We start from the raw sequence: 226,426 nt of genomic DNA, 5'->3' as shown, positions 1-226,426 counted from the left end.
GGTCGTGCTGGCCCTGGCACCACCGCCACAGCCGCATCCAGGGCGTGCCGCAGGCCCGGTTGGCGTTGCGCAGCCAGGCGCGTTCGGCGGCCTCGCCGGCGGCGGTGGCGCCCACGGCGTCCGCGAGGCGGGCGGCGAACTCCTCCCGCGCGTCCTCGCTCAGCCCGATCCGCCGCCCGGTGGCGTACACGGGCCGCAGCCGGTCGGCGGCGGCGTCCACGTCGGCCGCGATACGGCGGGCCGCCGCCCCGCGCTCGGACACGAACTGCTCGAGCGCCTCACGCAGATCGCCGATGCCGTCCCCGGTGAGCGCGGACAGGGCCAGCACGACAGCGCCCGACTCGCCGTACTCCCCCAGGGCGACGCCGTCCTCGTCGAGCAGTCGCCGCAGGTCGTCCAGGACCTGGTGGGCGGCCTCGCCGGGGAGCCGGTCGACCTGGTTGAGGACGACGAACATGACCTCCGCGTGGCCCGCCAGTGGCCGCAGATAGCGCTCGTGGAGCACCGCGTCGGCGTACTTCTCGGGGTCGACGACCCAGATGACCGCGTCGACCAGCCGCAGGATGCGGTCCACGTGCTCCCGGTGCTCGACGGCCGCGGAGTCGTGGTCGGGCAGGTCGATCAGGACCAGCCCGCGCAGCTGGTCGTTCTCCGCGCCGAGCATCGGCCGGCGGCGCAGCCGTCCGGGGATGCCGAGCCGGTCGATGAGGGTGGCCGCGCCGTCGCTCCAGCTGCACGCGATGGGCGCGGCGGTGGTGGGCCGTCGTACCCCGGTCTCCGAGATGGCGACCCCGGCGAGAGCGTTGAACAGCTGCGACTTGCCGCTGCCGGTGGCGCCGGCGATGGCCACGACGGTGTGCTGGCCGGAGAGCTTGCGGCGGGCCGCGGCCTCGTCGAGGACCCGGCCCGCCTCGGCGAGCGTCCGGCTGTCGAGCCGGGTGCGGGAGAGCCCGACCAGTTCGCGCAGGGCGTCGAGGCGGGAGCGCAGGGGGCCGTCGTAGGCGAGCGGGGTGACCGGCTGTGCGCTGGGCTTCCTGGTGTCGAAGGCGGAGACCTGCTCGGCGGCGGTGGTCTCGGTCACCCGCCGGGCGATGAGCCCGTCGTCCCAGACGTCCGCGGAATCGGCCGCCGGCTCGGGGGCGGCCTCGTCCGTCTCCTGGCCTCCGCCGATGTCCTGGGCGGCCTGCACGGATTGCACGGCCTGCGCGGCCTTGGCGGCGGTCTCCTCCGGGTGGGCCGGACGGGAGGCGCCCGGTGACGAGTCGTCGCCGGGGCGGCCGTTGCCCTCGCGCACGGGGGTGGGGGTGGGTGCCTGCTCCTGGGGGACCACTTCGCCGGTGGGATCGTGGTCGCTGTGATCGGCGCGGTCGATGCTGCCGTCCACGCCGGAGTCCGCGCGGTGATCCGCGCCTCGGTCCGCGTCGCGATCCGGACCGCGTTCGATGGGGTCGGCCTGCCCCATGCGACCGATGTGGTCGATGCGGCCGGGTTGATCGTCCATGTGACCTGTGGTCTCCATGTGGCCGGTGGTCTCCATGTGCCCGGTGGTCTCCATGTGCCCGGTGTGGTCCTGGTCAGTGACGGCGGTCACCGGTCACCTCTCCTTCTGCAGTACGGACAGCGCGGCGATGAGTTCGGCCTGGGGCTCGGGATGGACCTCGAGGGCGTCGAGCGGGGCGAGACGGCGTTCGCGCTCGCCGTGCATGACCCGGTCCACGTAGTCGGCGAGCAGCCGTCCGGCCCGGTCCCGCAGCCGCAGCGCGCCGTGGGCGCCGATCCGCTCGCCGAGCCCCTCGCCCGCGGAGCGCGCCCGGCGGCCGCCGAGCAGCACGGTGGCGACCAGGGCGGCGACGACCTCCGGGTCCGGGGCGACGCTGCGGTCCAGCTCGCGCACCTCGTCCTCGGCGTACTCCTCGAGCTCGCGTCGCCAGCGCCGTACGGCGAGCCCGATGCGGTGCTCGACGCTCTCCAGGGACGGATCCCGTTCGGTGAGACCGGGTGAGTCCGCGGCCGGCTCGCGCCGCCAGGCGTCGTCCACGCGCTCGTCGGCGGCGGTGACGGAGCACAGCAGCAGTGCGGCCAGGCTCTCCGCCAGGGCGTCGAGGAGTTCCGCGGCGGTGCAGTCGAGCGGGAAGGCGCGCCAGCGCTTGAGCGCGTCCCCCGCGAGTACGGCCCCGGCCTGGAGCCTTCCCCGTACGCGCGCGTGCTCGCTGTCGTACGCCGCGTCGACGGCGGCCGTGAGCCGCAGGGCGGCCGCGTACTGGGCGGAGGCGGCAGCGGCCAGTTCGGGCAGCCGCGCCTTGAGCGAGTCGAGGAGGCCGTACGCCGTGCGCCCCATGACGTGGTGCCGGGATCCGGGATCGTGCGCCTGTTGCAGGAGCCAGGTCCGCAGCGGGGCGACGGCGGTGGCCGGCAGCAGGCCCCCGCCCCAGGCCGACTCGGGCAGCTCGGGCACGGTGAACCGCGGTACGTCGCCGAGCCCGGCCTTGGCCAGCAGCGCGCCGTACTGCCGCGAGACCTCGGAGACCACCTGGTGGGGCACCCGGTCGAGGACGGTCACCAGGGTGACGTCGTACTCCTTCGCGGTGCGCAGCAGATGCCAGGGCACCGCGTCGGCGTACCGGGCGGCCGTGGTCACCATCACCCAGATGTCGGCCGCACAGATCAGTTCGGCGGCGAGGACACGGTTGTCGGCGACCAGGGAGTCGATGTCGGGCGCGTCGAGCAGGGCGAGCCCGCTCGGGAGGCTTTCGGCGGTCTCGACCCGCAGCACGCGCGCGGGATCGTCGTTGGGGATCGCGATGTCGTCGCTCGTGTCCCGCCGGGGCGCCCACACGCGGTTGAGGTCGGGCAGCACCCGCATCCCGCTGAACCAGTGATGGTCCTCCGGGTTGCAGACCAGCACCGGCGTCCGGGTCGTCGGCCGCAGCACGCCTGCTTCGCTGACCCGTCGCCCCACGAGCGAGTTGACCAGCGTCGACTTGCCGGCCCCGGTCGAGCCTCCCACGACTGCCAGCAACGGCGCTTCGGGCTCCCGCAGTCGGGGCACCAAGTAGTCGTCGAGCTGTGCGAGTAGTTCGTCGCGGTTGGCACGCGCGCGTGGGGCCCCCGCCAGGGGCAGCGGAAAGCGTGCGGCGGCGACACGGTCGCGCAGGGCGGAAAGTGCGTCGAGCAGCTGAGGCCGTACGTCCAAGGTCACCACATGCGAAGAATGCCCAATTTTGGGGGAATTCTGAAGCATATAGACATGTCTGCGCGCCGAAGGGATAGAACGGACACAAGGGGCGACTGGGACACGGGCACAGTCCAGGCATAACGAGTGCACAACACCCGATGGCGTCGGACGCCAAAAGCGGTGCACGATTCGTACCTGCCTGCGATTATCAGGACCGCTTCACCGAACCTCCACATCGAGCCACGGAGGCGAAGCAACAGGGACATGGAACCGCGAGCCCTATCCTTGTCCCCGGCCCCCGTAGCTCAGTGGATAGAGCAGGCGCCTTCTAAGCGCTTGGCCGCAGGTTCGAGTCCTGCCGGGGGCGCCCATGTGCCGCCCTCCTCCGGGAGGGCGTTTTTGCTGGTCAGAGCGGGTGATGCTCGACACACGAACCAGCCCCGGAAGCCCTGCCGACGATCAAGGGCGGACCCCGTTGCCGTCCCGCTGTCACCGGGTCTTCGCGGCAGGCCGCGTCGAACACGTGTCGAAGTTCCGGGCCGGAGGCCGGCTGACGGTTCTCGGCCAGCGCCCGCTTTCCTCACCCGGAGGGGACCGCCCATGCCGGAACATCGATCTCCGGTCGACCATGTGCCGTTCGCCCTGGTCGACGTCTTCGCCGACACGCCGCTGACCGGCAATCCGTTGGCCGTCGTCGACGTGCGCCACCTCGACGACGCCCCGCCCGTCGCGTGGATGCGGAAGGCGGCACGCGAGTTCAACCAGGCCGAGACCACGTTCGTCGTACGCCCGAAAGCCGCGGCGGGAGGGGATGTCGCGGCCCGGCTGCGTTCCTTCACCGCGGGCGGAACCGAGGTCTTCGGGGCCGGCCACAACGCGTTGGGAGCATGGTGGTGGCTCTTCGAGACCGGCCGCGTGACCCGGCCGGAGGACGGCGGCCGCGTCACGCAGCAGATCGGCGACCGGGAATCGGACGTCCTCGTCCTCGGTGACGCCCTCGGGATGGTGCAGGAGCTGGCACGCTTCGACCGGGAGGCGGAGCCGGAGGCCGTGGCCGACGCCCTGGGGCTTCGCATGGAGGACCTCGACCTCTCCCTGACCCCGCGGAGCGTCGACACCGGCGCCGGCCACCTCCTCGTCGCGGTCGCGGACACCGCCGCGCTCACACGATGCGCGCCCGAGAAAGCCGCGCTGGTCCGGGTGGCGCGCACGTGCCACGCGCAGGGTGTCTACGCGGTGGCCATCGGCGACGAACGCCCCGTGGCCCAGGTGTCGGCGCGGTTCTTCAACCCCGGCTCCGGACTCGACGAGGACCCGGCCACCGGAAGCGCGGCCGGTCCCCTGTGCGCCTGCCTGGACCGCCTCGGACTGCTCGGCACCTCCAAGCGGCTGGCCATCGCCCAGGGCGAGTCCATGGCACGGCCCAGCGTCATCGACGTCCATCTCGACCACGGTTCCCGGCCGGTGGTCACGGGCCGCTGCGCCATCTCCGTCGATGGCCGGTTGAGCACGGGTCCGATGCCGCGAGGCGAGTGATCCGCCGCCCCACCCGCGGCCCGGGACAACCCGGAGCTGTCACCAGGATCCACTCGTCGCGGGGTAGCCGCCGTCCACCCGTATGGCCTCGATACCGCTGATGTGCCTGGCCCCGCAGCGGTCCTGGGGCAGGACCAGTTGGGGACCGGCGTGGTCGAGCGGGGTGTCGTCGATGGTGGCGGCGAGGAGAACGGGCGCGCGGCCGAAGTCGGGGTCGATCTCCGCCCAGGACAGCAGGGCGTGATGGCCGTCCGCGCCGCGTACGGCGATCAGGAAGCGCAGTCGGTCCTTGCGGCGGGCGGGGTCGAAGACCGGACCGGCGGCCGCCAGGACGTCGTGCAGGAGCGGGCCGGTGAAGGTGTGGCGCTGGACGCCGCTGGTGGCGCATTCGAAGCTGACCCGCGTCCGGTGCTGGGGCCAGGCGAGCAGCGCGGCCACCGTCAGACGGGCCGGCCGGGCCAGGTCACCGGTGAGGACGACTTCCGCCGCCGGAACGGCGGCCGTACCAGCGGCTGCGAGGGACTGACTCACGGGCTACCACCTCCCGGATGACCGTACCCGCCGCCATGTGTCGTACAAACGCATATACCAGCCTCACGGATCAGCAGCCCTGCTCATGCGATGAGACGGCGGATTTTCGCCTCGCATCTGCGGCATTATCATCGGCATTCGCGAGACAGAGCGCGAGAAACAGAGGGAGTGGACCCGTGATGACCCGTTCCGCGCGTCGGACCCGCCGGACCCTGCAAGTGGCCGGTGCGGCATCCGCCGCGCTGCTGGCCCTGAGTGCCTGCTCCTCCTCCGACGATTCCTCGTCCGACACGTCAGACAAGTCAGACTCCTCGGCTTCGGCGTCCTCGTCGGACAAGTTGTCCGGCACGGTGACCGTGTTCGCCGCCGCCTCGCTGAAGGAGAGCTTCACAACGCTGGGCAAGGAGTTCGAGAAGGAGCACCCGGGCGCGAAGGTCACCTTCAGCTTCGGCGGCAGCGACTCCCTGGCCGCGAGCATCACCGGCGGCGCCCCGGCCGACGTGTTCGCCTCCGCCAGCCCCAAGACCATGGCGATCGTGACCGGGAAGAAGGACAACGCCACCGAGCCGGTCACCTTCGTGCGCAACCAGCTGGAGATCGCCGCTCTGCCGGGCAACCCGGACAAGGTCTCCTCCCTGAAGGACCTCACGAAGTCCGGTCTGAAGGTCGTACTGTGCGACAAGGCGGTGCCGTGCGGCGCCGCCGCGCAGAAGGCGCTGGAGGCCAGCAAGCTCAAGCTCACCCCGGTCTCCTACGAGCAGGACGTCAAGGCCGCCCTGAACAAGGTGGTGCTGAAGGAAGCCGACGCGGCGGTCGTCTACAAGACGGACGTGCACGCGGCGGGTGACAAGGTGGAGGGCGTGGAGTTCCCCGAGTCGGCCAAGGCCATCAACGACTACCCCATCGCCCTGCTGAAGGGCTCGAAGAACGCCGAGACCGCCAAGGCGTTCATGGCGCTCGTTCGGTCCGCCGAGGGCCAGAAGGTCCTGACCGAGGCCGGGTTCCTCAAGCCGTGACCTCCCCGCACGACACGTCCGATGCCGTGGCCGACACCCTGACGGGCGGGCCACGGCGCGGGCGTGTCCGCAGCGGTGCCGGACGAGGCGTGCCGCTGCCGCTGCTCGTTCCCGCGCTGGTGGGGCTCGCGTTCCTGGTGCTGCCGCTGATCGCCCTGCTGATCCGTACGCCCTGGCACAGCCTGCCGGACCTGCTGACCAGCACGGAGGTGTGGCAGGCGCTCCAGCTGTCCCTGGTGTGCGCCACGGCCGCGACGGCCGTGAGCCTGGTGGTCGGGGTGCCGCTGGCCTGGCTGCTGGCCCGCGTCGAGTTCCCCGGACGCGGGCTCGTACGGGCCCTGGTCACGCTGCCTCTGGTGCTGCCCCCGGTGGTCGGCGGTGTGGCGCTGCTGATGGCGCTCGGCCGCAACGGGGTCGTGGGGAAGTGGCTGGACGCCTGGTTCGGCATCACGCTGCCGTTCACCACGGCCGGCGTCGTGGTGGCCGAGGCGTTCGTGGCGATGCCGTTCCTCGTCATCAGCGTGGAGGGCACGCTGCGCGCGGCCGACCCGCGCTACGAGGAGGCCGCGACCACCCTGGGCGCCTCCCGCTTCACCGCGTTCCGCCGGGTCACGCTGCCGCTCATCGCCCCCGGCGTCGCCGCCGGTGCCGTACTGGCCTGGGCCCGAGCGCTCGGCGAGTTCGGCGCGACCATCACCTTCGCCGGCAATTTTCCGGGCCGTACGCAGACCATGCCGCTCGCCGTCTACCTGGCCCTCCAGAGCGACCCGGAGTCCGCGATCGCCCTCAGCCTGGTGCTGCTCGCCGTGTCGATCGCGGTCCTCGCGGGACTGCGTGACCGCTGGATGACCGCCTCATGAAGGACGCGGAGATGACCGGCACGGAGAAGACCCACGCTGAGAAGGCGACCGCGCGTCCTGCCACGGGGAGTTCCGCTCCGGCCGCGGAAGGGCTGGACGCCCGGCTGGTGGTCGAACGCGGCGCCTTCCGTCTCGACGTCGCCCTCACGGCCGCCCCCGGTGACGTCGTCGCCCTGCTCGGTCCCAACGGCGCCGGCAAGACCACCGCCCTGCGCGCCCTCGCCGGTCTCGTTCCCCTCACGGACGGCCACCTGCGGCTCGACGGCGCCCCGCTGGACCGTACGCCGCCCGAGTCCCGCCCGGTCGGCGTGGTCTTCCAGGACTACCTGCTGTTCCCGCACCTCACCGCCCTGGACAACGTCGCGTTCGGCCCGCGCTGCCACGGCGCCGGCAAGGCGGAGGCCCGCGCCCAGGCGGCCGAGTGGCTGGACCGCATGGGCCTCGCCGCCCACGCCGGCGCCAAGCCCCGCCGCCTCTCCGGCGGCCAGGCCCAGCGCGTCGCCCTGGCCCGCGCCCTGGCCACCCGTCCCCGGCTGCTGCTCCTCGACGAGCCCCTCGCCGCGCTCGACGCGCGCACCCGCCTCGACGTCCGCGCCCAGCTCCGCCGTCATCTGGCCGAGTTCGAGGCCGTCGCCGTGCTCGTCACCCACGACCCGCTGGACGCCATGGTGCTGGCCGACCGGCTGGTCGTCGTCGAGGAGGGCCGCATCGTCCAGGAGGGCACGCCGTCCGACATCGCCCGCCACCCGCGCACGGACTACATCGCCCACCTCGTCGGCCTGAACCTCTACCGGGGGCGGGCCGACGGTCACGCGGTGCACGTCGACGCGGGGCCGGTGATCACGACCACGGAGGACCTCGCGGGGCCGGTCTTCGTCGCGTTCCCGCCGAGCGCGGTCACCCTGCACCGCGAGCGCCCCACCGCTTCCAGCGCCCGCAATCTCTGGCAGTGCGAGGTCGCCGGTCTGGAGACCCACGGCGACCAGATCCGCGCCGATCTCAGCGGCGAACTCCCGCTCGCCGCCGATCTGACGACGGTGGCCGCGGCCGAACTGGGGCTCCACCCGGGGGCCGTGGTGTGGGCGACGGTCAAGGCCGCCCAGACGCACGCCTACCCTGCCTGAGCCGGTCGCCCGGCTTGAGTGGCCGATCATATTGTCCAATAAAAATCAACACTTCAGCCAAATGGAACGGAGTTATCGATATGCCCAAGTAAAGCCTTATCGGCCACAAATGGGTGATTACATCAATTTGGTGAGATTTCTGGTAACTATGGGATGGTCCGCCGTCGTTCCTTCTCTCCCGGAGCCAGCCATGATCACTGCCGTCACGTCGGAGCAGGTGGAGGAGCGGAGCCTCGCTTTCGAGGGTTTCGCGTACGAATGCCGCATCGTCCATCAGAGAGCCCCGGTGACGGAGCCGTTGGTACTGCTCGGAGGCTCGTCCCAGAACAGATATTCATGGCAGGGGCACGAGAAGTGGCTGGCGCCGCTGTGCACGCTGATCACCGTGGACCTGCCCGGTTACGGCGACTCGGATTTCCTGCCCGCGCGATACGACATCGACTTCCTCGCCGGCGCGCTCAGGCACATGCTGGTCGAGACCGGGATTCCGCGGGTGAATCTCTTCGGCGGCTGCTTCGGTGAAGTCGTCGGCCTCCGCTTCGCGCAGTTGTATCCCGAGTTCATCAGCCGCATCGTCTTCTGCGGCGCGGCGATGCGCCTCCCGGAGATCTACGCCGACGCCGTACCGCGGCTGTCGCGGGCGCTCGAGCGCGGCGACATCACCGGAGCCGCCGAGGGGCTCGTACGGATGTTCATGTCGAACCCCGGTGCCGGCCGGGTCCGCAAGCACGCGGCCGTGGCGCGCCTTCTCCACCGGCAGTTCATGAGCCAGACCCCGGACGAACTCAAGAAGGCCGTGGAGCACAACGCCAGGCTGATGACGCACGGCTGCTACCAGCCGCTGCCCGTGCCCCGCGTGCCGTCCCTGGTGTTCACGGGCGAGTACGACAGCCTGTGCACCCCCGAGATGGGCCGCGAGGTCGCCGCGACGATGCCCATGGCGCGGTTCACGACCGTCAAGGAGGCCGACCACCTGGTCACCCTGGAGCGCATGGAGGAGGCCTCGGACCTGATCGGCCGGTTCTGCACCGACCGCCCCGTCGACGACCTGCCGTACTGCAACGCCGTCGAGGCGCTCCACGCCGGCGTGTGATCCGCCCCGCGCACACGGAGAATGGCCGGGACCCGGTGTCGGGTCCCGGCCATTGTCCGCAGGGCGTCGGAACTACTTCTTGCCGCTCAGAGTGACGGTGCTGACGCAGTTGACCTCGCCCGTCGAGGAGGGGCAGGTCTGCGTCGAATCGTTCACGACATGAACGTTTCCCTGCTTGTCAGTGGTGACGGTGTACTCGCTCACCTGCACGCAGCGGACGTGGCCGTTGCCGTCGTCAGCACACCTGCTGGGGCCGTCGGCACCGAAGGACTGAGCGGCTCCGACACCGATCAGGGCGAAGCTCCCCAGGATCCCCGCCACCGCTGCGATCTTCTTCGACTTGAGCATCTACCTTTTCCTTAGCTGGACCGGTACGCGAGTACTGGACCGGTACACGAGCCAGGCAGGCCCGGGCCCGGACACACGGGTCCGAGCCACGGAGCCTGCCTAGATCAGCCGATCAGTGATCACTTGCCGAGGCCGAGACCCTGGGTGCAGGTCAGCGACTTGGTCTCGCGGTTGTCCTGGTTGGCCAGGCCGAGAAGGGCGAGGTTGACGTTGACGTCGTCGATGTTGATGAGCCCCTGCGTCGACGTGTTCTGCTCGCACGACTGGTTCTGCTTGTTGTCGAGCTTGAACGCCGCGTCGTCACCGGCCTGGCTGACGCCGGCCCCCAGCATGCTGACGCTGCCGATCATGGCTGCGACGACTGCGGCCTTCTGGTACTTGCGCATTACCTCTCCGTTTCTCGTGTCGACACGGTCCGTGTTGGACCGGCCACGTTCGGTGATTAACATAAGGGACACTTGAGGATCTTTGGCAGATGAAACGCCGAATAACGTAAGTTTCTCGAAAAAGGCATTCGCAGACGGACTCGGGGCTCGAACACATGGGGTTCGAGCCCCGAGACGCGCTAGATCACCTGACGGATGATCACTTGATGCCGAAGGCCTGGCTGCAGGCGAGCGACTCGACCTCGCGGTTGTCCTGGGTGGCGAGACCCAGCAGGGCACCCACGTTGACGTTGACGTCGTCAACGTTCACGAGGCCCTGGGTGCTGTCGTTCTGCGAGCAGGCCTGGTTCTGCTTGTTGTCGAGCCGGAACTTGCCGTCGTCGTCGTGGGCCTGGCTGATACCGGCACCCAGGAAGCTGACGCTGCCGAGCATGGCCATGACGACTGCGGCCTTCTGGTACTTGCGCATTACCTCTCCGTTTCTCGTGTCGACACAGTCCGTGTTGGACCGGCCACTGACAGTCACCAACGTAAAGGATCTGTGCGGCTTTTGAAGGATGAAACGCCGAATTGCGTAAGTTTCTTGAAAAGGCTGTTTGTGACACCGCGGCGCGCCGCGGCCCGGCACCGGGAGGGTGATCCGGGGCGGCTCGCCGTGACTCGTCCGGCGCCACCGCGTTGAGCGGGAAGTGCGGCCGCGCGTCCTGCTGCCGCACTTACCAAGTCACTAAGGAGAACGTGATGTCTCGCATCATGAAGGCGGCTACCGTCGCCCTCGGTACCGGCGCGGTGGCCCTCGGCGGGGCGGGCCTCGCCATGGCGAACGCCGGGGCCGAGGGTGCGGCGGTCGGCTCGCCCGGCGTGGCGTCCGGCAATGTCGTCGAGGTGCCGGTCCACGTGCCGGTCAACCTGTGCGGAAACACCGTCAGCGTCATCGGTGCTCTCAACCCGGCCGCCGGGGACGTCTGCGAGAACGGCCGCACGGTGACCGGCTACGGCCACTGACCCGCCTCTGACGTCCTGTTGCGAGAGCCCCGGCGCCGTCCAGCGCCGGGGCTCTCCCCGTGGGTCCGCGTCACCTCACGCGTACCGGTAGATCCGGCCCACGTCCTGAAGCTCGTCGGGTGTCACGTCCCACGGCGGCAGCTTCTGGTGCCGGGCCACGATCCGGTCGTGTTGCGCGTCCCCGGGGCCCGGCGGCGTCGCGGGGAGGTAGCGGGCGCCGGGGTGCCGGCGCTGCCAGCGGTACCACTGGAGGTCGATGAAGGCGTGATGCAGCCAGAAGACGGGGTCGTTGACGGAGGCGCCGCCGAGCATCGCCCCGCCGACCCAGCGGTGCACGAGGTTGTGATTGCGCCAGGAGACGCTGTCCTGGCCGGTGTTCCAGCCCTCCAGCCGGTTGCGGAAACCCCGCGTGACCGTCGAGTCCCAGGGCGCGGCGTCGTAGTCGGGCTCCCGCAGCGCCCACTCCAGGTCGTTCTTCGTGGGCAGTTCGAGCGGATCGCGGGCGCGGCCGAGGTCCCGGGTGAGGAACTCCCCTTCGGTCACACCCTCCTTGATGGTCCAGTGGCCCTCGCGATAGGCGAACGGACCGGTCGCCACCCGGCGGTCGGAGCCGCGTCCGTCGCCGCCGAGGAGGTCCGCCGTCCAGGGCACGGACGTGCTCGTGCGGTCCCGGGTCCAGTCCCAGTACGGCACGGTCACCGAGGAGTCCACGCGGCGCAGCGCCGTCTCCAGGTCGAGCAGGAACCGGCGGTGCCAGGGCAGGAAGGAGGGCGCCATGTGCGCGGTGCGCAGTCCCTCCTCGCCGTCGGTGGGGAAGTACGCGATGTGGGTCCGCACGAACTCGTCGTACTGGCCCCGCCGTTTGACCTCCAGCAGCGCGTTGACGAACCGGCGCTTCTCGGTCGCCGTGAGCGTGCCGGCGTCCTTACGCACGTACGTCATGACGGTCCCCCATGTGCGAGTGTCCCGCGTCCACCGGTCCCGGAGCCAGGTCGCGCAGCCGCTCATCGGGGCCGAGTTCGTCGACCGCGGCGCGGGCGGCCTCGAGCGGTGTCCGGTAGGGCCGGTAGTGGTCGACCATGCTGAGCCAGGTGCCGTCGGCCCGGCGCATCAGATGCAGCGGACGGCCGTCCACGGTGACGTCCCAGTGGCCGTCTCCGGCCGGGCCGTCGGCGGGGGTCCACGTACCGTGGATGCTGCGGCCGCGGTAGGTCTCCGCGAAGCCGGTGCCGTCCGCGGTCCTCCCGGAGGCGGTTTCCCGGCGTGAAGGCCACTCGGCGACGACCACCGGGGCCAGCGCGGTGATGAGTGCGCAGGCGAACAGCCCGCGCGTCGCGTCCCGACGTGTGCTGCCCGCTGTTCCGTCCCCGGTGTCGGGGGGTGCTCCACCGTTGCTGACGACCATGTCCACTCCTCGTACGGTTCGGGTCCGTACCCGTAACCGCCGAACACCCCGAGCGGTCACCGCCGCTCGGCCAGGACAGTGATCACCGATGGCCGTCCCGGTGATCATCTGACCGTACACACGGAGGGACGGCCCTCGAACTGAACCGAGGGCCGTCCCTCCGTACGGCGTGGCTTCGGAGCTACAGCGACAGACCGCCGTGCAGCGGCTTGGCGTCGTGCAGCGCGGACGTGGCGTCCTTCGTCGAGTGGTGCAGCGGCCGGGATTCGTTCAGCGCGTTCGCGGCACCCTTCACCGACTCGATCAGCCCTTCCCTCTTCCCGGATGCGAGGTCCGACTGGTGCAGCGGCACGTCGAGGGGGAGCTTGGTGTTCACGGTGCCGCTGAAGCCGGTGGTCGCCACGTCCTCGGCGGCGAACGCGGGCCCGGCGACACTGGCGGCGATCAGGGATCCGGCAAGGACGGCGGCAGCCTTCAGGGACTTCATCGTGTTCCTTTCTTCGGCAACGCGGGTTGCCGGACGTGACTCTCTGTCGCCGTGCCTAACGAGCCCTGACCGGTGCGGAAACCGGAGGCGCCGAAGATTGCGAGTCCTCATATGAGATTGCCGAGGGGCTGGACCTCACACTCCGGCGCGACGCTCGCGCCCCGCTCAGGAGGCCGGCGCCTGCACCGGCGCCGGCAGCGTGACCACGGGGGGCGTGACGGCGGGCACCGTGACGGCGGGGAGCGTGTCGGCCGGCTCCAGTGCCTCCGGCGTCGACGCGGCGGGCGTCGGCAGCGCGCCGTCGATCAGTGCGCCGGTGAGCAGGTCGATGAGGTCGCCCAGCAGGCCGCTGAGCGAGGGAAGCACCTGGTCGGTGCCACCGGTGAGCGACTCCAGGAGGTCGTCCAGGGCCTTCTCCAGATCGTCCAGCAGGTCGGCGGGGGCGGCGGCGCGCCGCGCGGACGCCCTCGGCTCCGCCTTGGCGACCACCTTGGCCAGCGCGCGCTTCGCCGGGTCGCCGAGCCTTCTGGCCTCGGCGGCGGACAGCCGGCCGTGGTCCGCCTTGAGCACGGCGTTCAGCAGGTCGGTGACCGGGGTGACCTCGCTGCCGAAGGCGTTGAGTTTCCTGACCTGCGCGAGGAGCGCGTGCGCGCTCAGGCGCGGCGCGTCGGGCGACACCGCGTGGCCGCGTTCGCGGGCCGGGTCGGCTGCCATGGCGGCCGGCCCGGTGATCCCGACCAGAAGGGCGGCGCACAGGGTGCTGGACGCGATACGCCGTGCGGGCAGAGCGCGCATGGGAGTTCCTCTCGATGGGCGTCGGATCCTGAGCCCACCGTGTAAGCGCCCGCGACCTCCTGCAACCGCTCCTAGGTCTTTAGGGGGAACGACGCGGGAACGACGCCGGCCGCCCTCCGCGGAGGAACTCCGGGAGGGCGGCCGCCAAAGGGATGGTCGCTGACGTCAGCGCTCGACGCAGTAGTTGCCCAGCGACGGGTTCAGGAACCCGGCGCCGTCGATGGTGTTGCCGCAGACGATGACCGGCACGTGGACCGGGGCCTCGATGACGTCGCCCGACAGCACACCCGGGGAGTTGGCGGCTGCACCGCTCGCGGTGCTGTTGGCGGCGGCGACACCGGCACCGCCGGCGATGGCCGCGACAGCGGCGGAGGTCAGGACCAGGCCCTTGGCGATACGCGACATGGAGAAGTGCTCCTTGGAGTTGGCACAGTACATCCGGGCGGTGTGCCCGGCTCTGTGTTAACGCGCGACGCTATGGACGGTTGTGCGCCGATGGCGTGATTCTTTGGAGCCGTCTGGCTTCACGATTCCGACACACTTGTCGCGTTTCACCATACTTGTCCGGTTAGCGACTAGCGTGCGGATCTCCCGACGACCCCTCCGTGCGGGCACGCGCTTTCTGCCGCTGCTGCCATCGCCACCTGTTCCGAAAGGGCCACGACGGTCATGCCCCATTCCCTGGGTCCGCTGCTTCGCCGTGCGACGGTGGGCGTCCTCGCCCTTGCCGTGACGTGGGCGCCCGGCGGCTTCCCCGCCGCCGCGACGACCGCAAGGTTCGCAAAGGCCGCGAAGGCCGCACCCGAGGCGAGCAGCATCTCGTTCGCCCAGCGGTACCGCGCCCACCAGCACGGCGGCATCGTGCGCGCGGCCAACGCCTCCATCAGCTGCCGCACGGCGCCCTCGTGCTCCGACGCACAGGCGGGCGGGGGCGGGGTGAACGGCGACTTCGACATGTTCTACACCGACGTCGACGGCGACCCGAACACCTACAACTCCTCCCGCTCGGAGGTCCGCCTGCCCGCCGGCTCCCGAGTGACGTACGCGCGTCTGTACTGGGGCGGCAACCTGCGCGTGGGCGAGCAGAAGCCGCCGGAGGACAACGAGAAGGTACTGATCGCCGAGCCCGGCGGCGAGTACAAGCCGCTCCGCGCGGACACGGTCGTCGGACACCGCGCCGCCGACGGCGCGGAAGCCTTCCAGGCCTCGGCGGACGTGACGCAGCTGGTCCGGGACAGCGTGCCGGGCATGTACACCGTGGCCCAGGTCAACGTGGCGATGGGCAGGTCCGAGGCCGGGGCATGGGGAGGCTGGACGCTGGTCGTGGCGTACGAGAACCCGGCGGAGCCCCTGCGGGACCTCACGATCTGGGACGGCTTCGCTCGGCTGAAGTCCCGCGACGCGGAACTGCGGCTCCGGGACGCCAACTTCGCCGCCGGCGCGGGCGGTTACGCCGGCCTGGTGGCGTACAACGGCGACCGCGGCGTCACCGGCGACTCGCTCACCATGTCGACCGGCCACGACGGATCCGTCGATCTCACCGGCCCCGCCAACCCGCCGGACGACGTCCTGAACTCCACCATCGCCGACTGGGGGATCGCGCGCATTCCGGCGTACGCCAACAACCTCGGCTACGACTCCGACGTGTTCGACCTCGGAAGAGGCCTTCAGCAGGCCGGTGACCGGGTGGACCTGCGGCTCGTCTCCGACCGGGACACGGCCTGGGCCGGCGTTCTCTTCGCCGCCGTCGACGCCCAGCAGTGAATCCGTCGCCCCCTGTTCCGGGCGCTTTCGTGAGCGAGGAAGCCGCGCATATGCATCTGTCATCCACCAGCCGCCGGCCACGGGTCATGCACCTCACCCAACCGGTGGACGGCGGGGTCGCGCGCGTGGTGACCGACCTGGTCCGGGAACAACTGGGCGACGGCGCGGACGTCGTCGTCGCCTGCCCCGACAGCACGCTCACGGCGGAACTGCGGGCGCTCGGCGCGACCGTACGGCACTGGTCCGCGACCCGGTCGCCGGGTCCGACGCTCGTACGGGAGGTACGGCACCTGGCGCGGCTGATCGACGAGGTGCGCCCCGATCTGGTGCACGCCCACAGCGCGAAGGCCGGGCTCGCCGGGCGCCTCGCGGTGCGCGGGCGGATCCCGACGGTCTTCCAGCCGCACGCCTGGTCGTTCGAGGCGGTCGGCGGGATCACCGCGAACCTCGCACTCAAGTGGGAACGACGGGGCGCGCGTTGGGCCGCCCGCGTGGTCTGTGTGAGCGAGGCGGAGCGCGCCACCGGGGTGCGCGCCGGGATCACCGGCCGGTGGACCGTCGTCCCCAACGGCATCGATCCCGAACGCTTCCGCCCGGCCCCGGCCCAAGCCGTGCGGGCCGGCCTCGCCCCGCTCGCCGGCATCGACCCGGCGGCGCCGCTCGCGGTCTGCGTGGGCCGGCTGTGCCGGCAGAAGGGCCAGGACGTCCTGCTGCGGGCGTGGGACACCGTCGTACGACGGGTGCCCGACGCCCGCCTCGTCCTGGTCGGTGACGGACCGGACGGCGACCGGCTCCGCCAGGAAGCCCCCGCGTCCGTGGTGTTCACGGGCGCCGTCGCCGACACCTCGCCCTGGTACCAGGCCGCCGACCTCGTCGTCCTGCCCTCCCGCTGGGAGGGCATGGCGCTGGCCCCGCTGGAGGCGATGGCCTGCGGCCGGCCCGTGGTGGTGACGGACGTCGACGGCGCCCGCGAGAGCCTGCCGTCCTCCTTCGCCGCCCAGTGCCTGGTCCCCCCTCAGGACCCAGCGGTGCTGGCCGGGGCCGTCACGGAGCTGCTGCTCGACCCGCCGCTGCGCGAGTCGCTCGGCGACCGGGCCCGCCGGCACGTGCTGTCCACCCATGACGTGCGGCACACCGCCCAGGCGGTCGCGGACGTCTACCGCGACCTGCTCGGCACCTGGCCCGCCACCACAAGGGCGGGCCGGTCCCGGGCGTACGAGCGTGCCGAGGCGAACCAGACAAGACAGCGCGTCGCGCCCACCGAGCACAGGGAGTCGAACCACTCGTGACCGCCGAACGTACCGTCCCCTCCCCCGGCCTACCGCCCCGGGACCACCAGTCCTCACCCGTCTCGGTCATGCCGCCGCGCGGCACCGCCCCCGGCATCCGGCTGCCCGCCCCCCGGCCGCCGGCGCGCTCCGACTCGCCGGTGCCGCTCCTCGTCGCGGACGCCGTCGCCGCCCTGGCCGGCAGCCTGGCGCTCACCGAGACCCACCACCCGGTGGTCGTGGCCCTGCTGATCGTCGCGTCCCTGCTGCTGCGTCCGCGCGAGACCCGGCCACCGGTGCCGGCGCTGCTGGAGGAAGTGCCCGCCGTGTGGGGCCGCATCACGGTGGCCTGGCTGGCGCTCGCGGCGCTCGTGGCGGCCTACCAGCCGGAGCACGCCCTGTCCGTCCGCACCGTACTGACCGGCCTCGCCGTCCAGGCTGCGACGGGCTTCGCGCTGCGCGGCGCGGTGCACGGCCGGCGCCGCGCCGCACTGCTGCGCCACCCGCACACCGCGCTCCTCGTCGGCCCGGTGGCGGCCGCGCAGCGCGTGGCCGCCGCCGTGCTGCGTCACCCGCGCTGCGGTGTACGGCCGGTGGGGATCGTCGCCGGCCAGCCCGACGGCGCCGAGGGCCTGCCGGTGCTGACGACCCGTGAGGAGGTCAAGCGCGCGGTCATCCAGAACGGGGTGCGGGCGGTACTGGCCGTTCACCCTGCCGTGCGCACCGAACAGGGACCGCTGCTGGCGGCGCTGGCCGAGGCGGGCTGCGCCGTGTGGGAGGTCGATCCCGACTCCCCGTCGTACGGGACGAAGGAGCGGCTGGCCGGGTTCTCCTGCCGGCGTCTGGACATGTCTCAGGCCCGCCGCGAGGGCGTGGGCAAGCGGATGCTGGACATCCTCGTGTCGGGGACGCTGCTGCTGCTGGTCAGCCCGCTGCTGCTGGTGTGCGCGGTGAACCTGCGGATGCACGACGGGCCGGGCGTGGTGTTCCGGCAGGAGCGCATCGGCAAGAAGGGCAAGCCCTTCACGCTGCTGAAGTTCCGTACGCACCGTCCGGTCGACGCGCACGAGTCGGCGACCCGGTGGAGCGTGGCGAACGAGCACGAGATGCGCTGGTTCTGCCGTATGTTGCGGCGCACCTCGCTCGACGAGCTGCTCCAGCTGTGGAACGTCCTGCGCGGCGACATGAGCCTGGTCGGCCCGCGCCCCGAGCGCCCCTACTTCGTCTCGCAGTTCGGCCAGACCTACCCCGGTTACGCCGCCCGGCACCGGATGCGGGTCGGCATCACCGGCCTCGCCCAGATCCACGGGCTGCGCGGCGACACCTCCATCGAGGACCGCAGCCGCTTCGACAACGCCTACATCGACAACTGGTCGCTGTGGCAGGACATCTGCATCCTGCTGCGCACCGCGGTCGCCCTGGTGCGTCCGACGGGGAGCTGACACGTGAGTCATGCCCTGACACCGCTCCCGCGCCGGGCCGCAGCGCTGGCACCGGTCTCGCCCGCGGTGGCTGTGATGGTCCTGCTGGCCCTGCCGGTGACGCCGGGCGGCGCGGAACCCGCCGACGTCGTCTCCGGGCTGATGGTGGTGTACTGCGTGATCCGTCTCCTGCGCGACCGGCGGCGCCCGCTGACACCCGCTGCGGCCATGGTGCTGGGCCTGCCGGTGGTGGGGCTCACGCTGGCCGCCATGGGGGCCTCCTCGCCGACGGCCGGGCTCACCGGCCTCGGCCGGTACCTCCAGGTCTTCGTGCTCGTCCCCGCGGCCGTGCTGCTGCTGATCCGTGACCGCGCCGACTTCGAGGTGCTGGCCTGGTCGTTCGTGGGGCTCGCGCTGTGGCAGGGGGCCATCGGCGTGCACCAGTACGTCACCCGGACCGGCGCCTCCTACCAGGGCGCCGACATCCGGGCGGTCGGCACCTTCGGGGCGCAGGACGTGATGGGCATGGCGTCGGCGGTCTCCCTCGGCCTGGTGTGCGCGACCGGGATCGCGCTGAGCCGGACGTCCGTGCGCCGACGGGCCATGGCCGCCGTCTGCGCGCTGGCGCTGCTGCCGCCGCTCGCCGTCTCGTTCAGCCGGGGCGCCTGGATCGCGACCGCCGTGACGTGCGCCGTGCAGCTGGTGCTGACCGGCCTGCGGCGCGCGCTGCGGGTGGCCGCGGCCGTGGCCGCCGCGGGGGTGATCCTGGTGGGCGGGTTCGGCGTCGGTACGGCGCTGCTCCAGCAGCGGATCGACAGCATCGCGCAGGTCACCGACGCCCCCGACCAGTCCGTCGTCGACCGGTACACGCTGTGGGCGTCCGCCACCGGCATGTGGCGCCAGCACCCACTGACCGGTGTCGGGCTGAAGGGCTTTCCCGAGTACCGGGACGGGCACGCCACCCTGGCCCTGTCGTCGGGCGCCGAGATCGCCGGAGCCGGAGTGACGTACCGCAGGCAGGCACTGCTGTCGCCGCACAACATGTACCTGCTGGTGCTCAGCGAGCAGGGCCTGATCGGGCTGCTGACGCTCGCCGGGGGCTGGCTGGCGCTGCTGGTGCGCGGGCTGCGCAGACACCACCGCGACCGCGGACCGGGAGGCGACTGCGCCCTCGTCGCCTGCGGACTGCTGATCTGGCTGCTGACCGACTTCATGTACGGGGACATCGGCGGCCCCTCGACCGTGCTGACCGGCATGTGCCTCGGGCTCGCCGCGTGGTGGGCGCTGACCGGTGAGAAACAAGTGGACGCCCTGCCGCGGGCCGGGGTGCGCCAGCGCGTCGAGGAGGCCCTGGCACGATGACGGTGAGGCCCACGCACACCCCCGGATCCGCAGCCGACGGCGCGACCCTGCCCACGGCGCGTACCGCCACCGTGACCGGGGACGGCACCGACCCGACCTCGGCCCCGGCCTCCCGGAAGTTCCTCGCCAGAGCCGCGCTCGTCACGGCGTCGCTGTCCATCGTCGGCTCCCTGCTGGGCCTGGTGCGCGACCAGTCACTGGCGCGGCTGTTCGGCGCCGGCAGCGACACGGACGCCTTCCTGGTCGCGTGGACCGTGCCGGAGTTCGCCGCCACGCTGCTCATCGAGGACGGGCTGGCGCTGGTGCTGATCCCGGCGTTCAGCATGGCGCTGTCCCGCCGCGCCCGGGGCGGGCCGGGCGACCCGGTCCGCGCCCTGGTCGTCTCCACGCTGCCCCGGCTGTGCCTCGCCTTCGCCGCGGTGGCCGCGGTGATCGCCGGCGCGGCACCCTACCTGGTCCAGGCCCTGGCGCCCGGCCTGCCCGACCCCCGGCTCGCCGCCGACTGCACCCGGCTCACGTCGACCTGCGTGCTGACCTTCGGGCTCGCCGGCTACTGCAGCGCCGCCCTGCGGGCACACCGCCGGTTCCTCGCGCCCGCGGCGATCTACATCGTCTACAACGCCGGCATCGTCGCCGCGATGTTCCTGCTCGGCGCCAGCTGGGGCGTGCGCTCCGCGGCCGTCGGGGTCGCGGCGGGCGGCTGCCTGATGGTGCTGGTGCAAATTCCCTCGCTGTGCCGGCAGCTGACGTCGCGCCGGGGAACGCCTCGCGGGACCGGGACCGCCGTCGAGGAGCGGCCGGTGCAGCTCCCCGTGGTCGCCTCCGTACTCCTCTTCGCCCTGTGCCGCCAGTCGCAGGTCCTCGTCGAACGCTTCCTCGGCTCCACCCTGCCCGCCGGGGCCATCTCGCACCTGAACTACGCGCAGAAGGTCGCCCAGATCCCGATGACGCTGTCGCTGATGGTGTGCACCGTCACCTTCCCGGTGGTGGCGCGGGCGCTCGCGGACGGCGACACCGAACGGGCCCGCAGCCGCGTGGAGCGGGATCTGGCGGTGGCCTCCGGTCTGGTGCTGCTGGGCATGTGCGCGGTCATCGCCTGCGCCCCGCAGATGATCCAGCTGCTCTTCCAGCGGGGCGCGTTCACCGCGCAGGACACCGCGGCCACGGCCGACGTGATGCGCGTGTACTCCTTCGGCCTGCTGGGCCAGACCCTGGTCGGCGCGCTGACCCGCTCCTACTTCTCGGCAGGCCGGCCCACCTGGTACCCCGTCGGCGCGATGGCCGCGGGCATCGCCGTGACGTCCTGGATCGGCGCCGCGACCGTGGGCGCCTGGGGCGTGGGCGGGATCGCCGCCGCCAACGCCATCGGCATCACCTTCACGGCCGGCGTGATGCTCGCCGGCCTGCGCACGGGCCGGCAGGACAACCCCCACGGCGTCTCCATCCGCATCCGGCAGGTACTGGCCGAGCTGAGCAGGCCGGTGCGCGCGGCGATCGTCGCCACCGTCGCCGGGGCCTTCGTCGCGAGCCGGCCGGAGTCCCCGGTGACGGGCCTCGTGGCCGGCTGCCTGACCGTGACCGTCGTCTTCCTCCCGCTCACCCTGGCCCTGGGTGCCCAGGGCCAGGCATCCGCACTGCACTCCGTACGCACCGTCACACGAAGGCTCACACATGGCCTCTTCCGTTGATTCCGTCGAGACCGGCAGACTTCCGGCCCCGCGCCCCGGTCCCGTCCCCTGGGTGGCGATGTACCACTCGGTGGGCGACTGCTCGGACGACCCGTACCGCATCACGGTCACGCCCAGGCGGCTCGAGCGGCAGCTGGCGTGGCTGCGCAGGCGCGGGCTGCGGGGCGTGTCCGTGGCCGAGCTGCTCGCCGCCCGCGCGCGCGGGGAGGGGCGGGGGCTGGTCGGGCTCACCTTCGACGACGGGTACGCCGACTTCGTCAGCGACGCCCTGCCCCTGCTGCGCCGCTGGGGCTGCGGCGCCACCCTCTTCGTCCTGCCCGGACGGCTCGGCGGCAACAACGCCTGGGATCCGCTCGGCCCGCGCAAACCGCTGCTGACCGCGGACGGCATCCGGCGCGCCGCCGCCGAGGGCGTGGAGATCGGCTCGCACGGGCTGACGCATGTCGACCTCACCAAGGCGGACGACCTCACCCTCAAGACCGAGGTCACCGAAAGCCGGGCCCGGATCGCGGAGTTGACCGGCGCCCGCGTCGACGGCTTCTGCTACCCGTACGGCACGATCGACGCCCGCGCCGTCGAAGCCGTACGGGCGGCGGGATACGCCTACGCCTGCGCCATCGACCCCGGCCCGCTGACCGGCCCGCACGCCCTGCCGCGCGTGCACGTCGGCCAGAACGACACGACCTGGCGCCTGCACCTCAAGCACCGTCTGCACCGGCTGCGCCGACGCCCGGTGGAGGGCCTCTGAGATGAGGGCTCTGCACATCATCACCGGGCTCGGCGCCGGCGGGGCCGAGCAGCAACTGCGCCTGCTGGTGCGCCACCTGCCCGTCGACTGCGACGTCGTGACGCTCACCAACCCCGGCGCGGTCGCCGACGGCCTCACCGCGGACGGCGTCCGTGTCGCGCACCTCGGCATGGCCGGCAACCGCGACCTGGCCGCGCTCCCGCGCCTGGTCCGGCTGATCCGCTCCGGCGGCTACGACCTGGTGCACACGCACCTGTACCGGGCCTGCGTCTACGGCCGGCTCGCCGCGCGCCTCGCCGGGGTCCGCGCGGTGGTCGCCACCGAGCACTCCCTGGGCGACTCGCAGATGGAGGGCCGCAGGCTGACCGCGGGGGTGCGCGCGCTGTACCTCGCCAGCGAACGCCTCGGCTCGGCGACGGTCGCCGTCTCCCCGACGGTGGCCGACCGGCTGAGGCGCTGGGGCGTGCCCGCGCCCCGCATCGAGGTCGTCCCGAACGGCATCGACCTGGACCGCTTCCGCTTCGACCAGGAGCGGCGCGAGCTCACCCGCCGGCGCCTCGGCCTGCCCGAGGACGCGTTCGTCGTCGGCGGGATCGGCCGGCTCGCCAAGGGCAAGCGGTTCGACGTCCTCGTACGGGCGCTCACCCGGCTGCCGGACGACCACTGGCTGCTGCTCGTGGGCGGCGGTCCCGAGGAGCACGTCCTGCGCCGCACGGCACACGAGGCCGGCGTGGCCGACCGCGTCCTGCTCACCGGCGAGCGCCCCTACGTGCCGGACGGCTCCGCCGGCCCCGATCTGCCCTCGCTCACCGCCGCGATGGACCTGCTCGCGTCCCCGTCCGCGGACGAGGCCTTCGGCCTGGCGGTCGTGGAGGCGCTGGCCGCCGGCCTGCCCGTGCTCTACGCCGCCTGCCCGGCGATCGAGGACCTGCCGCCGCGGGCCACCGCCGGCGCCCGGCGGGTGCGCGGCGGCCCCGGCGCGTACGCCCGCGCGATCGCCGAGGTCCGGGCGGCGGGCCCCCGTCCACGCGCGGTCCCGGAGGCCGCGCACCGCTACAGCATCACCCGCAGCGCGGACCGCCTCATGGACGTGTACGCGGCAGCGGTCTCCAGTTCGGCGTCGTCTTCGTCGTCTTCGTCGTCTTCGTCGTCTTCGTCGTCTTCGTCCCTCTCACCTCTGGGAGCCAGCCCCTCATGACCGACACTCCCACCCGTCAGCGCCGCCTGTCCCTGGCCATGGCCAGGGTCACGAAGCTGCCGTCCTGGTCCCTGCTCGCGGCCGGCACCCTCGTCGGCGGCCTGGCCGGCGGCGCGTACGGCATGCTGACACCTCCGACGTACACGGCCACCAGCTATGTCGTCGCCGTAGCGACCGAGAAGTCCGACCCGAGCTCCGCCCTGGGCTTCGCGCAGGCGTACGGCCGGGTCGCCACACAGCTCACGGTGCTGGCCGACGTGCAGGTGACGACGGGCGTGCCGGTGCGCACGCTGCAACGGAACGTGCAGGCGGCGACCTCACCGGACGCTCCGATGGTCGCGGTGTCGGCCACCTCCTCGCGCCCGGCCCTCGCCTCCGAGATGGCCAACGCCGTCTCCCGCGCGCTGGCCCGGCAGGCGAACACCGCCAAGAAGAGCACCCACGTCCAGCTCGTGCAGTTCGCGAAGGCGGGCAATCCGATCGAGCCGACATCCGCTTCGTCGGCGGTGACCACCCTGGTGGGCGCGAGCGCGGGCGGGCTGCTGTGCGGCCTGGCCCTGCTGGCGCGGCCGAGGCGGCCCCGCCAGGACGACGACCCCGTCCCTGCCGCCGCCTCGGTGCCCGCCCCGGCCACCGCCGCCGACGTGCCGGGCAAGCAGGGCAAGCGGGGCAAGCGGTGACCATGGTGTACCCGAGCGGACGCGGGGCGCCGGTGGGTCCGCTAGCGGGTGCGCGGCCACCAGTGGACGCAGACCTTGCCGCCGAGCCACTCCTCCACCCAGCTGCCCAGGTTCAGCTTCGAGCAGTCCTCGGGGGCCGGCGGCGCCGTGGGCGTCGGCTTCGGGGTCGGCTTCGGGACCGGTGCGGGAGTCGGGGTGGGGGCCGGGACCGCCCCGTCGTCGCGGCCGAAGAGGTAGGCCCGGTAGACGTCGGCCGACTTCGGGTTGGCCCGACACTGGAACACCCCGTGCGGGCAGTAGTCGGTCAGCGTGTTGTAGAGCGGTTTGTGCTCGTCCATCCACGCGAGCATGCGCCGCATGTACTCGGCGTTGTCGCCGTTGCGGAAAAGCCCCCATTCGGGGTAGGAGATGAGTTTTCCGTGGGCCTTGGCGAAATCCACCTGCGCCTGGAGTCCGTACGGCTCTTTCACCTGCTCGTCGAACGACTCTCCGGTCGGCTGGTCGTAGGAGTCCATTCCGATGATGTCGACCGTGTCGTCCCCCGGATAACACCGCGTCCAGGGAACGGAGTCCTGGCCGCGGCTCGGCGCGTAGTCGAACCGGAACTTCTGGCCCGGCACCGACCGCATGGTGGTGACGATCCGTCTCCAGTACGTCTTCCAGGCCTCCGGGTCGGGCCCGCACCGATGGGTGTACGTGACGCCGTTCATCTCCCAGCCCAGCACGAGAACCGTGTCCGGCACCTTCAGCCGGACCAGCCGCTCGGCGAGGGCACGGAAGTGGTGGTCGAACTCCCCTGCCGCGCCTCGCCGCAGCAGCCCCCGCACGTCGGAGTCGGAGACACCCTCCTCGTTGCGCTCCTGGAGGGGGACGTTGAGGACGAGCATCCGGTCGGTCTTCTCGTTGCGCCACCGCGCCCACGCGTCGAGGAAATCGAGGTCGCCCTCGATCTCGCTCCAGTTGTTGCCGGGCAGATAGGTGTGTCCGACACGGAGCTCGGCACCGCCCAGCCAGTGGCTGAGCTGCGGAATACGGGCCACGCCGTCGGCTTCGGAGCTGAGGAAGGCCCCGAACGCCGTCCCGAGCCCCTGGAGCGACGGTGGCGTCACCGCGGGCGGCTTCGGCACCGCCGGGACCGCCGGCGGGGTCACGGCCGGTGGTCTGACCGTGGGTGCGGGAACGGCCGGGACGGTCACCGCGGGCCTCGGCGGGGGCGGCACCTCCGCCCACGCCGCGTGACCGGAGGCCAGCGCCGTGGACACGACGACCGCCGCCGCGCCCACGGCCAGTCGGCCGATCCGGGCCCGCTCGTGCTGTGGGGCCATGCCTGCACCTTCTTCGCTCTCGTCCGACTTTCTGCCGTGGCTCGCATTATTGACGCACTGTCATATGAAGTCAGGCACAGGAAAGCCAATGGTGCCACCGCCATTGCGGCTTTCGAGTACTGCGCTCGCCCGTACGGGTGAGCCGATCCGAAAGAAAAGAGCATTCGTGTCGCTGCTCGACACCCGAGTCCCCGCCGTATTGCTGCGGACCGACCGGAATCCCTTTCACCACGGAACGCTGGGGGCCGTGCGTTCGCTCGGCCGGGCGGGAGTGGAGGTGCATGTCGTCGCCGATTCGGCGGGAAGTCCCGTCCACCGGTCGCGTTTTGTACGCCGGATGCACCCCCCGCCGCCGCCCGGCGCGTCCCCGGGCGAGATCAGTGCCGTGCTGCGGTGTGTCGCCGAACGGATCGGGCGTCCCGCCGTCCTGATCCCGATGGACGACGCGACCGCGATCGCCTCGGCGCGGATGCGGGAGAAACTCGCGCCCTCCTACCTCCTGCCGCCGCTGCCGGGCGAACTGGCCGAACGCGTCGCCGACAAGGCCGAACTGGCCGCCGTCTGCGCCTCCGCGGACATCCCGCACCCGGTGACGCTGGTCCCGGACAGCCCGGCGGAGGCCGCCGACGCCGCGACGAGGCTCGGACTGCCGATGGTGGCCAAGTGGAGCCGGCCGTGGCTGCTGCCCACCGGCAGCGACCTGCGCAGCACCGTCCTGGTGCACTCCGTGCGGCAGGCCCGGGAACTCCACGCGCGCACCGAGGAGGCGGGCAGCAGGCTGCTGCTCCAGGCGTACCTGCCGCCGGGAGAGGACCGGGACTGGTTCTTCCACGGCTACGCCGACCGCTCCGGCACCGTGCGCGCGGGCGGGCCGGGCCGCAAGCAGCTGTCCTGGCCGCGCGGCGCGGGGCTGACCGCGGTGGGCTGCTGGACCCCCAACCCGCAGGTGCAGGCGCTGGCCGAGCGCCTCACCGACGAGCTGGGCTACCGCGGCGTCCTCGACCTCGACTTCCGCCGCTGCGGCACGACGGGCCGCTACCACCTCCTCGACTTCAACCCGCGCCCCGGCGCCCAGTTCCGGCTCTTCGCCGACAGCGCGGGCCTGGACGTCGTACGCGCCCTGCACCTGGACCTGACGGGCCGCTCCCTGCCGGACGGCACCCCGCTGGCCGGACGGGCGTTCGTGGTGGAGAACTACGCACCGCTCGCCGCGCTCCGTCCGGCGCCCGGCGGGCGCGAACTCGCCTGGTACGCCCGGGACGACCGCGTCCCCGGATGGGCGATGTGGGCCCTGTGGTGCCGTCATGTCTCCCGCCGGCTGCGGGAGCGGCTCGGCGCGAAGAAGACGGCATCCGCACCACTCCTGATCCCCCGGGCGGCCTCGCCCGCCCTGACCGACAACGAGAAAGCGAGCAATTGATGAAGTACGACCTTTTGGTTGTGGGTGCAGGCCCGTACGGCCTGTCGATCGCCTCCCATGCCGCGGCCGCCGGGCTGAACCTGCGCGTGTTCGGACGGCCCATGGCGTCCTGGCGGGACAACATGCCCCGCGGCATGTTCCTGAAGTCGGAGCCGTGGGCATCCAACCTCTCCGATCCGGGCGGACGCTGGCGCCTGGACGTGTACTGCGCGGAGCACGGCCTGTCGGCACGTCACGCGGAGCCGATCCCGGTCGAGGCGTTCGCGTCGTACGGCATGTGGTTCGCGCGGCACGCGGTACCCGAGGTGGACGAGCGCATGGTGACCCGGGTGGCGTCCGGCCCCGGCGGCTTCACGGTGGTCACCGAGGACGGGGAGATGCTGTACGCGCGGGCGGTGGCGCTGGCGATCGGTGTGATGCCGTTCGTCGAGGTACCGCAGGCGCTGCGCGGACTGCACCCCGCGTTGGTGACGCACAGCAGTCACCACAGCGACCTCGACCGCTTCCGCGGCGGCGACGTCACGGTGATCGGCGGCGGCCAGGCGGCCCTGGAGACCGCGGCGCTGCTCGCCGAGCAGGGCACCCGCGTACGGGTGCTGGCACGGGCGGACGGGCTGCGGTGGAACGATGTGCCGCCGCCCCTGGAGCGCAACCTGTGGCAGAACATCCGCTCCCCGCACAGCGGCCTCGGCCCCGGCTGGCGGAACTGGTTCTACAGCGAGCGCCCCGGCCTCTACCGGCAGCTGCCGGAGGCGACCCGGCAGCGCATCGCGGCCACCGCACTGGGACCGGCGGGCGCGTGGTGGGTCCGGGACCGCGTGGAAGGGCCGGTGGAGTTGCTGCCGGGCCACGAGGTCACCTCGGCCGGCGCGGTGCCGGGCGGTCTGCGGCTGAACCTGATGAACCGCAAGGGCGCGCTGCGGACCCTGGAGACGGAACACGTCATCGCCGCCACGGGATTCAAGGCGCACTGCGACCGGATCGGACTGCTCTCCGAGGAGCTTCGCGGGTCGCTGGCCACCCTGCCCGACCGCACCCCCGCGGTCGGACGTGACTTCGAGTCCTCCCAGCCCGGCCTGTTCATGGCGGGCCTGGTGACCGCCTCCGGCTTCGGACCGGCCATGCGCTTCGTGCAGGGCGCGACGTTCACGGCGGAGGCCCTCGTCCGCGGGGTGCGCCGCCGGCTCAGGAAGACCCCGGTGGGCGGGACGATCCCCGTACCGGGAAGCAGCAACCGCGACTGGTCGCCGACGCCGGTGCGCCGCTGACGACAGCGTGCACGAACGCTTCCGGGCCGCTGACGCAGAGCGAGTCGTCAGCGGCCCGTCCGGCGAGGGGGCTACCGCTGGGCGGCGGCCCGGCCGCGGCGGTACATCATGACCCCGCCCGCGATCAGCGCGGCACTGGCGGCCGAGGTCGCCAGCATCGTCTTGCTGCCGGTCTCGGCCAGCTGGGGCGGTTCGCCGACGGTCTGCTTGGGCGGCGGGGTGTGGCTGGTCCGCGTGGGCGGGGGCGTCGGGCGCGGCTTCTCCACGACGCGCGTGGGCGGGGTGGGGCTGCTCGACGGCGTCGGGGTGTCGCAGTCGTCGCTGGGCGAAGCCGAAGGCTTCACGCTCACAGTCGGCTTGGTGGGCGTGGCGGTCACGGAGGGCCCCGGCGCCGCGTCGTTCTCGCAGTCGTTGCCGAACGCGGTGTTGAGCGCCGCGACCCCGTTGACGGTGTCGCCGCACACGTTCACCGGCGCGTCGACCGGCGCCTGAACGCTGTTGCCGGCCAGGACACCGGGGGAATCCGTCGCGCTTCCCGCCGCGTTCGTGTCAGCGAGAGCGGAGCTGTAGGACAGGGAGAGAATGCCCGTGGCGGCGGCCGCCGCGAGCACTCCCCTGCACATGGTCTTTCGCAATGTGGTTATCTTCCTGCTTGAAGAATTGGGAAAGCCGGCCTCGGACGGGGATCGACGTCCGAGGCCGGCCATGACACAGCCGGGAAGTGTGACCGATCTGCCGTACAGGTCGATCGGCACGGGCAGGTCACATGCCCCACTGCTTCATCAACCCGACAGCAGGGAATTGGTTTCGGGGATTCACCCGGTTGGACGGCCCCTAGGACACCACGTCTTTCCGGGCGAAACCCCGGAATGCGAGAGCGAACAGCACCACGGCGTACGTCACGGAAATCGCCGTGCCCTGGATCATGCCGGACCATTCGGGACGCGGCTGGACGGCGTCGGCCCAGGCGAACTGCCAGTGCGCGGGCAGGAAGTCGCGCCAGTGCCCGAGGGCGGTGACGGCGTCGAGGACGTTGCCGACGATGGTGAGGCCCACCGCGCCGCCGACCGCGCCCAGCGGGGCGTCCGTCTTCGTCGACAGCCAGAACGCGAGCCCGGCGGTGACCAGTTGCGACACGAAGATGTACGCGACGACCACCAGCAGCCGCTGGGCCGCCGTGCCCGGGTCGAGCGCGCCGCCGGTGGGGATCTGCAACGGGCCCCAGCCGTAGGCGGCCGTGCCGACGGCCAGCGCCACGACCGGCAGCAGCACCATCGCGGCCAGGCTGAGCCCGAGCCCCACGACGAGCTTGGACCACAGCAGCCGGGCCCGGGGCACGGGCGCGGCCAGCAGATAGCGCAGCGAGGACCAGCTCGCCTCCGAGGCCACGGTGTCCCCGCAGAACAGGGCGACCGGGATCACCAGCAGGAAACCCGCCGACACGAACAGGTTCACCGCGGCGAAGTTGGCCCCGGACGCGGTGGCCGTGTCCATCAGCGTGACCTGGTTGTTGCGGCCCCCCGGCTCGCCGCCGATGGCGAAGGCGACGACCAGGACGAACGGCAGGACGGCGAGGATCCCGCCCATGAGCAGCGTGCGGCGCCGCTTGAGCTGGCGGACCAGTTCCACCCGCAGGGGCAGGGTACGGCCGGCCCGGTAGCCGACGGCGGTCTCGACGGGCTCCGTGTGCGCGACGGGCTCCGGTTGCTCGGCGAGCGTGCTCATGCCGTGCCTCCGATCAGGGTGAGGAACGCGTCTTCCAGACGGCGGTGCGGACCGACGGACTCGACGGGGATGTCGAGCCGGACCAGTTCGGCGACCAGCCGCGACGCGCCCCCGCCGGTGTCGAGGCGGACGAGGAGCCCGCCCTCGGCGCGGACCGCCGAGGCGACCCCGGGCAGCGCGGCCACCTTCTCCACGACCGGCTCCTCCACGGGCGTGGCGGTGCCGATCAGCAGGGTGTCGCCGGAACCGACGATCTCGGCCACCGGCCCCGCCTGGACGAGCCGGCCCCGGTCCATGACCACCAGGTGCGTGCAGGACTGTTCGACCTCCGCCAGCAGATGGCTGGAGACGATCACCGTGCGCCCGGCCGCGGCGTACCGGATCATCACCTCGCGCATCTCGCGGATCTGGGGCGGGTCGAGGCCGTTGGTGGGTTCGTCGAGGATGAGCAGGTCCGGCAGGCCGAGCATGGCCTGGGCGATGGCCAGACGCTGGCGCATGCCCTGGGAGTAGGTGCGCACCGCGCGGGCGAGCGCGTCGCCGAGGCCCGCGATCTCCAGGGCCTCCTCCAGGTGCGCGTCCCCGGCGGGGCGGCCGGTGGCCCGCCAGTACAGCTCGAGGTTCTCCCGCCCGGACAGGTGCGGCAGGAAACCCGCGCCCTCCACGAACGCGCCGACCCGGGACAGCACCGGCGCGCCGGGCCGGATCGCGTGCCCGAAGACGCGGATCTCGCCGCCGTCCGGCCGGATCAGGCCCATCAGCATGCGCAGGGTCGTCGTCTTGCCCGCGCCGTTCGGCCCGAGCAGACCGAGGACCTGGCCCTTCTCCACGCGGAAGGACAGCTCCCGCACGGCGTAGCGGTCCGCGGAGCGCGCGTACCGCTTGCTCAGGTCGGTTATCTGCAACGGCACTTCGGCCAGCTCGGGGTCCGGTCCGGGCACCGCCGTGCGGCGGCGGCCGGTGACCAGCAGCACCAGCGCGCCCGCCGCGCCCGCCAGCGGCAGCCACCACACCCAGGCGGGCAGCGGCACCGACGCCGTGCCCACGCCGGGGGCCGTCGGGACGCTCAGGTCGCCCTTCAGGGAGACGGTGTACGTGGCGGGGGCCGCCGGGGAGGCGTAGCCGAGGTCGGTGGAGGCGAGGACCAGGCGCAGCCGGTGGCCCTTCAGCACGTCGTGGTCGACCGCGGGGAGCGTGAGGGTGACGTCCTTGCCGGACTTGGCGCCCTCGACCCGGACCGGTGCGACCAGCTGGGAGGGCAGCACCTTCTGGGTGCCGTCGGGCGAGACGTCGTACACCTTCCCGAAGAGCACGGCGTCGTCGCTCGTCGAGGTGACGTGGACGGTCACGGTGGGCGAGCCGGTGATCTGGACGTCGCCGCCCACCGGCCTGGAGTCGAAGGCGGCGAACTGGCCGGGGAAGTCGAGCGACACCCCGACGCCGAGGGAGGACAGCTGGGCGAGGCCGCCGGAGCCGCCGAGGCCGGGCAGGGCGGAGACACCGGGCGGGCTGGCTCCCGCCGGGTTCGCGATGCGCTGCTCGCCGCCGCTGAGCGCGACCTTGCGCCGGCCGCTCGCCAGCCCGGGGTAGGTGTCGGCGGTGGCGCCCCGCAGCTGGGCGGCGCCGTCGGTGGAGTCGACGCCTCCGGTGCGGGTGATCCGGAAGGCCGGGCCGGTGTCGGCGCCCTTGTCGCCCTTGAGGTAGCGGTCGAACCAGGCCGTCACGCGGGCCTGGACGCGGTCGGCCTCCAGGTCGCCGCCGTCGTGCCCGCCGGCGATCCAGTCGACGTCGACGGGGGCGCGGTTCGCGCGGATCGCCTTCTCGGCCGCGTCGGACTGGGCGAGCGTGAACAGGGAGTCGGTCTGGCCCTGGGTCAGCAGCGTCGGCACCTTGATGCGGTCGGCGACGGCGGACGGCGAACGCTCCTCCAGCAGTTTCCGCGCCGCCGCGTCCGGCTTGCCCGACTCGGCGACCCGGTCGTACATCTGGCACAGCGCGGGCTCGAACCTGGCGCAGCCGCCGCCTTCGTTGAAGAAGATCCCGGCCCACAGCTTCTTGTACACGCCGTCGGGGAACAGGGCGTCCGCGAGGTTCCAGTACGTGATCGACGGGGCGATGGCGTCCACCCGGTGGTCGTAGCCGGCGGCGAGCAGGGAGATCGCCCCGCCGTAGGAGCCGCCGGCCATGCCCACGCGCGGGTCGCCCGCCTTGTCGAGCCGGACCTGCGGCTGCTTCGCCAGCCAGTCGATGAGCCGGGAGACGTCGGCGACCTCGCCCTCGGGGTCGTTGATGCCGATCTTCCCCGTCGAGTGCCCGAAGCCGCGTGCCGACCAAGTCAGCACCGCGTACCCGTCTCTCGCGAGGTCCTGGGCCTGCTGCCGTACGTCGTCCTTGCTGCCGCCGAAGCCGTGCGCCAGCAGGACGGCCGGGCGGCGGCCGGAGCCGCCGGTGGTGAAGTACGAGGTGTCGACGCGCACCCCGTCGCCCATGTTCATCACCTGGTCGGTCCGGCGCACCGGGGACGTGTCGTCGGAGGCGACGGCCGTCCACGTACCGGCACCGGCGAGCACGACGACGGCGGCCGCGGCGGCCATCATCCGCCGCGGCCCCCGAAGCAACCCGCGCACGCCGGGCAATCGAAGATCCATGGGTCCACGGTACGGTCCGCCACCGACAACCGATGCAACCCGGGGACCGAACCCCTGGCCCTCCCCTGGGAGTACGGGCCTCCCGCCGCCTACACCAGCCGTGGTACGAAGCCCCCATGGAGATTCGCCGCGCAAGCTCCGTCGCCGAGGTCATCGCTGCCGAACACCTCTTCGACCACGCCGTCCGCCCCGAGTGGGCCGAGCGTTTCCTGACGGCGGCCGGACACCATCTGCTCCTGGCCTACGAGGTCCGGGACGGCGAGGACGCCCCCGTCGGCTTCGTCAGCGGCGTCGAGACGATCCATCCCGACAAGGGCAGCGAGATGTTCCTGTACGAGCTCGCGGTCGCGGAGCGGTACCGGCGCCGGGGCATCGGGCGGGCGCTGGTCGGCCGGCTCGCGGCGCTGGGCCGGGAACTGGGCTGCTACGGGATGTGGGTCCTGGTCGACACCGGCAACGACGTCGCCCTTGCCGCGTATCGCAGTGCGGGCGGCAAGGGCGACGGGACGTGCTCGGTGGTGACGTGGGAGTTCGGGTGACCGTCAGGCCTGGGCGTCCTCCGGGATGGACACCAGCCAGCGGGTGTCGCGGCGCGGGCGGAGGTAGAGGGCCCAGTAGAGGGTGGCGACGGCGGTGATGCCGCCGGTCCACAGCAGGTAGCTCGTCTCCTGCTGGCTGAGGATGTACGCCAGGACCGCGATCAGCAGCACCGGCATCGCGGGCCACAGCGGCATGCGCCAGGCGGGCGTGTGCTTGTGGTGGCCGCGGCGGGCGAGCAGGGCGGCGATGGCGACGAGCAGGTACATGCCGGTCACGGAGACGCCCGTGACGCCGTACAGCGTGTCCAGGTTGACGAAGCAGAGCAGCGCGCCGGGGACGCCGACCGCGAGCGTGGCGACCCAGGGGGAGCCGAAGCGGCCGAGCTTGGAGAAGACGTTGTTGACCGGCTCGGGCCAGGCCTTGTCGCGGGCGGAGGCGAACAGGACGCGGGAGTTCTGGATGACCATGACGATGCCCGCGTTGATGATCGCGAGGGCCACGCAGAGGCTGACGAAGGTGCCGACGGCGGAGTCGGACCAGGCGGTGACCATGGAGCTGAGGTCGCCGCCGGTCAGCTCCTTGATGTCGGAGGCGCCGAGGGTGATGGCGGCGACCGGGACGAGGATGACCACGGTGGAGATGGCGAGGGTGGCCAGCACGGTGCGGGCGACGTTGCGGCGCGGGTGCTCCAGTTCCTCGGAGAGGTAGACGGCGGTCGAGAAGCCCTGGGTGACGAAGAGGGCGATCGCCAGGCCGGAGACGACCAGCATGGCCGTCACGGTGTCGGTGTGCCCGTCGGTGCCGGCGACCTGCATCGAGGTGAGGCTGCCGAGGCCGCGGTGGGCGTGGGTGAAGCCCAGCACGGCGACGACCCCGGCGGCGATGACCTCCAGGACCAGGAAGATGCCGGTGATCCAGGCGTTGGCGCGCAGGTCGAGCAGGCCCGCGAGGGTGGCCAGCAGCATCACGCCGGCGCCGGTCATGGCCGGGTCGAGGTGGACGATCGGAGCGAGGTAGTCGGCGGTGCCTATGGCGATCACGGGCGGCACGATCATCACGACCAGCAGCGACAGCACGAAGACCAGCCAGCCCGCCAGCCGCCCGGCCAGTGTCGACACCATGGCGTACTCGCCGCCCGCGCTGGGGATGAGGGTGCCCAGCTCGGAGTAACAGAACGCCACGGCGATACAGAGGAGGGAGCCGATGGCGATCGTCAGGGCGGTGGCGGTGCCGAGCGAGCCGAACAGGTCCGGGACGACCACGAAGAGCGTGGAAGCGGGTGTCACGCAGGACAGCGTGAGGAGGGTGCCGCCGACCACCCCGATGGAACGCTTGAGTGTCTGGGGACTGTCGGCCGCCTCTGGGGCGGCTGTGTCGACAGGGCGGAGCGTGTCGGTCATGCGGCGGTTCCGATCGACTCGTGCGGATGCCTCCGGCGGCTGGGATCGAGGTGCATCGAACCCCGACGAAAACCGACGCGTCAATGGGTGTTTACCTACGGAATTCGTAGATCAAGTACCCCGTTCATCTCGTAAACAGCAATTCGACGCAGTACGTTCCGCCCCCTTGGGCCATGCGGTAACCGCAGGACGGGCGTCAAAAAAATGTCAGGACGACCGGGATCCGGACCTGTCAGTGTGTCCCGTTAGAGTTCACCGGTCACAGCCGGAACACAGCAAGGGGTGGGGATACATGAAGCTGGGCAGGAGCGCGGCCTGGGTGGTGTGCACGGCGGCGGCGCTGCTGGCGACCTCCGCGTGCGGCGCGGAGGGGGCGAAGACGGCCGCCAAGACGGTCGACAGCGCCGGCAAGGCGATGGCGGCGCTGGCCAGGGCGACGGACCGGACCGAGGCTCTGGGTTCCGCCGAGGTACGGACGACGACGGACCTCGGCACCGGCACCCCGATAGCCATGGACGGCACGTACTCGTGGGGCGACGGATACGCCATCGACGTCGAGATGGACACCAAGGCCGCGAACATGCAGGCCCTTCAGCACTCGCCCAAGATCCGCTGCCTGTTCGTCGACGGTGCCTACTACTACAAGGTCGACACGCTGGCCACCGGCCCGTTCAAGGGCAAGAGCTGGATCAAGGTCGACGGCGCGGCCATCTTCGGGGAGAAGGGCGCGCAGGCCCTCACGGGGAGCAACGGCAGTCCTTCGGCCTCCATGAAGGGGCTGAAGTACGCCAACGACGTCGACAACCTCGGCACGCAGACCGTGGACGGGCGGCGTACGACCCACTACCGGGCCGTGGTCGACCAGGCGCACATGGGCAAGTTCAAGCAGGCCTACGGCAAGGGCTCCCCGATGGGCTCGGCGCTCGGCGTCGACTCGATCACCATGGACGTCTGGGTCGGCTCCGGTGACCTTCCGGTGCGGATGAAGCAGAAGATGGGCACCATGACGGTGACCATGGACTTCGACAAGTTCGGCAAGACGGCCACCGTGAAGGCCCCGCCCGCCGCGCAGACCGCCGACCTCACCGACGTGGTGAAGCGGCAGCAGGAGCAGCGCAAGCAGAGCTGAACACACCGGTGCCCCGCCCTCTCCCACGCGGAGGACGGGGCACCCTGTCGTATCGGCGTGTCAGTGGTTGCGCGGGAAGCCCAGGTCCACGCCCGCCGGGGCGTCGGCCGGGTCGGGCCAGCGGGTGGTGACGACCTTGCCGCGGGTGTAGAAGTGCGTGCCGTCGTTGCCGTAGATGTGGTGGTCGCCGAAGAGCGAGTCCTTCCAGCCACCGAAGCTGTGGTAGCCGACGGGGACCGGGATCGGCACGTTCACGCCGACCATGCCGGCCTCGACCTCCAGCTGGAAGCGACGGGCCGCGCCGCCGTCCCGGGTGAAGATCGCGGTGCCGTTGCCGAACGGGGAGGCGTTGATGAGGGAGATGCCCTCCTCGTAGGTGTCGACGCGCAGCACGGTCAGTACCGGGCCGAAGATCTCGTCCTGGTAGGCCTTCGCGGTGGTCGGCACCTTGTCGAGCAGCGAGATGCCGATCCAGTGGCCGTCCTCGAAGCCCTCCACCGTGTAGCCGGTGCCGTCGAGCACCACCTCGGAGCCCTCGGCGGCGGCGCCCTCGACGTACGAGGCCACCTTGTCGCGGTGGACCTTGGTGATCAGCGGGCCCATCTCGGAGGCCGGGTCGTTGCCGGGGCCGATCTTGATCTTCTCGGCGCGCTCGCGGATCTTCTCCACCAGCGTGTCACCGATCGCGCCGACGGCCACGACCGCCGAGATCGCCATGCAGCGCTCGCCCGCGGAACCGTAGGCCGCGGAGACGGCCGCGTCGGCCGCCGCGTCCAGGTCGGCGTCCGGCAGCACCAGCATGTGGTTCTTCGCGCCGCCGAGCGCCTGTACGCGCTTGCCGTTCGCGGAGGCCGTGGTGTGGATGTAGCGGGCGATCGGGGTCGAGCCGACGAAGGAGACGGCCTTGACGTCCGGGTGCTCCAGGAGCCGGTCGACGGCCACCTTGTCACCGTGCACGACGTTGAACACGCCGTCCGGCAGGCCCGCCTCGGCCAGCAGCTCGGCGATCTTGACCGACGCCGACGGGTCCTTCTCCGACGGCTTCAGCACGAAGGTGTTGCCGCACGCGATGGCGATCGGGAACATCCACATCGGGACCATCGCCGGGAAGTTGAACGGCGTGATGCCCGCGACGACACCCAGCGGCTGCCGGATCGAGGACACGTCGACACGGCTCGCGACCTGCGTCGACAGCTCGCCCTTCAGCTGCACGTTGATGCCGCAGGCCAGGTCCACGATCTCCAGGCCGCGCGCCACCTCGCCGAGGGCGTCGGAGTGCACCTTGCCGTGCTCGGCGGTGATCAGCTCGGCGATGGCGTCCCGGTTGGCGTCCAGCAGCGCCCGGAACTTGAAGAGGATGGACGTCCGCTGGGCCAGCGAGGACTGGCCCCAGCTCAGATAGGCGTCCTTCGCGGCGGCGACCGCGGCGTCCACCTCGTCCACCGACGCGAACGCGACCTTCGTGGTGACCGCGCCGGTCGCCGGGTCGGTGACCGGCCCGAAGTTGCCCGACGTGCCGTCGACGGACTTGCCGCCGATCCAGTGGTTGACGATCTTCGTCATGACCGAGTACTCCTTCACAGATGGCGGCGTCGGGTCGAGACGTGCCGTTCGTACAGCTCACGGGCCTTCACCGCGGACGATCGGGTCGCGGTCTCGGCCACAGGAACATCCCACCAGGCCTGCGCCGGAGGCGCGCCCGACACTGTGTCTGCGGTTTCGGTCTCCACATAGACACATGTGGGAGTGTCGGCGGCCCGCGCCTCGGCGAGCGCCGCGCGCAGGTCCCGTACGGTCTTCGCGCGCAGCACCCGCATACCGAGGCTGGCCGCGTTGGCGGCGAGGTCGACGGGCAGCGGAGCCCCGGTGAACGTGCCGTCCTCGGAGGCGAAGCGGTAGGCGGTGCCGAACCGCTCGCCGCCGACCGACTCCGACAGGCCGCCGATCGAGGCGTAGCCGTGGTTCTGCACGAGCAGGATCTTGATCGCGATCCCCTCCTGCACCGCCGTGACGATCTCCGTCGGCATCATCAGATACGTCCCGTCACCGACCAGCGCCCAGACCGGCCGGTCCGGGGCGGCCATCTTCACACCGATCGCGGCCGGGATCTCGTAGCCCATGCAGGAGTAGCCGTACTCCAGGTGGTACTGGTCACGCGACCGGGTGCGCCACAGCTTGTGCAGGTCGCCGGGCAGGGAGCCGGCCGCGTTGATGAGCACGTCCGTCTCGTCGACGATCGCGTCCAGCGCGCCCAGCACCTGCGGCTGCGTCGGCCGTACGTCCGGCTCGTCGGCCTCGTAGCAGGCGTCGACGCGCTGCTCCCAGCGTTCCTTGTCCTCGGTGTACTCGGTGGCGTACGAGTCGGCGGTCCGGTGGCCGTGCATCGCCAGCGCCTCGGTCAGCTCCTGGAGTCCGCTGCGGGCGTCCGCGACCAGCGGGGTTCCGGCGAGCTTGTGACCGTCGAAGGGCGCGATGTTGAGGTTGAGGAAGCGGACGTCCGGGTTCTCGAAGAGGGTGCCGGAGGCGGTGGTGAAGTCGGTGTACCGGGTGCCCACGCCTATCACCAGGTCGGCGGTGCGGGCGAGTTCGTCGGCGGTGGCGGTGCCGGTGTGGCCGACGCCGCCGACGTCCTGCGGGTGGTCGTGGCGCAGGGAGCCCTTGCCGGCCTGGGTGGAGGCGACCGGTATGCGGGTCGCCGCCGCGAACTCGGCGAGGGCCTCCTCGGCGCGGCTGTGGTGGACCCCGCCGCCCGCGATGACGAGGGGCCTGCTCGCCGCCCGGATCGCCCGTACGGCCTCGGCGAGTTCGGCCGGGTCCGCGCCCGGCCGCCGTACGGTCCACACCCGCTCGGCGAAGAACTCCTCGGGCCAGTCGTACGCCTCGGCCTGCACGTCCTGCGGCAGCGCGAGGGTGACCGCGCCCGTCTCCACCGGGTCGGTGAGCACACGCATCGCCTGGAGGGCGGCCGGGATCAGGGCCTCCGGCCGGTTGATCCGGTCGAAGTAGCGCGACACCGGGCGCAGGCAGTCGTTGACCGACACGTCCCCCGCGTACGGCACCTCCAGCTGCTGGAGCACCGGGTCCGCCGGGCGGGTCGCGAAGACGTCGCCGGGCAGCAGCAGGACCGGGAGGTGGTTGACGGTCGCGAGGGCGGCGCCGGTGACCAGGTTGGTCGCGCCGGGGCCGATGGAGGTCGTCACCGCGTGCGTGGACAGGCGGTTCGACTGACGCGCGTAGCCGACCGCCGCGTGCACCATGGACTGCTCGTTGCGGCCCTGGTGGTACGGCATGTCGCCCGCGTACTCGATGAGCGCCTGCCCGATGCCCGCCACATTGCCGTGGCCGAAGATGCCCCAGGTGGCGCCGATCAGCCGCTGCCGTACGCCGTCCCGCTCCGTGTACTGGGCGGACAGGAAGCGGACGAGCGCCTGCGCGACCGTGAGCCTCGTCGTTGAGGTCGTCGGAGTCATCGATACCCCTCCGTATGGTCCGGGTGGAAGCAGATCCGCCACTCCCGCGTCTCGCCCGGACCGGCCATGACGTTCAGGTAGTACATGGCGTGGCCGGGCTGGGCGATGGACGGGCCGTGCCATCCGTCGGGGACGAGGACGGCGTCGCCGGTGCGGACCTCAGCGAGGACGTCCGATCCGCCCTCACGGGAGGGGAATACGCGCTGATAGCCGAAACCGTTCGGACCCTCGATCTCGAAGTAGTAGATCTCCTCCAGCTCCGCTTCCTCGCCGGGCCGGTGCTCGTCGTGCTTGTGCGGCGGGTACGAGGACCAGTGCCCGCCCGGGGTGATCACCTCGACGGCGATCAGCCGGTCGCAGTCGAACGAGTCCGCGGAGGCGAAGTTGCGCACCTGGCGGGCGCAGGTGCCGCTGCCGCGGTCTTCGACGGGAACCTCCGGCGCGGGGCCGTAGCGGGCGGGGAGTCGTCGCTCGCACTTCGCTCCTGCCAGGGCGAAGCGGCCTCCCGCGCCGGAGGCGATCAGGACCCGGGCGTCACGGGGCGCGTACACGAAGTCGGAGACCCCGTCGAACACGCTGTCCCTGCCCAGGATTTGGAACTCTTCGTCCTCCACGTGCACCGTACAACCGCCGCTGAGCGGAAGCACGATCCATTCGCTGTCGCCGGTGGTGAACGTGTGCGTACCGCCCGGCGCCAGCTCGACCACGCGCAGGCCGCAGTACGTCCAGCCGGCCCGCTTGGGGTCGATGTCGAGCACATACTGGGCGCCCGCGGTCGCGCCCCGGCGGAAGTGCAGGTCGTTACTGGTCATACGGCCCTCACAGCAGTCCTACGGCGGTGTCCACGGCGGCGGCCACATCGCCGTCCGCCGGGTACAGCAGCGAGCGGCCGACCACCAGGCCGCACACGGTGGGGAGTTGGAGCGCGCCCCGCCACTTCTCGTAGGCGGCGTCCTGGTCCTCGGGCGAGTCTCCGATGTCGCCGCCGAGCAGCACGGCGGGCAGCGTGGAGGTCTCCATGACCCGCGCCATGTCGTCGGGGTTCTCGGTGACCGGGACCTTCAGCCAGGTGTAGGCCGAACTGCCGCCCAGACCCGAGGCGATGGCGATGGACCTGGTGACCGCGTCCGCGCTCAGGTCGTTGCGCAGCCGCCCCTCGTCGGTGCGGCGGCTGATGAACGGCTCGACGAAGACCGGGAGCCGGCGGGCGGCCATCTCGTCGATGGCGCGGGCCGTGGACTCCAGGGTGGTCAGCGAGCCCGGGTCGTCGTAGTCGATGCGCAGCAGCAGCTTGCCCGCGTCGAAGCCCAGGCGCTGGATGTCCTCGGGGCGGTGGCCGGTGAAGCGGTCGTCGAGTTCGAAGGAGGCGCCCTGGAGGCCGCCGCGGTTCATCGAACCCATGACCACCTTGTGGTCGAGCGCGCCGAGCAGCAGCAGGTCGTCCAGGATGTCGGCGGTGGCCAGGACGCCGTCCACGCCGGGCCGGGAGAGGGCCAGGCAGAGGCGTTCGAGGAGGTCGGCGCGGTTGGCCATGGCCAGCCTGCGGTCGCCGACGCCGAGCGCGCCGCGGGCCGGGTGGTCGGCGGCGACGATCATCAGGCGGCCGTGGTCGTTCAGCAGCGGCCTGCGGACACGGCGGGCGGCGGCCTCGGCGATGGCCTCGGGGTGGTGGGTGCGGGTGTGGACCAGCGCGGAGACGTCCACCTTCGGCAACCCGACGCCGTCCCCGCCGTCGTGCTGCGCCCCCATGACCCGGCCGGCCCTCACAGCACCGCTCCGGCCTCGAGCGCGGCGGCCACCTCGTCCGGGGTGGGCATCGCGGAGGAGCACTCCAGGCGGGAGGCGACGATGGCGCCGGCCGCGTTGGCGTGCCGCATGATCGTCTCCAGGTCCCAGCCGGCCAGCAGGCCGTGGCAGAGGGAGCCGCCGAAGGCGTCGCCGGCGCCGAGTCCGTTGAGGACGTTCACCGGGAGCGGCGGGACCTCGGCCGTCTCGCCCGCGCTGTTGACCGCGAGGACGCCCTTGGGTCCCTGCTTCACCACCGCGAGTTCCACACCGGCGTCGAGGAGGGCGCGGGCGGCGGCGTGCGGCTCGCGCACCCCGGTGGCGACCTCCACCTCGTCGAGATTGCCGACGGCGACCGTGGTGTGCCGCAGGGCCTCGGCGTAGAAGGGGCGGGCCGTGTCCGGGTCCGTCCAGAACATGGGCCGCCAGTCGAGGTCGAAGACCGTCGTCCCGGCCTTCGCCCGGTGGGCGAGCGCCGCGAGCGTCGCCGTACGGCTCGGCTCCTCGCTCAGCCCCGTGCCGGTGACCCAGAAGACGCTCGCGTCGCGGATGGCGTCGAGGTCGAGGTCGTGGGCGTCGATCTCCAGGTCGGGCGCCTTGGGCCGGCGGTAGAAGTACAGCGGGAAGTCGTCCGGCGGGAAGACCTCGCAGAAGGTGACCGGCGTGGGCAGCCCGGCGACCGGGGTGACCCAGCGGTCGTCGACGCCGAAGTCCCGCAGGGCCTCGTGCAGATAGGTGCCGAAGGCGTCGTCGCCGGTGCGGGTGATCACGGCGGTGCTCCGGCCGAGGCGGGCCGCGGCGACCGCGACGTTCGTCGCCGACCCGCCGAGGAACTTGCCGAAGGTCGTCACCTGCGCGAGCGGTACACCGGTCTGGAGCGGGTAGAGGTCCACCCCTATCCGCCCCATGGTGATCAGGTCGTACGCCATCCGGCTTCCCTTCGTCACGGCTCTCCCCCGGTTTGTAGCCCCGCACCAGGGAGCCTGTCAATGTTTTGTCCAGACATTCGGACCAGAGCTTGACACGCGCTTTCCGGCGGCCCACGCTGACGGCCATGACGTCGTTGTCACCTCAAGCCCCACTGTCCCGCATCCGCATCGGATCGGCGCCCGATTCCTGGGGCGTCTGGTTCCCGGACGACCCCGTACAGGTGCCCTGGCAGCGCTTTCTCGACGAGGTCGCCGACTCCGGCTACGAGTGGATCGAACTGGGCCCCTACGGCTATCTGCCGACCGACCCGAACGTGCTCACCGAGGAGACGGCCCGGCGTGGCCTGAAGGTGTCGGCCGGCACGGTCTTCACGGGCCTGCACCACGGCGAGGCGGTGTGGGAGAAGACGTGGGCGCACGTCGCGGACAACGCCGCGCTCGCCCAGGCGATGGGCGCCCGGCACCTGGTCGTGATCCCGTCCTTCTGGCGCGACGACAAGACCGGCGAGGTACTGGAGCCGGACACGCTCACCCCCGAGCAGTGGCGCAACCTGACCTCGCTGACCGAGCGGCTGGGGCGGGAGGTGCGGGAACGCTACGGCCTGTCGATCGTCGTCCACCCGCACGCCGACACCCACATCGACAGCGAGGACAACGTCACCCGCTTCCTCGACGGCACCGACTCCTCACTGGTCTCGCTGTGCCTGGACACCGGGCACTACGCCTACTGCGGCGGCGACAGCGTCAAGCTGATCGAGACCTACGGCGAACGGATCGGCTACCTCCACCTCAAGCAGGTCGACCCGGAGATCCTCGCGGACGTACGGGCGAACGGCACCCCGTTCGGCCCGGCGGTCGCCCAGGGCGTGATGTGCGAGCCCCCGGCGGGAGTGCCCGCGCTCGGTCCGGTCCTGGAGGCGGCCCAAAAGCTGGACGTCGACCTGTTCGCGATCGTCGAGCAGGACATGTACCCGTGCGACCCGGACAAGCCCCTCCCGATCGCCCGGCGGACCCGGGCGTTCCTGAGGTCCTGCGGGGCGTAGGCCGTCTTCTCGTAGGCCGTCTTCTCGTGGGCCGTCTTCTCGTGGGCCGTCTTCTCGTGGGCCGTCTTCTCGTGGGCCGTCTTCTCGTGGGCCGTCTTCTCGTGGGCCGTTTGCGTCACCTCTGTCACAAACATGCACCCCCTGTCACACATGTCCCACGTAGGCGGACCCCGCGTCACATCCCTTCGACAGACCCTCCCTGACAGTCACCGTGTGTCGTTCACCGGGCACAGGCTGGTGATCACCAGCGCAGCGCCCGGCTCCACCGACGACCGTCCCCGGCCGCCGACCGCGGCGCGCGCGGGGAGGTGCAACTCATGACCGACCGAAGACTCTGGTCGTACAAGGAGATCGCGGCGCACATCCGGGTGCAGCCGGACACCGTACGGTCCTACCGCAAGCACGGGCTGCTGCCCCCGCCCGACCAGGTGGAGGGCGGCAAGCCCTACTGGTACGCCGACACCGTCCGCGCCTGGGTCGCCTCCAGACCCCGCAACCGCGGCCGGGACCAGACCTAGCCAGGCGTCAGCGCCATGGTTCGACGACGGTGACTCCCGCGCCGCGTGCCGTGTCCATCGCGGCGAGCGCGGCCGGGGCCGCGTCCAGCGGGATCGTCGACGTCACCAGCAGGTCGGGGCGCAGTACGCCCGCGCGGACCAGTTCGAGCATGCCCGGGTAGGCGTGGGCGGCCATGCCGTGGCTGCCGAGGAGTTCGAGCTCCAGGGCGATGGCGCGGGCCATGGGCACGGGGGTCGTGCCGTCGGGTGCGGGGAGCAGGCCGACCTGGATGTGCCGGCCGCGGCGGCGCAGCGAGTCGACGGAGGCCGCGCAGGTGCCGGGCGAGCCGAGCGCGTCGAGGGAGAGATGGGCACCACCGCCGGTCAGTTCACGGATCGCGGCGGCCGTGTCCCGCGTCCGCGTGGCGTCCACGCACTGAGCCGCCCCGAACTTCCGCGCCAGCTCCAGCGCCGCCGGTGACACGTCGACGGCGACGACCCGCGCCCCCGACGCCGCCGCGACCATCACCGCCGACAGGCCCACGCCCCCGCAGCCGTGCACCGCGACCCACTGCCCCGCGGCCACGCGCCCCTGCTGCACCACGGCCCGGAAGGCCGTCGCGAACCGGCAGCCGAGCGCGGCCGCCGTCGCACAGGACAGGTCGTCCGGTACGGCGACCAGGTTCACATCGGCATGGTCCAGTGCCACGTACTGCGCGAACGAGCCCCAGTGGTGGAAGCCGGGCTGGGTCTGCCGCTCGCACACCTGCTGTTCGCCGGCCGCGCAGGCGGGACAGCTGCCGCAGGCGCAGACGAAGGGCACGGTGACCCGGTCACCGGGGCGCCAGCCGGTCACCCGGTCTCCGACCGCCTCCACGGTCCCGGCGAGTTCATGGCCGGGCACATGCGGCAGCGTGATGTCCGGGTCGTGCCCCATCCAGCCGTGCCAGTCGCTGCGGCACAGGCCGGTGGCCTCGACCCGCACCACGACGCCGTGCTCGGCGGGCTCCGGGTCCGGCACCTCCCGCACCTCGGCCGGCTCCCCGTACCGCTCGAACACCACAGCGCGCATGTGCCTTCGCCCTCGCCTTCCGTGCGACCGCCCGCGGGCAGACCGACCGCGGACCACCGCGAACGCTAGCCCCCTGTCTAGTGCCGCGCGCCGATCTTGTCCCGTTGCTCCTCGGACTCGGCGGCGGGCGGGGCCGCCTCGCCCTCACTGAGCCCGATCCGCTCGTGCAGCCGGCGCAGGGGGGCCGGTGCCCACCAGGTCGCGCGGCCGGTGAGCCGCATGATCGCCGGGACCAGCAGGCTGCGGACGACCATGGCGTCCATCAGCACCGCCAGTGCGATACCGAGGCCGAGCATCTTGGTGTTGGTCACCCGGGAGGTGCCGATCGCGACCATCACCACCGCGAGGATGACCGCCGCCGCGGTGATCAGCCCACCCGTGCGCTGCAACCCGTGGCGCACGGCCTCGTTGTGGTCGCCGGTGCGGTCGTACTCCTCCTTGATGCGGGAGAGCAGGAACACGCCGTAGTCCATGGAGAGGCCGAAGGCCACGCAGAACATCAGGACGGGCAGGGTCGTCTCGATGGAGCCGGAGCTGGTGAAGCCGAGCGGGCCGGAGAGGTGGCCGTCCTGGAAGACCCAGACCACCGCGCCGAACATGGCGGTCAGGCTGAGCGCGTTGAGCACCACCGCCTGCACGGGTATCAGCACGCTGCCGGTGAGCAGGAAGACCAGGAGCAGGGTGACGATCGCGATGAACGCGGCCGCCCACGGCAGGTGTTCGGCTATCGCGTGCTTGGAGTCGACCAGGACGGCCGCTGTGCCGGTGACCTTGGTGTCGAAGGGCGCGTCCGCCGCACGCAGGTCGCCCACCAGGCGCTGTGCCGCGTCGTCGACGGCCTCACCCTTGGGCAGCACCGTGAAGTAGGCGGACTCGCCCTTCACCAGCGGGCCGTCGACCCGCGCCACCTCGGGCAGGGCCGCCACCCGCTGCTTGTAGGCGGCGTACTGCGCCTGGCTCGCCCTGCCCTCCGCGAGCACTTCCAGTCCGCCGCCGGGGCTGCCCGGGAAGCCGTCCCGGATGTGCTGCTGCACGATGTGGGACTCGGCGCCCGACGGCAGCTGACGGTCGTCGGCGGTGCCGAACTTCACGCCGAGGAAGGGCAGTCCGAGGACGACCAGGCCGACGGTGGTCGCCACGGCGAAGAGCGGGGCCCGGCGCATGACCAGGGTCGCCGCCCGCGCCCAGGCGGTGCCCTCCTCGCCGGATGCCTTCGCCGGGCGGCCCCGCCGGAACGCCCGCCGCAGATCCAGGGCGTTCACCCGATGGCCCAGCAGCACCAGGGCCGCCGGCAGCAGGATCAGGGCGGCCGCCGCCGCTAGCAGCACCACGGCCATGCCGGCGTAGGCGAAGGAGCGCAGGAAGTACTGCGGGAACAGCAGCATCGCCGCCAGGGAGACCGCGACCGTGAGGGAGGAGAAGAGCACCGTGCGCCCCGCCGTTCGCAGGGTGGTGCCGACGGCCGTGAGCGGCTCGGCGCCGGAAGCGAGTTCCTCACGGAAGCGGCGCACGACGAACAGGGCGTAGTCGATGGCGAGTCCCAGGCCCAGCGCGGTGGTGAGGTTCAGCGCGAAGACGGAGACGTCGGTGAACTCCGTCAGTCCGCGCAGCACCGCGTTGGTGCCGAGGATGGCCACGATGCCGATGCCCAGCGGGAGCAGGGCCGCGACGGCGCTGCCGAAGACCATCACCAGCAGCACCAGCGTCACCGGCAGCGCGATCATCTCGGCGCGGGCCAGGTCCTCCTGGATGATCGTCTGCATCTCGTGCCGCACGGCGACGACTCCGCCGACCCGCACCTTCAGCGGGCCGTGCGTCCCCCGGTAGGACGGGGCTATGCGGTCCAGGGTCCGGCCCATCTCCTTCTCGTCGCCGGTGATACGGGCGGCGATCAGTGCCTCGTGGCCGTCCTCGGCGCGCAGGGCGGCTGCCGCCGAGGGCGCGGCCTGCCAGTAGGAGCCGACGCCCGTGACGCCCTTCTCACCGGCCAGTCGGGTGGCGAGACTTCTGGCCTCGGCGGCGACCGCCGGGGCGTCGACCGAGGAGCGGCCGGAGTCGACCAGGAGCAGCAGGTTGGGCTGGGAGTCGGGGAACTCACGCTCCAGCGCCTTGGTCGCGTACGTCGACTCGGCGGCCGGATCCTCCCAGCCGCCGCTGCCGAGCCGGTCGGCGACACCGCTGCCGGCGAGCACCGCGAGCGCGGTGAGCACCAGCGCCGCGAGCAGCGACAACCGAGGGCGGGCGGTCACGAACCGCGTCCAGCCACCGGGCCGGGGTGGGCGGTTGACTTCGGTCATCGTGCGGTGTCCCCTTCACCATGACCCGTGCCGTACGCAGACAGGCGGCATGGGTCGCCATAGCCATAGACTGGCAAACACGAGAGATCGCTCGCGTTTCTCAAGAATGCGAGCGACCACTCGTGTTTGTCAATCACGTTCGGAGAGCTGGGGATAACGGGTGCCCGACGACATCGCCGACAATCAGGGGAAGGAACAGCCGCGCCGCCGCCAGGCACGCGGCGAGCGTCGCATCGCCCAGCTGTTGCAAGCCGCCGCCGACGTCTTCTGCACCACCGGCTACACGGCCGCCAGTACCAACGCCATCGCCCGCGAGGCGGGCGTCTCCCCGGGCACGCTCTACCAGTTCTTCCCGAACAAGGAAGCGATCGCGATCGAGCTGGGCGACCGCCTCGTGCACGAGATGCGGGAGACCTACGGCGAGGCGCTCGCCCCGGTCGATCCGGCCACCCCGCTGGAGGAGGCCGTGGGCGCCGCCGTCGACCGGTTCATCGCCTTCAACACCGAACACCCGGTGTTCTTCGCGCTGATGCACGGCCCCGACATCCCGGGCCGGATCGCCGAGGAGCACGACGCCCTGCACGCCACACTGGTCAGCCGCATCGAGGGCCTGCTCGCCGTCCTCCTGACCGACACCTCCCCCGCCGAACTCACGCGCACGGCCCACGTCTGCCTCGGCGTCTACAAGGCCGGCCTGGAACTGGTGCTCGCCCACGAGGGCGCCGAGCGCGAGGCGTACGTCCGCGAGCTGAAGCACGTACTGGTCCGCTACCTCGACCCCCTGGTCGTCGACCGGCTCGGCCCCACGGACGCCACCGGCACGGACACCACCGGCCTTCCCCGGACTGCGACATAAAGGCCACCTGCATAGGGTTCGGGTAAATCGCCCAGCAGGAGCCCGAGGGGGACCGCCGTGACCTACCCGCCGCCCGGCACCCCCCGCGCCCGCATCCCCAGCCCGCTGCAACCCCCTCCCCCGTACCCGCGGATCCGCGCGGGCCTGTGGCGGCGCCTCCTGAGCGGCGGGCTGGCCGTGTGGGCGCTGACCGCCCTCGCGACCTACGCGACGGCGGACACCGCACTCCTGCCCACCGTCATCCTGCTCGGCGGCCTCCTCCTCCCCGTCGCCTTCGTACTGTGGGCGTACGAGCGGCACGGCCACGACCTGGGCGTCAGCGCCGTCCTCGGCTGCTTCCTGGCGGGCGGCACGCTCGGCGTGCTGGGCGCGTCGGTGACGGAGCAGCACCCGCTCCACCCCTCACTGCGAATGTTCGCCGGCGCCGGACTGACCGAGGCGGTCAAGCTCGGCGCGCTGATGTTCGTACTGCGCCGGCTGCGCGGGATCCACGGCATGCGCGCCGGGCTCGTCCTGGGCGCGGCCGTCGGCTGCGGCTTCGCGGCCCTGGAGAGCTCGGGCCACGCCTTCGGCACGGCGCTGTCCACGGACGGCCTCGGCCTGCGGACCCTGCTGGAGACCGAGACCCTGCACGGGATCCTCGCACCGCTCGGGCACGGCCTGTGGACCGCGATCGCGGGCGGGGCCCTGCTCGCGCACCGCCGCCCGAACGGCCGTTTCCGCCTGGGCGGACCGGTCCTCGGCGCCTGGCTCGGCGCCGGCCTGCTGCACACGCTGTGGGACTCCACCCACGGCGTCGCCCTCTGGCTGGTGACCCAGCTGGCCGGGCCGTACCCGGCCCGGCAGTTGTTCGCGCAGGGGTACGTCCCCCGGCCGACGGCCCTACAGGAGCACCTCCTGGCGGTGTTCTCGGTCGGCGGACTGGTACTCGTCTCCCTCCTGGGCATCGCACGGGTGCGCTCGCTGGCACGCCGTGGCGCCTCTTGGAGAAATACCCCCTAGGGGTATAATCTCAAGAGTGCAGGCCCCACCGTGGGCCTCGTCGGCCCCACCAGTAACGACGAGGAGTAACGACATGACCGCCCCGACCGACACCCCGGGCTCCGTCACCACCGTCTACAAGGTGAGCGGGATGAGCTGTGGACACTGCGAGGGCTCCGTCTCCGGTGAGATCTCCGAAATTCCCGGCGTCACCTCGGTGAAGGCCGTCGCGTCGACCGGCGAGGTCACCGTCGTCTCCGCCGCCCCCCTCGACGAGGAGGCCGTCCGCGCCGCCGTCGACGAGGCCGGCTTCGAACTCGCGGGCCGCGCCTGATCTCCGCTCATTCTCCGACCGGGCCGTACCGACCAGCTGATACTGGCTCCGTACGGCCCGGTCCGTCGTCTGGAGTCCGGACATGACCAGCACCACCAGCACAGAGACAGCCATAGGCACGCCCCCGACAACGGACGGCTCCGAGGTCGAACTGCTCATCGGCGGGATGACCTGCGCCTCCTGCGCCGCCCGCGTCGAGAAGAAGCTCAACCGCATGGACGGCGTGAGCGCCACGGTGAACTACGCCACCGAGAAGGCGAAGGTCACCTACCCCCAGGGGGTACAGGTCGCCGATCTGATCGCCACCGTGGTGAAGACCGGGTACACGGCCGAGGAGCCCGCGCCGCCGGAGCCCGCCGAGGACGACACACCCGCCGAGACCGAGCAGGACCCCGAACTGGCCGCCCTGCGCCAACGGTTCGCGGTCTCCGCCACCCTCGCCCTTCCCGTGGTCCTGCTCGCCATGATCCCCGCCCTCCAGTTCGACAACTGGCAGTGGCTCTCGCTCACGCTCGCCTCGCCGGTCGTCGCCTGGGGCGGATGGCCGTTCCACCGGGCCGCCTGGACCAACGCCCGGCACGGCGCCGCCACCATGGACACCCTCGTCTCGGTCGGCACGCTCGCCGCGTACGGCTGGTCGCTGTGGGCGCTGTTCCTCGGCGACGCGGGCATGCCCGGCATGCACGACGAGTTCCGCTTCACCCCCGGAGCGGTAGCGACTGATGTCACAGCCCGGATGGACGGCGCGTCCACGATCTACCTCGAGGTGGCCGCCGGAGTCGTCGCCCTGATCCTCCTCGGGCGCTACCTGGAGGCCCGCTCCAAGCGGCGGGCGGGGGCGGCCCTGCGGGCCCTGATGGAGCTGGGCGCCAAGGACGTCGCCGTACTGCGGGACGGCCGCGAGGTGCGTGTGCCGGTGGCCTCCCTGGCCGTCGGCGACCGGTTCGTGGTCCGCCCCGGCGAGAAGATCGCCACGGACGGCACGGTGACCGAGGGCGTCTCCGCGGTCGACGCCGCCATGCTGACCGGCGAGTCGGTACCGGTGGACGTCGGCCCCGGATCCGCCGTGACCGGTGCGACGGTGAACGCGGGCGGCCGGCTGGTCGTCACGGCCACCCGGGTCGGCGCCGACACCCAGCTCGCCCGGATGGCGAGGCTGGTGGAGGAGGCGCAGAACGGCAAGGCCGAGGTACAGCGCCTGGCGGACCGCATCTCGGCGGTCTTCGTGCCCGTCGTCATCCTCATCGCCCTCGGCACGTTCGCGGTGTGGCTGGGCGTCACCGGTGACACCGTCGCCGCCTTCACGGCCGCCGTCGCCGTACTGATCATCGCCTGCCCGTGCGCGCTCGGCCTCGCGACCCCGACCGCGCTGATGGTCGGCACCGGGCGCGGCGCGCAGCTCGGCATCCTCATCAAGGGCCCGGAGGTGCTGGAGTCCACGCGCCGCGTCGACACGGTCGTCCTGGACAAGACCGGCACGGTCACCACCGGCCGTATGACGCTCCAGGAGGTGTACGTCGCCGAGGGCGCCGACAAGGACGAGGTGCTGCGGCTCGCCGGAGCCCTGGAGCACGCCTCCGAGCACCCGGTCGCCCGCGCGATCGCCACGGGCGCCGAGGAGCGGGTCGGGCCGCTGCCGGCGGCCGAGCACTTCGAGAACGTCCCCGGGCGGGGCGTGCGCGGACGTGTGGCGGGCCACGAGGTGACCGTGGGGCGGCTCCCCGAGAACACGGACGATGTGCCGGAGGAGTTGACGGCCGCCCGCTCCCGGGCCGAGCAGGAGGGTCGTACGGCCGTCGTGGTCGGCTGGGACGGAGTGGCTCGCGGTGTCCTCGCCGTCGCCGACGCGGTCAAGGAGACCAGCGCCGAGGCGGTGCGCGAGCTGCGCGCGCTGGGCCTGACGCCGGTGCTGCTGACCGGCGACAACCGGACGGTGGCCGAGGCGGTGGCGCGGGCCGTGGGCATCGAGGAGGTCGTCGCCGAGGTACTGCCCGAGGACAAGGTGGACGTCGTACGGCGGCTTCAGGGCGAGGGGCGGACCGTCGCCATGGTCGGCGACGGGGTCAACGACGCGGCCGCGCTCGCCGCCGCCGACCTGGGCCTGGCCATGGGCACGGGCACGGACGCGGCGATCGAGGCCGGCGACCTGACCCTCGTACGGGGGGACCTTCGGGTGGCGGCCGACGCGATCCGGCTGGCGCGGCGTACCCTGGCCACGATCAAGGGCAACCTGGTGTGGGCCTTCGGCTACAACGTGGCCGCGCTGCCGCTGGCCGCGGCGGGACTGCTGAACCCGATGATCGCGGGCGCCGCGATGGCTTTCTCCTCGGTGTTCGTGGTGACCAACAGCCTGCGGCTGCGGACGTTCCACTGAGGGCTCCGCGAAGTTACTCCGGGGTTCCGGCGGTCGATGTAAGAGTCCCCCTAGAGTCCGGCGCGCACCTCACATAAGCTCTTCACAAGGCTCGTGCATCATCCTTACGCTTGAGTCCCGATCGACGTATCGGGGCTCTTGCGTATCTATCGGACATATGCAAGAGACACAGATCACAGTGATGCGAACGTAACCATCGAAGGGGTTCGAAGGTCTAAGTTGGCGATGTCAGACCAGCGTCTTGGGGGGCGCTGACTGGCATCTGGGGATGTCTTGGGGGACTTCCTCAGAGATGCGTTGCCGGGGCACGTACACCGGGAAGCTTTGAGCGGCCCTCCCTGCGTGCGTTGTCCCGGCAGATCGCACCGCATCACTGGAGTACGACGGGTTCTGCTCGTTGTGCTCAGACAGCGATTCAGGCGCTGTCCTCTCCGAGCGCCCGGCCGGATCCCGTGGGGGGAATCCGTACCGGGACATGGGAAGGCGCCCTGGTCGTCGGCCCGTGGGGGGACCGGCGACAGGGCGCCTTCTGCTATGCGCCATCAGGCGTCCGAGCTATGCGCCATCAGGCGTCCGAGAGGCTCGCGCGCTCCCGGACGCCGGGGAAGAAGCTCAGCGCTCCTCGACCGGAACGAAGTCCCGCTCCACCACACCGGTGTAGATCTGGCGCGGACGGCCGATGCGGGAACCCGGCTCCTTGATCATTTCCTGCCACTGGGCGATCCAGCCCGGCAGGCGGCCGAGGGCGAACAGGACCGTGAACATCTCGGTCGGGAAGCCCATGGCCCGGTAGATCAGACCGGTGTAGAAGTCCACGTTCGGGTAGAGGCTGCGCGAGACGAAGTAGTCGTCGGAGAGCGCGTGCTCCTCCAGCTTCAGCGCGATGTCCAGCAGCTCGTCGGACTTGCCGAGGGCGGACAGCACGTCGTGCGCGGCAGCCTTGATGATCTTGGCGCGCGGGTCGAAGTTCTTGTAGACCCGGTGGCCGAAGCCCATCAGGCGGACGCCGTCCTCCTTGTTCTTCACCTTGCGGATGAAGGAGTCGACATCGCCGCCGGTCGCCTGGATGCCCTCCAGCATCTCCAGCACGGACTGGTTGGCGCCGCCGTGCAGCGGGCCCCACAGGGCGCTGATGCCGGCCGAGATCGACGCGAACATGTTCGCCTGGGACGAACCCACCAGACGGACCGTCGACGTCGAACAGTTCTGCTCGTGGTCCGCGTGCAGGATCAGCAGCTTGTCGAGAGCGGAGACGACGACCGGGTCGAGCTCGTAGTCCTGCGCCGGGACCGAGAAGGTCATGCGGAGGAAGTTCTCGACGTAGCTCAGGTCGTTGCGCGGGTAGACGAACGGGTGACCGATCGACTTCTTGTACGCGTACGCCGCGATGGTCGGGAGCTTGGCGAGCAGGCGGATGGTGGAGAGGTTGCGCTGCTTCTCGTCGAACGGGTTGTGGCTGTCCTGGTAGAACGTGGACAGCGCCGAGACGACCGAGGACAGCATGGCCATCGGGTGGGCGTCTCGCGGGAAGCCCTTGTAGAAGTTCTTGACGTCCTCGTGCAGCAGGGTGTGCCGCGTGATGTCGTTCTTGAACGTGGTGAGCTCGTCGACGGTCGGCAGCTCACCGTTGATCAGCAGGTAGGCCACCTCCAGGAAGGTGGAGCGCTCGGCCAGCTGCTCGATCGGGTAGCCGCGGTACCGCAGGATGCCCGCCTCGCCGTCGAGGTAGGTGACGGCGGATTTATAGGCGGCCGTGTTGCCGTAACCGCTGTCCAGGGTCACCAGACCGGTCTGGGCGCGGAGCTTGCCGATGTCGAAGCCCTTGTCGCCGACGGTGCTGTCGATCACCGGGTAGGTGTACTCGCCGTCGCCGTACCGCAGTACTACAGAGTTGTCGCTCACGTCTTCCCTCACCGACGTAGTGCCTCTTCTTCAGAGGTGCCCTGACTGTCTCTACCATCCCCCATTTGGCTCAGGAGAGTGCACTCGGGGTCGACCATTGGGCCTACTGGCGGCACTCAGTGCCGCCAACCTGCTCATCCTGCCCCCTCGATCCGGCATCTGGAAGTGCTCTGTGACCTTCACGACTCATTTGATCGATCATTTTCGGGATGCCGGGCGGGATGTCAGGCCCGTCCGGCCCCGTGGAGCCTGAAGTCGAGTGCCGTACAGCGCCGCCCCGCCGACACCGTGCGCACCGCCTGGCCGATCGCCTTGCGCGAACCGACCAGGACGACCAGCTTCTTGGCGCGGGTGACCGCCGTGTAGAGCAGATTGCGCTGGAGCATCATCCACGCCCCGGTGGTGACCGGGATCACCACCGCCGGATACTCACTGCCCTGCGAGCGGTGGATGGTCACCGCGTACGCATGGGCCAGTTCGTCCAGTTCATCGAACTCATACGGAACCTCTTCGTCCTCGTCCGTCAGCACCATCAGGCGCTGGTCGACCGGGTCGAGCGAGGTGACCACGCCCACGGTGCCGTTGAAGACCCCGTTCTTGCCCTTCTCGTAATTGTTGCGGATCTGGGTGACCTTGTCGCCGACACGGAAGACCCGGCCGCCGAACCGCTTCTCGGGCAGGTCGGGACGGCCCGGGGTGATCGCCTGCTGGAGCAGACCGTTGAGGGTGCCGGCGCCCGCCGGACCGCGGTGCATGGGCGCGAGCACCTGCACGTCCCGGCGCGGATCGAGGCCGAACTTGGCCGGAATACGCCGGGCCGCGACATCCACCGTGAGCCGGCCGGCCTCCTCCGTGTCGTCCTCGACGAAGAGGAAGAAGTCCTTCATGCCGTCCGTGACCGGGTGCTGCCCGGAGTTGATCCGGTGCGCGTTCGTCACCACCCCCGACTGCTGGGCCTGGCGGAACACCCGGGTGAGCCGCACGGCGGGGATCGGGCCTCCCTCGGCGAGCAGATCCCGCAGCACCTCGCCCGCCCCGACGCTGGGCAGCTGGTCCACGTCCCCCACGAACAGCAGATGGGCCCCCGGCGGGACCGCCTTCACCAGCTTGTTGGCGAGCAGCAGGTCCAGCATGGACGCCTCGTCCACGACCACCAGATCGGCATCGAGCGGACGGTCCCGGTCGTAGGCCGCGTCACCGCCCGGCTTCAGCTCCAGCAGACGGTGCACCGTGGACGCCTCGGCCCCGGTCAGCTCCGCCAGCCGCTTGGCGGCCCGCCCGGTGGGCGCCGCGAGCAGGACCTTCGCCTTCTTCGCACGGGCCAGCTCCACGACCGAGCGGACGGTGAAGGACTTGCCGCAGCCGGGACCACCGGTCAGGACGGCCACCTTCTCGGTGAGCGCCAGCTTCACGGCCGCCTCCTGCTCGGGGGCGAGGTCGGCGCCGGTACGGTCTTTCAGCCAGCCCAGCGCCTTGCCCCAGTCCACGTCCCGGAAGCCGGGCATCCGGTCCTCCTCCGTGCGCAGCAGCCGCAACAGCTGACCGGAGAGGGAGAGTTCGGCCCGGTGGAAGGGCACGAGGTAGACGGCCGTGACCGGTTCCGAGTCGCCGTCGGGGCCCGGAACCTTCTCCCGTACGACCCCGGGCTCCTCCCCCTCGTCCCCAGGCTCCGCCAGCTCGGCGAGACACTCGATGACGAGACCGGTGTCGACCTGGAGCAGCTTCACGGCGTCGGCGATCAGCCGCTCCTCCGGCAGGAAACAGTGCCCCTGGTCAGCGGACTGCGACAGCGCGTACTGAAGGCCCGCCTTCACCCGCTCCGGGCTGTCGTGCGGGATGCCGACCGACTGGGCGATCTTGTCCGCGGTGAGGAAGCCGATGCCCCAGACATCGGCGGCGAGCCGGTACGGCTGGTTCTTGACGACGGAGATCGAGGCGTCCCCGTACTTCTTGTAGATCCGCACCGCGATGGACGTGGACACCTCGACGGTCTGGAGGAAGAGCATGACTTCCTTGATCGCCTTCTGCTCCTCCCAGGCGTCGGCGATCTTCTTGGTCCGCTTCGGCCCGAGCCCGGGGACTTCGATGAGCCGCTTCGGCTCCTCCTCGATGACCGTCAGGGTGTCCAGCCCGAAGTGCTGCGTGATCCGATCGGCGAAGACCGGTCCGATGCCCTTGACCAGCCCCGACCCGAGGTAGCGGCGGATGCCCTGGACCGTGGCGGGCAGTACGGTCGTGTAGTTCTCGACGGTGAACTGCTTGCCGTACTGGGGATGGGACCCCCAGCGCCCCTCCATCCGCAGGGACTCCCCCACCTGCGCACCGAGCAGCGCGCCGACCACCGTGAGGAGATCACCACCGCCCCGGCCGGTGTCCACGCGGGCGACCGTGTAGCCGTTCTCCTCATTGGCGTACGTGATCCTCTCCAGCACGCCTTCGAGCACGGCGAGCCGCCGTTCGCCCGTAGGGGTCGTGGGGTTCCCCGCCTGTTGCGCCATGATCCGACGGTACCGGTGGGGTGTGACAGAGGGCACTGCTACCGTGCGTGCCCATGACAGCAGCCGGCAGCACGGGCGCGGCCGAGGACCCGGTCGAGGCGTTCCACACCCGCGTCGAGGCCGCCGTCGCCGGGACGCCGTACCGCCCGCGCCGGACGGAATGGGGCCTCGAACTGACCGTGGACGTCAACGCCCCGCAGTGGCAGGAGCTGTTGACCCGGCACCGGGTCGACCAGGTGCATACCTACCGCGTCGCGCTGCGCCCGCAGGAGAAGGCCTTCACGATGACGGACGTCGTCCGCACCGTCGAGTACGAGGCCGGCCCGGGCGGAGTACGCCTGGGCAGGACGGTGTCCACCGGCCGGAGCGTGTACGCCACCAGGACCTGGAACCTGGACGGCACCCAGCAGTACAGCTTCTCCTCCGCCGAGGGCCACCGCCTGATCCGGGACGTGGCCCGGGAACTGGGCTGGCGGGAGATCAGGCCCGCGAGCGTCAAGATCGCCATCGGCTTCGGCATCTTCGGCGGGGTGATCGCGCTCGGGACGCTCGTCGCGCTTGCTGCTGTGTTCTGGCTCTAGCGGGCGTGCCGAAGCTCCTTGAGGGCTTCGAGGAAGGCCGTGAAGGCGGGGGCGGTCCCCGTCCGATCGGCAGGTGAGCGCACCCACCCTCCCTCCCCACCCCGGTCACGATTCGATTTCGGCCACCCATCCCCCTTGCTTCCACCCCATGTAATCGTTTCCAATCCTCCGTACGACTTCATGTAAACGATTCCATGAGGTCCATGAGGTCCACAGGAGCCACAAGGAGGTGGAGCCGGCGATGGCGAGCATCAAGGACGTTGCCGCCGAGGCGGGTGTGTCCGTCGCCACGGTGTCGCGGGTGCTGAACGATCACCCGTCGGTCAGCGACGACGCACGCACGCGCGTGATGGCCGCCGTCGAGGCGCTGGGCTACCGCCCGAACGTCGTCGCCCGTTCGCTGCGCACCGACCAGACCCGCACCCTCGGCCTGGTCATCAGCGACGTGATGAACCCGTACTTCACCGAGCTGGCCCGCTCCGTCGAGGAGGAGGCCCGCGCGCTCGGCTACAGCGTCATCATCGGCAACGCCGACGAGCGGCCGGACCTTCAGGACCATCACGTACGGACGCTCCTCGAGCGGCGTATCGACGGCCTGCTCGTCTCCCCCACCGACGGCGGCTCCCCGCTGATGCTGGACGCCGCGCGCGGGGGGACGCCGATGGTCTTCGTGGACCGGTGGATCCCGGGCGTGGACGTGCCCGTCGTACGGGCCGACGGGCAGACGGCCATCCGCGATCTCGTCGCACATCTGCACCGGCTGGGGCACCGGCGGCTCGCGATCATCGCGGGGCCCGCGGCCACCACCACCGGCAGTGAGCGCGTCGAGGCCTTCAGGGCCGCCATGGCCGAGTACGGGCTTCCCCTCCCGGACGCCTACACGGGCCAGGGCGACTTCCAGGCCGAGAGCGGGCGGCGGGTCACCGAAGGGTTCCTGGATCTCCCTCAGCCGCCGGAGGTCGTGTTCGCCGCCGACAACCTGATGGCCCTGGGCGCACTGGACGCGATCCGCGCGCGCGGGCTGCGCGTGCCGGACGACATCGCGCTGGCCGCGTTCGACGACATTCCGTGGTTCGTGCACACCGATCCGCCGGTCACGGCGATCGCCCAGCCGACGGGCGAGCTGGGCCGGGCCGCCGTACGGGCCCTGGTCGACCGCATCGAGGGACGTCCTCCCGCGTCCGCCACCTTCTCCGCCCGTCTCGTCGTACGCCGCTCGTGCGGCGAGGCTCCCTCCTCCCCCATCGAATTCCCTTCCCCCCTTCAGTCCCCCTCTCAGTCCCCCTCCCCAGTGCAAAGGAGCACGTCGTGAGCAACCCGGACGAGTTGCTGCGCATCGAGGGCATACGGAAAACCTTCCCCGGCGTGGTCGCGCTGGACGGCGTCGACTTCGATCTGCGCCGGGGCGAGGTGCACGTGCTGCTCGGTGAGAACGGCGCGGGCAAGAGCACCCTCATCAAGATGCTCTCCGGCGCCTACACCCCCGATGCCGGGCGCATCCTGGTCGGCGGCGAGGAGGTGCGCATCCACGGTGCGCAGGACTCCGAGCGCCTCGGGATCGCCACCATCTACCAGGAGTTCAACCTCGTACCCGATCTGACGGTCGCCGAGAACATCTTCCTGGGGCGCCAGCCGCGCCGCCTGGGCGTCATCGACCGGAAGAGGATGGAGGCCGACGCCGAGGTCCTGCTCTCGCGTGTGGGCGTGAACGTCTCCCCACGCGCGCGTGTCCGTGAACTCGGCATCGCCCGCCTCCAGATGGTCGAGATCGCCAAGGCCCTCAGCCTGGACGCGCGCGTGCTCATCATGGACGAGCCGACCGCCGTGCTCACCTCCGAGGAGGTCGAGAAGCTCTTCGCCATCGTGCGCAGGCTGCGCGAGGACGGGGTCGGGATCGTCTTCATCACCCACCATCTGGAGGAGATCGCCGAGCTCGGCGACCGGGTCACCGTCATCCGTGACGGCAGGTCCGTCGGGCAGGTCCCGGCCGACATGCCCGAGGACGAGCTCGTACGGCTCATGGTGGGGCGGTCCATCGAGCAGCAGTATCCGCGTGAACGGCCCGATCAGGGCGCCGCGTTGCTCGCCGTCGAGGGGCTGACCCGGGACGGTGTCTTCCACGACGTGAGCTTCGAGGTGCGCGCCGGTGAGGTCGTCGGCATCGCGGGGCTGGTCGGCGCGGGCCGTACGGAGGTCGTGCGGGCGGTGTTCGGCGCCGACCCGTACGACCAGGGCTCCGTGCAGGTCGCGGGGGCCGGACTGCGCCGGCACGACGTGGGCGCCGCCATGGCCGCCGGGATCGGGCTCGTGCCCGAGGACCGCAAGGGCCAGGGGCTGGTGCTCGACGCCTCCGTGGCGGAGAACCTCGGCCTGGTGACCATGCGGGCCGCGACCCGGGCCGGGCTGGTCGACCGCAAGGCGCAGCACGCGGCGGCCGAGCGGATCGCCGGGCAGCTGGGGGTGCGGATGGCCGGACTCGAGCAGCACGTACGGACCTTGTCCGGCGGCAACCAGCAGAAGGTCGTCATCGGCAAGTGGCTGCTCGCGAACACCAAGGTGCTGATCCTCGACGAGCCGACGCGCGGCATCGACGTCGGCGCCAAGGTCGAGATCTACCAGCTGATCAATGAGCTGACGGCCGCCGGTGCCGCCGTCCTGATGATCTCCAGCGACCTGCCCGAGGTCCTCGGCATGAGCGACCGGGTGCTGGTGATGGCCCAGGGGCGGATCGCGGGCGAACTCGCGGCCGAGGAGGCCTCCCAGGACGCCGTCATGGCGCTCGCCGTCAGCAACCCCGCTGCCCTCAGCAACCCCACCGCCGACGGTTCCACCACCGACCCCACCACCGAAACGGAGGCCAGCCGTGGCCACTGACACGCTCAAGAGCACAACGGGCGCCGGTGGCGCCACGAGCGGACTGCGTCGTCTGCTCCTCGACAACGGCGCGCTGACCGCGCTGATCGTCCTGGTCATCGCGCTGTCGGCGCTGTCCGGGGACTTCCTGACGACCGCCAACCTGCTGAACGTGGGTGTGCAGGCGGCCGTGACCGCCGTCCTCGCCTTCGGTGTGACCTTCGTGATCGTCTCGGCGGGGATCGACCTGTCGGTCGGGTCGGTGGCGGCGCTGTCGGCCACCGTCCTCGCCTGGAGTGCGACTTCGCACGGCGTGCCGGTGTTCCTGGCGGTCGTGCTGTCCGTCGCCACCGGCATAGCCGCCGGCCTCGTGAACGGCTTCCTGATCGCTTACGGGAAGCTGCCGCCGTTCATCGCGACGCTCGCCATGCTGTCGGTGGCCCGCGGTCTGTCGCTGGTGATCTCCGACGGCTCCCCGATCCCCTTCCCGGGCTCGGTCTCCCACCTCGGCGACACGCTCGGCGGCTGGCTGCCCGTGCCGGTGCTGGTCATGGTGGTCATGGGTCTGATCGCGGCCTTCGTGCTCGGCCGGACGTACATCGGCCGCTCCATGTACGCGATCGGCGGCAACGAGGAGGCCGCCCGTCTCTCCGGCCTGCGCGTCAAGAAGCAGAAGCTCGCGATCTACGCCTTCTCCGGCCTGTTCGCCGCGGTCGCCGGCGTCGTGCTCGCCGCCCGTCTCTCCTCCGCGCAGCCGCAGGCCGCCGACGGCTACGAGCTGGACGCGATCGCCGCGGTCGTGATCGGCGGGGCGTCGCTGGCGGGCGGTACGGGCAAGGCGTCCGGCACCCTGATCGGCGCGCTGATCCTGGCGGTGCTGCGCAACGGCCTGAACCTCCTGAACGTCTCCGCCTTCTGGCAGCAGGTCGTCATCGGTGTCGTCATCGCGCTGGCGGTGCTGCTGGACACGCTGCGGCGCAAGGCCGGGGCGACCCCGGTGGCCGCGGGCACGGGCGGCGACAAGGGCAAGCAGGCGGGGACGTACGCACTCGCGGCGGTCGTGACGGTGGCGCTCGTCGGCGCGACCTCCTTCCTGCACAACGGCTCCTCGGCGACGACCAGCCCGAAGATGGGCCTGTCCCTGTCCACGCTCAACAACCCCTTCTTCGTGCAGATCCGGGCGGGCGCGCAGGCCGAGGCGAAGAAGCTGGGCGTGGACCTGACCGTCACGGACGCCCAGAACGACGCCTCCCAGCAGGCCAACCAGTTGCAGAACTTCACCAGTTCGAGCCTGGGCGCGATCATCGTCAACCCGGTGGACTCGGACGCCGCGAGCAACTCCGTGAAGGCCGCCGACCAGGCGAAGATCCCGGTCATCGCGGTCGACCGGGGCGTCAACAAGGCCTCGGTGGACGCCCTGGTGGCCTCCGACAACGTCGCCGGCGGTGAGCTCGCCGGCCGCACGATCGCCGAGAAGCTCGGCGGCAAGGGCAAGATCGTGATCCTTCAGGGCCAGGCGGGCACCTCCGCCGCCCGGGAGCGGGCGGAAGGATTCGCCAAGGGGCTGAAGGCCTACCCGGGCATCCAGGTGCTGGCCCAGCAGCCCGCCGACTTCGACCGCACCAAGGGGCTCGACGTGATGTCGAACCTGCTCCAGGCCCACCCGGACGTCCAGGGCGTCATCGCCGCCAACGACGAGATGGCCCTCGGTGCCGTGAAGGCGCTGGGTTCCAAGGCCGGCAGGTCGGTCCAGGTCGTCGGCTTCGACGGCACCCCGGACGGCCTGACCGCTGTGAAGAACGGCACGCTGTACGCGTCCGTCGCGCAGCAGCCCAGCCAGCTCGGAAAGATCGCGGTGGACAACGCGCTGCGGGCCGTCCAGGGCAAGAAGGTCGCGGCGACGGTGAAGGTGCCGGTGAAGGTGGTCACGAAGGAGAACGTGGCCGGGTTCAGCGGCTGACCTCCGCGAACGGCTGTCATCCGGCAACGGGTGACAGCCGCCAACGGCTGACATCCGGCAACGGGTGTCTTCTCTCAGGGGAGTTCATTTCATGTACGACTACGACCTCCTGGTCGTGGGATCGGCCAACGCCGACCTGGTGATCGACGTCGAGCGACGCCCCGGCGCCGGCGAGACGGTGCTCGGCGGCGATCTGGCCGTCCACCCGGGCGGCAAGGGCGCCAACCAGGCGGTCGCGGCCGCCCGGCTCGGGGCCCGTACGGCCCTGCTGGCCCGGGTCGGCGACGACGCGCACGGCCGGCTGCTGCTCGACTCGCAGCGGGCGGCCGGGGTGGACACGGTGGGCGTGCTGGTCGGCGGCGCGCCGACCGGGGTCGCGCTGATCACGGTGGACCCGTCCGGGGACAACAGCATCGTGGTCTCACCGGGCGCCAACGGCCGTCTGACGCCCGCGGACGTACGGGCCGCGAGCGGCCTCTTCCGCGCCTCCCGGGTGGTCTCGGCGCAGCTGGAGATCCCGCTGGAGACGGTCGTGGAGGTCGTACGGAACCTGCCCGCGGGCAGCCGCTTCGTCCTCAACCCCTCTCCGCCGCGCCCGCTCCCGCCGGAGGTGCTGGCGGCCTGCGATCCGCTGATCGTGAACGAGCACGAGGCGAGGGTGATCCTGGGCGAGTCGTGTGTGAGCGAGGAGCCGGCGGACTGGGCCCGGCTGCTGCTGGCGAAGGGCCCGCGGTCGGTGGTGGTCACGCTGGGCGCCGAGGGCGCGCTGGTGGCTTCGGCGGAGGGCGTCACGCCGGTCGCGTCGGTGAAGGTGGACGCCGTGGACACCACGGGCGCCGGCGACGCGTTCACCGCGGCGCTGGCCTGGCGGCTGGGGGCGGGGTCCTCCCTCGCCCAGGCGGCGGCCCACGCCGCCCGGGTCGGGGCGGCCGCCGTGACGAAGCGGGGCGCGCAGGAGTCGTTCCCGACGGCGCAGGAGGTCGACGCCCTGTGCCGTGCCCATCCGGGGGACAACCCCCGGACCCCCGGCAGAGGGCCGGCCGGCGCCCCCGGAACAACTGTGCGAGGTGGGTCACTGTGAAGCGGGCGGGCATCCTCAACCGTCACCTCGCCGGCGCGCTCGCCGAGCTGGGGCATGGGCACGGCGTACTCGTGTGCGACGCGGGCATGCCGATACCCGACGGCCCCCGGGTCGTGGACCTGGCCTTCCGCGCCGGTGTGCCGTCCTTCGCCGAGGTGCTGGACGGCCTGCTGGCCGAGCTGGCGGTGGAGGGCGCGACCGCGGCGACGGAGGTACGGGAGGCCAATCCGGCGGCGGCGGCGCTGCTGGACGGGCACTTCCCCGACCTGGCCCTGGTCCCGCACGAGCGGCTGAAGGAACTGTCGGCGGGGGCGCGTCTGGTCGTACGCACGGGAGAGGCCCGGCCGTACGCGAACGTGCTGCTGCGGTGCGGGGTGTTCTTCTGACGGACCCCGTGCCCGCGGGTACGGGAAGCTTCGAGGGGCCCGGTCTCGTCGACCGGGCCCCTCGGCTTTTCCCCTCCGTATCAGAACCCCCGCGATCCCCCCGGATCCCCCACCAGAAGTTCTGACGCCAGGTACGACACCGTAGGGGCGGGGAGGGTTGCACTGCTTCTCAAGATTTTTTTCCGCACCCCCCACCGCAGTGGATCACGTGTGCGATGTGTCAACATGACGGCCGCCCCGGCTCCCGCGCGCCGCAGCGCGCGGCCGGGGCGTGTACATGCACAGGGGAGGGACCCGCTTTGAAGAAGTACTTCGTGTTGACCGCCGCTGCCGCCATGGCCGCCGCCACCATCGCCGCCACCCCGGCCTCCGCCGCCACCGATCCGAAAACCGTTCACTTCGGCGGATGGCAGTACGACAGCCCCGGCAGCGACACCCGCTCCAACACGAGCCTGAACAACGAGTGGATCAACATCCACAACGGCACCTCGGCCGCGGTGCAGCTCAAGGGCTGGTCGGTCGAGGACGTGGCGGGACACCACTACACCCTCCCGTCGTACAAGCTCGGCGCGGGCAAGACGGTCAAGCTGCACACCGGCCGGGGCACCAACACCGCCGGCCACCTGTACTGGGGCAGCGGCAACTACATCTGGAACAACACCCAGGACATGGCGTTCCTGTTCAAGCCCAACGGCTACGACTTCCGGGCCTGCTTCGCCGGCCACGACTTCGGCGACCCCAACCCGTACAACTGCCACAACGAGAGCTGATCGCCGACGTCGAGGGGTCCCCGCTCCGGCGGGGCCCCGCGGCGGCGTCCCACGACGGCCGTCATGCCGTCATGCCGTCATGCCGTCATGCCACGACGTGTTCCACGAACCGCGCCGCGGTCTCGGCCAGCACCTCCCGTCCGTCGCGTGCCCACAACGCGTCGTTGAACAGCTCCACTTCGATGGGCCCGGTGTAGCCGGCCGCCTCCACGTACGCCTTCCACTCCCGCATGTCGATCGCGCCGTCACCGATCTGGCCGCGCCCGTTGAGCACGCCCTCGGGCAGGGGGGTGGTCCAGTCGGCGAGCTGGAAGGTGTGGATACGGCCGCCCGCGCCCGCCCGGGCGATCTGCGCGGGGGCGGTGTCGTCCCACCAGATGTGGTAGGTGTCGACGGTCACGCCGACCTGGTGGGCGGGGAAGCGTTCCGCGAGGTCGAGGGCCTGGGCGAGGGTGGAGACCACGCAGCGGTCCGAGGCGTACATGGGGTGGAGGGGCTCGATGGCCAGCCTCACTCCGTGGTCCTCGGCGTACGGCCCCAGCTCGGCGAGGGCGTCCGCGATGCGCTCGCGGGCGCCGTGCAGGTCCTTGGAGCCGGCGGGCAGGCCCCCGGAGACCAGGACCAGTACCTCGGTGCCGAGGGTCGCGGCCTCGTCGACGGCGCGGCGGTTGTCGGCCAGGGCCGCCGCCCGCTCCTCCGGGTCGATCGCCGTGAGGAAGCCGCCCCGGCACAGGGTCGTGACGGTGAGACCCGCGTCGCGGACCAGTTTCGCCGTCGCCTCCAGGCCGTACGTCTGCACCGGCTCGCGCCACAGGCCGACGTTGGTGACGCCCAGGTCGCGGCAGGCGTCGGCGAGTTCGGGCATCGACAGCTGCTTGACCGTCATCTGGTTGACGGAGAAGCGCTCGAGGCCGTTCGTCGTGCTCACTGGTTCACCCCGTACAGCGACAGCAGGTTCTTCATCCGCTCCTCGGCCAGCTTCGGGTCCGGGAACAGGCCCAGTCCGTCGGCGAGTTCGTAGGCTCGGGCGAAGTGCGGGAGGGAGCGGGCCGACTGGAGGCCGCCGACCATCGTGAAGTGCGTCTGGTGGCCGGCGAGCCAGGCCAGGAAGACGACACCGGTCTTGTAGAAGCGGGTCGGGGTCTGGAAGAGGTGGCGGGACAGCTCCACCGTGGGTTCGAGGAGGGCGCGGAAACCGGCCGTGTTCCCGGTGTCCAGCACCCGTACCGCCTCGGCCGCCAGCGGGCCCAGCGGGTCGAAGATGCCGAGCAGGGCGTGGCTGAAGCCCTTCGCGTCGCCCGCGATCAGCTCGGGGTAGTTGAAGTCGTCGCCGGTGTAGCAGCGCACGCCCTGCGGGAGGCGGCGGCGCAGGTCGATCTCGCGCTGGGCGTCCAGGAGGGAGATCTTGACGCCGTCGACCTTGTCCGGGTGGGCGGCGATGACCTCCAGGAAGGTGTCGGTGGCGGCGTCCAGGTCGGAGGAGCCCCAGTAGCCCTCCAGTGCCGGGTCGAACATCGGGCCGAGCCAGTGCAGGACGACCGGTTCGGCGGACTGGCGCAGGAGGTGGCCGTAGACCTCCAGGTAGTCCTCGGGGCCCCGCGCGGCGGCCGCGAGGGCGCGGGAGGCCATCAGGATGGCCTGCGCGCCGGACTCCTCGGCGAGGGCGAGCTGCTCCTCGTACGCCGTGCGGATCTCCACGAGAGACCCGCCGGTGATCTGGTCGGTGCCGACCCCGCAGGCGATCCGGCCGCCCACGCTCCGGGCCTCCGCGGCGGACCGGCGGATCAGCTCGGCGGCGCCCGCCCAGTCGAGGCCCATCCCGCGCTGGGCGGTGTCCATCGCCTCGGCGACGCCGAGCCCGTGCGACCACAGGTGGCGGCGGAAGGCGAGGGTGGCGTCCCAGTCGACGGCGGCGGGCGAGTCGGGGGACACGTCGGCGTACGGGTCGGCGACGACGTGCGCCGCCGAGAAGACCGTACGGGAGGTGAAGGGGGTGCCGGGGGTGAGGGCGAGCGGCTCGGTGCGCGGCTCGTAGGTCCGCAGGCCCCCCTGGGCGTCGGGCAGTCGGATGGTCACAGCGCGATCTCCGGTACGTCGATACGGCGGCCCTCGGCCGACGACTTCAGGCCCAGCTCGGCGAGCTGGACGCCGCGGGCGCCGGCGAGGAGGTCCCACTGGTAGGGGGCGTCGGCGTAGACGTGCTTGAGGAACAGCTCCCACTGGGCCTTGAAGCCGTTGTCGAACTCGGCGTTGTCCGGGACCTCCTGCCACTGCTCGCGGAAGACCTCGGTGGCGGGGATGTCGGGGTTCCAGACCGGCTTGGGGGTCGCGCTCCTGTGCTGTACGCGGCACTTGCGCAGCCCGGCGACGGCCGACCCCTCCGTACCGTCCACCTGGAACTCCACCAGCTCGTCGCGGCCCACGCGGACCGCCCAGGAGGAGTTGATCTGGGCGATGGCGCCGCCCTCGAGCTCGAAGATGCCGTAGGCGGCGTCGTCGGCGGTGGCGTCGTAGGGCTTGCCGTTCTCGTCCCAGCGCTGCGGGATGTGGGTGGCGGCGAGGGCCTGGACGGACTGCACGCGGCCGAACAGCTCGTGGAGCACGTACTCCCAGTGCGGGAACATGTCGACGACGATGCCGCCGCCGTCCTCGGCGCGGTAGTTCCAGGAGGGGCGCTGGGCGGGCTGCCAGTCGCCCTCGAACACCCAGTAGCCGAACTCTCCGCGGATGGAGAGGATCCGCCCGAAGAACCCGCCGTCGATGAGCCGCTTCAGCTTCAGCAGGCCCGGCAGGAAGATCTTGTCCTGTACGACGCCGTGCTTGATGCCGGCGGCGTGCGCGAGGCGGGCGAGTTCGAGGGCACCGTCGAGGCCGGTGGCGGTGGGCTTCTCGGTGTAGACGTGCTTGCCCGCAGCGATCGCTTTCTTGATCGACTCCTCGCGGGCGGAGGTGACCTGGGAGTCGAAGTAGATGTCCACGTCCGGGTCGGCGAGGACCGCGTCCACGTCCGTGGAGACGTGCTCCAGGCCGTGCCGATCGGCGATCTCCCGCAGGGCGTGTTCACGGCGGCCGATCAGGATGGGCTCCGGCCACAGCACGGTGCCGTCACCGAGGTCGAGTCCGCCCTGCTCACGCAGGGCGAGGATCGACCGGACGAGGTGCTGTCGGTAGCCCATGCGCCCGGTGACGCCGTTCATGGCGATACGCACCGTCTTGCGTGTCACGTCAGTCCCCTTCATGGGCGCCGGGCGCCCGGTAAGCAGTACAGCAAGCAAGTACAGCAAGCGCTTTCTATCCAATGAGAAGCTAGCCTCTGACCGGGGCTCCGGACAAGGCCTGGACCACTCCGAGTTGTTCGAGGGGGCGAACAAACGGGCCCGTTGGCCTTATGGTCTGCTCGGCACTTAACGGAACCGTGTCCGTGGGGTGGCCTGTCTACGAGGACGTACGACGATATGCACGACCGGAGGACGACGAGATGACGGTGACCCTGGCGGACGTGGCGGCCCGCGCCCAGGTCTCGCCCGCGACGGTGTCGCGCGTGCTGAACGGCAACTACCCCGTGGCAGCCTCCACACGGGAGCGGGTGCTACGGGCCGTGGACGAGCTGGACTACGTCCTCAACGGCCCCGCCAGCGCCCTGGCGGCGGCGACCTCCGACCTCGTCGGCATCCTCGTCAACGACATAGCCGACCCCTTCTTCGGCATCATGGCCGGCGCGATCCAGGGGGAGATCGGCGGCCCCGGCGGACGGGCCGGCGGGGAACGGCTGGCCGTCGTCTGCAACACCGGCGGTTCTCCCGAGCGCGAACTGACCTACCTGACCCTGCTCCAGCGGCAGCGCGCCGCAGCCGTGGTGCTCACCGGCGGCGCGGTGGAGGAGGCGCCGCACGCGGCGGCGGTGGCCGCGAAGCTGCGCAAGCTTGACGAGGCCGGGACCCGGGTCGTGCTGTGCGGACGCCCGCCGGCCCCCGACACCCAGGCCGTCGCGCTCACCTTCGACAACCGCGGCGGCGGCCGGCAGCTCACCGAACACCTCATCGGCCTCGGCCACCGCCGGCTCGGCTACATCGCGGGCCCCGAGGAACGCACCACCACCCGGCACCGGCTCGAAGGCCACCGCGAGGCACTGGCCGCGGCCGGCATCGAGGAGGACCCGCGCTGGACGGTGCACGGCCGCTACGACCGGCGCTCCGGCTACGAGGCGACGCTCGAACTGCTGCGCCGCGATCCCTCCCTCACCGCCGTCGTCGCCGCCAACGACTCCGTCGCCCTCGGCGCCTGCGCGGCCCTGCGGGACTCCGGGCTGCGGATCCCCGCCGACGTCTCGGTCGCCGGGTTCGACGACCTGCCGTTCAGCATCGACGCGGTACCCGCCCTCACCACGGTGCGGCTGCCGCTGGCAGAGGCGGGCGCGCGGGCCGGCCGCATCGCCATGGGCCGGGAGGAGCCGCCGCCCGGGGGGATCGCGACGGTTCGGGGAGAGCTGATGGTGCGGGGGTCCACGGCGGTGCCGCGGCGCTGATCGGCCGGTGCGGAGGCGGAATGGTCCCTGCGGTGACGAGCTGGCTGGAGCCGGTGTCCACGACCGCCGCCAAGACCGGGGCGCTGGTGAACGTGTACCGGGCCGCCCCCGCCGAATAAGGGATCGCCGATCTGCGCGGATCAGGTGAGTGACGCGCGGTGCCGGGTAGTGTCCGCCCCATGAAGCTGGCGTTCTCCACCCTCGGTGTCCCCGGCCTGCCCGTACCGGAGGTACTGGCCCTCGCGGCCGAACACGGCTACCACGGCGTCGAGCTGCGCGCGCACCCGGAGGAACCGGTGCACGCGGGCCTCGGTCCCGCCGAACGGGCCGACGTGGCCGCCGCGTTCAAGTCGACCGGCGTCGAGATCCTGGGCCTCGCCGGGTACGCGCGCGTCGCCGCGCCCGGGGCTGACGAGGCCGTGCTCGGCGAGATCCGGCAACTCCTCGAACTCGCCCACGACCTCGGGGCACCCTTCGTACGGGTCTTCCCGGGCGCCGCCCCCGACCAGCCCCGGGCCGACGCGGACGCCACGGCCGCCCGGCGGCTGGGCACCGCCGCCGAGGACGCCGCCGCCCTCGGCGTCCGGATCCTGCTGGAGACCCACGACTCGCACCGCACCGGCGCCGAGGCGATCCGCGTCCTCGGCCCCGTCGGCCACCGCCAGGTCGGCGCGCTCTGGGACGTGATGCACACCTGGCTGGGCGGCGAACAGCCCTCCGAGTCGTACGCGGCGCTCTCCCCGCACCTCGGATACGTCCAGGTCAAGGACATCGCCTCGGCCGAGGACACCACCCCGCTGCCGCTCGGCGCCGGCGTACTGCCGCTCACCGAGTGCGTGGAGGTGCTCTCCCGGCACGGCTGGGACGGCTGGCTGTGCTGGGAGTACGAGAAGCGGTGGTACGAATCCGCCGCCCCGCTCCCCGGACTGCTGGACGCGGGCCGCCAGCACCTCGTACGGCTGCTGAGCGACTCGGCGTAGGGCCCTCATGGGCGGTGAGCGCCCCCGGCCGGGCTCACGCCCGCCCGGCCAAGCCGTAGCGGTCGGCCAACGCGGCCACGGCCTCCGTCATCGCCTGCCGCAGCTCGGGCGGGCCGAGCACCTCCGCCTCCGCGCCGAGCCGCAGCAGGTCGGTGACCGCGACGGCCCGTGTCTCGACCGGCATGTCCACCTCCACCCAGCCCTCGCCGTCCGGCGGCCCGGCACTGTCCAGGGTCTGCCTGCCGAGCGCCCCGAACTGCATCGGCAGCAGACGCTGGGCCCGGGGGGAGATCCGCAGGCGCGCGGTGTCCTGGTGGAGGGCCCGCTCCAGGCGCCGGGAGGACTCCGCCCAGTGGGCGGCCAGGTCGAATCCGGCGGGGCGTTCGAAGGCGCCGGGCGTGACGTCGACGGTCAGGAACCGGGACATCCGGTACGTACGGACGCTCTCCGCGTCCGCCAGCGCCACCAGATACCAATTGCCCCCCTTGAGCACGAGTCCCAAGGGCCGCAGTTCCCGGTGCACCTCCCCGCGCCAGCGCCGGTAGTGCGCGCGCAGCACCCGCTGTTCCCACACCGCTCGGGCGACCGGCTCCAGGTACGGGGCCGGGTCGGCGTCCCGGAACCAGGCCGGCGTGTCGAGGTGGAAGCGTTCCTGGACGCGTCGGGTGCGGTCGGCGAGTTCGGCGGGGAGGGCGGCGCGCAGTTTCAGCTGGGCGGTGGCGAGGACGGCGCCGAGGCCCAGGTCCCGCGCCGGGCCGGGTGCTCCGGCGAGGAAGAGGGCGTCGGCCTCGGCGTCGGTGAGGCCGGTCAGACGGGTGCGGTAGCCGTCCATGAGGCGGTAGCCGCCGGCGGGGCCGCGGTCGGCGCGGACCGGCACGCCCGACGCGCCGAGTGCCTCGATGTCCCGGTAGACCGTGCGGACGGACACCTCCAGCTCCGCGGCGAGTTCGGGCGCGGTCATCCGGCCGCGGTTCTGGAGCAGCAGGAGCAGGGAGAGGAGCCGGTCGGCGCGCATGGCGGCATTCTCGCCGTACCTGACAGAAGGTGTCAGGTACGGCGGCCAGGCTGGGGCACGCACCGCACGGCACCGAGCGAAAGGACCCGCATGCCCACGCACGCCACCGGCCACATCTCCTACGCCGACTGGAAGGAGAACCCGGCCGGCCCGCAGGAGCCCCTCCCGCGGCTCGCCCACGCCTCCGTCGTCAACGCCTTCACCGGCGGCATCGAGGCGGCCCGTACGACCTGCGAGTACACGATCGTCTACACCACCGGGAAGACCGGGACGTTCACCGGCATGGAGCTGCTGGCGGGGCGGCTCGACGGGCGGGAGGGGAGCTTCGTCCTGGAGGAGCGCGGGTCGTTCGAGGCCGACGGTTCGGTGCGCTGTTCCTTCGAGGTGGTGCCGGGGTCGGGCACCGGGGAACTGGCCGGACTGCGCGGCACCGGCACCTTCGTCTACCGGCCCGGCGAGACGCCCTTCCCGTACTCCTTCGACTACGACCTGGACTGACAGCCGGACACACCCGGCCCGGCCGACGGCGCGTCACGGCCGTCCGGGAACGGTACGGGAACCCACCTCGGCCCATCCCCGTCCAACCCGCGAACTGCCGGACCAGCCTCCGCGGTGCGGTGTCGGCCCTCGCTGCTGGCTGCGATCGCTGACCACCCTCTCCGCCGCACCGCGCCCGGCAGCACACCGCCATCGGCGCGCCCCCCTCCAACTGCGCCGATGGCGGCCCCCTTCCGGGGCCATGCCCTGTGGATTCCCTTGACTGGCAGAAACTTCCCGGATATGGGTGACTTCTCGGAAGTTTCCTTCAGGAGACCTCCGGCGGACCTCTCCAGCGGATCCTTTCCGGAAGGAGTGCACGTGCACCACACCGGCACCGGAAGCGCGGAAAGCACGGGAAGCACCGCACGCCCCTCCAGACGTACCGTCCTCGCCGCGACCGCGGGCCTCACCGCCGCCGCGACCGTCAGCGGCACCGCGCACGCCGCACCCGAGGACAGGAAGCCCGACGACAAGAAGCTCCACGCGCTCATCGCCCGCATGACGCTGGCGGAGAAGGTCGGTCAGCTCTTCGTGATGCGGGTGTACGGTCACTCGGCCACCGCCCCCGACCAGGCCGACATCGACGCCAACCTCAAGGAGCTCGGCGTACGGACGGCCGCCGAGCTGATCGCCGAGTACCGGGTCGGCGGCATCATCTACTTCACCTGGGCGCACAACACCCGGGACCCCCATCAGATCGCGGACCTGTCCAACGGCATCCAGCAGGCCTCGCTCGGCCAGGCCCGCGGTCTGCCGGTGCTCATCACCACCGACCAGGAGCACGGCGCCGTGTGCCGCGTCGGCAAGCCCGCGACGCTGTTCCCGGGCGCGATGGCGATCGGTGCCGGCGGCTCCCGCACCGACGCCCGCACCCTCGGCCGGATCTCCGGGGCGGAGCTGCGCGCGCTGGGCATCCGCCAGGACTACTCCCCCGACGCGGACGTGAACGTCAACCCGGCCAACCCGGTCATCGGCGTGCGTTCCTTCGGCGCCGATCCGGAGGCCGTGGCCGACCTGGTGGCGGCCGAGGTGAGGGGGTACCAGGCGGCCGGGGTGGCGACGACCGCCAAGCACTTCCCGGGGCACGGGGACACCGCGGTCGACAGCCACTTCGGCTTCCCGGTGATCACGCACAGCCGTGAGCTGTGGGAGAAGCTGGACGCGGTGCCGTTCCGGGCGGCGATCCGGGCGGGCATCGACTCGGTGATGACCGCGCACATCCAGTTCCCGGCGCTCGACGACTCCGGTGACCCGGCCACCCTGTCCCATCCCGTCCTCACCGGCATCCTGCGCGGGGAACTCGGCTACGACGGGGTCGTGGTCACCGACTCCCTCGGCATGGAAGGGGTCCGCACGAAGTACGGGGACGACCGGGTGCCGGTGCTCGCGCTGAAGGCGGGCGTCGACCAGTTGCTCAATCCGCCGTCCATCGACGTGGCGTGGAAGGCCGTGCTCGCGGCGGTCCAGGCGGGCGAGCTGACCGAAGCGCGGCTGGACGAATCGATCCTGCGGATTCTGCGGCTGAAGGCGAAGCTGGGGCTGCTGGACCACCCGTACGTCAGCACGGAGGGGGTGGACCGGACCGTCGGCACTCCGCGGCATGTGAGAGCGGCCGCCCGCATCGCCGAACGCACCACCACGCTCCTGGTCAACGAGGGCGGACTGCTCCCGCTGTCCCGCCGCACCCACCCCAGGCTGCTGGTGGTGGGCGCCGACCCGGCCTCCCCGTCCGGGACCACGGGCCCGCCCACCGGCGTGCTGGCCGCCGCCCTGACCGAGCTGGGCTTCACGGCCACGGCCCTGTCGACGGGCACGGCCCCCTCGGAGGCGACCGTCACCAAGGCGGTCGCTGCCGCGCGGGACGTGGACGCGGTGGTCGTGGCGACGTACAACGTCACGGCGGGCAGCGGTCAGAAGACTCTGGTGAACCGGCTCGTCGGGACGGGCGGGCCGGTGGTGGCGGTCGCGGTCCGCAACCCGTACGACATCGCCGTCCTCCCTTCCGTCAAGTCGTACCTGGCGACGTACTCCTGGACGGACGTCGAACTGGGCGCCGTCGCCCGGGTGATCGCCGGGCGGGTCCGGCCGCGCGGGAAGCTGCCGGTGCCGGTGCAGCGGGCGGACGATCCGACACAGGTGCTGTATCCCATCGGTCACGGGCTGACGTACTAGACGTACGTCACGCAAGGTGCGTAACGCCCACAAAGGGCGGAAAGCCTCCGATACGCCTGGCGTGGCCCGTCGCCGCGGGTCACGCTGGACGAGGTGTCTGGGGGGATGGCGATGCGCACGAGACGTTTGGTGGGGCTGGTGTGCGGGCTGTGCGCACTGCCCCTGGCCCTGCTGACGGGCTGCCAGAACGCGCCCGGCCCCGTCGCGAGCGGCAGCCCGGCGGGGGCGGCCACGCCCACCCCGACCACCGGTTACGGTGCCCAGTTCCTCGGTGTGGGCGAGTGCAGTTCCTTCGGGACCACCAGCTTCACCGAGGTGCCGTGCGCCGGCGAACGGGCGGCGGCCCGGGTCGTCGCCCGCTACGACGGCACCGCGACCGACGGCCCGTTGTGCCCGCCGACCACCGACTTCGTGCTGCACATCAGCGCCCAGAGCCCGTCCGCCGGCGAGGAGAGCGAGGAGGGCGACGCCAGGATCCCCCCGGGGTACGCCTGCATGCGCAACCTCGAACCCCCGCACCCCGGCGACCCCGGGGGCGGAGGCGGCCCCCGCACCATCCCCGGCGACTGCGTCTACGGCTCCGGCAGCGCCCGGGTCCGCGAGACGTCCTGTGACGGCTCGGGCGGGCACAAACCCCAGTACGAGGTCACCGAGGCGGTACCGGCCCGCGGCCAGTGCCCCGCGTCGACCGCCCTGTACGTCCAGCTCGGCGGCCGGAACCCCGTGGGGTGCGCGCGGCGGGTGTGACCGGGCGGGCTTCAGCCACGGCGGTTCAGCACAGGATCCAGCCCGAGCTCGCCGAGCCGCCGCCCACCGAGCCCTTGATCCACACGCAGCGGTGGCCGGCGTGCACCGTCACCGGGCCCGCCAGGTGGGCGTAGCGGCCGCTGTCGACGACGGGACGGTTGCCGCGGGCCTGCACGCTGACCGACATCGTGCGCTTGGCACCGGCCTTCTTGGGGAGCGTGACCGCGCAGACGTAGCCGTTGCGTTTGTAGATGTGCACGCTGCCGGTGGAGAAGGGCAGGGTCCTCACTTCGCGCCCGGCGCAGGACGTCCCCGTCGCCGCCTGGGCGCTGCCCGGAGCCGCGAGCGCGAACACCCCGGACGCGGCCAGCACGGCCGCGCCGAGCGCCAGGCGCCGGCGTATCGCACCACTGTCCACTGTGGTCCCTCCCGTACATCGGTCATGCACCAGTCATGAACGTACTGATGTACGGACGCACGACGTATGTCGGATGGTTGCACGACCGTCAGCGGGACGCGCCCACCGGCTCCTCCGGCTCCGCCTGACCGATGAAAGTCCGCCACAGTTCGGCGTACCGGCCGTCCCTGGCGAGCAGTTCCTCGTGGGTGCCGTCCTCGGCGACGCGGCCGTGGTCCATCACCACGACCCGGTCGGCGCGGGCCGCGGTGGTCAGGCGGTGGGCGACGACGAGGGTGGTGCGGCGGCCCGTCAGGCGGTCCGTCGCCTGGTTGACCTGGGCTTCCGTGGCGAGGTCGAGGGCCGCGGTGGCCTCGTCGAGGAGCAGGATGTCGGGGTCGACCAGTTCGGCGCGGGCGAGGGCGATGAGCTGGCGCTGGCCCGCCGAGAGGTTGCGGCCGCGTTCGGCGACCTCGTGCAGATAGCCGCCGTCGAGTGTGGCGATCATGTCGTGGGCGCCGACCGCACGGGCCGCGGCCTCCACCTCGGCGTCGGTGGCGTCGGGGCGGCCGTAGGCGATGGCGTCGCGGACGGTGCCCTGGAAGAGGTACGCCTCCTGGGGAACCACCCCGAGGCGGTGGCGGTACGAGGTGAGGTCCAGGGCGCGCAGATCGGTGCCGTCGACCGTCACCCGGCCGGCGGTGGGGTCGTAGAACCGTGCCACCAGCTTCACCAGGGTCGACTTGCCCGCTCCGGTCTCGCCGACGAAGGCGACCGTCTGGCCGGCGGGGATGGCGAGGTCGATGCCGCGGAGAGCCGCCTCTCCCCCGTCGGCGGCGCCGTAGGCGAAGCGCATGTCCTCGAAGGCGATGTCCCCCTGGAGCGAGCGCACCTCCAGCGGCTTCTCGGCGGACCGGGTGGACGTCGGCTCCTGGAGGAGTTCCTGGATGCGGCCCAGCGACACCGTCGCCTGCTGGTAGCCGTCGAAGACCTGGGAGAGCTGCTGGACGGGGGCGAAGAACAGGTCGATGTAGAGCAGGTAGGCGACGAGCGCGCCGGTCGTCAGGGTGGCCGCCTCGATCCGGCCCGCGCCCGCGATCAGCACGGAGGCCGCGGCGACCGAGGACAGCAGCTGGACGAAGGGGAAGTAGACGGATATCAGCCACTGGCCGCGGATACGGGCGCGCCGGTAGCTGTCGCTGCGTTCGGCGAACCGGCGGCCGCCGTCCCGCTCGCGGCGGAAGGCCTGCACGATCCGCAGCCCGGACACCGACTCCTGGAGGTCGGCGTTGACCACCGAGACCCGCTCACGGGCCAGTTCGTAGGCCTTCACGCTCGCCCGGCGGAAGAAGTACGTGGCGACGATCAGCGGGGGCAGGGTCGCGAAGACGACCAGCGCGAGCTGTACGTCGATGACCAGCAGGGCGACCATGATACCGAAGAAGGTGACGACCGAGACGAACGCCGTGACCAGGCCCGTCTGGAGGAAGGTGGACAGGGCGTCGACGTCCGTCGTCATCCGGGTCATGATCCGGCCGGTCAGCTCCCGCTCGTAGTAGTCGAGGCCGAGGCGCTGGAGCTGGGCGAAGATCTTCAGGCGCAGGGAGTACAGGACGCGTTCGCCGGTGCGGCCGGTCATCCGGGTCTCGCCGATCTGCGCGGCCCACTGCACGAGTACGGCGAGCAGGGCGAGCAGCGAGGCCGCCCAGACGGCGCCGAGGGCCGCCCGCGTGACGCCCTGGTCGATGCCGTGCCGGATCAGGACCGGCAGCGCCAGGCCCATGCCGGCGTCCACGGCGACGAGCAGCAGGCTGACGAGGAGGGGCGGGCCGAAGCCGCGCAGCAGCCGTCGCAGGCCGTAGGAGGCCTCCGGGCGGACCGCCCGCGCCTCGTCGATGTCGGGGGTGTCGGTGGCCGGGGGCAGCGCCTCGACCTGGGCGAGGAGCTCCGGGGAGGCCGGGCTTCCGGCGAGTGCGGTGTCCTTGGGCTCGCGGTCGCCGCTCCACAGACGGGGGGTGACGCCTCGCTCGGCGTCGAACTCGGCGTCGAGTTCGTCCCGTACGGAGGTGTCCTCGTCGGGCACGGCGGGCTGGGCGTGGCCCGGGGAGACGCCGCCGAGCTCGTCCGGGTCGGTGAGCAGGCCGCGGTAGAGAGCGGATCGTTCCTGCAGTTCCTCGTGGGTGCCGATGTCGGCGAGGCGGCCGTTGTCGAGGACGGCGATGCGGTCGGCGAGGTTGAGCGTGGAGCGGCGGTGTGCGATGAGCAGGGTCGTCCGGCCGCGCATCACCTGCTTCAGCGCCTCGTGGATCTCGTGCTCGACACGGGCGTCCACGGCGGAGGTGGCGTCGTCCAGGACGAGCAGCCGGGGGTCGGTGAGGATCGCGCGGGCGAGCGCGACGCGCTGGCGCTGGCCGCCGGAGAGGGTGAGGCCGTGCTCGCCGACCTTGGTGTCGTAGCCCTCGGGCAGCTCGGTGATGAACCGGTCGGCCTGGGCGGCGCGGGCGGCGGCCTCGATCTCGTCCTGGGTGGCGTCGGGGCGGCCGTACGCGATGTTGTTGCGGACGCTGTCGGAGAAGAGGAAGGAGTCCTCGGGGACCAGGCCGATCGCGGCCCGCAGCGAGTCGAGGGTCAGCTCGCGCACGTCGTGGCCGCCGATCAGGACGGCGCCGTGGGTGACGTCGTAGAAGCGCGGCAGCAGCAGGGAGACCGTGGACTTGCCGGAGCCGGAGGAGCCGACGAAGGCGAGGGTCTCGCCGGGGCGGATCTCGAAGCTCAGGCCCTGGAGCACCGGGCTGGTGTTGCCGGGGGCGCGGTCATAGCCGAAGGCCACGTCGTCGAACTCGACGGTCGCGGGGGCGTCGGCGGGGAGGGTCTTGGTGCCTTCCTCGATCGAGGGCTCGGTGTCGATCAGCTCCAGTACCCGCTCGGTGCCCGCGCGGGCCTGCTGGCCGACGGTGAGGACCACGGCGAGCATCCGGACCGGGCCGACGAGCTGCGCGAGGTAGGTGGAGAAGGCTACGAAGGTACCGAGCGTGATGTGGCCGCGTACGGCCAGCCAGCCGCCCAGCGCCAGCATGGCGACCTGGCCGAGCGCGGGGACGGCCTGGAGGGCCGGGGTGTACCTGCTGTTCAGCCGGATGGTGCGCAGGCGTCCGGCGAAGAGGCGGCGGCCGACCTCACGGAGCTTTCCGGTCTCCTGCTCCTCCTGCCCGAAGCCTTTCACCACGCGTACGCCGCTGACCGAGCCGTCGACCACGCCCGCTACGGCGGCGGCCTGGGCCTGGGCGTACCAGGTGGCGGGGTGCAGCTTGGAGCGGCTGCGCTTGGCTATCCAGCCGAGCGCGGGGGCGACGGCGAGGGCGACCAGGGTCAGCGGCAGCGACAGCCAGGCCATGATCACCAGTGAGATCAGGAAGAGCAGGACGTTGCCGATGGTCATCGGCAGCATGAAGAGCAGGCCCTGGATCAGCTGGAGGTCGCTGGTGGCCCGGCCGACCACCTGTCCGGTGGACAGCTCGTCCTGGCGGCGGCCGTCGAGGCGGGTGATCGTCTCGTACATCTCGGTCCGCAGGTCGTGCTGGACGTCGAGGGCGAGGCGGCCGCCGTAGTAGCGGCGGACGTAGGTCGAGGCGTAGACGAGGAGGGCGGCCGCGACGAGGGCGCCCGCCCAGGGGGCCATGTGCCGGCTGTGGTCGCCGATCACGTCGTCGATGATCACCTTGGTGACCAGGGGGACCAGCGCCATGACGGCCATGCCGGCGAGCGAGGAGCCGAGAGCGAGGACGACGTCCTTCGGATACCGCCATGCGTATCCGACCAGTCGACGTGCCCATCCCCGTTGCGGTGTCACGCGGTGCCCTCCGTCTTTTCGTCCTGCTCTACCGGAAGGCACCAACGCGAAACGAAGCGGATTTCATCCCTCCGCAACAAAACGCTCCGCTGGTTCGGCCGCTGTCACCGTGCGGATCCGTCGTGGCTGGTCGCGCGGTTCCGCGCGCCCCTAGGGGGTTGTCCTCACCCGCAAGTAGTAGAACCGCGTAGTCTGCGCCGCGTTCTGGTTGTCGTCGCTCACCAGCAGCACCTTCAGTCGGCCGTGCGCCCGGCCCGTGATCGTCATGCCCTCGATGTTGTCGAGGAGGGAGTTCGTCTGGGGCTGCTTGGCGGTGGCGCCCAGGGCCGGGCAGGTGGCGATGTCGGTGAGCAGGGTCTTCTTGATCAGGCGGACGCCTGCCTGACCGGTCAGGTTGTCGATGCCGCTGGTGTCGGTCGCGTGCCGCGGGTCGGCCAGATAGAGGCGGACCGTGTTGCCGACGCCGGAGGTGAAGCCGCGCTCCAGGACCAGCAGGCGGCCGTCCGGGGTCGCCTGGACCTCGGGGACGCCGAGGCCGGAGTCGGTGCGGTAGGCGTACTGGGCGCCGAGCCGGAAGTGGTCGCCCTTCGTCCGTTCCCAGGTCTGGAAGCGGACGATGCCCGCGGTGTCGCCGGAGATCGCGTACTCCATGGACGCCAGCAGGGTGCGGCCGCCGGGCAGGAGGGTCAGGCCTTCGAAGGTCTGGTTCGAGGTGGCGCGGCCGGCCGGGGCGACCAGGAGGGAGGGCGGGACCGGGAGGCGGTCGAGGACATGGCCGTCGCGGGAGTAGCGGCGTACGGACGGCTCGGTCTCGGAGGTGATCAGCAGGGTGGCGGTGGGGGTCCCCCCGCTCGAGCGAAGCCGAGAGTGGGGGAGGTCGATGACCAGGCCCTCGGAGTCGAGGGCGGCGCCGTTCTCGTCGGCGAGCGGGACGACGGCCTTCGGCGCGAGTGTCTTGGCGTCCAGGGAGAACAGGGCCGAGCGGTCGGAGAGGGCGGCGAGGGTGCCGTCGGGGTCCCTGGCCAGCGCGGAGAAGTTGCCGACGACATTGCCCTGGTACGTCGTCTTGTCGAGCGCGTCGGAGAAGCGGTCGATCGAGACGGCGGGCGAACAGGCGTTGGCCCCGGCGGAGTTGGTCTCAGCGGCGTTCGCGGACCCGGCGGCGGACAGACAAGTGGCCGCCGCCAGGCCTGCGGTGAGGGTGGCGAGTACGGTTCTCAGGCGCATGGGCGTCACCGTAGGACGGTCCGGTGACCGGCGGGAGACCGCGTCGTGAAGCGTCAGCCCTGTTCCGGCACCGCCACGAACGCCTCGCGGGGCGTGCTGGTCGGGGTGAAGGTCGCCGTGCCGGCCGCGGTCGGCACCAGGTCCTTGTGGATGGCCTTGGCCACGTTCTGGATGGTGGCGACGCCGTAGTCCATGGTGCTGTTGTCCTGGGTCAGCACGCTGATCATGTAGTCGTGTCCGGCGCCGTTGAAGGTGCCGAGGCTGTGCACCCGCCAGCCGTGCGTGGCGCGTTGCAGCCAGCCGTTCTTGACGTGTACGGAGACAGTGGACGGCGCCCCGGCGGGCGTGCCCCAGCGCTGCGAGGAGATGACCTGGCCCATCAGCTTCAGGATGTACGCGCGGGAGTTGTCGCTCAGCACGGTGTTCTTGGCGGTGACGAGCTTGAGCAGTTTCTGCTCGTCGGTGACGTTCTCCTGGGTCAGGCCCCAGTAGCCGTCGGCGCCCGGCGTGGTCTTGGTCATGCCGGCGGCGGCCAGGAAGCCCTTGATCTTCGTCAGGCCCAGCTGCTTCCACAGCTTGGTGGTCGCGGCGTTGTCCGACTGCGTGATCATGGCCTTGGCGAGCGACTGCTCGGTGCTCGTCAGGTACCGGTTGTGCTTCTTCGCGTCCCACAGCAGCGTGGCGAGCACGGTGACCTTGACGGTGCTGGCCGAGTCGTAGGACGTGGTCGAGCGCAGGGTGCAGGTCGTGTTGGTGGAGCGGTCGTAGAGTCCGACGGCGACGGTGCCCCTGCGGCCGGCGAGGGCCGCCGTGATGTCCTTCTTCAACTTGTCGGCCAGGCCCGCCTTGGCGGACGTGCAGCTGACCGTCGGGGTCGTCGCTGCGGCCGGGGTCGCGGCGACGACACCCGGTATGAGCACCGCGGCGCCGACGGCGGCCGCCAGCACCCGGGCCCTCCTGGTTTTCCTGTGAGTCATGCCCCTGATGACTCACAGATTCGAGTGAATGGTTGTACGAGTAGGGAATGGTTTGACAAGTCGTTGCCGAACTCACCCCTCCCGCATACAGCACCGCCTCATGGAGGATCGCTGTGGGCAAGGAGGCGGGCACCTCGGCTTTCGGCGATCCGGAGTACGTCGGTCAGCGCCTCGTGCATGCCCGCGAGCAGGTACCGGAGCTGGGCGGAGGTCGCGCGGTCGTCGGCCAGCATGTCGGCCGCGTGTCCGAGGAGGTCGGCGGCCATCCCGAGCTGCACGCTCTCGATGGTGTCGGCCATCCGGGCGAGGTAGCCGGTTCCGTCCGTGAGGAGATAACAGGGCTTGCCTTCCGCGCCCGTCCACGGCAGCAGGCGCGAGCTCTCGATGCCGCCCCTCACGCCGTCACCGCCACTCCGTGAATGACACGCGGCCCTACGTCGATCCCGTGAACGGCAAGCCACAGCGCACGGCGCCGGGCCCGTTGGCGCCACACTTCCTCCCGCCGCTCGTGCGCTACGAGGTAAGGGCGAACCAGGGCGTTGTCCTCGCCTCGGAGAAGGCGGGAGCCGGCCTGACGCACCGCCGGGCTTCGGCGCGGGGGACAAGCGGTCGGCGGTCGGACAGTACGGTGACGCGACGACGCCGCCCGCGTCCTGGAAGCAGAAGCCGTGGCAGCGGCTCGAAGAGGCGGACGAAACGGTGACTCATGCCGTCAATTCCTTGGGTCTGTTGATGACCACGCCTCCGGTCCGTTCACACAGTCGCGGAAGTGTCGCTTTCGGTAGCGATCCACTCACAGCGTGAGACGGGTCGGGCTAGGCTCGCCAGAGAGGAGCTGGTGACAGAGCGTTTGTCACAGGGAGTTGGCACGTTGGGCAACATCTACGGCGACCGGCTCAAGGCACGGCGCGAGGCCGCCGGGCTGACGCAGCAGCAACTGGCCGAGATGGCGATCACGACGCGTTCGCACATCGCCCACATCGAGGCGGGCCGTCGCATTCCGTCCAAGGAGGACGCCAGACGCCTCGACCAGGCCCTGAGCACGGGCGATGTGCTGAGCAGCTTCCTGCCGGCAGAAGACGTGGCGGTCGCCGACTACTTCGAAGCGGCCCGGCCACTCGAACAACAGGCAGTGATGATCCGCGAGTTCGCCCTGTCCTTCGTCCCGGGCATCCTCCAGACGAAAAGGTACGCGCGTGCGGTTCTGGGCACGTCGGGCCGGAGGTGATGGCGGAGCAGGTCATGCACCTGGTCCGCTTGGTGGAGCGGAACCGGGTGCGTGTACATGTCGTGCCGTTCAGCCTGGGGTTCCACCCGTTGATGGAGAACATGCTCAGCCTGATGTGGTTCGACGACCAACCACCCGTGGCATACAGCGAAGGCCTCCGCATGGGAAAGGTGCATGACTCCCCGTCCGTGGTCCAGGAGTTGCAGGGCCGCTACGATCTCGCGATGACCGACGCGCTGCCGCTGACGGAGTCAGTGGCCCTGCTGAGGGCCACAGCGAAGGACTACGGACACCATGACTGACCCGATAATCCCGAATGCCGCAACACGGCATGGCTGGCGGAAGTCCTCTTACAGCAACAGCGAAGGAGGCAGCTGCCTCGAGATTCTCGACGGCTGCCCGCCGGGCGTCCCCGTCCGCGACTCCAAGTCCCCGCACGGCCCCGCGCTGCTCTTCTCGCCGGGGGGCTGGTCGCACTTCGTCGCAGCCGTCAAGTGCGGGGCGTTTCGGGCTTGATCAGCCCCTCCTCGTCGGCGGGCGCGTAGGCGAAGCGCACGACCATCGAGTGGAACAACTCCCGCTCCTCGGGTGTGAAGCACGCGGTCATCCGCTCCTCCGTGCGCCTGATCGCTGCCGCGACCTGGTCGAACATCGCCCGGCCCGCGTTCGTCGCCACGATGGCGTGGGCCCGGCGGTCGGTCGGGTGCGCCTCGCGGCGCACCAGGCCGCGTGCCTCGAGCGCGTCCAGCGTGCGGACCATCATGGACTTGTCCACGCCCATGCTGTCCACGAGTTGACGCTGCGTCTGCATCCCTAGCCGGCAGATGTGCAGGAGGATCCCGGCGTGGTGGTTCTCCAGGTCCAGCGGCTCCAGCTCCTGTGCGAAGAAGCGCGCCGCCCGGAGATGGGCGTGGCGAAGGGCCAGGCCCAGGACTGACCGCTGCGGGGCGGGGGTCTCGTTCATCGATTCCAGTATAGGGGTGCGCAAGACACTCTCATGTGAGACTGTCTCATCAGGCACGAAAAATCGTCTCTGGGGGATTCACCATGTCGCTCCAACCTGCCCGTCCGCGTTGGCCGTTGGTCACGCTGCGGGTCACCGCCGTGCTCGTCGCACTGCTCGCGCTGGCGCAGCCGTTCCTGGCCGGGGGGTTCCTTCAGGGGATCTATCCGCTGCTAGACGCCCACATGATGGCCGCGATGATCCTCTCGACGGGCGTCCTGCTCTCCGTCATCGCCGCGCTGCTGGTCTGGCGGCTCGGCGGCGGGCCCAGCGTCATAGCCCTCCGGTACACGATCCTGTTCGTGCTGTGCGTGGCGCAGATCAGCCTCGGGTTCAGCCGCGTCCTGATCCTGCACATCCCGCTCGGTGTCGGCGTCTTCGTGATGGCCGAGAAGTTCGCCACCGACGTCTTCCGCCTCAAGCCGGGGGCCGAGCCCGCCGCTGCGGCCGCCACCGAATCGGCTGAGCCCACCGAGCCGGCTGAGGCCCGGGCATGAGCGGCGCGAACCCCTGGAGCCGGCGCAAGTTCCTCGGAGTGGGCGCCGTGGGCGTCCTGGGGGCCGGGGCCGTCGCGGTCGGCCTGCCCGCGCTCGGTGGGCTGATCCCCGGTGGGCAGCCGGGCCTGCTGCTCGGCAGCCGGGTGCCGCTGCCCGAGCGTTACGCGGTGCGGCTGCCGATCCCGTCCGTGCTCCAGCCGACGCGCTCCGACGGCACCACCGACTACTACGAGATCACCGCCCGTCCGGGCCGGACCCATCTGGTGCCCGGTCACGACACCGAGGTCTGGGGCTACCAGGGCATGTTCCCCGGCCCGACGATCGAGTCGCGCTCGGGACGCCGGACGGTGGTCACCCACCGCAACGAGCTGCCGCACCCGACCGCCGTGCACCTGCACGGCGGCCACACGCCGCACGACAGCGACGGCTACCCGATGGACCTGATCGCCCCGCTCGGTGGCGGTACCGGCGGGCCCGGTGCGAGCGCCATGGGCGGGATGCCGGGTATGGGCCAGGCGAGGGTCCAACCCGAGCGCGTCTACGACTACCCGATGAACCAGCGGGCCGCGACGCTCTGGTACCACGACCACACGATGGGCTTCACCGGTCCGCACGTGTACCGGGGGCTGGCCGGCTTCCATCTGGTCCGTGACGACGAGGAGGCCTCGCTCGGTCTGCCGCACGGTCCGCGGGAGCTGCCGCTGATGATCGCGGACCGCTCGTTCGCCGCCGACGGCTCCTTCGCCTACCCCGCGCTGGACCCGAGCGAGGTCAAGCCCGGCGTCCGGGCCGGCTACATGAACGGCGTACTGGGCGACGTCATCCTGGTCAACGGCGCGCCCTGGCCGGTCGCGCCGGTGGACCGCGCCCGCTACCGGCTGCGCATCCTCAACGCCTCCAACGCGCGCCGCTACCGGCTGGAGCTCGACCCGCAACCACCGGGCGGTGGGGGACTGCTCCAGATCGGCTCCGACGGCGGCCTGCTGGAGCGCCCGGTCGCTCACGACGGGATCGAGCTGGCCCCGGCCGAACGCTTCGACGTCGTGGTCGACTTCGCCCGCTATCCGGCCGGCAGTAGCGTCCGGCTGGTGAACCGGCTCGGCAGCGGCGGAACGGCCGAGGTCATGCGATTCGACATCGGCAGCGCCTCGGTGAGTGACGACTCCCGGGTGCCCGGCGGCACGCTGGCCAAGGTCGAGAAGCTGGACCCGGCCAAGGCCGTGGCAACCCGGACCTTCGTCTTCCAGAAGTCGGAGAACAACTGGACGATCAACGGCCAGGACTACAAGCCCGGTCGATCCCTGGCCATGCCGAAGCTCGGCCAGGTGGAGATCTGGCGGTTCGTCACCGACTTCCACCACCCCGTCCACCTGCACCTGGACCCGTTCCAGGTGGTCAGCCGCGACGCGGCCGCCGCCGGGGCGTTCGACGCGGGCTGGAAGGACACCGTCGACGTGCTGCCCGCACAGGGTGTCGAGGTCGCGGTCCGCTTCACCGACTACGCGGGCCGGTTCCTGCTGCACTGCCACAACCTCGAACACGAGGACATGGCGATGATGGCGGAGTTCACCACCGCGCAGTGACGTCGCGTCACTTGGATCACTTGGACAGGGGCATGCGGGACATGACTCGCCGCGTGCCCCTACCGGTGACCGTGACGTGCGGGGCCTTGCCCAGGACGTTGCCCGCCGCTTGCGGACTCCTTTGCCTTTTCACAGCCGAGTACAAGGTCTGCCACAGCCCCCACCCACCCCCGCCCGGCAGTCTGCGACCGTGACATCTGCCACCGATCCCCTCCCCCACCCGACCGTGACCCCGGACCCGCCGGGGTCCGTCCCGCCCGCGACGGCACCGGACGCCGCGCCCCGCTGGTCGCTGCCCGCGCTGATCGCGATCCTGGTCCTGGCGGCGGTGCTCTACTCCTGGAACCTGTCCGGCTCCAGCCTCAACAGCTTCTACAGCGCGGCCGTCCTGAGCGGCACGCAGAGCTGGAAGGCGTGGTTCTTCGGCTCGCTGGACGCGGGCAACTTCCTCACCGTCGACAAGCCGCCCCTCGCGCTCATGGTCATGGGCCTGTCCTGCCGGATCTTCGGGTTCGGCACCTGGCAGATGATGGCGCCGATGATCGTGGCCGCGCTGGCCACCATCTGGATCCTGCACTCCTGCGTGAAGCGGGTGTGGGGACACGGCGCGGCGGCGGTCGCCGCGCTGGTGCTCGCCCTGACCCCGATCACGGTGGCCATCGACCGGGACAACAACCCGGACACGCTGCTGGTGCTGCTGATGGCCGGCGCGGCCGCGCTGGCGCTGCGCGCGGTGACGAACGGCCGACTGCTGCCGTTGTTGGGCTCGGCGGCCTGCTTCGGCCTCGCGTTCAACACGAAGATGCTCCAGGGCTACATCGCGCTGCCCGCCGTCTTCGCGGTCTATCTGTACGCGACCCGGCTCCCGTTGGTGAAGCGGATCGTCAACCTGGCGGTCGCGGCCGTGGTCCTGGCCGTCTCCAGCTTCTGGTGGGCGGCCGCGGTGTCCCTCGTGCCCGCCTCCGACCGCCCGTACATCGGCGGCTCCACGGACGGCACCGCCTGGGATCTGATCATGGGCTACAACGGCCTCGGCCGGGTCCTCGGCGGCGAGGGCAACGGCGGGGGCGGCGGTGGCGGAGGCGGCGGCTTCTCCGGCTCCGCCGGGCTCGGCCGGCTGTTCAACGACATCCTCGGCGGCCAGATCTCCTGGCTGATCCCCTTCGCGGCCATCGCCTGCGTCGGCGGCCTGGTGCTGTGCGGCAAGGCGCCGCGCACCGACCTCACGCGTGCCGCGCTGGTGCTGTGGGGCGGCTGGACGGCCCTGCACTACCTGACCTTCGCCATGGCCGAGGGCACCATGCACCCGTACTACACGACCGCGCTCGCGCCCGGCATCGCGGTGCTGTGCGGGGGCGGCGGCCTGATGCTGCTGCGCGCCTTCCGGGCCGACAAGCGGTGGGCGTGGGTGCTGCCCGTCGCCCTCGGTGTCACCGGGGTGTGGGCGATCGTGCTGCTGCGCCGGGCCTCCGGCTGGAACACCTGGCTGTGGCCGGTGATCGGCGTGGTCATGACGGCGGCGATCGTGGGCCTGCTGGTCTTCCGCTCGGGCAGCCGGGTGCGGCTGCTGGCGGCCTCGGTGGCGGCGGCGGTCGTCGCGGCGGTCGCGGGCCCGGCGGCGTACGCCTGGTCGGTGCCCTCGGAGTCGGGCGGCGGCGGAATGGGCGGTACGAACCCGACGGCCGGCCCGTCCACGGGCAGCGGCTTCGGCGGCGGGCCCGGCGGGGGCGGCGGCGGCCGGGGCGGGTTCCCGGAGGGCGGGGAGATGCCCCAGCAGGGCGGCCAACAGGGCAGCCAGGGCGGCCAGATGACGCCCGGCGGCGGCAACGGCGAACTCCCGCAGGGCGGCGGCTTCCCCGGCGGTCAGCAGGGCGGCGGGAACGCGGAGGCGGGCGGCCCGCCCAGCGGCACCAACGGCGGTACGCCCCCGGGCGGCACCGGTGAGAGCGGCGGTACGACCGGACGGCGCGGCGGCACGGGCGGCTTCGGCGGAGGCGGCATGGGCGGCGGCGCGAGCAGCGAGCTCATCGCCTACCTGAAGAAGCACCAGGACGGCGCCAGGTGGCTCCTGGCGGTGTCCAACTCGCAGAGCGCGGCGCAGATCGAGCTCAGCACCAGGCAGCCCGTCATCTCCATGTGGGGCTTCACCGGCAGCGACAACGCGATGACCGTCGCCAAGCTGGAGGAGCTGGTGAAGAAGGGCGAGCTGCACTACATCCAGGTCGGTGGCGGCGGCATGGGCGGCGGCCCTGGCGGGGGCGACAACAGCCTCAGCTCCGCGGTGACGTCGTGGGTGCAGAAGCACGGGACGGCGGTGAAGGAGAGCGCGTACAGCAAGAGTTCGTCGTCGACCGGCTCGTCGAAGTCCTCCGGTTCCGCCAACTCCACCAGCTCCTCGAACACTTCGACCGTCTACCGCCTGGATCCGTCCGACGTGAGCTGACGCCCGCCCGGCACCTCCAGCTGAACGGCCCCTGATCACCACTCCTGTCAGGGGCCGTTCGTCGTGTCACCGAACCGACACCTCACGTTCATTGCGTCGCCTGCATGTTCATGTCACGCTCCGGATGCCGCCTCCGATCAACCCGCGTAGAACGGACCCCACATGATGCTGGCGACACTCCCCCGCCGATGGAAGTCGGTGGCTCTGACCACGGCCGCCGTCCTGGTCGGCCTCACCGCTCCGACGCTGACGGCGACCCCGGCCTCGGCGACGACGACCTCGTACGACTCGACGTACTACAAGAACGCGATCGGCAAGACCGGCACCAGCCTGAAGTCGTCCCTGCACACGATCATCAGCAGCCAGAGCAAGCTGTCCTACTCCCAGCTGTGGGACGCGCTGAAGGTGACCGACCAGGACCCGAACAACAGCAGCAACGTGATCCTGCTGTACTCGGGCATCTCCCGCAGCAAGTCGCTCAACGGCGGTGCCAGCGGCGACTGGAACCGCGAGCACGTGTGGGCGATCTCCCACGGCGACCTCACCACCTCCACCGGCCCCGGCACCGACCTGCACCACATCCGCCCGGAGGACGTCGCGGTCAACGGCAAGCGCGCCAACCTCGACTTCGACGAGGGCGGCTCCACCTTCACCAACAGCGGCGGCAGCAAGGCCGACTCGGACTCCTTCGAGCCCCGCGACGCCGTCAAGGGCGACGTGGCCCGCATGATCCTGTACATGGCAGTCCGCTACGAGGGCGACGACGGCTCCGCGAACCTGGAGCCCGACGACAAGGTCAACAACGGCAGCAACCCCTACATAGGCAAGCTGTCGATTCTGAAGAAGTGGAACGACGAGGACCCGCCGGACGCCTTCGAGGAGCGCCGCAACCAGGTCATCTACGACTCCTACCAGCACAACCGCAACCCGTTCATCGACCACCCGGAGTGGGTGGACGCGATCTGGTAGGCCGGTCGTACTGGTTCTACTAGTTCGCTCACACAGGTGAGATCGATCTTGGACTCGGGCGTGTTGCCGCGTCCGGACAGGAGCATGGCGGCGCCCCGGCAGTTCCGCCGGGGCGCCCTGCCAACTGCCCTTTCCGGAGAGTCCCGTGAAGCTTCGTTCCTGGTCCCTCGCCGCTGTTCTCGCGCTCACCGCCCTTGCGGTCCCCGCCCAGTCGGCCTCCGCGCGGGTCGCCCAGCCCTCCTGTCCCGACGGGTCGGTGTGTTTCTGGAGCGGGGAGGGCTTCAGCGGCAGCTCCTGGGAGTGGACCGCCCGCAGCGGCTACCGCGACATGCCGTCCTTCCTGCACGACCACGTCGGCTCGGCCGTCGCGAGCACCAAGGCGTGTTTCATCAACTGGCAGCCCGTCGAGAAGCGGGACGTCTACAACGGCGACTGGCGCTCCCGCTACCTCGGCGACTTCGGCGGCCGTATCGACGGAGTGGGGCCGGGCAACTGCTGACCCAACGACGTCAGTCCAGGTGCGTCGCCGCGAACATCCGCAGCACCGCCGGAAGGACGACCACCGACGGGCCCGGTGACGCCAGTGCCTTCGCCAGGTCCGTCTCCAGGGTCTCCGGGGTCGTGCGGACCCCCGGCACCCCGAAGGACTCGGCGAGGGCCACATAGTCCGGGCGGGTCAGTTCCGTCGCCGTCGCCTGGCCGAAGGCGTCGGTCATGTACTCGCGCAGGATGCCGTAGCCGCCGTCGTCGACGATCAGCCAGGTGACCGGCAGGTCGTACTGCTTCGCCGTGGCCAGCTCGGCGATCGAGTACAGGGCGCCGCCGTCGCCCGACACCGCGAGCACCGGGCGGGTCGGGTCGGCGGCGGCCGCGCCGAGGGCCGCCGGGAAGCCGTAGCCGAGGCCGCCGGCGCCCTGGGCGGAGTGCATGGTGTTCGCGCCCCGGGGGTCGAAGGCCGACCAGGCCCAGTACGCCAGGATCGTCATGTCCCAGAAGGACGGGGAGTCGGCGGGCAGGGCTCGGCGGACCGACGCCAGCACGTCCTGTTCCAGGGCCAGTTCCTGGGAGGCGATGCGTTCGCCGACCTTCGCGAGCAGGGTGCGGACGCGTTCGGGCGCCGTCTCGTCGTCCCGCTGCTCCACCGTCTCCAGCAGCGCCTGGAGCGCGAGGCGCGCGTCGGCGTGGATGCCGAGGGCCGGCTGGTTGGACTCGAGCTTGCCGAGGTCCGCCTCGATCTGGATCACGTGGCCTCGGGGTTTGAACGTGTGGTAGTTGGAGGAGAGTTCGCCGAGGCCGGAGCCGACGACGAGGAGGACGTCCGCGTCCTCCAGGAAGTCCGTCGTGTGGCGGTCCTCCAGCCAGGACTGGAGGGAGAGGGGGTGCTCCCAGGGGAACGCGCCCTTGCCGCCGAACGTCGTCACCACCGGCGCCTGGAGCCTCTCGGCCAGCCGCCCGAGCTTGCCGGACGCGTCCGCCCGTACCGCTCCCCCGCCCGCGATGATCGCCGGACGGGCGGCATGAGAGAGCAAGTCCGCTGCCACGGCGGTGAGTTCGGGGCGCGGGGGCAGCTCGTCGGGGGTGGCGTCCATCGCCGTGACCACCGGCAGAGTCGTCTCCGCCAGCAGGACGTCCTGCGGGATCTCCACCCACACCGGGCCGTGCGGAGCCGTGAGCGCCGACTTCCAGGCCGCGGCGACGGCGGACGGGATCTGGGACTGGGCGCGGACGGTGTGGACCGACTTGACGACGCCCCGGAACGAGGCCGCCTGGTCCGGGAGTTCGTGCAGATAGCCGTGGCGGCCGCCACCGAGGCCCGCCGTCGGGACCTGGCTGCTGATCGCCAGTACGGGGGCACTCGCGGCGGCGGCTTCCTGGAGCGCGGCCAGGGAGGTGAGGGCCCCGGGGCCCGTCGACAGCAGCAGGGGGGCCGCCTCACCCGTGATCCGGCCGTACGCGTCCGCCGCGAACCCGGCGTTGTTCTCCACCCGCAGGCCGACGTACCGCAGCGCGGAGCGGCGCAGGGCGTCGAACATGCCCAGTGCGTGCTGGCCGGGCAGGCCGAAGACGGTGGTCGCGCCGAGACCGGCCAGGGTCTCCACGACCAGGTCTCCGCCGTTGCGGCCGGGGGGAGGGTTCAGCGCGGCCTCCGTCTGGGCGGCCGTCGGGCGGAGCACCAGGTCGTGGTCGTGGGTCACTTGGCCGTCTTCTCCTGCTTCGCCGCCGCAATCTGACGGGTCATGATCGTGGTCAGTTCGTACGCCGTGTGGGACGCGGCCACCGACGTGATCTCGGCGTGGTCGTACGCGGGGGCCACCTCGACGACGTCCGCCGACACCAGGTTGCAGGATGCCAGCCCGCGGAGGATCTCCAGCAGTTCGCGGGAGGTCATGCCGCCCGCCTCGGGGGTGCCGGTGCCGGGCGCGTGCGCCGGGTCGAGGCAGTCGATGTCGATGGAGATGTACAGCGGGCGGTCGCCGATGCGCTGGCGCAGCTGGTCGGCGACCTCGTCGGCGCCCCGGCGGTAGATGTCGGCGGAGGTGACGATGCCGAAGCCCATCTTCTCGTCGTCGGTGAGGTCCTGCTTGCCGTAGAGCGGGCCGCGGGTGCCGACGTGGGAGAGGGCGGAGGTGTCGAGGATGCCCTCCTCGACCGCGCGGCGGAAGGGGGTGCCGTGGGTGTACTCGGCACCGAAGTAGGTGTCCCAGGTGTCGAGGTGGGCGTCGAAGTGGAGCAGGGCGACCGGGCCGTGCTTCTTGGCCATGGACCTCAGCAGGGGCAGCGCGATGGTGTGGTCGCCGCCGAGGGTCATCAGGCGGGCGCCGGTGCCGAGCAGTTCGTCCGCGGCGGCCTCGATGGTCTCCACGGCCTCGTTGATGTTGAACGGGTTCACGGCGATGTCGCCGCCGTCGGCGACCTGGGCGAGGGCGAAGGGGGAGGCGTCCTGCGCCGGGTTGTAGGGGCGCAGCAGCCGGGACGCCTCGCGGATGGCGTTGCCGCCGAAGCGGGCGCCCGGCCGGTACGAGACGCCGGAGTCGAAGGGCACGCCCACCACGGCGACGTCGGCGGTGCCGACCTCGTCGAGGCGGGGCAGCCGCGCGAAGGTCGCGGGTCCGGCGTACCGCGGGATGCGGGAGGAGTCGACGGGGCCGCGGGGCGTCTCGTTGCTGCTCATGGGTACTGCGCCTTCTTTCCTACGCTTCGTCGCGTATGTGCGTCTTGTTGTACGACTCTACTGGTGAGCCGGCACCGGTTCGGACAAGGGTTCGGGGTTCCGTCCCGCGAGGCGCTCGCGCCAGGTGGCGAGGACCGCGGCGTCGGTGGGCCGGGTCGCCAGGGACACGGCGACGTAGGCGACGAGGGAGGCCGACAGGCCGAGGTAGACGGGTTCGTTGGCGAGGATGCCGTACCCGGCCATCAGTCCGATCACCGCGAGGCCGCCGACGATCACCGAGGCGAGCGCGCCCTGCACGGTGCCCCGCTTCCACAGCAGCCCGCCGAGGATGGGCACGAGCAGTCCGCCGACGAGCAGGTTGTAGGCGACGGTCAGCGCCTCGACGACGTCGTTGAGCGCGATGGCCGTGCCGATCACGGCGAGGCCCATGACGAGGATGAAGGCGCGGTTGCCCCTGACCTCGTCGTGCTCGCTCCCGGCCCGCCGGGCGGCACCCCGCAGCCGCGACCAGATGTCGTTGTTGGCGACGGTGGCGCAGGCGATCAGCGCGCCGGAGGAGGTGGACATCACGGCGGCGAGGGCGGCGGCGAGCACCAGTCCGCGCACGCCGACGGGGAGTTCGTCCTTGACGATGGTGGCGAAGGCGTCGTCGGCGCTGCCCAGGTCGGGGTAGAGCACCTTGGCGGCGGTGCCGATCACGGCGCCGGCGAGGGCGTAGGCCAGACAGTAGGTTCCGGCCACCGTGCCGCCCCACTTCGCGGTCGTGTCGCTGCGGGCGGTGAACACGCGCTGCCAGATGTCCTGGCCGATCAGCATGCCGAAGGTGTAGATCAGCACATAGGTGAAGATCGTCTCGCCGCCGATGCCCAGCGGGTCGAAGTACGTGGTCGGCAGCTTCGCCTTCATCTCGGAGAAGCCGCCCGCCTTGACGACGGCGATGGGCAGCAGCAGGAGCAGCACGCCGACCGTCTTGACCACGAACTGCACCATGTCGGTCAGCGTGATCGACCACATGCCGCCGAGCGTGGAGTAGGCGACGACGATCGAGCCGCCGAGGATGATCGCGACGGTGCGGTTGAGGTCGAAGAGGACGTCGAAGATCGTGGCGTAGGCGATGGTGGAGGTCACCGCGAGCATCAGCGTGTACGCCCACATGACCACACCGGAGATCACGCCCGCCCGGCCGCCGTAGCGCAGGTCGAGCATCTCGGAGACGGTGTAGACCTTCAGGCGGGCGATGCGGGCGGAGAAGAAGACCGAGAGGGCCAGCAGGCCCAGGCCGATCGTGAGGACCATCCAGGCCCCCGAGAGCCCGTACTTGTAACCCAGGCCGACCCCGCCGATGGTGGACGCGCCGCCGAGGACGATCGCGGCCATGGTGCCGGAGTACATGGCGGGCCCGAGCCGGCGGCCCGCGACGAGGAAGTCGCTCTTGGACCGGGCGCGGCGCATGCCCCACCAGCCCATGGCCAGCATGCCTGTCAGATAGACGACGATCACTGCGTAGTCGACGGCCATGGGGCCCACCCTTCTTGCTTGCTTCATGGCTTAGGTGGTTCGTGGGTTGACCCTAGGTGGCTGAAAAGCGCCCTGGAAGTGTAGGTTTCATCCACTGTCGCCGTACCGGATGGAGGAATCGTCCACCATGCCGGACACTCCCGTACCACCCACACCACCGGTCCCGCTGGTCGCGCTGCTGGCCAGGGAGGACCTGGGCCTGCGGCAGATCGCGGGGCCGGAGGACCCGGGCATCGTCATCCACTGGGCGCACACCTCGGAGATGGCCGACCCGTACCCGTATCTGCTGGGCGGCGAGCTGCTGCTGACGGCGGGGGTGCATGTGCCGGAGGCGGCGGGTTCGGGCACCTACTTCGACGACTACGTGTCCCGGATCGTGGCGGCGGGCGGCGCGGCCCTCGGGTTCGGGCTGGCGCCGGTGCACGACACGGTGCCGCGGGCCCTGGCCGCGGCCTGTGACGCCCATGGGCTGCCCCTGCTGGAGGTGCCGCCGCAGACCACGTTCTCCGGCGTGGCCCGCGCGGTCTGGCAGCTGATGGCGCAGGCCCGCCTGGCCGAGCTGCGCCGGGTCACGGAGGCCCAGCAGAGCCTCGCCTCCGCCGCCTCCCGACCCGACCCGGTGCCCTCGGTGCTGCGCCGGCTGGCCCAGCGCCTGGGCGGGCGGGCGGTGCTGTACGGCCCGGACGGCGCACAGATCGCGACGGCGGGCCGGGAGGCGCCGCAGGAGGTACGGGAGGCACTGGCGGGGCTGGCGGCGGTCGTACGGCCCACCGGGGCGCAGACCTCCTCCGCCGGCCCCTCCGCCGGCCCCTCCTCCGCCACGGACACCGTCCTGGGCACCCACCTCGCCGTCTACGCCCTCGGCACCGGTCAGGGTTTCGTCCTCGGGGTCGCCACCGACCGGCGCGAGCCCGGGGACCACACCATCGCCTCCGTCGCCGCCGTCCTCCTCTCCCTCCTCACCGGCGAGCACCAGAGCGGCGCGGGAACGGCCCGTTCGTCGGCGCTGGTCCGACTGCTCCTCGGCGCCCCGCCCGAGGACGTGGCCCCGCTGCTCGGGGCTCAGCGGTGGGTCGTCGTGCACGCACGGCCGGAGGGCCAGGTGCCGGACGCGGTGGCCGCCTCGGCGCTGGGCGCCGCGCTCGGGTCCGCGCTGGTCGACCTGGCGGACGGCGTGGTACGGGTCCTGGTGCCCGCCGACCGGGAACCGGCCGCGCAGCCCGGCTGGGCCCTGGGGGTCAGCACCCCCGTGGCGCCGGACGACTGGGCGGCCGCCGACACCCAGGCGGCCCGTGCCCTGGCCCGCGCCCGCGCCACCCGCACGGCGCTGGTCCGGCACGGCGGCCGCCCGGGGCTGGCCGACCTGGTGCCGCCCGGTGAGGCCGAGAGCCACGCCCGCGCGCTCCTCGGGCCGGTCTCGGCGCACCCCGCGCTCACCGAGACACTGCGCGCCTGGCTGTCCCTGCACGGCAGTTGGGACCGCACGGCGGTGGCCCTGTCGGTGCACCGCAACACCGTGCGGCAACGGATCGCCCGGTGCGCGGCGCTCCTCGGCGCGGACCTGGACGATCCTGACGTACGCATGGAGTTGTGGTTCGCCTTGCGGAATCTGTGACCGACCACGGCTGACCTGCGAAGTGACCCACGTCCCAGCGGGTGATAAGCCAAGGACGCGCACAGGGCGCTGCCTCACAATGGGAGACATGCCGATACCCGGGACACCCAGCCGCGCCGAGCTCGTCGACCACCTTGTGAAGACCCGTATCGCGGGCGACGTCGCGACGCCCCGCGAGAACAACCTTTCCCACTACCGCAAGCTGGCCAACGGCGACCGCAACTTCTGGCTCGGCCTGGAACTCGGCGACCGCTGGCGGGACGAGCAGGACGTGCTCGCGGTGATGGCGGAGCGGGTCGGCGTCAACGACGACGCGGAGTACCGGTACGGGCAGGACACCATCGACCCCGATCTGACCGTCGACGCCCTGGAACGGATGGCGGCGCGGCTGCGCAAGGCGGCCGACGGGCGGCAGCGGGTGCTGTTCGCCACCGGCCACCCCGGCGGCCTGCTCGACGTGCACCGGGCCACGGCCGTCGCGTTGCGCGCCGCCGGCTGCGAGATCGTCGTCATCCCCGACGGGTTGCAGACGGAGGAGGGGTACGTGATGCAGTTCGCGGACGTGGCGGTGCTCGAACACGGCGCCACGCTGTGGCACACGCATTCCGGTGCGCCGATGCGGGCCATTCTGACGGGACTTGAGCGCGAGGGCCGCCCGCTGCCCGACCTGGTCGTCGCCGACCACGGCTGGGCGGGGTACGCCGGCCAGCACGGCGTCGACTCCGTGGGCTACGCGGACTGCAACGACCCGGCCCTGTTCCTCGCCGAGTCGGAGGGCACCCTCCAGGTGGCCGTTCCCCTCGACGACCATGTGCTCAGCCCGCGTTACTACGACCCGCTGACGGCGTATCTGCTGGCGGAGGCGGGCCTGACCTGAGCGGGGGCGGGCAAACCCCGTGATGTGCGGCGCCGTTGACGGTGCCGCACATCACGCCTTTCAGTGCGCGGAGTCGGCGATATCAGTAGCCGTGACCGCCGTTGTCGCCGTGGTCGCCACCGCCGTGGTCACCGTTGTCGCCGTGGTCACCGCCGCCGTGGTCGCCGTTGTCGCCGTGGTCACCGCCGCCGTGGTCACCGTTGTCGCCGTGGTCGCCACCGTGGTCACCGTTGTCGCCGTGGTCACCGCCGCCGTGGTCGCCGTTGTCGCCGTGGTCGCCACCGTGGTCGCCGTTGTCGCCGTGATCGCCATAGCCGCCGTTGTCGCCATAGCCGCCGTCGTCGTCATCCGACCAGCTGTAACCGCCGTTGTCGTGGTTGCCACCACAGTCGCCGGCCGAGGCGGTGCCCGCCGCGCCGAGCGCGGCGCCGCCCGCCATCAGGACGGTGGCGGCGGAAGCCGCGAGGAGACGCCTTGCGCGTTGTGCTCGCATGGGAAATACACCTTTCGTTCCATCATCTCTCGCGGCTCCGCTGTGGATTCACGAGATGGGATGGCCGCCGCCGCTGGGTGAGAATGCGACGCGGTCTCAGATGTCACCGCGCTTTCATGGAGGGCACGCCACCGGTACCGGATCGGCCGGGCGTGCCATGCATCGCGGCGTTCACTCCAAGAGCCTAATCCCGCATGCGCCACACGTCATCTCGGGAGACACCCCTGTCACACGGTCACCGCGGGACGCGGACGACACCCTCCTGGATGACCGAGATGGCGAGCCGGCCGTCCTGGGTGTAGATGCGGGCCTGGCCGAGACCGCGGCCGCCGTACGCCGACGGCGACTCCTGGTCGTACAGCAGCCATTCGTCGGCCCGGAACGGCCGGTGGAACCACATCGCGTGGTCCAGCGAGGCCCCGACGACGTCGCCGACGGCCCAGCCGCCGCGGCCGTGCGCGAGCAGCACGGAGTCGAGGAGGGTCATGTCGGAGACGTAGGTGGCCAGGACGACGTGCAGGAGGGGGATGTCGATGGCGCCCTCGAGCTTGCCGTTGGCGCGGAACCACACCTGGGAGTGCGGCTCGCGCGGCTCGCCGAACCTCCCGTACGGCGGCTCGTCCACGTAGCGCAGGTCGACCGCCTCGCGGGCCTCGATGAAGCGCTCCACGATCTGCGGGTCGAGATGGCTGTACCCGCGCAGCCGCTGCTGGGAGGTGGGCAGGGTGGCCGGGTCGGGCGCGGGTGGCATGGGGGTCTGGTGGTCGAGGCCGTCCTCGTGCGTCTGGAAGGACGCCGACAGGGTGAAGATCGGCCTGCCGTGCTGGATCGCGACCACCCGGCGGGTGGTGAACGAGCGGCCGTCACGGATGCGTTCGACGTTGTAGACGATGGGCGCGCCGGGGTCCCCGAGGCGGAGGAAGTAGGCGTGCAGGGAGTGGGCGTGCCGGTCGGCGGGGACCGTGCGCCCGGCGGCGACCAGCGCCTGGGCCGCCACCTGCCCGCCGAAGACCCGCGGGACGACGGCGGACCGGGACTGGCCGCGGAAGATGTTCTCCTCGATCGGCTCGAGGTCGAGCAGATCGAGGAGATCCTGGAGTGCCTGGCTCATGGAGTCGGTTGTATCCGCCGGCGATTGCGTGCGGCTTACAGGCCCATGTCCTTCGCGATGATCGACTTCATGATCTCGCTGGTGCCGCCGTAGATGCGGTTGACGCGGTTGTCCGCGTACAGGCGGGCGATCGGGTACTCGTTCATGAAGCCGTAGCCGCCGTGCAGCTGGAGGCAGCGGTCGATCACGCGGTGGGCGACCTCGGTGGCGAACAGCTTCGCGGAGGCGGCCTCGGCGGGGGTCAGCTCGCCGGCGTCCAGGGCCTCGGTCGCGCGGTCCACGACGGCCTCGGCCGCGTCCACCTCGGCCTGGCAGGCGGCCAGCTCGAACTTGGTGTTCTGGAAGGACGCGACGGTCTGGCCGAAGACGACGCGGTCCTGGACGTACTGCTTGGCGAACCGGACGGCGGCCTTGGCCTGCGCGTACGCGCCGAAGGCGATGCCCCAGCGCTCGGAGGCGAGGTTGTGGCCGAGGTAGTAGAAGCCCTTGTTCTCCTCGCCGAGGAGGTCCTCGACGGGGACCTTGACGTCGACGAACGCCAGCTCGGCGGTGTCGGAGGTCTTCAGGCCCAGCTTGTCGAGCTTGCGGCCGACGGAGTAGCCCTCGGCCTTGGTGTCCACGACGAAGAGGGAGATGCCGTGGCGGCGGTCCTCCTTGGTCGGCGCGGAGGTGCGGGCGCAGACGATCATGCGGTCGGCGTGCACGCCGCCGGTGATGAAGGTCTTGGCGCCGTTGAGGACGTAGTGCGTGCCGTCCTCGGAGAGCTTGGCGGTGGTCTTCATGCCCGCGAGGTCGGAGCCGGTGCCCGGCTCGGTCATCGCGATCGCCCACATCTCCTCACCGGAGACGAACTTCGGCAGGAAGCGCTTCTTCTGCTCGTCGGAGGCGAGCAGCTTGATGTAGGGCAGGCCGAGCAGCACGTGCACACCGGAGCCGCCGAAGGAGACACCCGCGCGGGCGGTCTCCTCGTACAGGACGGCTTCGAACTTGTACGAGTCGATGCCGGCGCCGCCGTACTCCTCGTCGACGCGGATGCCGAAGACACCCAGCTCGGCGAGCTTGTAGTAGAAGTCGCGCGGCGCCTGGCCGGCGGCGAACCACTCGTCGTACACCGGTACGACCTCGGCCTCGATGAAGGCGCGGACGGTCTCCCGGAACGCCTCGTGATCCTCGTTGAACAGCGTGCGGCGCACTCCGCCACCTCCACGGACTTCGGCATGTCTAAGCGCTTGCTCAGATCAAAGGTACCGGTGAGTACGGAAGCGGTCCAGAGTGATCGGGGTAACGCTCGTCACGCCGGAGCGAGCCCGGCCCCCGACGCCGCCGCGAACGCGCCCCGCGCCATCCGGTGCAGCAGCTCCGAGGTGGCCCCCCGGCCCGGGAGGAAACCGCCGCGGCCGAGGTGCGGCGTCGAGTTCAGCAGGCCGAAGACCGAGTGCACGGCCGAGCGGGCCGCCGGTTCGGCCAGATCCGGGTACACCTCGCGGACGACCTCCACCCACAGCTCGACGTACTGCCGCTGGAGCTGCCGGACCAGCTTGCGGTCACTGTCGCGCAGGCGGTCCAGCTCGCGGTCGTGCAGGGTGATGAGGGGACGGTCGTCGAGCGCGAAGTCGATGTGCCCTTCGATGAGCGAGTCCAGGACCGCCTCCGGGGCAGCCTTACCGTCGGCCTCCGCCAGGCGCCGCTTGGCCCCGGTCAGCAGCTGGCCGCTGATGCCGACCAGCAGCTCGGCGAGCATCGCGTCCTTGCCCGCGAAGTGACGGTAGAGGCCGGGCCCGCTGATGCCCACCGCGGCGCCTATCTCGTCGACGCCGACCCCGTGGAAACCGCGTTCGGCGAAGAGTCGCGCGGCTTCCTTCAGGATCTGCTCGCGTCGGGTGGGGGCGTCGGTTCTCGTGGCCATGGAAGCAATTCTAGACAGGGAGGTTAGCGCTCGTTAACCTGAAGGAAATGGTTAACGCTCATTAACAGTCGATCACTGGGTGAGGGGACCTCAGGATGCACGAGGCACCGGAGCTTCACAGCGCGGCCGATCCCGCGTCGGAGGCCTGGCGGGCCAACGAGGAAGCGCACCGCGAGCTGGTCGGGGAGCTGCGCGGCAAGCTCGCCGCGGCGGCGCTCGGCGGCGGCGAGAAGGCCCGCGCCCGCCACACCGCGCGCGGCAAGCTGCTGCCCCGGGACAGGGTCGACACCCTGCTCGATGCCGGTTCGCCCTTCTTGGAGCTGGCCCCGCTGGCGGCCGACGGGATGTACGAGGGGCAGGCCCCGGCCGCCGGGGTCATCGCGGGGATCGGGCGGGTCAGCGGGCGCGAGTGCGTGATCGTCGCCAACGACGCCACCGTCAAGGGCGGGACGTACTACCCGATGACGGTGAAGAAGCACCTGCGCGCGCAGGAGGTCGCCCTCGAGAACCGGCTGCCCTGTGTCTACCTCGTCGACTCCGGCGGCGCCTTCCTGCCCATGCAGGACGAGGTCTTCCCGGACCGCGAGCACTTCGGGCGGATCTTCTACAACCAGGCCCGGATGTCCGGCGCGGGCATCCCGCAGATCGCCGCCGTGCTCGGCTCCTGCACCGCCGGCGGGGCCTACGTGCCCGCCATGAGCGACGAGGCCGTGATCGTCCGCGACCAGGGCACGATCTTCCTCGGCGGCCCCCCGCTGGTGAAGGCCGCCACCGGCGAGGTCGTCACCGCCGAGGAGCTCGGCGGCGGCGAGGTGCACTCCCGGGTCTCCGGCGTCACCGACCACCTCGCCGAGGACGACGCGCACGCCCTGCGGATCGTGCGGAACATCGTCGCCACCCTCCCCGCGCGCGGGCCCCTCCCCTGGGAGGCCGTGCCCGCGGTGGAGCCGAAGGTCGACCAGTACGGGCTCTACGGCGCCGTGCCGGTCGACTCCCGCACCCCCTACGACGTACGCGAGATCATCGCGCGCGTGGCCGACGGCTCCCGTTTCGCGGAGTTCAAGGCGGAGTTCGGGCAGACCCTGGTCACCGGCTTCGCCCGGATCCACGGCCACCCGGTCGGGATCGTCGCCAACAACGGCATCCTGTTCTCCGAGTCCGCCCAGAAGGGCGCCCACTTCATCGAGCTGTGCGACCAGCGCGGGATCCCGCTGGTCTTCCTCCAGAACATCTCCGGCTTCATGGTCGGCAAGGACTACGAGGCCGGTGGCATCGCCAAGCACGGCGCCAAGATGGTGACGGCGGTCGCCTGCACGCGCGTGCCGAAGCTGACGGTCGTGGTCGGCGGGTCGTACGGCGCGGGGAACTACTCCATGTGCGGCCGGGCCTACTCCCCCCGCTTCCTGTGGATGTGGCCCAACGCCAAGATCTCCGTGATGGGCGGCGAACAGGCCGCCTCCGTCCTTGCCACCGTGAAGCGGGACCAGCTGGAGGCCCGCGGCGAGGAGTGGCCGGCCGAGGACGAGGACGCCTTCAAGGCACCCATCCGCGCGCAGTACGAGCGCCAGGGCAACGCCTACTACGCCACCGCCCGGCTCTGGGACGACGGGGTCATCGACCCGCTGGAGACCCGTCAGGTGCTGGGCCTGGCCCTGACCGCCTGTGCCAACGCGCCCCTGGGAGACCCCCAGTTCGGCGTCTTCCGGATGTAGAGGGGGGCTTCGCAATCATGTTCGACACAGTGCTGGTGGCCAACCGGGGCGAGATCGCCGTACGCGTCATCCGTACGCTGCGGTCGATGGGCGTGCGCTCCGTCGCCGTCTTCTCCGACGCCGACGCCGACGCCCGGCACGTCCGGGAGGCGGACACGGCGGTACGGATCGGTCCGGCGCCGGCGGCGGAGAGCTATCTGTCGGTGGAGCGGCTCCTTCAGGCCGCCGCGCGGACGGGCGCGCAGGCCGTCCACCCCGGGTACGGCTTCCTCGCCGAGAACGCGGGCTTCGCGCGCGCGTGCGAGGAGGCGGGGCTGGTCTTCATCGGCCCGTCGGCGGACGCGATCGCGCTCATGGGCGACAAGATCCGGGCCAAGGAGACGGTGCAGGCGGCCGGGGTGCCGGTGGTGCCCGGCGGGCGTGATCCCGAACTGGCCGAGGCGGCACACGCGTTGGGCGCACCCGTGCTGCTCAAGCCGTCGGCCGGCGGGGGCGGCAAGGGCATGCGCCTGGTGCGGGACCTGGCCGTGCTGGACGAGGAGATCGCCGCGGCCCGCCGCGAGGCCCGCGCCTCCTTCGGCGACGACACGCTGCTCGTCGAGCGGTGGGTGGACCGGCCCCGGCACATCGAGATCCAGGTCCTGGCCGACGGGCACGGGAACGTCGTCCACCTGGGCGAGCGCGAGTGCTCGCTCCAGCGCAGGCACCAGAAGATCATCGAGGAGGCGCCCAGTGTGCTCCTCGACGAGAAGACCAGGGCCGCGATGGGCGAGGCGGCCGTGCAGGCGGCGCGCTCGTGCGGGTACCGGGGCGCGGGCACGGTGGAGTTCATCGTCCCGGGCGGCGATCCCTCCTCGTACTACTTCATGGAGATGAACACCCGCCTCCAGGTGGAGCACCCGGTCACCGAACTCGTCACCGGGCTGGACCTGGTGGAGTGGCAGCTGCGGGTCGCGGCGGGCGAGAAGCTGGACTTCGCGCAGGAGGACGTACGGCTCACCGGGCACGCGGTCGAGGCGCGCATCTGCGCGGAGACCGTGTCGGTCAAGGAGGGCGCGCGCGGCTTCCTGCCGTCCGGCGGGACGGTGCTCCTGCTGAACGAGCCCCAGGGCGACGGCATCCGCACCGACTCCGGGCTCAGCGAGGGCACGGAGGTCGGCAGTCTGTACGACCCGATGCTGTCCAAGGTGATCGCGTACGGGCCGGACCGCGCGACCGCGCTCAGGAAGCTCCGGGCCGCTCTGGCGGAGACGGTCACGCTGGGCGTGCAGACGAACGCCGGGTTCCTGCGGCGGCTGCTCGGTCATCCGGCGGTGGTGGCGGGCGAGTTGGACACCGGTCTGGTGGAGCGGGTGGTGGACGAGCTGGTCTCCACGGACGTACCGGACGAGGTGTACGAGGCGGCGGCGGCCGTACGGCTGGAGGGGCTGAAGCCTCGTGGGGACGGCTGGACCGATCCCTTCTCGGTGCCGAGCGGCTGGCGTCTCGGCGGTACGCCGAAGCGGCCCGCCTTCCCGCTGCGGGTGACCGACCCGGTGACCTACGTCCCCCGGGGGGCCCACACCGTCACCGACGACCGGGTCGCCGTCACCCTCGACGGTGTCCGCCACACCTTCCACCGCGCCGCCGACTGGCTCGGCCGCGACGGCGACGCCTGGCAGGTGCGCGACCACGACCCGGTGGCCGCGTCCCTGTCCCGGTCCGCGCACGCGGGCGCCGACTCGCTCACCGCGCCCATGCCCGGCACGGTGACGGTGGTGAAGGTGGCCGTCGGCGACGAGGTGGCCGCGGGCCAGAGCCTGCTGGTGGTCGAGGCGATGAAGATGGAGCACGTCATCTCCGCCCCGCACGCCGGCACGGTCACCGAACTGGACGTGCGGCCGGGCACGACGGTCGCCATGGACCAGGTGCTGGCCGTCATCGCACCCAAGGAGGAGGCGGACGGATGAGCGTCGACGGACTGCCCATGGCCGTACCGGCCCAGGGCCTGCCCGCGCGGGTGCGGATCCACGAGGTCGGCGCGCGCGACGGGCTCCAGAACGAGAAGACGGCCGTACCCACGGCGGTGAAGGCGGAGTTCATCCGCCGCCTGGCCGACGCGGGCCTGACGACGATCGAGGCGACGAGTTTTGTGCACCCCAAGTGGGTGCCCCAACTGGCCGACGCCGAGGAGCTGTTCCCGCTCGTCGGCGACCTGGACGCGGCCCTGCCCGTCCTGGTGCCCAACCAGCGCGGCCTGGACCGGGCGCTCGCGCTCGGCGCCCGCCGGATCGCCGTCTTCGCCAGCGCCACGGAGTCCTTCGCCAAGGCCAACCTCAACCGCACCCTCGACGAGTCCCTCGCCGTGTTCGAGCCGGTGGTGCGGCACGCGAAGGACGAGGGCGCGCATGTGCGGGGGTACGTGTCGATGTGCTTCGGCGACCCCTGGGAGGGCGCCGTACCGCTCCACCAGGTCGTCCGCGTCTGCGGGGCGCTGATGGACATGGGCTGCGACGAGCTGAGCCTCGGCGACACCATCGGGGTCGCCACGCCCGGCCATGTCCGCGCGCTCCTCGCCGGGCTCAACGAGGCGGGGGTGCCGACGGACGTCATCGGCGTGCACTTCCACGACACCTACGGCCAGGCCCTCGCCAACACGTACGCCGCCCTGGAACACGGTGTGACGACGGTCGACGCCTCCGCCGGAGGCCTCGGCGGCTGTCCCTACGCCAAGTCCGCCACCGGGAACCTCGCCACCGAAGACCTCGTGTGGATGCTCCACGGCCTCGGCATCGACACCGGGGTCGACCTCGGCCGGCTCACCGCGACCAGCGTGTGGATGGCCGAACAGCTGGGCCGTCCCAGCCCGTCACGCACCGCCCGCGCCCTCTCCCACAAGGAGCAGTGATCATCATGGACCACCGCCTCTCCCCCGAGCTGGAGGAACTCCGCCGTACCGTGGAGGAGTTCGCGCACGACGTCGTGGCGCCGAAGATCGGCGACTTCTACGAGCGGCACGAGTTCCCGTACGAGATCGTCCGCGAGATGGGCCGCATGGGCCTGTTCGGGCTGCCGTTCCCGGAGGAGTACGGCGGCATGGGCGGCGACTACCTGGCCCTCGGCATCGCGCTGGAGGAGCTGGCCCGGGTGGACTCGTCGGTGGCCATCACCCTGGAGGCCGGCGTCTCCCTGGGCGCGATGCCGGTCCACCTGTTCGGCACCGAGGAGCAGAAGCGCGAGTGGCTGCCGCGGCTGTGCGCGGGCGAGCTCCTGGGCGCGTTCGGGCTCACGGAACCCGACGGCGGCAGCGACGCCGGGGCCACCCGCACCACGGCCCGTCTGGACCCCGACACGAACGAGTGGGTGATCAACGGCAGCAAGTGCTTCATCACCAACTCGGGCACGGACATCACGGGGTTGGTCACCGTCACGGCGGTGACGGGCCGCAAGCCGGACGGCAAGCCGCGGATCTCCGCGATCATCGTCCCGTCCGGCACCCCGGGCTTCACGGTGGCCGCCCCCTACTCGAAGGTCGGCTGGAACGCCTCCGACACCCGCGAGCTGTCCTTCGCCGACGTCCGCGTGCCCGCCGCCAACCTCCTGGGCGAAGAGGGCCGCGGCTACGCCCAGTTCCTGCGGATCCTCGACGAGGGCCGTATCGCCATCGCGGCGCTCGCGACCGGTCTGGCCCAGGGCTGCGTGGACGAGTCGGTGAAGTACGCGATGGAGCGCCACGCGTTCGGCCGTCCCATCGGCGCCAACCAGGCCATCCAGTTCAAGATCGCCGACATGGAGATGAAGGCGCACACCGCCCGGCTGGCCTGGCGCGACGCGGCGAGCCGGCTGGTCGCGGGCGAGCCGTTCAAGAAGGAGGCGGCGCTGGCCAAGCTGTACTCGTCGACGGTCGCCGTGGACAACGCCCGTGAGGCCACCCAGATCCACGGCGGCTACGGCTTCATGAACGAGTACCCGGTGGCCCGCATGTGGCGCGACTCCAAGATCCTCGAGATCGGCGAGGGCACGAGCGAGGTCCAGCGGATGCTGATCGCCCGGGAGTTGGGGCTGGTGGGCTGAGCTTGCCCGTCCGGCGCTGAAGGCCGGTCACACGTTCGGGCGCGGGGCGCCCCACCCTCTGGACATCAGCTGAGGTTAGGCTAACCTACCTTGGAAGTTGTCCGGCGGGCGCCTCGCCCCGTTCGAAAGCAGTCATACCCATGTCCAATGCCCGTGCCACCCACCTCACTCGTCGCGGCATCCTCGCCGCGGGCGGCGCCATCGGTCTGGGGGCCGCGCTCGCGGCCTGCGGGGACGACGACGGGAAAAGCGGCGGCTCGGACGGCAACACGACGGCGGGCAAGTCCGGCCCCTGGTCCTTCAAGGACGACCGCGGCACCACCGCGAAGGCCGACAAGGCCCCCTCGAACATCGTCGCGTTCGTCGGCGTGGCCGCCGCGCTGTACGACTACGGCATCCAGGCCAAGGGCGTCTTCGGCCCGACGAAGACCAAGGACGGCAAGGCCGATGTGCAGGCCGGGGACATGGACGTCAGCGAGGTGACGGTCCTCGGCAACGAGTGGGGCCAGTTCAACATCGAGAAGTACGCGGCCCTCGCGCCCGACCTCCTCGTCTCCACCATGTTCGACAACGTGGGCACCCTCTGGTACGTCCCCGACGAGTCGAAGAAGAAGATCCTGGCGGCCGGCGCCCCGAGCGTCGGCATCTCCGTCTACGACCGCCAGCTGACCGAGCCGCTCCAGCGCATGCTCGCCCTCGCCAAGTCCCTCGGCGCGGACACCTCCGCCGCCAAGGTCACCGAGGCCAAGAAGCGCTTCGAGGACGCGGCCGCCCGGCTGCGCGCCGCCGCCAAGGCCAAGCCCGGCATCAAGGTGATGGCCGGTTCCGCCAGCCAGGACCTGTTCTACGTCTCCGGCTCCAACCTCTCCGTCGACCTGGAGTACTTCAAGGCCCTCGGCGTGCACCTCATCGAGCCCCCGGAGAAGGCCAAGGCCAAGGGTGGCGGCTGGTACGAGTCGCTGAGCTGGGAGAACGTCGACAAGTACGACGCGGACATCATCATGATGGACAACCGCTCCTCGGCGATCCAGCCCGCCGACATCACCGAGGGGACGTGGAAGAAGCTGCCGGCGGTCAAGGCCGGGCAGGTCATCGCCCGCAACCCCGAGCCGATCCTGTCGTACGACAAATGCGCGCCGCTCCTCGAAGACCTCGCGAAGGCCATCGAGACCGCCAAGAAGGTCAGCTGACCCCCACACCTTCCTGACCGTCAGGAGCCCCGATGACGACGGCCGTAGCCGCCCCGTTCCGTTTCTTCTCGCTTCAGGTCGTACGGACGAGGCGGCTCGGCCCGTCCCTGGTCCGGGTCACCTTCGGCGGGCCCGACCTGCACGCCTTCCACTCCCACGGGCGGGACCAGTCGCTGTCCCTGTTCCTGCCGCACCCGGGGCAGCCCGAGCCCGCCGTGCCCGTCGAGCTGGGATGGGGGTCCCCCCGCTCGAGCGAAGCCGAGAGTGGGGGAGGCTGGTGGCAGGGATGGCGTGAACTCCCCGACGGCGTGCGGGCGGTGATGCGCTCGTACACCCTTCGGGCACTGCGCCGCGATCCCGACGAGATCGACATCGACTTCGCCCTGCACAGCCCGTCGGGCCCCGCCTCCCGCTGGGCCGCCGGCGCCACCCCGGGTGACCGCGTCCTCCTCCTCGGCCCGGCCGTCGCCGACAACCGCGCGATCCGCTTCCGGCCGCCCGAGGGGACCGACCTCGTCGTCATCTGGGGCGACGAATCCGCCGTACCCGCCGCCTGCGCCACCCTGGAGTCCCTGCCGGCCGGCACCCGCGTGCGCGCCTGGCTGGAGGTGAACCACGCCGCTGACATCCAGGACGTCGTGACCGACGCGGACGCCGAGGTGACCTGGCTCGTACGCGACCCCAGCAGCCACACGGGATCCCCCCTGGCCCTCGATGCACTGCGCGATGCCCAACTCCCGGCCGCCGAACGCCCCTACGCCTGGATCGCGGGCGAGTCCGGGTGCGTCAAGGCGCTGCGCCGGCACCTCGTCGGCGAGCGGGGCATCGACCGCCGGTGCGTCACCTTCGTCGGCTACTGGCGACGCGGGATGACCGAGGAACAGCTGCGGACTTCGGAGTAACTCCCTTTACAGTAACGGCAGTTCGTGGTGACGGCGGTCACGGGAGGGGCAGGTTTCGGCACATGCAACTTAGGTTAGGCTAACCTAAGTTGCACTCCCCGCACGGACCGTCCCCATCGGAGGACCCCCACATGCGCTCGCACCTGCTCAATGACCTCACCGCGGAGCACTACCGCCGCTCCGTGACCGAAGGAGTCGAGCGGGTGGCGGCCAAACTCGCCACCGCCGAACGTCCGTTCACCGGCGTCACGGCCGACGCCCTGGCCCCCCGCATCGACGAGATCGACCTCGACCAGCCGCTGCACGACACCACCGCGGTGCTCGACGAACTGGAAGAGGTCTACCTGCGGGACGCGGTCTACTTCCACCACCCCCGCTACCTCGCCCACCTCAACTGCCCGGTGGTCATCCCGGCGGTGCTCGGCGAGGCCGTGCTCTCCGCCGTCAACTCCTCCCTGGACACCTGGGACCAGTCGGCCGGCGGCACCCTGATCGAGCGCCGGCTCATCGACTGGACGGCCGCCCGCATCGGCCTCGGGCCGTCCGCGGACGGCGTGTTCACCTCCGGCGGCACCCAGTCCAACCTCCAGGCGCTGCTGCTGGCCCGCGAGGAGGCCAAGAGCGACTCCCCGTCGAAACTGCGGATCTTCGCCTCCGAGGTCAGCCACTTCAGCGTGAAGAAGTCCGCCAAACTCCTCGGCCTGGGCCCGGACTCCGTGGTCTCCGTCCCCGTCGACCACGACAAGCGCATGCAGACCGTGGCGCTCGCCCACGAACTGGAGCGCTGCAAGAAGGACGGCCTCGTCCCCATGGCCGTCGTGGCCACCGCCGGCACCACCGACTTCGGCTCCATCGACCCGCTGCCCGAGATCGCCGAACTCTGCGCCCAGTACGGGACCTGGCTGCACGTCGACGCGGCCTACGGCTGCGGTCTGCTGGTCTCCCGCAGTCGGCGCGACCTCCTCGACGGCATCGAGCGTGCCGACTCGGTCACCGTCGACTACCACAAGTCCTTCTTCCAGCCGGTGAGTTCGTCGGCCGTGCTGGTCCGGGACGCCGCCACCCTGCGGCACGCGACCTACCACGCCGAGTACCTCAACCCGCGCCGCATGGTCCAGGAGCGCATCCCCAACCAGGTCGACAAGTCCCTTCAGACCACCCGTCGCTTCGACGCCCTCAAGCTGTGGATGACCCTGCGCACCATGGGCGCCGACGGCCTCGGCGAACTCTTCGACGAGGTGTGCGACCTGGCCCGGGAGGGCTGGGAGCTGCTCGCCGCCGACCCCCGCTTCGACGTCGTCGTCGAGCCTTCCCTGTCCACCCTGGTCTTCCGCTACGTCCCGACGGCCGTCGCCGACCCGGCCGAGATCGACCGCGTCAACCTCCACGCCCGCAAGGCCCTGTTCGCCTCCGGTGACGCCGTCGTCGCGGGCACCAAGGTGGGCGGCCGCCACTACCTGAAGTTCACCCTGCTCAATCCCGAGACGACCGCGGCCGACATCGCCGCCGTCCTCGACCTGATCGCCGGCCACGCCGAGCAGTACCTGGGAGAGTCCCTTGACCGCGCGTCCTGAAGCCCCGACCGCTCCTTACGACTTCGTGGGGATCGGGCTCGGCCCCTTCAACCTCGGCCTCGCCTGCCTCACCGAACCGATCGACGAACTCAGCGGAGTCTTCCTGGAGTCGAAGCCCGACTTCGAGTGGCACGCGGGCATGTTCCTCGACGGCGCCCACCTCCAGACGCCGTTCATGTCGGACCTGGTCACCCTGGCCGACCCCACCTCCCCGTACTCCTTCCTCAACTACCTGAAGGAGAAGGGCAGACTCTACTCGTTCTACATCCGGGAGAACTTCTACCCGCTGCGGGTCGAGTACGACGACTACTGCCGCTGGGCCGCGGGCAAACTGAGCAGCGTCCGGTTCGGCACGACGGTCACCGAGGTGACGTACGACGAGACCGCCGAGCTCTACGTCGTCCGCACCGAGACCGGCGAAGCGTTCCGCTGCCGCCACCTGGTCCTCGGCACCGGGACGGTCCCCTTCGTTCCGGAGCCCTGCCGGGACCTGGGCGGCGACCTCATCCACACCGCGCGGTACATGCACCACAAGGCGGAGCTGCGGGCCAAGAAGTCCCTCACGGTCGTCGGCAGCGGCCAGAGCGCCGCGGAGATCTACCACGAGCTCCTCTCCGAGATCGACGTCCACGGCTACGAGCTCAACTGGGTCACCCGCTCCCCGCGGTTCTTCCCGCTGGAGTACACCAAGCTGACCCTGGAGATGACGTCCCCGGACTACATCGACTACTTCCGCGCGCTGCCCGAGGAGACCCGCTACCGGCTGGAGAAGCAGCAGAAGGGCCTGTTCAAGGGCATCAACTCGGAGCTGATCGACTCGATCTTCGACCTGCTCTACCAGAAGAACGTCGAAAGCGGCGACCGCCCGGTCCCCACCCGCCTGCTCACCAACTCCTCGCTGACCGAGGCCCGGTACGAGGACGGCGCGTACACGCTCGGCTTCCACCAGGACGAGCAGGGCAAGGACTTCGAGATCCGCACCGAGGGTCTGGTGCTGGCCACCGGCTACCACTACCAGCCGCCGGCCTTCCTCGACCCGCTGCGCGACCGCCTCCGCTTCGACGGCCGGGACCGCTTCGACGTGGCCCGCAACTACGCCGTCGACGTGACGGGCAGGGGCGTGTTCCTCCAGAACGCCGGGGTCCACACCCACAGCATCACCAGCCCCGACCTGGGCATGGGCGCGTACCGCAACAGCTGCATCATCCGCGAGCTGCTCGGCACGGAGTACTACCCGGTCGAGAAGAGCATCGCGTACCAGGAGTTCGCCGTATGACCTTCACCATCCGCCCCCTCGATCCCCTGAAGGACGCCGAGCTGCTGCTGGGCTGGGTCACACATCCCAAGGCGGCGTTCTGGATGATGCGGGACGCGAAACTTCAGGACGTCGAGCGCGCGTACACGGAGATCGCGGCCGACGAGCACCACCATGCCTTCCTCGGGCTGCACGACGGCGTCCCGGCGTTCCTCATGGAGCGCTACGACCCCGCCGAGCGCGAGCTGGTCGGCCTGTACGAGCCCCGGCCCGGTGACGTCGGGATGCACTTCCTCGTCGCGCCGGCCGACACGCCCGTGCACGGGTTCACCCGGGCCGTCATCACGGCCGTGATGGCACACCTCTTCGAGGACCCGGCGACCGCCCGGGTGGTCGTCGAACCGGACGTCCGCAACACGGCCGTGCACGCCCTGAACGAAGCCGTCGGGTTCGTGCCCGAACGGGAGGTCCAGAAGCCGGAGAAGAAGGCGCTGCTGAGCTTCTGCACCCGCGAGCGGTTCGTCGCCGCGACGGGGGTGGCCGTATGAGCCTCGCCGACGCCGTGGCCCACCTCTCCCCCGAGCGCTGGGAGGAAGCCAACCGCCTTCTCGTGCGCAAGGCGCTCGCCGAGTTCGCGCACGAGCGGCTGATCACGCCCGAGGCGGACGGGGACACGTACGTCGTCCGCAGCGACGACGGCCTGACCCGCTACCGCTTCACCGCCGTCCGCCGCGCCCTCGACCACTGGGAGGTGGACGCCGGCTCCGTCACCCGCCACCGGGACGGCACCGAACTCCCCCTCGTCGCACTCGACTTCCTCATCGAGCTGAAGCAGTCACTGGGCCTGAGCGACGAGATCCTGCCGGTCTACCTGGAGGAGATCTCCTCCACCCTGTCCGGCACCTGCTACAAGCTCGCCAAGCCGCGCGTCCCGGCCGCCGAGCTGGCCGGAAGCGGCTTCCAGGCCGTCGAGACCGGCATGACCGAGGGCCACCCCTGCTTCGTCGCCAACAACGGGCGGCTGGGCTTCGGCGTCCACGAGTACCTGTCGTACGCCCCCGAGACGGCGAACCCCGTCCGGCTGGTGTGGCTGGCGGCGCACCGGTCGCGGGCGGCGTTCACGGCCGGGACCGGCATCGAGTACGAGGCGTTCCTGCGGGACGAGCTGGGCGAGGCCACGCTGGAACGGTTCCGCGCCACGCTCACCGGCCAGGGCCTCGACCCCGCCGACTACCTGCTCATCCCCGTCCACCCCTGGCAGTGGTGGAACAAGCTCACCGTCACCTTCGCCGCCGAGGTGGCCCGCCGGCACCTGGTGTGCCTGGGCGAGGGCGACGACGAGTACCTGGCCCAGCAGTCCATCCGGACCTTCTTCAACGCCTCGCACCCCGAGAAGCACTATGTGAAGACGGCGCTGTCCGTCCTCAACATGGGCTTCATGCGCGGGCTCTCGGCCGCCTACATGGAGGCGACCCCGGCCATCAACGACTGGCTCGCCCAGCTCGTCGACAACGACCCCGTGCTGAAGTCGACCGGCCTGTCGATCATCCGGGAGCGGGCGGCCGTCGGCTACCGGCACCTGGAGTACGAGAAGGCGACCGACCGGTACTCGCCGTACCGCAAGATGCTGGCCGCGCTGTGGCGGGAGAGCCCCGTGCCCTCCCTCGCGGAGGGCGAGTCCCTGGCCACCATGGCCTCGCTGCTGCACGTGGACCACGAGGGCGGGTCCTTCGCGGGCGCGCTGGTCGAGCGGTCCGGGCTGTCCCCGGTGGAGTGGCTGCGGCGGTACCTGCGGGCGTACTACACCCCCCTGCTGCACAGCTTCTATGCCTACGACCTGGTGTTCATGCCGCACGGCGAGAACGTGATCCTGGTCCTGAAGGACGGGGCCGTACGGCGGGCGGTCTACAAGGACATCGCCGAGGAGATCGCGGTCATGGACCCTGACGCGGTGCTGCCGCCCGAGGTGCGGCGGATCCGTGTCGACGTCCCCGAGGACAAAAGGCTCCTGTCGATCTTCACGGACGTCTTCGACTGCTTCTTCCGCTTCCTGGCCGCCATCCTGGCGGGCGAGGGAATCCTGGAGGAGGACGACTTCTGGCGCACGGTCGCCGAGGTCACCCGCGAGTACCAGGAGGCGACACCCGAACTCGCCGACAGGTTCCGGCAGTACGACATGTTCGCGCCCGAGTTCGCCCTGTCCTGCCTCAACCGCCTCCAGTTGCGCGACAACAGGCAGATGGTGGACCTGGCGGACCCGTCGGGCGCCCTACAGCTCGTCGGCAGCCTGAGGAACCCGATAGCGGGGTTCTGACCCGGAGACGGGCGGGCACCCCGGTGTACGGTCCACCGGGGTGCCCGTCAACCTGCCTAGGAGCCCGTCGGCCAGGGCACCTGGGGCGACTTGTAGTACCCGATGCCGAGGGCGTCCCAGCGCGGGGCCTGGGCCGCGAGCCGGGTCCGGTAGGCGTTCCAGTCGTGCGTGGCCGCCGGGGACCAGCCCAGCTCGGCCGCGCCGGGCAGCCGGGGGAAGGCCATGTAGTCGATGTCGGCCGAGGTCCGGATGGTCTCGGTCCACAGGGGTGCCTCGACGCCCCTGACCGCCGAGTCCGGGACTCCCGGGAGGTAGGCGCCCGGGTCCCAGTCGTAGGACCGCCGCACCTCCACCAGGCCCGCCCAGTCCTGTCCGAGCGGGGTGTCCTCGGTGTACTTCATGTCCAGGTAGAGCCGGTCCGCCGGGGACAGGATCAGCCCGGTCCCGTGCTGGGCGGCCTTGACGACCTGTGCCTTCTCCGCGGGGTCGGTGTCGTCCAGGCCCCAGTACTGCGCCACGGCGCCCTTCGCCGGGGTCGCGCCGGTCAGCTGGTGCCAGCCGATGACCTTCTTGCCGTACCGGGCGACGATCGGCTGCACCCGGTCCATGAAGGTCACGTAGTCGGCGTGGCTGGTGGAGTGCGCCTCGTCGCCGCCGATGTGCAGATAGCGGCCGGGGGTGAGCGCGGTGAGCTCCCGGATGACGTCGGCGGCGAAGTCGTACGTGACCGGCTTCGGCGCGCACAGCGAGCTGAAGCCGACCTCGGTGCCGGTGTACAGCGGGGGTGCGGTGCCGTCGCAGTTCAGTTCGGCGTAGGAGGCGAGGGCCGCGTTGGTGTGGCCGGGCATGTCGATCTCGGGGACGACCTCCAGGTAACGGGAGGCGGCGTAGCGGACGATCTCCCGGTAGTCGGCCTTGGTGTAGTGGCCGCCCGGACCGCCGCCGACCTGGGTGGAGCCGCCGTACGTCGCGAGGCGGGGCCAGGAGTCGATGGCGATGCGCCAGCCCTGGTCGTCGCTGAGGTGCAGATGCAGTTCGTTGATCTTGTAGAGGGCCAGTTCGTCGATGTAGCGCTTGACCTGGTCCACGGTGAAGAAGTGCCGGGAGACGTCGAGCATCGCTCCGCGGTAGGGGTAGCGCGGCGCGTCCTGGACGGTGCCGCCCGCGATCTGCCAGGGGCCGGGCTGTACGGAGTTCTTCTCGACGGCGGCCGGCAGGAGCTGGCGGAGGGTCTGGACGCCGTGGAAGAGGCCGGCGGGCGTGCGGGCGGTGAGGGTGACGCCGTCGGCTCCGCTGTGCAGGCGGTAGCCCTCGGCGCCGAACGGGCCCTTGGCGAGGTGCAGTCGGATGCCGCCGCGGCCGTGCGCGGTGAGCGGCAGGCGGTAGCCCGTCGAGGGGCGCAGGATGTCCGCGAGGTAGGCGCCGACGCGGCGGACCTCGCGGCTGTCGTCGACACGTATGCGGGTGTCCCCCGTGATGCGGTAGGGCGCTCCGCCCGGTCGGGCGGAGGCGGGGGCGGGGACGACCCGGCCGAGCGGGATGGCGGCCGGCTGCCCGGCGGCCGGCGGGGCGGCGCCGACCGTGAACGCGCCCGCCGCCAACAGCAGCAGCGAGCCCAGCAGTCGGGTCATGCGGGGAGTCGTTCTGTGGTGCCGTCTCACAAGCGCGCTCCCTTCACTGCACGAATGGTCGAGACCAGTCTCCCGCGCATCCAGTGAAACAATCCCCGTATGGCGGAGATCATCCAGAAGGACGGCACTTGGGTTTTCGACGGCGACGCGCTGCGCCTGACCCCCGGACGGGACAAGAACGTCGGCCTGCTGCGCGCGACGCTGGGTGAACTGCTGGTCCCGCTGGGGGCGTTGGCGGGCGTCTCGTTCGAGCACGGCAAGAAGTCGGGGCGGCTGAGGCTGCGGCTGCGGGACGGCGCCGATCCGCTGCTGCACGCGACCGGGGGCCGGCTCGCCGAACCCCACGACCCCTACCAGCTGACCGTGGAGTCCGACCGGTACGGCGTCGCCGAGTACTTCGTGGACGAGGTGCGGGGCGCCCTGCTGCTGGACGAGGTGCCGTCCGGTCCGGTGACCGCGTACCTGCTGCCCGGCCCGTCCGTCCCGCTGTCGGCGGCCGCCGGGGACGGCACGGTGAGCTTCGACGGCGAGCACGTACGCCTGGAGTGGAACTGGAAGACGGAGGACGCCAAGGCGGCCGCCGGCGCCCGTACGATCCCGGTCGCCGAGATCACCGCGGTGGAGTGGCATCCGGCGGCCGGGCTGGAGAACGGCCATCTGCGGTTCACCGTGCGGGGCGCGGCCACCAAGGCGCCGCCGAAGTACGACCCGAACGCGGTGGAGCTGTGGGGCTTCAAGAAGGATCCGCTGATGGCGCTGGTCGCGGCGGCGGTGCAGGCGCGGCTGCCACATCCGTCGGCGGCCGGCGGGACGGAAGCGGGACCGGACGCGCCCCGGATTCCCGAGCAGCTCACGTCGTCCCCCGTCGAGGACGACCACGACGCCCTGCTGCGGCGGCTGCGGGAACTGGGCGAGCTGCGCCGCGAAGGGGTGCTGACGGACGAGGAGTTCACGATGGCCAAACAGGCGGTCCTCAAACGCATGTGAGGACCGCCTGCGGAGCCGTCGACGGCTACTTGGCCTTGCGCGCCACGGTGAAGTGGTCGATGCGGTCACCGGTCTCGGCGATGCCCGACACCTTCAGCTTGGCGTAGTGGCCGCGCGCCGCGGGCTCGACGTCCACCCGCAGGAACGAGTAGTTGAGGTAGCGCACCCGGGACCAGGCGACGGTCTCGTTGACCTTGCCGTCCTTGGTGTTGATGAAGGAGGCGACGGAGTCGACCTCGTTCAGGTGCCCCTCGTAGGAGTCCGGCGCGGTGAACGCGTACAGGCTGCGGCCGGCCGCACCCGCGGTCACGTAGACGACGCCCTCGGTCTCGGGGTAGGCCGTCTCGCCGATCGGGAGCTTCTTGGTGACCTTGTTGCCCTTGATGAGGTCGGTGCGCTCGTACTGGTGGTTGTGGCCGTTGATGACGAGGTCGACCGTGTACTTCTCGAACAGCGGCACCCACTCCTGTCGCACGCCCCCCTCCGAGGCGTGCGCCGTGGACGTGCAGTACGCGCAGTGGTGGAAGAACACGACGATGAAGTCGATGTCCTTCGAGGCCCGGAACTTCTTCAGCTGGGCCTCGAACCACTTGGTCTGGGTTCCACCGGATATGCCCAGGTTCGCCGGGATCTCGAAGGAGACGTCGTTCGGGTCCAGCGAGATGACCGCCGTGTTGCCGTAGACGAAGGAGTAGACGCCCGGCAGGTTCTTCTTGTCCGGCCCGTTGTCGGGCAGGGTGAAGCGAGCCTCCTCGCCGCCGTAGCCGTTGGGCGAGTACCAGGCCTCCATGTCGTGGTTGCCGTACGACACCATCCACGGCACGGACTTGGCGACCGACTCCGTCTGGGCGAGGAACTGGTCCCACACGCGCGAGTCGAAGCCGGTGTCGGTGGGCTTGCCCTGGCCGGCCGGGTCGCCGTAGGCGATGTCGCCGGCATGCAGGTGGAAGCTGGGGTTCTGGCCGAGGATCAGGCTGTCGTTGGCCAGCGCGTGGTAGCTGACGCCCTGGTCGCCGAAGGCCGTGAAGGTGAACGGCTGCTTGTGGCGGGGGGCGGTGGTGAAGGTGCCGATGGTGCTGGCGAACTGCGGGGAGGCCGGGTCGAAGCCGTCGTGGCCGACGCCGTAGAAGTACGTCTTGCCCGGCTTGAGGTTGGCCAGCTTGGCGTGCACGTAGTACTGGGTGTGGTCGCCGCTCGCGCCGATGCCGGCCGGGGTGTAGAGGGAGCGGACCTCGGCCTCGATCTTCACGGAGAGGTGCGAGGCATGGGTGCCGATGCGGACGAAGGGCTTCTTCACCGGGACCGGGACCTGCCAGGAGATCGTCATCTCCGTGCCGGCGTCGTCGCCGAAGGCGAGGTGGCGGCCGAACGGGGCGACGAAGGCGCCGTCGACGTGCTGAGCGGCGGGGGCGGAGGACTGGGTGGGGGCGGTGGCGGCCTGGGCGGTGCCGCCCAGTACGAAGGAACCGCCCGTGACGGTGCCGAGCGTGACGGCGCCGCCTCTGATCATGGAGCGCCGGGAGAACTTGGCGCGGAGGTACTCGTACTGCTCAGCCATGCTCATGCGGTCGGCGAGCTCATCCGGTACGCCCATACGAGGAATGTCCATGGCGTCTGAAAATCGTCTCCACAAGCAACGTGGCGCAAGACGCAGGATGGACAGGTTACGAACAGAGCCCCATAAGAGATTCAACAGGCTGTTGCCCGAAATCGGGCAGGATTCTTGCGAAACCGCCGCCCGTACCTCAGGATCTACCGGGTGCACGACGAACTGGTTGATCATCTGACCCGGTCCACGACCCTGAACAGGGGCGAGGCGCTGCGGGTGATCCAGGACGTGCTCGCCTTCTTCGACGAGACGACAGAAGACTACGTCCGTCGCCGCCACCGCGAGCTCCAGGCCCAGGGCCTGGTGAACACGGCGATCTTCGAACGGATCGGGGCGGACCTGAAATACCGTGCGGTGGCCCCGCCCGAGCTCACGCTCAGGCAACTGCGGCGCATCGTCTACGGCTGAACGGAAGCTTGGGGATACCTGTATATGTGCGGAATCGTCGGATACATCGGGAAGCGTGACGTCGCACCGCTGCTCCTGGAGGGCCTTCAGCGCCTGGAGTACCGCGGGTACGACTCCGCGGGCATCGTCGTCACCTCCCCGAAGACCGCCGGCCTGAAGATGGTCAAGGCCAAGGGCCGGGTCCGTGACCTGGAGGCCAAGGTCCCGGCGCGGTTCAAGGGCACCACCGGCATCGCCCACACCCGCTGGGCCACCCACGGCGCCCCCTCCGACGTGAACGCCCACCCGCACATGTCGGGCGACAACAAGGTCGCCGTCGTGCACAACGGCATCATCGACAACGCCTCCGACCTGCGCCGCAAGCTGGAGGCGGACGGCGTCGAGTTCCTCTCCGAGACCGACACCGAGGTCCTCACCCACCTGATCGCCCGCTCGCAGGCCGAGAAGCTGGAGGACAAGGTCCGCGAGACCCTCCGGGTCGTCGAGGGCACCTACGGCATCGCGGTGATGCACGCCGACTTCTCCGACCGCATCGTGGTGGCGCGAAACGGCTCCCCGGTCGTCCTCGGCATCGGCGAGAAGGAGATGTTCGTCGCCTCCGACGTGGCCGCGCTGGTCGCCCACACCCGTCAGATAGTGACGCTGGACGACGGCGAGATGGCCACCCTGAAGGCCGACGACTTCCGGACCTACACCACCGAGGGCACCCGCACGACCGCCGAGCCGACCACCGTGGAGTGGGAGGCCGAGTCCTACGACATGGGCGGCCACGACACCTACATGCACAAGGAGATCCACGAGCAGGCCGACGCCGTGGACCGCGTGCTGCGCGGCCGCATCGACGACCGCTTCTCCACCGTGCACCTCGGCGGCCTGAACCTGGACGCCCGCCAGGCGCGCCAGATCCGCCGCGTGAAGATCCTCGGCTGCGGCACCTCCTACCACGCGGGCATGATCGGCGCCCAGATGATCGAGGAGCTGGCCCGCATCCCCGCGGACGCCGAGCCCGCCTCGGAGTTCCGCTACCGCAACGCGGTCGTCGACCCCGACACGCTGTACGTGGCCGTCTCGCAGTCCGGTGAGACGTACGACGTGCTGGCCGCCGTGCAGGAGCTGAAGCGCAAGGGCGCGCGGGTGCTGGGCGTGGTCAACGTGGTCGGCTCGGCGATCGCCCGCGAGGCCGACGGCGGCATCTACGTGCACGCCGGCCCCGAGGTGTGCGTGGTGTCCACCAAGTGCTTCACCAACACCACCGTCGCCTTCGCCCTCCTCGCCCTGCACCTGGGCCGCACCCGCGACCTCTCCGTGCGCGACGGCAAGCGGATCATCGAGGGCCTGCGCAGGCTGCCCGCGCAGATCTCCGAGATCCTCAAGCAGGAGGACGAGGTCAAGAAGCTGGCCGAGCAGTACGCCGAGGCCCGCTCGATGCTCTTCATCGGCCGTGTGCGGGGCTACCCGGTGGCCCGCGAGGCCTCCCTGAAGCTCAAGGAGGTCTCCTACATCCACGCCGAGGCCTACCCCGCCTCCGAGCTCAAGCACGGCCCGCTCGCCCTGATCGAGCCCGCGCTGCCGACCGTCGCGATCGTCCCGGACGACGACCTGCTGGAGAAGAACCGCGCCGCCCTGGAGGAGATCAAGGCCCGCAGCGGCAAGATCCTCGCGGTCGCCCACCAGGAGCAGGCGAAGGCCGACCAGACCATCGTCGTGCCCAAGAACGAGGACGAGCTGGACCCGATCCTGATGGGCATCCCGCTCCAGCTCCTCGCCTACCACACGGCACTGGCCCTGGGCCGGGACATCGACAAGCCGCGGAACCTGGCGAAGTCGGTGACGGTGGAGTAGGAACTCGCCCGACCCGTCCCCGAACGTGAACGACCCCCTGTGCGCCACCTGCACAGGGGGTCGTTCCTTCAGGGGCCGGTGCTGCCCTGCTCCGGCCCGCCGCTGCGTCAGCCGGTGGCCGTCACTCCCCGGCCGGCAGCGCGCCTCGGAAGGGCCGTCGGCCAGTGCGCCAGCGCCGCGGTCGCCGCGTACCAGGCCACCGCGCCGGAGGCGACGGCCACCCAGCCGCCGGCCTTCGCGAGCGCGGAGCTGTCCGCGAAGCTCGCCACGGCCAGCACGAGCATCGCCAGGAACAGCAGTCCGTACATGCCCTGCCCGAGGGTGTCCCCGCCCGCGAGGGTCAACGAGAGCGCCACGAGGGCGAACAGGAGCAGGAAGAGTCCGGCCCCGTTGGCCGACGTGTGGCTTCCGGCCGAGACGGCCCAGGTGAACCACAGGGCGCCGAGCGCCGAGAAGGCCGTACCGGTGGCCGTGTCGCGGTCACGGAAGGCGAGGAGTCCGGCGACGAAGAGCGCAACGCCGCCTACATAGTGGGCCAGTGACACGGCGTCGGACGCCGCCACGCCGTCGATCACTCCGGTGGTACCGAGACCGAACGCCAACAGGGTGATGCCCAGGGCGAGTCGGCCGGCCACGATGGTGCTTCCGCTTCCCGCGGAGACGTCGTTGTCCACGGCGGGCTCCCTTCATGCATGTGCAGCTGTGCGGTGACCGGTATATGCCCTTCACAAGGGCACAAACACTTCTACGCACAAGTAGTTTTACGCTGCACAGAAGGGAGTTGAGAGGGAGTCGGGAGAGCCAGGAGAGACCTACGGGATGACCACCACGGGCCGCTTCGCCCGCTTGGCCAGCCGTCCGGCGACCGAGCCGAAGATCCGCCCGACGATCCCGTGCGTGGAGCCCACCACGATCGCGTCGGCCTCGTACTCCCGGCCCACCTCTTCGAGCTCGTGGCAGATGTCACCGCCGCGCTCGACCAGGATCCAGGGCACCTCGGCCAGATAGTCCGCACAGGCCAGCTCCAGACCCAGCACCTCGGTGCGGTGATCGGGCACGTCGACGAAGACCGGGGGCTCGCACCCCGCCCACACGGTGGTGGGCAGCCGGTTGGCGACGTGAACGATGATCAGACCCGAGCCGGATCGGTGGGCCATGCCGATCGCATAGGCGAGGGCGCGCTCACTGGACGTGGAGCCGTCGAAGCCGACGACGACTCCGTGCTTGAAGGCGGGGTCGCAGGAAGGACGCGCCTCTTCCGCCGCCAGGGGCTCGGCCGCCGTGGGATCGGCGACCGGCCGCTTGCGGTCCGCGGGTTCGAAGAATTCGTGACCGGCCATGGCTGTCTCGGCGTTGTGATCCTTTTTGGGTGGCGACGGTGTGCGGCGGAGCTGTGTCCGGGAAACATCTTCCCCACCCCATACCCCCAAGGGTACGGCGGCAAGCTTCCTCAGCCCAGATCCCGCACGGGTTCCGTAAGGCATGCCCCGGAGCCCGCAGGGGTTCCCCGGAGCATGCACGAGCGACGCCCGTAACGCAATGGTTGCTGCCCCGTACAGGCGGTTTGCACAGGATTCAACAGCCCGGCTTCATCCGGACGGCACGTACGGTGACCGACCGGGTGACTGCCCGGGTGACCGACCGGGTGACGGGCTGAGTGACCGACCGATCGAACACGCGTTGAACCTCTTGAGCCATCGCCGCGAGGAGTACGACCAGGGAGTACGAGATGCCCGGACGACGACCCACCAGAGAGCGCCGCCCCACCCCGGACACCGCCGGTGACGTGGTGCGCTGGGCGGTCTTCAGCTGCGTCCTCGTACCCGTGGTCCTGCTCTGGTACGGCACCTCGCTGGCCGGCGCCACCGGCACCGCCCTGGGTCTCGCCGCCGTCACCGGCGCGTGCCGGATCCTGCTGCGCCGCTCGGAGCGCTGCGCGGCACGCCCGACGTCGCAGGGAGGCGGACGTCACACCAAGGGTGGTACACCGGTCGACTGACCGGTTTCCGTGCACGCACCCGTATCTTTTCAGCCAACTTCTTGACACTGTGCGGGACAGGCCGGAACCACCCCCCAACCCCCGTTCCACCTGCACGGAAAGGACCCACGGGGCCCTGCGCACCCTACGCGGTTTGGCCACTGCGACGAGGCGCACTTCCCTGCACGGCCCACGAGTGCAACGCTTCGTGATCGAATGCTTCACGCCAAGTTGTCATGTCGACAATGTGCCGGATGCCGATCTGGTCACCGCGGCGGCGTGAGACCCAGTAGATTCGATCTTGATGTCTTACGGCGGGGGACTCGTGCAGGACCGAGGGGAAACGTGCAGGAGCGACACAACCGAGGAGCCGCGACCACCGAGGGGGGCTTAGCAGGATGAGCCACGACTCCACTGCCGCGCCGGAAGCCGCGGCCCGGAAACTGTCCGGGCGACGTCGCAAGGAGATCGTCGCCGTGCTGCTGTTCAGCGGCGGGCCCATCTTCGAGAGTTCCATACCACTGTCGGTGTTCGGGATCGATCGCCAGGACGCCGGAGTACCGCGCTACCGGCTACTGGTGAGCGCCGGCGAGGAAGGCCCGCTGCGGACCACAGGGGGCCTGGAACTCACCGCACCACATGGCCTGGAGGCCATCTCACGCGCGGGCACGGTCGTCGTACCGGCCTGGCGTTCGATCACTTCTCCGCCACCGGAGGAGGCGCTCGACGCACTGCGCCGGGCGCACGAGGAAGGCGCGCGCATCGTGGGCCTGTGCACCGGCGCGTTCGTGCTGGCGGCGGCGGGCCTGCTCGACGGCCGCCCGGCCACCACGCACTGGATGTACGCGCCGACGCTGGCGAAACGCTATCCGTCGGTGCACGTCGATCCGCGAGAGCTGTTCGTCGACGACGGCGACGTCCTGACATCGGCGGGCACGGCGGCCGGAATCGACCTGTGCCTGCACATCGTGCGGTCGGATCACGGCAACGAGGCGGCGGGCGCGCTGGCCCGGCGTCTGGTGGTCCCACCGCGCCGGTCGGGCGGTCAGGAGCGCTACCTCGATCGATCTTTACCAGAGGAGATCGGCGCCGACCCGCTCGCGGAGGTCGTCGCCTGGGCGCTGGAACACCTCCACGAGCAGTTCGACGTGGAGACGCTGGCGGCGAGGGCGTACATGAGCCGGCGCACCTTCGACCGCCGCTTCCGGTCGCTGACCGGCAGCGCGCCGCTCCAGTGGCTGATCACCCAGCGCGTGCTCCAGGCGCAGCGGCTGCTGGAGACGTCGGACTACTCCGTGGACGAGGTCGCGGGCCGCTGCGGATTCCGGTCGCCCGTGGCCCTGCGCGGCCACTTCCGGCGCCAGCTGGGCTCCTCGCCGGCCGCCTACCGGGCCGCCTACCGCGCCCGTCGCCCCCAGGGCGACAAGCCCGCCGACGCCGAGCCGGCCATGTCCGCGCCGACCGGCCCGGTGGGCCCGGTACCCGTCCTCCACCCCGAGGCCGGAGTCCCGATCCAGGCCCGCCGCAGCCTGTCGGTGAGCGTGCCGGGGCCGCGCAGCGGCGTGTGATCCGTCAAGGGGCCCGGGGCTGACACCCCGGGCCCCTGTATCGTCCTGGGGCTCCGCCCCAGCACCCCGGGAGCCTCTCAACCCCGGCCCGCATCATCCAGCCCGTCCGGCGTTTGAGGACGAGGCCCGTTCAGGGCCGACAGCGGGGGCCCGGGGGCGGCAGCCCCCGGCAGACGGCCACCGCAGCGCCGGGTACCCCATGCACGCCAGACCCGCGGAGCGACAACGCCCCGTAAGGTTAGACACATGAACGATCGCATGGTGTGGATCGACTGCGAGATGACCGGCCTCTCGCTGTCCGACGACGCGCTCATCGAGGTTGCCGCCCTCGTCACCGACTCCGAGCTGAACGTACTCGGCGACGGGGTCGACATCGTCATCCGTCCGCCGGACCAGGCGCTGGAGACGATGCCGGAGGTGGTGCGTCGGATGCACACCGCGTCCGGGCTGCTCGAGGAGCTCCCCGGGGGGACCACCCTGGCGGACGCCGAGGAGCAGGTGCTGGCGTACGTACGGGAGCACGTGAAGGAGCCCGGCAAGGCACCCCTGTGCGGGAACTCCGTCGGCACCGACCGCGGCTTCCTGCTCCGGGACATGCCGACGCTGGAGGACTACCTCCACTACCGGATCGTCGACGTGTCGAGCATCAAGGAGCTCGCCCGCCGCTGGTATCCGCGCGCCTACTTCAACAGCCCGGAGAAGAACGGCAACCACCGCGCCCTTGCCGACATCCGCGAGTCCATCGCCGAGCTCCGCTACTACCGCGAGGCCGTCTTCGTCCCGCAGCCCGGCCCGGACTCCGACACGGCGAAGGCGATCGCCGCCAAGCACGTCCTGCCCTCCCAGTAGCGGCGCCGCGAAACCCTGGCGCGAGCACCCCTTCGGACCCTGTACACTTTTTCTCGGCCGGTCGGGGAGAACACTCCTCGAAAAACCGGTCATGGTGGGTGTAGCTCAGCTGGTAGAGCACCTGGTTGTGGTCCAGGATGCCGCGGGTTCGAGTCCCGTCACTCACCCTGCGTAGTCAGCCGGTGACTTCGTCGAAAGACGAGGTCACCGGCTGCTTCGTTTCACGGACGCCGCGAGACGGCGCAGGACGCCGCCGGGCGGCGCCCCGCTCCCGTCAGGACGACGCCCGCGTCACCAGCTCCGTGGGCAGTACCACCTGCTGCCGCTCCGGCCCCCGCGAGGCGGCCGGACGGCTGTCCGCGATCTCCGTCAGCAGGAGGTCGAGCATCGCGCGGCCCATCTCCTCGATGGGCTGGCGGACACTGGTCAGCGGCGGGTCCATGTGGCGGGCGATGGCCGAGTCGTCGTAGCCGATGAGGGCCACGTCGTCGGGGATGCGACGGCCCGCCTCGCGCAGCACCTGGCGGGCGCCGGCCGCCATGACGTCGGAGCCGGCGAACACCGCGTCCAGGCCGGGGCTGCGCTCCAGCAGCGTCGTCATCGCGCGGCGGCCGCCCTCCTCGGTGAAGTCGCCGGGCTCGATGAGGAGTTCCTCCACGGGGTGCCCCGCGTCGAGCAGGGCCTCCCGGTAGCCGTCGACGCGCCGCTGGGCGCCGTACACGTCGAGCCGGCCGGTGATGTGGGCGATCGTGCGACAGCCGCGGGCCAGCAGGTGCTCCACGGCCGAGCGGGCACCGCCGTAGTTGTCCGAGTCCACCGAGGTGAGCGTCTCCCCCGCCGAGCGCGGGCCGCTGATCACAGCGGGGATCTCCAGCTGGGCGATCAGGTCGGGCAGCGGGTCGTCGGCGTGGACCGAGACGAGCAGAACGCCGTCGACGCGGTGCGCGGCGAGGTACTGGGCGAGCCGCTGCCGCTCACGGTCGCTGCCCGCGAAGATCAGCAGCAGTTGCATCTCCGTGTCGGACAGCTCGGCACCGACGCCGCGCAGGATGTCGGAGAAGTACGGTTCCGCGAAGAAGCGGGTCTCCGGCTCGGGGACGACGAGCGCGATCGCGTCCGTGCGGTTGGCGGCCAGCGCACGGGCGGCGGTGTTCGGGACGTAGCCGAGTTCGGCGACCGCCGCCTCCACGGCCGCGCGGGTCGCGTCACTGACCCGCGGCGAGCCGTTGATCACCCGCGACACCGTGCCGCGGCCGACGCCGGCCCGGGCGGCGACCTCCTCCAGGGTCGGCCGCCGAATGCCCCGGCTCCGCTCACCCTTGATCGCCATAGTCGCCGCCTTCCGTTCGCAGCCTTCAGGCCAGGAATGTAACAGTCGCGGCCCGGCCGCCCCGATCCCATCGTCCCTCGTCGACCGGGGCTTTCCCCGGTCGACGAGGGAGAGAGCCGCCGAGGGGCCGCGGCCGGTGCGACGGCGGCGTCCCCTCGGTCCGCGGCGTTGCCTCAGCCCCGCTCGCGGACGGCCGGCAGCGCGTTCCCGCGGATCACCTCGGTGTACCAGTGGGCGCTCGCCTTGGGGATGCGGCGCTGGGTGGAGTAGTCGACGTAGACGGCTCCAAAGCGCTTCGAGTAGCCGTAACCCCATTCGAAGTTGTCCAGCAGGGACCACAGGAAGTAGCCGCGGACGTCCGCTCCGTCGGCGACGGCCCGCCGGACGGCGTCCAGGTGGGAGTGCAGGTAGGCGATCCGCTGCGGGTCGTTCACCCGGCCCTCGGGCGAGATGTAGTCGTCGAAGGCCGCACCGTTCTCGGTGACCATCAGCGGCAGCTGAGGGTGCGAGGCGGCCAGGCCGGTCAGCAGGGTGTGCAGCCCGTCGGCGTCGATGGCCCAGTTCATCGCCGTGACGTCGTCGTTGGCGAGGTGGAAGGCGACCTGGTCGGAGCCGGTCCACGGGGAGTGGTCGCTCGCGCCGTGGCCGTCGTTCCTGGTGGTGCCGACGCCGTCGGCGGGCGCGGAGACCACGGTCGGCGAGTAGTAGTTGACGCCCAGCATGTCGATGGGGCGGGAGATCTCGGCCAGGTCGCCGTCGTGCACGAGCTCTGCCCAGTCGACGATGTGCGCGGTGTCGGCGAGCAGGTCCTCGGGGTAGGCGCCGTCCAGGACGGGGCCGGTGAAGATGCGGTTGCCGACCGCGTCGATCCGGCGTGCGGCCTCGGCGTCCCCGGCGCTGTCGGTGAGCGGGCGCACCTGGTGCAGGTTGAGGGTGATGGAGGTCTGCGCGGTCGACGGCAGGTTCGCCCGCAGCACCCCGATCGCCTGTCCGTGGGCCAGGTTCAGGTGGTGCGCGGCACGCAGGGTGGCGGCCGGGTCGGTGCGCCCCGGAGCGTGCACGCCGGAGCCGTAGCCCAGGAAGGCCGAGCACCAGGGCTCGTTGAGGGTGGTCCACACCCCGACGCGGTCCCCGAGGGACCGGGCCATGATCTCGGCGTAGTCGGCGAAGCGGTGCGCGGTGTCGCGGTGCGGCCAGCCGCCGGCGTCCTCCAGTTCCTGGGGCAGGTCCCAGTGGTAGAGGGTGGCGACGGGGGTGATGCCCGCCTGGAGGAGTTCGTCGGTGAGCCGCCGGTAGAAGTCCAGGCCCCGCTCGACGGCGGGCCCCCGGCCGGTGGGCTGCACCCGGGACCAGGAGACGGAGAACCGGTAGGCCTTGAGGCCGAGGTCCTTCATCAGCTTCACGTCGTCGCGGTACCGGTGGTAGTGGTCGGCAGCGATGTCACCGGTGTCGCCGTTGCGGACCTTGCCGGGGGTGTGGCTGTAGGTGTCCCAGATGGACGGGGTGCGGCCGTCCTCGCTGGCGGCACCCTCCACCTGGTACGCCGCGGTGGCGGCCCCCCAGACGAAGCCCGGCGGGAAGGATGCGTCTGAGGCCGACTGGGCGGTGGTCTCGGTTCGTACGGCGGTCATGGTGTGAGCGCTCCCGAAGTGGCGTGGGGAAGGGGTCGGACAGGGGGACCGACTGGACGGCGGAGAACGGTGGGCGGAGGACGCGGGGGCCGCGGGTGCGGGCGCCCGGCCGGGTACGGCTCGCGGGCGAGGCGGGCCGTACCGGACGGCGGCCGGGGGCACTGGACGGACGCACGGCCCTGTGGCGGTGTTCCGGTGTCAGCCCTTGACGGCGCCCGCCATGATGCCTCCGACGATCTGCTTACCGAAGATCACGAAGACCAGTAGCAGCGGCAGGGTGCTGATCAGCGCTCCGGCCATGACGATGCTCTGGTCGGGGGTGTAGGAGGCGCTGAGCTGGCCGAGCGCCACCTGGAGGGTGGGGTTCTCCTGGTTCAGGGCGAGGAAGGGCCAGAAGAAGTCGTTCCACGCCTGTACGAAGGTGAGCATGCCGAGCACCATCATCGCGGGCCGGGCCGCGGGCAGGACCACGTTCCACACGATGCGGATGTTGCTCGCCCCGTCGACTTTGGCGGCCTCGATGAGCTCGTAGGGCAGGGCCTCCAGCAGGTACTGGCGCATGAAGAAGACACCGAAGGCACCGACCAGGGTCGGGAAGATCACCGACTCCAGCTTTCCGCCCCACCCGATGTCCGCCATCATCATGAACAGCGGGACGACGCTGAGCTGCGGCGGAATCGTCAGGGTGGCGATGACGGCGGTCATCAGGGCACCGCGGCCGCGGAAGCGCATCTTGGCGAAGGCGTAACCGGCGAGGGTGCAGAAGAACAGCGTCGCCACGGTGATGCAGCCGGCCACGATGACGCTGTTGACGATGGCCTTCCCCAGGTGGGCCTGTTCCCAGGCCGACTGGAGGTTGCTGAACAGCCGGCCGCCCGGTATGAGCGGCGGTGGGCTGTCGAGGACCCGCTGCTGGTCGTGCGAGGCGGCCACCAGGGTCCAGTACAGCGGGAAGATCGACCCCAGGCCGATGACGACGAGGGCGACGTAGGTGAACGGGCCGCCCCTGAGCTGCTGGCCGGCTCCGATCTTGAAACGGCTGCCGCGTGGTGTCGTGGACGCGGTCGGCGGCGCCGACGCGAGGTCCGGCGCGGTCTTGGTGGGACTGGTCGTGGTCATCGATGTCGCTCCCGTCAGGCCGCGCTCTTGCGCACGAACCGGCCGACGATCCAGTTGATCAGGGCGATGAGCAGCAGCAGGACGAGCATGGCCCAGGCCACGGCGGCGGCCGGGCCCAGATGTCCCAGCTTCCACCCGTAGTTGAAGAGGTAGATGCTGAGGGTCTCGTACTGGTGCTCGTTGCCGCCGATGGAGCCGAGCGTGCCGCCCTGGAGCAGCAACGGCTCACCGAACAGCTGCATGGAGCCGATGGTGGAGATGACGATGGTGAACAGGATCGTCGGCCGCAGCGAGGGAATGGTCACCTTGCGGAACTGCTGCCAGCGCGTGGCACCGTCGATCGAGGCCGCTTCGTACAGGTCGGTCGGCACGGCCTGCATGGCCGCCAGGTAGATCAGTGCGTTGTAGCCGGTCCAGCGCCAGATGATGATGATCGAGATGGCGATCTTGGAGGTCCACTCCCCGTTGCCCCAGTCGGTGTTGCCGGCGCCGAAGAAGTGCAGCACCCAGTTGAGCAGGCCTCCGTCGGCCCTGAAGACCAGGGCGAAGACCAGGGCGGCGGTCGCCACGGAGGTGGCGTACGGGGTGAGGATCACCGTCCGCCAGAACGTGCTGGCGCGCAGCTTGTAGTTGAGCAGATGGGCCAGGCCCAGAGCCACGAGCAGCTGCGGGACGGTCGAGATGACGCCGATCAGGAAGGTGTTCGTGACGGCCGTCCAGAACTCCGAGTCCTGGAGGATCTTGGCGAAGTTGTCGAAGCCCACCCATTCCGACTGGCTGAGATTCGTCATCTCCACCCGGTGCAGGGCGATCCAGCCGGTGTAGAGCATCGGGTAGAGCCCGAAGGCGCCGAAGACGAGGAAGAAGGGAGCGATGTACGCGTACGGGGACGCGATGTCGTCGAAGCGCCACAGCCGGGTTCGCCACCGGCCGCGTCCGTCCGAGGCGGCGCCGGAGCCGCCGGGTGGCGGGGTGGGGGCGCCCCGTGTAGGGATTGTCGTTGCCACGGGGGGAGTCCTTCCCTGGGAATCTCAGCCGGGTTCGGGGCGGGGGTGGGTCGAGGCGGGCCGGGCGCACCGGGGCACGCCGTCGGGTTCGGTCACCGGCTGCGGGGGGCACGTCGCTGCGGCGACCGGTGAGTGTCTCCCGGACGCCGCGGCGCTGCCTGGCGTATCGACGACCGGCCGCCCTGTGCGGACGGCCCCCACGCCCGCGCTCAGGAGCCCCCGCCCGCCGCAGCGCGGTGCGGGCGGCCGGTGGGGCCGCCCGCACCCGCGGGTGTCAGCCGATCACCTTGTCGATCGCCTCGGTCGCCGCCTTCCACGCGTCGGCGGGCTTGGTGCCCCGCTGCTCCATGTTGTTGATCTGCGTGGAGATCGTGTCCTTGATCGTGGCGTCCTTCGCACCGAGCACGGCCTCGGGGATGGCCGCGGCCTCGTCGGCGTAGATCTGACCGATCGGGGCGTTGTTGAAGTAGGGGAGCTTCGCGTTCTTCACGTCGGCGAGCTCGTAGGCGCCCTTGTTGGACGGGAAGCTACCGATCGCCTTGAACACGGCGGCCTGCTGCTCGGGCGCGGTCAGCCACTTGATCAGGTCGGTGGCTTCCTTGACGTGCTTGCCGCCCTTGGGCACGGCCAGGAAGGAGCCACCCCAGTTGGCCGCGGTGCTGCCGGGCGCACGGGTGATGTCCCACTTGCCCTTGTAGGCGTCGCCGGAGTTGACGGAGATCTGACCGGCCATCCAGGCGGGGCACGCCACGGTGGCGACGGAGCCCTTGCGCAGGGCCGCCGTCCAGGGGTCGGTGAACTCGGCCAGGCCGTGGGTCAGTTTCTTCGACGCGGCCTCGGCGGCCAGGTTCCAGCCCTGCTGGACGGAGGGGCTGTCCTTGTAGATCGCCTTGCCGTCGGCGTCGTAGTACTGCTTCGCGGAGGAGCTGACGACCGCGTTGTACATGGCGCTCGCGGAGTCCATGAAGTAGGTGCCGGAGGGCGCCTTCTTCTGGTACTTCTCACCGAGCTTGAGGTAGTCCTCCCAGCCGCCCTTGACCGCGTTGGCGACGGCTTCGCGGTCGGTCGGCAGACCCGCCGCCTTGAAGAGGTCCGTGCGGTAGCACAGCGACATCGGGCCGATGTCGGTGCCGGCGCCGATGACCGTGCCGTCCTTGGCGGTGGCCTGCTTCTCCTTCCAGGAGACCCAGTCGCTCACGTTGATCGACTTGCTCAGGTCGGTGAACTTCGCCGCCTGGGTGTCGACGACCTCCTTGATGCGGCCGACTTCGATGCCGGTGACGTCCGCCAGGCCGCTGCCCGTGTTCAGCTGCTGAAGGAGCTTCGGGTAGTAGTCCTGCTCGTTGGTGGTGGTGTCTTCCTTCACCGTGATCTTCGGGTGGAGCTTGTGGTACTGGGCGAACAGTCCGGCTTCCTTGTAACCGAACTGCCCGAAGTCGGCCACCGTGAGAGTGATGTTCCCGTTGGAGTCCGAGGCGTCCGAGTCGCTGTCGTCGCTACAGCCGGTCAGCAGCAGGGCCGAGGCCGTCAGGACCGAGGTGGTCAGGGCCGCTGCTCTGCGGCCGCGACCGCCGCCGGTACGGGTGATGCGCATTCCACTACTCCTTGTTCCAGTGGGAACGGGGTCTCAGGAATCGGACCGCCGGGATTCGGCAGCCCCGACCTGCCCTCTCGGTTCGGGCGGCGGCCAGCCCGCAGCACTCGGCGTGCGGTGAAAAAGATGCTGGTCAACGGCGTGCGGTGCGAGACAGAGGGAAGGGCCGTGGGTGGTGCGGTCCACACGGGAGACATCCCCCGGCCATCCGTGGGACCGCTCCCACGCGGCTTGCCGGAAGACTCGTTCCTGCCGGGCTACGTGTCAAGACTTGAAAACGGCGTTGTTGCGCAAGCGTGCTCCGTACGTCACGGGAATGTGTCGCACCGCCACCGGTCACCGGTCGGCCACCGACCGCTTCCGTCCTCACCTTCCCGCAGCTCAGACCCGTAGCGCCCGCCGAAACCAGACACTCGGCACGCCCGTCGGGGCGACGCTCGGGTTTTCCGGACCGGAATGAAGCCCTCCTCCCGCCGAACACCGAGAGGTGAACGATGAGTTGGAGTGAACAGCCGTCGTGCGCACGCTCCGGCCCTTTGTCGTGGGAGCGCTCCCATGCATAATGAGACCTCCGGGACCCCCGACTCATGGGAGCGCTTCCATGCCCGAGACGTCCGTGACCTTTCCTCCCGGCTTCCTCTGGGGTGCCGCGACCGCCGCGTACCAGATCGAGGGAGCGGTGCGGGAGGGCGGCCGCACCCCTTCGATCTGGGACACCTTCAGCCATACGCCGGGCAGGACGCTGGGCGGTGAGAACGGTGACATCGCTGTCGACCACTACCACCGCTACCGGGACGACGTCGCGCTGATGGCGGAGCTTGGCCTGAACGCGTACCGGTTCTCCGTCTCCTGGTCGCGGGTGCAGCCGACGGGCCGGGGGCCGGCCGTGCAGGTGGGCCTGGACTTCTACCGCCGTCTGGTGGACGAGCTGCTCGCGCACGGCATCAAGCCGGCGGTCACCCTCTACCACTGGGACCTGCCGCAGGAGCTGGAGGACGCGGGCGGCTGGCCGGAGCGGGACACCGCGTACCGCTTCGCCGAGTACGCGCAGATCGTCGGCGAGGCGCTCGGCGACCGGGTGGAGCAGTGGATCACGCTCAACGAGCCGTGGTGCAGCGCCTTCCTCGGCTACTGCTCCGGGGTGCACGCGCCCGGCCGTACGGACCCGGCGGCGTCGCTGAAGGCCGCGCACCACCTCAACCTGGCCCACGGCCTGGGCGCCTCCGCCCTCCGCGCGGTGATGCCGGCCCGGAACACGGTCGCCGTGAGCCTCAACTCCCAGGTCGTCCGCACGCTCTCCCAGGACCCGGCTGACCTGGCGGCCGGCCGCCGCATCGACGACCTGGCCAACGGTGTCTTCCACGGCCCGATCCTGCACGGCGCGTACCCGGAGTCCCTGTTCGAGGCGACCGCGTCGGTCACCGACTGGTCCCACGTCCAGGACGGCGACCTCAGCACCATCAACCAGCCGCTGGACGCGCTGGGGCTGAACTACTACACGCCGGCGCTGGTTTCGTCGGCCGAGTCGGAACCGCGCGGCCCACGGGCGGACGGGCACGGGACGAGCGACCACTCCCCCTGGCCCGGCGCGGACGACGTGGCCTTCCACCAGACGCCCGGTGACCGTACGGAGATGGGCTGGACGATCGACCCGACCGGTCTGCACGAGCTGATCACGCGCTACACGCGGGAGGCCCCCGGCCTGCCGCTGTACGTGACGGAGAACGGGGCGGCGTACGACGACAAGGTGGACTCCGACGGCCGGGTCCACGACCCCGAACGCATCGCCTACCTCCACGGCCACCTTTCGGCGGTCCGCCGGGCCATCGCGGACGGCGCGGACGTGCGCGGCTACTACCTGTGGTCCCTGATGGACAACTTCGAGTGGGCGTACGGCTACAGCAAGCGCTTCGGCGCCGTGTACGTCGACTACGCCACCCTGGCCCGCACCCCGAAGTCGAGCGCCCACTGGTACGCCAAGGCGGCCCGCACGGGGACGTTGCCGCCGGTGGCGACGGGGGTCTGACGACACCGGACGGGACGGGGCGCGGCACTCGGAGGGGGGTGCCGCGCTTCGGTCATGGCCGGGTGTTTGTGGTCAGTTGAACGTTCCGAACGCCTTCGAGAAGGCGAACGCGTCCTGGGTGATCGAGCTGCACGTGGCGTCGGCGGTGGGCTTGGTGCCGCCCGCGCACTGCTTGTCGCGTGCCGCCGACCACATCGACAGCCCGCCCAGGCCCTTGGACTTGGCGAAGTTCACCAGCTGGGTGGCGTCGTCGACCTTGAAGATCTCGGAGGACACGTCGTTGACGCCGATCATCGGGGTGACCGCGACCGTCTTCCAGGCGGCGGAGTCGGCGAGGGCGAGGACGCTCTTGACCTGGGCCTGCGTGGCCGTGGCCGCCTGTTCGGCGTAGGTGCCCATGTCGCCGCTGTACGCGGGGCCGTAGTCCATCGCCATGATGTTGACGGTGCTGATCTTCACGCCGTTGGACTTGGCGTCGGACAGGAGGTTGACGCCGTCCTGGGTCAGGCCTTCGGGCATCACCGGGAGGGTGAAGGAGACGTCCAGGCCGGGGTGCTGGGCCTGGAGTTCGGCGATGGCCTGGGCGCGGCGGGTGTTGGCGGCGGTGTTGGGGAGTGCGCCGCCCTCGACGTCGAAGTCGACCTTGGTGAGTTTGAACTGGTCCACGGCCTTGCCGTAGGCGGCTGCCAACGCGTCGGCGGAGGAGCAGGTCGTGGCCAGTTCGGAGCCGGACGCTCCGCCGAAGGAGACCCGGACGTCGCCGCCCTTGGCGCGCAGGGAGCCGATCTGGGCGGCCACGCCGTCGCTCGCCAGGTCGGTGACGCCGCCCCACTTGGGTGTGCAGCCGCCGCCGTCGGTGACGAAGGCCAGGTTGTAGTTCTTCACGCCGGTCGCCTCGGAGCTGGCCAGCAGGTCGAAGGCGGGGTAGAGGGAGGTGTCGACGTAGGGGGCGAAGCCGGCGGAGGTGGTGGTTCCGCTGCCGGTGGTCGAGGTGGGGGTCGGGGAGGCGGTGGGGGTGGCGCTCCTGGTCGGCGTCGGGGTCGGCGTGGGCTTCGGTGTGACGGTCGGGGTCGGTGACTGGGTCGGGCGGCCGCTCGGCTCGGGGGTGGCGGTGCCGTCGGCCGAACAGCTCGCGCCGTCGATGTGACAGCCGGTGGGGTCGCCGGTGCCGTTGACGACGAAGCCGACGGTGACCGACTTGCCGGGAGCGAGGCCGTCGGTGTCCCACTTGGCGGGCTTCACGGTGACGTGCCGGCCGCTGACGCTCGATTCGGCGTTCCAGAGGGAGCTGAGTTTCGCGCCCGCGGGGAGGTCGAACTCGAGGGTCCAGGTCTTCTCGGGCTGTCCTGTGTTGTTCGTGACGACGTACTGGCCGGTGTAACCCGTCGTCCAGTCGCTGGTCTTGGTGTACGCGGCGCCGATCCCGGCCGCCTGTGCGATGCCGGTGAACAGCAGCGCGCCGCCACCGGCCACGGCCGCGGCGACGAGAGCGCCTATCGCCTTGTTCCTGCCACTGATCCTGCGCCGGTGCGTGGTCATGGGCGTGCCTGCCTTCGCTGTTCACGGGGGTGAGGTGCGGCAGCACGCTAGCGATACGGAATCAGACAAACGGCTTGATACGGACGGTGGTTGGGGATCTTAGGGTGCGCTTAAGGGAGGGATCGGGGGCGGTTAAAGGTAGAGACCAATCTGCGGGGCCGGCGGCGGCGCACGGCGCCCCGGTGACCTTTGCGCACCGGTTCCCGCCCGTCGAGCTGGAACCAGATCCGCACCTCCGTGCCGCCCAGCACCGACGAGCCGATCCGTACGTCCCCGCCGGTCGCCTCGGCGAGCCGGCTCACGATGTCCAGGCCGAGGCCGGTCGAGCCGTCGGTGCCCGAGCCCCGGCCGCGGGCCATGGCCGCCTCGGGGTCGGATATGCCGGGGCCCGCGTCGGAGACCAGGACGATCACCGCGTCCTCGCCGTTGTGCACGTCGACCGCGAAGGCCGTGCCCTCGGCGGTGTGCCGGAAGACGTTGCCGAGCAGCGCGTCGAGCGCGGCGGCCAGGTCGGCGCGGGCCACGGGTATCCGCACCGGCCGCTCGACCCCGGCCAGCCGCCACTTGCGGCCCTCGTCCTCGGCGAGCGCGGACCAGAACCCCATCCGCTCGCGGACGACTTCGGCCGCGTCGCATCCGGCGCCGGGCCCGGCGGCGGCGGTCTGCGGCTTGGCCTCGCGGGCGGTGCGGATGATGGTGTCGACCTCACGCTCCAGTTGGGCGACGGCGGCCCGGGTCTGCTCGGCGGCGGCTCCTTCGCCGAGCGAGGCGGTGTTCAGCCGGAGCACGGTCAGCGGGGTACGCAGACGGTGGGAGAGGTCCGCCGCCAGTTCGCGTTCGTTCGCCAGGAGTTGTACGACCTGGTCGGCCATGGAGTTGAACGCGACGGCGGCCAGCCGCAGTTCGGTCGGCCCGTCCTCCGGCACCCGTGCGCCCAGCCTGCCCTCCCCCAGTTCGTGCGCGCCCTCGACCAGCCGCTGCGCGGGCCGCACCATCCGTACGCCGAGCCGGTCGGCGACCGCGACGGAGCCCACGATCAGCGCGATGCCGACGGCGGCCAGCACCGCCCAGGCCGTGCCGACGCCGTTGCTGACCGCGGCCTCGGGGACGTACACCTCGACCACCGCGATGGCGCCGGAGCTCAGCGCGACCGGCTGGAGCAGACTGAAGCCGCCCGCGACCTCGGTGGTGGAGGCGCGGCCCAGTTTCCGTACCGTCGCGATGTCCCGGCCGGCCGCGCGCTGCCGCCCGATGTCGACGGCCGCCCGGCCGGACCCGTCCGCCGAGTCCCCGCCGGACGCCGGTATGTGCACGGCCATGCCGGTGTCCGAGCCCGCCGAGGCGAGCACGCGCTCCAGTTTGTCGCGGTCGGTGGTGATGGACAGGGCGGGCGCGATGGCGGCGGCCTCCCGCTCGGCGTTGGAGAAGGCGCGGTCGCGGGCCATCTCCTTGACGACCAGTCCGAGCGGGACCGCGAAGGCGACCACGACCATCGTGGTGACCGCGAGGCAGACCCTGACCAGTGCCCATCTCATCGGATCGGCTCCGCTTCCCCCGGGGGTTCCAGCTTCACGCCGACACCGCGCAGGGTGTGCAGATAGCGCGGCCGGGCCGCCGTCTCCCCCAGTTTGCGCCGCAGCCAGGAGAGATGGACGTCGATGGTCTGGTCGTCGCCGTACGACTGCTGCCACACCTCGGCCAGCAGCTCCTTGCGGGGGACGACGACCCCGGGCCGGCCGGCGAGGAAGGCCAGCAGGTCGAACTCGCGGCGCGTGAGGTCGAGGCGCGCCCCGTCCAACTCGGCCTGGCGGCGCAGCGGGTCGACGGTCAGGCCGCCGACGCGCAGGACGCTGGACGGCGGTGCGTCCACGGTGGCTGCTCGGGCGCGCCTGAGCACGGCGGCGATCCGGGCGGACAGGTGCTCGACGGAGAACGGCTTGGTCAGGTAGTCGTCCGCTCCGGCGTTCAGCAGCCGGACGATCTCGGTCTCGTCGTCCCGGGCGGTGGCGATGATGACGGGCACGTCGGTGATGCCGCGCAGCATCTTCAGCGCCTCGGATCCGTCCAGGTCGGGCAGGCCGAGGTCGAGGATGACCACGTCGAAGCGGAAATGGGCGACCTCGCGCAGCGCTTCCAGTGCCGTGCCGACGCTGCGCACGGTGTGCGAGGCGTCGGTGAGGTGCCGGATGAGCGCCGAGCGTACGAACTGGTCGTCCTCGACCACGAGAACACTTGCCATGCGCCGCACCGTACGCCATGCGGCACGGCCGGGTGCGGGCCTGTGGACAACTCCCGGCGGCTCCGAACGTGTGCGACGGATGGGGTTCGTGGGGCAGTATGGCCCGCGATGCGCAGAGGACTCGTACGCGGACTCGTACACGTATTCGCGTGGTCGCTCGCCACGGGCGCGGCGGTCACGCTGTCGTGGTGGGGGGTGCATTCGGTGCTGGCGGGCACGGCGTACGACCCGCCGCGCGCCCTGCCGATCACGGCGGCGGACGCCACCGAGCAGGGTTCAAAGCCGCTGGCGTCCTCGACGCCCCGGCCTCCGTCGCCGTCCCCTTCCCCGTCTCCGTCCGGGACGGCACGGAAGACGCCGTCTGCGCCCGGCACCCCGACACCCTCGCGGACCGCGGCGACCACTCCCGCCGCGTCCGCGTCGCAGACCGCCTCCGGTGAGGTCAAGAGCTATGACACCGACGGCGGGCGGGCGGTCTTCGACATCGGGAAGGCGGACGCGACGCTCGTCTCGGCGACGCCGGGGACGGGCTGGTCGATGCAGGTGTGGAAGACGGAGTCGTGGATCCGGGTGGAGTTCGCTTCGGGCGCGAACCGGGTGACGGTGTTCTGCACCTGGCACGACGGCCCGCCGCACGTGGAGGTCTACTGAACCCCTCAAAGTGAAAGACAACTAGATATTGACAGTGAACTCTCATTTGACGGTAATCTCTCATCAGGTTGCTCCGAATGGGAGGTCCCCATGTCCACGCACCACTTCGCGCACCGCCTCTCCGAATCCCCCCGCCGCTGGCTCGCCCTGGCCGCGCTCACCCTGAGCGTGCTGCTCGTCGGCCTCGACGGCACCGTCATCAACGTCGCCCTGCCGACCGTCGCGACCGAACTACACGCCGACAGCGCCCAGTTGCAGTGGATCGGCGGCGGTTACCTGCTGGCCCTGTCGGTGGCGATGCTCCCGGTCGGGTTACTCGGCGACCGGTTCGGGCACAAGCGGCTGCTGCTGTCGGGCATCACGCTCTTCGGTCTCGCCTCGCTCGGCGGCGCGCTGGCCCACTCGCCGTCGGCGGTCATCGCGGCCCGCGCCGTCCTCGGTCTCGGGGCCGCCGCGATCATGCCGCTGTCCATGGCGATCCTGCCCCGCGTCTTCGCCAAGGAGGAACTGCCCAAGGCCATCGCGGTGTGGACCGCGGCCACCGCACTCGGCATGCCGGTCGGACCCGTGGTCGGCGGCTGGCTGCTCGACCACTTCTGGTGGGGCTCGGTGTTCCTGTTCAACGCGCCGGTCGCCGCGCTCGCCGTCCTCGCGGGCGTGTGGCTGCTGCCCCGCGACACCGCCACCCGCGCCTCCGCGCCGTTCGACACCCTCGGCACCGTCCTCGGCGGACTCGGCATCACCGCGCTGGTCTACGGCACGATCCTGATCCCCCGCGACGGCTGGACCGCGCCCTCGGCCCTCGTCCCGCTCGTCGCCGCGGCCGTCCTGCTGACCGGGTTCGTGCTGCGCGAGCGCCGGTACGCGCACCCCATCGTCGACCTGCGCCTGTTCACCGACCGCCGCTTCCTGTGGGGCACGCTGATCGCCGTCTTCGTCAACTTCGCGGTGATGGGCATCCTGTTCGTCGTCCCGCAGTACCTCCAGTCCGTGCTCGGCAACAACGCCTTCGGGACCGGCCTGCGTGTCCTGCCCCTGATCGGCGGCCTGATGGCGGCGGCCGCCGCGAGCGAACCCCTCGTCCCCCGGCTGGGCGCGCGCACGGTCGTACCCGCCGGCCTGCTGGTGCTCGGCGCCGGTGGGCTGCTCGGTGCGACCACCGGCACCTCGGACGGCTACGGCTTCACCGCGCTGTGGCTGGGCCTGACCGGCCTCGGCTTCGGGCTCGCCGTGGTCCCGGCCACCAGCCTGGTGATGGCCGCACTGCCCGAGGACAACACCGGGTCCGGTACCAGCCTCCTGGAGACCGTCCAGCAGCTCGGCTCGGTCCTCGGCGTCGCCGGTCTGGGCAGCCTGCTCAGCTACGGCTACCTCGCCCGGCTGCACATCGCCGCCCTGCCCAGGCCCGCGGCCGACGCCGCCCGCGACTCCGTCTCCGGCGCCGACGCGGTGGCCGCGCAACTGCACGACGCGGCCCTGGCGTCGGGGGCGCACGAGGCGTTCGTCCACGGTATGAGCCTGGTCCTGACGGCCTGCGGCGCGATCGCCCTGCTCGGCGCCGTCCTGGCCGCCGTCTTCCTGCCCGGCACCGCCCCCTGCTCCCGTACGGTGGCCCGGTCCGCCGCACAGCCCGCAGAATCGGTCGCATGACGACGCACGAGACCTCCGCCGCACCTCTCGGCCTGCGCGAGCGCAAGAAGCAGCAGACCCGCCTGCGCATCCGCCGGGAGGCCTACCGCCTCTTCGCCGAGAACGGTTACGAGACCACCACGGTCGACCAGATCGCGGAGGCGGCGGAGGTCTCGCCCAGCACCTTCTTCCGGTACTTCCCCACCAAGGAGGACGTCGTCCTCCAGGACGAGTACGACCCCGCCCTCGCCGCCGCCCTGCGCTCCCGCCCCGCCGACGAACCCATCGTCGACGCGGTGCTGGGCGCCCTGAAGGGCCCCGTCGGGGAGATGATCCAGCAGGACCGCGACGAGCTCCTGCTGCGCACCCGGATCTCCTTCACCGACCCGGCCATCCGCGCCCGCACCGTCGCGGAACAGGAGCGCAGCGAGCGCGCCATCGCCGAGGTGATCGCCGAGCGCGCCGGCCGCGACGCGGCCGACCTGGAGGTCAAGTGCGCGGCGGCGGCGATCATCGCGGTCTTCACCACGCTGGTACGGCACTGGGTGGAGGGCGACGGCCGGGAGGACCTGGCGGCGCTGTACGAACGGCATCTGCCCTTGCTGTCGCGGGGCTTGGACTTCTAGGGCCCGTCCCAGCCGGTCCTCGTCGGCGGAACGTCAGTGGAACACCGAGGGCGGCGGGGCCGGTGAGGCCACCGCCGCCTCGTCCGTGACCGCGCCGGCCCCTCCCGTGAAGGCGAGCAGCGCCCTGCCGTGCTCGACCCGGGCGGGATGCGGGTCGGAGGCGGCGCGGCGGGTCAGTTCGGCGACCGGGAGCGGGCGGTCGGCGGCGACCAGGACCGCGTTGCCGAACCGTTTGCCGCGCAGCACGGCCGGGTCGGCGACCAGCGCGAGCTCGGGGAAACGGGCGGCGGCGGTGGCGATCTGGCCGCGCAGATGGGCGAGAGGGGGACCGTCGGCGAGGTTGGCGGCGAAGACCCCGTCCGGCGCGAGGGCCCTGCGGACCTCGTCGAGGAACTCGGTGGAGGTGAGGTGGGCGGGGGTGCGGGCGCCGCTGAAGACATCGGCGACGACCAGGTCGGCCCAGCCGTCCGGCACCCTGGCCAGGCCCTCGCGGGCGTCCGCCGAGCGCACCCGGATCCGCGCCCCGGGGTCCAACGGCAGCTCCCGCCGGACCAGTTCGACGAGCTTCGCGTCCCGCTCGACGACCTGCTGGGTGGAGCGGGGCCGGGTGGCGGCCACATAGCGGGCCAGGGTGAACGCGCCGCCGCCGAGGTGCACGGCGCGCACCGGCCTGCCGGGCGGTGCGACGAGGTCGATGACGTGCCCGAGCCGCCGCTGGTACTCGAAGGAGAGGTACGCCGGGTCGTCGAGGTCGACGTGCGACTGCGGCGCGCCGTCGATCAGCAGGGTCCAGGCCCGCCGACGGTCCCGGTCGGGTATCAGCTCGGCGAGGCCGCCGTCGACGTCCTCGACGACCGTCTCGGCGTCGGCCTGTCTGCGCCGGGGGTTCCTGGACTTGCCCATGGGGCCATTTTCGCAGGGCCCCGGCAGGTGGTGCCGGTCAGCGGCAGCTGTCCGCCGCCTCGAGCAGCCGTGCCGCCTCCCCCAGGGCCCGTCTGAGGACCGCGGGGTCCGTCGCCAGGTCGGCCTCTCCCGGCGGCACCAGCCAGCCCGAACCCTCGACCGGCGGCTGCGGGACCAGGTTCAGCCCGCGTCCGTCGGTCTCCGTACAGGTGCTCCCGGGGACGTCCCACGCGGCGGCGGTGCCCGGCGGGACCAGGAAGCCGAGCGTGTCGCACCCGCCGTCGTGCAGGACGGGCCCCACCGCGTCCCCGGCCGCACCGCGCCGCAGGATGTCGACCGCCTCCAGACCCTGCCGGGTCGGCACGGTCACCACCTCGCACGCGGTCGGCGACGGCGACGGCGCACAAGGATCGTTGCTCCGGCTGGTCTCCATCCCGGCCTCCACCACGCAGCCCTCTTGCAGTCCGCTGGGTCCAACGCGGCACGGCGTCAACGGCTACGGCACAAGTGCGCCGCAAAGGATGGCACTTCATGGCAGATCATGCATGAGATATCCGATTTGTAGCCAAACGCAGCGTGGCGGGCCCGACACAGCAGGTACGTTCTTGCCCGCCGGAACCGGGGCGCCGACACCGACGACCCGCAACGGATCCGGCATGGTTCGACGGTTCGCACGAGAGGACCCGGCCATGGCGTCGTCAACCGTGACCTCGTCACAGCCCGAACGGCCACCACGGCCGAACCTCGCCTTCCGGCAGCTGCGCGGCCGGCGCTCACCGGCCGAGTTCGCCGCCATGGTGCGGCGGGCCGCCCGCGAGATCGGCGAGCGGGTGAGCTGTGACGCGCGCTACATCGGCCGGGTCGAGGCAGGCGAGATCCGCTGCCCGAACTACGCGTACGAACGGGTGTTCCTGCACATGTTCCCCGGCCGCACGCTCGCCGACCTGGGCTTCGCGCCCCGCTCGTCCGTCCGCGGACGCGGGGCTCGCCCGGCGGGGGAAGCGTCCCCCTCGCTCGCCGCACACCCGGCGTTCGCCGGGGGTGAGACACAGGGGGCGTTCGAGCCGTATGACACGCAGGACCCGTACGACACGCACGAGAACCACGAGATCCACGAGGAGAGCGACGTGCTGCGTCGCGCATTCATGACGGGCGGGGGCGCCACCGTGGCCGCCGCCACGCTGGGCCCCCTGGGGGTCACCATCGACGCCGCGGCGTCGGACCGGCCGGTGCGCCGCGCCGGGTCCTCCGAGGCGGCCGCCCTGGAGGAGGCCGTGCGCCGTATCCGGCTGCTCGACGACCGGCACGGCGCGGACGGCCTCTACCGGCGCGCCGCCGCCCCGCTGCGCGCCGCCTACGAGCTGCTGGACGCGGGTGCCACCCGGCAGACGACCGCCGACCGGCTGCACTCGGGCGCCGGTGAACTCGCCATCTCCGTGGGCTGGCTGGCCCACGACTCCGGCCGCTTCGACGACGCCCGCTCGCACTACGCGGAGGCGCTCGCGACCGCCCGGATGACCGGGGACCCCGCCCTGGAGGCGCACGCCTTCTGCAACACGGCCTTCCTCGCGCGCGACGCGGGGCGGCCCCGGGAGGCGGTGCGGGCGGCGCAGGCCGCGCAGCGGGTCGGGCGGTCACTGGGGTCCGCGCGCCTGATGTCGCTGCTCGCGCTGCGCGAGGCGGGCGGCTGGGCGGGGCTCGCCGACCGCACCGGCTGCGAACAGGCGCTCGTACGGGCACAGGCCCTGTACGACCGGGGCCGTTCGGACGCCGACCCGGAGTGGATGACCTTCTACGGCGAGGCCGAGCTGGAGGGGCTGGAGGCGCAGTGCTGGTCGACGCTGGGCGACTGGACGCGCGCGGCCCGGCACGCGCGGCGGGCCGCGCAGCTCCAGGACCCCCACTTCACACGGAACATCGCGCTCTACACGGCCGAACTCGCGGACGACCTCGCGCGCGGGGGACGGCCCGACGAGGCGGCGGCGGCCGGGATGCAGGTGCTGGACCTGCTGGACCAGGTGCAGTCGTCACGGATCCAGACGATGCTGGCGGGCACCGCGCGGGTGCTGCTGCCGCACCGGCGGGCCTCCGGGGTCTCGGGGTTCCTGGAACGGCACGCCTCGCTGCCGCGGACGGCACGTACGTAGGCCCTGACCCCGTGGCCGGGTGGTCAACCGGCGAGGTGTCCCAGGTCGTTCCAGCTCTCGATCGCCGGTTCGCCGTACGCCCAGCCCAGGACGGACAGCGATGTCGGGTTGAGGCGGATCCGCGCGGCGAAGTCCAGCGGCTGGCCCAGCCACCTCGCGCCTATGGCCCGCAGGATGTGCCCGTGGGCGAACACGAGGACATCGCGGTCGTCGCGGTCGGCTGACCGCGCCCAGGACACCACCTCGTCCGCCCGATCCGTCACCTCGGCGAGGGTCTCCCCCTCGGGGACCCCGTCCCGCCAGATCAGCCAGCCGGGGCGAACGGCCTGGATCTCCTCGGGGGTCATGCCCTCGTACGCGCCGTAGTCCCATTCCAGCAGCGCGTCCCAGGTGGTCGCCCGGTCACCGAATCCGGCGAGTTCACACGTGTCACGCGCGCGTGACAGGGGGCTGGTGCGGACCTCGACCCCGGGGAGGCCGTCGAAGGGCGCGCGGTGCAGCCGCTCGCCGAGCAGTTTGGCGCCGCGCCGGCCCTCCTCGAGGAGACCCACGTCGGTCCTGCCGGTGTGCTTGCCGGACAGCGACCAGGCCGTCTGTCCGTGCCGGGCCAGCAGGATGCGCGGTGCCATGGGGGACCTTTCCGGGAGACATCGGGGAGGGATCGGGGAGAAACCCGAGGCGTAGCCCCTCCATCATCGCGCACCCTGTCCTTGGGCAACCCGGCGGGCGATCTCAGCGTCTATCTGGGCTGAAGCGCCGCCTGAGAGCCAACGGGTACGCCGCACGAGCGGACAGGTACGCCGTGAACGAGCTGACAGGTACGCCGTAAAGTGGCACGCCCGGCCCAAGGCGAGCCGCGGACCAGAAGGGGGAGGGCGATCGGATGCCGCAGACCGAGACACCGGGCACCGAGGTGTCCCCACGGACCCGGCTGCGGTGGTGGACGGAACTTCCGCTGATCCTGCTGGTGTACGGCTGCTACTCGGCGGGCCGCCTGCTCGCCCGGGGCGACGTCTCCAGCGCCGTGGACCACGGCCTGGCGATCCTGCGCGTCGAGAAGGCCCTGCACCTCAACGCCGAGCATCCGCTCAACCGCCTGTTCACGCGCGAGGCATGGCTCGGCGTCCCGGCCGACTTCTGGTACGCGTCGCTGCACTACCTGGTCACGCCCGCGATCCTGGTCTGGCTCTTCCGGTCCCGCAGCCACCACTACCGGGCGGCCCGCACCTGGTTGATGACGTCCACGTTCATAGGCCTGATCGGCTTCACCCTGCTGCCCACCTGCCCGCCCCGCCTGCTCTCCGCGGGCCACGGCTTCGTGGACACGATGGCCGAGTACAGCTCGTACGGCTGGTGGGGCGGCGAGGCCAGCGCCCCACGGGGCATGGGCGGCATGACGAACCAGTACGCGGCCATGCCGAGCCTGCACGTGGGCTGGGCGCTGTGGTGCGGAGTGATGCTGTGGCGGTACGGCGGCACGCGCATCGCCAAGGCCGTCGGCGTCGCCTACCCGCTGCTGACCGCGATCGTGGTGATGGGCACCGCCAACCACTACTTCCTGGACGCGGTCGCGGGCGCGGCCGTGATGGGGGTCGGGCTGCTGCTCGCGCCGTACGTGATGCGCGGCGTGGACCGGCTGCGGGCGCGGCTGCTGCCGGGCGACTCGGTCGTCGCAGCGGGCTCCGGGGGCACAGGCGCCCCGATTGTCAGTGGCGGATGCCAGACTTCCCCGGGTGAGCGAATTCCACGGCAGCGCGACGCGCGGCTCGGAGCCGCAGCCGAGCCGGACGCCGCCCCCACCGACGCGGGGGACGGCGCTCCGGCACCGGCTCGCTGAGCTGCGCGGCCCCGACGTACCGGCCAAGGCACTCGACGCGCGCGCCCTCGCGGCGCTCGCCGCGAATCCGGGGTGCAGACGGCGGGCGATCCTGGACGGGGCGGGCGTCGACAAGGCGGGACTGGCGAGCGCGCTGGGCGCGCCGTCCGCCTTCGGGCAGTCGCAGTTCGCCCTGACCCGGGGCAACGCGTTCGAGGCACGGGTGAAGGCCGACGGCGGCGCGGAGTTGCTGCGCCTGGTGCACGCGCGCCTGGACCCGGGCGCCGAGCCGCCGCGGGAGACCCACGTCCCCGACCTGTCCGCGCCCGGCCCGGCGGGACGGACGGCGCGTACGGCGCTGGCGTTGCGCGAGGCCGTCGAGGCGGGCGGCTGGACGCTGCTCGACCATCCGATGCTGGCACTGGACGTGGCGGGCTCCCCGGCGTTCCTGGAGCCGGACGCGGTGGTGGTGCACCCGGACGGCAGCTGGACGGTCGTGGAGATCAAGTCCTTCCCGATGCTCGACGGTTCGGCCGACCCGGCGAAGGTGGGCGCGGCCGCGCGGCAGGCGGCGGTGTACGTGCTGGCCCTGGAGGACGTCGCCGGACGGCTCGGCGCGGAGCCGGAGGGGCGCGCCGGTGTCGAGGGGACGAGCGCGCGGAGGCCCGAAGGGGTGAGCACGGTCGTCCCCTCGACACCGGCTGAGGCGCCGCGGAGGCGGAGCGCCCAAGACAGCGTGCCCGCCCCGCGCGTGCGGCAGCGCGTTCTCCTGGTCTGCCCCCGGGACTTCTCCAACCTGGCCACCGCCTCGGCCGTGGACATCCGCAAGCAGCGCGCGGTCACCGCCCGCCAGTTGGCCCGGCTCACCCGGATCGACGAGATCGCCGACGGCCTTCCCGAGGGCACCTGCTTCGCGCCCGGTCTGCCGGCCGAGGAGCTGACGGCGGCGGTGGAGTCGGTCCCGGCGACGTACGCGCCCGAGTGCCTGGCCGCGTGCGAACTGGCCTTCCACTGCCGCGAGCGCTCCCGCTCGGCGGGCGCGGTGACGACGCTGGGCCGCCCGGTCCGCGCCGAACTGGGCGGGTTGTCGACCGTGGACGACGTTCTGGCGGCGGCCCGCGGCGAGCTCGGCGACCCCGGGGATCCGGCGGTGGCGGCGCTGCGCAGGGCGGCGGCCCTGCGGGCGGAGGCGCTGTCCGGCCGGGAGGTGGCCGCGTGTCCCTGATCGCCACCCTCGCCCGTCTGGAGGCGGTCAGCACCGGCCGTGCCCGGCCCACCGCGACGGTCCGGCACCGGCATCTGTCCGACCGGCCGCTGGTGTTCGTGCCGCTCACCACCGCCGGTGAGGCGGGGGCCCCGCTCGGGGCGCTGGTCGGCACCGACCGGGACGCGCCGCGCCTGCTCGTCGTGGCGCAGCCGCGCGACCGCGATCTGCGTTTCGCGTTCCTCGCCGAACTGGCGGACATCGTCCTGCCCTACGTCGACTCGTTCGCGGAGGGCGTCGAGCCCGCCGAGCGCACCGAGACCGACCCGGAGACCGGCAAGCGGGTCAAGGTCGAGGTCGAACTGTGCGCGGACGCCCAGCAGCTGATCGTGCCGAGCCGCGCGGGCGTGGAGTTCGTACGGCTGCTCGGGCGGTCCATGCGCTTTCGCCGTACGGCGGAGCAGGACCCGGAGGCGCCCTACCCGGCGCCGCCCCGGGTGCCGTTGCTCGGGCGGTGGCTGACGCACTTCGGGGAGCGGGCCCGGGTGCCGGGTTCCTCGCTGCTGCACGCGCTGACGGACCTGCTGTCGCGGCACTGGGCGACCGGGCAGTCCAGCCTGGAGGACCAGCACCTGGGTGCGCTGCTCGCCTGGATCGACCCTCCGGAGGGCGTGACGGGCGCCGAGGAGGCGGCGCGGGCCGAGCTGGGGCGGGGCGCCGACGGCCAGTTGCTGTGCCCGCCCGCGGGTCCGGCCACCGACCCGGCGTTCGACAACAAGCTGCTCGCGCCCGCCCTGGAGCGTTACGACCGGGCGCGTACCGCCCTGGCGGCCGCCGAGGACGGGCTGGAGGCGGACGACCGGCTCGGCGCGCTCACCGCGGCCGAGCAGGAGATCCGCGACCTGGTGGCGAGCGTCACCCTGCCCACCTGGCAGGCGGTGTGGCGCGGTATCGACCTGCTGCGGGCGCTGCCGGAGGGGGCGCATGTCGAGGAGCGGTGGACGCGCGACCGCTGGTCGTTCACCGGCCACCGCGACCGCGTGGTCGCCGGGGAACCCCCGCAGCCCCGCCGCGACGACGCGGTGACGGCCGCCAACAAGCTGGCCACGCGCGAGCGTGAACAGGCCCGTCTCGAGGCGCAGGAGGCCCTCGACGACCCGCTGGTGATGGCCGGGCGCAGGCTGGCCGGGGAGGCGTTCGCGGGCGAGGTCACGGATGTCGTCATGGCGTACAGCGAGGGCAAGCGGCCCAGCCCGCGCCCGCTGGTGACCGTGCGCACGGACGACCGGCCGTACTTCGGGGAGCGGGCGAAGGTGTACCGCTCGCTGGGCGGGAAACCGCAGGCGGCCGAGTTCGTCGGGTTCGCCGGCTCCGAGGGCGAGGGTCTCGTCGTCCTGCGGATCGTCGACAAGATGGGCCGCGGCAAGGAGCCCGAGGCCGGGTCGGTCCCGGAGAAGGGCGACCGGCTCTGCTTCACCCTGTTCGAGCACGAGCAGCGCGGCGGGGCGAAGCTGCCCGACCCGGAGGAGACGCCGTGGACGCACGGCGGGCCGCCGGGTGAGGCGGCCGCCGTGGCCGAGTCCGCCGACCCCGTGACCGAGGAGGACCTGCTTTGAGCCCTCTCCCTCGCGAGCGAGGGAGATTGCTGGCTCCCGCCGCTCGATCGCTCAGCGAGCGACCGAGTCTTCCGCGATCAGCACCAGCCGGGTTGGAACCAGCCCGGGTTCCCCGGAGATTGGAGGTTGCTGTGCCGGCTTGGCTCTCGCTCAGCACGACGCGAGACTACCATCTGTCACATGGGTGGCACTCCCGGTGACCGATCGCGTCCAGCAAGCGGCGTTCGACCCCGGGGCCGCGGCCGCGCGGGCCACCGACGCGATCCTCCGCGACACCCTGCACGGCACCCACCGGGGCGTGGTCGTGGACTCCCCGCCGGGTGCCGGCAAGTCCACCCTCGTCGTCCGCGCGGCGCTGGAACTCGCCGACGCCGGGCGCCCGCTGATGGTGATCGCGCAGACCAACGCCCAGGTCGACGACCTGGTGGCCCGGCTCGCCGAGAAGGACCCCGAGCTGCCCGTCGGCCGGCTGCACAGCAGCGACGCCGACCCGTACGACAAGGCACTGGACGGCCTGCCGAACGTACGGAAGTCGGCGAAGGCGGGTGACCTGACCGGCATCCCGGTCGTCCTGTCCACCGCCGCGAAGTGGGCGCACGTGAAGGTGGACGAGCCGTGGCGGCACGCCATCGTGGACGAGGCGTACCAGATGCGCTCGGACGCGCTGCTCGCCGTGGCCGGGCTGTTCGAGCGGGCGCTGTTCGTGGGCGACCCGGGCCAGCTGGACCCGTTCGCGATCGTGGGCAGCGAGCAGTGGGCGGGCCTGTCGTACGACCCGTCCGCCTCGGCCGTGACCACTCTCCTCGCCCACAACCCCGAGCTGCCGCAGCACCGTCTGCCGGTGTCGTGGCGCCTCCCGGCGTCGGCGGCCCCCCTGGTGTCGGACGCCTTCTACCCCTACACGCCCTTCCGCAGCGGCACGGACCACGGCGACCGCCGCCTGGCCTTCGCCGTCCCGTCCGACGGCTCCGGCCCCGACCGGGTGATCGACGAGGCGGCGGCCTCGGGCTGGGGGCTGCTGGAACTGCCCGCGCGGCACACGCCGAGGACGGACCCGGAAGCGGTACGGGCCGTGGCCACGGTGGTACGACGGCTGCTGGACCGGGGTGGCGCGGCGGTCTCGGAGCGCTCACCGGACCCGGCCCCCCTCACCGCCGACCGGATCGCCGTCGGCACGGCCCACCGGGACCAGGCGGCGGCGGTGCGGGCCGCGCTGGCCGAGCTGGGCGTCGCCGATGTGACGGTGGACACGGCGAACCGGCTCCAGGGCCGGGAGTTCGACGTCACGGTCGTCCTGCACCCGCTGTCCGGCCGCCCCGACGCCACCGCGTTCCACCTGGAGACGGGCCGCCTGTGCGTCCTCGCCTCCCGCCACCGGCAGGCGTGCGTCGTGGTGTGCCGGGCGGGGGTGGGCGACCTCCTGGACGACTATCCGTCGACCGAGCCGGTCCAGCTGGGAACGGTGGTGAAGTTCCCGGACGGCTGGGAGGCGAACCACGCGGTGCTGGCCCACCTCGCCGAACACCGGGTGCCTTGGCGGCCATGACCCGGCGACCGCCTCCCTCAAGACCGCCCTCCCGCCGGACGGAGGCCGGCACGCCGCCGGAGGCGGCCGAAGAACACAAACAGCCAGCGTCCCCTTGCGTGGGGGCGGGACAATGGAAGGCGGCCCACCCAGAAGGCGGCGCCCCTACCGAACCGTACGAGGAGGAGAAAGACATGGCGGAGCCCACGCCGCGTCGGCACGAACCGCGGCTACGCCCCGCGCCGCTGCTCTTCGAGCCCGCCGAGGCGGCCGCCGATCCCGAGCACTTCTTCGACCTGGAGTCGATCGAGGATCCGCGGGAGCTGCTGTCGCGGGCGACGGAGCTGACGCAGGCGTTCCGTGCGGCCACCGACCGGGCGATGGAGTTCCAGGCCGTCGCGGCGGCCCAGCTGGCCGATCCGCGGCGGTTCGACCGGCTGACGCCGGCGGACATCGCCGAGCGGGCGGAGTGGACCGAGGACTACGCCAAGAGAATGGTGGAGTTCGGGCGGGACCTGATGCGGGGGGCTGCCGCCGAGGCCGAGGGGCGGGGGTCCGCGGACCCGGTGTGATGCCGGCCGCGGCCAAGTCGCCCGGCATATGCCAGGCGGGCGGGCAAGATACCCCCTCACGGCTCGGCTTGTCCCCCTTTTCGGCAACTCACCGCTTTCCGGTGCTCACGGCCGGTAGATGTGATCGGTATGAGCAGTGCACGCAGCGACCTCGCGGGAGTCACCGCGGACGGCGCCGAATGGCTGGCCTCGACGGGGAGTCGTCCCCGGAGCGGGACCGGGCCGCTGGTGCTGCCCTGCGGAACCGTCTTCGACGTGGTGAACGTGCCGGCGGTCTTCGGGCGCCGGATGCTGGACCGGCTCTGGGACGAGGGGCCGGGGTCGGGCCCGGTCGCGGCGTTCCGGGGCCGCATGCTGCTGTTCGCCGCGCCGCGTACGGCACAGCGACTGCCGTCCCTGCTGGCCTGGGAGGAGTGGAGCTGGGCGATTCCCCCGCTGCTCTGCCACGGCAAGGGGGACGCCGTGACCGTCCCGGCGCTCACGGGCGGTGACCCTTCCGCCCCCGACGGTGCCCGCTGGCTCGTCGCCCCCGACACCCGCAACCCATGGCTGCCCGGCCCCGAGGTCGTGCTGTGGGCGGCCGTCCGGGCGGCCCGCGCCGCGGTGCGGATATCGATTTTTCCTCCCGCCGATCAGGGTGCTAAGGTCTACGACGTCAGCAGGCGCCGCTAGCTCAGTTGGTTAGAGCAGCTGACTCTTAATCAGCGGGTCCGGGGTTCGAGTCCCTGGCGGCGCACCAGACAGCAGAGGGTCACATTCGCGAGAATGTGACCCTCTGTCGTTGTGTACTCGCGGCCCCCGCTCAGCCCGCACCCCCCGGACTCGGCCCCGGCGTGATCTTCACCGTCCACGCCCCCGACGGCGTCCGGTCCTCCACCTCCACTCGTACGCCCTCACCCGGCACCGTGAAGCTCTCCCCCAGGGCGACCGGCGCATCGGCGAGGGGCGGGTACACCGAGTTCGCCCAGCAGGCCTCGGTGTGCGGGTGGGCGTCGACCACCTGGATCGGCCCGCCCCCGGACTCCGCCCCGCCGCGCACCCGGTACACCAGGACGCCCGACCGGCAGACCGCGCTGTCGTTCCCGGCCGGGCCGCGCGCCTCGAAGGCGAGGACGGATTCGGGGCCGGTGCGCACGAGGGCCAGTTTCACGCCGTCGCCGAGCCCGAAGGCGGGGGCGCCCGAGGCGCCGGCGACCGTGGTGCCCGGCCCCGCGGCCAGCGGCTCCAGCGTCAGCCGGGTGGGACCGCCGCCCCGCACGCACACGACCTGGCGCGGACCCAGCCAGCCCAGCTTCCACTTGTGCCAGCCGAACAGATCGGGGGCCAGTCCGAACTGGCTGCCCATCAGGTCCCAGTCCCCGACGTAGGTGTCCCAGTCGCCCTTGCCGTCCACCGGGCGGTGATACAGGTCCGGCAGGTCGAAGACGTGCCCGGTCTCGTGCGCGAGCACCAGCCGGTCGGGCGGATGCCTCTCGAAGACCGTGACCACCCGCCGGACGTCCGTGCCGTCGATGTGCGTCGGGGTGTCCAGGTTGACCACCTTCGTCGCGTCGGAGTCCACGCCGGGCGCGTCCGGGTCGGCGACGAAGTACACGACGTCGTAGCGCGAGAAGTCCACCTCGGGGTCGGCCGTGGCGAACGCGTCACGCAGATAGGCGGCCCGCCGGTCCGGATCCCAGTCCCGCCTCATGGCGTACGACGTCGACGGCTGCGGCATGCGCAGCCAGCGGCGCAGCGGATGCGGGCGCAGGGCGAACCGGCCGTAGGAGGCGCGCTGGAAGAAGCTGTTGGTGGCCGGGAAGTGGTCGGCGGTCAGCTCGGCGGGTGTGGTGCGGGGGGTGGAGTCCGGGAAGGACAGGAAGACCAGGACCGCGTCGAGCGGGCGGGACGGGCGGGTGTAGGCGTCGTTCCAGGTGTCGAGGCCCTCCGAGTGGTGCGCGTCGGTCCGCTTGAGGGCGCAGGGCGCCGTGGTGAACGGCTCGGCGACCGAGGGGACGGTCAGGATCGAGGTCGCGGCGAGCGCCGACATGACGGTGAACACGGCGGCGGTGCTGCGCAGTCGGGGCCGGGTGCCGATCCGTCCGAGCCTCGCGAGGGCCTCACGGGAAAGCCGCTCGAGGGGCAGCTGACGCGGCACGGGGACCTCCGGATGCGGTTTCGCGGGACACCGCATCCAGACTGTGTGACTTTGTCGCGATACGCCCTGTTTGCGTGCCCCAGAAGGGTGAGGGGTCGCGGAGTGCCCCGAATGGCCGACACCCCGAAGCGCTCACGGAACGTCACAAGCGGTCGGGAGCCCTAAGAACCCGCCCAGGGACGGGCAGAAACGATCTGTCACAACCGCCGGGTCATCCTGGACACTGGACAGTGACTGGAAGGCCCTCGGGCCAGCCTCTATGATCGGCACACTTTCCTGCACGGACAGAGATCGAGTGCACTGCGGGAGCGAGCGGTGAGCGGAACGTCCGAAGGGCCGACGCCCGCGGCAGACCTCGACCGGTCAGCCGTCACAGATAGTGACAATGCGACACCTACCCGTGCGGGGCGCGCCTACCGCTCCGTCTTCGAGGCCGCCCCGCTGGCGATGGCGGTGGTCGACCGGGAGGGCCTGGTCGCCGACGCCAACGCCGCCCTGGGCGCTCTGCTCGGCATCGATCCCGCCGCGCTGACCGGGCAGGTCGCCGCCGATCTGGTGGACCTGACCTCCGAGGCCCGCATCTGGCACGCCTATCGCGAGGTGCTGCGCGGCCGGCAGGCCAAGCTGCGCTGCACCCGCCGGCTGAAGCACCCCGACGGCCACGCGGTGTGGGTGCAGGTCACCGTCGCCCCCCTCGCGGACGCCGAGCCGGGCATCCTGCTGTCCGTCGCCGACATCGGCGCGCACCGTGAACTCCAGGCGCGCCTGCGGCACTTGCAGATGCACGACCCGGTGACGCGGCTGCCGAACCGCACGCTGTTCTTCGAGCGGCTGTCGGCCGCGCTGGAGGCGGAGTCGTACGAGCAGAGCGGTACCGGCCGGATCGGGCTGTGCTATCTGGATCTGGACGGATTCAAGGCGGTCAACGACACTCTCGGCCACCGCGTGGGCGACCGCCTGCTGGCCGCCGTGGCCGAGCGCCTGACCCGGGTCGCCGACGAGGCCGGGTACGCCCGGTCGAGCACGCCCCTCGTGGCCAGGCTCGGCGGCGACGAATTCGCGCTGCTGGTGGAGGACTCCACGGGGACGGAGCAGCTCGCGGAGCTGGCCGAGGCGGCGCTGGACGCCCTCCAGGATCCCTTCGATCTCGCGGGCCAGCGGCTGTCGTTGTCCGCCTCGATCGGTGTCGTGGAACGCCATGCGGCCGGCACCACCGCCACCGGCCTGATGCAGGCCGCCGACACGACCCTGTACTGGGCGAAGGCCGACGGCAAGGCCCGCTGGACGCTGTTCGACCCGGAGCGCAACGCGCACCGTATGACCCGCCAGGCCCTGTCCTCCACGCTCCGCCATGCCATCGACCGGGGCGAATTCGTGCTGGAGTACCAGCCGTTGGTGGCCATGGAGGACGGCCGCCTGCGGGGCGTCGAGGCGCTGGTCCGCTGGAACCATCCGCAGTTCGGCATCTTGACGCCGAATCGGTTCATCGGACTGGCCGAGGAGGACGGCTCGATCGTCCCGCTGGGCCGCTGGGCCCTGGCGACCGCCTGCCGTCAGGCCCGCCGCTGGCACCTGGACCACCCCGGGGAGCCGCCGATCTTCGTGAGCGTCAACGTGGCCGTGCGTCAGGTGTGGGACTCCGACCTGGTGGCGGACGTGGCGGAGATCCTCGCGGAGACCGGCCTCGCCCCGCACCTGCTCCAGCTGGAGCTGACCGAGTCGGCGGTGATGGGCTCGGCGGGCCGCCCGCTCCAGGCCCTGAAGTCCCTCAGCGGCATGGGCGTGGGCATCGCCATCGACGACTTCGGCACCGGCTACTCGAACCTGGCGTACCTCAGCCGCCTGCCGGTCTCCGTCCTCAAACTGGACGGCTCCTTCGTGCGCGGCTTCCAGTACGAGGAGGCCAAGGACACGACCGCCACCCCGCCGAACCCGGCCGACGAGGTCATCGTCGAGGCGATGATCCAACTGGCCCACCGCCTGGGCCTCACGGTAACCGCCGAATGCGTGGAAACCTCCGCCCAGGCCACCCGGCTGAGGCGGATCGGCTGCGACACCGGCCAGGGCTGGCTCTACTCCCGCCCGGTGCCGCCGGACCGTATCTCCGAGTTGCTCGGCGCCCAGACCTACGCGGTAGGCAACCCTTAGGCGACAGCGACGAGTTCGAACGCGACCACCACCTCACCGACCGACCGGCGACGACAGCGGCCAGAGCCGGCTCCACCCCCGCCCGGTGCCGCCGGACCGTATCTCCGAGCTGCTCGGCGCCCAGACCTACGCGGTGGGCAACCCGTAGGCGTCCGCGAGGAGTTCGTAGGAGCGGAGGCGTAGCTCGCCGCGGTGGGCGTGGGAGGTCAGCATCAGCTCGTCGGCTCCGGTGCGCTTGTGGAGTTCGTCGAGGCCGGTTCGGACCTCGTCGGCCGTTCCGTGGACGATGTTGCCGGTCCAGGAGGCGACGAAGTCCTCCTCCATGGGGCTGAATTCGTGGGCCTCGGCCTCTTCGGGGGTGGGGAAGAGGCCGGGCCGGCCGGTGCGCAGGCGGATCATGTTCAGGGCGGTGGCGCGTACTTGCCGGCGCGCCTCCTTCTCGTCGTCCGTGGCGAGCGTGGAGACACCGATCAGGGCGTACGGCTGGTCGAGCACCGCGGACGGCCGGAAGGACTCCCGGTACAGGTCGAGGGCCGGGATCGTGTTCTGCGCCGAGAAGTGGTGCGCGAAGGCGAAGGGCAGGCCGAGCAGGCCGGCGAGGCGGGCGCTGAAGCCGGAGGAGCCGAGGAGCCAGACCGGCGGGCGGTGCGGCGACTGGACGCCGCCCGGGGAGGTCGCCTGGACCGGCCCGGGTATGGCGTGGATTCGCCGGTAGGGATGCCCGTCGGGGAAGTCGTCGTCGAGGAACCGGGTCAGCTCGGCGAGTTGCTGGGGGAAGTCGTCGGCGCCCTCGTTCAGCGTGTCCGTGCGGCGCAGCGCGGCCGCGGTGGCGCCGTCGGTCCCGGGCGCCCGCCCCAGCCCGAGGTCGACCCGCCCGGGCGCCATGGCCTCCAGCGTCCCGAACTGTTCGGCGATGACCAGGGGCGCGTGGTTCGGCAGCATCACCCCGCCCGATCCGAGCCGGATCCGCTCGGTGTGCGCGGCGAGGTGGGCGAGGATCACGGCCGGCGAGGAGGAGGCGACCCCCGGCATCGAGTGGTGCTCGGCCACCCAGTACCGGTGGAATCCCCGCGACTCCGCGAGCCGCGACAGCGCGACGCTGGTCCGCAGTGCGTCGGTGGCGGTACTCCCCGCGCCGACGGTCACCAGATCCAGCACGGAGAGGGGGACGGGGGCGCTCCCCTGCGCGGTTCCCCGGATCTCGTCTGCCGACACGGTGGGTGCCTCCTGTTGCTCGGCGGTGGCCTGGTGGCCTGTGGAGAGGCTTAACAGGAGGGTGGCTCCGGTTTATTCCCGGGCGGCTCAGGTCCTCAGACCTGCACGATCGGCTCCCGCGTGAACAGTGCCCCCAGCGCCGGCGCGTTCACCCGGCGGTCGGCCAGCCGCAGCCCTTCCCACACCGTGACCTGGTTCGCCGTGAGGACCGGCTTGCCCAGGGACTCCTCGAGGAGCGGGAGGTACGCCGCCGTGTGCCACGCGGTGTCCGGCAGCACCACCGCCTCCGCGCCGGCCGCGTCCGCCGCCCGGGCCAGCGCCAGCGTCTCCGCCTCGCCCCACCCCGCGACCTCCTCCGGCGTCACGGCTCCGGCCGCCTGCACAGCGGCCACCTCCACGCCCCCGGCCCGCAGGAAGTCCGCGAACAGGTCGGCCACGTTCTGCGGACAGGGCGCCCCTACGGCCACCCGCCGCACCCCGAGCTCCCGCACCGCGTGCACGAAGGCGAAGGAGGTCGAGGAGGCCGGCATGCCCGCCGCCCGGGCCAGGGCGCGCACCTGCTCCTGGGCGCCCTGCCAGCCGTACCCGAGGCTGCCGCTGGGGGACGCCCACACCACCGCCTCCGCGCCCGCCAGCCGCAGCCCCTCCACGCTCGCCGCGAGCCGCTCGGGTGAGCCCATCTCCCGCAGCGCGTCGGTCCGGTGGATGTCCTCGGCGACCTCGATGCGGACCAGGTCCACCCGGATGTCGCTGCCGATGAGCTGCTCGATGCGCGCGTAGTCGTCCTCGGCGAAGTGACCCGGGTAGAGGATTCCGAGTGCGGTCATGTCCTGCCCTCCTGCGGTTCGTCCGGCCGGCGGTACGTGTACCCCGTGCGCGCCGCGTACCGCCGCAGGCGCGTGAAAACCGTGGCGCATAAGTAGCTTGCGTTCGGGTAGCCGCGCCGCCATGGCTCCACCACTCGGGTACGACCATCACACAACCGGATACGAACGCAGACGCACCCGCCGCTCGGTGCTCGCCGGTATCGCGGCGGCCGGTGCGCTGGGCGCCGCGGGCTGCTCACGCGTGGCCACCGCGGCCGGCACGAACGGCGGCGAGCTGCTCGACCGGCTCCGGGCCCAGGGCGTCGTACGTCTCGGGATCGCGGGCGAGATCCCCTTCGGATACATCGACAAGGAGGGCCGGCTGACCGGCGAGGCGCCGGAGTTGGCACGCGTCATCTTCAAACGGCTCGGCATCGACCGGGTGCAGCCGGTGCCGACCGAGTTCGGCTCGCTCATCCCCGGCCTCAACTCGCAGCAGTTCGACGTCGTGGCCGCCGGGATGTACGTCAATCCCGAGCGCTGCGCGCAGGTGATCTTCGCCGATCCCGACTACCAGATGCTCGACTCCTTCATCGTGCGCAAGGGCAACCCGAAGGGCCTGCACGACTACAAGGACTGTGTGGCGAAGAAGGCGAAATTCGCCACCGGGACCGGATACGCCGAGATCCAGTACGCCGTGGACGCGGGGTACAAGGAGAGCGACATCCTGATCGTCCCGGACCAGGTCGCCGGCCTGAACGCGGTGGAGGCCGGACGCGTCGACGTGTTCGCCGGTACCGCCCTCACCACCCGCGAGGTGGTGAAGAAGTCGGCCAAGGCCGAGGCCACCAAGCCCTTCACACCGCTCGTCGACGGCAAACCGCACGTGGACGGCGGCGCGTTCGCGTTCCGGCCCACCGAGACCAGGCTCCGGGACGCCTTCAACGTCGAGCTGCGCAAGCTGAAGAAGAGCGGGGAGCTGTTCCGCATCCTGCGGCCGTTCGGCTTCGGCAAGGCCGAGATGACCGATCTCACCGCGAAGGAGCTGTGCGGCGGATGACCACAGGGCTCTGGAAACTCGTACTCGAGGGAGTCTGGACCACGGTCCAGCTGCTGGTGTTCAGCGCGCTGCTGGCCGCGGCCGTCTCCTTCGCCGTGGGCCTCGCGCGCACCCACCGGCTGTGGATCGTCCGCTTCCTCGCCGGCTTCTACACCGAGGTGTTCCGCGGCACCTCGGCGCTGGTGATGATCTTCTGGGTGTTCTTCGTGCTGCCCATCGCCTTCGGCTGGCAGCTGGTGCCCATGTGGGCCGGCACGCTGGCGCTCGGGCTCACCTACGGGGCGTACGGCTCGGAGATCGTGCGCGGTGCGCTGAACGCGGTCGACCCGGCGCAGCTGGAGGGCGGGATCGCGCTCAGCTTCACGCCCTGGCAGCGGCTGCGGCTGATCCTGCTGCCACAGGCCGTGCCGGAGACCATCCCGTCCTTCTGCAACCTGCTGATCGAGCTGCTCAAGGGCACCGCGCTGGTCTCCGTCATGGGCATGGGAGACCTGACCTTCAGCGCCAACCTGGTGCGGCTGGCGCTCCAGCAGAGCGCGGAGATCTACACGTACGTCCTGCTGATCTACTTCGTGATCGCCTTCGTGATCACCCGGCTGATGCGGGTGCTGGAGAAGCGGCTGAGGGCCGGGATCGGCAAGGACCCGGGGACGGAGATGACCGCGCGTGAACGCAAACGCGCGCAGACGACCGGCGTGGGAGCCGCGGGCGGAGGTGCCGCATGAAGTGGGACTGGAGCGCCGTCAGCGGATTCATGCCGCGGTTCTGGGACGGCCTGGAGATCACCCTTCAGGCGCTGGCCCTCGGCTCGCTGCTCTCCTTCGCGCTGGGGCTGGTGTGGACGCTGCTGATGCGGACGCCGAGCCGCTTCGTGCGCTGGCCGGTGGGGGTCGTCACCGAGTTCGTCCGCAACACCCCGCTGCTGGTGCAGCTGTTCTTCCTCTTCTACGTGCTGCCCGAGTGGGGTCTGACCTTCTCGGCGATGGCCACCGGCGTCTTCGCGATCGGCCTGCACTACTCGACCTACACGATGCAGGTCTACCGGGCCGGTATCGAGGCGGTGCCCGTCGGCCAGTGGGAGGCCGCGACGGCGCTGAACCTGCCCCTGCGGCGGACGTGGACGACGGTGATCCTGCCGCAGGCGATCCGCCGTGTCGTGCCCGCCCTCGGCAACTACGTGATCTCCATGCTCAAGGACACGCCGATGCTGATGGTGATCACCGTGCTGGAGATGCTCGGTCAGGCGCGGCTCTACTCCCAGCAGCACTTCCAGTTCACCGAGCCCCTCACCGTGATCGGTGTGGCCTTCATCGTCATTTCCTACCTGTCCTCCCTTCTCCTGCGAGCCCTGGAGCGACGCCTTGTCCGCTGACACCCCTCTGATGAAAGAACCCGGCACCAGTGCCGGCCCGTCCACCGGCGGGAGCGAGCTGATCCGCCTGGACGGGATCACCAAACGATTCGGCACGAACACGGTGCTCGACCGGCTGAACTTCTCCGTCGACGCCGGCAAGCACGTCACCCTGATCGGCCCCTCCGGCTCCGGCAAGACCACGATCCTGCGGCTGCTGATGACCCTGACCAAGCCCGACGAGGGCACGATCACGGTCGACGGGGAGCAGCTCTTCCCGGCATCCGAGAAGCAGGTGCGGGAGGTCCGCAAGAAGATCGGGATGGTGTTCCAGCAGTTCAACCTGTTCCCGAACATGAGCGTGCTGCGCAACATCACCGAGGCCCCGGTGACCGTGCTCGGTCTGTCCAAGGACGAGGCGGAGGAGCGGGCCAAGGAGCTGCTGGACATGGTGGGCCTGGCCGACAAGACCGACGCCCGGCCGACACAGCTGTCCGGCGGCCAGCAGCAGCGGGTGGCGATCGCCCGTGCGCTGGCGATGCGGCCGAAGGTGCTGCTGCTGGACGAGGTGACCTCGGCGCTCGACCCGGAGCTGGTCGCGGGCGTGCTCGACGTCCTCAGGGACATCGCGCGCACCACCGACATCACGATGCTCTGCGTGACCCACGAGATGGGTTTCGCCCGGGACATCTCCGACCAGGTACTGATGTTCGACGGCGGGCGGGTCATCGAGTCGGGATCGCCGGAGCGGATCTTCGCTGATCCGGAGCAGGACCGGACCCGGGAATTTCTCAGCGCGGTCCTCTGATTACAGGAAGTGAACGCACCATCACGCGAGGTCCGGACGTCGGTTCGTGCCGTTGGCATATGCCAGTGAGCCTGCGCCGCAGTTGAGAGGCCGCAAGCGGGCCACATTCTCGCCAACAACCTCTCACTGTGCGGCTCTTGCCGGTTATCGTGATAGGGATCCGCCGTCCGGATCGCGGCCCACAGAGCGAGCGCAGGGGGAACCACCGTGGCGCTGAAGCACGAGCCGACCGCCCCGTACCACTCCGCCCAGGACGCCCTGCGCGTCCTGGAGACCGTGGCACGCCATGCCACCGGGGTGACCGACACCGAACTGGCCCGTCACACCCGCCTGGGCCCCGAGCGCCTGACCGCCCTGCTGCGCATGCTGCGCCGCGAGGGGTACGTCGAGCAGGACACCGACGGGGCGTACGTCACCGGGGCGGCCCTCGCCCGGCTCGCCTCGGCCCACGACCGCGAGGGCGCCCTGCGCGAGAAGCTCCAGCACACCCTCGACCGGCTGCGCGACTCGGTCGGCGCGGCCGTCTACATGAGCCGGTACGTCGACGGCGAGGTCAAGGTCACCCAGTGCGCGGTCGGCCCGGCCACGCCCGCGGTCAACGAATGGGTCGACTTCCGCTACTCCGCCCACGCCACGGCGATCGGCAAGAGCCTGCTGACCCAGCTCGACCACAACGCCAGGCGCGACCACCTCTCCCGTCACAAGATGGCCCGCCTCACCTCGCGCACCATCACCAGCGACAAGCTCCTGCTCTCCCGCCTGGAGTCCCAGCCGGCGACGGTGCCCGTGCTGGACCTCCAGGAGTACGCGGTCGGCACGGTCTGCGCGGCGGTCCCCATCACGGCGGGCGCCTCCGTGGGCTGCCTCGCCCTGTCCCTCCCGATCGAGCACGCCCACCGCCTGCGCCAGGCCGCGGACACCCTCAACCGGAACGCGGCGCCGGTACTGCTGTCACTGGCGATCTAGCGCGACCGAACCCGGTCCCGAGCACCCCTCGGGACCGGGTAGTATTTTCTTCGTCGCCGACCGCGGACAGCGGAAGGCGGGAGTCATGCGCCGCTAGCTCAGTTGGTTAGAGCAGCTGACTCTTAATCAGCGGGTCCGGGGTTCGAGTCCCTGGCGGCGCACGATGACGATGGCGAGCCACGTCCGCAGAAAGCGCGGACGCGGCTCGCCATCGTCGTGTCCGCGCGGCTTCGCCGCCCGTGGTGGGGGCTCCGCCACCCACACCCCCGCCCTCACTCGGCCGGGGTTTCCCGGCTCACCGGCCCAACAGTGCCTCCCGCCCCCGTACCCGGTACTCCTCGAACAGCGTGGCCCTGTCCTCGGCGGTCAGCCTCCGGTACGCGCACTCCCCCGGCGGCCGCCACCACACCGGATCCTCGCACCGGAAGCCCTCCCGCCTGAGCCACGCCCGCCGGATCTTGTTGGTGGCGGTCACCGGCATCCGCTCCACCACCCGGACGAACCGGGGCGCCATCTTCGTGCCCAGGTCGGGCTGGGCGAGCAGGAACTCGGCGAAGTCCGGCGGGTCGAAGTCCCCGGCGAGGGCCGCCATCACCTGGTCCCCGGCCACCGGGTCCGGCACCGCGTACACCGCGACGGCCGTGGCGCCCTCGTACCGGGCCAGGATGTTCTCGATCATCGCGGCGGCCAGGTTCTCGCTGTCGACGCGGAGGCGGTCGTCGGCGCGGCCGGTGAAGTAGAGGTAGCCGTCGGTGTCCCGGCAGAAGAGGTCGCCCGTCCAGTACGCGCCGTCCCGTCGGCGCTCGGCCTCCGCCTCGGCGTTGCGCCAGTAGCCCTCGAACGGGTTCGGCCCCCGGTTGACCAGCTCGCCTATCGCCTCGTCCCCGTTGACCAGCCGCCCGGCGGAGTCGAAGCGGGCCGGCGGGCACTCCTCGCCCGTCTCCGGATCGAGCACCACCAGCCCCGGTGCCGCCCGCCCCACCGCGCCGGACGGCGTACCCGGCGACCACTGGACGGCGGCGCCGCCCTCGGAGGAGCCGTAGCCCTCCACCAGCCGCACCCCGAACCGCCGCTCGAAGGCCGCGGCGTCCACCGCCCCGGCCTCCGTGCCGAAGCCGAGGCGCAGCGGGTTGTCCCGGTCGTCGGGGCACGGCTCGGTGGCCAGGACGTAACTCACCGCCCGGCCGACGTAGGTGAAGTACGTCGCCCGGTACCGGCGCACGTCCGCCAGGAACCCGGACGCAGAGAACCGCCGCCTGAGCGCCACCCCGGCCCCGGCCGCCAGCGCGGGCGCCCAGTCGGCGATCACCGCGTTGCCGTGGAACATCGGCATGCAGATGTAGTGCACGTCGTCCGGGCGGACCCCGAACTGCGCGGCCAGGGAGCCCCCGGCGGCGGCCAGGCGGCCCTGGGAGCAGATCGCGGCCTTGGGGGCGCCGGTGGAGCCGGAGGTGAAGTAGAGGAGCAGCCGGTCGCCCGGGGTGGCGCGGGCGGGGTCCGGTACGGCACCGGCGTACGGGGCGAGCAGGGCTTCGTACTCCGGGGTGCCGGTGACCAGGAGGCGTATTCCCCCACGCTCGACTGCGCTCGCGCGGGGGGACCCCATGGCAGGTCGAGGCCGTCGAGGAGCCGGAGGTGGGCCCGCTCGGTGACCAGGACCGGGCACTCGGTGTGCAGGATGTCGCGGGCCAGCTCGGGACCCCGGCGGGTGGGGTTGATCCCGGCGACCGCCGCGCCGGAAAGAGCGGCGGCGCCCAGCCACAGCGGGAACTCGGGGGTGTTGTCGAGCAGCACCCCGACGTGCGGCTCGGCACCGGGCGGCAGCAGGTCGGCGAGGAGGGCCGCGCGGGCGGCGGCCCCGGCCGCGACCGCGTGGTGGGTCAGCACCCGCTCCTCGAACCACAGTCCCGGCCGGTGGTCACCCCACCGCGCCGCCACCGACTCGGCTACCGTGCGCCTCCTGGACTCCCTGGACTCCATGTCGGCGCACGGTAGTTGACATACCGTCAGATGTGGAGGCTCATGCTGTGGTACGTCACCATGAAGCCGACGCAGAACACCACGATCACGCCGAGGAAGCCCACCAGGGCCAGCGCGCCGGCCGCGTTCCTGACCGGGCTCGGCCGGTGGGCGGTGGCGGTGATCTCGTGGCCCTGCGCGTAGTACACGGTCACGATGTCGCCCTCGACGATCGTCGCCGGGCCGTTCTCCTCCTCGAACCGTATGGCCCGTCCGTCGCGCGCCGTGAACTCGTAGACGTGGTGCAGCGTGGTGCGCACCGAGGTGTCGTTCGCACCGCCGTGCGTCGTCGTGAACATGCGCAGACAGCGCGCCTCGGCCGTGAGGCCGCTGTTCCAGGCGCTCCTGAGCTGCAAGGACCGGTGCACGACCCGGTACGCCATGAAGAGGGCCACGGCCATGACGAGGACCGGGATCACATAGAACATCGCTTCCATCGCACTACCCCCGAGATGCGTGCGCCGGCCCGAATGATCGGCGTGGCGGGAACGTACCCCGCCCGCCGGCGCACGCCCCTCAAGAGAAGCTCTGAACCGGGGCCGCGGTCAGAACGTGACGTCCGAACAGGCGTAGAACGCGTTGCCCGTGTCGGCGATCGTCCATACCGCGAGGATGACGTGATGGCCGCTCAGCCCGCCCGGCAGGGTGCCGCTGTGGCTGAGGGTGGCGGGCGGACGCTGGCCGCCGTAGGGGACCGTCAGGAACGGGGTGGTGTTGAGGTCCGAGCGGGACAGGGCGTGGTTCTGGTTCCAGCCCTGCTTGGTGACGTAGTACTTGAAGTCGGTCGTGGCGTGCATGGCGGTGAACTGCCAGCGGAAGGTGTAGCTCTGCCCGCCGGTCACCTTCGTCGTCGGCCAGGCCGCGCCGGACGGCGTCTTGGGCGAGCTGAGCTGGGCGAACCGGCTGAGGCCGCCGTTGCACAGCTGGCCGTCCGCCGGACCGGCCGCGGGGAAGCCCTTCGGGCCCTCGACGCTCTGCGGCTCCCACTGGATGTCGCCGCAGTTCGTCACCGTGCCGTTCTGGCAGAGCTTCTGCCTGCTGATGGGGAGGTCGGTGTAGCCGTGACCGCTCGCACCGCCGGTGGAGAGCACGAAGGCTCCGGCGGTGGCGAGGCCCAGCACGGCTGCGGACACCTTGGTCTGTGTGCGCATGCTGCCGCTCCTGGAGAACGTGGGGGAGGTTCAGTGAGCTGTGCAGGTCTAGACCAAGTTTCAGATTATTGCTGACCGTTGAACATGTCCATACCAATCAGGGGGCGCGTTTTCGCTCACACACCCGGCTGCGGCCGCCCCACGCAGAACGCCACCGTCAGGTCCCGCACCAGCGACTTGCGTTCGTAGTCGTCGAGGTCGACGAGCCCCCGCACGGTCAGCCGGGTCACCGTGTCCTCGACCGAGTCGACGACCGAGGTGAGCATGCGGGACCGCTGCTGGGCGTCCATCGCGGCGATCCGCCGGCGCTGCATCACCTCGGCGACCTCGGGCGCGTACTCGACCCGGACCGGCCGCACGGAGAACACCTCCAGGCCGACGGCCGCCGCGTCCGCGGCCACCAGCCGGGTCAGCGCGTCGCCCGCCGCCGCCACGAACGCCCGCCCGCCGTCCGGCATCTCCACCGGCACCCGGGCCAGCGCCGCCTCCACGCACTCCCGCAGATACGCCTCGTGGTCGTCGACACCGAGACAGGCCCGCGCCGTGTCCCGCACCCGCCACACCACGAGGACCACCACGCGCAGCGCCACCCCGTTGCCGTCGCCGGCCGGCATCGACTCGCTGCGCCAGTGCCGCAGCCGTACGTCGACCCGGTGCCGCCGGGTCAGCGGGTTGACCCACAGCAGGCCGGTGCGGCGCACCGTTCCTCCGTAGCGGCCGAACAGCCCGAGCACCCAGGCCCGCCCGGTCCGGCCCCGGGTGAGGCCGCCGAAGCCCAGCAGCCCGAGGGCGCCGGCCCCGGCGTACGCCGCCCACTGGGCCGGACCCACTCCCGCGGACGCCGACAGGTGCAGCGCGGGCGACGCGAACGACGGGAGGAGTCCCGCGCGCCACGAGGTGGCCAGGCACCCGGCGATCCCGCAGGCCCCGGCGAGCACCCCCGCCGCCCCGGGCAGCACCCGGGCCGGCCGTTCCACGAGGTCGGGGTCGGCCGGCGGCACCGGCCGTGTCCCGGCGGGGCCGGGCCGGCCCACCAGCCGCGGCTGCTCGCCCGTGCCCTGCCGGCGGCCCACCACGGCCGGCCGCAGCGGCACCGGCACCGGGTCGGGGTCGTCGCGGAAGAGGAGGTGGACGGGGATCTCGGTGGTGGCCTCGTTGTGGATCAGCCGGGTGGGCCTGGGCGGCTCCCCGGCGGACCCCTCGGAATCGGACGTGTGCTCGGTGGTCGTGCTCATGCGTGCCTCCAGCCTCCGCGCCAGACGCTTCACGAATGGATGGTCCCCGTGGTCGGTCCCCGTGCTTGGTCCTTGTCGCAGGGGCGGACGGTTACGAGAACAGCCGCCGCCAGGTCTCCGGCCCCGGGTAGCCGTCCGCCGCGCCGCCGCGCCAGCCCTGGGCTCGCTGGAAGGCCTCGACGGCCCGCCGGTCCGCCTCGCTCCAGCGCGCGTGGGGTCCGTCGGGGTAGTACCGGCCGAACCCCTTCTTCACCAGTCGCCGTCCGAGCCGGTCGACGTACGGGTTGTCCGCGCCCGGACGGAACAGGTTCCGGCCGGGATAGCCGGGGACGCCGTGCGAGGCGGGGGCGCCGGGTGCGATGTCCTTGCCCTTGCCGGTCGCCAGCAGCTCCCAGGTGCGCGGGCCGGGCAGCCCGTCCGCGCCCGCACCCGTCCAGCCCTGGGCGAGCTGGAAGGCCCGGGTCGCCCGCCGGTCCGCCTCGGTCCAGCGCGTGCCGGGCTGCTGGGGGTAGTACGCCCCTGCGCCCCGGGCGATCAGCATCCGGCCGAGCCGGGTGACGTACTTGTTGTCGGCGCCGGGGCCGAAGTACACCGCCCCGGGGAAGGGGGCCGGCTTCGCCTTGGCGGACGCGGGGGCCGCGTCGCCCGGCTTCGAGTCCGCCGTCGCGTCCGCCGCGGCGGTGGTCACCCCTTTGTAGCGGTAGGGGACGTACTTGTCGGAGTTGGTCCAGTAGGCGTACGGGGTGGCCTGGCGTCGGGTGTGCGGGGGTGTCTGTTCGTAGGCGGTGTAGTAGGTGTGCGTGTAGTCGGTCCAGCCGCCGAAGAGGACGACGTGCGAGCCCTTCTCCGGGTCGGCGGGGTTGTGGAAGAGCAGCATGTCGCCGGGTTGCAGCTCCTCCTTGGTGATCTTCACGCCGTACTGGTCGAGGCTGCCGGTCCATTCGTTGCTGCCCAGGTTCCAGGCCATCGAGACGTAGCCCGAGCAGTCCTGCCGGTACCCGTCGGACCAGTACTCGGTCATGCTGTACGGCACCTGCGCGGTGACCCAGGTCTTGGCCCGGTCGATGATCGCCGTGCGGGTGGTGGCGGGCGGGTCGGCCGGATCGGCGGGCTCGGCCGGTTTGCCACCGGGGCCGTGCAGCGGGGCCTTGGCACCCTGCGGGGTGCCGGGCACGTCGCCGTCCGCCGGGGCGTGGGGGCCGCCGGGCCGGTCCGGGGCGTGCGCCGCGACGAGGGCGGCGGCCGGGTGGCCCGCGCCGACGGCGGCGGCGGACGCGGCGGCGGCCACGACCAGGGACCGGCGGGCCGCCAGGTGGCCGCCGAACCGGCCGGTCAGGGCCGAGAGGGGCAGGCGCCGCCCGTGGGCGCATCCGGGGCAGTCGCAGTCGCTCGCGGGGTCGACGTCCTCGAATACCGGAGCCACCATGCGATCTGCCTCACATTCCGGGTCGATTTCCGGGTTGAAATATACGCGTTTGTGCACATTGATCAGTTTCCCAACTGTCGTCACCGTGCGCATGCTGACGGCCCGAATGATGTACGCGACACTCACCCGACCGAGGAGACCCGACCCCTTCGGCGGCACCCGACCGGCGCTCCGGTGGTCCGGAGCACCCTCCGAGGTCGGGTAGAGTTAACGACGTCAGCAGGCGCCGCTAGCTCAGTTGGTTAGAGCAGCTGACTCTTAATCAGCGGGTCCGGGGTTCGAGTCCCTGGCGGCGCACGACGACGATGGGTCTCTCGTACGAACGAGGGGCCCATCTTCTGTTTGGCCGGATACCCTCTGGCCATGGCAGCCCGAGACCTCCAGGAGCGGATCAAGAAGCTCATCGTCGACCGCAGGCTGCCCTCCGGGGCCCCGCTGCCGACCGAGCCCGAGCTGATGGCACTCCTCGGCGCCAGCCGGAACTCCGTACGCGAGGCACTGAAGGCGCTCCAGGCGATGGGCATCGTCGAGATCCGGCACGGCTTCGGCACCTACGTCGGCCCCATGTCCTTCGCACCCCTGATCGAGGGCCTCGCCTTCCGCACGGTCGCCGGGCACTACCGGGGCGAGGACTCCCTGCTCCAGTTGCTGGAGCTGCGCGAGGCGGTGGAGACCGGCCTGGTCTCACGGCTGGCCGGGCGGCTGCCGGAGGCCGACCTGGTGGAGCTGGACCGGCTGGTCGCCCGCATGGAACAGCAGGCCGAGCAGGGCGCCGGCCTGGCGGAGACCGACCGCGCGTTTCACGCCACCCTCTACCGGGGGCTGGACAACACCCTGCTGAGCGAGGTGCTCGAGGCGTTCTGGGACGCCTTCCACCGCGTCCAGCGGGACCTGGTGGAGGTGCCGCAGGACCCGCGGATCACCTGCCGCCAGCACCGGGAGATCCTGGACGCGGTGCGCTCGGGTGACTCCATAAGTGCGGAACGAGCCATAAGAGATCACTTCGGCAACATTCGCGCACGACTGTCCCCCGTAGCCGCGTTCGACCGGTGACACCACACTTCGCGACTTGCGATCATGCTGAACAGCGTAGAACCCTGGTTGTTCAACATGCCGCCGATTCGCGGTAGTTGGGGGGCGAGTAACCGGTTGTGGGGGCTACGGGATGAGGGGTCCCGTTCATGAACGGATGCCGAGGGGGGCGTCCGGCGACCGGAATGTCACGGTTCCCTGCCCTCAGGGAGTGGAAGACATGGTGACTGTGACTCACCAGGACCAAACAGACACGCGCTGACCTGCGTGTGGGGGGATGACTCATGACGTCGACGCCGACGGGCGCCCGGCATAATCACGAATCGTCACACAGTGCACACGATCGATCACAAAACGCACAACTGAGGGGGCCATCGCACCGGACCGGTACCACTGGGGTGTTCCACCGGACCAAGAAGAACCTGCCGAGATACGACTACGAGCACTACAGCCGGCTCGCCGGACCCCTCACCCAGCCGGACCCGGACAAGCCCTACCGGGTGCGCTACCGCTCACTGCTCTCGCAGGAGCCGCACCGCGTCCGCGCCGCGCTCATGCTGGGCGCGGCACCGCTGCTCTCGCTGGTCCTGCTGGGCTGGCTGCTCCAGCCCGGTCACTGGACCGAACGTGACTACCCGGCCTACGACTTCCTGCCGGCGCTGGATGTGGTGATGCTGGTCTCGATCGGTCTGATCGAGTTCTTCCGCTGCATGAACGTGCTGTCCAACGCCCACGCCACCCTGGTCGCCCGGGACCCCGTCCCGGTGGTGCCCGAGACCGGCACCCGGGTCGCCTTCATCACCACCTTCGTGCCCGGCAAGGAGCCGCTGGAGATGGTGACCAGAACCCTGGAGGCGGCCGTGCGGCTGCGCCACCGGGGCCTCCTGCACGTCTGGCTGCTCGACGAGGGCGACGACCCGGAGGTGAAGGCGGTCTGCGCGCGCCTGGGCGTGCACCACTTCACCCGCAAGGGCGTGGAGCGCTGGAACCGGCCCACGGGCCCGCACCGCGCCAGGACCAAGCACGGCAACTACAACGCCTGGCTGGAGGCGCACGGCGACGGTTACGACTTCTTCGCCTCCGTCGACACCGACCACGTGCCGCTGCCCAACTACCTGGAACGGATGCTCGGTTACTTCCGCGACCCGGACGTCGGCTTCGTCATCGGCCCGCAGGTGTACGGCAACTACGACAACTTCGTCACCAAGGCCGCCGAGTCGCAGCAGTTCCTCTTCCACGCGCTCATCCAGCGGGCCGGCAACCGGTACGGCGCCCCGATGTTCGTCGGCACGTCGAACGCCGTACGCATCAGGGCGATCAAGCAGATCGGCGGTCTGTACGACTCGATCACCGAGGACATGGCCACCGGATTCGAGATGCACCGCGCCCAGAACCCGGCCACGGGCCGCAAGTGGAGGTCCGTGTACACCCCGGACGTGCTCGCGGTCGGCGAGGGCCCGAACGCCTGGACGGACTTCTTCACCCAGCAGCTGCGCTGGTCGCGGGGGACGTACGAGACGATCCTCAAGCAGTACTGGAAGGGCTTCTTCTCGATGCCCCCGGGCAAGCTCTTCAACTACACGATGATGATCATCTTCTATCCGATGTCCGCCCTCAACTGGATCCTCGCGGCACTGAGTTGCGCCCTGTTCCTGGGCCTGGGCGCCTCGGGTGTGAACATCGACCCGACCGTGTGGCTGATGCTCTACGGCAACGCCTCCGCGCTCCAGATCGGCCTGTACATCTGGAACCGGCGGCACAACGTCTCCCCGCACGAGCCGGAGGGGTCCGGCGGGGTCGCGGGCATGGTGATGTCGGCGCTGTCGGCGCCGGTCTACGCCCGCTCGCTGATGGACGCCGTGCTGCGCCGCAGGAGCAGGTTCGTGGTGACCCCGAAGGGCGAGTCGGCCAGCCCCGACACGCTGTTCGGGACCTTCCGGATCCACTGGTTCTTCATCCTGGTCTTCGCCGGTTCGCTCGCCGCCGGCTTCGTCTTCGGCCACTCCCACCCGGCGATGACCACCTGGGCCTCCTTCGCCCTGCTGGTCACGGCCTCGCCGGTCTTCGCATGGCGGTACACGCTGTGGCGGGACAGGAAGCGGCCCACTGCCGGCACCGAGGCCACCGCCGGCACCGAGGCCACCGCGGGCACCGATGCCGCCACCGGCCCCGATGCCGTTCCCGGGCCGGCCGACCCGCAGGACGCCGTGCCCGCGGGATACACGCCGCACGCCCCGCAGCAGCGGTCCGCCCGGACCGCCGCGGGCGGGGGCGACGACCAGACCATGCAGATCGCGCTCGGTGGACTCGGGGGACGCAAGGAATGAACGACAGTGCCGGCCGCCGCCGGGCCCGTCGGTTCGCGATCGGCACGGCCGCGGTGCTCGCGCTGGCCGGGATGAACGGGCCGTGGGTGTACCGCGTCGGGAGCGAGGAGTACCACCAGTACAAGATCAACAGACCCCGCTACAAGGCCGAGAACGGCCACTGGGACATCGTCCAGTTCCCCGAGGAGTACCGCCAGGACACCATCCACGCGGCGCTCCTGCACACCGGCAAGGTGCTGCTGGTCGCCGGCTCGGGCAACAACCAGAAGAACTTCGACAAGAAGCGGTTCGACACCCGGGTCTGGGACCCCGTCAAGGGCACGATCAAGAAGATCCCCACGCCCAAGGACCTGTTCTGCACCGGCCACACCCAGCTGGCCAACGGCAACCTGCTGATCGCGGGCGGCACGAAGCGGTACGAGAAGCTCAAGGGGGACGTCACCAAGGCCGGCGGCCTGATGATCGTCCACAACGAGAACCCCGACAAGCCGATCACGCTGCCCGCGGGCACGAGGTTCACCGGCAGGGAGAACGGCAAGGCGTTCGTCTCCAAGGATCCGGTGCTGGTCCCCCGTGCGAAGAAGGTCTTCGACAAGAAGACCGGGACGTACCTGCGCAACGACCCCGGCCTCGGCCGGATCTACGTCGAGGCGCAGCGGAGCGGCACCAGGTACGAGACGGGCACCCAGGACAACTACCGCATCCGGGGCCTGACCGGCCTCGACGCGCGCAACACCTACGGCATCGCGCAGAAACTCGCCCTGGACAAGAAGGACTTCCAGGGGATCCGGGACGCCTTCGAGTTCGACCCGGTCGCCGAGAGGTACATCAAGGTCGACCCGATGAACGAGGCCCGCTGGTACCCCACACTCACCACCCTGAGCGACGGCAAGGTCCTCAGTGTCTCCGGACTCGACGACATCGGCCAGCTCGTCCCCGGGAAGAACGAGGTCTTCGACCCCGGCACCAGGAAGTGGTCCTACACGAAGAAGATCCGGCAGTTCCCGACCTATCCGGCGCTGTTCCTGATGCAGAACGGGAAGATCTTCTACTCGGGGTCCAACGCGGGCTACGGGCCGGACGACGTCGGCCGTGACCCTGGTATCTGGGACGTGGACAGCAACGAGTTCACCAAGCTGCCCGGCCTGAGCGACCCGGACAGGATGGAGACCTCCGGCACGGTGCTGCTGCCGCCGGCACAGGACGAGAAGTACCTGGTGATCGGAGGCGGCGGGGTCGGCGAGTCCAAGCTGTCCAGCAGGAGGACCCGGCTGATCGACCTGAAGGCCGCCGACCCGAGGTTCAGGGACGGGCCGTCGCTGGAGAAGGGCACCCGGTATCCGCAGTCCTCGATCCTGCCCGACGACACCGTGCTGGTGTCGGGCGGCTCCGAGGACTACCGGGGCCGCGGCGACTCCAACATCCGCCAGGCGCGGCTCTACCACCCGGACAGCAACAGCTTCACCCAGGTCGCCGACCCGCTGGTGGGCCGCAACTACCACTCCGGGTCGGTCCTGCTGCCCGACGGCCGCGTGATGTTCTTCGGCTCCGACTCGCTGTACGGGGACCGGGCCGACACCAAGCCGGGCAAGTTCGAGCAGCGGATCGAGATCTACACCCCGCCGTATCTCTACCGGAAGTCGCGGCCGGCGCTCGGTGGGGGTCCGCGGACCATCGCACGGGGAGCTTCGGGCACGTTCACCTCGCGGGACGCGGCGCGTATCAAGAAGGTGCGGTTGATCCGGCCCAGCGCGTCGACGCATGTGACGGATGTGGACCAGCGGTCCATCGCGCTGGACTTCAGGACGTCCGGGAGCAGGATCACGGTGACCGTGCCGAAGAACCGGAACCTGGTGCAGTCGGGGTGGTACATGCTGTTCGCGGACGACCGGCACGGGACGCCCAGTAAGGCCCAGTGGGTCAAGGTCCCTTAGCGGCGGTGGGCCGGTGGGGCGCCCCGCCCGGTCGGGAGGGGCGCCCCACGGGTCTTGCGACCGGGGTCCTGTGACTGGGGTCTTGTGACCGGGGCCTCGTGACCCGGGCTACTTGCTGGCCTTCGCGAGCCGCAACGCGTAACTCGCCCACCAGTCACCGGCTTTCGGGCCGCCCTTGCAGGTTCCGTCCGACTCCCCCGGACGCTTCACCCACAGGTACGCGTCCACCAGCGGGTCCGCCGTACCGGTCGTAGGGGTGTCCCCCAGTGCCCGGCCCGGCGGATTGCACCACCGTTCGGCCGGGTCGCCGCCCGTGTACGGGCCGTTGCCGTTGCGGCTGGTGTCGATGACGAAGTGCTTGCCGCCGACCTTGGCGGAGAGCTGCTTGCCGTAGGTGATGGAGTCCTGGGTGGAGTAGAAGTTGGCGACGTTGACGGCGAAGCCGTCGGCCCGGTCGATGCCCGCCCGCCGCAGGGGCTCGTGGATCTGGTCGGGGCGGCCCCAGCCGGCGTTCCCGGCGTCCAGGTACACCTTCGTGTTCTTCAGGGACTTGAGCCTGGTGACGGCGCTCTTGAGGAGGAAGTAGCGCTCCTCGCGGAACCGGTCCGGGGTGCAGCCGTCCACCAGGTGCAGGACGGCGTCGGGTTCGACGATCACCGTCGCGGCGCGGTCGCCGATGCCCCGGGCGACGGCGTCGATCCAGGCCCGGTAGGCGTCGCCGTCGGCGGCGCCTCCGCTCGAGTACTGGCCGCAGTCGCGGTGCGGGATGTCGTAGAGGACGAGCAGGGCCGTACGGTCGGACCTCTCGGCGGCCTCCGTGAAGCCCCGGGCCTCCCGCTCGGGGTTCTCGGGCCCGATCCACTCCGCGGTCGGCTGCTCGGCCATCTTCCTGATCTGCTCGGCGGCGGCCTTGTCGCCGCCCTTCTCGTAGGTGGCGACCTGCCGGGCCGCGTTCCCGTCCGGGTTCACCCAGAACGGGTCGGCGCCCTTGGGCTGTTGGGTGATCACCAGGCCCGGAGCAGCCGGTCCGTCCCCCCGCTCGGCCCCTCCCCCGGTCGAACACCCGGCGACCAGTAACGCCGCCCCCAGCACCATCGCCGACGCCCCGGCCCGTACCGGAGACAAGGCCCGTACCGAAGACAGGGCCCCCCAGCTGTCGTACATCCAATTCCCCCCTGGAGCACGGTATTTCAGGTGGCAATCGTGACATATCCGCCGTGCCGGTCACGAGGCCGGCCGAGGATGTCGGGGAGCTGTTACAGCCCGGTGGGCACGGGTAGGTGCGCGCGTGACGGATGCCTCGCAGCAGCGGCGGACGGTGAAGTGGAGGGCGCGCATGCACCACACCACCCGGGAGCTGCGGCTGGCGGCCGCGCTGGTCGAGGCGGCGGACACCCTCACCGAGGGCTTCGACACCGAGGAGTACCTGCGGCGCCTGTCCGACAACTGCGCCGAACTGCTGTCCGCCGCCGCGGCCGGGGTGATGCTCCTCGACGGCGCCGCGGCGGTGTCGCTGGCCGGGAGCAGCCGCGGCGAGGACATCGCCCTGGACCTGCTGCGGGCGCAGCGCGGCGGCGGTCCCTGCCTGGACAGTTACGGCACCGGCCGGCCGGTTCCGCCCGTGCGGATCGGGGCCGACGCTCGGTGGCCGGAGCGGTGGTCGCGGCGGTGGCCGGACTTCACCGGCGCGGCGCTCCGGCACGGCGTCGGGACCACGTTCGCGGTGCCGCTGCGCTGCCGCGGGACCCGGCTCGGGGCGCTCAACGTGTTCGCCCTGGCCGACGCGCCCGCCCCCGACGACGCGGCGGAGCTGTCGCTGGCCCAGGCCCTGGCGGACGCGGCGGCCGTCGGGCTCCAGAACCGGCGCGCGTACACCGGATACCGCACGCTGTCCGGGCAGTTGCAGCGCGCGCTGTCCAGCAGGGTGCGGATCGAGCAGGCCAAGGGCATGCTCGCCGAGCGCTGGGGCACCGGCGCCGACGAGGCCTTCACGGTGCTGCGCCAGTACGCGCGGCGCCGGCGGCTGCCGCTGGACGGGGTCGTGCGGTCGGTCCTCGAACGGTCGGCGGAGCACCCGGAGTTGCGGCCGCCGGGTGGGGAGGCGGGCGGCGGGCACGGGTAGCGGTCCCGCGGCGCTCCCTCGCGTTCGTTCCCTCTAGGCCAACGACGTCCCGCCGCTCTAGAGTCGTCACCGACGGCCCCAGCCCCCGGCCGCAGATTCACCCACCGTGGTCTCACAGACCTCCCGTGCCGTACGCCGGGTCACTCCCGCAGCCCGCGCGTGCACGGTCGAGGACCAGCCCGGTCGGCGGTCTCCGGGGGAGCGGGTCGCCGACCGGGTCAGGTGGCCGGGTCAGGTGGCCGGGCGGCGCCGGACCCCGGTGGGTGGCGCTCGCTCAGGGCCCGGTCCCCGTCAGATACGCCGACACCACCACGTTCGCCGTGTAGCTGCGGCTCGCCCGGTCGAAGGTGCCGCCGCAGGTGATCAGCCGTAGCTCCGCGCGGCCCGACTCGCGGGGACCGTAGGCCTGCTGAGCGTCGAAGCGGTCGCGGGGCAGGACCCGGACGTCGTCGACCGTGAACTCGGCGACCCGGCCGTCGCTGCGGACCACCCTCACCGTCTCGCCCGGCCGCAGCGCGCTGATCCGGTAGAAGACGGCGGGCCGGGTCTCGGTGTCCACGTGCCCCACCATCAGCGCGGTCCCGGCCGCCCCGGGCTTCGCCCCGGCCGCGTACCAGCCCACCACGCCGGCCTGGTCGAACGGCGGCGGGTCGATCGCGCCCCGCCCGTCCAGGCCACGGGCCACCACCGGCGCCTGCACACCGAGGTCGGGGATGTCGATGCGCTGCGGCAGCGCCTCGCTCAACGGCCGGGCGGCGGGCGGCAGCCCGGACCCGTCGGGGCGGCCCACCGCGGCCATGTCACCGGTGGCGGACCCGGATCTCACGGCGGGTACCTCGGTCACCTCGCGGCCCCACAGCCACAGCCCGAGCAGCAGCAGCGCCCAGGTCACGCCGGCCAGCAGGCGCCCGGTGCCGGAGGAGGGCTCGTACTCGGACATGACCGGCCGCCTCACCGCGTGCCGCGGCTCCGGCGGGCACCGAGCAGCCCGACGGCGCCCGCGGCGATACCGGCGAGGACCAGACCGGTCACCGCGTGGGCGGTACCGGGCGCGACCGCACGGGCGCCGGCCGAGGCGAGGGGGGCGGTTCCGCCGCCGCCGGCGTGGACGGGGGCGATGGGTGAGGCGGGGGCGGCGGGAGCGGCAGGCGAGACGGGGGCGGCCAGTGAGGCGGGAGCGGCGGGTGAGGCAGGAGCGGCCGGTGAGACAGGGGCGACAGGTGAGGCGGGGGCGGCGGGCTGTCCCGAGGTCCTCGCGGGGCCGACGGTGACGCTGCCGCCCACCACGTGGTCGGCGCAGGTGACCCGTACGTCGTGCGAGCCGGGCTTCAGCGAGGTGCGGATCCGGGTCTCGCCGGTGAGCGTGCCGTCGGCGCCGGTCAGCCGGGCGTTCGCGACGAACGCGTCCGAGACGGCGGTGCCGGTCGCCCCGGAGCAGCCGCTCACCCGGAGTACCACGTCGGTGCCGGGGGCGGGGGACGACGGGGCCACCGAGACAGCGGCGCCGGTGCCGCCGTCCACCGCGTGCGCGGCGTGTGCCGCCGGGGCGAACGCGACGACGGCGAGGAGTCCGGTACAGAGAGTGCAGGGAGTGCGGAGAGTGCGGGGAATACGGAGAGTGAGACGCGCTGAGCCCATCGTGGAACCTCCATGGATATCTGGAGGCTCCCCCCTACGGCGCCCCTCCGCATCCTCGGGGGGCGCCGTATTGCTCCGTACGGCGTAGGGCTTTCAGACCCGTTCCGCTCAGACCCGTTCCGCTCAGACCCGGTCGACGAGGTCCGCGATGGAGTCGACCACCTTGGACGGCCGGTACGGGAAGTCCTCGACCTGCTCGGGCCGGGTCAGGCCGGTGAGCACCAGGAAGGTCTGCATCCCGGCCTCCATGCCGGCCAGTACGTCGGTGTCCATGCGGTCGCCGATCATCGCGCTGGTCTCGGAGTGGGCGCCGAGGGTGTTGAGGCCGGTACGCATCATCAGCGGGTTCGGCTTGCCGGCGAAGTACGGCTTCTTGCCCGTCGCCTTGGTGATCAGCGCGGCGACGGCACCGGTCGCGGGCAGCGGGCCCTCGGCGGAGGGGCCGGTCTCGTCCGGGTTGGTGCAGATGAAGCGGGCGCCGTCGTTGATCAGGCGCACGGCCTTGGTCATGGCCTCGAAGGAGTAGGTGCGGGTCTCGCCGAGGACCACGTAGTCGGGCTCGTGGTCGGTCAGGATGTAGCCGATGTCGTGCAGCGCGGTGGTCATCCCCGCCTCGCCGATCACGTACGCCGAGCCGCAGGGCCGCTGGTCGTCGAGGAACTTGGCGGTGGCCAGCGCCGACGTCCAGATGTTCTCGATCGGCACGTCCAGGCCCATGCGCGCGAGGCGGGCGTGCAGGTCGCGCGGGGTGTACATCGAGTTGTTGGTCAGCACAAGGAAGGGCTTCCCGGACTCGCGCAGCTTCTTCAGGAAGGCATCGGCGCCGGGGATCGGAACGCCCTCGTGGATGAGCACTCCGTCCATGTCGGTGAGCCAGGACTCGATGGGCTTGCGGTCTGCCATGGGCCGTCTCCTGCCGTACAGGGTGCTGCGTGGGCCCCAGCCTAAACACACCTCCGATCTTGCGGGAACGGCCTGCTCACTGTGTGGTCGCTCGGCCTCAGCGCCTGCGCCGCGTGAGCAGCAGCACCCCGCCGACGACGAGCAGGACGGCGGTGGCCGCGAGCGCGCCGTAGGGGGTGCCCAGGCCGGTGCGGGCGAGTTCGTCGGCGAAGGGGAGGTCGCTGAGGGGGGCGGGGGGCGGGGAGGCGAGGGACGGCGAAGGAGACCGTGAGGGGGAGGGCGAGGAGGCGGAGGAAAGAGAGGAGGACGTGGAGGAGGACGTAGAGGACGACGGGGAGGCGGACGGGGAGACGACGAGTCCGGGGATCGGGGTCAGGGCGGGGGGCGGTGTGGCGGTGGAGGTGAGGGCTGGGCCAGGGGTCGCGGCCGACGTGGTGCCGGCGGGCGGCTCGGGGGCGGGTTCGGTGTCGATCCCGAACCGGTAGTCACCGGACTCGCCCAGCCACTCGCCGTCGTCACCCCGCCGTTCCACCACGGCGGCCTTGGCGGTGACCTCGTTCGGTACGGCGTCGGAGGTGACCATGAGCCTGACCTTCACGGAGACGGTCTTGCCCGGACCCACGGCGAACCCCGGGAACCCGTCGTCGAAGGCCCCCACCAGCTCGTCCTCGTCGGTGCTCTCGAACTGGACCGGGTGGGCGCGCGAACCGTCGTAGAACTCCATCCGGGCCTGCTCGGGCTTCAGGGCCCGCTTCTCGTCGACGAGCACGACGACCGGGTGTACGGCGGTGCAGGCGCGGTCGGTGGTGTTGGTGAGGTCGATGTACCAGGTGCCGAATCCTCCGCCGGCCTCGTACGACGTGGGCCCGCCGCGAATCCGGGCCCCGAGCGGGAAGTCCCGCCCCTCGGACCCGGCACAGTCAAGACCGGCCTCCCGTCCGTGCGCCGGCCCCACGGGGCCCAGAACGACGGCGGCGGCCGCGGCGAGGCCAAGGGGCAGGGTCGTACGCAGTCGCATAACACATAACCCACCCACCCAGACCGCCACACAAACAACGCCACACCGCCCCACCCCCGAACGGCCCCCGACTTCCCCCCGTTCAGCGGCGGCACCCGCAGAGCCCACCCAGCTGCGGGCGAGTCGTGCCGCCGACGCAGCCACGCACCCACCTAGCTGCGGGCAGTCGTGCCGCTGGGGCGGCACGGGTGGGCGCAGCGGCACCCCGCAACGCCGGGCCGCGCAACCCTCACCCCGGCAGCAACCCCGGACGCCCCATCAACCCCGGCCCAGCAAACCCCCGCCACCCCCAACCCGTCACCCATCCACCCGCCCGAACAACCGCCCCAGCAACAACTGCGCCGCCCCCTCAGCCACCCCCCACCCCTCATCGCCGAAGGCAACCCGCACGGGCACCCCCACCGCCCCCTCCCGCCGAGCCCGCTCCCCCAGCACCGCCCCGACCCCGTCGACGAAGACCTCCGGCGCCCCCTCCACCGTCCGCCCGCCCAACAGCACCGCGTCGATGTCGAGCAGCCCCACCAGATTCGCCGCCCCCGCCCCGAGCACCCGCGCCGCCTCCCCCATCTCGCCACGCGCCACGGCCCCGAGGCACAGCACCTCCACGCACCCCCGGTTCCCGCACCCGCACACGGGCCCGTCGAGCTGGATCACCTGGTGCCCGAACTCCCCGGCCCCGGTCCGCGCCCCCCGGTGCACGCTCCCCCCGATCACCAGCCCGGCCCCCAGCCCCGTACCGAGATGCAGATACGCGAAGGAGCCAACAGAACCCGATCCGACCGAACCCGAACCCGAACCCGAAACAACCGAACCAGAGCCCTCGGCCCCCACCCCCCGCACCGCCAGCCCCAGCGCAGCGGCATTCGTGTCCTTGTCGACCACCACCGGCACCCCCAGCCGCCCGGCCAGCACCTCCCGCAGGGGAAACCCGTCCCACTCCGGGAACCCGGTGACCCGCCGCAGTACACCCCGTGCGTGATCGAGCGGCCCGGGCAGCGCGACCCCGACCCCGAGCACGGACGCCCCCGACTCGGACAGCAACTCCCCCACCTGCCCGGCCACGGCGTCGACGACCGCCTCCGCCCCGTCCCCCGGCCGGAGGTCGAGCGGCACCCGGCGCCCGGTCACCACGGCCCCCGCCAGATCGCACAGCACCACCCGCAGCTCGTCCCGGTCGAGATGCGCCCCCACCGCGTGCCCGGCCCCCGGCACCAGCCGCAGCACGGTCCGCGGCTTGCCCCCGGTGGACGCCCGCCGCCCGGCCTCCACCGCGAGCCCCTCCTCGCGCAACCGCGCGGTGATCTTGCTGACGGCCTGCGGGGTCAGCCCGGTCCGCTCGGCCAGCTCCAGCCTGCTGATCCCCTCGACCCCGGCGGTACGCAGCAGATCCAGCACCAGCGCGGTGTTGTGGCTGCGCACCGCGAGCAGGTTCGCCCCCGCCGGCCCGCCGCTCCTCGTCCTGTTCACGCGACCCATTCTCCCCACCGCTTGCACTTTGGCAACAGCGTTGCGAAAGTGGGACCCATGACTGGTACCCCTCTCCGCGTCGGCCTCATCGGCTACGGCCTCGCGGGCTCCGTCTTCCACGCCCCGCTGATCGCCGCCACCGAGGGCCTCGCGCTCGACACGGTGGTCACCTCGAACCCCGAACGGCAGGAGCAGGCGAGGGCCGAGTTCCCGGACGTCCGCGTCGCCGCCGCCCCCGGCGAACTGTTCGACCGCGCCGACGAGCTGGACCTGATCGTCATCGCCTCCCCGAACAAGACGCACGTCCCGCTGGCCACCACCGCCCTCAAGGCCGGCCTGCCGGTGGTCGTGGACAAGCCGGTCGCGGGCACGGCGGCCGAGGCTCGCGAGCTCGCCGCCCTCGCCGAGGAGCGCGGCCTGCTGCTGTCGGTCTTCCAGAACCGGCGCTGGGACAACGACTTCCTGACCCTGCGCAAACTCCTGGACGAGGGCGAGCTCGGCGACGCCTGGCGGTTCGAGTCCCGCTTCGAGCGCTGGCGCCCGCAGCCCAAGGGCGGCTGGCGCGAGTCCGGCGACCCGGCAGAGATCGGAGGTCTGCTGTACGACCTCGGCAGCCATGTCGTCGACCAGGCCCTCGTCCTGTTCGGCCCGGCCACCCAGGTGTACGCCGAGTCGGACATCCGCCGCCCCGGCGCCGAGACCGACGACGACACCTTCATCGCGCTGACCCACGCGAGCGGTGTCCGCTCCCACCTCCACGTCTCCGCCACCGCCGCCCAGCTCGGCCCCCGCTTCCGCGTACTGGGCTCGCGCGCGGGCTATGTGAAGTACGGCCTGGACCCGCAGGAGGCGGCCCTGCGGGAGGGGCGGCGGCCCGGCTCCGACTGGGGTACGGAACCCGAGTCCCTGTGGGGCCGCCTCGGCGCCGGCGAATCCCCGCTGACCGGCGGCGGCACCCCCGTACCGACCCTGGCCGGCGACTACCCCGCCTACTACGCGGCCGTGGCCGAGGCCCTGACCGGCGCCGGCCCCAACCCGGTGACCGCGCTGGAGGCGGCCGCCGCCCTCGACGTACTGGAGGCGGCCCGGCGCTCGGCCCGCGACGGTGTGGCGGTGGCACTGTGACCGACCGCCCGCGGATCACCCCGAAGTTCGCCCCCGAGCTCACCCCGTCGGTCGAGGAACTGGAGGCACAGGAACGCCGGCTGGTCTTCCGGCGGTTCACCCACGAGGACGCCTGGACCCTGGGCTCCCTCCTGGTGGACCTGGCCAGGGAGCGCCAGGCCCCGGTGGCCATCGACATCCACCGCGCCGGCCAGCAGCTCTTCCACGCGGCCCTGCCCGGCTCGACCCCCGACAACGACGCCTGGATCGCCCGCAAGCGCCGTGTGGTGGAGCGCTACGGCTCCGCGTCGTACCTGGTCGGCGCCCGCTTCCGGGCCAAGGGCACGACGTTCGAGGAATCCTCCCGCCTCGACCCCGACGCGTACGCCGCCCACGGCGGCTCGTTCCCGGTCAACGTCGAGGGTGTGGGCGTGATCGGCACGGTGACCGTGTCCGGGCTGCCCCAGTTGCAGGACCACCGGCTCGTGGTGGAGGCCCTGGAGCGGTTCCTGGGCCGGGATTAACTGGATGCCCCCTCCGGTTGGCACCGTCACAGGGGCCGTCACGGCACCACGCCCGACCGGAGGGAGCACAACCCGATGAGCGTCACCGCACTGAAGGAGACCGTCGGACGGTACGGCGTCTGGAGCGTCGGCCTCCGCTCGGAGGACCCCGCCCGGCGCGGCGAACTGGGCGAGGCCGCGGCGGAGCTGGAGGAACTCGGCTACGGAACCGCGTGGCTCGGCGGCAGCAGCGCCGCCCACCACGCCGTACCGCTCCTGGAGGCCACCGGCACCCTCGTCGTCGGCACCAGCATCCAGAGCATCTGGCAGTACGACGCCGGGGCCGGCGCGGCGGGCTTCGCCGAGGTGGACCGGGCCCACCCCGGCCGCTTCCTCCTCGGCCTGGGCGTCAGCCACGCCAAGCTCGCCGACCAGTACCGCCGCCCGTACTCGGCGCTGGTCTCCTACCTCGACGCCCTCGACGAGGCCGGAGTACCCGCCGGGCGCCGCGTGCTGGCCGCCCTCGGCCCGAAGACCCTCGAGCTGTCCCGCGACCGGGCGGCGGGCGCGGTGCCGTACCTGGTCACGGCCGAGCACACCGCGCAGGCCCGCGAAATCCTGGGCGCGGAGCCCCTGCTGGCCCCCGAGCTCAAGGTCGTCCTGGAGACCGACCCGGCCCGCGCCCGCTCCCTGGCCCGCGAGAGCCTCGCCCTTTACCTCACCCTCCCGAACTACACCAACAACTTCCTCCGCCACGGCTTCACCGAGGACGACCTGGCCGACGGCGGCAGCGACCGCCTGATCGACGCGGTGTTCGCCTGGGGCGACGAGAACCGCATCCGCGAGCGGATCAACACCTTCCACGCGGCGGGCGCGGACCACATCGCCCTCCAGGTGGTGGACGGAGGCCCGAGGGACGGCTTGCAGAGGGAAGCCTGGCGGCGGCTGGCTTCGCTACTGGCGTGACCGGTCCAACCTAAGGGGCGCGGGGAACTGCGCGACCAGCCCCCACAACCCGCACCCGAAAGACCACCCGCCGTCCCCCACTCCCCCTGCGGAGCGCCTACGCGTCCTTGAACGACTGGCGCTGGCGCCCGAGCCCCTCGATCTCCAGCTCGACGACGTCCCCGGCGCGGAGGAAGGGCTTGGGCTCGGGCCGCCCCAGCGCGACTCCCGCCGGCGTACCGGTGTTGATCACATCCCCGGGATACAGGGTCATGAACTGACTGACGTACCGCACGACTTCGGCGACGGGGAAGATCTGCTCGGCGGTGTTCCCGTCCTGCTTCAGCTCCCCGTTCACCCACAACTTCAGCGCCAGCCCCTGCGGTTCGGGCACCTCGTCCGCCGTCACCAGCCACGGTCCGAGCGGGTTGAACGTCTCGCAGTTCTTCCCCTTGTCCCAGGTCCCGCCGCGCTCTATCTGGAACTCCCGCTCGGACACGTCGTGCGCCACCGCGTACCCGGCGACATGCGCGAGCGCCTCCTCGTGCGACCCCAGGTAGCGGGCGGTACGCCCGATCACGACCGCGAGCTCCACCTCCCAGTCGGTCTTGGTGGACCCGCGGGGGACGAGCACGGTGTCGTAGGGGCCGACCACCGTGTCCGCGGCCTTGAAGAAGATGACCGGCTCGGCGGGCGGCTCGGCCCCGGTCTCGCGGGCGTGGTCGTGGTAGTTGAGCCCGATGCACACGATCTTGCCGATCCGCCCCAGCGGCGGCCCGACCCGCAGCCCGGTCGCGTCCAGCACGGGCAGCTCCCCGGCGTCGGCGGCGGCCCGGATCCGGCCGAGCGCGGCGTCGTCGGCGAGCAGCGCCCCGTCGATGTCCGGCACGATCCCCGACAGGTCCCGCAGGTTCCCCTCGGCGTCCCGCAGCGCGGGCCGCTCCGCCCCCGCCGTACCGACTCGCAGCAGCTTCATGGTCACCATCTCCCTCGATCGCGGGCGCCCGCCCGATGTGTGCAGCCATCGGAGGACTGGTCGATCCTCCAAGCCGAATGTCCAGTCCGCAAGACCCTGTTCACGAACTGGACCGTAACCGGAAGGGCCAGGGCCGGATCCGGACCGCTCAGCGGTACAGCGCCGCCCGCTCCACCGCGCTCCACGCCGTACTGGTCACCACGTACAGGGCGGCGGCCAGCGGCACCACGGCGACCGTGACGAGGGTGAAGAAGGACATGAACGGCATGACCTTGTTGACCGCTCCGAGGCCGGGTATCTGCTCGCCGGCGCCCCCGCCGACGGCGACCGGGTTCTTCGCCGTCGGCGCCGCCGTCGCCCCCACCGCGGCGGTCACGGTCGCCGCCGCCATCGTCCGCTTCGTACGGCGGTAGTTGAACACGGCAATGACCGCGACGACCACGAAGAGCCCGAGGTAGACCAGCCCGGCCGCGCCGAACACCCCTCCGTCGCCCAGCGCGTCCGCCCATCGTCCGCCGAGCGGCGCGGCGAACAGCTGGTGCGCCAGCAGCCCGTTGCTCTCTCCGCCGACCGTCGGGTTGGAGAACAGGTGGTAGAGGAGGAAGAAGGCGGGCAGCTGGAGCAGGCTGGGCAGGCAGCCGGACAGCGGCGACACCTTCTCCTCGGCGTGCAGTTCGAGGATCGCCTTCTGCAGCTTCTCCGGGTTCTTCCCGTATCTCTTCCGCAGCTCGGCGACCTGCGGCTGGAGCGCGGTCCGGGCGCGCTGCCCGCGCGCGGCGGCCCGGGAGAGGGGATGGACGAGGAGTCGTACGAGCGCGGTGAACAGGACGATCGCGGCAGCCGCCGCGGAGGCGTGGAAGAGAGGCTGGAGCAGGTCGGCGAGCTGCTCGACGAGATGCGCGAAAACGGACATGGGTGAGCCCTCCGTGGGTCACGTCGTGCCGGAGTGGAGACGGGCATGGCGGCATGACGACCCGCGCGGGGTCACGGATGTGGGAGTGCTCGCCCTACGCGGTGGTCGTCGCGAGGGCGTACCCGGGCGCCCGGGGCCTGCGGCGGCCCCGGGCATCCGGGTCGCGCTGCGGCAGGAACGCCGTACGCCGGGCCCGGTCGCGTATGGCCGTACGTATTCGCGTGGGCGGCACGGCGGGCGCGCAGCGCGCGGCCACCAGGGAACAGGCGGCGAGCGCGGCCCCGGCCGCGGCGGTGGCGGCGAGCGCGACGGTGGTGAAGAGGCTGCCGGTGTCGAGCAGCGCGACGGAGAGCAGGAAGAGCAGCAGCCCGACGGCAGGGCGGGCGACAGCCCAGTGCCGCATACGCATCATCGACCGCTACCCCCCTTTTTTGGATCACGTCGGTTGTGCCTGGTCTGTCTCTGTCTCGATGGGCTGCAAAAGCCGCTTGGGCCTGAGCAGCGCCCGGCTGACCGGGTCGGCCGGGTCCAGGTCGAGTCCGGGACCCGGTGTTACGAGAACGTCCGCCACCGGCACGAAAGTTCCGCAGGCGGGACATTCGCCGTACGGCCCGAGTTCCGTACCGCAGTCCGCGTGCCGGTAGTAGCGCAGCTGGGTCTCCATGAGCTGCTCGCGCCCCCAGAGGGCGAGCGCGCGCAGGGCGGGCCAGAGTGCGGCGCCGCGCTCGGTGACGACGTACTCGTCCCGGGGCGGCGACTCCTGGTACCGGCGCTTCTCGAGGATCCCCTCCTCCGTCAGCGTCCGCAGCCGGGCCGACAGGACAGCGCGCGGGATGCCGAGGTGGACGAGGAAGTCGTTGTAGCGCCGGACGCCGTAGATCGCGTCGCGGACGACGAGGAGCGTCCACCGCTCGCCGACGACCTCCAGCGCGCGGGCGATCGAGCACTCCTGTGTCGCGTAGTCCTTGCCCAGTGCCATGCCATCCACTGTAGCCATTTTCCGACGCCTTGGTTCAGTGACCGAACCGACATGCTACGGTCGGAGTCACAGGCAGGTTCAATGAATGAACTCATGCTCGACATGATCGCGAGAGGTCAGTCATGACTCAGCCGGACACCACGACCACGAACGCACCCCCGGGGACAGCGGCGAAATCGGCACCACACGCCGAGGCACCCCCGCACTCCCGCGCCACCCTGGCCCTGACCAGCGTCGCGACGGCTGTGGCCCTGATGACGTACACGGCCCCGATGGTCACGCTCCCGGACACGGCGGCCGCCCTGCACACCCCCCTCTCCGCCCAGGCCTGGCTCCTCAACGGCACCCCGCTCGGCCTCGCGGCCCTGCTCCTGGTGGCCGGCAGCCTGGCCGACGACTACGGCCGCCGCCGGATCTTCCTCGCGGGCACCCTGGCCCTGGGCCTGACCACCGCCCTCGGCGGCCTCGCGACCTCCACCTGGGCCTTCACCCTGGCCCGAATCGCCCAGGGCGCGGCCAGCGCGGCGATCCTGGCGAGCAGCCTGGGCCTGCTGGTGACGGCCTTCCCGACCTCCCGGGGCCGCCTCCACGCGACCGGCGTGTGGGGCGCGTTCGTGAGCGGCGGCATAGCGGCCGGCCCACTGGTGGCCGGGGCGCTTCCGTCCTGGCGGGTGGCGTACGGCGTCCTGGGCGCGGCGGCGCTGGCAGTGGCCGCCCTGGGCATGGGACGACTGTCCGAGTCCCGCGCGCCCAGGGACGGCCGCCCCGACATCCTCGGCGCACTGACCTTCGGCCTGGCCCTGGTCGCCCTGGTGGCCGCGCTGACGCTGGGCCGGGACGGATGGCTGCGGGCACCGGTGGGGCTGCTGCTGGCGGCGACGGTGGTGCTGCTGGGCCTCTTCGTGGTCGTGGAGCAGCGGGTGTCGAAGACCCCGATGATCGAACTGAGCCTGCTCCGCCACCCCCGCTTCCTCGGCTCCTCCGCCGGCGGCCTGTTCACGGGGCTGGCCGTGATCGGCCTGTTCAGCTTCCTCCCGGCGCTGCTCCAGCAGACGCTCGGCCTGTCCGCCATGGACACGGCCTGGCTGTTCCTGCTCTGGTCCGGCGTGTCCTTCCTGGTGGCCCTTCAGGCGAAGCGGCTCGCGGGCCGGGTGGCACCGCGCCGTCAACTGGCGGCCGGCTTCCTCCTCCACGCGGTGGGCACCCTGTCGATGCTGGGCGCGCTCGGCGCGGGGTCCTGGGTGCGACTGCTGCCGGGGCTGATCCTCGGCGGCGTGGGCAGCGGCCTGCTGAACGCGGCGCTGCCTCTGCTCGCGGTCGAGTCCGTACCGGCGGCACGGGCCGCGATGGGCTCGGGAGCCCAGCAGACGTTCCGCTACATCGGCTCATGCGCGGGCGTGGCCCTGACGATCGCCCTGGCCACGTCGTCCGGCGGGGGTCTGGCTCACGGTGCGAACGTGGCGATGGTGGTGTCGGCGGGTCTGGCCGTGGTGGGGGCGGCGGCTGTGACAGCGGCTCGCGGACGGGAGTGAGGGCGGTTTGGCGGGTACGCCGGATCAGTAGCTCCCCGCAGGGTAGGTACGGCTCTTGGCCAAGCGGGCAGCGGCGGCCCGGAAGGTGATCCCGGATCGCGGAGCGCCAAGGACGACGTCGAACCCCTCGTCCTCACCCTCGTCCTCGCCCTCGCCCTCGCCCTCACGGACGGACACCCGGACGTCTTTCGCTTCCTCGGCACCCCACCCGGTGACCATCAGCCGGCGCACCCCGGTGAAGACGACGTAGAAGTCGCGCCCCTCGCCCTCCTCCACCTTCCCGAACCCCAAGGTCACCGAGTCCCCGCGCTCGTCGATGTGCACGTAGAACAGCCCGTACCCACCGGCTTCCACCAGCCCCAGCCAGTCACCGCCCATAGAAGGTCTTCTCCTCCGTTCCGGGAAGCGACCGGTACCGCCGCGCATCGACCTTGCTCACGAACAGATGCCGCCCACCGTCCGACCCGTCGTCCCCGCCCCTGAACGCGCTCACATGCCCCAGGGTCACGAACTCACTGCACTCGAACCCCAAGGACACCCCGTCGCCGTCCAAGGCCACCCGCATACGCCGCTCGCTCCCGAACGAAGCGAAGTCGATGTCACTGACAGCAGGCGGGTCCCATTCACCGAGGGAGATACGTTCCACCGCCAGGAACTCCAACTGACACTGCACGGTGTCCACCCCCTCCTCGACCCACGCCGGTGGCGGCGGCTGAGGGAACGCCGGCAGATCGACGCGCAACGTCACGGTGGGCCCACGCCAGTTCAGATTGAGGGACCGGATCCGAACACCACCGCTCGGCTGCGCAGGAAGCTCGCCGTAGAGCGCCAGCAGTGCTTCGGGGTTCACCAGACGCTCGGCAATTCCCCGCATATGTCACCTCTCCGGCAGTTCCGCGGTAATCACAACACCCTTCTCCAGCAGGGCAACACCTTCCCCTGACAGATGAGCCTTCGCGCTGTAGGGCGGATCGACGGCGTCCATCCGGTGCCCGTAGCACTCGATCCAGTCGAGCAGGAGCGGCGACGGCCCTCCATCCGCCGAATCGGCAACGTCCGCGACGAATCTCCGTCCGGGACGCACGACCCCGCCGACACACCGGACGATGCAGGTGGCCGACCGCAGATCCCGCTCCTCCACCGAATAGACCTGAAGAGTCCCCGACTCCTCCCGCAGACACGCCAAGGCAGTACGAGCCGCTTCCCGCAGCCTCCCCCAGGACACCGACTCCACCACGGCCCGTTCACTCCACTCCTCCCGGGAGGAATCCGTCATCACCGCCAAGACCTCATCCACCGGCCTCACGACCTGAACGACAAACCGCGCCAGCCGCCCCTCACTCACCACCCCCGAGGCAACCCGGAACGCATCATCGAATTCCAAGGCCATCTCGTCGGCCCCGACCTCGGCACGGCGCATATAACCGAGCTGCTGATCAGCACTCCCAGCAAGAGTCTGCAAGGCCTGCTCAAGCGACGCGAGGACGAGCCCTGCCTGCATACACCCTCCCTCCCTATGCCACTTCGTCTAGCCGCTTCCGTCGAATTCGGCGATCCAGACGTCGAAGTCGTCCCGCCCGTGCAGGTACTGCCCTGGCGCCACCATGAGATCCACGCCCGACAAGCGGTCGAGCGCGGTCCAGATCCCGTCGTCACGCAGTTCGGGTGCGCCCGACTCCAGTACGTTCATTGCCCAATCGGAAAGCTCACCACGACTGACGGCGCCCACAACGAGGAGGCGCAGCCGGGAGCCGATTTCGGCCGCCAACTCTTCGCCGCCCATCAATTACCAACTCTCATTGAAGCCCCACCCGCTCGACGAAGAACTCGAACTGGTACTCCTGCTCGGTGACCGCCGCCACCGTACTGAGGTCGTTCGCCAGGAACACCCATGGGCTGTCCTTGGCCTGCCGGACCGAGACGAACCAGTCCCGCGGCATCCTGAACTCGATCCAAGGCGCCCGTTCCAGCCCGGTGTACAGCAACGCAGAGGTGTGGAAGCCGTACCGGAGAAGGAGTGCCTCCACCCATGCGTTCAGGCGTTCCTGGGGAACCTGGTCGCTCAGTGTCGCGGCCGGCTCGGTGGACATGTCCCAGAAGCTCCGGACGGCTTCGATGACCTGCTCAGGCGGATCCACGGATGCCGACGCATGCCCAGTGACGATCCTGGAGGCGCCACGCAACACACGCTCGAGTTCTTGGCGCTCTCGTCGCTCCCTGAGCGCACGCTGCAATTCGCCGGCCATCCCATCCACCTGACATCACCCCCTGCCCCTGGGTCAGGAGGCACTCGCCGCGACCCAGTCACCCGCACCCGCCAGAACGGGACCAGTCACTTCCTCGCCACCGGAGACGTAGGCGAGCCACCTGAAGTCGTCGCAACCGAAGAACGCCTCACCCCACGAGTCCACCCAGACCCGAGCAACACCATCACCCGTCTCCGTTAGGTCCCACCAGGCCCAGCCACGGGACTCGTTCTCCGGATCGAACTGATAGAGCCAGTTCTGCAACTCCCACTTCCCGTTCCCGCCGTCACGGCTCGCGGCGGCGAACCAGTCGGGGACGAGGTCGACGGGAAGGTCCGCACCGTCGAAGGGGTGGGAGAGCGCAAGGCGCAGAGCGGCATCCAGCACCGCCCGCATCCGGGTGTCGAACTCCGCCACAGAGCGGTTCGTGCGGACATCGAAGGCAGACAGAACCGGAGGCGCGTCCCCCGGCGACGCTCGCCGCGACAGTCGCGACAACTCGCGCTCGATGTCCTCGATCTCGTGAATCACTCGTTTCCCGGGTCCCTGGCCGCGCCCTGGCCGGTCAAGGGATCCAACCAGGGCGTCGGCCGTGAGTCAGAGCTGGTAGGGGTAGAGCTGGATTTCCGGTGTGTCGAACATGATGGACGTCCCGGGCTGCGGGAGCACGGTTTCCTTGGAAATTTCGACGAGCACGATGTCGCGGCCGACGCGGACACTGGTCACGAAGTCCTCACCCACCGTCTTAACCGTTCCGCACAGCGTCACAACTCGTCGTCGGTAACGGCCACCTTTGAGCATTCCGATTTCCTCTTCGACCGCCAGCCAGGTTGTGACCGCCTCGGGAATGTCGACCTCCACGTCGAACTGCCCCTCGCCCGGCAGACCGTCACCTTGCCACACCCCCCAGGCCTCCCCCAGTTCGCTCCGGAATCGCACTTCCCGACGTTCCACGTCGAGGATCTCGAGCACTTCGATTCGCATTTACTTTAATCCCAATGGAACTCTGACCACCGTATTACCCCTATGAACCACGAGCTGGCAGTCGTCACCCAGCGAGAATCAACAAGGGTCACTACCCATCTCCTCTTATGCTCGACGACGCGAGGATGGTGTTCAAGAGTCGACTGCTACCCACACACTTCCATTCCGTCTCGTTTGGCACAGGAATCCCCGTTGCACGATATCCGAGAACTCGAGGCACGGGACGCAGCGTAAACTCACGGAGTCCCGGACGCGATGAATTCAAGCACGCTGCCGGAGAGTCTGTTTCCACAAACAGGACACACTGTCTGATACGAGTGGATGCGCGAGCGCTCGGTGCTGTCAGGGAAGAGAGGAAGAACCACGTCGAGAGCGACAACGCGGAGGCCAGCGCCGCAGTCCGGATGCGTGATACTCAGAGGCTCTCCGACGACGGCCCCTTCGAAGTCCGCTTCGGTCGCCGCCCCGGAAGCCACCCGCCTGTCGAGTGAAACCAGGTCGGTTCCATCGCTCCAATGCAGGTAGTAGCGGTGCAACGGCCAACCAGGGCGTCCGCGCACAAGGATGCGGCGCATCCGCGGGTGGCCAGCGAGCAGGCGGTCCTCAAACTCGTCGAAACCAGCGATCGGCTCGGCAGCCGCGACGGGCTCCCCAGCGGGAAAGTAACGCGTCTCCCATTTACGGAAGGTCATGGTCAGCCCGTCCACGGCTCCACCTTAATCATGTTGGGGATGAGAACCTCACTCTCGCCTGCTCCGGGCAGGGTCTGCCAGATACCTTCACTCGGATGAATCATGGCTCGATAAACAGGACCGCCATTGGCGAAGTATTTCGCGACTTCAGGGTCCGTCGTGAATGACATCACCGACCTTGGGCCATAGGCCTGTTGCATCTCCGTCCCAAACTCAGAATGGGCATGCGCGAGTGCCTCAGGGCCGCCCCACTCCGCGAGCGCGGCGCCGTGTGCCTCCTGCGACGCACGCAGCGCATCCTCGACCGAGCCGCCCTCAAAGTAAGCACGCTGGGCCGCCTCGCTCATCAGCAGACCGGTCTCATCAGCGATGGAGGTCTCAGCCATTCGGTCCGTCCCTCGATAGATCGGGACGGCTTCGTCACAGGGCGCGAGCCCGAGAGGATCGGCCCAAGTATGCGGGTTGTGGACGTAAGTCGATGGGTTGGGCGCCGGGTTCAGCCCGAGGGGGTCCGGGGTGAGATAGCGCGCGGTCTCTGGGTCGTAGTGACGAAAGTAGTTGTAGTGAAGTCCGGTTTCGGGGTCGTAATACTGACCGGGGAAGCGCAGCGGGGTGTACGCGGTGCTGTTCGCGGCCCAAGTGGTCTTCCCCCACACAGTGCTGCGAGTCCGCCAGGCTATCTCGCCTTGCTCGTCCACGAGTTCGCTCGGGGTGCCGACCAAGTCGGTGACTATGGCGAAGAAACGTGAGTCGATCTCTTCTTGTGTAGCACCGGTCGCGGTAATGCGCTCCGTCTGGGTGATGGGGTGAGGGCCCAGGTGGTCCCAGGTGAGGGTGACAGGGCTGGGCAGGTCGGGGGACTCGGTGGTTTGTTCGCAGAGTGTTGTGCCGTCCCAGGTGAAAATCACCCGCTCGACGATCGTTTCGCCATCACCGGCCAGGCGGAATTTCGCCGTGCGGCGGCCCAGCGGGTCATAGGTGTAGACCCAGCGGGTGCCGTCGGGAGTCGTCACCGATGTCAGGCGGTCCTCAGCATCCCACTCGTACCGCCAGGTGTCCGGCTTGCGGGACAGACGCGTCTTCTGGCGCCGGACGATGCGACCGAGGAGGTCGTGTTCGTAGCGGATATTGCCCGCTCCGGTGAGGCGGGTTCCCTCGTACGTACGTGAGCCCGTCGCCTCCCGACCGGGGTGATCCGCCGGCCAGTGAGCCTGTGTCTGATTGCCCGCCTCGTCGTAGACGTACCGCTCGCTCCAGTCCGTCGCATGCACCGCCGTCACACGGCCGACCGCGTCCAGGTCGAAACGACGCTCACCGAGAAGCTGATCGCCAATGCCGGTCAGATTGCCGTCGGCTCGATAGGTGTACACCCGACGCTGAACCGGGATGCCGGACGCTCCGGTGACCGACTGACTTGTCAGACGTCCGAGGGGATCGAAAGTGTGCGCCAGGGTGACTCTCTCGTCAACCTGACGGGCCAGTTCACGGCCCGCCAAGTCGTAGGTGAAGTCGACGGCGTGGCCCTCCACGACCATCCCGGTGCGCCGTCCGGCAGCATCGTGCGCCCACGTAGTCGTCGCGCCAGTCGGAGTGGTACGGCCGATACGCCGTCCCACTTCGTCATATACGTACGTCAGTTCGCGGCCATCGACCGTCTCCGAGCGCACCCGCCCGAAACGGTCCCGCTGCACCGTCACCGTCGTGCGGTTGGGGCCCGTCGCCTGCGCAAGCTGGTCCGTCAGATCGTACGCGTACGTCGTTACCTGGTCGGCCGCGCACTTACGAACCACCTGGCCCAGCTCGTTGCGCTCGTACGTCACCGTTTGTGCCAGCGCGTTCGTTCGCGAGGCCAGGCGCCCTGCCAGGTCATGCGTATACGTGAGAGCACGGCCGTCGAAGTCCGTTTCCACGACCAGACGCCCGGCGGCGTCAAATTCGTAGCTCCACTGCATGCCCCGAGGGTTGGTAACGTTCTTGAGGCGCAGTTCCGTGTCGTGCTCGAATTCGTAGCGCACCCCGTCCGGCCCCGTGCGGGCCGTGAGCAGGTCGAAGTGACCGTACTCGAAGCGCGAGATGGCGCCCATCGCGTCGGTGTGAGCCACACAGTTGCCCTCACCGTCGTAGGTCCACGATTCTGTGCCGGCGTCCGGTGCGGTGCGGCGCGCTGGTTTGCCCTCGACGGTCCACTCCAGACGAGTGACATTGCCTAGCGGATCGGTAAGGGCGACAGGCCGCCCGAAGGCATCTCTTTCGTAGAGGGTTGCGGCGCCGAGCGGGTCGGCAATCCGCTGGGCGAGTCCTGCGGCGTTGGAGTGGACCCGCGTGGTGTGGCCGAGTGCGTCGACTACCCCCGTGAGACGGCCGGCCATGTCGTACGTGTAGCGCGTCACGGCCCCGGACGGATTAACGGCAGAGACGAGGTTGCCGCTTTCGTCGTACTCCCTCTGCCAGTGGGATCCGCTCGGCTGAGTGACCGATGTCGGCAGGCCGAGCGCGTTGTATTCGACACTGATCTGCCGACCGTCAGGTCGCGTCACCGATACGACTCGCCCTTGCTCGTCGTAGTCGTAGCGGGTGGTGTGGCCGAGTGGGTCGGTTACTGCGACGAGTTGCAGTTCCTGGTCCCATTCCTGGCGTGTGATGTTGCCGAGCGGGTCGATCTCCTGGATCAGGCGCAGGTTCTCGTTGTGCGCGTAGAGGCGAGTGTGGCCGAGGGAGTCGGTCACACGGGTGGTGCGGGTCGCGTCGTCGTAGGTGAGGGTGGAGGCCAGAGCGCCGCCAGTGCCATCGGTCGCGATGACCCGGCCGTGGTCGTCGTAGGTGTACCGGTAGGTGGTGTTGTTGCGGTCGGTCCAGGAGGTGATGCGGCCCTCGGTGTCGTAGGTGTACCGCAGCGGCAGACCTGAGGAGTTGGTCTCCTCGGTCAGGTGTCCGTGCTCGTCGTAGCCGAAGGTGAGCAGGGTGGTTCCGGGCCGGTCCGGGGCGGCGGGGTCGAGCAGGCGCAGCCCGGTGATCCGGGACCGTGCGTGGTCGTGGTCGATCGCGATGCGGTAGCCGCCGGAGTGGACCACGGCGCCGGGGATGTCGCCCTCGGCGTACTCGATGGTGATGCGGTTGCCGTTGCGGTCCTGGATGTGTTGCAGGGGCAGGTCCACGGCCGTGTCGTCGGCCGCCGCGACCGGTGAGTGGAAGACGTACGTCAGCCCGGTGTCCGGATCGCTGACCCGTACGCCGCCGTCGGTCTCCGCGTCCCAGGACAGCAGCAGGCGGGAGCCGGACGTGACCGGGCGGACGGGCTCGTCGGTCTCGGGGTCCGGGCGGGGGAAGCACAGGCGGGCGCCGTCCGCCGTCGCGTGGACGAAGCCCTCGTCGTCGGCCTGGACGCGCTGGTCGAGCGTCGAGGCCCAGGACGGCCCGAACCAGCCGCCCCACCGGTACGACGAGAGGTGCGTGCGCTCCAGGACCAGCGGCAGCACACCCGGCAGCGACACGTCCGTACGCGGCAGCGACATGTCCCCGGTGGCCACGTCGATCGGGTCCCGCACGAACTTCTTGACCATGTTCCGGATCGAGGCCGGCAACTTGTCGAAGCCCGGGTTCAGTTTCAGCCGCTCGAACGCCGCGCAGTCCAGCCCCATCGACTTGCTCAGCTTCGCCAGAGCAGCCGGCCCCAGCGCCTTCAGCCCCTTGCCCAGCGCCTTGCCCAGCACCCCGAACCCCACGCCCATCAGCGCGCCCTCGGCAAGGATCCCCGCCAGCTTGTCCGGGTCCCCGAAGGCGGAAGGGTCCTCCAGCATCGTCTGGAAGGCGGAGAACTCCATCCCCTCCTTGGCCATCTTGCCGACCGCCGCGACCCCCCGGATCTCCTTCAGCGCCTTCAGCGCCCGCTCGACGCCCCGGATGACCTCCATCACCCCCCGCACCACGGACCCGAGAGCGGTGCCCTCCTCCTCGATCCGCCCGACCAGCGCGACCACCTTCAGCGCCCGCTCACCGGCCATCAGCGTGGACGCCACCTCCGACGCGCCCGCCGTCAGGATGGACAACGCCAGCCCCGCGATCTCGAACTCCGCGATCTCCGCGAGCATCACACCGATCTCGGACAGCAGCTCGTGCGCCTTGTCCGCGAAGTCGTCCAGCGCCTTCGCGCCCTCCCGCAGCGAATGCGCCATCTCCGTCGCGGACTTCCGGGCCGCCTTGGACCGCTTGTGGAAGGCCTTGGCCGCCTTGCCCTCCCACACCACCCCCGACAGCGCACGGTCGGAGGCAGCGGCCGCGTCCTCCAGGCCCTTCGCCAGATGCCGCCACTTCTTCGCGATCTCCCGGACCCCGTCCGGATCCACCGCCGGATCCGAGATCCCCAGGAACTCCAGACCACTGGCGATCGAATCGCCGAACATGTGGTTGAACTTGTTGATGTAGTGCAGCGGGTTGAGATCCACCATGGTCCGGCGCCTCAGCCCTTCTTCGCCCGGGCCTGGGCGGCCAGCAGCAGGTCCAGCAGATCGAAGGCGTCGGACACCTCGCCGATCAGCTTCGCCTCCGCCTCCCACTCCTCATCAAGCTGCGTGGTCAGCTTGGACAGGGTGGTCATGCCCTTCTCTATCTCGTCCTTCGCACCCAGCAACGACCCCAGCGCGCCCAGCGCCTTCAGATCGTGCTGCTGCTCCTTGAAGTCCGCGAGCGGCTTGGCCGTGTGATGCCCCACCGTCCGCAGCCCCGCGGCGGCCTTGTGCATCGACGTGGCTTCCTTCTTCAGGTCAGACATGCGGCCCATCCCCCGTACTTCACTCTGTGCACATGCCAACCCCTCGACACTAGGGAGACGGGTTATGCGGGAGGTATGGACAACCCCAAGGACACGCAAAGAACCGCCGGTGAACGGTCGCCGTGGTCAGCGGATGCGCCGACTCCCCGTTGGTGGGACGGTGGTTGTAGAGCTTGCGCCTCGGCCCGAACGGGTCGGCCAGGCGTCAGACACGCGCCCGCGGAGGCGGTGCGACGCCGCCCCGTCCGGTCCCCGCATTCGCCTCCGCCTCCGTCAGCGCCCCTGCCCGCTGTGGCCGGGATGGCGCCGATGGCCCCGGGGCGTGCCGGCCGGGCAGCCGCAGCCGCAGCCGCAGCCGCGCCAGATCATCCTGCCCGACCACCATGGAGATACCGCCATGACCAACGAGTACGGGGAGAGCCGGAACACGCTCACCGCACCCCCGGTAGACCTGTGCGGAGACCCCAGGGACACAGGCGAGTTCCTCTGGAACATGGCCTGGAACTGCCAGGAGAGGCAGATCAGCAGCTTCTGGCTGGTGTCCAAAGGGGAGCAGGGATTCCTCCTGGTCGCCACCGACCGCATCAAGGGCATCGAGTGCCCCGACCTCGTGTCCGGCGCCTTCGCCGGCAACAACTACTGGCAGGTCGCCGCCGACAGAAGCGTCTACTGGTTCCGGGGTCCGGCGTGGGGCACCACCGGACTGGGGATCAACGCGGCCCACCACCGCTCCCACGAGCAGTTGCACATCCACATGTCCGCGGTCCGCCCAGGGGTGAAGACCGAGCTCGACAAGGCCTGGCAAGCGGGCAAGATCGCCAAGGACCTGAAGAGCTGGCCCACCGTGCTGACCGTGGTCACCGGACGGGACTCCAGCGGAAATCCCCAACCGCGGTGCTACCGCGTCGTCCACATCGGCAACTTCAAGACCCTGAACCTCTTCAAGGAGCTGTACGACAACATCGTCGTCGCCACGCGCGGTGAGGAAATGGGCGATCAGACGATGATCGTCATCGAGGCGGGCGCCGGGCCGGCCGACGGGTACTACGTTCTCAACAGCTGGGAGAACCTCGCCCATCCTCCGGGCGCCCCTCCGGGCATCGCCGTCTGCGACAGCGTCCTCATCTGCAAGTGAGCCGCCCCGGTCAACTGGACGTACGCGGCCGCATCGACACCAGCTTCCCCCACACCACCATCCGGTACCGGGAGGTGAAGTCCGGGGTGCACGTCGTCAGGGTGATGTAGTACCCCGGCTCGCTGTACCCGTACGCCGGCCTGACGAGGGACCGCGGTACGGGCCGGATGACGCCGGAGTCACGTGAGGAGGTCTGCGGAAGGATCTTGTCGACCGTGTACGTGTAGGTCGCCGACCGCGTCTCGACCCGCACGGTGTCCGCGCGGCGCAACCGCGGCAGATGCCGGAAGGGCTCGCCGTGCGTGTTCCGGTGCCCGGCGACCGCGAAGTTCCCGGCCTGGCCCGGTTGTTGGGTGCCGGGGTAGTGACCCACGTACCCGTGATTGAGGACGTTCGGCTTGCTCACGCCCTCGGCGACCGGGACGCGCAGCCCGAGGCGCGGGATGGTGAGGATGGCGTAGGCCTGGGAACGGCGGGGCCCCGTCGAGCCGACGCCGTCGGCGTACGAACGCTGCCCCGCGGCAGCCCCCGTACCCGACGGGGAAGACGACGTGGACGACGTATCCGTACCGGAGGACGCGCCCGAGGACGCACCGGAAGACGCCCCACCGGCTCCCCCGCCGGCGCCCCCGCCGAAGGAGCCGGAGGCCCCCGCTCCCCACTCCCGCTCCAGCGCCTCCACCTTCCGCTCGGCCCCCCGCCGGGCCTCCCGGTTGGTCCACCACAGTTGATGCACGACCAGGAGCGCGAGGACGACCCCGACGGTCACCAGGGCCTCGCCCCCTCCCCACAGCACCCGCCGGCGCCGAGCACGCCGCCGCAGGGTGCTGTGCCGTACGACAGGCAGGGCTGGAACGACGGAAGCCCGCATACGCGGTACGCCTCCTCAACCGGGGTCGGGGCAGGGGCGGGGCCGCCCGCACGATAAGGCGCAGGCCTCCAAGTCACCAGAGCCGTGCGGGTGTTCCGGGCCGCACGCCCTCCGTCGCCCCTCTCGCGCCCCTTCCGCACGCTTCCGCACGCCCACTCGCACGTCCACTCGCACGTCCACTCGCGCGCCCTCCCGCACGACTTTCCGCACCCTCCGGAGGATCACTTCCTCCACTGGTTTTAGAAAGGGCTGACACAACTCTCGACAACCTCACACACCACACCTGATGCTTCCACTTGGCATGCGGGGGGACGAGTCAACACCGGCCCGGACGACCGGTGTTTGAGCCGCACGGAGAGGCAGACACAGAAGCCATGATCCGACGCAGAACACTCCTGGCCGCCGCGGGAGGCGGCCTGCTGGGCAGCGCGCTCGCCACGGGCACCGCGCACGCCGACGCGACGATCGCCGTCAACCCGTCGACCACCTACGGAACTTGGGAGGGCTGGGGCACCTCCCTGGCCTGGTGGGCGAACGTCTTCGGCGCCCGGGACGACTTCGCCGACATCTTCTTCACCACCAAGTCGACGACGTACAACGGAACTTCGCTCCCCGGCCTGGGCCTGAACATCGCCCGCTACAACCTCGGCGGGTGCAGCTCGAACAGCGTGAACGGCGCGAGCATGGTGGTCTCCGCCAACATCCCCGCGTTCAAGCAGATCGAGGGCTACTGGCAGGACTGGAACAACGAGGACCCCACCTCCTCGGCCTGGAAGTGGACGGCGGACGCCACCCAGCGCGCGATGCTGGTGAAGGCGACGGCCCGCGGCGCGACCAGCGAGCTCTTCGCGAACTCCCCGATGTGGTGGATGTGCCTGAACCACAACCCGTCCGGCGCCTCCGACGGCGGCAACAACCTCCAGTCCTGGAACTACCGCCAGCACGCCTCCCACCTCGCCGCCGTCGCCCTGTACGCCAAGAACAACTGGGGCGTGAACTTCGCGACGGTCGAGGCCTTCAACGAGCCCAGCTCCAGCTGGTGGACGGCGACCGGCACCCAGGAGGGCTGCCACATGGACGCGACCGTCCAGTCGGCCGTACTGCCGTACGTGCGCAGCGAATTGGACAAGCGCGGCCTGACGAGCACGAAGGTCTCCGCGTCGGACGAGACGAGTTACGACCTGGCGCGCACCACGTGGGGCTCGTTCAGCTCCACCACGAAGGGCTACGTCAACCGTGTCAACGTCCACGGCTACCAGGGCTCGGGCGGTCGCCGGGACCTTCTCTACACGGACGTGGTGACGACCGCCGGCAAGGCCCTGTGGAACTCCGAGACCGGCGACAGCGACGGCACCGGCATCACCCTCGCCAGCAACCTCCTCTACGACTTCCGCTGGCTGCACCCCACCGCCTGGGTCTACTGGCAGGTCATGGACCCGAGCTCCGGCTGGGCGATGATCGCGTACGACGCGAGCACGCTGAAGGCCGGCGCCGTGCAGACGAAGTACTACGTGATGGCGCAGTTCAGCCGCCACATACGCCCCGGGATGACGATCCTCGACACGGGCGTGAGCTACGCGGCGGCGGCCCTGGACAAGAGCGCCAAGCGGCTCGTGATCGTCGCGGCCAACACCGCCTCCTCCGCCCAGACCCTGACCTTCGACCTCTCCCGCTTCACCACGGTCACGGGCGGCTCCGGCGGCCTGGTCCCCCGCTGGAACACGGTCACGACCGGCGGCAGCGACCTGTACGCCTCCCACTCGGACACCTACCTCTCCGGCAAGACGGTGAGCGTGCCGTTCGCGGCGAAGTCGGTGCAGACGTTGCAGGTGGACGGGGTGACGGTATGAGGCGCCGGGCGACGCCGACGCGACCGCCCCTCGGCTGACCGCGCCCAGGGGGACACCACGGACCGGGACCCGGCCCGGAACCCGGCCCGGGACCGGCGACCAGGGCACATGCCTCACCCTTTGTCACCGGTCGGCGCTACGGTGTCCCCCATGCGCCCCGACACGCCTGCCGAGACCGTCGACCACACCGCCGAAGCGGCACGCCTGGAGCGGACCGCCGGCCTGTACCCGGAGGACGCCGAGGCCCTGCTCCTCCAGGCCGCGGCCCACCTGGAACTCTCCGGCGACCGCCCCGCCGCGACCGCGCTCTACGACCGCCTGCTGTCCTCTTCGGCCGGCTCTTCGGCCGAGCTGGAGAACCCCCACCTGGTACGGGCTCTCAAGGCCTCGAACCTCTGGGAGTACGACCACGAGGCCGAGGCCCGCGCGATCATCGACGGCGTCCGCGCGACCGCTCCGCGGGACGCGGCCCCCTGGGTCATCGTGGCGGAGGCCCTCGAGTCCCACGACGAGCTGGAGGCGGCGCACGACACGTTCACGGAGGCCGCGACGCTCCTCCTGACGGACGCTGCGGAACCCCCCTACTCCACCCACCCCCTCCTCTACGGCCGCCACCGCGTCCGCCGCATGCTCGGCCTCCCCCACGACGACTGGGACGCCCTGGCCGACACCCTCCACTCTTCGCCGGTGTCGCTGGACGAACTCCACGACCCCAAGCGGGTCTGGTCCCTCGGCTCGGACAACCCCGCCGAACTGGAGGCAGAAATCTCCCGCCTCCGGGCAGAACTCGGCGCCTACCGCGAGGCCCTCTCCCGCCCCTTCCCCGTCGCGGTCCTCCACTGGCCGGCGACCGAGCTGGCGGAACTACTCGCCGCGTACCCGGGTCTCGCGGCGGAGTACCCCACCCACGAGCAGCACCTCGCGACCATAGAGTCCTCGCTGCGCGAACTGGCCTCCTCGGGCACGCCGAACCTGGGCATCGTGACGGGCACGGTCCCCTCTTACGAGGCGTTCGCGGCGTCGGAGGGGGCTTCTCCGGCGGACGTGACGTTGCTGCCGCAGTACGCGACGACGTTGGCTGCGCGGGGGCGGGCGGTGGCTTGGCCGCCGCAAAGGGGGGCTGGGTGTTGGTGTGCGTCGGGGACGGCTTACGAGGGGTGCCACGGGCTGGCGGCTTAGAAGCAGAGCACGGGGAAGTGGACTCCTCGCCCGACTGAGCAGTGGTCGCGTCTGGCCGGCCGCAGTCGAAACAGCGGCAATCCATGGCATCTGCGGGCGGGCTTGGCCACCACCCCAGGCACGCCGGCAGAATGCTTCCGTGTCTGGTGCTGTTCCATCCTCCCCTTCCGTCTCCGTCCGCATGAGCCGACAGGGCTCTCGCGACACGGCACCGGAGGTCGCGGTCCGACGCCTGCTGCACGCCTCAGGACTGCGCTACCGGGTCAATGTGCCTGTACCGGGCATGCCTCGCAGAACCATCGACATCGTCTTCAGTAAACTCAAGATCGCGATCTTCCTGGACGGCTGCTTCTGGCACGGCTGCCCCGAGCACGCAACGCAACCGAAGGCCAACGCGAAGTGGTGGCGCGCGAAACTCGACAAGAACATGGCTCGCGATCTTGAGACGACCGAGCACCTCACCGCCGCGGGGTGGACAGTACTGCGCTTCTGGGAGCACGAGTCCGCCGCGGATGTGGCCTACCGCATTTCCGCATCCTTGGCGTCCAAGCGACCATCGCCGCCCGAGCCCCCCTCCGGCGCAGGCCTCGCCGAGAGTGGCGGCGACGACAACCAGTCATGCCCCTGATTCACTTATCAACCACCACCTCACCTAATAATGTGTAGGGGTTGTGCAAGTGGGGTGCCCACCTGGCCTTCAGAGCGCTCTGCCACGATGGCAGAGCTCTGCGGTCGGGCGGCGCGACGAGCGAGAGCGGGGGCGGTCGAGTCCTGTGACCGACGAATTCGATGACATGTATGAGACGTTCAAGGCAATCTTGGACGCCTTTCCCCCGTCGGAGGCTGTGAAGCGGCTGGAACAGATGGGCGTCCAGTCGGAGGTCATCCAGCAGATCCGCGATCGGCACGAGCAGCAGACGATACGCATCAAGGAACTCGAAGAACCCCACGCCGTCGTTCTGGGCAACCGCGACACCTGGTACACGGGCCCACAGCCCAAGGACAAGTGCTGGCCCGCAATCGAGGCCCTACTACTCAAGGACGGCTGGTCCAAGGACACCGCCATCCGGAACCTGGACGACTCCTCGACTCGAGTCGTCTCACTGCTGAACCACCCAAAGGAAAAGGCGTTCTCCACGCGAGGCCTCGTAGTCGGCTATGTCCAGTCCGGCAAGACCACGAACTTCACGTCGGTCATGGCCAAGGCTGCCGACCGCGGATACAAGCTGTTCATTGTCCTTGCGGGCATTCACAACGGCCTTCGCCGACAAACCCAGGCCCGCCTCGTTCAGCAGCTCGTGGAACCCAACCCCTCGCTATGGTCCCAACTGACCGATCTCGACAAGGACTTCACCCCTCAGGCGAATCCCGCCTCGTACTTCGGCAAGAGCAACAAGACGCACGTGCTGTGCGTGGTGAAGAAGAACGCCACCGTCCTGCGCAAGCTCTCCGTGTGGCTGGACAAGGCGGCGGACTACCTGAAGGACTGCCCCGCGCTGATCATCGACGACGAAGCAGACCAGGCCACGGTCGCGACGAAGTCCATCAATCCGCTGATCCTCAGCATGATGAAAAGCCTGCCGCGTTCCGCGTACGTGGGATACACGGCATCGCCGTTCGCCAACCTGCTGATCGATCCGAGCGCCGAGGATCTCTATCCGCGGGACTTCGTAGTCAACCTGCCCAAGCCGGAAGGACACTTCGGTACGGAGGTTCTCTTCGGGCGCTATGCGCTGGACGGCGAGGATCCCGAGCAGGTCGACGACGGCCACGACATGATCCGGTCGGTGCCGGAGGACGATGTTCCGTGCGTGCGCCCTGAGACGAAGGCTGACGCGGAGGGTTTTGAACCCGTCATCACGGACACCCTCCGCAGGGCGGTCGAGTACTTCTGGCTCGTGACAGCCGCTCGTCGTGTTCGCCGTACTGGCAATCCGCATAGCACGATGTTGATCCACACGAGTGTCAACACTGCCGTGCACAACAGCTTCGAGCGACCGCTGAAGCATCTTCTGAACCGGGCCGCGCAGAGCCTGAGCGACGCTGTCTTCCTCTCCCGGTTGCGTGATCTCTGGGATGATGAGACGGCACGCGTTCCCGCCGAGGACTTCGGCGAAACAAAGGTGCCGTTCGACGACCTGGTGCCGGAACTGCCCGCGGTACTCCGCAGTTGCCGCATCATCATGGACAACTCCAGTAGCGAGGCACGTCTCGACTACGAGAATGGTCCAGTCGTGGCCATAGCCGTGGGCGGCAACACCCTCTCGCGCGGACTCACCCTCGAAGGCCTGTCGGTCAGCTATTTCGTGCGTGCCGTCTCCGCATACGACACTCTGCTGCAAATGGGGCGTTGGTTCGGTTTCCGGAACGGCTACGCCGACCTGCCCCGTATCTGGATGACCGACGAACTGGCCGAGTGGTTCCGGCACCTGGCCACGGTCGAGACAGAGATGCGTCGTGACATCGACATCTACATAACCGAGTCCGAGACGCCCCTCACCTTCGCCGTACGTCTGCGCACCCACCCTGCTCTGCGTGTAACCGCTGCCGCCAAAATGCGCGATGCGGTCACGGCTGCCTCCTCGTACGGAGGCCAGCGGGTTCAAACCCACTACTTCCACACCAACGCCGACTGGCTGCGTGGAAACACCACCGCTGCACGTGACCTGGTCACTGCGGCGCTCTCGGGTGCCGTCAGGGTGGAGGACCGCTCAACCGAAGGCCGCTACGTCTTCCGGGCCGTGCCGTACGACGTCGTGACCGACTTCCTGGCGACCTACAAGTTCCACGAGAAGTCACCCGAGAACGACGCGGACCTGATCAGCGGCTACATACGAAAGCGGGTCGCAGCCGGCTCGTTGCGCCGATGGAACATTGCAATCGTCGGCAATCCCGCAGGAGAGCCGTTCGTATTCGTGCCTGGTGTATCCGTCGGACGCAACATCCGTAGCCGCGTTGCCGTGACCAACCCGACTCCGGACTTCGCCGACATCAAGACGCTCATGAGCCGCCGTGATGCCGCCGTGGACCTGGCTGGAGACACTACGAAGCTCAACGAGAACCGCATCATCGAGGAACGTCGCGTCCAACTTCCGGACACGGGGCTGCTCGTTCTGTATCCCATCGACAAGACGTCCGAGCCTGGCCCGGGAAAGAAGCTGCGTGCCCCGCTGAACGCAGAGGAGGACGTGATCGGAGTCGGCATCGTCTTTCCGAAACCACAGTACGGGGACAGCACGGTGGAGAAGTACATCTCCGCGGACCTGTCGGGTGTGCGATTGGAGGCCGAGGACTTCAGCCTCCTCGAGGGTGACGACGCATGACCGGCCACATCTTCCGTGAGGTTGTCGAGGAGCACTGGGGCGCGCTCGAAGCGGCACCGACCAGCAGCGAGCGCAGCCTCCGCGTTTCACAGCTTCCGGTGGTGACCGATCAAGGCGACTTGGTAGCGGCGGTCGATCACGACGGGTTCCGTCACGTGCTCGTACCCGTCCACTCGCATCTGAAAATTCGTTCCGGCCTCGACGGTCCCGTCCTCCGTTTGCGCAAACGCCCCTTGGAGGACGAGGAGACATACCAGACGTACGCCGATCTCGCCTGCTTGCGCACGGACCTGAACGACCTGTTCACAGAACTGTGTGCGGACATATTGGATGCGACAGGGAAACTACCCAACAACCCGGTCAAGGCGCTCTATCGAGTCCTCGACCGCTGGAAGGCTCTGTTCCAACCACAGGGGGCTGTGCTGGGTCCCGAACAGCTCGCGGGTCTTTTCGGGGAACTGCTGGTACTCGACCGCCTCCTGCAGTTGGACTCCAGCGCGCATCGCCTCTGGCGTGGACCAGGTGGCCACCACCACGACTTCACCACCGGAAACCTCGCTGTCGAGGTGAAGACGAGCGCCAAAGGAGAAGGACGAAGGCCACGAGTTCACGGGCTCGACCAACTCGACGCCCCGGAAGGTGGGACCCTCTGCCTGGCCTGGTTCCGCCTGCACCGCGCCATCGGCGCCAGTTCGGGTGTCGGCTTCTTGGAACTTCTCGAACACACGCTCCGATCCTGTGACGACGAAAGCGCCCTCCTCGAACTTCTCGCCCAGGCCGGGTACCGGTCCGTCGACGCCGATCAGTACCGCGATGTGCGCTACGTCGTCGACGAGGAGCGTTGGTACGAAGTGACCCCTGACTTCCCCACGTTGACGACCCGGGCGCTCGGCGCAGCAGGCGTGCCGATTTCCGTTCTCGACGTCGAATACACCATCGACCTCTCCGGTGAGACTCCAGTCCCCATGGCGCCCGCCGCGGTGTCCGGAACGATCGACCGCATGATCCAGGAGCCCGCGTGACAGAACCCCGCTGGTTCTCCCAGCCCTACCCTCCGGAAGGTGCGAGCGCCGCCGAGGGTATTCGCAATCAGCTCGGGCGGCCCGAACTCGATCTGCTCACCATCCTGGTGCGGGAGTCGGCACAGAACAGTTGGGATGCCCGGCTCGAGAAGTCCTCGGTGCCCGTGGACTATCGCATCGACATGTGGACAGTCGGACCGGCCCACGCCGGCGCCTGGCGAGAACTTCTTCTGGCCGACGCCCCCAACCACGCCGAAGATTTTCCGCTTCGCGACACACTCAAGCGGGGCCCGATCCGTGTTCTGTCCGTATCCGATCGCGGGACCCGCGGCCTCGGAGGCCCGACGCGAGCAGACAATGCCGTGGGCCCCGACCGTGACTTCGTCTCCTTCATACGCAACATCGGGGAGCCACGCGACACGGCGCTCGGCGGCGGCACCTACGGCTTCGGCAAAGGCATTTTCTACCTCCTGTCCAGGCCCGGCACCGTCATCGTCCATTCCCGCTGCCGCACCGCCGTGGGAAGGCACGAAACGCGCCTCATCGGCTGCACTCTTTGGAAGAGTTACGTTGCCTCGGAACCCGACGGCAATCGCCGCTACACAGGTAGACACTGGTGGGGCGACACGTCGGGCGAAGTGGTCGAGCCATTGGTCGGCGAAGAGGCGGAAGCCGTGGCTCAACGCCTCGGCCTCAAGGGGTTCGGGCCGGAGGAAACCGGAACGACGGTGGTCGTCGTCGACCCGAGTCTGGACGACCTCCAGCCCGTGGAGGCGGCCGACTATCTGAGTGACACCATCGCCTGGCACCTGTGGCCCAAGATGATCTCCACCGCCGGCAAACCACCTGCCATGCGCTTCTCGGTGGCCTACGACGGAGTGCAGCACCCAGTACCCGATCCGCGCACGACGCGTCCCCTCAACATGTTCGTCGCGGCGTACGAGGCGATGGTCGGCCCGGACGGTAGCGACCTGGCTTGTCTCAAACCCAAGAAGCACCTGGGGCGACTCGGCCTGGTGAAGCGCATCATGCCCTCCCTGGAGCCCACGCGTGCCTCCCGCATGCTGGACATCGAGGACCTGATCCACCATGTCTGCCTCATGCGCCCTGCCGAGCTGGTCGTCACGTATCACCCCGGACCAAAGCCACCGAGCACAAATCAGGGCTACGCCGGGGTGTTCAGGGCCGACGAAGCCATGGACGACGTGTACGCCAAGGCCGAGCCGCCCACTCACGATGCCTGGAACCCGCATTCGCTCGACAGGCCGGAGAGCACCTACGTTCAGACGACATTCCGGCGCATCGGCGAAAGTCTGGAGCAGTTGCTCTCCTTGAGCGGCACTGCGCGCCCCGGAGCCAGCAGTGTCGCGCTGGGAGCGGCCAGTTCGCTCTTTTCGGGGCTGGTCGGGGGAGCCTGGGGCATCGGTGGAGCCACCGCCTATTCCAAGCCTGGCAGCACCGCCATGGCTGCGTCCAGGTCGACCAACGCCGAGGACCCCGCAACACACAAGGTCGCCGATAGTCGACGTCCCCCAACACGGTTCACGGACCGGACCGACCTCGACAACAGACATCCCACCGGGGACTTCGGCAACGACGGCCGGCCGGACACAGGAAAGCCGGGAAGTGGTGCCTTCGAGGCTCCACGTCGCCGTCCCCGAGTGCAATACGTCGGCGACCCCTACTACGACGACCGCGAAGACGCCTCCGTGCTGGTGCAGGAGTTTCGACTGCCGGTGCCCGGGCCTCAGCGCGTACGCATTGACCTCGCGGTCACCCTGCCCGGCACCGGGGGGCGAGAGACCGATCCCCCCATCGGAGCGAGCATGCCCGTACTGATCGGCTGGGAGGACGAGACCGGACGACTCCACACCTCCGATCCGCAGGTGGTCGAAGGCGGCGACTCCATCTGGCGAGCCGTAGTACGGCCGGCTCCGGACACCATGACCGAGATCGGCATCAAGGTCGAGGCGGTGAGGACTTCGTGACACGACGCGTACTTCCCTACCGAGCCCCGACCGAGGGCGTCGTGACACCAGAGCCCTGGCGCCTGGTGATCGAGGACGGCGAGGTGGCCCTACCGGAGGCCTTGCCCGACTGGGACTACCAGATGGACGTCCACGTACGCAGAGCCCTCCGGGTCGACCTGGACCAGGTCCGACAGCAGACGGGGCTGTCGGTGAACGCTCCGCTCATGCTCTCGGTCGTCTGGACTGCCACAGGCTCCAACCTCAGCGGCCCTGCTCAGCATGTGCGCCTGTCCGAAGCCGGTACGAGGACAGTCGAATTCGATCTCCGGTTGCGTGGTGCCGATCTGGGCGGCCTGCTGCTCCTGGACACAGCACTCGTGCTCGCCGAGCGCGTGAACGACGCACGGCCTTCCTCGCCAAGGCGAGCAGGATCCGTGCTGTGGAGTGATCGCTCGGCCCTTCGCCTGCAGGGCGATGCTCCACAGTTCCCCATGGCCGTGATCGATTTCGCGCGAACCTCATTCCCGGAGGACGCCGCCTGGCATCTGCAAATCAGCGGAGGCCTGGAGAGCGCCACCATGGGTGCGCTCCTGCTCCTGGTCAACGAGCAGAACACGGTCACGGCCACCGCGTTTCAGAACGCGGGCAAGCCACGCCCCGTGGATCGAATCGTTCTTTCGGCGGTGTACGCGGATGCCGCCCGGGTCATGGTGGAGCACGCTCTCACACATGAGGAGTTCGTCGAGGACGCAGACTTCCCCGAGGGTTCGCTGGGGGCCACCCTGCTGAGCTTGTTCGACCAACTGTTCCCGGGTCAGTCGATCACCGACATACGCCTCCGCCACCGGCAGTCGCCGGCCCTGTTCTCGTCGGATCTGCAGGCCGCCGTCAAGATCTTCGAGGTGTCATGATGAGCTTTCTCTACCCTCGACTCCTCGCCGAACAGGCAAGACCCCTCTTCGAGGAGTATTGGCACCTCGCGCCGGCCGACCTGTCCCGACGCGTCGCCCTCACCCACGACTCCGCGGTGTACGTGGCCACGGGCGGCGACCGCGTCCCCTCCGGTCAACTCCGTGAACTACGGGAAGGCGTGCTGGAGCTCGCGAAGCGTGCCGGTTTCCCCGATGATTCCGACCGTGCGCGCAATGCGGAGTTCGACCTTCGGCTGGCCGCTCTGCTGCACGCCGAGATGGGCATGGTGCCCGCCGAAGCCGCAGCCCGCGATGTCTGGGCTTTTCTGGCCCTCGTCGTCCTTCCCGATGTTGCGTTCTGGCGCTATCCGCAACCGCCGAAGGACCGGGTCCTCGGCACCGACCTCACCCGGCACGTGTTCGGGCGTCTCTGGTGGCGGGCACAGCTCGTGCGAGCGCCCGAGGAGTCGGAGCCGTACCGCGCTCTTGAGATCCTCGGTGAGGCTGCTTTCGACCAGATTTACGCGCGCCGCACTGCACTGGGTGGAAGTCCTCACTTGGTGAGGGCGATCCTGCGGGTCTGGAAAGATCTCGACCTGACCGGTCTGAACGAGCGCGAAACCCTTCGTGACTTCCTCAAGCGACTGCTCCGGCTCGCTCCGTTCGTGTTGTTCGACGGAATCGAGGAGCACGCTCTCGACGGCGAGTTGCGCGCAGTCGCCCAGGAGTCGGTGGACGCTCAGCGCCCAAGGCCCTCCACGACGAATGCGCTTGAGGTTGTTTCGGATCCGGCGACTTCGGTCGACGTCCTCGATCCGAATCCTGTTTCCGAGTTCCCTGACGAGCAGTCGTCGCCTCCAGGAACACCACCGGCTCCCGTCGAAGTCCGACGATTCACGTCGCTGGAGGTCTGTGCAGGAGCGGGAGGACAGGCACTCGGCCTCGAACTCGCCGGATTCGACCCTGTACTGCTCATCGACAGCAAGGCGGACGCCTGTTTCTCGATCGACCTCAACCGACCTGCTTGGGACGTCGTGTGCATGGACGTAGCCCAATTCAGCCCGAGCATGCGTCCCGACGCCACTGATGTCGATCTCGTCAGTGGCGGCCTGCCACGCGTGAAGTCGTCGGCGACAGTCGGTCGGGCGGAGGACACAGAGGAACGACGGGTACTACGCGCCGCGATCAGCCTGGCCTGCGGCATCAGGCCAAAGGCCGTGCTCTTCGAAAACGTCCCTGACCTGGTCGACGGCCCGGAATTCGCCGCGGATCGCGCTTGGATTGACCACGAGCTGCACCAAGCCGGCTTCCGCACCAGTTGGAAGATCCTCAATGCCTCGGACTTCGGTGTCCCCCAAAATCGGAAGAGTGGCTTTCTCGTCGCTCTGCGAGATCCATATTTCGGGCGTTTCTCGTGGCCCCTACCGAATGAGGAACCGCCGCCCACGGTGGGGGAGGCCCTCGGTCCGTCCATGTCTGCGGGAGGTTGGCCCGGTGCCGAACGCTGGATCAAGAACGCCGACCGTATTGCCCCCGCTCTCGTCGGTGGCTCCGACCGCAGAGGCGGGGCCGACCTTGGCCCGACGGGCAGCAAGAAGGCGTGGGCTGCGCTCGGTGTCAACGGCAACAGCCTGGGGGACGAGCCTCCTGGAGCCGACTTCCCGATGGACGAACCGCCCAAGCTGACCGTCGAACAGGCGGCGACGATCCAGGCCTTCCCCGATCATTGGAAGCTCTTCGGTGGCAAGACCTCCAGGTATCGTCAGGTGGGCCACGCGATGCCACCTCCACTCGCGTCCGCTGTTGGTCAGGCCCTCGCAACCGCACTCCGAAGCTAAGATCGCCCTATGCTCACGCCCCGTTCCGCCACCCCCGACCCCATCACTGTCGTCGACCTCTTCAGCGGCTGCGGGGGCTTCACCCAGGGTTTCCACGACTTCCGCCCCACGGGGAAGCATGGTGCTGGGCCCGTCTTCCACAGCATCGCGGCCGTCGAACACAACCACGCCGCAGCGGCCACGTACGCTGTGAACTTCGGGGAGCTTCGCAAGGACAGGCGGGTGCCGGCGGCTCGTGTGCATGTCGGAGACATCGAGGCCTGGAAGCCGACTCCGGAGGCCCTCCACGCGGACGTCGTCGTCGGAGGGCCCCCTTGTCAGGGCTTCTCGGCCTTGAACCGCGCGAAGAAGGGCACCGAGCGCAACCGCCTCTGGGAGGAATACGTACGAATCGTGGCGGAAATCCGCCCAAAGGTATTCGTCATCGAAAATGTGGACCGCTTCCTGAAGTCGGACGAATTTCAGAACCTGCTCAACGAGGTGAAGAAGGGGGGCCGGCTATCCGAGTACCGGCTGGTCGATCCCCCTGGCCATGAGCCCACCGACTCAGAGGAAGAAAAGAACAAGCGCTACCTCCTCAACGCTGCGGACTACGGTGCCGCACAGGCTCGCCGCAGAGCCATCGTGATCGGTGTTCGCCGCGACGTCGAAAACGGTCGCACGATGACATATCCCATCAAGTCGCACTTCCGTCGCCCGAAAAACGGATCCACTCCGGCAAGTCGACCGATCGACGGTGTCGACGCCGGGATCTCGTACTGGGAAGCCGTGGACGACATCTTCCGCGAATCCTCCAAGCGCGCGCTCGTCGACCTTCCCGGCATAAAGAATTTTGTACCTGAGTTGAAGGCCGAACTTCCCGGTATCTTCAGCACTGAAAATCTTCACTTCGGCCGGAACCCGGAGACGATCTCTCTGGCCCGATACGGCGCCATCCCTCCCGGCGGGAACCGTAAGCACCTCAGCGGCGTGTGGTACACCCAAGACGAATTTGGTGAATTCAAGTACTTCAACACGTCGACCCCTCCCGGAGTGAGGACAACTGTCGGGTACCTCTCGACCGCCAGTTGGGACAAGCACAACTCCGGAACCGGTGACGTCATGGGGAGGCTCCGCCTCGGCGAACCATCGGTGACCATCCGCACCGAGTTCTTCAAGCCCGAGAAGGGGCGCTACCTTCACCCGTCAGAGGATCGTCCCATCACGCACTTCGAGGCGGCCCGCATCCAAGGGTTCCCCGTGGACTTTCGCTGGTGTGGTACGAAGACAGAGATTGCCACACAGATCGGGAATGCAGTACCAATTCCGTTGGGCAAAGCTATCGCAGGGGCAATTCACGCCTATCTGCGTGACTGACTCGGCCTGCCGTGGATGCCTGCGGTAGAGCAGTGACTGGCACCTGACGCAGAGCCACCCCTCCCAAGGCGGGGGATATCGGGTGGCCTGCGCGATGCATTTCCGCTCGCCACGCATGAGGACGCCTCATAGGTTTTCTACGCCAGGTGCTCAGCCTACGAGGCTTCATTTGCTTCAGCCGCCCAGTTCAGCGTCGTAGCGCGTTTGAGCACGATCCAACGCCTCGTCCACGTCGCAACCGTGCACACGAAGCCAGTGAAGAAAGTCCGTGATGACCGTAATCACCGACTCCTCGGCCAGTGCCTTCCCCAGCCTTCCCGGGCCGGTCCGGAGGGGCGGTTTCGCACCCGCGTAGAACTCCAACAGAGCCTCGGCCCGCCGCACACCAGGGCCCTCTACATGGCCGTTCGGCGAGGTGAGACCCGTCGCCAGCTCACACCAGGTGACCTTGTGATCGAGGTGGAGTTGGACGCCCCAGCGGGCGGCGACGGCGTCGACGAGGGCCATGCCTCGCCCGCCCACCGAGTCCACGTTCGCATCGAGGAGGGTGGGTAGGGCGCGGGTGTCGGGGTCGTGCACCTCGATACGCAGATGCACTCCGTTCATCGAAACCGCGAGTGTGGCCGGGGTACCGGGGCCGACATGCGTGATGACGTTGGACGCCAACTCGCTGACGCAGAGCTGGGCTTCATCCGTGACTTCGTGCAAGCCCCAGATGCCCAGATGCAGCCGTATGGCCCGACGTAGGGCTGCCACCTCCGTCGGCTCGGCCGTGAAGGGAAGGTCCCAGGGCTTGCGCGTCATACATGCTTCCTGGCCCACGCAATCTCCTCTCGTTGCGGCGACACCGCGAGCAACTCAACGTCACCGCTCATCACGATGAGTTGTGTCGCTATCAGAGTGCTGGGTGCAGATCCCCTCGTGCAATGTGCAGGGCGAGATTCCCACTTCTGAGTGATTGGCAGGCACTTCCCTTGGCACGAGACTGAACACTCGTTGTGGAGAGAGGGTTGAGATGGCCGGATCACCGACGGCGCGCCGGCGCCGTCTCTCGATCGAGCTGAAGAAGCTTCGGGAGAAGGGCGCGTTCACCTGCGCGCAGGTAGGCGAGGCTCTGGACTGGAGCGGCTCCAAGGTCAACCGAATGGAGACCGGAAGCGGCCGGGTTCAGCCGTCCGACATCGACGCTCTTTGCCGGTTCTACGGCACCAGTGACGAGCTGCGCGAGTTCCTCAAATCTTTGGCCCGGGAGGCCAAGACGCGCGGATGGTGGCAGGTGCACGGAGCGGGCATCCCGGAGTGGTTCAACATCTACATCGGCTTGGAGCAGGACGCCTCAACATTGCGTCAGTACCAGTGCGAGTTGATCCCCGGACTCATGCAGACAGAGGCCTATGCCGGCGAGCTACATAGAACGGGTGCTCACATGACCGCCGAGGACATTGAGAGAGCAGTCCGTGTACGGATGGAACGCCAGAGCATGCTGACTCGCGCCGATGCGCCTGATGCATGGTTCGTCGTGAATGAGGGTGCGCTTCGCAATGTCATCGGGGACGGCGGCCTCATGCGGGAGCAGCTCGAGCGCGTCTTGGAGGTCGCCGAGCTGCCATCCGTGACGCTGCAGGTCCTCCCCTTCGACTCGGGCACCTATCCGGCCACCGGGACGTTCACCATGCTGGGCTTTCCCGCCCCTGAAGATCCGGATCTTGTGTACCGGGACGGCATCACCGATGCCGTGTACTTGGAAGGCGAGCATCATGTCCGTGAGTACGGCAAGGCATTCAACGGGCTGCGGGCGGCGGCCCTGAGCCCTCAGCGTTCGGCACGGTTGATCGAGTCGGCCTTGAAGGAGTACGCAAAGTGAGCGTTGCAGAGCCCTTCGGTTCCAACCGACTGGTGTGGTTTACGTCGTCGTACAGCAATGGCGCCGGTGGAGAGTGCGTCGAGTGCGCGTGGGCCGGAGGCAGCGCCCTCGTACGTGACTCCAAGAACTCGAACGGTGCTGTCGTGGCTGTTGAGCAACACACCTGGCAGGCGTTCGTCGATATGTTGCGGCGCGAAGTCCTGGGCGATGCCTGAGACTCGAGGACACAACCGCCCGGTGATTGGCAGATCTGTGCCAGGAGCGGAAGAAGAAACCGCAGGTCACTGAGCTTGGGCGTGGGACGTATCTACCAATCGTGCCCAACACCCACCCGGTGTGCGGCCGCGCTCCCGTCACGCCCCGAGAGGGCGGCCCAGGGAGAGCAGGATCCTGGCGGGCCGGGGTATGGCTGGAGTACCTTGCTCAGCCTGCGCAGGGCTCGAACCACTGGACGACGAGCGACTGGGCCAGATGGACCTCCCTGGCCACGAGTCCGTGGTGGAGATCCCACGACGCATGGTTCAGTTCGTTCTGGAGATAGAGCATGGCCACGGTTCCGACGTTTGAGGAGCTGTTCCGCGACTGTCGTGAGTCGGCGGTCCATCTGGAGATGCGGGACTCCTACATGAAGTCGGACCCGGCCTATGTCGACTGGGCCGCCGGTGTCGCCATCAACCCCGCCGAGAGGTGGGCCGACTGGCTCGCCCTGGTCTCCGAAGCGACGAGCCGGGGCGTGAAGGTCCGCCGCGCCCGCATCGTGTCCGAGCCTGTCAGCAAGTACATCCAGTTCGAGCACGAGGTGACGGACGGCCTGAACATCGCCGCGGGTGAGGAAGTGTGCTGGCTTCCGCGACGGAGCGCCACCGGCATAGCTTTGCCCGGCAACGACTTCTGGCTGTTCGACTCGTCCTTGCTGCTGGTGAACCATTTCGACGGCGAGGGTGAGTGGCTGGAGCCGTTCCTGAGCACGGACCGCCGGGAGATCGAGCTCTGCGCAAGCGCCTTCGAAGCGGTCTGGGAACTGGGCATCCCGCACGCCGAGTACCAGCTCGTTTGACCGGCCGGGGAAGAGTTCTGCGTCAACACCACCCTTCCCTTCCTCAAGCGTCCAGGAAGCCCGTAGGGCTCTCGGCAAGCGCTCGAAAACCAGTGGTGCAGCGCCGCTGTGGGCCGTTACCGTGCTGCCGAACCAAGTCGTCTAGGCAAGGACGTGCCGTTGTACACCCTGTGAGACCTCCCGAGCGCTGATTGGTCGCGCGTCGCGCATGTGCGCCGCGCTGCTTATTGCTGCGGACTTCTCACTGGAACCGGTGTACTCCTGTGCTCAATAGCTGGGTGGTCATGCCCACCTGCCTGCCGCTCGTCCTCCGTCGTTGCCACGCGTGCGCTTCAGAGCGCTTCCGGGCGAACGGTAAATTTCGCGTCAACGCAAACCACAAGCTCATCGACGCCTGGCTCCTCGCACTCTGTACCGCTTGCGGGGACACCACGAAGCTCACGGTCCTGGAGCGGATGAACGTGCGCTCCGTACGGCCTGAACTGCTGGACCGGCTGCATGACAACGACCCTGGTCTGGCAGCTGAACTGCTCCAGGATCAGGTCGTGCGGCGTCGTAATCGCATCGCCCTCGACTGGGACGACGCCTGGCGCCTTGACACCGGCGGATCGGATCACCTGGACCGCGAGGTGATCGACGTCTCCGTCCGCTTCGCGGCGCGGATTCCTGTCCGGCCGGTGCGACTGATCGCTGACGGTTGCGGTCTTTCACGGGCCGAGGTCGAGCGACTGATCACGGAGGGGAAGCTCGTTTCGGCGGTCCGGCTGAGCGGCAAGCTCTCCGGCGACTTCACCTTCACGCTCAAGCGCTGAGCCCTCCTCGGGACCAGGGCCTGTCCGGCAAGAGCCGCCGGACAGGCCAGACGCGCGTAAGAGTCAGGGAGGGAGAGGGTCCCGGGCGGTCAGTGGTCGGGACCCTCTTCGTTCCGTTACTTGATGTAGACGAGGCCGTCGGTGGTGATGGTGGGGCGGCCTGTGGTGCCGGCTGCGACGATCTTGATGGTGTGTTTGGTGCTGGTGGACCAGGTCTTGGTCCAGATTGCCTGGCGGTAGAGGGTGGTTGAGGATGCCAGGTCCACGGTCGTGACCTTGGTGCCGTCCACGTAGATGTATGCCTGGCCGGAGGTGGTGGCTCGGGAGACCAGCCAGGCGGTGGAGCGGCCGGTGAAGGTCCAGGTGAGGGTGGCGCCCTTGGAGGCGGTGGAGTAGGACTTGCCGCCCAGGTAGCTGGTGGAGGAACGGGTTGTCCACGTGCCGGACTTGGTGGCCGAGGTTTCCGGCACGATCACCGGGGTGAGCGTGGTGGAGGACGTTGTGGTGTTGCCGGCGTAGTCGTAGGCCCGTAGCGACCAGGTGGTGGCGGTGCCGGGCGTGGCGGTGCGGCTGGAGCTCGTGGTGGTCGGGCCGAAGGTGGCCGTCGTGGGGGAGAGGAGTTTCACGGAGCTCAGTGCTGTGTTGTCGGTGGCCTTCCAGCCGAGGGTGACCGGGACGGCGCCGGTGTTGACGGTGCCGGTGCGCAGGGAGAGCTTCGTGGGGGTGGTGAAGGTGGGTGCGGTGGTTTCCGCGACCACGTTCAGTGCGGCGGTCGTCGCCGTCTTGCCGGACTGGTGCACGGCCCGCACGGCGAGGGTGTGGCTGCCCTGGGGGAGTATGGTTCCGGCGGACGTGGCTGTTCCGGGGGCGGTGGCGGCGGTCTTGCCGTCGACCAGCAGCTCGAAGCCCTTGATGAGCGCGGCCGGTGTGGTGGTCGTCCAGTGTGCCGTTACCGCGCCCCTGGTGTAGTACGTCGAGCCGGAAAGGCCCGCGCCGGTGAGCGAGGTGGTCTTCAGGCCCTGCACCGGGCCGGAGGCCCAGCTGCGGATGGTCGGCAGTTGGGCGTAGAGGGAGTTGCCGGGGCACTGGGTGTTGTAGCCGTCCCGGTGTCCGGAGATCCGCTGGAAGGTGTACTTGCCGCCCGCGGTGAAGGCGGTGGCGGAGTAGTTCGTCTGGGCGGCGCCGGCGGTGAGCTGGACGGTTCCGGACGGGTCGGCGCCGTACTGGCCGAGCTTCCAGGACGCCACACGGGCGATCGAGGCCAACGCGGCGTCGGTGGCGCCGGTGGAGGTGTACTCACCGAGCACCGCGATGCCGGTCGACTCCCGGTTCCAGCCGTAGGTGTGGGCGCCGAGCACCGGCAGGTCGACGCCGCCCTTGCGGCCCTCGAAGATCGTGCCGCACTTGTCGACCAGGAAGTTGTAGCCGATGTCCTTCCAGCCGTTGACCTGCACGTGGTAGGCGTAGATGCCCCGCACGATCGACGCCGAGTCGGCGCAGGAGTAGTCGTTGCTCCCGTCGGTGTGGTGGACGAACACCGCCTTCACGTCCGCGTTGTACTCGGGCGCGTCAGGGCTGAGGGACTCGTCGGCGCCCCAGTCCACGCGCGAGACGATCGGCGGCTCGGGCACGGTGGACGGCGGCGCGGAGGGCGGCACGGACGGCTGCGCGGACGGCGACGCGGAGGGCACGGTGGCCGACGGGCTCGCGGAGTCCGTGGGGGATGTGGAGTCCGTCTGGGGTGTGGAGTCCGTGGGGGCCGCCGGCTCTGACGGTGCGGTGGAGTCGGTGGCTGGAGAGTCCGTGGCGCCGGGAGTCGTATCGGCGACGAACGCGGCCGGTTCGGCGGTGCCGGCCTTCGTCTCGGCTGCGGTCACCACCCCGGGGTCGACCAGGTTGACCTCTAGTCCCTTGGGGAGAACGGGGCCGCTGGTGCCGTTTTTACGGACGACCTGCACCTGCACGCCGTCGGAGGGGCCGACCCACAGCGGCTCGGACGCGCCACGGACGCGGGCGCCGGGCTTCTCCGCCGGATCTACGTTGAGTTCGAGGTGCTGCCAAGCGCTCCACCGGCCGGTCTCGCGGCTGCGCGTGCGTACCTGCGCCGTGCCCTCGAGCCGTTTGGCGGGCCCCGTCCAGGAGACGCCGAGCAGCGAGAACTGGTCGGTGTCCGTGCGCGGCAGGTCCCGCCTGTCGGCCGCGCTGCCCTTCAGCGTGAGGTCGTACACCTTCACCGGGCGCTTCGCCCGGCCCGCCGCGCCGGGGTCGGTGGACGGGCTGGCGACGGCGTAGGTCACCACTCCCCCGCCTCCGAGGAGCACCGCACCGAGCGTCAGCCACGCCCGTCGTCTCTTGCTCAGCGGTTTGTACGCATGCGTTGTACGGCGACTCACGGTTCCTACCCCCAGGAGGCCCGGAAGGGCCCACAGATGGAAATCACACGAGGCACACCCGTCACTCAGGCAGCCGCCCTCTACAGCGCAGCTCCCCCGGTGAACATCACGGGAGCGCTGAAAGTCGTGACGCAGGTCACTGCAATTCGCCATCGGTGACTGTGACTTGGCGTGAAGGTGAGCCCCGGAGCTCGCCCCCGTCCTCGGATACTGGCCGGCATGGCGCTCTACGACTCGCTCGGTACGACGTATGCGCAGACCCGGCGGCCCGATCCGCGGATCGGGGCGCGGATTCATGCCGCGCTGGATGGCATGGCTGATGTGATCAACGTGGGGGCGGGGGCCGGGTCGTATGAGCCGGATACGACTGTGCTGGCCGTGGAGCCCAGTCGGGTCATGGTGGATCAGCGGCCGGTGGGGACGGCGCCTGTGGTGCAGGGGGTGGCTGAGCGGTTGCCGGTGCGGGATGGGGGCGCCGATGCGGTTATGGCGCTGCTCACCGTGCATCACTGGGGTGATCTGGCCGCCGGGGTGCGGGAGTTGCGGCGGGTGGCTCGGCGGCGGATTGTTGTGCTGACCTGGGATCAGGTGGTGTTTCGGGAGCGGTTCTGGCTTGTGCGGGAGTATCTGCCGGAGGCGGTGGCGTTCGACGACGCGCGGGCCGTGCCGGTGGAGGCGTTGGCTGAGCTGCTCGGTGGGGCCCGGGTGGAGGCCGTGCCCGTTCCGCATGACTGTACGGATGGGTTCGGGGCTGCGTACTGGCGTCGGCCCGAGGCTTATCTCGATCCGGAGGTGCGGGCGGGGATCTCGCTGTGCGCGCAGACCGGGGAAGATGTCATCGGGCCTGGGCTGAGCCGGCTCGCGGGTGATCTGGCGAGTGGGCGTTGGCGTCGGCGGCATGCCGAGTTGCTGGGGCTGGAGGAAATCGATGTGGGTTACCGGCTCCTGGTCAGTAGCGTGTGACGTCTGACGGATGGGAAGAGGGGGGCCGGAGTGAACGCGGTGGTTACGGCGGTCAGCAGCAACGGCGAGTACTCGTTCACCAAGCCGAACCGGGAGAGCATCACCCTGCTCGCCGGGCTCGGGGTCGAAGGGGATGTGCATTCCGGGGTGACCGTCAAGCATCGGTCCCGGGTCGCGCAGGATCCCACGCAGCCGAATCTTCGTCAGGTGCACCTCATTCATGAGGAGCTCTTCGGGGAGGTGCGGGGCGCGGGCTTTCGGGTGGTGGCCGGGGAGCTCGGGGAGAACATCACCACCCGGGGGATCGATCTGCTGGCGCTGCCCACCGGCGCTCTGTTGCGGATCGGGGACGAGGCCGTGGTCGAGGTGACCGGGCTGCGGAATCCCTGCCTTCAGATCGACAACTTTCAGCGGGGGCTGCTGAAGCAGGTCGTCGGGCGAGGTGAGGACGGGAGCCTCGTGCGGAAGGCCGGGATCATGAGTGTCGTCGTGGTGGGTGGGGTCGTGCGGCCCGGGGATGCCGTCAAGGTCGAGCTTCCGGAGGGGCCGCATCGGGCGTTGGAGCGCGTCTGAGTCGCCTTCCTCACCTTTTCAAGAAAGCTGCTATCGATTCGTACAGGGCCTCCGGCTCGTCCAAGTGGACGTCGTGCGCGGCGCCGCGGATGACCGTTGCTGTCGTCGAGGGGCGGCGGGTCCGCATCTCCGTCGCCTCCGCCTCGCGCATCGTGCCCTTTTCGCCCCTGATGACCAGCGTGGGGCAGGAGATCCGCGACCACTCCGTCCAGTAGTCCTCGGTGGCCAGTTCCGCCACTGCCGCGATCATGGTGTCGCGGTCCAGCCTTGAGTGCCAGCCGTCCTCGCGTTCGTCCAGGCCCCTCACCCATGCCTCGTGGCCGAGGAACGCCAGTGCCTCTGCTCGGGTCCTGAAGACGGGAGGCCAGGTGTCCAGCCAGGCTCCTATGCGGGACGGCAGTTGTGGGTCCCGGCATGCCGGGCCCGCCTCCACCAGGGTCAGGGAGTCGACCAGAGGGGCGTGCCTCGCCGCCAGCAGCAAGGCCGTCAGGCCGCCCAGGGACTGGCCGATGAGGGTCGCGGGGGCCAGGTGCAGGTGGTTGATCAGGGTCACCGCGTCGGCGACCGCCGCCGCCCTCGTCATGTCCGGGGGTGTACGCGTGCTGTCGCCGTGGCCTCTCGCGTCGTACGTCACCACGCGGTGGCCGTCGGCGAGGAGGCGGGCGGTCAGGTCGTCCCATTCGGCCATGTGGCCCGCCAGGCCGTGCAGGAGGAGGACGGGGCGGCGGCCGGGGCGGGCCCCTGGTGGGGTGTGGTCGCGGTAGGCGACGCGGGTGCCGTCCGGGGTGGTGATGTGAGCGGGGGCGGGGGGCAAGTCGGTTGCCGCTCCTGGCTGTCGGGGGTGCGTCGGGGCTGAGCCTATGGCTCGGGTTAGCCTCGCCGCAGACAGAAGAAGGAGGCAGGTATGGCCAAGGTTCCCAGTTCGGTGGTGGCCGCCACGGGGCTCGTCGGTGGGTACGGTGTGGCCCGCTGGACCAAGAAGCGGCAGCTCGGCGGGGCCGTTCTGGCCGTCGCGGGGGCGGCGGCCGCGCAGCAGTGGCGCAAGCAGGCCGGGGGGAAGGCCGCGGGTGCGCTTACCGCCGCCTACGTCGCTGCGTTCGCCGGGTCCCATCCGCTGGCGAAGAAGGTCGGGGCGTGGCCGTCGGTGTTCGGGGTCGCCGGGGCCGTGGCGCTGGCCTCCTGGGCGGTTGCCGACCGGCGGGCGTAGGCGCCTACGAAGCACGAGACGGGTCTGGCGATAATCCGTTGGGTACTGGCATTATCGCCACTTCCGCAAGATCGCCGCGCGGCCTAGCGTCGGCCCGTGAACAAGTTCCTCCTCGCCGTCCACGTCCTCGCCGCGATCGTCGCCGTCGGGCCCGTCACCGTCGCCGCCAGCATGTTCCCGCCCGCCGCCCGGCGGGCCCTGGAGGCGCCGGACGATCTCCGGGCCGCCGAGACCGTGCGGCTGCTGCACCGGATCTGCAAGGTGTACGCCGTTTTCGGTGTCGTCGTCCCGGTCTTCGGGTTCGCCACCGCCAGCAACATGGGTGTGCTGGGCAGCGCCTGGCTGATCGTGTCGATCGCGTTGACGGCGCTCGCCGCGCTCGTGCTGGCCGCGCTGGTGCTGCCCAGGCAGAGCGCGCTGGTGGAGGGCGGCGGTACGCGCGAGGCGACCGTGCGGCTCGCCATGTTCACCGGGATCTTCAATCTGCTGTGGGCCACCGTGACGATCCTGATGATCGTGCGGCCGGGGTCGACCACCGGAGCCTGAGTCGTCGACGAGCGGGGCTGAGTTTTTGTTATCGGCGGACCCCAGACCCCGTCTCCGGGGCATGCACGAGACTCGACACCTCACCCGCCGCGGTCTGCTGAAGGCCGCGGGAGCCGTAGGAGCCGCCGCCGGAGCGGCGGGCACCGTCGTGGGCGTGACCGCCCCCTCGGCCGCGGCCGCCGGCGGGGCCTTCGCGCACCCCGGGCTGCTGCACACCCGTACCGACCTCGACCGCATGGCCGCCAAGGTGAAGGCGGGTGCCGCGCCCTACACGGCGGGATTCGCCAAGCTGACCGCCAACCGGCACGCGCAGAGCGGCTGGCGGGCCAATCCGCAGGCGACCGTGTACCGGGGGGCGGGCAGCCCGCAGAACTACGCGGTCCTCTACAACGACATCCACGCCGCCTACCAGAACGCCCTGCGCCACCACGTCAGCGGCGAGAGCGCCCACGCGGACACCGCCGTGGCGATCCTCAACGCCTGGTCGGCGAAGCTGACGTCGATCGCGGGCAGCGCCGACCGGTTCCTCGCGGCCGGGCTGTACGGCTACCAGTTCGCCAACGCGGCGGAGCTCGTCCGCGACCGCCCCGACTTCGACCTGGCAGGGGCGAAGAAGGTGCTGCGCGAGGTGTTCTCGCCGCTCGGCGAGTCCTTCCTGACCCAGCACAACGGCGCCGTCATCACCAACTACTGGCCCAACTGGGACCTGACCGCCATGGCCTGCGTCCTGGCCGCCGGCATCTTCTGCGACGACCGGGACAAGGTCGACCGGGTCGTGGAGTACTTCAAGAACGGGGCCGGGCTCGGCTCGGTGAAGAACGCGATCCCCGTCGTGCACGAGGACGGGCTCGCCGAGTGGCTGGAGGCCGGCCGCGACCAGGGGCACGCGCTGCTCGGCGTCGGTCTGATGGGCACCGTCTGCGAGATGGCCTGGAACCAGGGCATCGACCTGTACGGCCACGACGACAGCCGCTTCCTGAAGGGCGCCCAGTACGTGGCCAAGTGGAGCCTGGGCGGCACCGTCCCGTACACCGTCAACACCCGGAGGAAGGGTGCGGTGGGCGGCTGGTCCGGCTCGGAGACCGCCGGTGCCGCGGCGGCCGTCGACCCGGGCATGACCCGGCCGATCTGGGCGATGATCGCCAACCACTACACCAGGCGCCGGGGGCTGTCCGCCACCTACCTCACCCGGATCGCCGCCAAGGCCGCGCCCGAGGGCGGCGGCGGGGACTACGGGCCCAACAGCGGCGGGTACGACCAGCTCGGCTTCGGCACGCTGGCGTACACGCGGGACAAGGCGGCGGACCCGACGGCCGCACCGACCCCGGCGGCCACGGCGGCCACGGCCAAGACGTCCACGAGCGGCTCCGGGACCCGCCCGCAGTCGGCCGCCTCCCCCTCACCCGCCACCGGCTCCGGCTCGGGCCACGACCTCGCCGCCACCGGTTCCAGCGACCTCCTCGGCTGGTCCGCCGCCGCGGGCGTCACCGCCGTGGCCGGGGGACTGCTCCTGCTGCGGCGGCGGGACCGGGCGCGGCGCGAGAGCTCGTAACCGCGCCGCCCTCCCCCGTCCGCTACGCCATCCGCCCCTGTGTCCTCGACGACCTGGAGCGGGCGGCGTCCTTGCGGCCCTTCGTCACCGCCTTCGCCTTGCCCGCCACGGCCGACAGCGGGCGGGCGACGTCCTCCAGGGAGCGGCGTTCCGCCCGTACCGCGAGGAACGCGGCGACCAGGCCGGCCGCGCACATCAGGGCGGCGCCGATCTGGAAGGCGAGGACCGTGTCGCCGACCTTGCCGGTGCTGGTGAGGTCGGCGAACAGCAGGGGGCCGCTGATGCCGCCGGCGGCGGTGCCGAGGGCGTAGAAGAAGGCGATGGACATCGCCCGGGTCTCCATCGGGAAGATCTCGGAGACGGTCAGGTAGGCGCTGGAGGCGCCCGCCGAGGCGAAGAACAGCACCGCGCACCAGCATGCCGTCAGGGTGCCCGCGCTGAGCGAGCCCCGGTCGAAGAGCCAGGCGGTGCCGAACAGGAGCAGACCGGAGAGGAGGTAGGTCGAGGAGATCATCACGCGGCGGCCCACGGTGTCGAAGAGCTTGCCGAGCAGCAGGGGGCCGCAGAAGTTGCCGATGGCGATGACGGCGAAGTAGTAGCCGGTGTGGTCGGCCGGCACGTCGTAGAACTTGGTGAGGATCGCGCCGAAGCCGAAGGTGATGGCGTTGTAGAGGAACGCCTGGCCGATGAAGAGGGAGAAGCCGAGCGTGGCCCGCTTGCGGTACTCGCCGAAGACCGTGCGGGCGATCTCCAGGAAGCCGACGGTCCTGCGCTGGTGGATCTCCAGCTCACCCTCGGGTTCCGCGAGCGGCTCGCCCTTCTCGGCCTCGACCCGCTGTTCGATCGAGGCGACGATGTCCTCCGCCTCGCGTTCCCTGCCGTGGATCAGCAGCCAGCGCGGGCTCTCGGGCACGTGGCGTCGTACGAGCAGGATCACGGAGGCGAGGACGGCGCCGAGGGCGAAGGTCAGGCGCCAGCCGACGTTCGCGGCGAGCAGGCCGGTGTTCAGGGCGACGATCGACAGCAGCGAGCCGCCGACCGCGCCGAGCCAGAAGCTGCCGTTGATGATCAGGTCGACGCGGCCGCGGTAGTGCGCCGGGATCAGCTCGTCGATCGCGGAGTTGATCGCCGCGTACTCGCCGCCGATGCCGAAGCCGGTCAGGAACCGGAAGAGGAAGAACCACCAGGCGTCGGTGGACAGGGCGGTCAGGGCGGTCGCCGCGAGATACACCGCCAGGGTGATCATGAAGAGTTTCTTGCGGCCGAAGCGGTCGGTCAGCCGGCCCCAGAACAGGGCCCCGGTGCAGGCACCCGCCACGTACAGCGCGGCCGCGACGCCGGTGACCTGTCCGGAGGAGATCGACAGCCCGCTGCCCGGCTCGGACAGGCGGCTCGCGATGTTGCCGACGACCGTCACCTCCAGGCCGTCGAGGATCCACACGGTGCCCAGGCCGATGACGATCGTCCAGTGCCAGCGGGACCAGGGCAGGCGGTCGAGCCGGGCGGGGATGCGGGTGGTGACGGTCCCGCCGGTCGAAGCCTCGCTAGTGGTCATGGATTCGCTCCTCCTGACCTCCTCCGCGAGGTCGAAGTGCGGGTTCCCGTGACCTGCGCTCCTACGCCCCTACGCCCCCCTGTGCCTCTGCGCCCCTACGCCCTTACGCCCCCAGGACCCGCGACACCGTGAAGATCAGCAGCCCCACCAGCGAGCCCACCACGGTGCCGTTGATCCGGATGAACTGGAGGTCACGGCCGATGTGGGCCTCGATCTTGCGGGTGGTGTGCTCGGCGTCCCAGCTCGCGACCGTGTCGGTGATCAGAGAGGTGATCTCCTTGCGGTAGGTGGTGACGACGTGCACCGCCGCGCCCTCGACCCAGCTGTCGACCTTGTCCTGGACCTTGGGCTCGACGGCCATCCGGGAGCCCAGGGAGAGCAGGGAGGCCCGGACGCGCAGCCGCAGTTCGCTGCGCTCGTCCTCGGCCGCGGAGACGATCATGGCGCGTACGGCGGTCCAGGCGGACGCGATCAGGTCCTGCACCTCGCCGCGGCCCAGCACCTCGCCCTTGAGGCGCTCCACGCGCGCGCGGGTGTCCGTGTCGGACTGGAGGTCGGAGGCGAAGTCGGTGAGGAAGCGGTCGAGGGCGCCGCGCGCGGGGTGTGTCGGCATGTCCCGCATCTCCGTGCAGAAGCGCAGCAGCTCCTTGTAGACGCGTTCGCCGACCTTCTTGTCGACGAAGCGCGGGGTCCAGCCGGGGGCGCCGCCCTGGACGGCGTCCATCACGCTGTCGCCGTGCAGGACGAGCCAGTCGTGGGCGCGGGCGACCACCAGGTCGACGACCCGCCTGTGGCCGCCGTCGCCGACGACCTTCTCCAGCATCTTGCCGATGCCGGGTGCGATCTCCTGGGCGTCGGCGCGGCGGGTGATCGCCTCGCCGACCACCGCCTGGACGTCCTGGTCGCGCAGTACGGTCAGCGCGCCGCGCAGGGCGGTGGCGAGTTCGGCGGTCACCCGGTCCGCGTGTTCCGGTTCCGCCAGCCAGGCACCCAGCCGGCTGCCGATGCCGACGGCGCGCAGCCGCTGCCGTACGACGTCCTGGGAGAGGAAGTTCTCGCCGACGAACTCGCCCAGGGAGACGCCCAGGGCGTCCTTCTTGGTGGGGATGATCGCGGTGTGCGGGATGGGCAGGCCGAGCGGGTGGCGGAAGAGGGCGGTGACCGCGAACCAGTCGGCCATCGCGCCGACCATGCCCGCCTCGGCGGCCGCGGCGACATAGTCGGCCCAGGGGCCCGCGCCCGCGTGGGAGGCCACCTTGGCGAGGACGTACACCACGGCCACGAACAGCAGCATCGCGGTCGCCGTGAGCTTCATGCGCCGCACCCCGCGCTGCCGCTCCTCGTCGGCGGGGGTGAAGGCGGTCATGGTGCGGTAGGACTGCGTGCCGCCGGGCGTCCCCAAGACCGCTCCCGTCGTTCCCGGTGCCCCTGAGGTCGCTTGCGTTCTCGTTTCCGTACGTTCCATCTGCTCCACCCGTCCGGTGATCCCGCACACAATTGTCCCTTCCTGACCTACTCCCGGAACAGAAAAGGAGTTCCCGGCGTCTGTGTGGGCGGGTCCATGACGCATCATGGGCTCATCAGATCGGAGCCTGAGGCTCCCATCGCCCCGAGGAGAACAACACACGCATGACCAAGCGTCATGGTTATGTGCTGCTCAGTGCGCTCGTCGCACTGGTCGTGGCCCTGTCCGCCGCCATCTACGTCGGGGTCGCGGCCGACGAAGGCACCTCCAGCGGCACCGTCGCCGACGGCCGCCCCCACCACGGCACCGCCGTCGCCCCCGCCTCCACCGGCACCTGGGTCGGCGCCTGGTCCACCTCCCCGGCGGGAGCCGAACCCGGCACGGAGACGAACGGCATGGCGGGCCGCTCGGTGCGCAACGTCGTGCACGCCGGCACCGGGGGTACGAGTGCCCGCGTCACGCTGTCCAATCTCTACGGCCAGTCCCCGCTGACCATCACGCACGCCACGATCGCGGTCGCCGCCGACGAGAACACGGCGGCGGCAACCGCGGAAACGATGCGGCGGCTCACCTTCGGCGGCAGCACCACCGTCGTCATCCCGGCCGGCGGGCAGACCGTGAGCGACACGGTCCGCGTCACCATCCCGCTGGGCACGGACGTCCTGGTCACCACCTACTCCCCCACCCCCTCGGGCCCGGTGACCTACCACCCGCACGCGCAGCAGGTGTCGTACATCGCCGCGGGCGACCACACCGAGGACACCACGGCCGCCGGCTACACCGAACAGACGCCGTACTGGCGCTACCTGACGGCCCTTGACGTGCTGAGCAACGAGTCCGACGGCACCGTCGTCGCGCTCGGCGACTCCATAACCGACGGCATAACCTCCACCGTGGGCGCCAACCGCCGCTGGACCGACGTGCTCGCCGAGCGGCTGCGCACGGCCGTCGAGGGCGGCGCCGACCTGCCCCGCTACAGCGTCGTCAACCAGGGCATCAGCGGCAACCAGGTCCTCGCCGACGGCCTCGGGCGGCCCGCCGACAACCAGAGCGGGCTCGGCCGCTTCGGCCGCGACGTGCTCTCCCGGACGAACGTCAAGGTCGTCGTCATAGACCTCGGCGTCAACGACATCCTGCGCAACCCGCGGCTCGCCGACCCCGCCAAGGTCACCGCCGGTCTGCGCACCCTGGTCCGCCAGGCCCACGCCCGCGGCCTGAGGGTCGTCGGCGCCACCCTGATGCCGTTCGGGGGCCACCGCGGCTACACGCCGGCCCGTGAGGCGGTGCGCGAGCAGATCAACGCCGAGATCCGCGCGGGCCGGGTCTACGACGCCGTGGTCGACTTCGACAAGGCCCTGCGGGACCCGTACGACCCGCGCCGGCTGCGCTCCGACTACGACTCGGGCGACCACCTGCACCCGAGCGACCTGGGCTTCCAGAAGATGGCCGAGACGTTCGACCTGCGCGAACTGAAGGGGGCGGGGCAGGCGGAGCTGTAGGCGCGGTGGAGCGGCCGGGGCTCAGTGCTCCCCGTACCGGCGGTGCTCCCGCTCCTCGCGGCGACGCTCGCGCTGCTCGTGCCGGGCCTCGTGCAACTCGTGCCGCTCGGTCCTGCGGTCCAGCTTCTCCTGGCGCCGCTCCTCCTTCAGGCGGGCCCGCTCGGCGCGGGTCCGCTTGCGTTCGATGCCGACGCCGCCCCAGAGGGCGAAGCCCGACACGATCACCCGCGGGGCTCCCGGCTCCGCGGGGACGCCGTCCTCGCGGTGGTCGAAGCCACCCATGATCCCGAAGCCGCGCACGACGACCTCGACGCCGGGCGGCACCACGATCTGCATCCCGCCCATGATCGCGACGCAGCTGATCTCCACCTCGTGGTCCGCGAAGTCCGCCTCCCGCAGGTCGATCTCCCCGCCGCCCCAGAAGGCGAAGCAGTTGAACCGCTTCGGCATCGTCCAGCGCCCCTTGCGCTGGAAGCCGGACATGATGGCGACGGCCCCCGAGGACGAGCCCTCGCCGCCCACGATCCGCCCCGCCCAACTCCCGCTCGGGACAGGCTCCTTGCGCATGGACACGGCGGGCGCGCCGCCCGTACCCGCACCGGACGCCGGCAGGTCGCGGGTGATCGGCGTCAGCTCCCCGTAGGTGCGCGCCTTGTACGTCGCCTCCAGCCGCTCCTCGAACTCCTCCATGTCGAGCCGCCCTTCGGCCAGGGCGTCCCGCAGGACCTCGGTGACTCGCTCACGATCGGCGTCGGAGGCACGCAGTTCCGGGGCATCGTCGGTCATGACAGCAGCCTACGAGTTCGCCGCGCGCAGGGCTACGACACCGGCTCCTCCCGGCCGCCGCCCCGCGCCCCCGGCACCGCCTTCTCCGACTGCTCGGCGTACATCGTCGCGATCACCGCCTCGATGTCCGGCTCCCGCACCGACAGGTCCACCAGCGGATACTCCGCCGCGACCCGCGCCACCAGCGGCGCAGCCGACTGCGCGGCGGGGAACGCCAGCCACTGCCGGGGCCCCTCGACCTTGACCACCCGCGCCTCAGGCACCTCGATCGGCGGCAGCTCCCGCTCCAGGTCCACCACCAGGGTCCGCTCGCTCTCCCCCACCTCGTGCAGGCCCGCGAGCGGACCGTCGTACATCAGACGGCCGTGGTCGATGACCATCACCCGCGAGCACAGCTGCTCGATGTCCTGGAGGTCGTGCGTGGTCAGCAGGACCGTCGTGCCGCGCTCGGCGTTCAGCTCCCGCAGGAAGCCGCGCACCTTGGCCTTGGAGATGACGTCCAGGCCGATGGTCGGCTCGTCGAGGTAGAGCACCTCGGGATCGTGCAGCAGCGCCGCCGCGATGTCGCCGCGCATCCGCTGGCCTAGGGAGAGCTGACGGACCGGCACGTCCAACAGGTCGGCCAGCTCCAGGAGTTCCACACAGCGCTCCAGGTTCTCCTGGTAACGCCGGTCCGGGACGCGGTACATGCGGTGCACCAGCCGGTAGGAGTCGATCAGCGGCAGGTCCCACCACAGCGTCGTACGCTGCCCGAACACCACCCCGATGCGGTGCGCCAGCCGGGAGCGCTCCCGGGAGGGGTCGATGCCCGCGACCCGCAGCCGGCCGCCGCTCGGGGTCAGGATGCCCGTCAGCATCTTGATCGTCGTCGACTTCCCGGCACCGTTCGGGCCGATGTAGCCCACCATCTCGCCCCGCGCCACACGGAAGGAGATCGAGTCGACCGCACGCACCTGCCTGCGCTCCCGTTTCAGGAAGCCGGTCTTCCTGCGCACGTCGAAGACCTTCTCGACGCGGTCGAGTTCGATGAAGTCACTGTCCATTTCGGGGTCCACTTCGGGATCCATTGCGAGCTAACTCCCTGTACTCCGATACGACCGAAGCCCCACCCGCCACGCCAGCCCCGCCAGCGCACAGCAGCACACCGCCACCAGGGGCGGAGTGAACGCCGTCCACTCCGGCAGATCGAGCGGATACGGCCGCCCCAGCACGTAGCTCGCGGGCAGCCAGTTGACGAAGGCCAGCGGCAGTACGAAGGTCACCCCGCGCACCAGCTCCTTCGCGAACACGGTGGGCGGATACTGCAGCAGGGTGGTGCCGCCGTAGGTGAACGCGTTCTGCACCTCGGAGGCGTCCTGCGCCACGAACTGGAAGGCCGCCCCGGCCACGAACACCGCGCAGAAGATCCCGGCACCGCTGAGCACCATGAGCGGCATCAGCAGCAGCTTCGGCACGCTCCAGTCGATGCCGACCCTGCTCAGCGCGTAGCCGAGGACCAGTGCGCCCTGCGTGATCCGGCCCAGGCGACGCAGGCCGAAGCGGTCGGCGGCCACCTGCGCCAGCACCGGCGCGGGACGCACCAGCAGCGTGTCCAGGGTGCCGTCGCGGACCCGGCGACCCAGCCGGTCCATCGAGCCGATCGCCAGGTCGGCCAGACCGAACGCCACGCTGGACACGCCGTAGAGGAAGGCCACCTCGGGCAGCGAGTAGCCGCCCAGCACGTCGACCCGGGAGAACATCAGCAGGATCGCCACGAAGTCCAGACCGGTCGCCGTGAAGCTCCCGATCGTGGTCATGACGAAGGAGACCCGGTAGGCCATCGTGGAGCGGATCCACATCCCGGCGATCAGCCGGTAGGCGCGCACGCCCTCGGCGAGCCGGCCGGTCTCAGCCACCCTGGACCACCACCCGCCGCGTCGCCACCGACTGCACCAGCCGTCCCGTCGCCAGCAGGGCCACCGCCCACGCCCCCTGGAACGCGAACGTGTGCCACGGATCGGCGTGGCCGAGCAGTACGTCCGCGGGCGCCTGGAGGAGCGACGACCACGGCAGGGCCCGTACGATCTCGCCGAGCGCACCCGGGAACACGTTCAGCGGAAGCGTCATCCCCGAGCAGAACACTCCGACGATCCATGCCATGTACGTCACACCGGCCCCGTCCAGCAGCCAGAACGCGCTCAGCGCCACCAGGAACCGGATCCCGAAACCGACCAGCGCCGCGAGCAGCAGGGTGCACAGGAAGGCGGCCCAGGTCGCCACGTCGGACGGCAGGGACACCGGGTAGCACAGCGCCCCGAACACGAACGGGATCGCTCCCCGGCCCAGCAGCTGGAACAGCGCCCGCCCCAGATCGGCGGCCAGCCACCACAGTTGCAGGTCGGCCGGCCGGTACAGGTCGATTGCCACGTCACCCGTACGGATACGTTCCATGAGCTCGTCCTCGACGCCGCCGCCCGAGATCGCCAGCGTGGCGAACAGCGCCTGCCCGAGCCACACATAGGTCACGGCCTGCGCCTGGTCGTAGCCCCCGAGGTGGGGCCGCTGGTCCCACAGGGCCAGGTAGGTGTAGACGAGGATCAGGCCGAAGACCGTATTGGTGAACACCCCTGCCGCAGTGGCCGCGCGATACGTCGCGTACCGTCTGAAACCCCCCGCCGCGACGGCCGCGTACAACCGTCCCGCGCCCACGTCTATCTACCTCCCGGAGCCTTTGACACCGAAGCGCAGGAGCCTACTGCGCGGCCGGTCCGGCCGGCCACGCATTTTCCCGCCGGACGCGCGCCGGAATCCGGGAACGGAACGCTTGGTGCGAGAGTCTTCACTCGGGGGTGCAGAAGACGTACGAGTGCGTACGGCGACACGACGTTACACAGGAGTCCGTGCACGACATGAGCGACGAGCCGCAGCCGCAGCAGCCGAACAAGGGCGGGGCGCCGAGAGAGCCACTGGCGGCTGAAGGGCCCGGAGAGCCGGAGGGCCGGGAGGAGACAGCGGACAAGGGAGACAAACCCGACAAGGTCAGCAAGGCCGACCGGCACGGCGAGAACGGCGACCAGGGCGAGAACGCCCCGGCCGCCGGAGCAGGCCGGACGGGCAGGGGCCGTACGGATGCCCCGGCGGCGAAGGCAGCCGCGGAGCCCGGGGCGGCCGAGAAGACCCAGACCCTCCGGCGCATCAAGGCGACCCAGGCGACTCCCGCGCCTCCGAAGGACGGGGCGGCCTCCGCTGCTCCGAAGGGTCCGGCGACTCCGGCGACCCCTGCTGCTCCGTCGGCGCCCTCGGCCAAGGGGAGCGCGGGAGCCAAGACGCCCGAGGAGCCCGAGGCCGCGGAGAAGACCCAGGTCCTGCGCCGTATCAAGGCGACCCAGGCGACGCCCGCGACTTCGCCG

Annotated in this window: 200 protein-coding genes, 5 tRNA genes and 2 pseudogenes (1 of these 207 running past the window's edge); 111 read left to right on the top strand and 96 right to left on the bottom strand. The window is 70.8% G+C overall.

The window, feature by feature from the left end:
* Together ABZ915_RS06410 and ABZ915_RS06405 are read right to left on the bottom strand one after the other, a co-directional pair.
* A protein-coding gene (locus tag ABZ915_RS06410) for a YfjP family GTPase (RefSeq protein WP_361797719.1) crosses the window boundary here: on the bottom strand, positions 1-1,537 show its 5' portion. Its footprint begins 584 nt before the window's first position; only the first 1,537 of its 2,121 coding nucleotides appear in the window; the start codon lies at positions 1,535-1,537; its stop codon lies beyond the left edge, outside the window.
* Between the two features lie 57 nt (positions 1,538-1,594).
* Positions 1,595-3,202, bottom strand: coding sequence for a dynamin family protein (locus ABZ915_RS06405; RefSeq protein WP_361796743.1), 1,608 nt, complete (start codon positions 3,200-3,202; stop codon positions 1,595-1,597).
* A gap of 267 nt (positions 3,203-3,469) precedes the next feature.
* On the opposite strand from ABZ915_RS06405, the gene ABZ915_RS06400 reads away from it, so the two are divergent.
* Together ABZ915_RS06400 and ABZ915_RS06395 are read left to right on the top strand one after the other, a co-directional pair.
* Positions 3,470-3,542 (top strand) — tRNA-Arg (locus ABZ915_RS06400).
* A gap of 233 nt (positions 3,543-3,775) precedes the next feature.
* A complete protein-coding gene (locus ABZ915_RS06395) occupies positions 3,776-4,711 on the top strand; it encodes a PhzF family phenazine biosynthesis protein (protein ID WP_361796740.1) in 936 nt (311 codons plus the stop codon).
* 39 nt (positions 4,712-4,750) lie between these two features.
* Here ABZ915_RS06395 and ABZ915_RS06390 read toward each other — a convergent pair whose 3' ends face one another.
* On the bottom strand, positions 4,751-5,242 hold the full coding sequence (locus ABZ915_RS06390; protein WP_361796738.1) for a molybdopterin-dependent oxidoreductase: 492 nt from the start codon (positions 5,240-5,242) through the stop codon (positions 4,751-4,753).
* A 179-nt stretch (positions 5,243-5,421) separates the two neighbouring features.
* On the opposite strand from ABZ915_RS06390, the gene modA reads away from it, so the two are divergent.
* From modA to ABZ915_RS06370, 4 genes are all read left to right on the top strand, one after another.
* Positions 5,422-6,258 carry a molybdate ABC transporter substrate-binding protein gene (gene modA / locus ABZ915_RS06385; RefSeq protein ID WP_361796735.1) on the top strand — a complete coding sequence of 279 codons (837 nt, stop codon included), beginning with the start codon at positions 5,422-5,424 and terminating at the stop codon, positions 6,256-6,258.
* Positions 6,255-7,118: a molybdate ABC transporter permease subunit gene (modB, locus tag ABZ915_RS06380; RefSeq protein ID WP_361796732.1), complete on the top strand. Its 864-nt coding sequence runs from the start codon at positions 6,255-6,257 to the stop codon at positions 7,116-7,118. Before modA ends, modB begins: the two co-directional genes overlap by 4 nt.
* Complete coding sequence (locus tag ABZ915_RS06375; RefSeq protein ID WP_361796729.1) at positions 7,115-8,242, top strand: ABC transporter ATP-binding protein; 1,128 nt, start codon at positions 7,115-7,117, stop codon at positions 8,240-8,242. The genes modB and ABZ915_RS06375 overlap by 4 nt, the downstream gene beginning before the upstream one ends.
* 190 nt (positions 8,243-8,432) lie before the next feature.
* Complete coding sequence (locus ABZ915_RS06370) at positions 8,433-9,335, top strand: alpha/beta hydrolase (RefSeq protein WP_361796726.1); 903 nt, start codon at positions 8,433-8,435, stop codon at positions 9,333-9,335.
* 72 nt (positions 9,336-9,407) lie between these two features.
* On the opposite strand, the gene ABZ915_RS06365 is transcribed toward ABZ915_RS06370, so the two are convergent.
* From ABZ915_RS06365 to ABZ915_RS06355, 3 genes are all read right to left on the bottom strand, one after another.
* A complete protein-coding gene (locus ABZ915_RS06365; protein ID WP_361796724.1) occupies positions 9,408-9,683 on the bottom strand; it encodes a hypothetical protein in 276 nt (91 codons plus the stop codon).
* Between the two features lie 119 nt (positions 9,684-9,802).
* Positions 9,803-10,069 (bottom strand): hypothetical protein, encoded by a 267-nt coding sequence (locus tag ABZ915_RS06360; RefSeq protein ID WP_361796721.1) that lies wholly within the window; start codon positions 10,067-10,069, stop codon positions 9,803-9,805.
* Between the two features lie 199 nt (positions 10,070-10,268).
* Complete coding sequence (locus ABZ915_RS06355; protein ID WP_361796718.1) at positions 10,269-10,538, bottom strand: hypothetical protein; 270 nt, start codon at positions 10,536-10,538, stop codon at positions 10,269-10,271.
* Positions 10,539-10,810: 272 nt separating this feature from the next.
* On the opposite strand from ABZ915_RS06355, the gene ABZ915_RS06350 reads away from it, so the two are divergent.
* On the top strand, positions 10,811-11,074 hold the full coding sequence (locus ABZ915_RS06350; RefSeq protein ID WP_361796715.1) for a chaplin: 264 nt from the start codon (positions 10,811-10,813) through the stop codon (positions 11,072-11,074).
* Positions 11,075-11,149: 75 nt separating this feature from the next.
* Here the strand turns inward: ABZ915_RS06350 and ABZ915_RS06345 are convergent, their stop codons facing one another.
* From ABZ915_RS06345 to ABZ915_RS06325, 5 genes are all read right to left on the bottom strand, one after another.
* A complete protein-coding gene (locus ABZ915_RS06345) occupies positions 11,150-12,016 on the bottom strand; it encodes a tyrosinase family protein (RefSeq protein ID WP_361796712.1) in 867 nt (288 codons plus the stop codon).
* Complete coding sequence (locus ABZ915_RS06340; protein WP_361796709.1) at positions 12,000-12,479, bottom strand: tyrosinase family oxidase copper chaperone; 480 nt, start codon at positions 12,477-12,479, stop codon at positions 12,000-12,002. The genes ABZ915_RS06345 and ABZ915_RS06340 overlap by 17 nt, the downstream gene beginning before the upstream one ends.
* A gap of 181 nt (positions 12,480-12,660) precedes the next feature.
* Positions 12,661-12,966, bottom strand: a complete 306-nt coding sequence (locus ABZ915_RS06335; RefSeq protein WP_361796706.1) for a hypothetical protein — start codon at positions 12,964-12,966, stop codon at positions 12,661-12,663.
* A gap of 165 nt (positions 12,967-13,131) precedes the next feature.
* Positions 13,132-13,761 carry a hypothetical protein gene (locus tag ABZ915_RS06330; RefSeq protein WP_361796703.1) on the bottom strand — a complete coding sequence of 210 codons (630 nt, stop codon included), beginning with the start codon at positions 13,759-13,761 and terminating at the stop codon, positions 13,132-13,134.
* A gap of 165 nt (positions 13,762-13,926) precedes the next feature.
* On the bottom strand, positions 13,927-14,166 hold the full coding sequence (locus ABZ915_RS06325; protein ID WP_361796700.1) for a chaplin: 240 nt from the start codon (positions 14,164-14,166) through the stop codon (positions 13,927-13,929).
* 264 nt (positions 14,167-14,430) lie between these two features.
* On the opposite strand from ABZ915_RS06325, the gene ABZ915_RS06320 reads away from it, so the two are divergent.
* Genes ABZ915_RS06320 through ABZ915_RS06285 form a run of 8 tightly spaced genes read left to right on the top strand, consistent with a single transcriptional unit; the run spans position 14,431 to position 23,890 of the window.
* Complete coding sequence (locus tag ABZ915_RS06320) at positions 14,431-15,525, top strand: DUF3344 domain-containing protein (protein WP_361796697.1); 1,095 nt, start codon at positions 14,431-14,433, stop codon at positions 15,523-15,525.
* A gap of 50 nt (positions 15,526-15,575) precedes the next feature.
* Positions 15,576-16,814, top strand: coding sequence for a glycosyltransferase family 4 protein (locus ABZ915_RS06315; RefSeq protein WP_361796694.1), 1,239 nt, complete (start codon positions 15,576-15,578; stop codon positions 16,812-16,814).
* Complete coding sequence (locus tag ABZ915_RS06310) at positions 16,811-18,235, top strand: exopolysaccharide biosynthesis polyprenyl glycosylphosphotransferase (RefSeq protein ID WP_361796691.1); 1,425 nt, start codon at positions 16,811-16,813, stop codon at positions 18,233-18,235. The genes ABZ915_RS06315 and ABZ915_RS06310 overlap by 4 nt, the downstream gene beginning before the upstream one ends.
* 3 nt (positions 18,236-18,238) lie before the next feature.
* Entirely contained in the window at positions 18,239-19,576 is a 1,338-nt protein-coding gene (locus ABZ915_RS06305) for an O-antigen ligase family protein (protein WP_361796689.1), read from the top strand.
* The gene (locus tag ABZ915_RS06300; RefSeq protein WP_361796686.1) at positions 19,573-21,264 is read left to right on the top strand and encodes a lipid II flippase MurJ; all 1,692 of its coding nucleotides are present in this window, start codon (positions 19,573-19,575) and stop codon (positions 21,262-21,264) included. The genes ABZ915_RS06305 and ABZ915_RS06300 overlap by 4 nt, the downstream gene beginning before the upstream one ends.
* Positions 21,248-22,012 carry a polysaccharide deacetylase family protein gene (locus ABZ915_RS06295; protein WP_361796683.1) on the top strand — a complete coding sequence of 255 codons (765 nt, stop codon included), beginning with the start codon at positions 21,248-21,250 and terminating at the stop codon, positions 22,010-22,012. Before ABZ915_RS06300 ends, ABZ915_RS06295 begins: the two co-directional genes overlap by 17 nt.
* Before the next feature lies 1 nt (position 22,013).
* Positions 22,014-23,210 (top strand): glycosyltransferase, encoded by a 1,197-nt coding sequence (locus tag ABZ915_RS06290; protein WP_361796680.1) that lies wholly within the window; start codon positions 22,014-22,016, stop codon positions 23,208-23,210.
* Complete coding sequence (locus ABZ915_RS06285) at positions 23,207-23,890, top strand: lipopolysaccharide biosynthesis protein (RefSeq protein WP_361796677.1); 684 nt, start codon at positions 23,207-23,209, stop codon at positions 23,888-23,890. Before ABZ915_RS06290 ends, ABZ915_RS06285 begins: the two co-directional genes overlap by 4 nt.
* 41 nt (positions 23,891-23,931) lie before the next feature.
* Here the strand turns inward: ABZ915_RS06285 and ABZ915_RS06280 are convergent, their stop codons facing one another.
* The gene (locus ABZ915_RS06280) at positions 23,932-25,215 is read right to left on the bottom strand and encodes a glycosyl hydrolase (protein WP_361796674.1); all 1,284 of its coding nucleotides are present in this window, start codon (positions 25,213-25,215) and stop codon (positions 23,932-23,934) included.
* A gap of 166 nt (positions 25,216-25,381) precedes the next feature.
* Between ABZ915_RS06280 and ABZ915_RS06275 the strand changes: the two genes are divergently transcribed.
* Positions 25,382-26,635 (top strand): ATP-grasp domain-containing protein, encoded by a 1,254-nt coding sequence (locus ABZ915_RS06275; RefSeq protein WP_361796671.1) that lies wholly within the window; start codon positions 25,382-25,384, stop codon positions 26,633-26,635.
* Entirely contained in the window at positions 26,635-27,903 is a 1,269-nt protein-coding gene (locus tag ABZ915_RS06270) for an NAD(P)-binding domain-containing protein (protein WP_361796668.1), read from the top strand. Before ABZ915_RS06275 ends, ABZ915_RS06270 begins: the two co-directional genes overlap by 1 nt.
* 71 nt (positions 27,904-27,974) lie before the next feature.
* On the opposite strand, the gene ABZ915_RS06265 is transcribed toward ABZ915_RS06270, so the two are convergent.
* From ABZ915_RS06265 to ABZ915_RS06255, 3 genes are all read right to left on the bottom strand, one after another.
* The gene (locus ABZ915_RS06265; protein ID WP_361796661.1) at positions 27,975-28,526 is read right to left on the bottom strand and encodes a chaplin; all 552 of its coding nucleotides are present in this window, start codon (positions 28,524-28,526) and stop codon (positions 27,975-27,977) included.
* A 211-nt stretch (positions 28,527-28,737) separates the two neighbouring features.
* Positions 28,738-29,628 carry an ABC transporter permease gene (locus ABZ915_RS06260; protein WP_361796658.1) on the bottom strand — a complete coding sequence of 297 codons (891 nt, stop codon included), beginning with the start codon at positions 29,626-29,628 and terminating at the stop codon, positions 28,738-28,740.
* Positions 29,625-32,276 (bottom strand): CocE/NonD family hydrolase, encoded by a 2,652-nt coding sequence (locus tag ABZ915_RS06255; RefSeq protein WP_361796655.1) that lies wholly within the window; start codon positions 32,274-32,276, stop codon positions 29,625-29,627. The genes ABZ915_RS06260 and ABZ915_RS06255 overlap by 4 nt, the downstream gene beginning before the upstream one ends.
* Before the next feature lie 116 nt (positions 32,277-32,392).
* On the opposite strand from ABZ915_RS06255, the gene ABZ915_RS06250 reads away from it, so the two are divergent.
* Positions 32,393-32,815, top strand: a complete 423-nt coding sequence (locus ABZ915_RS06250) for a GNAT family N-acetyltransferase (RefSeq protein ID WP_361796652.1) — start codon at positions 32,393-32,395, stop codon at positions 32,813-32,815.
* 3 nt (positions 32,816-32,818) lie between these two features.
* Here the strand turns inward: ABZ915_RS06250 and ABZ915_RS06245 are convergent, their stop codons facing one another.
* Positions 32,819-34,216 (bottom strand): APC family permease, encoded by a 1,398-nt coding sequence (locus ABZ915_RS06245; RefSeq protein WP_361796649.1) that lies wholly within the window; start codon positions 34,214-34,216, stop codon positions 32,819-32,821.
* 292 nt (positions 34,217-34,508) lie between these two features.
* Here ABZ915_RS06245 and ABZ915_RS06240 point away from each other — a divergent pair, with 292 nt between their 5' ends.
* The gene (locus tag ABZ915_RS06240; protein ID WP_361796646.1) at positions 34,509-35,345 is read left to right on the top strand and encodes a hypothetical protein; all 837 of its coding nucleotides are present in this window, start codon (positions 34,509-34,511) and stop codon (positions 35,343-35,345) included.
* Between the two features lie 60 nt (positions 35,346-35,405).
* On the opposite strand, the gene mmsA is transcribed toward ABZ915_RS06240, so the two are convergent.
* Genes mmsA through iolC form a run of 5 tightly spaced genes read right to left on the bottom strand, consistent with a single transcriptional unit; the run spans position 35,406 to position 41,529 of the window.
* Positions 35,406-36,908: a CoA-acylating methylmalonate-semialdehyde dehydrogenase gene (gene mmsA, locus ABZ915_RS06235; RefSeq protein WP_361796643.1), complete on the bottom strand. Its 1,503-nt coding sequence runs from the start codon at positions 36,906-36,908 to the stop codon at positions 35,406-35,408.
* A 14-nt stretch (positions 36,909-36,922) separates the two neighbouring features.
* Positions 36,923-38,815: a 3D-(3,5/4)-trihydroxycyclohexane-1,2-dione acylhydrolase (decyclizing) gene (gene iolD, locus ABZ915_RS06230; protein WP_361796640.1), complete on the bottom strand. Its 1,893-nt coding sequence runs from the start codon at positions 38,813-38,815 to the stop codon at positions 36,923-36,925.
* The gene (gene iolB, locus ABZ915_RS06225; protein WP_361796637.1) at positions 38,812-39,627 is read right to left on the bottom strand and encodes a 5-deoxy-glucuronate isomerase; all 816 of its coding nucleotides are present in this window, start codon (positions 39,625-39,627) and stop codon (positions 38,812-38,814) included. Before iolB ends, iolD begins: the two co-directional genes overlap by 4 nt.
* A gap of 7 nt (positions 39,628-39,634) precedes the next feature.
* Entirely contained in the window at positions 39,635-40,564 is a 930-nt protein-coding gene (locus tag ABZ915_RS06220; protein WP_361796634.1) for a deoxyribose-phosphate aldolase, read from the bottom strand.
* Positions 40,565-40,578: 14 nt separating this feature from the next.
* Positions 40,579-41,529, bottom strand: coding sequence for a 5-dehydro-2-deoxygluconokinase (iolC, locus tag ABZ915_RS06215; protein WP_361797716.1), 951 nt, complete (start codon positions 41,527-41,529; stop codon positions 40,579-40,581).
* A gap of 125 nt (positions 41,530-41,654) precedes the next feature.
* On the opposite strand from iolC, the gene ABZ915_RS06210 reads away from it, so the two are divergent.
* Both ABZ915_RS06210 and ABZ915_RS06205 read left to right on the top strand, forming a co-directional pair.
* Positions 41,655-42,572, top strand: a complete 918-nt coding sequence (locus ABZ915_RS06210; protein WP_361796631.1) for a sugar phosphate isomerase/epimerase — start codon at positions 41,655-41,657, stop codon at positions 42,570-42,572.
* A gap of 317 nt (positions 42,573-42,889) precedes the next feature.
* Entirely contained in the window at positions 42,890-43,090 is a 201-nt protein-coding gene (locus tag ABZ915_RS06205) for a MerR family transcriptional regulator (RefSeq protein ID WP_361796628.1), read from the top strand.
* A 7-nt stretch (positions 43,091-43,097) separates the two neighbouring features.
* Here the strand turns inward: ABZ915_RS06205 and ABZ915_RS06200 are convergent, their stop codons facing one another.
* Positions 43,098-44,141, bottom strand: a complete 1,044-nt coding sequence (locus tag ABZ915_RS06200) for a zinc-dependent alcohol dehydrogenase family protein (protein ID WP_361796625.1) — start codon at positions 44,139-44,141, stop codon at positions 43,098-43,100.
* Positions 44,142-44,218: 77 nt separating this feature from the next.
* Entirely contained in the window at positions 44,219-46,438 is a 2,220-nt protein-coding gene (locus tag ABZ915_RS06195; RefSeq protein WP_361796622.1) for an MMPL family transporter, read from the bottom strand.
* Positions 46,439-46,610: 172 nt separating this feature from the next.
* Between ABZ915_RS06195 and ABZ915_RS06190 the strand changes: the two genes are divergently transcribed.
* The 4 genes from ABZ915_RS06190 to ABZ915_RS06175 all read left to right on the top strand — a co-directional run bounded on the left by ABZ915_RS06190 (position 46,611) and on the right by ABZ915_RS06175 (position 50,983).
* Positions 46,611-47,294 (top strand): TetR family transcriptional regulator, encoded by a 684-nt coding sequence (locus ABZ915_RS06190; protein WP_361797713.1) that lies wholly within the window; start codon positions 46,611-46,613, stop codon positions 47,292-47,294.
* 57 nt (positions 47,295-47,351) lie between these two features.
* A complete protein-coding gene (locus ABZ915_RS06185; RefSeq protein WP_361796619.1) occupies positions 47,352-48,296 on the top strand; it encodes a PrsW family glutamic-type intramembrane protease in 945 nt (314 codons plus the stop codon).
* Between the two features lie 73 nt (positions 48,297-48,369).
* The gene (locus ABZ915_RS06180) at positions 48,370-48,609 is read left to right on the top strand and encodes a heavy-metal-associated domain-containing protein (protein ID WP_361796616.1); all 240 of its coding nucleotides are present in this window, start codon (positions 48,370-48,372) and stop codon (positions 48,607-48,609) included.
* Positions 48,610-48,691: 82 nt separating this feature from the next.
* Entirely contained in the window at positions 48,692-50,983 is a 2,292-nt protein-coding gene (locus ABZ915_RS06175; RefSeq protein ID WP_361796613.1) for a heavy metal translocating P-type ATPase, read from the top strand.
* A gap of 612 nt (positions 50,984-51,595) precedes the next feature.
* On the opposite strand, the gene ABZ915_RS06170 is transcribed toward ABZ915_RS06175, so the two are convergent.
* Together ABZ915_RS06170 and ABZ915_RS06165 are read right to left on the bottom strand one after the other, a co-directional pair.
* On the bottom strand, positions 51,596-52,885 hold the full coding sequence (locus ABZ915_RS06170; protein ID WP_361796610.1) for a citrate synthase: 1,290 nt from the start codon (positions 52,883-52,885) through the stop codon (positions 51,596-51,598).
* A gap of 224 nt (positions 52,886-53,109) precedes the next feature.
* Positions 53,110-55,383, bottom strand: a complete 2,274-nt coding sequence (locus ABZ915_RS06165; RefSeq protein ID WP_361796607.1) for an ATP-dependent RecD-like DNA helicase — start codon at positions 55,381-55,383, stop codon at positions 53,110-53,112.
* Between the two features lie 53 nt (positions 55,384-55,436).
* Between ABZ915_RS06165 and ABZ915_RS06160 the strand changes: the two genes are divergently transcribed.
* The 7 genes from ABZ915_RS06160 (at position 55,437) to ABZ915_RS06130 (ending at position 63,014) form a co-directional block, all read left to right on the top strand.
* Positions 55,437-55,964 carry a hypothetical protein gene (locus ABZ915_RS06160; protein WP_361796605.1) on the top strand — a complete coding sequence of 176 codons (528 nt, stop codon included), beginning with the start codon at positions 55,437-55,439 and terminating at the stop codon, positions 55,962-55,964.
* A 241-nt stretch (positions 55,965-56,205) separates the two neighbouring features.
* A complete protein-coding gene (locus ABZ915_RS06155; protein WP_361796602.1) occupies positions 56,206-57,276 on the top strand; it encodes a LacI family DNA-binding transcriptional regulator in 1,071 nt (356 codons plus the stop codon).
* Positions 57,273-58,838, top strand: coding sequence for a sugar ABC transporter ATP-binding protein (locus ABZ915_RS06150; RefSeq protein WP_361796600.1), 1,566 nt, complete (start codon positions 57,273-57,275; stop codon positions 58,836-58,838). The genes ABZ915_RS06155 and ABZ915_RS06150 overlap by 4 nt, the downstream gene beginning before the upstream one ends.
* Complete coding sequence (locus tag ABZ915_RS06145) at positions 58,828-60,777, top strand: substrate-binding domain-containing protein (RefSeq protein ID WP_361796597.1); 1,950 nt, start codon at positions 58,828-58,830, stop codon at positions 60,775-60,777. The genes ABZ915_RS06150 and ABZ915_RS06145 overlap by 11 nt, the downstream gene beginning before the upstream one ends.
* Before the next feature lie 91 nt (positions 60,778-60,868).
* On the top strand, positions 60,869-61,858 hold the full coding sequence (locus ABZ915_RS06140) for a ribokinase (protein WP_361796594.1): 990 nt from the start codon (positions 60,869-60,871) through the stop codon (positions 61,856-61,858).
* The gene (rbsD, locus tag ABZ915_RS06135) at positions 61,855-62,244 is read left to right on the top strand and encodes a D-ribose pyranase (protein ID WP_361796591.1); all 390 of its coding nucleotides are present in this window, start codon (positions 61,855-61,857) and stop codon (positions 62,242-62,244) included. The genes ABZ915_RS06140 and rbsD overlap by 4 nt, the downstream gene beginning before the upstream one ends.
* 314 nt (positions 62,245-62,558) lie before the next feature.
* A complete protein-coding gene (locus ABZ915_RS06130; RefSeq protein ID WP_361796588.1) occupies positions 62,559-63,014 on the top strand; it encodes a lamin tail domain-containing protein in 456 nt (151 codons plus the stop codon).
* A gap of 85 nt (positions 63,015-63,099) precedes the next feature.
* Here ABZ915_RS06130 and ABZ915_RS06125 read toward each other — a convergent pair whose 3' ends face one another.
* From ABZ915_RS06125 to ABZ915_RS06115, 3 genes are read right to left on the bottom strand one after another with little or no spacing between them, the layout of a single operon-like run.
* The gene (locus ABZ915_RS06125; protein WP_361797710.1) at positions 63,100-63,900 is read right to left on the bottom strand and encodes a sugar phosphate isomerase/epimerase family protein; all 801 of its coding nucleotides are present in this window, start codon (positions 63,898-63,900) and stop codon (positions 63,100-63,102) included.
* A 38-nt stretch (positions 63,901-63,938) separates the two neighbouring features.
* On the bottom strand, positions 63,939-65,090 hold the full coding sequence (locus tag ABZ915_RS06120) for a dihydrodipicolinate synthase family protein (RefSeq protein ID WP_361796585.1): 1,152 nt from the start codon (positions 65,088-65,090) through the stop codon (positions 63,939-63,941).
* Positions 65,087-66,238: a Gfo/Idh/MocA family oxidoreductase gene (locus tag ABZ915_RS06115; RefSeq protein ID WP_361796582.1), complete on the bottom strand. Its 1,152-nt coding sequence runs from the start codon at positions 66,236-66,238 to the stop codon at positions 65,087-65,089. Before ABZ915_RS06115 ends, ABZ915_RS06120 begins: the two co-directional genes overlap by 4 nt.
* A gap of 254 nt (positions 66,239-66,492) precedes the next feature.
* Between ABZ915_RS06115 and ABZ915_RS06110 the strand changes: the two genes are divergently transcribed.
* Together ABZ915_RS06110 and ABZ915_RS06105 are read left to right on the top strand one after the other, a co-directional pair.
* Positions 66,493-67,539, top strand: coding sequence for a LacI family DNA-binding transcriptional regulator (locus ABZ915_RS06110; RefSeq protein ID WP_361796579.1), 1,047 nt, complete (start codon positions 66,493-66,495; stop codon positions 67,537-67,539).
* A gap of 179 nt (positions 67,540-67,718) precedes the next feature.
* Entirely contained in the window at positions 67,719-68,519 is an 801-nt protein-coding gene (locus tag ABZ915_RS06105) for a sugar phosphate isomerase/epimerase family protein (protein WP_361796576.1), read from the top strand.
* 34 nt (positions 68,520-68,553) lie between these two features.
* Here ABZ915_RS06105 and ABZ915_RS06100 read toward each other — a convergent pair whose 3' ends face one another.
* Positions 68,554-69,534, bottom strand: coding sequence for a WYL domain-containing protein (locus ABZ915_RS06100; RefSeq protein WP_361796573.1), 981 nt, complete (start codon positions 69,532-69,534; stop codon positions 68,554-68,556).
* A gap of 90 nt (positions 69,535-69,624) precedes the next feature.
* On the opposite strand from ABZ915_RS06100, the gene ABZ915_RS06095 reads away from it, so the two are divergent.
* The 3 genes from ABZ915_RS06095 to ABZ915_RS06085 all read left to right on the top strand — a co-directional run bounded on the left by ABZ915_RS06095 (position 69,625) and on the right by ABZ915_RS06085 (position 72,993).
* On the top strand, positions 69,625-70,032 hold the full coding sequence (locus ABZ915_RS06095; protein WP_361796570.1) for a DUF3224 domain-containing protein: 408 nt from the start codon (positions 69,625-69,627) through the stop codon (positions 70,030-70,032).
* 360 nt (positions 70,033-70,392) lie between these two features.
* Complete coding sequence (locus tag ABZ915_RS06090; RefSeq protein WP_361796567.1) at positions 70,393-72,246, top strand: glycoside hydrolase family 3 protein; 1,854 nt, start codon at positions 70,393-70,395, stop codon at positions 72,244-72,246.
* Between the two features lie 111 nt (positions 72,247-72,357).
* Positions 72,358-72,993 carry a hypothetical protein gene (locus ABZ915_RS06085; protein WP_361796564.1) on the top strand — a complete coding sequence of 212 codons (636 nt, stop codon included), beginning with the start codon at positions 72,358-72,360 and terminating at the stop codon, positions 72,991-72,993.
* A gap of 25 nt (positions 72,994-73,018) precedes the next feature.
* Here ABZ915_RS06085 and ABZ915_RS06080 read toward each other — a convergent pair whose 3' ends face one another.
* The 5 genes from ABZ915_RS06080 to ABZ915_RS06060 all read right to left on the bottom strand — a co-directional run bounded on the left by ABZ915_RS06080 (position 73,019) and on the right by ABZ915_RS06060 (position 79,842).
* The gene (locus tag ABZ915_RS06080) at positions 73,019-73,411 is read right to left on the bottom strand and encodes a hypothetical protein (protein WP_361796561.1); all 393 of its coding nucleotides are present in this window, start codon (positions 73,409-73,411) and stop codon (positions 73,019-73,021) included.
* A gap of 88 nt (positions 73,412-73,499) precedes the next feature.
* The gene (locus ABZ915_RS06075; protein WP_361796558.1) at positions 73,500-77,240 is read right to left on the bottom strand and encodes an ABC transporter ATP-binding protein; all 3,741 of its coding nucleotides are present in this window, start codon (positions 77,238-77,240) and stop codon (positions 73,500-73,502) included.
* A 150-nt stretch (positions 77,241-77,390) separates the two neighbouring features.
* Positions 77,391-78,467: an esterase-like activity of phytase family protein gene (locus ABZ915_RS06070; RefSeq protein ID WP_361796555.1), complete on the bottom strand. Its 1,077-nt coding sequence runs from the start codon at positions 78,465-78,467 to the stop codon at positions 77,391-77,393.
* Between the two features lie 53 nt (positions 78,468-78,520).
* The gene (locus tag ABZ915_RS06065; RefSeq protein WP_361796552.1) at positions 78,521-79,444 is read right to left on the bottom strand and encodes a serine hydrolase; all 924 of its coding nucleotides are present in this window, start codon (positions 79,442-79,444) and stop codon (positions 78,521-78,523) included.
* Positions 79,445-79,542: 98 nt separating this feature from the next.
* Positions 79,543-79,842: a hypothetical protein gene (locus ABZ915_RS06060; RefSeq protein WP_361796549.1), complete on the bottom strand. Its 300-nt coding sequence runs from the start codon at positions 79,840-79,842 to the stop codon at positions 79,543-79,545.
* Between the two features lie 473 nt (positions 79,843-80,315).
* Here ABZ915_RS06060 and ABZ915_RS06055 point away from each other — a divergent pair.
* Together ABZ915_RS06055 and ABZ915_RS06050 are read left to right on the top strand one after the other, a co-directional pair.
* Positions 80,316-80,974, top strand: a pseudogene (locus ABZ915_RS06055) (helix-turn-helix transcriptional regulator).
* Positions 80,967-81,188, top strand: coding sequence for a DUF397 domain-containing protein (locus ABZ915_RS06050; protein ID WP_361796546.1), 222 nt, complete (start codon positions 80,967-80,969; stop codon positions 81,186-81,188). The pseudogene ABZ915_RS06055 and the gene ABZ915_RS06050 overlap by 8 nt, the downstream one beginning before the upstream one ends.
* Here the strand turns inward: ABZ915_RS06050 and ABZ915_RS06045 are convergent.
* On the bottom strand, positions 81,163-81,636 hold the full coding sequence (locus ABZ915_RS06045; RefSeq protein ID WP_361796543.1) for a MarR family transcriptional regulator: 474 nt from the start codon (positions 81,634-81,636) through the stop codon (positions 81,163-81,165). The genes ABZ915_RS06050 and ABZ915_RS06045 overlap by 26 nt on opposite strands.
* Positions 81,637-81,719: 83 nt before the next feature.
* On the opposite strand from ABZ915_RS06045, the gene ABZ915_RS06040 reads away from it, so the two are divergent.
* The 5 genes from ABZ915_RS06040 to ABZ915_RS06020 all read left to right on the top strand — a co-directional run bounded on the left by ABZ915_RS06040 (position 81,720) and on the right by ABZ915_RS06020 (position 87,666).
* Entirely contained in the window at positions 81,720-82,172 is a 453-nt protein-coding gene (locus ABZ915_RS06040; RefSeq protein WP_361796540.1) for a hypothetical protein, read from the top strand.
* Entirely contained in the window at positions 82,169-83,755 is a 1,587-nt protein-coding gene (locus tag ABZ915_RS06035; RefSeq protein WP_361796537.1) for a multicopper oxidase family protein, read from the top strand. The genes ABZ915_RS06040 and ABZ915_RS06035 overlap by 4 nt, the downstream gene beginning before the upstream one ends.
* A gap of 190 nt (positions 83,756-83,945) precedes the next feature.
* A complete protein-coding gene (locus ABZ915_RS06030) occupies positions 83,946-86,198 on the top strand; it encodes a glycosyltransferase family 39 protein (protein WP_361796534.1) in 2,253 nt (750 codons plus the stop codon).
* A gap of 165 nt (positions 86,199-86,363) precedes the next feature.
* Positions 86,364-87,167 carry an endonuclease gene (locus ABZ915_RS06025; protein WP_361797707.1) on the top strand — a complete coding sequence of 268 codons (804 nt, stop codon included), beginning with the start codon at positions 86,364-86,366 and terminating at the stop codon, positions 87,165-87,167.
* Between the two features lie 145 nt (positions 87,168-87,312).
* Positions 87,313-87,666 (top strand): peptidase inhibitor family I36 protein, encoded by a 354-nt coding sequence (locus ABZ915_RS06020; RefSeq protein ID WP_361796531.1) that lies wholly within the window; start codon positions 87,313-87,315, stop codon positions 87,664-87,666.
* Between the two features lie 10 nt (positions 87,667-87,676).
* On the opposite strand, the gene ABZ915_RS06015 is transcribed toward ABZ915_RS06020, so the two are convergent.
* Genes ABZ915_RS06015 through ABZ915_RS06005 form a run of 3 tightly spaced genes read right to left on the bottom strand, consistent with a single transcriptional unit; the run spans position 87,677 to position 91,857 of the window.
* The gene (locus tag ABZ915_RS06015; RefSeq protein WP_361796528.1) at positions 87,677-89,362 is read right to left on the bottom strand and encodes a thiamine pyrophosphate-binding protein; all 1,686 of its coding nucleotides are present in this window, start codon (positions 89,360-89,362) and stop codon (positions 87,677-87,679) included.
* On the bottom strand, positions 89,359-90,339 hold the full coding sequence (gene speB / locus ABZ915_RS06010) for an agmatinase (RefSeq protein ID WP_361796525.1): 981 nt from the start codon (positions 90,337-90,339) through the stop codon (positions 89,359-89,361). The genes ABZ915_RS06015 and speB overlap by 4 nt, the downstream gene beginning before the upstream one ends.
* A 57-nt stretch (positions 90,340-90,396) precedes the next feature.
* Positions 90,397-91,857 carry a sodium:solute symporter gene (locus ABZ915_RS06005; protein WP_361796522.1) on the bottom strand — a complete coding sequence of 487 codons (1,461 nt, stop codon included), beginning with the start codon at positions 91,855-91,857 and terminating at the stop codon, positions 90,397-90,399.
* Positions 91,858-91,984: 127 nt separating this feature from the next.
* On the opposite strand from ABZ915_RS06005, the gene ABZ915_RS06000 reads away from it, so the two are divergent.
* Positions 91,985-93,472 carry a helix-turn-helix domain-containing protein gene (locus tag ABZ915_RS06000; protein ID WP_361796519.1) on the top strand — a complete coding sequence of 496 codons (1,488 nt, stop codon included), beginning with the start codon at positions 91,985-91,987 and terminating at the stop codon, positions 93,470-93,472.
* An 88-nt stretch (positions 93,473-93,560) separates the two neighbouring features.
* Positions 93,561-94,349: a phosphatase gene (locus tag ABZ915_RS05995; RefSeq protein WP_361796516.1), complete on the top strand. Its 789-nt coding sequence runs from the start codon at positions 93,561-93,563 to the stop codon at positions 94,347-94,349.
* A gap of 82 nt (positions 94,350-94,431) precedes the next feature.
* Here ABZ915_RS05995 and ABZ915_RS05990 read toward each other — a convergent pair whose 3' ends face one another.
* The 4 genes from ABZ915_RS05990 to ABZ915_RS05975 all read right to left on the bottom strand — a co-directional run bounded on the left by ABZ915_RS05990 (position 94,432) and on the right by ABZ915_RS05975 (position 97,859).
* Positions 94,432-94,842, bottom strand: coding sequence for a hypothetical protein (locus ABZ915_RS05990; RefSeq protein ID WP_361796513.1), 411 nt, complete (start codon positions 94,840-94,842; stop codon positions 94,432-94,434).
* Positions 94,843-95,077: 235 nt separating this feature from the next.
* Positions 95,078-95,953 (bottom strand): acyl-CoA thioesterase II, encoded by an 876-nt coding sequence (locus ABZ915_RS05985; RefSeq protein WP_361796510.1) that lies wholly within the window; start codon positions 95,951-95,953, stop codon positions 95,078-95,080.
* Positions 95,954-95,988: 35 nt separating this feature from the next.
* Positions 95,989-97,146, bottom strand: a complete 1,158-nt coding sequence (locus tag ABZ915_RS05980) for an acyl-CoA dehydrogenase family protein (protein ID WP_361796507.1) — start codon at positions 97,144-97,146, stop codon at positions 95,989-95,991.
* A gap of 98 nt (positions 97,147-97,244) precedes the next feature.
* Positions 97,245-97,859: a TetR/AcrR family transcriptional regulator gene (locus tag ABZ915_RS05975; protein WP_361796504.1), complete on the bottom strand. Its 615-nt coding sequence runs from the start codon at positions 97,857-97,859 to the stop codon at positions 97,245-97,247.
* A 95-nt stretch (positions 97,860-97,954) separates the two neighbouring features.
* Here ABZ915_RS05975 and ABZ915_RS05970 point away from each other — a divergent pair, with 95 nt between their 5' ends.
* The 10 genes from ABZ915_RS05970 (at position 97,955) to ABZ915_RS05925 (ending at position 110,859) form a co-directional block, all read left to right on the top strand.
* Positions 97,955-99,571, top strand: coding sequence for a carboxyl transferase domain-containing protein (locus tag ABZ915_RS05970; RefSeq protein ID WP_361796501.1), 1,617 nt, complete (start codon positions 97,955-97,957; stop codon positions 99,569-99,571).
* Positions 99,572-99,588: 17 nt separating this feature from the next.
* Positions 99,589-101,520, top strand: coding sequence for a biotin carboxylase N-terminal domain-containing protein (locus ABZ915_RS05965; RefSeq protein WP_361796498.1), 1,932 nt, complete (start codon positions 99,589-99,591; stop codon positions 101,518-101,520).
* Positions 101,517-102,458, top strand: a complete 942-nt coding sequence (locus ABZ915_RS05960; RefSeq protein ID WP_361796495.1) for a hydroxymethylglutaryl-CoA lyase — start codon at positions 101,517-101,519, stop codon at positions 102,456-102,458. Before ABZ915_RS05965 ends, ABZ915_RS05960 begins: the two co-directional genes overlap by 4 nt.
* A gap of 5 nt (positions 102,459-102,463) precedes the next feature.
* Positions 102,464-103,624: an acyl-CoA dehydrogenase family protein gene (locus ABZ915_RS05955; protein ID WP_361796492.1), complete on the top strand. Its 1,161-nt coding sequence runs from the start codon at positions 102,464-102,466 to the stop codon at positions 103,622-103,624.
* A 140-nt stretch (positions 103,625-103,764) separates the two neighbouring features.
* Positions 103,765-104,814: an ABC transporter substrate-binding protein gene (locus ABZ915_RS05950; protein WP_361796489.1), complete on the top strand. Its 1,050-nt coding sequence runs from the start codon at positions 103,765-103,767 to the stop codon at positions 104,812-104,814.
* Between the two features lie 32 nt (positions 104,815-104,846).
* Positions 104,847-105,716 carry a siderophore-interacting protein gene (locus ABZ915_RS05945; protein WP_361796486.1) on the top strand — a complete coding sequence of 290 codons (870 nt, stop codon included), beginning with the start codon at positions 104,847-104,849 and terminating at the stop codon, positions 105,714-105,716.
* Positions 105,717-105,847: 131 nt separating this feature from the next.
* On the top strand, positions 105,848-107,290 hold the full coding sequence (gene desA / locus ABZ915_RS05940) for a lysine decarboxylase DesA (protein ID WP_361796483.1): 1,443 nt from the start codon (positions 105,848-105,850) through the stop codon (positions 107,288-107,290).
* Entirely contained in the window at positions 107,274-108,566 is a 1,293-nt protein-coding gene (locus ABZ915_RS05935) for a lysine N(6)-hydroxylase/L-ornithine N(5)-oxygenase family protein (protein WP_361796480.1), read from the top strand. The genes desA and ABZ915_RS05935 overlap by 17 nt, the downstream gene beginning before the upstream one ends.
* The gene (locus tag ABZ915_RS05930; protein ID WP_361796477.1) at positions 108,563-109,093 is read left to right on the top strand and encodes a GNAT family N-acetyltransferase; all 531 of its coding nucleotides are present in this window, start codon (positions 108,563-108,565) and stop codon (positions 109,091-109,093) included. The genes ABZ915_RS05935 and ABZ915_RS05930 overlap by 4 nt, the downstream gene beginning before the upstream one ends.
* Positions 109,090-110,859 carry an IucA/IucC family siderophore biosynthesis protein gene (locus ABZ915_RS05925; protein WP_361796474.1) on the top strand — a complete coding sequence of 590 codons (1,770 nt, stop codon included), beginning with the start codon at positions 109,090-109,092 and terminating at the stop codon, positions 110,857-110,859. The genes ABZ915_RS05930 and ABZ915_RS05925 overlap by 4 nt, the downstream gene beginning before the upstream one ends.
* Before the next feature lie 56 nt (positions 110,860-110,915).
* Here the strand turns inward: ABZ915_RS05925 and ABZ915_RS05920 are convergent, their stop codons facing one another.
* Entirely contained in the window at positions 110,916-112,520 is a 1,605-nt protein-coding gene (locus tag ABZ915_RS05920; RefSeq protein ID WP_361796471.1) for a beta-N-acetylhexosaminidase, read from the bottom strand.
* A 69-nt stretch (positions 112,521-112,589) separates the two neighbouring features.
* On the opposite strand from ABZ915_RS05920, the gene ABZ915_RS05915 reads away from it, so the two are divergent.
* Positions 112,590-113,477 carry a DUF4429 domain-containing protein gene (locus ABZ915_RS05915; RefSeq protein WP_361796468.1) on the top strand — a complete coding sequence of 296 codons (888 nt, stop codon included), beginning with the start codon at positions 112,590-112,592 and terminating at the stop codon, positions 113,475-113,477.
* A gap of 25 nt (positions 113,478-113,502) precedes the next feature.
* On the opposite strand, the gene ABZ915_RS05910 is transcribed toward ABZ915_RS05915, so the two are convergent.
* Positions 113,503-115,071 carry a metallophosphoesterase family protein gene (locus ABZ915_RS05910; RefSeq protein WP_361796465.1) on the bottom strand — a complete coding sequence of 523 codons (1,569 nt, stop codon included), beginning with the start codon at positions 115,069-115,071 and terminating at the stop codon, positions 113,503-113,505.
* Between the two features lie 165 nt (positions 115,072-115,236).
* Here ABZ915_RS05910 and ABZ915_RS05905 point away from each other — a divergent pair, with 165 nt between their 5' ends.
* Entirely contained in the window at positions 115,237-115,494 is a 258-nt protein-coding gene (locus ABZ915_RS05905; protein ID WP_361797704.1) for a hypothetical protein, read from the top strand.
* A gap of 24 nt (positions 115,495-115,518) precedes the next feature.
* A complete protein-coding gene (gene glmS / locus ABZ915_RS05900) occupies positions 115,519-117,336 on the top strand; it encodes a glutamine--fructose-6-phosphate transaminase (isomerizing) (RefSeq protein ID WP_361796462.1) in 1,818 nt (605 codons plus the stop codon).
* Positions 117,337-117,443: 107 nt separating this feature from the next.
* Here the strand turns inward: glmS and ABZ915_RS05895 are convergent, their stop codons facing one another.
* A complete protein-coding gene (locus ABZ915_RS05895) occupies positions 117,444-118,010 on the bottom strand; it encodes a GPR1/FUN34/YaaH family transporter (RefSeq protein WP_361796459.1) in 567 nt (188 codons plus the stop codon).
* Positions 118,011-118,148: 138 nt separating this feature from the next.
* Positions 118,149-118,676, bottom strand: a complete 528-nt coding sequence (locus tag ABZ915_RS05890; protein ID WP_132851453.1) for a universal stress protein — start codon at positions 118,674-118,676, stop codon at positions 118,149-118,151.
* 389 nt (positions 118,677-119,065) lie between these two features.
* Here ABZ915_RS05890 and ABZ915_RS05885 point away from each other — a divergent pair, with 389 nt between their 5' ends.
* The 4 genes from ABZ915_RS05885 to ABZ915_RS05870 all read left to right on the top strand — a co-directional run bounded on the left by ABZ915_RS05885 (position 119,066) and on the right by ABZ915_RS05870 (position 121,898).
* Entirely contained in the window at positions 119,066-119,335 is a 270-nt protein-coding gene (locus ABZ915_RS05885; protein ID WP_361796455.1) for a hypothetical protein, read from the top strand.
* A 377-nt stretch (positions 119,336-119,712) separates the two neighbouring features.
* The gene (locus tag ABZ915_RS05880; protein WP_361796452.1) at positions 119,713-120,882 is read left to right on the top strand and encodes a helix-turn-helix domain-containing protein; all 1,170 of its coding nucleotides are present in this window, start codon (positions 119,713-119,715) and stop codon (positions 120,880-120,882) included.
* Between the two features lie 246 nt (positions 120,883-121,128).
* Complete coding sequence (gene orn / locus ABZ915_RS05875; RefSeq protein ID WP_361796449.1) at positions 121,129-121,731, top strand: oligoribonuclease; 603 nt, start codon at positions 121,129-121,131, stop codon at positions 121,729-121,731.
* Positions 121,732-121,825: 94 nt separating this feature from the next.
* Positions 121,826-121,898: transfer RNA gene (locus ABZ915_RS05870), tRNA-His, on the top strand.
* Positions 121,899-122,005: 107 nt separating this feature from the next.
* Here ABZ915_RS05870 and ABZ915_RS05865 read toward each other — a convergent pair.
* The 5 genes from ABZ915_RS05865 to ABZ915_RS05845 all read right to left on the bottom strand — a co-directional run bounded on the left by ABZ915_RS05865 (position 122,006) and on the right by ABZ915_RS05845 (position 128,412).
* Positions 122,006-123,061 (bottom strand): LacI family DNA-binding transcriptional regulator, encoded by a 1,056-nt coding sequence (locus ABZ915_RS05865; RefSeq protein ID WP_361796446.1) that lies wholly within the window; start codon positions 123,059-123,061, stop codon positions 122,006-122,008.
* Positions 123,062-123,234: 173 nt separating this feature from the next.
* Entirely contained in the window at positions 123,235-124,692 is a 1,458-nt protein-coding gene (locus tag ABZ915_RS05860) for a GH1 family beta-glucosidase (protein WP_361796443.1), read from the bottom strand.
* A gap of 198 nt (positions 124,693-124,890) precedes the next feature.
* Positions 124,891-125,811, bottom strand: a complete 921-nt coding sequence (locus tag ABZ915_RS05855) for a carbohydrate ABC transporter permease (protein WP_361796440.1) — start codon at positions 125,809-125,811, stop codon at positions 124,891-124,893.
* Between the two features lie 14 nt (positions 125,812-125,825).
* Positions 125,826-126,818, bottom strand: coding sequence for a sugar ABC transporter permease (locus tag ABZ915_RS05850; RefSeq protein WP_361796437.1), 993 nt, complete (start codon positions 126,816-126,818; stop codon positions 125,826-125,828).
* Between the two features lie 274 nt (positions 126,819-127,092).
* Complete coding sequence (locus ABZ915_RS05845; RefSeq protein WP_361796434.1) at positions 127,093-128,412, bottom strand: extracellular solute-binding protein; 1,320 nt, start codon at positions 128,410-128,412, stop codon at positions 127,093-127,095.
* A gap of 601 nt (positions 128,413-129,013) precedes the next feature.
* Between ABZ915_RS05845 and ABZ915_RS05840 the strand changes: the two genes are divergently transcribed.
* Positions 129,014-130,438 (top strand): GH1 family beta-glucosidase, encoded by a 1,425-nt coding sequence (locus ABZ915_RS05840; RefSeq protein ID WP_361796431.1) that lies wholly within the window; start codon positions 129,014-129,016, stop codon positions 130,436-130,438.
* Positions 130,439-130,510: 72 nt separating this feature from the next.
* Here the strand turns inward: ABZ915_RS05840 and ABZ915_RS05835 are convergent, their stop codons facing one another.
* From ABZ915_RS05835 to ABZ915_RS05825, 3 genes are all read right to left on the bottom strand, one after another.
* Entirely contained in the window at positions 130,511-131,977 is a 1,467-nt protein-coding gene (locus ABZ915_RS05835; protein ID WP_361796428.1) for a cellulose binding domain-containing protein, read from the bottom strand.
* 110 nt (positions 131,978-132,087) lie between these two features.
* The gene (locus ABZ915_RS05830; protein ID WP_361796425.1) at positions 132,088-133,512 is read right to left on the bottom strand and encodes a HAMP domain-containing sensor histidine kinase; all 1,425 of its coding nucleotides are present in this window, start codon (positions 133,510-133,512) and stop codon (positions 132,088-132,090) included.
* Positions 133,509-134,216 carry a response regulator transcription factor gene (locus ABZ915_RS05825; RefSeq protein WP_361796422.1) on the bottom strand — a complete coding sequence of 236 codons (708 nt, stop codon included), beginning with the start codon at positions 134,214-134,216 and terminating at the stop codon, positions 133,509-133,511. The genes ABZ915_RS05830 and ABZ915_RS05825 overlap by 4 nt, the downstream gene beginning before the upstream one ends.
* Positions 134,217-134,324: 108 nt before the next feature.
* On the opposite strand from ABZ915_RS05825, the gene ABZ915_RS05820 reads away from it, so the two are divergent.
* The 3 genes from ABZ915_RS05820 (at position 134,325) to ABZ915_RS05810 (ending at position 137,122) form a co-directional block, all read left to right on the top strand.
* Complete coding sequence (locus ABZ915_RS05820) at positions 134,325-134,867, top strand: hypothetical protein (protein WP_361796419.1); 543 nt, start codon at positions 134,325-134,327, stop codon at positions 134,865-134,867.
* A 90-nt stretch (positions 134,868-134,957) separates the two neighbouring features.
* Positions 134,958-136,517 (top strand): MFS transporter, encoded by a 1,560-nt coding sequence (locus ABZ915_RS05815; protein ID WP_361796416.1) that lies wholly within the window; start codon positions 134,958-134,960, stop codon positions 136,515-136,517.
* On the top strand, positions 136,514-137,122 hold the full coding sequence (locus tag ABZ915_RS05810; protein ID WP_361796413.1) for a TetR family transcriptional regulator: 609 nt from the start codon (positions 136,514-136,516) through the stop codon (positions 137,120-137,122). The genes ABZ915_RS05815 and ABZ915_RS05810 overlap by 4 nt, the downstream gene beginning before the upstream one ends.
* A 33-nt stretch (positions 137,123-137,155) precedes the next feature.
* On the opposite strand, the gene ABZ915_RS05805 is transcribed toward ABZ915_RS05810, so the two are convergent.
* Positions 137,156-138,025, bottom strand: coding sequence for a fused MFS/spermidine synthase (locus tag ABZ915_RS05805; protein WP_361796410.1), 870 nt, complete (start codon positions 138,023-138,025; stop codon positions 137,156-137,158).
* A gap of 37 nt (positions 138,026-138,062) precedes the next feature.
* Positions 138,063-138,458: a hypothetical protein gene (locus tag ABZ915_RS05800; RefSeq protein WP_361796407.1), complete on the bottom strand. Its 396-nt coding sequence runs from the start codon at positions 138,456-138,458 to the stop codon at positions 138,063-138,065.
* A 256-nt stretch (positions 138,459-138,714) separates the two neighbouring features.
* Here ABZ915_RS05800 and ABZ915_RS05795 point away from each other — a divergent pair, with 256 nt between their 5' ends.
* Positions 138,715-140,172, top strand: a complete 1,458-nt coding sequence (locus ABZ915_RS05795) for a hypothetical protein (protein ID WP_361796404.1) — start codon at positions 138,715-138,717, stop codon at positions 140,170-140,172.
* Between the two features lie 23 nt (positions 140,173-140,195).
* On the opposite strand, the gene ABZ915_RS05790 is transcribed toward ABZ915_RS05795, so the two are convergent.
* Positions 140,196-140,801 (bottom strand): histidine phosphatase family protein, encoded by a 606-nt coding sequence (locus ABZ915_RS05790; RefSeq protein ID WP_361796402.1) that lies wholly within the window; start codon positions 140,799-140,801, stop codon positions 140,196-140,198.
* A gap of 254 nt (positions 140,802-141,055) precedes the next feature.
* Here ABZ915_RS05790 and ABZ915_RS05785 point away from each other — a divergent pair, with 254 nt between their 5' ends.
* The 7 genes from ABZ915_RS05785 (at position 141,056) to ABZ915_RS05755 (ending at position 147,644) form a co-directional block, all read left to right on the top strand.
* Positions 141,056-142,009, top strand: a complete 954-nt coding sequence (locus tag ABZ915_RS05785) for a phosphatase PAP2 family protein (RefSeq protein ID WP_361796399.1) — start codon at positions 141,056-141,058, stop codon at positions 142,007-142,009.
* Positions 141,906-143,213 (top strand): hypothetical protein, encoded by a 1,308-nt coding sequence (locus ABZ915_RS05780; protein WP_361796396.1) that lies wholly within the window; start codon positions 141,906-141,908, stop codon positions 143,211-143,213. Before ABZ915_RS05785 ends, ABZ915_RS05780 begins: the two co-directional genes overlap by 104 nt.
* Positions 143,204-144,808, top strand: coding sequence for a hypothetical protein (locus ABZ915_RS05775; RefSeq protein ID WP_361796393.1), 1,605 nt, complete (start codon positions 143,204-143,206; stop codon positions 144,806-144,808). Before ABZ915_RS05780 ends, ABZ915_RS05775 begins: the two co-directional genes overlap by 10 nt.
* Positions 144,809-145,004: 196 nt before the next feature.
* Complete coding sequence (locus ABZ915_RS05770) at positions 145,005-146,354, top strand: AAA domain-containing protein (protein ID WP_361796390.1); 1,350 nt, start codon at positions 145,005-145,007, stop codon at positions 146,352-146,354.
* A gap of 173 nt (positions 146,355-146,527) precedes the next feature.
* Positions 146,528-146,905, top strand: coding sequence for a hypothetical protein (locus ABZ915_RS05765; RefSeq protein WP_361450552.1), 378 nt, complete (start codon positions 146,528-146,530; stop codon positions 146,903-146,905).
* Positions 146,906-147,034: 129 nt separating this feature from the next.
* Positions 147,035-147,577 (top strand): hypothetical protein, encoded by a 543-nt coding sequence (locus ABZ915_RS05760; RefSeq protein ID WP_361796387.1) that lies wholly within the window; start codon positions 147,035-147,037, stop codon positions 147,575-147,577.
* Positions 147,568-147,644, top strand: a tRNA-Lys gene (locus ABZ915_RS05755). The genes ABZ915_RS05760 and ABZ915_RS05755 overlap by 10 nt, the downstream gene beginning before the upstream one ends.
* A 63-nt stretch (positions 147,645-147,707) precedes the next feature.
* On the opposite strand, the gene ABZ915_RS05750 is transcribed toward ABZ915_RS05755, so the two are convergent.
* Positions 147,708-149,042: a M6 family metalloprotease domain-containing protein gene (locus ABZ915_RS05750; protein ID WP_361796384.1), complete on the bottom strand. Its 1,335-nt coding sequence runs from the start codon at positions 149,040-149,042 to the stop codon at positions 147,708-147,710.
* A gap of 315 nt (positions 149,043-149,357) precedes the next feature.
* Here ABZ915_RS05750 and ABZ915_RS05745 point away from each other — a divergent pair, with 315 nt between their 5' ends.
* The gene (locus ABZ915_RS05745; RefSeq protein ID WP_361796381.1) at positions 149,358-151,190 is read left to right on the top strand and encodes an EAL domain-containing protein; all 1,833 of its coding nucleotides are present in this window, start codon (positions 149,358-149,360) and stop codon (positions 151,188-151,190) included.
* 126 nt (positions 151,191-151,316) lie between these two features.
* Here the strand turns inward: ABZ915_RS05745 and ABZ915_RS05740 are convergent, their stop codons facing one another.
* Both ABZ915_RS05740 and ABZ915_RS05735 read right to left on the bottom strand, forming a co-directional pair.
* A complete protein-coding gene (locus ABZ915_RS05740; protein ID WP_361796378.1) occupies positions 151,317-152,405 on the bottom strand; it encodes an LLM class flavin-dependent oxidoreductase in 1,089 nt (362 codons plus the stop codon).
* A gap of 95 nt (positions 152,406-152,500) precedes the next feature.
* Positions 152,501-153,232: a decarboxylase gene (locus ABZ915_RS05735; RefSeq protein ID WP_361796375.1), complete on the bottom strand. Its 732-nt coding sequence runs from the start codon at positions 153,230-153,232 to the stop codon at positions 152,501-152,503.
* A 121-nt stretch (positions 153,233-153,353) separates the two neighbouring features.
* Between ABZ915_RS05735 and ehuB the strand changes: the two genes are divergently transcribed.
* From ehuB to ABZ915_RS05705, 6 genes are all read left to right on the top strand, one after another.
* Positions 153,354-154,271, top strand: coding sequence for an ectoine/hydroxyectoine ABC transporter substrate-binding protein EhuB (ehuB, locus tag ABZ915_RS05730; RefSeq protein ID WP_361796372.1), 918 nt, complete (start codon positions 153,354-153,356; stop codon positions 154,269-154,271).
* The gene (gene ehuC / locus ABZ915_RS05725) at positions 154,268-154,996 is read left to right on the top strand and encodes an ectoine/hydroxyectoine ABC transporter permease subunit EhuC (RefSeq protein ID WP_361796369.1); all 729 of its coding nucleotides are present in this window, start codon (positions 154,268-154,270) and stop codon (positions 154,994-154,996) included. The genes ehuB and ehuC overlap by 4 nt, the downstream gene beginning before the upstream one ends.
* Positions 154,993-155,643, top strand: a complete 651-nt coding sequence (gene ehuD / locus ABZ915_RS05720; protein ID WP_361796366.1) for an ectoine/hydroxyectoine ABC transporter permease subunit EhuD — start codon at positions 154,993-154,995, stop codon at positions 155,641-155,643. The genes ehuC and ehuD overlap by 4 nt, the downstream gene beginning before the upstream one ends.
* Before the next feature lie 10 nt (positions 155,644-155,653).
* Positions 155,654-156,430 carry an ectoine/hydroxyectoine ABC transporter ATP-binding protein EhuA gene (ehuA, locus tag ABZ915_RS05715; RefSeq protein ID WP_361796363.1) on the top strand — a complete coding sequence of 259 codons (777 nt, stop codon included), beginning with the start codon at positions 155,654-155,656 and terminating at the stop codon, positions 156,428-156,430.
* Between the two features lie 207 nt (positions 156,431-156,637).
* Positions 156,638-157,396, top strand: coding sequence for an IclR family transcriptional regulator C-terminal domain-containing protein (locus tag ABZ915_RS05710; RefSeq protein ID WP_361796360.1), 759 nt, complete (start codon positions 156,638-156,640; stop codon positions 157,394-157,396).
* A gap of 87 nt (positions 157,397-157,483) precedes the next feature.
* Positions 157,484-157,557, top strand: a tRNA-Lys gene (locus ABZ915_RS05705).
* A gap of 134 nt (positions 157,558-157,691) precedes the next feature.
* Here ABZ915_RS05705 and ABZ915_RS05700 read toward each other — a convergent pair.
* The 5 genes and pseudogenes from ABZ915_RS05700 to ABZ915_RS05680 form a co-directional block, all read right to left on the bottom strand.
* Positions 157,692-159,376: pseudogene (locus ABZ915_RS05700) on the bottom strand (AMP-binding protein).
* 26 nt (positions 159,377-159,402) lie between these two features.
* Positions 159,403-159,852: a DUF3592 domain-containing protein gene (locus ABZ915_RS05695; RefSeq protein WP_361796357.1), complete on the bottom strand. Its 450-nt coding sequence runs from the start codon at positions 159,850-159,852 to the stop codon at positions 159,403-159,405.
* Positions 159,853-159,960: 108 nt separating this feature from the next.
* Entirely contained in the window at positions 159,961-160,566 is a 606-nt protein-coding gene (locus ABZ915_RS05690; protein ID WP_361796354.1) for a lytic polysaccharide monooxygenase, read from the bottom strand.
* A 116-nt stretch (positions 160,567-160,682) separates the two neighbouring features.
* Positions 160,683-161,801 carry an SPFH domain-containing protein gene (locus tag ABZ915_RS05685; RefSeq protein ID WP_361796351.1) on the bottom strand — a complete coding sequence of 373 codons (1,119 nt, stop codon included), beginning with the start codon at positions 161,799-161,801 and terminating at the stop codon, positions 160,683-160,685.
* A gap of 91 nt (positions 161,802-161,892) precedes the next feature.
* Positions 161,893-163,227, bottom strand: coding sequence for a peptidoglycan-binding protein (locus ABZ915_RS05680; RefSeq protein ID WP_361796348.1), 1,335 nt, complete (start codon positions 163,225-163,227; stop codon positions 161,893-161,895).
* A gap of 223 nt (positions 163,228-163,450) precedes the next feature.
* Between ABZ915_RS05680 and ABZ915_RS05675 the strand changes: the two genes are divergently transcribed.
* From ABZ915_RS05675 to ABZ915_RS05660, 4 genes are all read left to right on the top strand, one after another.
* Positions 163,451-163,524 (top strand) — tRNA-Lys (locus ABZ915_RS05675).
* 66 nt (positions 163,525-163,590) lie between these two features.
* On the top strand, positions 163,591-164,280 hold the full coding sequence (locus ABZ915_RS05670) for a FadR/GntR family transcriptional regulator (RefSeq protein WP_361796345.1): 690 nt from the start codon (positions 163,591-163,593) through the stop codon (positions 164,278-164,280).
* Positions 164,281-164,543: 263 nt separating this feature from the next.
* Positions 164,544-166,586, top strand: a complete 2,043-nt coding sequence (locus tag ABZ915_RS05665) for a glycosyltransferase family 2 protein (RefSeq protein WP_361796342.1) — start codon at positions 164,544-164,546, stop codon at positions 166,584-166,586.
* A complete protein-coding gene (locus ABZ915_RS05660; protein WP_361796339.1) occupies positions 166,583-168,520 on the top strand; it encodes a kelch motif-containing protein in 1,938 nt (645 codons plus the stop codon). The genes ABZ915_RS05665 and ABZ915_RS05660 overlap by 4 nt, the downstream gene beginning before the upstream one ends.
* Positions 168,521-168,628: 108 nt before the next feature.
* Here ABZ915_RS05660 and ABZ915_RS05655 read toward each other — a convergent pair whose 3' ends face one another.
* Positions 168,629-169,684 (bottom strand): glycoside hydrolase family 6 protein, encoded by a 1,056-nt coding sequence (locus tag ABZ915_RS05655; RefSeq protein ID WP_361796336.1) that lies wholly within the window; start codon positions 169,682-169,684, stop codon positions 168,629-168,631.
* Positions 169,685-169,856: 172 nt separating this feature from the next.
* On the opposite strand from ABZ915_RS05655, the gene ABZ915_RS05650 reads away from it, so the two are divergent.
* Positions 169,857-170,642, top strand: coding sequence for an ANTAR domain-containing protein (locus ABZ915_RS05650; RefSeq protein WP_361796333.1), 786 nt, complete (start codon positions 169,857-169,859; stop codon positions 170,640-170,642).
* A gap of 274 nt (positions 170,643-170,916) precedes the next feature.
* Here ABZ915_RS05650 and ABZ915_RS05645 read toward each other — a convergent pair whose 3' ends face one another.
* From ABZ915_RS05645 to ABZ915_RS05625, 5 genes are all read right to left on the bottom strand, one after another.
* Positions 170,917-171,582, bottom strand: a complete 666-nt coding sequence (locus ABZ915_RS05645) for a class F sortase (protein ID WP_361796330.1) — start codon at positions 171,580-171,582, stop codon at positions 170,917-170,919.
* Between the two features lie 11 nt (positions 171,583-171,593).
* Positions 171,594-172,280: a hypothetical protein gene (locus ABZ915_RS05640; protein WP_361796327.1), complete on the bottom strand. Its 687-nt coding sequence runs from the start codon at positions 172,278-172,280 to the stop codon at positions 171,594-171,596.
* Positions 172,281-172,403: 123 nt separating this feature from the next.
* Positions 172,404-173,183 carry an HAD-IIA family hydrolase gene (locus ABZ915_RS05635; RefSeq protein ID WP_361796324.1) on the bottom strand — a complete coding sequence of 260 codons (780 nt, stop codon included), beginning with the start codon at positions 173,181-173,183 and terminating at the stop codon, positions 172,404-172,406.
* 97 nt (positions 173,184-173,280) lie between these two features.
* On the bottom strand, positions 173,281-174,201 hold the full coding sequence (locus ABZ915_RS05630) for a hypothetical protein (protein WP_361796321.1): 921 nt from the start codon (positions 174,199-174,201) through the stop codon (positions 173,281-173,283).
* A 297-nt stretch (positions 174,202-174,498) separates the two neighbouring features.
* Positions 174,499-175,677 carry an ROK family transcriptional regulator gene (locus ABZ915_RS05625; protein WP_361796318.1) on the bottom strand — a complete coding sequence of 393 codons (1,179 nt, stop codon included), beginning with the start codon at positions 175,675-175,677 and terminating at the stop codon, positions 174,499-174,501.
* Between the two features lie 48 nt (positions 175,678-175,725).
* Between ABZ915_RS05625 and ABZ915_RS05620 the strand changes: the two genes are divergently transcribed.
* The 3 genes from ABZ915_RS05620 (at position 175,726) to ABZ915_RS05610 (ending at position 178,241) form a co-directional block, all read left to right on the top strand.
* The gene (locus ABZ915_RS05620) at positions 175,726-176,793 is read left to right on the top strand and encodes a Gfo/Idh/MocA family oxidoreductase (protein ID WP_361796315.1); all 1,068 of its coding nucleotides are present in this window, start codon (positions 175,726-175,728) and stop codon (positions 176,791-176,793) included.
* The gene (locus ABZ915_RS05615) at positions 176,790-177,296 is read left to right on the top strand and encodes a heme-degrading domain-containing protein (protein ID WP_361796312.1); all 507 of its coding nucleotides are present in this window, start codon (positions 176,790-176,792) and stop codon (positions 177,294-177,296) included. The genes ABZ915_RS05620 and ABZ915_RS05615 overlap by 4 nt, the downstream gene beginning before the upstream one ends.
* A gap of 75 nt (positions 177,297-177,371) precedes the next feature.
* Positions 177,372-178,241, top strand: coding sequence for an LLM class F420-dependent oxidoreductase (locus ABZ915_RS05610; RefSeq protein ID WP_361796309.1), 870 nt, complete (start codon positions 177,372-177,374; stop codon positions 178,239-178,241).
* 97 nt (positions 178,242-178,338) lie between these two features.
* On the opposite strand, the gene ABZ915_RS05605 is transcribed toward ABZ915_RS05610, so the two are convergent.
* The 4 genes from ABZ915_RS05605 to ABZ915_RS05590 form a co-directional block, all read right to left on the bottom strand.
* A complete protein-coding gene (locus tag ABZ915_RS05605) occupies positions 178,339-179,196 on the bottom strand; it encodes a fumarylacetoacetate hydrolase family protein (RefSeq protein ID WP_361796306.1) in 858 nt (285 codons plus the stop codon).
* A 148-nt stretch (positions 179,197-179,344) separates the two neighbouring features.
* The gene (gene yidC / locus ABZ915_RS05600) at positions 179,345-180,109 is read right to left on the bottom strand and encodes a membrane protein insertase YidC (RefSeq protein ID WP_361796303.1); all 765 of its coding nucleotides are present in this window, start codon (positions 180,107-180,109) and stop codon (positions 179,345-179,347) included.
* Positions 180,110-180,203: 94 nt separating this feature from the next.
* Positions 180,204-180,521 carry a DUF6412 domain-containing protein gene (locus ABZ915_RS05595; protein WP_361796300.1) on the bottom strand — a complete coding sequence of 106 codons (318 nt, stop codon included), beginning with the start codon at positions 180,519-180,521 and terminating at the stop codon, positions 180,204-180,206.
* Between the two features lie 24 nt (positions 180,522-180,545).
* Entirely contained in the window at positions 180,546-181,088 is a 543-nt protein-coding gene (locus ABZ915_RS05590; protein ID WP_361796297.1) for a helix-turn-helix domain-containing protein, read from the bottom strand.
* A 122-nt stretch (positions 181,089-181,210) separates the two neighbouring features.
* Here ABZ915_RS05590 and ABZ915_RS05585 point away from each other — a divergent pair, with 122 nt between their 5' ends.
* Positions 181,211-182,620, top strand: coding sequence for an MFS transporter (locus tag ABZ915_RS05585; RefSeq protein WP_361796294.1), 1,410 nt, complete (start codon positions 181,211-181,213; stop codon positions 182,618-182,620).
* Positions 182,621-182,644: 24 nt separating this feature from the next.
* On the opposite strand, the gene ABZ915_RS05580 is transcribed toward ABZ915_RS05585, so the two are convergent.
* From ABZ915_RS05580 to ABZ915_RS05535, 10 genes are all read right to left on the bottom strand, one after another.
* Positions 182,645-182,998 carry a hypothetical protein gene (locus ABZ915_RS05580; RefSeq protein ID WP_361796291.1) on the bottom strand — a complete coding sequence of 118 codons (354 nt, stop codon included), beginning with the start codon at positions 182,996-182,998 and terminating at the stop codon, positions 182,645-182,647.
* Positions 182,988-183,494, bottom strand: a complete 507-nt coding sequence (locus ABZ915_RS05575) for an Imm50 family immunity protein (RefSeq protein ID WP_361796288.1) — start codon at positions 183,492-183,494, stop codon at positions 182,988-182,990. Before ABZ915_RS05575 ends, ABZ915_RS05580 begins: the two co-directional genes overlap by 11 nt.
* A gap of 3 nt (positions 183,495-183,497) precedes the next feature.
* A complete protein-coding gene (locus ABZ915_RS05570; protein ID WP_361796285.1) occupies positions 183,498-184,121 on the bottom strand; it encodes a hypothetical protein in 624 nt (207 codons plus the stop codon).
* A gap of 27 nt (positions 184,122-184,148) precedes the next feature.
* Positions 184,149-184,403 (bottom strand): DNA-binding protein, encoded by a 255-nt coding sequence (locus tag ABZ915_RS05565; RefSeq protein WP_361796282.1) that lies wholly within the window; start codon positions 184,401-184,403, stop codon positions 184,149-184,151.
* 13 nt (positions 184,404-184,416) lie between these two features.
* On the bottom strand, positions 184,417-184,866 hold the full coding sequence (locus ABZ915_RS05560) for a hypothetical protein (protein ID WP_361796279.1): 450 nt from the start codon (positions 184,864-184,866) through the stop codon (positions 184,417-184,419).
* 33 nt (positions 184,867-184,899) lie between these two features.
* Positions 184,900-185,397 carry a hypothetical protein gene (locus ABZ915_RS05555; RefSeq protein ID WP_361796276.1) on the bottom strand — a complete coding sequence of 166 codons (498 nt, stop codon included), beginning with the start codon at positions 185,395-185,397 and terminating at the stop codon, positions 184,900-184,902.
* A gap of 66 nt (positions 185,398-185,463) precedes the next feature.
* Positions 185,464-185,850 (bottom strand): hypothetical protein, encoded by a 387-nt coding sequence (locus tag ABZ915_RS05550; protein ID WP_361796273.1) that lies wholly within the window; start codon positions 185,848-185,850, stop codon positions 185,464-185,466.
* A 236-nt stretch (positions 185,851-186,086) separates the two neighbouring features.
* Positions 186,087-186,557 (bottom strand): hypothetical protein, encoded by a 471-nt coding sequence (locus ABZ915_RS05545; protein WP_361796270.1) that lies wholly within the window; start codon positions 186,555-186,557, stop codon positions 186,087-186,089.
* Positions 186,545-190,987: a DUF6531 domain-containing protein gene (locus tag ABZ915_RS05540; RefSeq protein ID WP_361796267.1), complete on the bottom strand. Its 4,443-nt coding sequence runs from the start codon at positions 190,985-190,987 to the stop codon at positions 186,545-186,547. The genes ABZ915_RS05545 and ABZ915_RS05540 overlap by 13 nt, the downstream gene beginning before the upstream one ends.
* 11 nt (positions 190,988-190,998) lie before the next feature.
* Complete coding sequence (locus ABZ915_RS05535) at positions 190,999-191,310, bottom strand: hypothetical protein (RefSeq protein WP_361796264.1); 312 nt, start codon at positions 191,308-191,310, stop codon at positions 190,999-191,001.
* A 397-nt stretch (positions 191,311-191,707) separates the two neighbouring features.
* Between ABZ915_RS05535 and ABZ915_RS05530 the strand changes: the two genes are divergently transcribed.
* Complete coding sequence (locus tag ABZ915_RS05530) at positions 191,708-192,445, top strand: CDP-diacylglycerol diphosphatase (RefSeq protein ID WP_361796261.1); 738 nt, start codon at positions 191,708-191,710, stop codon at positions 192,443-192,445.
* A gap of 10 nt (positions 192,446-192,455) precedes the next feature.
* Here the strand turns inward: ABZ915_RS05530 and ABZ915_RS05525 are convergent, their stop codons facing one another.
* Entirely contained in the window at positions 192,456-193,316 is an 861-nt protein-coding gene (locus ABZ915_RS05525) for a class E sortase (RefSeq protein ID WP_361796258.1), read from the bottom strand.
* Positions 193,317-193,690: 374 nt separating this feature from the next.
* Here ABZ915_RS05525 and ABZ915_RS05520 point away from each other — a divergent pair, with 374 nt between their 5' ends.
* From ABZ915_RS05520 to ABZ915_RS05480, 9 genes are all read left to right on the top strand, one after another.
* Entirely contained in the window at positions 193,691-195,166 is a 1,476-nt protein-coding gene (locus ABZ915_RS05520) for a beta-1,6-galactanase (RefSeq protein WP_361796255.1), read from the top strand.
* A gap of 150 nt (positions 195,167-195,316) precedes the next feature.
* The gene (locus ABZ915_RS05515) at positions 195,317-196,345 is read left to right on the top strand and encodes a hypothetical protein (RefSeq protein WP_361796252.1); all 1,029 of its coding nucleotides are present in this window, start codon (positions 195,317-195,319) and stop codon (positions 196,343-196,345) included.
* Between the two features lie 181 nt (positions 196,346-196,526).
* Positions 196,527-196,973: a very short patch repair endonuclease gene (locus ABZ915_RS05510; protein ID WP_361796249.1), complete on the top strand. Its 447-nt coding sequence runs from the start codon at positions 196,527-196,529 to the stop codon at positions 196,971-196,973.
* Positions 196,974-197,118: 145 nt separating this feature from the next.
* Complete coding sequence (locus ABZ915_RS05505) at positions 197,119-199,668, top strand: Z1 domain-containing protein (RefSeq protein ID WP_361796246.1); 2,550 nt, start codon at positions 197,119-197,121, stop codon at positions 199,666-199,668.
* The gene (locus tag ABZ915_RS05500) at positions 199,665-200,690 is read left to right on the top strand and encodes a PD-(D/E)XK motif protein (protein ID WP_361796243.1); all 1,026 of its coding nucleotides are present in this window, start codon (positions 199,665-199,667) and stop codon (positions 200,688-200,690) included. The genes ABZ915_RS05505 and ABZ915_RS05500 overlap by 4 nt, the downstream gene beginning before the upstream one ends.
* The gene (locus tag ABZ915_RS05495) at positions 200,687-202,678 is read left to right on the top strand and encodes a hypothetical protein (RefSeq protein WP_361796240.1); all 1,992 of its coding nucleotides are present in this window, start codon (positions 200,687-200,689) and stop codon (positions 202,676-202,678) included. Before ABZ915_RS05500 ends, ABZ915_RS05495 begins: the two co-directional genes overlap by 4 nt.
* 41 nt (positions 202,679-202,719) lie before the next feature.
* A complete protein-coding gene (locus ABZ915_RS05490) occupies positions 202,720-203,571 on the top strand; it encodes a hypothetical protein (protein WP_361796237.1) in 852 nt (283 codons plus the stop codon).
* Entirely contained in the window at positions 203,568-205,409 is a 1,842-nt protein-coding gene (locus tag ABZ915_RS05485; RefSeq protein WP_361796234.1) for a DUF6339 family protein, read from the top strand. Before ABZ915_RS05490 ends, ABZ915_RS05485 begins: the two co-directional genes overlap by 4 nt.
* Before the next feature lie 9 nt (positions 205,410-205,418).
* A complete protein-coding gene (locus ABZ915_RS05480; RefSeq protein WP_361796231.1) occupies positions 205,419-206,765 on the top strand; it encodes a DNA cytosine methyltransferase in 1,347 nt (448 codons plus the stop codon).
* 174 nt (positions 206,766-206,939) lie between these two features.
* Here ABZ915_RS05480 and ABZ915_RS05475 read toward each other — a convergent pair whose 3' ends face one another.
* Complete coding sequence (locus ABZ915_RS05475; protein ID WP_361796228.1) at positions 206,940-207,569, bottom strand: ATP-binding protein; 630 nt, start codon at positions 207,567-207,569, stop codon at positions 206,940-206,942.
* 211 nt (positions 207,570-207,780) lie between these two features.
* Here ABZ915_RS05475 and ABZ915_RS05470 point away from each other — a divergent pair, with 211 nt between their 5' ends.
* The gene (locus tag ABZ915_RS05470; protein ID WP_361796225.1) at positions 207,781-208,629 is read left to right on the top strand and encodes a helix-turn-helix transcriptional regulator; all 849 of its coding nucleotides are present in this window, start codon (positions 207,781-207,783) and stop codon (positions 208,627-208,629) included.
* Positions 208,626-208,844, top strand: a complete 219-nt coding sequence (locus tag ABZ915_RS05465; RefSeq protein WP_361796222.1) for a DUF397 domain-containing protein — start codon at positions 208,626-208,628, stop codon at positions 208,842-208,844. Before ABZ915_RS05470 ends, ABZ915_RS05465 begins: the two co-directional genes overlap by 4 nt.
* Before the next feature lie 208 nt (positions 208,845-209,052).
* Here the strand turns inward: ABZ915_RS05465 and ABZ915_RS05460 are convergent, their stop codons facing one another.
* Positions 209,053-209,181, bottom strand: a complete 129-nt coding sequence (locus ABZ915_RS05460; RefSeq protein WP_361796219.1) for a hypothetical protein — start codon at positions 209,179-209,181, stop codon at positions 209,053-209,055.
* Between ABZ915_RS05460 and ABZ915_RS05455 the strand changes: the two genes are divergently transcribed.
* Positions 209,174-209,686 carry a DUF6879 family protein gene (locus tag ABZ915_RS05455; protein ID WP_361796216.1) on the top strand — a complete coding sequence of 171 codons (513 nt, stop codon included), beginning with the start codon at positions 209,174-209,176 and terminating at the stop codon, positions 209,684-209,686. The genes ABZ915_RS05460 and ABZ915_RS05455 overlap by 8 nt on opposite strands.
* Positions 209,687-209,949: 263 nt before the next feature.
* Positions 209,950-210,498: a DUF1062 domain-containing protein gene (locus ABZ915_RS05450; protein ID WP_361796213.1), complete on the top strand. Its 549-nt coding sequence runs from the start codon at positions 209,950-209,952 to the stop codon at positions 210,496-210,498.
* 116 nt (positions 210,499-210,614) lie between these two features.
* Here ABZ915_RS05450 and ABZ915_RS05445 read toward each other — a convergent pair whose 3' ends face one another.
* A complete protein-coding gene (locus tag ABZ915_RS05445; RefSeq protein ID WP_361796210.1) occupies positions 210,615-212,891 on the bottom strand; it encodes an N-acetylmuramoyl-L-alanine amidase in 2,277 nt (758 codons plus the stop codon).
* 219 nt (positions 212,892-213,110) lie between these two features.
* On the opposite strand from ABZ915_RS05445, the gene ABZ915_RS05440 reads away from it, so the two are divergent.
* The gene (locus tag ABZ915_RS05440; RefSeq protein WP_361796207.1) at positions 213,111-213,854 is read left to right on the top strand and encodes a methyltransferase domain-containing protein; all 744 of its coding nucleotides are present in this window, start codon (positions 213,111-213,113) and stop codon (positions 213,852-213,854) included.
* A 30-nt stretch (positions 213,855-213,884) separates the two neighbouring features.
* Positions 213,885-214,427, top strand: coding sequence for an MOSC domain-containing protein (locus ABZ915_RS05435; protein ID WP_361796204.1), 543 nt, complete (start codon positions 213,885-213,887; stop codon positions 214,425-214,427).
* Between the two features lie 10 nt (positions 214,428-214,437).
* Here the strand turns inward: ABZ915_RS05435 and ABZ915_RS05430 are convergent, their stop codons facing one another.
* Positions 214,438-215,241 (bottom strand): alpha/beta hydrolase, encoded by an 804-nt coding sequence (locus ABZ915_RS05430; RefSeq protein ID WP_361796201.1) that lies wholly within the window; start codon positions 215,239-215,241, stop codon positions 214,438-214,440.
* A 90-nt stretch (positions 215,242-215,331) separates the two neighbouring features.
* On the opposite strand from ABZ915_RS05430, the gene ABZ915_RS05425 reads away from it, so the two are divergent.
* The 3 genes from ABZ915_RS05425 (at position 215,332) to ABZ915_RS05415 (ending at position 217,732) form a co-directional block, all read left to right on the top strand.
* Positions 215,332-215,634: a hypothetical protein gene (locus ABZ915_RS05425; RefSeq protein WP_361796198.1), complete on the top strand. Its 303-nt coding sequence runs from the start codon at positions 215,332-215,334 to the stop codon at positions 215,632-215,634.
* Between the two features lie 96 nt (positions 215,635-215,730).
* Positions 215,731-216,180 carry a hypothetical protein gene (locus tag ABZ915_RS05420; protein ID WP_361796195.1) on the top strand — a complete coding sequence of 150 codons (450 nt, stop codon included), beginning with the start codon at positions 215,731-215,733 and terminating at the stop codon, positions 216,178-216,180.
* A 61-nt stretch (positions 216,181-216,241) separates the two neighbouring features.
* Positions 216,242-217,732 carry an alginate lyase family protein gene (locus tag ABZ915_RS05415; protein ID WP_361796192.1) on the top strand — a complete coding sequence of 497 codons (1,491 nt, stop codon included), beginning with the start codon at positions 216,242-216,244 and terminating at the stop codon, positions 217,730-217,732.
* 22 nt (positions 217,733-217,754) lie between these two features.
* Here ABZ915_RS05415 and ABZ915_RS05410 read toward each other — a convergent pair whose 3' ends face one another.
* Complete coding sequence (locus tag ABZ915_RS05410) at positions 217,755-219,287, bottom strand: MFS transporter (RefSeq protein WP_361796189.1); 1,533 nt, start codon at positions 219,285-219,287, stop codon at positions 217,755-217,757.
* Positions 219,288-219,390: 103 nt separating this feature from the next.
* Positions 219,391-220,782 carry a DUF445 domain-containing protein gene (locus ABZ915_RS05405; protein ID WP_361796186.1) on the bottom strand — a complete coding sequence of 464 codons (1,392 nt, stop codon included), beginning with the start codon at positions 220,780-220,782 and terminating at the stop codon, positions 219,391-219,393.
* A 134-nt stretch (positions 220,783-220,916) separates the two neighbouring features.
* Between ABZ915_RS05405 and ABZ915_RS05400 the strand changes: the two genes are divergently transcribed.
* Positions 220,917-222,251, top strand: a complete 1,335-nt coding sequence (locus tag ABZ915_RS05400) for an SGNH/GDSL hydrolase family protein (protein WP_361796183.1) — start codon at positions 220,917-220,919, stop codon at positions 222,249-222,251.
* Positions 222,252-222,272: 21 nt separating this feature from the next.
* Here ABZ915_RS05400 and ABZ915_RS05395 read toward each other — a convergent pair whose 3' ends face one another.
* The 4 genes from ABZ915_RS05395 to ABZ915_RS05380 are packed head-to-tail and all read right to left on the bottom strand — an operon-like array spanning position 222,273 to position 225,731.
* Positions 222,273-223,037, bottom strand: coding sequence for a DUF1707 domain-containing protein (locus ABZ915_RS05395; protein WP_361796180.1), 765 nt, complete (start codon positions 223,035-223,037; stop codon positions 222,273-222,275).
* Between the two features lie 32 nt (positions 223,038-223,069).
* On the bottom strand, positions 223,070-224,104 hold the full coding sequence (locus ABZ915_RS05390; RefSeq protein WP_361796177.1) for an ATP-binding cassette domain-containing protein: 1,035 nt from the start codon (positions 224,102-224,104) through the stop codon (positions 223,070-223,072).
* Positions 224,105-224,110: 6 nt separating this feature from the next.
* Positions 224,111-224,875, bottom strand: coding sequence for an ABC transporter permease (locus tag ABZ915_RS05385; protein WP_361797701.1), 765 nt, complete (start codon positions 224,873-224,875; stop codon positions 224,111-224,113).
* Between the two features lie 49 nt (positions 224,876-224,924).
* Positions 224,925-225,731: an ABC-2 family transporter protein gene (locus tag ABZ915_RS05380; protein ID WP_361797698.1), complete on the bottom strand. Its 807-nt coding sequence runs from the start codon at positions 225,729-225,731 to the stop codon at positions 224,925-224,927.
* Positions 225,732-226,426 lie beyond the last annotated feature (695 nt).

This window comes from Streptomyces sp. NPDC046915, from assembly GCF_040644935.1.
In the GTDB taxonomy this organism is placed as follows: domain Bacteria; phylum Actinomycetota; class Actinomycetes; order Streptomycetales; family Streptomycetaceae; genus Streptomyces.
The sequence above is the reverse complement of the archived record's forward strand: the minus strand, read 5'-3'. Positions and strand labels throughout refer to the sequence as shown.

Excerpts from the sequence above, each read along its gene's own strand:
- ABZ915_RS06395 (WP_361796740.1), top strand. The coding sequence starts at position 3,776 with ATGCCGGAACATCGATCTCCGGTCGACCATGTGCCGTTCGCCCTGGTC.
- modA (WP_361796735.1), top strand. The coding sequence starts at position 5,422 with ATGACCCGTTCCGCGCGTCGGACCCGCCGGACCCTGCAAGTGGCCGGT.
- ABZ915_RS06375 (WP_361796729.1), top strand. The coding sequence starts at position 7,115 with ATGAAGGACGCGGAGATGACCGGCACGGAGAAGACCCACGCTGAGAAG.
- ABZ915_RS06370 (WP_361796726.1), top strand. The coding sequence starts at position 8,433 with ATGATCACTGCCGTCACGTCGGAGCAGGTGGAGGAGCGGAGCCTCGCT.
- ABZ915_RS06365 (WP_361796724.1), bottom strand. The coding sequence starts at position 9,683 with ATGCTCAAGTCGAAGAAGATCGCAGCGGTGGCGGGGATCCTGGGGAGC.
- ABZ915_RS06360 (WP_361796721.1), bottom strand. The coding sequence starts at position 10,069 with ATGCGCAAGTACCAGAAGGCCGCAGTCGTCGCAGCCATGATCGGCAGC.
- ABZ915_RS06355 (WP_361796718.1), bottom strand. The coding sequence starts at position 10,538 with ATGCGCAAGTACCAGAAGGCCGCAGTCGTCATGGCCATGCTCGGCAGC.
- ABZ915_RS06350 (WP_361796715.1), top strand. The coding sequence starts at position 10,811 with ATGTCTCGCATCATGAAGGCGGCTACCGTCGCCCTCGGTACCGGCGCG.
- ABZ915_RS06345 (WP_361796712.1), bottom strand. The coding sequence starts at position 12,016 with ATGACGTACGTGCGTAAGGACGCCGGCACGCTCACGGCGACCGAGAAG.
- ABZ915_RS06340 (WP_361796709.1), bottom strand. The coding sequence starts at position 12,479 with ATGGTCGTCAGCAACGGTGGAGCACCCCCCGACACCGGGGACGGAACA.
- ABZ915_RS06335 (WP_361796706.1), bottom strand. The coding sequence starts at position 12,966 with ATGAAGTCCCTGAAGGCTGCCGCCGTCCTTGCCGGATCCCTGATCGCC.
- ABZ915_RS06330 (WP_361796703.1), bottom strand. The coding sequence starts at position 13,761 with ATGCGCGCTCTGCCCGCACGGCGTATCGCGTCCAGCACCCTGTGCGCC.
- ABZ915_RS06325 (WP_361796700.1), bottom strand. The coding sequence starts at position 14,166 with ATGTCGCGTATCGCCAAGGGCCTGGTCCTGACCTCCGCCGCTGTCGCG.
- ABZ915_RS06320 (WP_361796697.1), top strand. The coding sequence starts at position 14,431 with ATGCCCCATTCCCTGGGTCCGCTGCTTCGCCGTGCGACGGTGGGCGTC.
- ABZ915_RS06315 (WP_361796694.1), top strand. The coding sequence starts at position 15,576 with ATGCATCTGTCATCCACCAGCCGCCGGCCACGGGTCATGCACCTCACC.
- ABZ915_RS06300 (WP_361796686.1), top strand. The coding sequence starts at position 19,573 with ATGACGGTGAGGCCCACGCACACCCCCGGATCCGCAGCCGACGGCGCG.
- ABZ915_RS06295 (WP_361796683.1), top strand. The coding sequence starts at position 21,248 with ATGGCCTCTTCCGTTGATTCCGTCGAGACCGGCAGACTTCCGGCCCCG.
- ABZ915_RS06290 (WP_361796680.1), top strand. The coding sequence starts at position 22,014 with ATGAGGGCTCTGCACATCATCACCGGGCTCGGCGCCGGCGGGGCCGAG.
- ABZ915_RS06285 (WP_361796677.1), top strand. The coding sequence starts at position 23,207 with ATGACCGACACTCCCACCCGTCAGCGCCGCCTGTCCCTGGCCATGGCC.
- ABZ915_RS06280 (WP_361796674.1), bottom strand. The coding sequence starts at position 25,215 with ATGGCCCCACAGCACGAGCGGGCCCGGATCGGCCGACTGGCCGTGGGC.
- ABZ915_RS06270 (WP_361796668.1), top strand. The coding sequence starts at position 26,635 with ATGAAGTACGACCTTTTGGTTGTGGGTGCAGGCCCGTACGGCCTGTCG.
- ABZ915_RS06265 (WP_361796661.1), bottom strand. The coding sequence starts at position 28,526 with ATGTGCAGGGGAGTGCTCGCGGCGGCCGCCGCCACGGGCATTCTCTCC.
- ABZ915_RS06260 (WP_361796658.1), bottom strand. The coding sequence starts at position 29,628 with ATGAGCACGCTCGCCGAGCAACCGGAGCCCGTCGCGCACACGGAGCCC.
- ABZ915_RS06255 (WP_361796655.1), bottom strand. The coding sequence starts at position 32,276 with ATGGATCTTCGATTGCCCGGCGTGCGCGGGTTGCTTCGGGGGCCGCGG.
- ABZ915_RS06250 (WP_361796652.1), top strand. The coding sequence starts at position 32,393 with ATGGAGATTCGCCGCGCAAGCTCCGTCGCCGAGGTCATCGCTGCCGAA.
- ABZ915_RS06245 (WP_361796649.1), bottom strand. The coding sequence starts at position 34,216 with ATGACCGACACGCTCCGCCCTGTCGACACAGCCGCCCCAGAGGCGGCC.
- ABZ915_RS06240 (WP_361796646.1), top strand. The coding sequence starts at position 34,509 with ATGAAGCTGGGCAGGAGCGCGGCCTGGGTGGTGTGCACGGCGGCGGCG.
- mmsA (WP_361796643.1), bottom strand. The coding sequence starts at position 36,908 with ATGACGAAGATCGTCAACCACTGGATCGGCGGCAAGTCCGTCGACGGC.
- iolD (WP_361796640.1), bottom strand. The coding sequence starts at position 38,815 with ATGACTCCGACGACCTCAACGACGAGGCTCACGGTCGCGCAGGCGCTC.
- iolB (WP_361796637.1), bottom strand. The coding sequence starts at position 39,627 with ATGACCAGTAACGACCTGCACTTCCGCCGGGGCGCGACCGCGGGCGCC.
- ABZ915_RS06220 (WP_361796634.1), bottom strand. The coding sequence starts at position 40,564 with ATGGGGGCGCAGCACGACGGCGGGGACGGCGTCGGGTTGCCGAAGGTG.
- iolC (WP_361797716.1), bottom strand. The coding sequence starts at position 41,529 with ATGGCGTACGACCTGATCACCATGGGGCGGATAGGGGTGGACCTCTAC.
- ABZ915_RS06210 (WP_361796631.1), top strand. The coding sequence starts at position 41,655 with ATGACGTCGTTGTCACCTCAAGCCCCACTGTCCCGCATCCGCATCGGA.
- ABZ915_RS06205 (WP_361796628.1), top strand. The coding sequence starts at position 42,890 with ATGACCGACCGAAGACTCTGGTCGTACAAGGAGATCGCGGCGCACATC.
- ABZ915_RS06200 (WP_361796625.1), bottom strand. The coding sequence starts at position 44,141 with ATGCGCGCTGTGGTGTTCGAGCGGTACGGGGAGCCGGCCGAGGTGCGG.
- ABZ915_RS06195 (WP_361796622.1), bottom strand. The coding sequence starts at position 46,438 with ATGACCGAAGTCAACCGCCCACCCCGGCCCGGTGGCTGGACGCGGTTC.
- ABZ915_RS06180 (WP_361796616.1), top strand. The coding sequence starts at position 48,370 with ATGACCGCCCCGACCGACACCCCGGGCTCCGTCACCACCGTCTACAAG.
- ABZ915_RS06175 (WP_361796613.1), top strand. The coding sequence starts at position 48,692 with ATGACCAGCACCACCAGCACAGAGACAGCCATAGGCACGCCCCCGACA.
- ABZ915_RS06165 (WP_361796607.1), bottom strand. The coding sequence starts at position 55,383 with ATGGCGCAACAGGCGGGGAACCCCACGACCCCTACGGGCGAACGGCGG.
- ABZ915_RS06160 (WP_361796605.1), top strand. The coding sequence starts at position 55,437 with ATGACAGCAGCCGGCAGCACGGGCGCGGCCGAGGACCCGGTCGAGGCG.
- ABZ915_RS06155 (WP_361796602.1), top strand. The coding sequence starts at position 56,206 with ATGGCGAGCATCAAGGACGTTGCCGCCGAGGCGGGTGTGTCCGTCGCC.
- ABZ915_RS06140 (WP_361796594.1), top strand. The coding sequence starts at position 60,869 with ATGTACGACTACGACCTCCTGGTCGTGGGATCGGCCAACGCCGACCTG.
- ABZ915_RS06125 (WP_361797710.1), bottom strand. The coding sequence starts at position 63,900 with ATGACGGTCAAGCAGCTGTCGATGCCCGAACTCGCCGACGCCTGCCGC.
- ABZ915_RS06110 (WP_361796579.1), top strand. The coding sequence starts at position 66,493 with ATGACGGTGACCCTGGCGGACGTGGCGGCCCGCGCCCAGGTCTCGCCC.
- ABZ915_RS06105 (WP_361796576.1), top strand. The coding sequence starts at position 67,719 with ATGAAGCTGGCGTTCTCCACCCTCGGTGTCCCCGGCCTGCCCGTACCG.
- ABZ915_RS06100 (WP_361796573.1), bottom strand. The coding sequence starts at position 69,534 with ATGCGCGCCGACCGGCTCCTCTCCCTGCTCCTGCTGCTCCAGAACCGC.
- ABZ915_RS06095 (WP_361796570.1), top strand. The coding sequence starts at position 69,625 with ATGCCCACGCACGCCACCGGCCACATCTCCTACGCCGACTGGAAGGAG.
- ABZ915_RS06085 (WP_361796564.1), top strand. The coding sequence starts at position 72,358 with ATGCGCACGAGACGTTTGGTGGGGCTGGTGTGCGGGCTGTGCGCACTG.
- ABZ915_RS06070 (WP_361796555.1), bottom strand. The coding sequence starts at position 78,467 with ATGCGCCTGAGAACCGTACTCGCCACCCTCACCGCAGGCCTGGCGGCG.
- ABZ915_RS06065 (WP_361796552.1), bottom strand. The coding sequence starts at position 79,444 with ATGACTCACAGGAAAACCAGGAGGGCCCGGGTGCTGGCGGCCGCCGTC.
- ABZ915_RS06050 (WP_361796546.1), top strand. The coding sequence starts at position 80,967 with ATGACTGACCCGATAATCCCGAATGCCGCAACACGGCATGGCTGGCGG.
- ABZ915_RS06045 (WP_361796543.1), bottom strand. The coding sequence starts at position 81,636 with ATGAACGAGACCCCCGCCCCGCAGCGGTCAGTCCTGGGCCTGGCCCTT.
- ABZ915_RS06040 (WP_361796540.1), top strand. The coding sequence starts at position 81,720 with ATGTCGCTCCAACCTGCCCGTCCGCGTTGGCCGTTGGTCACGCTGCGG.
- ABZ915_RS06035 (WP_361796537.1), top strand. The coding sequence starts at position 82,169 with ATGAGCGGCGCGAACCCCTGGAGCCGGCGCAAGTTCCTCGGAGTGGGC.
- ABZ915_RS06025 (WP_361797707.1), top strand. The coding sequence starts at position 86,364 with ATGCTGGCGACACTCCCCCGCCGATGGAAGTCGGTGGCTCTGACCACG.
- speB (WP_361796525.1), bottom strand. The coding sequence starts at position 90,339 with ATGAGCAGCAACGAGACGCCCCGCGGCCCCGTCGACTCCTCCCGCATC.
- ABZ915_RS06005 (WP_361796522.1), bottom strand. The coding sequence starts at position 91,857 with ATGGCCGTCGACTACGCAGTGATCGTCGTCTATCTGACAGGCATGCTG.
- ABZ915_RS06000 (WP_361796519.1), top strand. The coding sequence starts at position 91,985 with ATGCCGGACACTCCCGTACCACCCACACCACCGGTCCCGCTGGTCGCG.
- ABZ915_RS05995 (WP_361796516.1), top strand. The coding sequence starts at position 93,561 with ATGCCGATACCCGGGACACCCAGCCGCGCCGAGCTCGTCGACCACCTT.
- ABZ915_RS05990 (WP_361796513.1), bottom strand. The coding sequence starts at position 94,842 with ATGCGAGCACAACGCGCAAGGCGTCTCCTCGCGGCTTCCGCCGCCACC.
- ABZ915_RS05985 (WP_361796510.1), bottom strand. The coding sequence starts at position 95,953 with ATGAGCCAGGCACTCCAGGATCTCCTCGATCTGCTCGACCTCGAGCCG.
- ABZ915_RS05975 (WP_361796504.1), bottom strand. The coding sequence starts at position 97,859 with ATGGCCACGAGAACCGACGCCCCCACCCGACGCGAGCAGATCCTGAAG.
- ABZ915_RS05970 (WP_361796501.1), top strand. The coding sequence starts at position 97,955 with ATGCACGAGGCACCGGAGCTTCACAGCGCGGCCGATCCCGCGTCGGAG.
- ABZ915_RS05965 (WP_361796498.1), top strand. The coding sequence starts at position 99,589 with ATGTTCGACACAGTGCTGGTGGCCAACCGGGGCGAGATCGCCGTACGC.
- ABZ915_RS05960 (WP_361796495.1), top strand. The coding sequence starts at position 101,517 with ATGAGCGTCGACGGACTGCCCATGGCCGTACCGGCCCAGGGCCTGCCC.
- ABZ915_RS05955 (WP_361796492.1), top strand. The coding sequence starts at position 102,464 with ATGGACCACCGCCTCTCCCCCGAGCTGGAGGAACTCCGCCGTACCGTG.
- ABZ915_RS05950 (WP_361796489.1), top strand. The coding sequence starts at position 103,765 with ATGTCCAATGCCCGTGCCACCCACCTCACTCGTCGCGGCATCCTCGCC.
- ABZ915_RS05945 (WP_361796486.1), top strand. The coding sequence starts at position 104,847 with ATGACGACGGCCGTAGCCGCCCCGTTCCGTTTCTTCTCGCTTCAGGTC.
- desA (WP_361796483.1), top strand. The coding sequence starts at position 105,848 with ATGCGCTCGCACCTGCTCAATGACCTCACCGCGGAGCACTACCGCCGC.
- ABZ915_RS05930 (WP_361796477.1), top strand. The coding sequence starts at position 108,563 with ATGACCTTCACCATCCGCCCCCTCGATCCCCTGAAGGACGCCGAGCTG.
- ABZ915_RS05925 (WP_361796474.1), top strand. The coding sequence starts at position 109,090 with ATGAGCCTCGCCGACGCCGTGGCCCACCTCTCCCCCGAGCGCTGGGAG.
- ABZ915_RS05915 (WP_361796468.1), top strand. The coding sequence starts at position 112,590 with ATGGCGGAGATCATCCAGAAGGACGGCACTTGGGTTTTCGACGGCGAC.
- ABZ915_RS05910 (WP_361796465.1), bottom strand. The coding sequence starts at position 115,071 with ATGGGCGTACCGGATGAGCTCGCCGACCGCATGAGCATGGCTGAGCAG.
- glmS (WP_361796462.1), top strand. The coding sequence starts at position 115,519 with ATGTGCGGAATCGTCGGATACATCGGGAAGCGTGACGTCGCACCGCTG.
- ABZ915_RS05890 (WP_132851453.1), bottom strand. The coding sequence starts at position 118,676 with ATGGCCGGTCACGAATTCTTCGAACCCGCGGACCGCAAGCGGCCGGTC.
- ABZ915_RS05885 (WP_361796455.1), top strand. The coding sequence starts at position 119,066 with ATGCCCGGACGACGACCCACCAGAGAGCGCCGCCCCACCCCGGACACC.
- ABZ915_RS05880 (WP_361796452.1), top strand. The coding sequence starts at position 119,713 with ATGAGCCACGACTCCACTGCCGCGCCGGAAGCCGCGGCCCGGAAACTG.
- orn (WP_361796449.1), top strand. The coding sequence starts at position 121,129 with ATGAACGATCGCATGGTGTGGATCGACTGCGAGATGACCGGCCTCTCG.
- ABZ915_RS05865 (WP_361796446.1), bottom strand. The coding sequence starts at position 123,061 with ATGGCGATCAAGGGTGAGCGGAGCCGGGGCATTCGGCGGCCGACCCTG.
- ABZ915_RS05860 (WP_361796443.1), bottom strand. The coding sequence starts at position 124,692 with ATGACCGCCGTACGAACCGAGACCACCGCCCAGTCGGCCTCAGACGCA.
- ABZ915_RS05855 (WP_361796440.1), bottom strand. The coding sequence starts at position 125,811 with ATGACCACGACCAGTCCCACCAAGACCGCGCCGGACCTCGCGTCGGCG.
- ABZ915_RS05845 (WP_361796434.1), bottom strand. The coding sequence starts at position 128,412 with ATGCGCATCACCCGTACCGGCGGCGGTCGCGGCCGCAGAGCAGCGGCC.
- ABZ915_RS05840 (WP_361796431.1), top strand. The coding sequence starts at position 129,014 with ATGCCCGAGACGTCCGTGACCTTTCCTCCCGGCTTCCTCTGGGGTGCC.
- ABZ915_RS05835 (WP_361796428.1), bottom strand. The coding sequence starts at position 131,977 with ATGACCACGCACCGGCGCAGGATCAGTGGCAGGAACAAGGCGATAGGC.
- ABZ915_RS05830 (WP_361796425.1), bottom strand. The coding sequence starts at position 133,512 with ATGAGATGGGCACTGGTCAGGGTCTGCCTCGCGGTCACCACGATGGTC.
- ABZ915_RS05825 (WP_361796422.1), bottom strand. The coding sequence starts at position 134,216 with ATGGCAAGTGTTCTCGTGGTCGAGGACGACCAGTTCGTACGCTCGGCG.
- ABZ915_RS05820 (WP_361796419.1), top strand. The coding sequence starts at position 134,325 with ATGCGCAGAGGACTCGTACGCGGACTCGTACACGTATTCGCGTGGTCG.
- ABZ915_RS05815 (WP_361796416.1), top strand. The coding sequence starts at position 134,958 with ATGTCCACGCACCACTTCGCGCACCGCCTCTCCGAATCCCCCCGCCGC.
- ABZ915_RS05810 (WP_361796413.1), top strand. The coding sequence starts at position 136,514 with ATGACGACGCACGAGACCTCCGCCGCACCTCTCGGCCTGCGCGAGCGC.
- ABZ915_RS05805 (WP_361796410.1), bottom strand. The coding sequence starts at position 138,025 with ATGGGCAAGTCCAGGAACCCCCGGCGCAGACAGGCCGACGCCGAGACG.
- ABZ915_RS05800 (WP_361796407.1), bottom strand. The coding sequence starts at position 138,458 with ATGGAGACCAGCCGGAGCAACGATCCTTGTGCGCCGTCGCCGTCGCCG.
- ABZ915_RS05795 (WP_361796404.1), top strand. The coding sequence starts at position 138,715 with ATGGCGTCGTCAACCGTGACCTCGTCACAGCCCGAACGGCCACCACGG.
- ABZ915_RS05790 (WP_361796402.1), bottom strand. The coding sequence starts at position 140,801 with ATGGCACCGCGCATCCTGCTGGCCCGGCACGGACAGACGGCCTGGTCG.
- ABZ915_RS05785 (WP_361796399.1), top strand. The coding sequence starts at position 141,056 with ATGCCGCAGACCGAGACACCGGGCACCGAGGTGTCCCCACGGACCCGG.
- ABZ915_RS05765 (WP_361450552.1), top strand. The coding sequence starts at position 146,528 with ATGGCGGAGCCCACGCCGCGTCGGCACGAACCGCGGCTACGCCCCGCG.
- ABZ915_RS05760 (WP_361796387.1), top strand. The coding sequence starts at position 147,035 with ATGAGCAGTGCACGCAGCGACCTCGCGGGAGTCACCGCGGACGGCGCC.
- ABZ915_RS05735 (WP_361796375.1), bottom strand. The coding sequence starts at position 153,232 with ATGACCGCACTCGGAATCCTCTACCCGGGTCACTTCGCCGAGGACGAC.
- ehuB (WP_361796372.1), top strand. The coding sequence starts at position 153,354 with ATGGCTCCACCACTCGGGTACGACCATCACACAACCGGATACGAACGC.
- ehuC (WP_361796369.1), top strand. The coding sequence starts at position 154,268 with ATGACCACAGGGCTCTGGAAACTCGTACTCGAGGGAGTCTGGACCACG.
- ehuD (WP_361796366.1), top strand. The coding sequence starts at position 154,993 with ATGAAGTGGGACTGGAGCGCCGTCAGCGGATTCATGCCGCGGTTCTGG.
- ehuA (WP_361796363.1), top strand. The coding sequence starts at position 155,654 with ATGAAAGAACCCGGCACCAGTGCCGGCCCGTCCACCGGCGGGAGCGAG.
- ABZ915_RS05695 (WP_361796357.1), bottom strand. The coding sequence starts at position 159,852 with ATGGAAGCGATGTTCTATGTGATCCCGGTCCTCGTCATGGCCGTGGCC.
- ABZ915_RS05690 (WP_361796354.1), bottom strand. The coding sequence starts at position 160,566 with ATGCGCACACAGACCAAGGTGTCCGCAGCCGTGCTGGGCCTCGCCACC.
- ABZ915_RS05685 (WP_361796351.1), bottom strand. The coding sequence starts at position 161,801 with ATGAGCACGACCACCGAGCACACGTCCGATTCCGAGGGGTCCGCCGGG.
- ABZ915_RS05680 (WP_361796348.1), bottom strand. The coding sequence starts at position 163,227 with ATGGTGGCTCCGGTATTCGAGGACGTCGACCCCGCGAGCGACTGCGAC.
- ABZ915_RS05670 (WP_361796345.1), top strand. The coding sequence starts at position 163,591 with ATGGCAGCCCGAGACCTCCAGGAGCGGATCAAGAAGCTCATCGTCGAC.
- ABZ915_RS05665 (WP_361796342.1), top strand. The coding sequence starts at position 164,544 with ATGACGTCGACGCCGACGGGCGCCCGGCATAATCACGAATCGTCACAC.
- ABZ915_RS05660 (WP_361796339.1), top strand. The coding sequence starts at position 166,583 with ATGAACGACAGTGCCGGCCGCCGCCGGGCCCGTCGGTTCGCGATCGGC.
- ABZ915_RS05655 (WP_361796336.1), bottom strand. The coding sequence starts at position 169,684 with ATGTACGACAGCTGGGGGGCCCTGTCTTCGGTACGGGCCTTGTCTCCG.
- ABZ915_RS05650 (WP_361796333.1), top strand. The coding sequence starts at position 169,857 with ATGCACCACACCACCCGGGAGCTGCGGCTGGCGGCCGCGCTGGTCGAG.
- ABZ915_RS05645 (WP_361796330.1), bottom strand. The coding sequence starts at position 171,582 with ATGTCCGAGTACGAGCCCTCCTCCGGCACCGGGCGCCTGCTGGCCGGC.
- ABZ915_RS05640 (WP_361796327.1), bottom strand. The coding sequence starts at position 172,280 with ATGGGCTCAGCGCGTCTCACTCTCCGTATTCCCCGCACTCTCCGCACT.
- ABZ915_RS05635 (WP_361796324.1), bottom strand. The coding sequence starts at position 173,183 with ATGGCAGACCGCAAGCCCATCGAGTCCTGGCTCACCGACATGGACGGA.
- ABZ915_RS05630 (WP_361796321.1), bottom strand. The coding sequence starts at position 174,201 with ATGCGACTGCGTACGACCCTGCCCCTTGGCCTCGCCGCGGCCGCCGCC.
- ABZ915_RS05625 (WP_361796318.1), bottom strand. The coding sequence starts at position 175,677 with ATGGGTCGCGTGAACAGGACGAGGAGCGGCGGGCCGGCGGGGGCGAAC.
- ABZ915_RS05620 (WP_361796315.1), top strand. The coding sequence starts at position 175,726 with ATGACTGGTACCCCTCTCCGCGTCGGCCTCATCGGCTACGGCCTCGCG.
- ABZ915_RS05610 (WP_361796309.1), top strand. The coding sequence starts at position 177,372 with ATGAGCGTCACCGCACTGAAGGAGACCGTCGGACGGTACGGCGTCTGG.
- ABZ915_RS05605 (WP_361796306.1), bottom strand. The coding sequence starts at position 179,196 with ATGAAGCTGCTGCGAGTCGGTACGGCGGGGGCGGAGCGGCCCGCGCTG.
- yidC (WP_361796303.1), bottom strand. The coding sequence starts at position 180,109 with ATGTCCGTTTTCGCGCATCTCGTCGAGCAGCTCGCCGACCTGCTCCAG.
- ABZ915_RS05595 (WP_361796300.1), bottom strand. The coding sequence starts at position 180,521 with ATGATGCGTATGCGGCACTGGGCTGTCGCCCGCCCTGCCGTCGGGCTG.
- ABZ915_RS05590 (WP_361796297.1), bottom strand. The coding sequence starts at position 181,088 with ATGGCACTGGGCAAGGACTACGCGACACAGGAGTGCTCGATCGCCCGC.
- ABZ915_RS05585 (WP_361796294.1), top strand. The coding sequence starts at position 181,211 with ATGACTCAGCCGGACACCACGACCACGAACGCACCCCCGGGGACAGCG.
- ABZ915_RS05580 (WP_361796291.1), bottom strand. The coding sequence starts at position 182,998 with ATGGGCGGTGACTGGCTGGGGCTGGTGGAAGCCGGTGGGTACGGGCTG.
- ABZ915_RS05575 (WP_361796288.1), bottom strand. The coding sequence starts at position 183,494 with ATGCGGGGAATTGCCGAGCGTCTGGTGAACCCCGAAGCACTGCTGGCG.
- ABZ915_RS05570 (WP_361796285.1), bottom strand. The coding sequence starts at position 184,121 with ATGCAGGCAGGGCTCGTCCTCGCGTCGCTTGAGCAGGCCTTGCAGACT.
- ABZ915_RS05565 (WP_361796282.1), bottom strand. The coding sequence starts at position 184,403 with ATGGGCGGCGAAGAGTTGGCGGCCGAAATCGGCTCCCGGCTGCGCCTC.
- ABZ915_RS05560 (WP_361796279.1), bottom strand. The coding sequence starts at position 184,866 with ATGGCCGGCGAATTGCAGCGTGCGCTCAGGGAGCGACGAGAGCGCCAA.
- ABZ915_RS05550 (WP_361796273.1), bottom strand. The coding sequence starts at position 185,850 with ATGCGAATCGAAGTGCTCGAGATCCTCGACGTGGAACGTCGGGAAGTG.
- ABZ915_RS05540 (WP_361796267.1), bottom strand. The coding sequence starts at position 190,987 with ATGGTGGATCTCAACCCGCTGCACTACATCAACAAGTTCAACCACATG.
- ABZ915_RS05535 (WP_361796264.1), bottom strand. The coding sequence starts at position 191,310 with ATGTCTGACCTGAAGAAGGAAGCCACGTCGATGCACAAGGCCGCCGCG.
- ABZ915_RS05530 (WP_361796261.1), top strand. The coding sequence starts at position 191,708 with ATGACCAACGAGTACGGGGAGAGCCGGAACACGCTCACCGCACCCCCG.
- ABZ915_RS05525 (WP_361796258.1), bottom strand. The coding sequence starts at position 193,316 with ATGCGGGCTTCCGTCGTTCCAGCCCTGCCTGTCGTACGGCACAGCACC.
- ABZ915_RS05520 (WP_361796255.1), top strand. The coding sequence starts at position 193,691 with ATGATCCGACGCAGAACACTCCTGGCCGCCGCGGGAGGCGGCCTGCTG.
- ABZ915_RS05515 (WP_361796252.1), top strand. The coding sequence starts at position 195,317 with ATGCGCCCCGACACGCCTGCCGAGACCGTCGACCACACCGCCGAAGCG.
- ABZ915_RS05510 (WP_361796249.1), top strand. The coding sequence starts at position 196,527 with ATGAGCCGACAGGGCTCTCGCGACACGGCACCGGAGGTCGCGGTCCGA.
- ABZ915_RS05500 (WP_361796243.1), top strand. The coding sequence starts at position 199,665 with ATGACCGGCCACATCTTCCGTGAGGTTGTCGAGGAGCACTGGGGCGCG.
- ABZ915_RS05485 (WP_361796234.1), top strand. The coding sequence starts at position 203,568 with ATGATGAGCTTTCTCTACCCTCGACTCCTCGCCGAACAGGCAAGACCC.
- ABZ915_RS05480 (WP_361796231.1), top strand. The coding sequence starts at position 205,419 with ATGCTCACGCCCCGTTCCGCCACCCCCGACCCCATCACTGTCGTCGAC.
- ABZ915_RS05475 (WP_361796228.1), bottom strand. The coding sequence starts at position 207,569 with ATGACGCGCAAGCCCTGGGACCTTCCCTTCACGGCCGAGCCGACGGAG.
- ABZ915_RS05470 (WP_361796225.1), top strand. The coding sequence starts at position 207,781 with ATGGCCGGATCACCGACGGCGCGCCGGCGCCGTCTCTCGATCGAGCTG.
- ABZ915_RS05455 (WP_361796216.1), top strand. The coding sequence starts at position 209,174 with ATGGCCACGGTTCCGACGTTTGAGGAGCTGTTCCGCGACTGTCGTGAG.
- ABZ915_RS05440 (WP_361796207.1), top strand. The coding sequence starts at position 213,111 with ATGGCGCTCTACGACTCGCTCGGTACGACGTATGCGCAGACCCGGCGG.
- ABZ915_RS05425 (WP_361796198.1), top strand. The coding sequence starts at position 215,332 with ATGGCCAAGGTTCCCAGTTCGGTGGTGGCCGCCACGGGGCTCGTCGGT.
- ABZ915_RS05415 (WP_361796192.1), top strand. The coding sequence starts at position 216,242 with ATGCACGAGACTCGACACCTCACCCGCCGCGGTCTGCTGAAGGCCGCG.
- ABZ915_RS05410 (WP_361796189.1), bottom strand. The coding sequence starts at position 219,287 with ATGACCACTAGCGAGGCTTCGACCGGCGGGACCGTCACCACCCGCATC.
- ABZ915_RS05400 (WP_361796183.1), top strand. The coding sequence starts at position 220,917 with ATGACCAAGCGTCATGGTTATGTGCTGCTCAGTGCGCTCGTCGCACTG.
- ABZ915_RS05395 (WP_361796180.1), bottom strand. The coding sequence starts at position 223,037 with ATGACCGACGATGCCCCGGAACTGCGTGCCTCCGACGCCGATCGTGAG.
- ABZ915_RS05390 (WP_361796177.1), bottom strand. The coding sequence starts at position 224,104 with ATGGATCCCGAAGTGGACCCCGAAATGGACAGTGACTTCATCGAACTC.
- ABZ915_RS05385 (WP_361797701.1), bottom strand. The coding sequence starts at position 224,875 with ATGTGGATCCGCTCCACGATGGCCTACCGGGTCTCCTTCGTCATGACC.